Annotated in this window: 194 protein-coding genes and 1 tRNA gene (1 of these 195 cut by a window edge); 102 read left to right on the plus strand and 93 right to left on the minus strand. The window is 27.8% G+C overall.

Annotated features, from left to right (window positions below; translation table 11 throughout):
• Positions 1–639: the beginning of an ABC transporter ATP-binding protein gene (locus tag CRU95_RS03745; RefSeq protein WP_129099815.1), read on the minus strand. 1137 nt of this gene lie to the left of the window's left edge; only the first 639 of its 1776 coding nucleotides appear in the window; the start codon lies at positions 637–639; the stop codon falls past the left edge of the window.
• Between the two features lie 104 nt (positions 640–743).
• On the opposite strand from CRU95_RS03745, the gene CRU95_RS03750 reads away from it, so the two are divergent.
• Positions 744–1190, plus strand: a complete 447-nt coding sequence (locus CRU95_RS03750; RefSeq protein ID WP_129099816.1) for a hypothetical protein — start codon at positions 744–746, stop codon at positions 1188–1190.
• On the opposite strand, the gene CRU95_RS03755 is transcribed toward CRU95_RS03750, so the two are convergent.
• From CRU95_RS03755 to CRU95_RS03775, 5 genes are all read right to left on the minus strand, one after another.
• Complete coding sequence (locus CRU95_RS03755; protein WP_129099817.1) at positions 1187–1816, minus strand: HAD family phosphatase; 630 nt, start codon at positions 1814–1816, stop codon at positions 1187–1189. The two genes, CRU95_RS03750 and CRU95_RS03755, sit on opposite strands and share 4 nt — an antisense overlap.
• A complete protein-coding gene (locus CRU95_RS03760) occupies positions 1794–2213 on the minus strand; it encodes a hypothetical protein (protein WP_129099818.1) in 420 nt (139 codons plus the stop codon). The genes CRU95_RS03755 and CRU95_RS03760 overlap by 23 nt, the downstream gene beginning before the upstream one ends.
• Positions 2214–2259: 46 nt before the next feature.
• On the minus strand, positions 2260–3006 hold the full coding sequence (locus tag CRU95_RS03765) for a hypothetical protein (protein WP_129099819.1): 747 nt from the start codon (positions 3004–3006) through the stop codon (positions 2260–2262).
• Positions 3007–3135: 129 nt separating this feature from the next.
• The gene (locus CRU95_RS03770) at positions 3136–4074 is read right to left on the minus strand and encodes a M23 family metallopeptidase (protein WP_129099820.1); all 939 of its coding nucleotides are present in this window, start codon (positions 4072–4074) and stop codon (positions 3136–3138) included.
• A gap of 5 nt (positions 4075–4079) precedes the next feature.
• Positions 4080–4274, minus strand: a complete 195-nt coding sequence (locus CRU95_RS03775) for a CPXCG motif-containing cysteine-rich protein (RefSeq protein ID WP_129099821.1) — start codon at positions 4272–4274, stop codon at positions 4080–4082.
• 86 nt (positions 4275–4360) lie between these two features.
• On the opposite strand from CRU95_RS03775, the gene CRU95_RS03780 reads away from it, so the two are divergent.
• Positions 4361–5071 (plus strand): YebC/PmpR family DNA-binding transcriptional regulator, encoded by a 711-nt coding sequence (locus CRU95_RS03780; RefSeq protein WP_129099822.1) that lies wholly within the window; start codon positions 4361–4363, stop codon positions 5069–5071.
• A 26-nt stretch (positions 5072–5097) separates the two neighbouring features.
• Here CRU95_RS03780 and CRU95_RS03785 read toward each other — a convergent pair whose 3' ends face one another.
• Together CRU95_RS03785 and CRU95_RS03790 are read right to left on the minus strand one after the other, a co-directional pair.
• Positions 5098–5856 (minus strand): M48 family metallopeptidase, encoded by a 759-nt coding sequence (locus CRU95_RS03785; RefSeq protein WP_129099823.1) that lies wholly within the window; start codon positions 5854–5856, stop codon positions 5098–5100.
• 2 nt (positions 5857–5858) lie between these two features.
• Positions 5859–6647 (minus strand): DUF3108 domain-containing protein, encoded by a 789-nt coding sequence (locus CRU95_RS03790; protein WP_129099824.1) that lies wholly within the window; start codon positions 6645–6647, stop codon positions 5859–5861.
• A 72-nt stretch (positions 6648–6719) separates the two neighbouring features.
• On the opposite strand from CRU95_RS03790, the gene CRU95_RS03795 reads away from it, so the two are divergent.
• Positions 6720–7610: a DMT family transporter gene (locus CRU95_RS03795; protein WP_129099825.1), complete on the plus strand. Its 891-nt coding sequence runs from the start codon at positions 6720–6722 to the stop codon at positions 7608–7610.
• On the opposite strand, the gene CRU95_RS03800 is transcribed toward CRU95_RS03795, so the two are convergent.
• Genes CRU95_RS03800 through CRU95_RS03825 form a run of 6 tightly spaced genes read right to left on the minus strand, consistent with a single transcriptional unit; the run spans position 7600 to position 17643 of the window.
• The gene (locus CRU95_RS03800; protein ID WP_129099826.1) at positions 7600–8043 is read right to left on the minus strand and encodes a YiiD C-terminal domain-containing protein; all 444 of its coding nucleotides are present in this window, start codon (positions 8041–8043) and stop codon (positions 7600–7602) included. The two genes, CRU95_RS03795 and CRU95_RS03800, sit on opposite strands and share 11 nt — an antisense overlap.
• Before the next feature lie 2 nt (positions 8044–8045).
• Positions 8046–10163, minus strand: a complete 2118-nt coding sequence (locus tag CRU95_RS03805; RefSeq protein WP_129099827.1) for an alpha/beta fold hydrolase — start codon at positions 10161–10163, stop codon at positions 8046–8048.
• 4 nt (positions 10164–10167) lie between these two features.
• Positions 10168–12528, minus strand: coding sequence for an acyl-CoA dehydrogenase (locus CRU95_RS03810; RefSeq protein WP_129099828.1), 2361 nt, complete (start codon positions 12526–12528; stop codon positions 10168–10170).
• Complete coding sequence (locus CRU95_RS03815; protein WP_129099829.1) at positions 12516–14636, minus strand: 3-hydroxyacyl-CoA dehydrogenase NAD-binding domain-containing protein; 2121 nt, start codon at positions 14634–14636, stop codon at positions 12516–12518. The genes CRU95_RS03810 and CRU95_RS03815 overlap by 13 nt, the downstream gene beginning before the upstream one ends.
• Before the next feature lies 1 nt (position 14637).
• Entirely contained in the window at positions 14638–15912 is a 1275-nt protein-coding gene (locus CRU95_RS03820) for a thiolase family protein (RefSeq protein ID WP_129099830.1), read from the minus strand.
• Between the two features lie 9 nt (positions 15913–15921).
• Complete coding sequence (locus CRU95_RS03825; RefSeq protein WP_129099831.1) at positions 15922–17643, minus strand: long-chain fatty acid--CoA ligase; 1722 nt, start codon at positions 17641–17643, stop codon at positions 15922–15924.
• Positions 17644–18028: 385 nt separating this feature from the next.
• Here CRU95_RS03825 and CRU95_RS03830 point away from each other — a divergent pair, with 385 nt between their 5' ends.
• The gene (locus CRU95_RS03830; RefSeq protein WP_129099832.1) at positions 18029–20605 is read left to right on the plus strand and encodes a bifunctional aconitate hydratase 2/2-methylisocitrate dehydratase; all 2577 of its coding nucleotides are present in this window, start codon (positions 18029–18031) and stop codon (positions 20603–20605) included.
• A gap of 18 nt (positions 20606–20623) precedes the next feature.
• Here the strand turns inward: CRU95_RS03830 and CRU95_RS03835 are convergent, their stop codons facing one another.
• From CRU95_RS03835 to CRU95_RS03860, 6 genes are read right to left on the minus strand one after another with little or no spacing between them, the layout of a single operon-like run.
• Complete coding sequence (locus tag CRU95_RS03835) at positions 20624–21406, minus strand: HAD-IIA family hydrolase (protein WP_129099833.1); 783 nt, start codon at positions 21404–21406, stop codon at positions 20624–20626.
• On the minus strand, positions 21406–22203 hold the full coding sequence (locus CRU95_RS03840; RefSeq protein ID WP_129099834.1) for a carbohydrate ABC transporter permease: 798 nt from the start codon (positions 22201–22203) through the stop codon (positions 21406–21408). Before CRU95_RS03840 ends, CRU95_RS03835 begins: the two co-directional genes overlap by 1 nt.
• A 5-nt stretch (positions 22204–22208) precedes the next feature.
• Entirely contained in the window at positions 22209–23072 is an 864-nt protein-coding gene (locus tag CRU95_RS03845) for a carbohydrate ABC transporter permease (protein ID WP_129099835.1), read from the minus strand.
• An 8-nt stretch (positions 23073–23080) separates the two neighbouring features.
• Positions 23081–24349 carry an ABC transporter substrate-binding protein gene (locus CRU95_RS03850; RefSeq protein ID WP_129099836.1) on the minus strand — a complete coding sequence of 423 codons (1269 nt, stop codon included), beginning with the start codon at positions 24347–24349 and terminating at the stop codon, positions 23081–23083.
• A 27-nt stretch (positions 24350–24376) separates the two neighbouring features.
• Positions 24377–25450 carry an ABC transporter ATP-binding protein gene (locus CRU95_RS03855; RefSeq protein ID WP_129099837.1) on the minus strand — a complete coding sequence of 358 codons (1074 nt, stop codon included), beginning with the start codon at positions 25448–25450 and terminating at the stop codon, positions 24377–24379.
• A 12-nt stretch (positions 25451–25462) separates the two neighbouring features.
• Positions 25463–26227: a DeoR/GlpR family DNA-binding transcription regulator gene (locus tag CRU95_RS03860; RefSeq protein ID WP_129099838.1), complete on the minus strand. Its 765-nt coding sequence runs from the start codon at positions 26225–26227 to the stop codon at positions 25463–25465.
• 203 nt (positions 26228–26430) lie between these two features.
• On the opposite strand from CRU95_RS03860, the gene CRU95_RS03865 reads away from it, so the two are divergent.
• From CRU95_RS03865 to CRU95_RS03935, 15 genes are all read left to right on the plus strand, one after another.
• Complete coding sequence (locus tag CRU95_RS03865; RefSeq protein WP_129099839.1) at positions 26431–27027, plus strand: TetR/AcrR family transcriptional regulator; 597 nt, start codon at positions 26431–26433, stop codon at positions 27025–27027.
• Positions 27011–27946 (plus strand): Ni/Fe hydrogenase, encoded by a 936-nt coding sequence (locus CRU95_RS03870; RefSeq protein WP_129099840.1) that lies wholly within the window; start codon positions 27011–27013, stop codon positions 27944–27946. Before CRU95_RS03865 ends, CRU95_RS03870 begins: the two co-directional genes overlap by 17 nt.
• The gene (locus CRU95_RS03875) at positions 27933–29285 is read left to right on the plus strand and encodes a nickel-dependent hydrogenase large subunit (RefSeq protein WP_129099841.1); all 1353 of its coding nucleotides are present in this window, start codon (positions 27933–27935) and stop codon (positions 29283–29285) included. The genes CRU95_RS03870 and CRU95_RS03875 overlap by 14 nt, the downstream gene beginning before the upstream one ends.
• A 279-nt stretch (positions 29286–29564) precedes the next feature.
• The gene (locus tag CRU95_RS03880; RefSeq protein ID WP_129099842.1) at positions 29565–30812 is read left to right on the plus strand and encodes a hydrogenase small subunit; all 1248 of its coding nucleotides are present in this window, start codon (positions 29565–29567) and stop codon (positions 30810–30812) included.
• Positions 30812–32548, plus strand: coding sequence for a nickel-dependent hydrogenase large subunit (locus CRU95_RS03885; protein ID WP_258238620.1), 1737 nt, complete (start codon positions 30812–30814; stop codon positions 32546–32548). The genes CRU95_RS03880 and CRU95_RS03885 overlap by 1 nt, the downstream gene beginning before the upstream one ends.
• Positions 32549–32567: 19 nt before the next feature.
• Positions 32568–33260, plus strand: coding sequence for a cytochrome b/b6 domain-containing protein (locus CRU95_RS03890; protein WP_129099844.1), 693 nt, complete (start codon positions 32568–32570; stop codon positions 33258–33260).
• Between the two features lie 101 nt (positions 33261–33361).
• Positions 33362–33937 carry a HyaD/HybD family hydrogenase maturation endopeptidase gene (locus CRU95_RS03895; protein WP_129099845.1) on the plus strand — a complete coding sequence of 192 codons (576 nt, stop codon included), beginning with the start codon at positions 33362–33364 and terminating at the stop codon, positions 33935–33937.
• Positions 33934–35478, plus strand: coding sequence for a hypothetical protein (locus tag CRU95_RS03900; RefSeq protein WP_129099846.1), 1545 nt, complete (start codon positions 33934–33936; stop codon positions 35476–35478). Before CRU95_RS03895 ends, CRU95_RS03900 begins: the two co-directional genes overlap by 4 nt.
• A 322-nt stretch (positions 35479–35800) precedes the next feature.
• The gene (locus CRU95_RS03905) at positions 35801–36958 is read left to right on the plus strand and encodes a hydrogenase small subunit (RefSeq protein WP_129099847.1); all 1158 of its coding nucleotides are present in this window, start codon (positions 35801–35803) and stop codon (positions 36956–36958) included.
• Between the two features lie 2 nt (positions 36959–36960).
• Positions 36961–38691, plus strand: a complete 1731-nt coding sequence (locus CRU95_RS03910) for a nickel-dependent hydrogenase large subunit (RefSeq protein ID WP_129099848.1) — start codon at positions 36961–36963, stop codon at positions 38689–38691.
• A gap of 11 nt (positions 38692–38702) precedes the next feature.
• Positions 38703–39392, plus strand: a complete 690-nt coding sequence (cybH, locus tag CRU95_RS03915; RefSeq protein ID WP_129099849.1) for a Ni/Fe-hydrogenase, b-type cytochrome subunit — start codon at positions 38703–38705, stop codon at positions 39390–39392.
• A complete protein-coding gene (locus CRU95_RS03920) occupies positions 39389–39952 on the plus strand; it encodes a HyaD/HybD family hydrogenase maturation endopeptidase (RefSeq protein WP_129099850.1) in 564 nt (187 codons plus the stop codon). The genes cybH and CRU95_RS03920 overlap by 4 nt, the downstream gene beginning before the upstream one ends.
• The gene (locus tag CRU95_RS03925; RefSeq protein ID WP_129099851.1) at positions 39936–41594 is read left to right on the plus strand and encodes a hypothetical protein; all 1659 of its coding nucleotides are present in this window, start codon (positions 39936–39938) and stop codon (positions 41592–41594) included. The genes CRU95_RS03920 and CRU95_RS03925 overlap by 17 nt, the downstream gene beginning before the upstream one ends.
• Positions 41595–41603: 9 nt before the next feature.
• Complete coding sequence (hypF, locus tag CRU95_RS03930; RefSeq protein ID WP_129099852.1) at positions 41604–43820, plus strand: carbamoyltransferase HypF; 2217 nt, start codon at positions 41604–41606, stop codon at positions 43818–43820.
• A gap of 175 nt (positions 43821–43995) precedes the next feature.
• A complete protein-coding gene (locus CRU95_RS03935) occupies positions 43996–45963 on the plus strand; it encodes a methyl-accepting chemotaxis protein (protein ID WP_129099853.1) in 1968 nt (655 codons plus the stop codon).
• 14 nt (positions 45964–45977) lie between these two features.
• Here CRU95_RS03935 and CRU95_RS03940 read toward each other — a convergent pair whose 3' ends face one another.
• On the minus strand, positions 45978–46181 hold the full coding sequence (locus CRU95_RS03940) for a DUF2892 domain-containing protein (protein WP_129099854.1): 204 nt from the start codon (positions 46179–46181) through the stop codon (positions 45978–45980).
• 97 nt (positions 46182–46278) lie between these two features.
• Positions 46279–46575 (minus strand): DUF3817 domain-containing protein, encoded by a 297-nt coding sequence (locus CRU95_RS03945; protein WP_129099855.1) that lies wholly within the window; start codon positions 46573–46575, stop codon positions 46279–46281.
• A 98-nt stretch (positions 46576–46673) separates the two neighbouring features.
• On the opposite strand from CRU95_RS03945, the gene CRU95_RS03950 reads away from it, so the two are divergent.
• Entirely contained in the window at positions 46674–47207 is a 534-nt protein-coding gene (locus tag CRU95_RS03950) for a hypothetical protein (protein WP_129099856.1), read from the plus strand.
• A 4-nt stretch (positions 47208–47211) separates the two neighbouring features.
• Here CRU95_RS03950 and CRU95_RS03955 read toward each other — a convergent pair whose 3' ends face one another.
• Complete coding sequence (locus tag CRU95_RS03955; protein WP_129099857.1) at positions 47212–47868, minus strand: IS1 family transposase; 657 nt, start codon at positions 47866–47868, stop codon at positions 47212–47214.
• 84 nt (positions 47869–47952) lie between these two features.
• Between CRU95_RS03955 and CRU95_RS03960 the strand changes: the two genes are divergently transcribed.
• The gene (locus CRU95_RS03960) at positions 47953–48291 is read left to right on the plus strand and encodes a DsrE family protein (protein ID WP_164969719.1); all 339 of its coding nucleotides are present in this window, start codon (positions 47953–47955) and stop codon (positions 48289–48291) included.
• On the opposite strand, the gene CRU95_RS03965 is transcribed toward CRU95_RS03960, so the two are convergent.
• Entirely contained in the window at positions 48278–49426 is a 1149-nt protein-coding gene (locus CRU95_RS03965) for an MFS transporter (protein ID WP_129099859.1), read from the minus strand. The genes CRU95_RS03960 and CRU95_RS03965 overlap by 14 nt on opposite strands.
• A 115-nt stretch (positions 49427–49541) precedes the next feature.
• Here CRU95_RS03965 and CRU95_RS03970 point away from each other — a divergent pair, with 115 nt between their 5' ends.
• The 15 genes from CRU95_RS03970 (at position 49542) to CRU95_RS04040 (ending at position 62113) form a co-directional block, all read left to right on the plus strand.
• Entirely contained in the window at positions 49542–49934 is a 393-nt protein-coding gene (locus CRU95_RS03970) for a NifB/NifX family molybdenum-iron cluster-binding protein (RefSeq protein WP_129099860.1), read from the plus strand.
• 121 nt (positions 49935–50055) lie between these two features.
• Positions 50056–50835: a hydrogenase nickel incorporation protein HypB gene (gene hypB / locus CRU95_RS03975; RefSeq protein ID WP_129099861.1), complete on the plus strand. Its 780-nt coding sequence runs from the start codon at positions 50056–50058 to the stop codon at positions 50833–50835.
• 1 nt (position 50836) lies between these two features.
• Positions 50837–51118 (plus strand): HypC/HybG/HupF family hydrogenase formation chaperone, encoded by a 282-nt coding sequence (locus tag CRU95_RS03980; protein WP_129099862.1) that lies wholly within the window; start codon positions 50837–50839, stop codon positions 51116–51118.
• Positions 51119–51123: 5 nt separating this feature from the next.
• Positions 51124–52248, plus strand: coding sequence for a hydrogenase formation protein HypD (gene hypD, locus CRU95_RS03985; protein ID WP_129099863.1), 1125 nt, complete (start codon positions 51124–51126; stop codon positions 52246–52248).
• 152 nt (positions 52249–52400) lie between these two features.
• Entirely contained in the window at positions 52401–53240 is an 840-nt protein-coding gene (locus CRU95_RS16780) for a hypothetical protein (RefSeq protein WP_258238621.1), read from the plus strand.
• Positions 53230–53475 (plus strand): VF530 family DNA-binding protein, encoded by a 246-nt coding sequence (locus CRU95_RS03995; RefSeq protein WP_129099864.1) that lies wholly within the window; start codon positions 53230–53232, stop codon positions 53473–53475. Before CRU95_RS16780 ends, CRU95_RS03995 begins: the two co-directional genes overlap by 11 nt.
• The gene (gene hypE, locus CRU95_RS04000) at positions 53472–54470 is read left to right on the plus strand and encodes a hydrogenase expression/formation protein HypE (protein ID WP_129099865.1); all 999 of its coding nucleotides are present in this window, start codon (positions 53472–53474) and stop codon (positions 54468–54470) included. The genes CRU95_RS03995 and hypE overlap by 4 nt, the downstream gene beginning before the upstream one ends.
• Before the next feature lie 120 nt (positions 54471–54590).
• Positions 54591–54932, plus strand: coding sequence for a hydrogenase/urease nickel incorporation protein HypA (gene hypA / locus CRU95_RS04005; RefSeq protein ID WP_129099866.1), 342 nt, complete (start codon positions 54591–54593; stop codon positions 54930–54932).
• A 91-nt stretch (positions 54933–55023) separates the two neighbouring features.
• Positions 55024–56919, plus strand: coding sequence for a diguanylate cyclase (locus CRU95_RS04010; RefSeq protein ID WP_129099867.1), 1896 nt, complete (start codon positions 55024–55026; stop codon positions 56917–56919).
• A gap of 80 nt (positions 56920–56999) precedes the next feature.
• Positions 57000–58121, plus strand: a complete 1122-nt coding sequence (locus tag CRU95_RS04015) for an ABC transporter substrate-binding protein (RefSeq protein WP_258238628.1) — start codon at positions 57000–57002, stop codon at positions 58119–58121.
• Positions 58122–58243: 122 nt separating this feature from the next.
• A complete protein-coding gene (locus CRU95_RS04020) occupies positions 58244–59140 on the plus strand; it encodes a branched-chain amino acid ABC transporter permease (protein WP_129099869.1) in 897 nt (298 codons plus the stop codon).
• A 1-nt stretch (position 59141) separates the two neighbouring features.
• A complete protein-coding gene (locus tag CRU95_RS04025; RefSeq protein ID WP_375153682.1) occupies positions 59142–60182 on the plus strand; it encodes a branched-chain amino acid ABC transporter permease in 1041 nt (346 codons plus the stop codon).
• On the plus strand, positions 60179–60946 hold the full coding sequence (locus tag CRU95_RS04030; RefSeq protein ID WP_129099870.1) for an ABC transporter ATP-binding protein: 768 nt from the start codon (positions 60179–60181) through the stop codon (positions 60944–60946). The genes CRU95_RS04025 and CRU95_RS04030 overlap by 4 nt, the downstream gene beginning before the upstream one ends.
• On the plus strand, positions 60939–61637 hold the full coding sequence (locus CRU95_RS04035) for an ABC transporter ATP-binding protein (protein ID WP_129099871.1): 699 nt from the start codon (positions 60939–60941) through the stop codon (positions 61635–61637). The genes CRU95_RS04030 and CRU95_RS04035 overlap by 8 nt, the downstream gene beginning before the upstream one ends.
• 83 nt (positions 61638–61720) lie before the next feature.
• Positions 61721–62113, plus strand: a complete 393-nt coding sequence (locus CRU95_RS04040; protein ID WP_258238622.1) for a TerB family tellurite resistance protein — start codon at positions 61721–61723, stop codon at positions 62111–62113.
• Here CRU95_RS04040 and CRU95_RS04045 read toward each other — a convergent pair.
• Complete coding sequence (locus tag CRU95_RS04045) at positions 62110–62481, minus strand: hypothetical protein (protein ID WP_129099873.1); 372 nt, start codon at positions 62479–62481, stop codon at positions 62110–62112. The genes CRU95_RS04040 and CRU95_RS04045 overlap by 4 nt on opposite strands.
• 87 nt (positions 62482–62568) lie before the next feature.
• Here CRU95_RS04045 and CRU95_RS04050 point away from each other — a divergent pair, with 87 nt between their 5' ends.
• The 5 genes from CRU95_RS04050 to CRU95_RS04070 all read left to right on the plus strand — a co-directional run bounded on the left by CRU95_RS04050 (position 62569) and on the right by CRU95_RS04070 (position 66538).
• Complete coding sequence (locus CRU95_RS04050) at positions 62569–62769, plus strand: hypothetical protein (RefSeq protein WP_129099874.1); 201 nt, start codon at positions 62569–62571, stop codon at positions 62767–62769.
• Positions 62759–62974, plus strand: a complete 216-nt coding sequence (locus CRU95_RS04055; protein WP_013135197.1) for a hypothetical protein — start codon at positions 62759–62761, stop codon at positions 62972–62974. The genes CRU95_RS04050 and CRU95_RS04055 overlap by 11 nt, the downstream gene beginning before the upstream one ends.
• The gene (locus tag CRU95_RS04060; protein ID WP_129099875.1) at positions 62971–63432 is read left to right on the plus strand and encodes a type II secretion system protein; all 462 of its coding nucleotides are present in this window, start codon (positions 62971–62973) and stop codon (positions 63430–63432) included. Before CRU95_RS04055 ends, CRU95_RS04060 begins: the two co-directional genes overlap by 4 nt.
• Complete coding sequence (locus tag CRU95_RS04065) at positions 63429–65279, plus strand: primosomal protein N' (protein WP_129099876.1); 1851 nt, start codon at positions 63429–63431, stop codon at positions 65277–65279. The genes CRU95_RS04060 and CRU95_RS04065 overlap by 4 nt, the downstream gene beginning before the upstream one ends.
• Positions 65280–65350: 71 nt before the next feature.
• The gene (locus CRU95_RS04070; RefSeq protein ID WP_129099877.1) at positions 65351–66538 is read left to right on the plus strand and encodes a tetrahydrodipicolinate N-succinyltransferase N-terminal domain-containing protein; all 1188 of its coding nucleotides are present in this window, start codon (positions 65351–65353) and stop codon (positions 66536–66538) included.
• A 58-nt stretch (positions 66539–66596) separates the two neighbouring features.
• Here the strand turns inward: CRU95_RS04070 and CRU95_RS04075 are convergent, their stop codons facing one another.
• The 7 genes from CRU95_RS04075 to CRU95_RS04105 are packed head-to-tail and all read right to left on the minus strand — an operon-like array spanning position 66597 to position 74616.
• Complete coding sequence (locus tag CRU95_RS04075; RefSeq protein ID WP_129099878.1) at positions 66597–68432, minus strand: GGDEF domain-containing protein; 1836 nt, start codon at positions 68430–68432, stop codon at positions 66597–66599.
• Positions 68433–68476: 44 nt separating this feature from the next.
• The gene (locus tag CRU95_RS04080; protein ID WP_129099879.1) at positions 68477–69781 is read right to left on the minus strand and encodes a murein hydrolase activator EnvC; all 1305 of its coding nucleotides are present in this window, start codon (positions 69779–69781) and stop codon (positions 68477–68479) included.
• Positions 69774–70592, minus strand: coding sequence for a cell division protein FtsX (locus tag CRU95_RS04085; RefSeq protein ID WP_129099880.1), 819 nt, complete (start codon positions 70590–70592; stop codon positions 69774–69776). The genes CRU95_RS04080 and CRU95_RS04085 overlap by 8 nt, the downstream gene beginning before the upstream one ends.
• Entirely contained in the window at positions 70579–71241 is a 663-nt protein-coding gene (locus tag CRU95_RS04090; RefSeq protein ID WP_013135204.1) for a cell division ATP-binding protein FtsE, read from the minus strand. Before CRU95_RS04090 ends, CRU95_RS04085 begins: the two co-directional genes overlap by 14 nt.
• Positions 71228–72430 (minus strand): tRNA (guanosine(46)-N7)-methyltransferase TrmB, encoded by a 1203-nt coding sequence (gene trmB, locus CRU95_RS04095; protein WP_129099881.1) that lies wholly within the window; start codon positions 72428–72430, stop codon positions 71228–71230. The genes CRU95_RS04090 and trmB overlap by 14 nt, the downstream gene beginning before the upstream one ends.
• A 1-nt stretch (position 72431) precedes the next feature.
• Positions 72432–73706 carry a fibronectin type III domain-containing protein gene (locus CRU95_RS04100; RefSeq protein ID WP_129099882.1) on the minus strand — a complete coding sequence of 425 codons (1275 nt, stop codon included), beginning with the start codon at positions 73704–73706 and terminating at the stop codon, positions 72432–72434.
• Positions 73654–74616 (minus strand): RluA family pseudouridine synthase, encoded by a 963-nt coding sequence (locus tag CRU95_RS04105; RefSeq protein ID WP_129099883.1) that lies wholly within the window; start codon positions 74614–74616, stop codon positions 73654–73656. The genes CRU95_RS04100 and CRU95_RS04105 overlap by 53 nt, the downstream gene beginning before the upstream one ends.
• 19 nt (positions 74617–74635) lie before the next feature.
• On the opposite strand from CRU95_RS04105, the gene CRU95_RS04110 reads away from it, so the two are divergent.
• Positions 74636–75742 (plus strand): FtsW/RodA/SpoVE family cell cycle protein, encoded by a 1107-nt coding sequence (locus CRU95_RS04110; RefSeq protein ID WP_129099884.1) that lies wholly within the window; start codon positions 74636–74638, stop codon positions 75740–75742.
• The gene (gene speB, locus CRU95_RS04115; protein WP_129099885.1) at positions 75742–76593 is read left to right on the plus strand and encodes an agmatinase; all 852 of its coding nucleotides are present in this window, start codon (positions 75742–75744) and stop codon (positions 76591–76593) included. The genes CRU95_RS04110 and speB overlap by 1 nt, the downstream gene beginning before the upstream one ends.
• Positions 76594–76606: 13 nt before the next feature.
• Here the strand turns inward: speB and CRU95_RS04120 are convergent, their stop codons facing one another.
• The 4 genes from CRU95_RS04120 to CRU95_RS04135 form a co-directional block, all read right to left on the minus strand.
• On the minus strand, positions 76607–77614 hold the full coding sequence (locus CRU95_RS04120) for an alpha/beta fold hydrolase (RefSeq protein ID WP_129099886.1): 1008 nt from the start codon (positions 77612–77614) through the stop codon (positions 76607–76609).
• Positions 77615–77718: 104 nt separating this feature from the next.
• On the minus strand, positions 77719–78318 hold the full coding sequence (locus CRU95_RS04125) for a TetR/AcrR family transcriptional regulator (RefSeq protein ID WP_129099887.1): 600 nt from the start codon (positions 78316–78318) through the stop codon (positions 77719–77721).
• Between the two features lie 90 nt (positions 78319–78408).
• Positions 78409–79329 (minus strand): methylenetetrahydrofolate reductase, encoded by a 921-nt coding sequence (locus tag CRU95_RS04130; RefSeq protein ID WP_129099888.1) that lies wholly within the window; start codon positions 79327–79329, stop codon positions 78409–78411.
• 48 nt (positions 79330–79377) lie between these two features.
• On the minus strand, positions 79378–80184 hold the full coding sequence (locus tag CRU95_RS04135; RefSeq protein WP_129099889.1) for an energy transducer TonB: 807 nt from the start codon (positions 80182–80184) through the stop codon (positions 79378–79380).
• A gap of 57 nt (positions 80185–80241) precedes the next feature.
• Here CRU95_RS04135 and hemL point away from each other — a divergent pair, with 57 nt between their 5' ends.
• The 4 genes from hemL to CRU95_RS04155 are packed head-to-tail and all read left to right on the plus strand — an operon-like array spanning position 80242 to position 82686.
• Positions 80242–81522 (plus strand): glutamate-1-semialdehyde 2,1-aminomutase, encoded by a 1281-nt coding sequence (hemL, locus tag CRU95_RS04140; protein ID WP_129099890.1) that lies wholly within the window; start codon positions 80242–80244, stop codon positions 81520–81522.
• A 9-nt stretch (positions 81523–81531) separates the two neighbouring features.
• Positions 81532–81846: a pyrimidine/purine nucleoside phosphorylase gene (locus CRU95_RS04145; protein WP_129099891.1), complete on the plus strand. Its 315-nt coding sequence runs from the start codon at positions 81532–81534 to the stop codon at positions 81844–81846.
• Between the two features lie 8 nt (positions 81847–81854).
• The gene (locus CRU95_RS04150; RefSeq protein WP_129099892.1) at positions 81855–82166 is read left to right on the plus strand and encodes an AtpZ/AtpI family protein; all 312 of its coding nucleotides are present in this window, start codon (positions 81855–81857) and stop codon (positions 82164–82166) included.
• The gene (locus CRU95_RS04155; RefSeq protein WP_258238623.1) at positions 82102–82686 is read left to right on the plus strand and encodes a hypothetical protein; all 585 of its coding nucleotides are present in this window, start codon (positions 82102–82104) and stop codon (positions 82684–82686) included. The genes CRU95_RS04150 and CRU95_RS04155 overlap by 65 nt, the downstream gene beginning before the upstream one ends.
• Here CRU95_RS04155 and CRU95_RS04160 read toward each other — a convergent pair.
• Together CRU95_RS04160 and rpoD are read right to left on the minus strand one after the other, a co-directional pair.
• On the minus strand, positions 82673–83365 hold the full coding sequence (locus CRU95_RS04160; protein WP_129099893.1) for a hypothetical protein: 693 nt from the start codon (positions 83363–83365) through the stop codon (positions 82673–82675). The two genes, CRU95_RS04155 and CRU95_RS04160, sit on opposite strands and share 14 nt — an antisense overlap.
• 6 nt (positions 83366–83371) lie before the next feature.
• Entirely contained in the window at positions 83372–85252 is a 1881-nt protein-coding gene (gene rpoD / locus CRU95_RS04165) for an RNA polymerase sigma factor RpoD (RefSeq protein ID WP_129099894.1), read from the minus strand.
• 204 nt (positions 85253–85456) lie between these two features.
• Here rpoD and CRU95_RS04170 point away from each other — a divergent pair, with 204 nt between their 5' ends.
• The 7 genes from CRU95_RS04170 (at position 85457) to pepV (ending at position 92200) form a co-directional block, all read left to right on the plus strand.
• Positions 85457–85957, plus strand: a complete 501-nt coding sequence (locus CRU95_RS04170) for a 3-isopropylmalate dehydratase small subunit (RefSeq protein ID WP_129099895.1) — start codon at positions 85457–85459, stop codon at positions 85955–85957.
• Between the two features lie 2 nt (positions 85958–85959).
• The gene (leuB, locus tag CRU95_RS04175; RefSeq protein WP_129099896.1) at positions 85960–87027 is read left to right on the plus strand and encodes a 3-isopropylmalate dehydrogenase; all 1068 of its coding nucleotides are present in this window, start codon (positions 85960–85962) and stop codon (positions 87025–87027) included.
• A 70-nt stretch (positions 87028–87097) separates the two neighbouring features.
• Entirely contained in the window at positions 87098–88027 is a 930-nt protein-coding gene (locus tag CRU95_RS04180; RefSeq protein ID WP_129099897.1) for an exopolyphosphatase, read from the plus strand.
• 141 nt (positions 88028–88168) lie between these two features.
• Positions 88169–88927, plus strand: a complete 759-nt coding sequence (locus CRU95_RS04185) for an amino acid ABC transporter ATP-binding protein (RefSeq protein ID WP_129099898.1) — start codon at positions 88169–88171, stop codon at positions 88925–88927.
• Entirely contained in the window at positions 88924–89589 is a 666-nt protein-coding gene (locus CRU95_RS04190; RefSeq protein ID WP_129099899.1) for an amino acid ABC transporter permease, read from the plus strand. Before CRU95_RS04185 ends, CRU95_RS04190 begins: the two co-directional genes overlap by 4 nt.
• A gap of 298 nt (positions 89590–89887) precedes the next feature.
• Positions 89888–90685: a transporter substrate-binding domain-containing protein gene (locus tag CRU95_RS04195; RefSeq protein ID WP_129099900.1), complete on the plus strand. Its 798-nt coding sequence runs from the start codon at positions 89888–89890 to the stop codon at positions 90683–90685.
• Between the two features lie 108 nt (positions 90686–90793).
• Entirely contained in the window at positions 90794–92200 is a 1407-nt protein-coding gene (gene pepV / locus CRU95_RS04200; protein WP_129099901.1) for a dipeptidase PepV, read from the plus strand.
• Positions 92201–92219: 19 nt separating this feature from the next.
• On the opposite strand, the gene CRU95_RS04205 is transcribed toward pepV, so the two are convergent.
• Both CRU95_RS04205 and CRU95_RS04210 read right to left on the minus strand, forming a co-directional pair.
• On the minus strand, positions 92220–92582 hold the full coding sequence (locus tag CRU95_RS04205) for an HIT family protein (protein WP_129099902.1): 363 nt from the start codon (positions 92580–92582) through the stop codon (positions 92220–92222).
• An 8-nt stretch (positions 92583–92590) separates the two neighbouring features.
• A complete protein-coding gene (locus CRU95_RS04210) occupies positions 92591–94996 on the minus strand; it encodes an HD domain-containing phosphohydrolase (RefSeq protein ID WP_164969720.1) in 2406 nt (801 codons plus the stop codon).
• A gap of 309 nt (positions 94997–95305) precedes the next feature.
• On the opposite strand from CRU95_RS04210, the gene rpmJ reads away from it, so the two are divergent.
• The 9 genes from rpmJ to CRU95_RS04255 all read left to right on the plus strand — a co-directional run bounded on the left by rpmJ (position 95306) and on the right by CRU95_RS04255 (position 101667).
• Entirely contained in the window at positions 95306–95419 is a 114-nt protein-coding gene (gene rpmJ, locus CRU95_RS04215) for a 50S ribosomal protein L36 (RefSeq protein WP_041660148.1), read from the plus strand.
• A gap of 2 nt (positions 95420–95421) precedes the next feature.
• Positions 95422–95784, plus strand: coding sequence for a 30S ribosomal protein S13 (gene rpsM / locus CRU95_RS04220; RefSeq protein ID WP_129099904.1), 363 nt, complete (start codon positions 95422–95424; stop codon positions 95782–95784).
• 9 nt (positions 95785–95793) lie between these two features.
• On the plus strand, positions 95794–96186 hold the full coding sequence (rpsK, locus tag CRU95_RS04225; protein WP_013135229.1) for a 30S ribosomal protein S11: 393 nt from the start codon (positions 95794–95796) through the stop codon (positions 96184–96186).
• A 10-nt stretch (positions 96187–96196) separates the two neighbouring features.
• Positions 96197–96823: a 30S ribosomal protein S4 gene (gene rpsD / locus CRU95_RS04230; protein WP_013135230.1), complete on the plus strand. Its 627-nt coding sequence runs from the start codon at positions 96197–96199 to the stop codon at positions 96821–96823.
• 19 nt (positions 96824–96842) lie between these two features.
• Positions 96843–97841, plus strand: coding sequence for a DNA-directed RNA polymerase subunit alpha (locus CRU95_RS04235; protein WP_129099905.1), 999 nt, complete (start codon positions 96843–96845; stop codon positions 97839–97841).
• 12 nt (positions 97842–97853) lie between these two features.
• On the plus strand, positions 97854–98204 hold the full coding sequence (gene rplQ / locus CRU95_RS04240) for a 50S ribosomal protein L17 (protein WP_129099906.1): 351 nt from the start codon (positions 97854–97856) through the stop codon (positions 98202–98204).
• Positions 98205–98351: 147 nt separating this feature from the next.
• On the plus strand, positions 98352–99713 hold the full coding sequence (gatA, locus tag CRU95_RS04245; RefSeq protein WP_164969721.1) for an Asp-tRNA(Asn)/Glu-tRNA(Gln) amidotransferase subunit GatA: 1362 nt from the start codon (positions 98352–98354) through the stop codon (positions 99711–99713).
• Between the two features lie 15 nt (positions 99714–99728).
• Positions 99729–101174 carry an IMP dehydrogenase gene (gene guaB, locus CRU95_RS04250; protein ID WP_129099907.1) on the plus strand — a complete coding sequence of 482 codons (1446 nt, stop codon included), beginning with the start codon at positions 99729–99731 and terminating at the stop codon, positions 101172–101174.
• 199 nt (positions 101175–101373) lie between these two features.
• Positions 101374–101667: a hypothetical protein gene (locus CRU95_RS04255; RefSeq protein WP_129099908.1), complete on the plus strand. Its 294-nt coding sequence runs from the start codon at positions 101374–101376 to the stop codon at positions 101665–101667.
• Positions 101668–102386: 719 nt separating this feature from the next.
• Here the strand turns inward: CRU95_RS04255 and CRU95_RS04260 are convergent.
• The gene (locus tag CRU95_RS04260; protein ID WP_129099909.1) at positions 102387–102722 is read right to left on the minus strand and encodes a type II toxin-antitoxin system PemK/MazF family toxin; all 336 of its coding nucleotides are present in this window, start codon (positions 102720–102722) and stop codon (positions 102387–102389) included.
• Positions 102716–102961: an AbrB/MazE/SpoVT family DNA-binding domain-containing protein gene (locus tag CRU95_RS04265; protein WP_129099910.1), complete on the minus strand. Its 246-nt coding sequence runs from the start codon at positions 102959–102961 to the stop codon at positions 102716–102718. The genes CRU95_RS04260 and CRU95_RS04265 overlap by 7 nt, the downstream gene beginning before the upstream one ends.
• Positions 102962–103134: 173 nt before the next feature.
• On the opposite strand from CRU95_RS04265, the gene CRU95_RS04270 reads away from it, so the two are divergent.
• From CRU95_RS04270 to CRU95_RS04295, 6 genes are all read left to right on the plus strand, one after another.
• Positions 103135–103380, plus strand: a complete 246-nt coding sequence (locus tag CRU95_RS04270; protein WP_013135237.1) for a type II toxin-antitoxin system Phd/YefM family antitoxin — start codon at positions 103135–103137, stop codon at positions 103378–103380.
• A complete protein-coding gene (locus tag CRU95_RS04275; RefSeq protein WP_129099911.1) occupies positions 103374–103643 on the plus strand; it encodes a Txe/YoeB family addiction module toxin in 270 nt (89 codons plus the stop codon). Before CRU95_RS04270 ends, CRU95_RS04275 begins: the two co-directional genes overlap by 7 nt.
• 309 nt (positions 103644–103952) lie before the next feature.
• Positions 103953–104399 (plus strand): heme-binding domain-containing protein, encoded by a 447-nt coding sequence (locus tag CRU95_RS04280; protein ID WP_129099912.1) that lies wholly within the window; start codon positions 103953–103955, stop codon positions 104397–104399.
• Positions 104400–104473: 74 nt separating this feature from the next.
• Complete coding sequence (locus tag CRU95_RS04285; protein ID WP_129099913.1) at positions 104474–105019, plus strand: WG repeat-containing protein; 546 nt, start codon at positions 104474–104476, stop codon at positions 105017–105019.
• A gap of 81 nt (positions 105020–105100) precedes the next feature.
• Positions 105101–105409 carry a hypothetical protein gene (locus tag CRU95_RS04290; RefSeq protein WP_164969722.1) on the plus strand — a complete coding sequence of 103 codons (309 nt, stop codon included), beginning with the start codon at positions 105101–105103 and terminating at the stop codon, positions 105407–105409.
• Positions 105409–105675 (plus strand): GIY-YIG nuclease family protein, encoded by a 267-nt coding sequence (locus CRU95_RS04295; protein ID WP_129099915.1) that lies wholly within the window; start codon positions 105409–105411, stop codon positions 105673–105675. The genes CRU95_RS04290 and CRU95_RS04295 overlap by 1 nt, the downstream gene beginning before the upstream one ends.
• A gap of 6 nt (positions 105676–105681) precedes the next feature.
• Here CRU95_RS04295 and CRU95_RS04300 read toward each other — a convergent pair whose 3' ends face one another.
• Positions 105682–106176 (minus strand): flavodoxin, encoded by a 495-nt coding sequence (locus CRU95_RS04300; protein WP_129099916.1) that lies wholly within the window; start codon positions 106174–106176, stop codon positions 105682–105684.
• Positions 106177–106337: 161 nt separating this feature from the next.
• Between CRU95_RS04300 and CRU95_RS04305 the strand changes: the two genes are divergently transcribed.
• Positions 106338–106685, plus strand: coding sequence for a metal-sulfur cluster assembly factor (locus CRU95_RS04305; RefSeq protein WP_129099917.1), 348 nt, complete (start codon positions 106338–106340; stop codon positions 106683–106685).
• Here CRU95_RS04305 and CRU95_RS04310 read toward each other — a convergent pair.
• Positions 106682–107326 carry a VOC family protein gene (locus CRU95_RS04310; protein WP_129099918.1) on the minus strand — a complete coding sequence of 215 codons (645 nt, stop codon included), beginning with the start codon at positions 107324–107326 and terminating at the stop codon, positions 106682–106684. The genes CRU95_RS04305 and CRU95_RS04310 overlap by 4 nt on opposite strands.
• 6 nt (positions 107327–107332) lie before the next feature.
• Positions 107333–107914, minus strand: coding sequence for a DedA family protein (locus CRU95_RS04315; RefSeq protein ID WP_129099919.1), 582 nt, complete (start codon positions 107912–107914; stop codon positions 107333–107335).
• A gap of 123 nt (positions 107915–108037) precedes the next feature.
• Between CRU95_RS04315 and CRU95_RS04320 the strand changes: the two genes are divergently transcribed.
• The 5 genes from CRU95_RS04320 (at position 108038) to CRU95_RS04340 (ending at position 110710) form a co-directional block, all read left to right on the plus strand.
• The gene (locus CRU95_RS04320; RefSeq protein WP_129099920.1) at positions 108038–108973 is read left to right on the plus strand and encodes a matrixin family metalloprotease; all 936 of its coding nucleotides are present in this window, start codon (positions 108038–108040) and stop codon (positions 108971–108973) included.
• A 212-nt stretch (positions 108974–109185) separates the two neighbouring features.
• Positions 109186–109356: a DUF1328 domain-containing protein gene (locus CRU95_RS04325; RefSeq protein ID WP_129099921.1), complete on the plus strand. Its 171-nt coding sequence runs from the start codon at positions 109186–109188 to the stop codon at positions 109354–109356.
• Between the two features lie 26 nt (positions 109357–109382).
• Entirely contained in the window at positions 109383–109739 is a 357-nt protein-coding gene (locus CRU95_RS04330) for a hypothetical protein (RefSeq protein ID WP_129099922.1), read from the plus strand.
• A 26-nt stretch (positions 109740–109765) separates the two neighbouring features.
• Entirely contained in the window at positions 109766–110047 is a 282-nt protein-coding gene (locus CRU95_RS04335; RefSeq protein WP_129099923.1) for a coiled coil domain-containing protein, read from the plus strand.
• 315 nt (positions 110048–110362) lie between these two features.
• Positions 110363–110710: a hypothetical protein gene (locus CRU95_RS04340; RefSeq protein WP_258238624.1), complete on the plus strand. Its 348-nt coding sequence runs from the start codon at positions 110363–110365 to the stop codon at positions 110708–110710.
• A gap of 119 nt (positions 110711–110829) precedes the next feature.
• Here the strand turns inward: CRU95_RS04340 and CRU95_RS04345 are convergent, their stop codons facing one another.
• The gene (locus tag CRU95_RS04345; RefSeq protein ID WP_129099924.1) at positions 110830–111126 is read right to left on the minus strand and encodes a DUF3144 domain-containing protein; all 297 of its coding nucleotides are present in this window, start codon (positions 111124–111126) and stop codon (positions 110830–110832) included.
• Positions 111127–111233: 107 nt separating this feature from the next.
• Here CRU95_RS04345 and mnmH point away from each other — a divergent pair, with 107 nt between their 5' ends.
• Complete coding sequence (gene mnmH, locus CRU95_RS04350; RefSeq protein WP_129099925.1) at positions 111234–112334, plus strand: tRNA 2-selenouridine(34) synthase MnmH; 1101 nt, start codon at positions 111234–111236, stop codon at positions 112332–112334.
• A 23-nt stretch (positions 112335–112357) separates the two neighbouring features.
• On the opposite strand, the gene CRU95_RS04355 is transcribed toward mnmH, so the two are convergent.
• Positions 112358–113557 carry an NAD(P)/FAD-dependent oxidoreductase gene (locus tag CRU95_RS04355; RefSeq protein WP_129099926.1) on the minus strand — a complete coding sequence of 400 codons (1200 nt, stop codon included), beginning with the start codon at positions 113555–113557 and terminating at the stop codon, positions 112358–112360.
• Between the two features lie 236 nt (positions 113558–113793).
• Here CRU95_RS04355 and CRU95_RS04360 point away from each other — a divergent pair, with 236 nt between their 5' ends.
• From CRU95_RS04360 to CRU95_RS04385, 6 genes are all read left to right on the plus strand, one after another.
• Positions 113794–114546, plus strand: coding sequence for a metallophosphoesterase (locus tag CRU95_RS04360; protein WP_129099927.1), 753 nt, complete (start codon positions 113794–113796; stop codon positions 114544–114546).
• Positions 114543–114896, plus strand: coding sequence for a hypothetical protein (locus CRU95_RS04365; RefSeq protein ID WP_129099928.1), 354 nt, complete (start codon positions 114543–114545; stop codon positions 114894–114896). Before CRU95_RS04360 ends, CRU95_RS04365 begins: the two co-directional genes overlap by 4 nt.
• Positions 114897–114960: 64 nt before the next feature.
• Entirely contained in the window at positions 114961–115518 is a 558-nt protein-coding gene (locus CRU95_RS04370) for a TIGR00730 family Rossman fold protein (protein ID WP_129099929.1), read from the plus strand.
• Positions 115519–115536: 18 nt separating this feature from the next.
• Positions 115537–116541, plus strand: a complete 1005-nt coding sequence (locus tag CRU95_RS04375; RefSeq protein WP_129099930.1) for an adenosine deaminase — start codon at positions 115537–115539, stop codon at positions 116539–116541.
• A gap of 8 nt (positions 116542–116549) precedes the next feature.
• Positions 116550–117482, plus strand: a complete 933-nt coding sequence (gene mmuM / locus CRU95_RS04380) for a homocysteine S-methyltransferase (RefSeq protein ID WP_129099931.1) — start codon at positions 116550–116552, stop codon at positions 117480–117482.
• 72 nt (positions 117483–117554) lie between these two features.
• Positions 117555–117782, plus strand: a complete 228-nt coding sequence (locus CRU95_RS04385; protein ID WP_129099932.1) for a hypothetical protein — start codon at positions 117555–117557, stop codon at positions 117780–117782.
• A gap of 24 nt (positions 117783–117806) precedes the next feature.
• Here the strand turns inward: CRU95_RS04385 and CRU95_RS04390 are convergent, their stop codons facing one another.
• From CRU95_RS04390 to dctP, 6 genes are all read right to left on the minus strand, one after another.
• Positions 117807–118295: a type II toxin-antitoxin system antitoxin SocA domain-containing protein gene (locus CRU95_RS04390; protein WP_129099933.1), complete on the minus strand. Its 489-nt coding sequence runs from the start codon at positions 118293–118295 to the stop codon at positions 117807–117809.
• Positions 118296–118351: 56 nt separating this feature from the next.
• On the minus strand, positions 118352–118966 hold the full coding sequence (locus CRU95_RS04395; RefSeq protein WP_129099934.1) for an ACP phosphodiesterase: 615 nt from the start codon (positions 118964–118966) through the stop codon (positions 118352–118354).
• A 59-nt stretch (positions 118967–119025) separates the two neighbouring features.
• Positions 119026–120105: a YeeE/YedE family protein gene (locus CRU95_RS04400; RefSeq protein WP_129099935.1), complete on the minus strand. Its 1080-nt coding sequence runs from the start codon at positions 120103–120105 to the stop codon at positions 119026–119028.
• A gap of 119 nt (positions 120106–120224) precedes the next feature.
• Complete coding sequence (locus tag CRU95_RS04405; protein WP_129099936.1) at positions 120225–120488, minus strand: hypothetical protein; 264 nt, start codon at positions 120486–120488, stop codon at positions 120225–120227.
• Positions 120489–120506: 18 nt separating this feature from the next.
• Positions 120507–120980: a YhcH/YjgK/YiaL family protein gene (locus tag CRU95_RS04410; protein WP_129099937.1), complete on the minus strand. Its 474-nt coding sequence runs from the start codon at positions 120978–120980 to the stop codon at positions 120507–120509.
• 11 nt (positions 120981–120991) lie between these two features.
• A complete protein-coding gene (dctP, locus tag CRU95_RS04415) occupies positions 120992–122053 on the minus strand; it encodes a TRAP transporter substrate-binding protein DctP (RefSeq protein ID WP_129099938.1) in 1062 nt (353 codons plus the stop codon).
• A 118-nt stretch (positions 122054–122171) separates the two neighbouring features.
• Between dctP and CRU95_RS04420 the strand changes: the two genes are divergently transcribed.
• Positions 122172–124004, plus strand: coding sequence for an ABC-F family ATP-binding cassette domain-containing protein (locus tag CRU95_RS04420; RefSeq protein ID WP_129099939.1), 1833 nt, complete (start codon positions 122172–122174; stop codon positions 124002–124004).
• 2 nt (positions 124005–124006) lie between these two features.
• Positions 124007–124456 (plus strand): protein tyrosine phosphatase family protein, encoded by a 450-nt coding sequence (locus CRU95_RS04425; RefSeq protein ID WP_129099940.1) that lies wholly within the window; start codon positions 124007–124009, stop codon positions 124454–124456.
• A gap of 15 nt (positions 124457–124471) precedes the next feature.
• Here CRU95_RS04425 and CRU95_RS04430 read toward each other — a convergent pair whose 3' ends face one another.
• Complete coding sequence (locus tag CRU95_RS04430; protein ID WP_129099941.1) at positions 124472–125203, minus strand: dienelactone hydrolase family protein; 732 nt, start codon at positions 125201–125203, stop codon at positions 124472–124474.
• A 151-nt stretch (positions 125204–125354) separates the two neighbouring features.
• Between CRU95_RS04430 and CRU95_RS04435 the strand changes: the two genes are divergently transcribed.
• The 15 genes from CRU95_RS04435 (at position 125355) to CRU95_RS16570 (ending at position 142885) form a co-directional block, all read left to right on the plus strand.
• A complete protein-coding gene (locus CRU95_RS04435; protein WP_129099942.1) occupies positions 125355–126461 on the plus strand; it encodes a homoserine O-acetyltransferase in 1107 nt (368 codons plus the stop codon).
• Positions 126458–126658 carry an exodeoxyribonuclease VII small subunit gene (gene xseB, locus CRU95_RS04440; protein ID WP_129099943.1) on the plus strand — a complete coding sequence of 67 codons (201 nt, stop codon included), beginning with the start codon at positions 126458–126460 and terminating at the stop codon, positions 126656–126658. Before CRU95_RS04435 ends, xseB begins: the two co-directional genes overlap by 4 nt.
• A 77-nt stretch (positions 126659–126735) precedes the next feature.
• Positions 126736–127398: a DNA repair protein RadC gene (radC, locus tag CRU95_RS04445; RefSeq protein ID WP_129099944.1), complete on the plus strand. Its 663-nt coding sequence runs from the start codon at positions 126736–126738 to the stop codon at positions 127396–127398.
• 97 nt (positions 127399–127495) lie between these two features.
• On the plus strand, positions 127496–128329 hold the full coding sequence (locus CRU95_RS04450) for a Bro-N domain-containing protein (protein ID WP_129099945.1): 834 nt from the start codon (positions 127496–127498) through the stop codon (positions 128327–128329).
• Positions 128330–128590: 261 nt separating this feature from the next.
• Positions 128591–131674, plus strand: a complete 3084-nt coding sequence (locus CRU95_RS04455) for a type I restriction endonuclease subunit R (RefSeq protein ID WP_129099946.1) — start codon at positions 128591–128593, stop codon at positions 131672–131674.
• Positions 131668–133287, plus strand: coding sequence for a class I SAM-dependent DNA methyltransferase (locus CRU95_RS04460; RefSeq protein ID WP_129099947.1), 1620 nt, complete (start codon positions 131668–131670; stop codon positions 133285–133287). Before CRU95_RS04455 ends, CRU95_RS04460 begins: the two co-directional genes overlap by 7 nt.
• Positions 133277–134662, plus strand: a complete 1386-nt coding sequence (locus tag CRU95_RS04465; RefSeq protein WP_129099948.1) for a restriction endonuclease subunit S — start codon at positions 133277–133279, stop codon at positions 134660–134662. The genes CRU95_RS04460 and CRU95_RS04465 overlap by 11 nt, the downstream gene beginning before the upstream one ends.
• Positions 134663–134697: 35 nt before the next feature.
• Positions 134698–134850 carry a hypothetical protein gene (locus tag CRU95_RS16560; RefSeq protein ID WP_164969723.1) on the plus strand — a complete coding sequence of 51 codons (153 nt, stop codon included), beginning with the start codon at positions 134698–134700 and terminating at the stop codon, positions 134848–134850.
• 121 nt (positions 134851–134971) lie between these two features.
• A complete protein-coding gene (locus CRU95_RS16565; protein WP_164969724.1) occupies positions 134972–135139 on the plus strand; it encodes a hypothetical protein in 168 nt (55 codons plus the stop codon).
• A 103-nt stretch (positions 135140–135242) separates the two neighbouring features.
• The gene (locus tag CRU95_RS04470) at positions 135243–135926 is read left to right on the plus strand and encodes a ThiF family adenylyltransferase (RefSeq protein ID WP_129099949.1); all 684 of its coding nucleotides are present in this window, start codon (positions 135243–135245) and stop codon (positions 135924–135926) included.
• A 127-nt stretch (positions 135927–136053) separates the two neighbouring features.
• A complete protein-coding gene (gene carB, locus CRU95_RS04475) occupies positions 136054–139293 on the plus strand; it encodes a carbamoyl-phosphate synthase large subunit (protein ID WP_129099950.1) in 3240 nt (1079 codons plus the stop codon).
• Position 139294: 1 nt separating this feature from the next.
• Positions 139295–139738, plus strand: coding sequence for a Sua5 YciO YrdC YwlC family protein (locus CRU95_RS04480; RefSeq protein ID WP_129099951.1), 444 nt, complete (start codon positions 139295–139297; stop codon positions 139736–139738).
• 59 nt (positions 139739–139797) lie between these two features.
• Complete coding sequence (locus CRU95_RS04485) at positions 139798–141096, plus strand: ATP-binding protein (protein WP_129099952.1); 1299 nt, start codon at positions 139798–139800, stop codon at positions 141094–141096.
• A 10-nt stretch (positions 141097–141106) separates the two neighbouring features.
• A complete protein-coding gene (locus tag CRU95_RS04490) occupies positions 141107–142717 on the plus strand; it encodes an Ig-like domain-containing protein (protein ID WP_129099953.1) in 1611 nt (536 codons plus the stop codon).
• A 92-nt stretch (positions 142718–142809) separates the two neighbouring features.
• A tRNA-Glu gene (locus CRU95_RS16570) sits at positions 142810–142885 on the plus strand.
• A 462-nt stretch (positions 142886–143347) separates the two neighbouring features.
• On the opposite strand, the gene CRU95_RS04495 is transcribed toward CRU95_RS16570, so the two are convergent.
• From CRU95_RS04495 to CRU95_RS04570, 18 genes are all read right to left on the minus strand, one after another.
• Positions 143348–143605, minus strand: a complete 258-nt coding sequence (locus CRU95_RS04495) for a hypothetical protein (protein ID WP_129099954.1) — start codon at positions 143603–143605, stop codon at positions 143348–143350.
• Between the two features lie 3 nt (positions 143606–143608).
• Entirely contained in the window at positions 143609–143878 is a 270-nt protein-coding gene (locus CRU95_RS04500; protein ID WP_129099955.1) for a ribbon-helix-helix protein, CopG family, read from the minus strand.
• Between the two features lie 3 nt (positions 143879–143881).
• Positions 143882–144517 carry a ParA family protein gene (locus CRU95_RS04505; protein WP_129099956.1) on the minus strand — a complete coding sequence of 212 codons (636 nt, stop codon included), beginning with the start codon at positions 144515–144517 and terminating at the stop codon, positions 143882–143884.
• A 58-nt stretch (positions 144518–144575) separates the two neighbouring features.
• Complete coding sequence (locus CRU95_RS04510; RefSeq protein ID WP_129099957.1) at positions 144576–145625, minus strand: lipoprotein; 1050 nt, start codon at positions 145623–145625, stop codon at positions 144576–144578.
• 138 nt (positions 145626–145763) lie between these two features.
• The gene (locus CRU95_RS04515) at positions 145764–145994 is read right to left on the minus strand and encodes an XRE family transcriptional regulator (RefSeq protein ID WP_129099958.1); all 231 of its coding nucleotides are present in this window, start codon (positions 145992–145994) and stop codon (positions 145764–145766) included.
• A 140-nt stretch (positions 145995–146134) separates the two neighbouring features.
• On the minus strand, positions 146135–146326 hold the full coding sequence (locus CRU95_RS04520) for a hypothetical protein (protein WP_129099959.1): 192 nt from the start codon (positions 146324–146326) through the stop codon (positions 146135–146137).
• Between the two features lies 1 nt (position 146327).
• A complete protein-coding gene (locus CRU95_RS04525) occupies positions 146328–146717 on the minus strand; it encodes a hypothetical protein (RefSeq protein WP_129099960.1) in 390 nt (129 codons plus the stop codon).
• 46 nt (positions 146718–146763) lie between these two features.
• A complete protein-coding gene (locus tag CRU95_RS04530; RefSeq protein ID WP_129099961.1) occupies positions 146764–147069 on the minus strand; it encodes a hypothetical protein in 306 nt (101 codons plus the stop codon).
• Complete coding sequence (locus CRU95_RS04535; RefSeq protein ID WP_129099962.1) at positions 147062–147382, minus strand: hypothetical protein; 321 nt, start codon at positions 147380–147382, stop codon at positions 147062–147064. Before CRU95_RS04535 ends, CRU95_RS04530 begins: the two co-directional genes overlap by 8 nt.
• A 2-nt stretch (positions 147383–147384) precedes the next feature.
• Positions 147385–147561, minus strand: coding sequence for a hypothetical protein (locus CRU95_RS16575; RefSeq protein WP_164969725.1), 177 nt, complete (start codon positions 147559–147561; stop codon positions 147385–147387).
• Between the two features lie 11 nt (positions 147562–147572).
• The gene (locus tag CRU95_RS04540) at positions 147573–148121 is read right to left on the minus strand and encodes a restriction endonuclease (RefSeq protein WP_129099963.1); all 549 of its coding nucleotides are present in this window, start codon (positions 148119–148121) and stop codon (positions 147573–147575) included.
• 1 nt (position 148122) lies between these two features.
• A complete protein-coding gene (locus CRU95_RS04545) occupies positions 148123–148371 on the minus strand; it encodes a hypothetical protein (protein ID WP_129099964.1) in 249 nt (82 codons plus the stop codon).
• Positions 148368–148598: a hypothetical protein gene (locus CRU95_RS04550; protein WP_129099965.1), complete on the minus strand. Its 231-nt coding sequence runs from the start codon at positions 148596–148598 to the stop codon at positions 148368–148370. Before CRU95_RS04550 ends, CRU95_RS04545 begins: the two co-directional genes overlap by 4 nt.
• The gene (locus CRU95_RS04555; protein WP_129099966.1) at positions 148591–149175 is read right to left on the minus strand and encodes a hypothetical protein; all 585 of its coding nucleotides are present in this window, start codon (positions 149173–149175) and stop codon (positions 148591–148593) included. The genes CRU95_RS04550 and CRU95_RS04555 overlap by 8 nt, the downstream gene beginning before the upstream one ends.
• 36 nt (positions 149176–149211) lie before the next feature.
• Complete coding sequence (locus CRU95_RS04560; RefSeq protein WP_129099967.1) at positions 149212–149481, minus strand: hypothetical protein; 270 nt, start codon at positions 149479–149481, stop codon at positions 149212–149214.
• A gap of 17 nt (positions 149482–149498) precedes the next feature.
• Positions 149499–149675 carry a hypothetical protein gene (locus CRU95_RS16580; protein ID WP_164969726.1) on the minus strand — a complete coding sequence of 59 codons (177 nt, stop codon included), beginning with the start codon at positions 149673–149675 and terminating at the stop codon, positions 149499–149501.
• A gap of 86 nt (positions 149676–149761) precedes the next feature.
• Positions 149762–149986 (minus strand): hypothetical protein, encoded by a 225-nt coding sequence (locus CRU95_RS04565; protein ID WP_129099968.1) that lies wholly within the window; start codon positions 149984–149986, stop codon positions 149762–149764.
• 47 nt (positions 149987–150033) lie between these two features.
• Positions 150034–150519: a hypothetical protein gene (locus CRU95_RS04570; protein WP_129099969.1), complete on the minus strand. Its 486-nt coding sequence runs from the start codon at positions 150517–150519 to the stop codon at positions 150034–150036.
• Positions 150520–150883: 364 nt separating this feature from the next.
• Here CRU95_RS04570 and CRU95_RS04575 point away from each other — a divergent pair, with 364 nt between their 5' ends.
• A complete protein-coding gene (locus CRU95_RS04575) occupies positions 150884–151258 on the plus strand; it encodes a plasmid mobilization relaxosome protein MobC (protein ID WP_129099970.1) in 375 nt (124 codons plus the stop codon).
• A gap of 2 nt (positions 151259–151260) precedes the next feature.
• Here CRU95_RS04575 and CRU95_RS04580 read toward each other — a convergent pair whose 3' ends face one another.
• From CRU95_RS04580 to CRU95_RS04675, 20 genes are all read right to left on the minus strand, one after another.
• A complete protein-coding gene (locus tag CRU95_RS04580) occupies positions 151261–154830 on the minus strand; it encodes a relaxase/mobilization nuclease domain-containing protein (RefSeq protein WP_164969727.1) in 3570 nt (1189 codons plus the stop codon).
• Positions 154820–155023: a hypothetical protein gene (locus tag CRU95_RS04585; protein ID WP_129099972.1), complete on the minus strand. Its 204-nt coding sequence runs from the start codon at positions 155021–155023 to the stop codon at positions 154820–154822. Before CRU95_RS04585 ends, CRU95_RS04580 begins: the two co-directional genes overlap by 11 nt.
• On the minus strand, positions 155007–156701 hold the full coding sequence (locus CRU95_RS04590; protein WP_129099973.1) for a type IV secretory system conjugative DNA transfer family protein: 1695 nt from the start codon (positions 156699–156701) through the stop codon (positions 155007–155009). Before CRU95_RS04590 ends, CRU95_RS04585 begins: the two co-directional genes overlap by 17 nt.
• Complete coding sequence (locus tag CRU95_RS04595) at positions 156682–157005, minus strand: hypothetical protein (RefSeq protein WP_129099974.1); 324 nt, start codon at positions 157003–157005, stop codon at positions 156682–156684. Before CRU95_RS04595 ends, CRU95_RS04590 begins: the two co-directional genes overlap by 20 nt.
• A complete protein-coding gene (locus CRU95_RS04600; protein WP_129099975.1) occupies positions 156995–158038 on the minus strand; it encodes an ATPase, T2SS/T4P/T4SS family in 1044 nt (347 codons plus the stop codon). Before CRU95_RS04600 ends, CRU95_RS04595 begins: the two co-directional genes overlap by 11 nt.
• A gap of 4 nt (positions 158039–158042) precedes the next feature.
• Positions 158043–160277 carry a hypothetical protein gene (locus CRU95_RS04605; RefSeq protein ID WP_129099976.1) on the minus strand — a complete coding sequence of 745 codons (2235 nt, stop codon included), beginning with the start codon at positions 160275–160277 and terminating at the stop codon, positions 158043–158045.
• Positions 160274–161386 (minus strand): TrbI/VirB10 family protein, encoded by a 1113-nt coding sequence (locus tag CRU95_RS04610; protein ID WP_129099977.1) that lies wholly within the window; start codon positions 161384–161386, stop codon positions 160274–160276. The genes CRU95_RS04605 and CRU95_RS04610 overlap by 4 nt, the downstream gene beginning before the upstream one ends.
• On the minus strand, positions 161376–162614 hold the full coding sequence (locus CRU95_RS04615; RefSeq protein WP_129099978.1) for a TrbG/VirB9 family P-type conjugative transfer protein: 1239 nt from the start codon (positions 162612–162614) through the stop codon (positions 161376–161378). The genes CRU95_RS04610 and CRU95_RS04615 overlap by 11 nt, the downstream gene beginning before the upstream one ends.
• The gene (locus CRU95_RS04620) at positions 162611–163267 is read right to left on the minus strand and encodes a VirB8/TrbF family protein (protein WP_129099979.1); all 657 of its coding nucleotides are present in this window, start codon (positions 163265–163267) and stop codon (positions 162611–162613) included. The genes CRU95_RS04615 and CRU95_RS04620 overlap by 4 nt, the downstream gene beginning before the upstream one ends.
• Positions 163268–163432: 165 nt before the next feature.
• Positions 163433–164317, minus strand: a complete 885-nt coding sequence (locus CRU95_RS04625) for a type IV secretion system protein (RefSeq protein WP_129099980.1) — start codon at positions 164315–164317, stop codon at positions 163433–163435.
• 11 nt (positions 164318–164328) lie between these two features.
• On the minus strand, positions 164329–165336 hold the full coding sequence (locus CRU95_RS04630; RefSeq protein WP_129099981.1) for a hypothetical protein: 1008 nt from the start codon (positions 165334–165336) through the stop codon (positions 164329–164331).
• The gene (locus CRU95_RS04635; protein WP_129099982.1) at positions 165330–167669 is read right to left on the minus strand and encodes a VirB4 family type IV secretion system protein; all 2340 of its coding nucleotides are present in this window, start codon (positions 167667–167669) and stop codon (positions 165330–165332) included. Before CRU95_RS04635 ends, CRU95_RS04630 begins: the two co-directional genes overlap by 7 nt.
• Entirely contained in the window at positions 167659–167955 is a 297-nt protein-coding gene (locus CRU95_RS04640; protein ID WP_129099983.1) for a VirB3 family type IV secretion system protein, read from the minus strand. Before CRU95_RS04640 ends, CRU95_RS04635 begins: the two co-directional genes overlap by 11 nt.
• 7 nt (positions 167956–167962) lie before the next feature.
• On the minus strand, positions 167963–168241 hold the full coding sequence (locus CRU95_RS04645; RefSeq protein ID WP_258238634.1) for a TrbC/VirB2 family protein: 279 nt from the start codon (positions 168239–168241) through the stop codon (positions 167963–167965).
• On the minus strand, positions 168231–168593 hold the full coding sequence (locus CRU95_RS04650; RefSeq protein WP_129099985.1) for a hypothetical protein: 363 nt from the start codon (positions 168591–168593) through the stop codon (positions 168231–168233). The genes CRU95_RS04645 and CRU95_RS04650 overlap by 11 nt, the downstream gene beginning before the upstream one ends.
• Before the next feature lie 23 nt (positions 168594–168616).
• Positions 168617–168943, minus strand: coding sequence for a hypothetical protein (locus CRU95_RS04655; protein ID WP_129099986.1), 327 nt, complete (start codon positions 168941–168943; stop codon positions 168617–168619).
• A complete protein-coding gene (locus tag CRU95_RS04660) occupies positions 168936–170027 on the minus strand; it encodes a hypothetical protein (RefSeq protein ID WP_129099987.1) in 1092 nt (363 codons plus the stop codon). The genes CRU95_RS04655 and CRU95_RS04660 overlap by 8 nt, the downstream gene beginning before the upstream one ends.
• 10 nt (positions 170028–170037) lie before the next feature.
• Positions 170038–170463, minus strand: a complete 426-nt coding sequence (locus CRU95_RS04665) for a hypothetical protein (protein WP_129099988.1) — start codon at positions 170461–170463, stop codon at positions 170038–170040.
• The gene (locus CRU95_RS04670; protein ID WP_129099989.1) at positions 170460–170738 is read right to left on the minus strand and encodes a hypothetical protein; all 279 of its coding nucleotides are present in this window, start codon (positions 170736–170738) and stop codon (positions 170460–170462) included. Before CRU95_RS04670 ends, CRU95_RS04665 begins: the two co-directional genes overlap by 4 nt.
• Before the next feature lies 1 nt (position 170739).
• A complete protein-coding gene (locus CRU95_RS04675) occupies positions 170740–170910 on the minus strand; it encodes a helix-turn-helix domain-containing protein (RefSeq protein WP_129099990.1) in 171 nt (56 codons plus the stop codon).
• 147 nt (positions 170911–171057) lie between these two features.
• Here CRU95_RS04675 and CRU95_RS04680 point away from each other — a divergent pair, with 147 nt between their 5' ends.
• Positions 171058–171489 (plus strand): hypothetical protein, encoded by a 432-nt coding sequence (locus CRU95_RS04680; RefSeq protein ID WP_129099991.1) that lies wholly within the window; start codon positions 171058–171060, stop codon positions 171487–171489.
• Positions 171490–171503: 14 nt separating this feature from the next.
• Positions 171504–172037 (plus strand): hypothetical protein, encoded by a 534-nt coding sequence (locus tag CRU95_RS04685; RefSeq protein ID WP_129099992.1) that lies wholly within the window; start codon positions 171504–171506, stop codon positions 172035–172037.
• Between the two features lie 320 nt (positions 172038–172357).
• Here the strand turns inward: CRU95_RS04685 and CRU95_RS04690 are convergent, their stop codons facing one another.
• Positions 172358–173449: a site-specific integrase gene (locus CRU95_RS04690; protein ID WP_129099993.1), complete on the minus strand. Its 1092-nt coding sequence runs from the start codon at positions 173447–173449 to the stop codon at positions 172358–172360.
• Positions 173450–174408: the final 959 nt, after the last annotated feature.

A 174408-nucleotide genomic window follows, 5' to 3' on the forward strand; every position in this document is an offset into this window, starting at 1 on the left:
ATTTTCAACTGCTTCATTCTCCTTTTTCTTTAGTTGTCCAACACTTCTTGATATTTTTTTTGATAGTAATATAATTACTGGTTGAATAAAAAGAATCATAAAGCCCAAAATAGGGTGTATAGAAATCATTACAATAGAAACACCAATAAGTGTTAAAATTGAAGATATAAATTTACTAGCACCATTTATGATAAATGAATCCAAAGTATTTACATCTGTTACTAAATTTGAAGTAATGGCTCCTGAACCCATACTTTCATATTCATTCATATTTACTTGTTTTAAGTGTAATAGTATCTTTTCTCTAATTTTAAAAGTTACATATTTTGATATCTTAGTAAAAATTTTAGTAGTAATTGCACTAAATATAAAATATAAAATTCTTAAAAGAATTACTGCAATTGTTACAATTGTAATATAATAAAAAGCATTTCCTGAGTTAAAAAAATAATTAATATTATTTACAAAAAAGGCTGGTTTATTTAATAATACTTCATCAACAAGTGCTGGAAGCATCAAAGGTATTGGAATACTTATGCAAATAGCAATAAATGTAAAAACTTGTCCCCAAAGAAGATCTTTTTTGTTTTCTATTATTAATTTGAATATTTTTTTTAAAGTAATGGTGTCTTTTTTCATAGAGGGATTATATCTTTGTTATTTTAATAGCTTATTAATTCAAAATTATTGTAATTTTTTTAAAATATAATTTAAATCAAAAACCTTTTTAGCTATTATTTCATATGGAAAAAATAGTAAGTACAAGAGAATTAAAAAAGAACTTTTTAGAGTTATGTAATGAAATATCAAATGATGACTCAAAAGCCTTATTAGATTTAAAAAATACAGATAAAATTGAATTTATGTTAAAGCCTTATTGTACTGAAGAATACCCTATAAGAAAGGTTCTAATTCTTTACCACAGGTATGCATGTGTTGCTTTTATATCAGCAGAGTTTGTAAAAAATGCAAAGGTTTATATAGATGATGTTTTGACTAAGTATATAGTCTTGGCACTTGTTAACAAACCAGATCCAGATGAAGTTTCAGTAGTATACTCAAATGTAGATGCACTTTCTAGGTTCCCAACTAGACCAATATCTATAAAAGATATAATCGCATATTTAGAATCTGAAAATATAGAAGAGACCCTAAGAGAATTTTATAAAAAGAAACAACTTTTCTTTTAATCTAAAATTTTTAAAAGATCTTCCAATTTTGATATTTTGTATTTTGCTTTTGAAAAATCTTGTGTTTTTGTAAATTCATTATGTACTATGGCGCAATCAATATTTGCAGCTCTTGCAGATATTAAACCTCTCTCAGAGTCTTCTATTACTATAGCTTCATCATTTTTGGCATTGAATTTTTCTAAACCTTTTAAATAAGGATCAGGGTGTGGTTTTGATTTAGCATAGTCTTCAACACATAAAACAAAATCCATAAAATCAGTAATACCACGATTTTTATGAATTATCTCAAAATCAACTCTTCTGGAAGTTGTAACGATTCCCATTTTATATTTTTTGCTAAGTTCATTTAAAACATCATGTACATTTTCAATAGCAATATCTTCTTTTTTTAAATATTCTTGATAATATAAATCTCTTTGATTTCTCGCAATTATTATCTCTTGTGTAGTGGCATTTGGTGCAGCAACCCAAACTCCATTTCCATCTGTCATAATTTTCATATAATCATCAAATTGAATATTTACATTAAAAAACTCTTTTAAAGCTCTTTTACTAGCTTCAAAATAAAGTGGTTCTGTTTCTACTAAAACTCCGTCGTTATCAAAAAGTATATATTTTTTCATATATTATGTATTTCTCCAAATAATCATTTACAATTATATTATGATCTTTTAATCTATCTCTTACAAAAGCTATTTTTGCTTTGCCATTTTCCATATAAAATGCCCCAATAGCATTTTTATAATAACTTAATTGTATTAAACTAGAAGCTAGTATTGGCTTATCGTTTATAATTTTTAATCTGTAATATTCATTTATATATATCAAATCACTTTTATATAATTCTTTAGTATATTTTATATTTTTAAAACTATATTCTAGATTTCCAATATTATAAATTAGTATCTCTTTTTTATTAGGAAATAATCCTTGAAATACTTCTTCATGGTATTTAGAATAAAGATTTTCTGCTTTTACTAAACTAGTAATTATAAGCAGTGTTAAAAATATTTTTTTCAAAATGAATATCTCACTCCTGATTTATTATTTAAATTTTTATGACACTCTATTCATAAGGCATAGGAATAGGAGGTAATTCTCTAAATGCTTCTTTAACTGCATTTGTTATACTAGCTCTATATTTATAGTTTTCAACTGGATTACTAAACTGTAAAAGTTCTTTTGCACTTTGCAATCCCCTTTCTTTTTTGTAAACAAAGGCAACTTTTTTACCCATATCTTCTGTTCTATTAAATATTGTATTACTATAAGTTCGAATAAATGTAAACTCTTTTTGGCTTATTTTATCTCCCCAACAGAAAAACACAAATTTACCTGAAGGAACAATATTATTTGCATCTTGGTACATAATATCTCTATCAAATTCTGTATTTTGCATCGAGTAATATTTTTCTAAATCTTCATCAAACTTTGTAAGCAAAGTTGTAGAATTGATATTTTTTTCTATTAGGTTAAAAAGGCTTTTCATCTCAATTAGTTTACCTTTTAATCTAGGTCCAAAGGCATGTTTAAATACAGTGATATATGTCTCACATTTTAATTCAGTAAATTCACCAAAGTTATCAAAGTCTTGATCTAATAAAAATTTTTCAGAATCATATCCTATAGGAGTAACAACTGGATTATATATAAATATTGTTCCTTCTATGTTTTTTTTTCTATCTTTTTTTGTTTTAATCATATTTTCAAATTCTTCAGGAGTTATCTCTTCTTCATCATAGTTAAAATATAAATAACTTGATGTTAAAAAGATTTCCTCATATTTAGTCTCAATTTTACCGAAATATTGCATTATTGCCTTTCTTGTGTTAAATCTAATAAGGAAAAGAGTCCTTATATTGTTTTGTAATTATACTTAAAAGTTTTATTTTTTGTATTAAGAGTTTACAAAATATTCTGTTTTGATATTTTATATTAAAGACTAGTATCTTTCATTAAGTTTATTAAGTAGTTTAAATAGTTCTTGAGGATCAACTAAAACTCCATGAATCCTTGTTCCAAAATGCAAGTGAGGACCTGTTATTCTTCCTGTTTCACCAGATAATCCTATTTTATCATCTCGTTTAATTTTTTGATCTTTTTTTACTAAAATTTTGCTAAGATGAAAATAGCAAGTGAAGATACCTTGTCCATGGTCAATTATAATTGAGTTCCCAGAATAAAATCTATTTCCAGCAAATCTCACAATTCCATCATTAGCTGCTACGATAGGAGTTCCAATATCTGCTCTAAAATCAACTCCACTGTGATAACTTTTAAGTTGTTTATTATAAACTCTTTTAGTACCAAAATCACTTGTAATCTTACTATACATAGGCATTATGAAATCTTTTTTCCAAAGTATTTCTTTTGTAGTTGTATTGTAAATATCCATTGCTTGTTTATATTCTTTATTAGCTCTTATCTTGTCTTTATTATTTAAATTTATTTTTGAGTTTGCTACTTTTATTTCTTCACTTTTGTAATTTCCCTTATAAATATTTATTTTAATAGAAGTAAATAATCTTCTATTATCTTTTATATATGAGATTATAACTTTATCATTTCCACTTTTGTGATAATAAGAAATAGGTATAAGAGCATAAAAAGAGTCTTTTTTAAAGGTATCTTTATAAAAAGGCAAATTAATATTTCCCAAAGTTAATTTAGGATCTGTTATTTTTTCATGTATTATTTGTATTAGTAGAGTTTGTCCATTGGCAATATTCTTTTCATATTTTATTTGTAAAGGAGTGTTTTTATCTAAATACAGTTTTTTTGCATTATTAATATTGTTTTGATATTGATAAATATTCGTCGAATTTGAGAATGCAAGGGTCGTAAATAGGGTTAAAAGTAGGGTATTTTTAAAAATATTCATAATGTTTAAAATTCATTTCCTTCTATTAAATTATAACTAAATGTTGTTACTATACCATCTTCAACATTGTAAGAAACTTCAATGGGTCTACAACAAACTTCACAATCATCTACTATTTCCGTATATCCAAAAACTCCAGTATCTACTAAAATAGTTATAGCTTGTCTACAATAAGGACATGTTAAGTTTAACTCTTCCATTAGCTTACCTTTTTAAATGTATAATATCATATTTATAACAAACTTGCTATAATCGCATAAAATTATGAAAATTATTGGAGAAATTTATGGGTAGAGCCTTTGAATATAGAAAAGCAGCCAAAATGAAAAGATGGGGAAACATGTCAAGAGTTTTCCCAAAACTAGCACGTGCAATTGAAGTAGCAGCAAAAGCTGGAGTCCCAGATCCTGAGATGAATTCAGCGCTTAGAACTGCAATTTTAAATGCAAAAGCTGAAAACATGCCAAAAGCAAATATTGATGCAGCTATTAAAAGAGCATCAGGAAAAGATTCAGCAAACTTTTCTGAAGTAAACTTTGAAGGTAAAGGACCTCATGGTGTTTTGATTTTTGTAGAAACTGCTACAGATAACAATACAAGAACAGTTGCAAATGTTAAAATGTATTTTAATAAAAATGGTGGTTCTATGGCACCTACTGGTTCATTAGAATTCTTTTTTGATAGAAAAGCAATCTTTGAATTTAAAAAAACTGAAGACATGAGTATTGAAGAACTTGAACTTGAATTAATTGATGCAGGATTAGAAGAGATTGAAGAAGAAGATGGAGTTGTTTTAGTAACAGCTGATTATAAAGATTTTGGTACTTTAAATAAAGCATTTGAAGATATGGGAATTGAACTTACAAAAGCAAAATTAGAGCGAATCTCAAATAATCCTCAAGAATTTACAGAAGAACAACAAGAAGATATCGGTAAATTATTAGAAAAAATTGAAGATGATGATGATGTTCAAGCTGTTTATACAAATATAGCATAATAAATATACCAAATAATCATACAAGATTATTTGGTATTATTTCTTTTAATCTCTTGTATTACTTTTGAAATATCAGCAATTCTTGTACTAGAGTTTGGATGTGTTGAGAAAAACTCAATTGACTCTTTTTTACCACTACTCATATTTTTCCAAAAATTTAATGCTTCATCGATATTATATCCAGCTTTATACATTAGATGTATCCCTATCTCATCAGCTTCACTCTCTTGCATTCTTCCATAGGGTAATAAAACTCCATATTGAGCTCCTACTCCATAAGCTGTGTTAAAGGCATTTGTATATTCTGGCGCTTGAGAACCTAATACAATATTTCCTAATACTTGTACCCCTTGCGCTAACATTCCAGTACTCATTCTTTCAGCCCCATGTCTTGCAAGTGCATGGGCAATCTCATGGGACATTACAGTTGCTAGTTGATCATCATTTTTAGCAACACTTAGTATTCCTGTATAAACTACAACTTTCCCACCTGGAAGACAAAAGGCATTTTTCTCTTTATTATTTACTAAATTAAATTCCCACTTATAATCTTTTCTATTGACTACTTTTGCAATTTTTTGACCTATCTCTTTTACTTTTTTTGATTCTTTTGTATTTGTTATTACTTCAGATTTTTTTAGTGTATTTTCATAAGATTTTTCACCTAAAGCTAATTCTTGATCTTTAGATATTAAAATCATTTGTGATCTATTTGTAAAGGGTGCTTTACTTGTACATCCAACTAGTAAAAAAAATAGAAGTAATACCAAAACATATTTTTTCATTATCATCCTTTGTTTATTTTAAATTTTATCATTTCACCTGTAATATCACCAAAAATAAGTACATCTTTTAAAACTACTTTATCACAAAAGCCTTCTTTATTTAAAGATATAAAAAGTTCTCCATTTGAACTTGAAAATATTTTTTGATGAATTGAGACTATAAACTTTTTATTTTTAGTATTTAAAGCCTCTTGTAACTCTTTATAAGCTTCATTTTTTGGAATTATTATATCTAATTTTCCATTATCTTTATTTGCACCAATAGCTTTAAAAGCATAACTATTGCCTTTCTTAAAACTTGGAACAACTTTAGTTATATTAAAAAAAAGTGATAATAAATCATTTGTTGCAAAAAAATTTGTAAACTCTTTTGACTCATTAATTTCCCAAGATTCTTTCTTTTTTAAGTTTTCATCATATCTTATATTAAGTTTTCTTTCATATTTTTTAACTAAAATTTGTTTATTTTTATAGTCAAAAAGATAAGTTTTTTTTCTTTTTTTATAATCATTATTTGAAATAGTTATATATTTATTTGGAATAAGTAAATTGTTTTTTATTTTTCCATAGCTTTCATAATACTCTTCTTTGTTACTACTTAAAAACTTTGCGATACCAGTTGCATAAGCATGTACTTTTATTTTATAAGTATCATTAGGAAGAATTTCAAGACTTGTTTTTGCAATACCCAATTCTCCAAAAATACCATAACTTATTTTATATGTAGCCTCAAAGGTTTTAGCATTTAAAAATATAGATAAAAAGATTATAAATATAATTATTTTGTTCATAATTAATTATAACATACAAAGTTTTATACTATTTTCTATTATAATATTTGAAAATTTATGAGGGACTTTTTAATGCAGCATACAAAAGGTAATATTTTAGGTTTATTAACAATATTTTTGTGGTCAACACTAGCACTTTTTACAGTATATTCTGGAAACATTCCTCCCTTTCAACTTTTAAGTATCTCTTTTTTTATTGCTTCACTTATTGGAATTTTGATGTTAAAAAAGCAAAAAAGAAGTTTCGCAAGTTTGAAAACTGTTCCTCTTAAAGCATATATAATAGGAGTTAGTGGATTATTTGGGTATCACTTTTTTTATTTTTTAGCAATAAAAAATGCTCCTGCTGTTGAAGCAAACTTATTAAATTATTTATGGCCTTTACTTATTGTTCTTTTTTCAGCTTTTTTACCAAATGAAAAGTTAAAGTGGTTTCATATTGTTGGTACTATTTTAGCTCTGATTGGGGCTTTTTTATTAGTATTAAAAGATGGAAGTTTAGAATTTGATTCAAAATATACTTTAGGCTATCTTTTTGCACTTGCTGCTGCACTTATTTGGTCAAGTTATTCTGTTATATCTAAAACATTGACCCATGTTCCAACCTTCGCAGTGACAGGTTTTTGTATAATAACTGCCATACTCTCTTTTATAGCACACTTAATTTTTGAACAGAGTATAACTCCTTCATTTACGGAGCTTTTGGCCGCTATCATGTTAGGGATAGGACCTGTTGGTGGAGCCTTTTATCTGTGGGATTTTGCACTTAAAAATGGTGATATAAAGATACTAGGCTCACTTGCATATTTAGCACCACTTTTATCAACATTGATTTTAGTGCTTGTTGGAGTATCTCAAATGACAACATCTATTGCATTGGCTTGTTTATTTATAGTTTTAGGGTCAGTTATTAGTTCAAAACAATATTTGAAAATAATAATAAATCTGATTTTTAAGTCTTGATAATATAGACACCATAAAAGTCAACACAAACTTTATCATTCTCAATGATTTGAGAATGTATTTTTATTGAGGCACTATTTTTTGTATTTATTTTTGATTTTAAACTATTTTGTTCTTCTTCATTTGGAATAAACGTAGTACAAACAATATCTTTTGTAACTGGTCTTATAAACTTTGTTTCATTTTTAAAGATAACTATACTTGTGTTTTCTATATTAAGTTTTTTAGATAAATAATATGCCATACACCAAGATGAAATAATAGTTATACTATTTAAACTTCCTCCAAAAGCTGTTCCTTTGTCATTTACATTGATGTCAAGAGGAGCAGTTGTGATAAGTTGTGTTTCATTTAAATCTTTTAATTCCAATTTCATAAGTTTTGTCATTGGTATTTGTGTATGTATTTTATTCTCTATCTCTTTTATAATCATTATTACTCTTCTATTTTTTTTATAAATTTATAAATCTCATCATATAACTCTTTTGTATTATCGCCTTTAATAATAACATGATTTTTTCGCTCTAAAATAACCAAATCTTTTTCTTTGGATTTTATTTTTTCAAATATCTCATAAGCAGATGCTGGATTTACAACTGGATCATTTTTTCCTTGAATTATTAAAATAGGGCTTTGTATATTTTTAAGATTTTCTCTTGTTTTTACCATTAATTTACTTAATTGTTCTATGGCTTTGATATAAAATTTATCATAATTTATATCTGGATTTTCAGCGTGATTATCTATATACTCTTTTGCATAACTATTCGCATGTACACTATTTACTAAATCATTCCAAAAAGAGACCGCTGGAAGTAGAGTTTTAACTCGTATATCATTTAAATGTAAAGCTGTATTTATACAAATAATTCCAGCAAATTCCATATAACATTTTTTTGTACTAAGAAGAGAAAGAAGTCCTCCTGTTGAAAATCCAATAATAATAATTCTTTTGTGTTTTAATGTAGCAATTATAATTGCCCTTGAAAGGGATAAATACCAATCTTTCCATGTAGTATTTTGCAAATCTTCTGGAACAGTTCCATGCCCTTTTAATCTTGGAGAGTAGACGTTTATCTCTTTACTTCTAATAAACTTGCTTAATTGTTCTACTTCTTTTGGAGATGAGGAAAAACCATGTAAAGTTATAATACAAACATCTGAAACAGCATGATTATAATATCTTGGTCTTCCTATTTCTTTATCTTTTATATTAGGAAAATCTTTAAACTTTTCATAATCAGATTCAAATTCATCATGTTCTTCTTTCTCTAAAGTAGAAAGAAGCAGTCTATCTATCTCTTCTTTTTCTTTTAAAACTAAGTTTTTTGCTAAAATATTTAGTTTATCTATTATTAGTACTTCATTTAAAATTACATGAAGTATATTTTTAAGACGAATTGTATGGTGAGTATAACTATTTAAAAGAGCATCTTTATTTAAAAAATAGTTAACTTTGTCCTCTAAAATTATGTTGTCTTTTAGAGCAATTTTTAAAATATTTTCAAAGGGAAGAAACTCTTCATAGGAAATGAGGTTTATAATATTACTTTCTTGTTCAATATTATAAGAAAATAAGTTTTCTTTAAGTTGATTCCATAGAAGGTAAATCATTCTTTTTAAATGGTTTTTATTGATTGATTTTTTAGGATATAAAAAAATAATAAGTACAAATATATGGTCAAAATTTATATTTAAATTTTTATAAATATTATCCATAAAACGATGTGTTAACTCATATCTATATTTATTTATTATATTATTGTGATTCTTCTCTTTTTTATAAATATCTTTCAAAATATCTTGGGTGCTAATTGGTTTTAGAATTTGAATTGTGATTTTAGAATTTAAAACAATATTTGATTCTATTTCTAACTCTTCTAAAAAGTGTTCTCCAATATTATCCATAAATTTGGAAACCATATCAAGTAAAAAGTTTTTTCCAGTGCGAAGATTTGAATAAGAGATATTAATAGGTACAATCATTGTCTCTTGTTCTTTTATATCTTTACATTCATTTATGAAATATTTGTGTTGAAATTTCTTGAAATTTTTGATTTTTTTATTAAAATAATCATTTCTTAATAATTGGGAATTTAATGCAAAAAAAGCAGAACCAGTATGTACAACTTGGCAAGTTCCATTTATCTTTACACAGAAATGATTTTTTTGTTTTGATATATCTTTAGCTTTTACCATTAATCCTTCTGGAAAAATCAACCAATCTTTACATCCTGTAATTAAATCACCAATAATAGTATTATTTCTAAAAGGCGATGATTTTGGCATTGCTCCAATATCTTCTAAAAAATCTCCAAAATAAGTGTGAAATAAACTATCATCAGCAATAACACCTACTTTTTTATTTGTAAGTTCATATAAAGCATAAGGCACAAGTAAAGCTTCCATTCTTGTAAAATGATTTGCCACAAATATTTTAGGATTATCTTTTGGAATATTTTCTATGCCTTTGACCTCTATATTTGCATCAAATATTTTTTCTAAAATATTTAGCAAAATACCACTTGAATTTATAAGCAAATCTTTTTTCATCTTTTTATCTCATTGTTTTGTATGTTCTTGCTTTATACGAGTCAACTTCTATGATTGATTGTTTTAGTTTATTTGCTTTTTTTAATTGTGCTAACTCATTTTTATCAACAATTCCTTTTTCTAAGGCTTCTTCAAACATATTTTCTAAAGAGTCTTTTTTTATATCACCATTTTTAATAGCCAATTTTATTTTTATAAAAGCTGGTTTTGTTTCATTGTTTAATTCAATCGCTTTTTCTAGGATATTTAACCTATCTTTTGCATCACTTGATACAAATACACTTGAAGTTAGTTCTTTTAGATATGCTTCATTTTTTAAGTTATTTACAATCTTTTCATTTAATTTATCTGGTGCTTTTACACTTAATGGATTTAACCTTACTAATGGTAAGAAAACTTTTAACATAGGAAGATTATATAAGATATTCTCTTTTGCTTTTTGAATCTCTTCAAAGGCATAGTTACATATATAATTTACTAAATCTTTATCTTCTTCTTTAGGATTATTATCAAACTCCCTAAGGGTTGCAGTTATTAAATACATATATGAAAGCATATCTCCAAATCTAGCAGAGATGTTTTCTCTTTTTTTAAGAGCTGGTCCTAAAAGAGCAAGAGTTGTATTACTCAATAGTGTAAACTCTGAACTTGCCCAAATAAGTTTTTGTTTGTATCTTTTAAAATTTCCTTGTGTTTTTAAGAAATATCCTCTTGTGAAATAACAAGTAATAGTTTTAGTAAAAGCTTTAACTACAAGTTTTATATGAGAAAAAAATGCTTCATCAAAAGCTTCCACATCATTTTTATTTAAAGCTTGTATCTCTTTATAAATATAAGGATGTGATTTAATTAATCCTTGTCCAAATTGCATCAAATTTCTAGTAAGAATATTTGCACCTTCAACAGTAATAGAAATGGGAAGAGCAAAATATGCATGGGCTAATAAGTTTTTTTCACCTCTTATAATTCCACTTCCTCCTACTACATCCATAGAGTCATTTATCACTTCTCTAAATTTTTCAGTTGCATGGTATTTCATAACAGAGTTTATAACCCCTGGTCTTACTCCATTATCTATTGCATCAAGGGTATAGTTTCTTGAAGCATTTAACATATAAGTAAAGGCTGCAATTTTTGCAATTTTTTCTTCAACACCTTCAAATCTATCAATACTAAGTCCAAATTGTTCTCTAATTTGTGAATATGAAGATACTACTTTTAAAGCAAGTTTACTTCCTCCTAAAGAAACACTTGGAAGTGATATTCCTCTTCCAATAGATAGTGACTCAACAAGCATTTGCCAACCAAGTCCAATACCGTCAATTCCTCCTATAATATCATCTATTTCAATAACTACATCTTTGCCAAATAAAGGAGAGTTTACAAATGGAATACCAAGTGGGTCATGTCGTCTTGAATTATCTATTCCTTTTAATTTAGAATCAAGTAATCCAAAAGTGATACCTAAATCTTTTTTCTCACCTAATATTTGTTCTGGGTCGTGTAGTTGAAAAGCAATACCGATAAGAGTTGCAATATTTCCTAAAGTTATATATCTTTTTTCAAAATTTAGTTTAATTTTTATTTTTTTATCTTCATCTTTAAATATAACACCACTTGAAGTAATTGAAGTAGCATCACTCCCTGCATTTGGTTCAGTTAGTCCAAAACAAGGAACTTGTCTACCATTTGCTAAGTCATCAAGATATTTATCTTTTTGTACTTGTGTTCCATATTTTAAAATCAACTCAGCAGGTCCAAGAGAGTTTGGCACCATAATAGTAATAGCTAATACTTGTGATCTTGTAACAAGTTTTTCTATTACATGTGAATGGGCAGTTGCAGAAAAACCTAAACCACCATACTCTTTTGGAATAATCATTCCAAAGAATTTTTTATCTTTTATAAATTTCCAAACCTCAGGACTTAAATCCCTATTTTGAAATATTTCCCAATCTGTAGTCATAGAACATAGTTCATTTACTTCATTATTTATAAAATCTTGCTCTTCTTTTGTAAGTTTTGTAACATACTCTTCTTTTATTCTTTTGAAGTTTATATCTGCTTTAAAATAATCAGATTCAACCCAATTTGTTCCAGCTTGAAGGGCTGCTTCTTCTGTAGCAGATATTTTTGGTAATAATCCTTTTTTCATAATAAACTTAACTAAAGGAGAAGTAATAATCTTTATTCTATTTTTTTGTATTATAAAGGTTACTGCTAAAATGGCAAATATAACCCAAAATAAAATATTTGTATCAAAAAATATTAGTGAATATACACCAATAAAACCAAACCATAAAATCAATGGATATGAAAAATATCCAAAAATAATAAGTATAAGTACAAATGCTAATGCTTCCATAATTCTTCCCCTGTTTTAAAATCTTTATTCTCTTTATCTAATTTTTCTAATAATAAACTTGGTTTAAATCTTTCCCCAAAAACTTTTTCATATTTTTTTAGTTCATCTACAACATATGAAATTCCCATGTCATTTGCATAGGCACAAATCCCACCTTTATATGGAGGAAAACCTGTACCTGTAATCATAGCAAAATCTATAATTTTTGGGTCATTTACAATACCTTCTTCCAAACATCTTGAGGCTTCATTTACCATAATAAACATACATCGTTCAATTATCTCTTTTTGGGTAAATTCTTTTCTATTTGTTGGAAGTAGTTTTGTAATTTCTTCATTTATCTCTAAGTTTTTTGTGTTATGAAGATAAAAACCTTTTTTGTCTTTTTTACCTAATAACTTTAAGTCTTTATACACTTTTGTAACTATAGGAGCTACAGTCATACGTGAACCATATGATTCTTGCAATATTGTTGCTACTTTAAAACCTATATCAATACCAACAGTATCTGCTAAAATAAAAGGTCCCATAGGTAAACCAAAATCTTTTAAAATTTTATCTATGGTTTTAATATCTGACCCCTCTTCAAGTATAAAAGCAGCTTCATTGATATATGGAAGTAAAATACGATTGACGATAAAACCTGCACAATCTCCAACTACTATGGGTGTTTTCCCGCAAGTAGTTAATAACTCTATTACTCTATTTATAGTCTTTTTAGAAGTGTGTGATGAAGGGATAACTTCAACAAGTGGCATCATATTTACAGGATTAAAAAAATGTATTCCTAAAAAGTTTTTCTTATTTTTTAGTTCACTTCCAAGTTTTTCTATGGAGATAGAGGAAGTATTTGTTGCAATAATTGCTTCTTTATCAAGAATTTCTTCCAACTCTTTAAAAGCCTCTTTTTTTGCATTTTCATCTTCAATAATAGCTTCTAATGCTAGTTGAGTTTGACCTAATCCATTAAATTTATCAGTATAAGAGACTTTATTTAATTTAAAATCAACTTGATTTTGACTCATATTTCTTCTTTTTATAGAACTATCATATAGTTTTGCAACATCTCTTATGATGTCATTGGCTTGTTCTATTTTTCTTATTTTGATTCTTACTTCATTTAGAAATTTTGAAAATAACCAAATAATTCCTTTACCCATTACCCCATTTCCAAGTACCGCAACATTTGAAATTGGAGTTGGTGTTTTTTCGAAGTTCTTATTTAGTTTTTCAAACATGAAAAATAACTCTATCATATACTTAGATTCTTTTGTTGCTGCTAGTTGTGAAAAAGCTCTTGCTTCTATGTCAATGCCTTTTTCAAAGCTTTCAGTAAAAGTATTTTGTATAACTTCTAAAGCAGTATAAGGTGCTTTAAAATCTCTATTTACTTTTTTCTCTATTCCTTGTAATGATTTTTTGTAAATGTATGCCCTTGTGAAAGAAAATTTTTCCATAAGATTATTTACAAAAGGTAGTTTTTTCCTTTGAACTTTGTTTTCAAGAACTTTTGTAATAAACTCTTTTAACTTAAACTCTTTTTGTCCATTATCAAATATTTCATCCACAAGACCCATTTTTAATGCTTTTTTAGCATCATGGTTTTTACCCGTTAAAATCATCTCAAGGGCAGTTATAAGCCCTACAAGTTTTGGAGCTCTTTGTGTTCCCCCAAGACCTGGAAAAAATCCAAGTTTTATCTCAGGAAAGGCTAATTTTGTTTTTTCATTTGTAGTAGCAACTCTATATTTACAACATAAAGCAAGTTCTAAACCTCCACCCATACAAGCTCCATTAATATATGCTATTGTTGGTATACTTAAGGCTTCTAGTTTAGTTAAGATATTATCACCTTTTGTGATTTGCTCATAAACTTCTTCTTCTGTGCTCATAGCCTCTATCTCTTTAATATCAGCACCTGCAATAAAGATAGTAGGTTTTGCACTATCAATAACAAGAACTTTTATTTTACTATTTTGTTTTATCTCATCTAAGGCATTGTCTAGTTCACTTAATACTTCAAAAGATAGTTTATTTGCCTTTGTGTTTTTTAAATCAAAGGTTAGTGTTGCAATATCATTATTTATTTCTAAATTTAAATTATTCATTTTATACCTCCACTAAAAAACTTGCACCTTGCCCACCACCAACACAAAGTGTAGCAAGACCAGTTTTTAGGCCTTTTCTTTTAAGTTCTTTTATTGTGTGAAGCACAATTCTAGCTCCACTCATACCAACTGGATGACCAATGGCAATTGCTCCTCCATTTACATTTAATATCTCTTCATTTATTTCACCAAGAGGCTCAGAGTTAAACTCTTTTTTACAAAAACTTTTTGATTTAAAAGCTTCAAGGTTTGCAATAACTTGCGCGGCAAAAGCTTCATTTAGTTCTATTAAATCTATATCTTTTAGACTGACACCTGTTTTATCAAATAGTTTTTTTGTGGCAAAAACTGGACCCAAGCCCATTCTATTGGCATCAAGACCAGCATAAGCATAATCTTTTATAAAACCTATTGGCTCAAGACCCAACTCTTTTGCTTTTGATTCAGAGCATAATATCATCATACAAGCACCATCTGAAACTTGAGATGAGTTTCCAGCTGTTACAGTTCCACTTGTTCTATCAAAAATAGGACGAAGTTTTTTTAAAGCATCGATATTTTGATTAAATCTAATTCCATCATCATCCATGATTGAAGAATCTTTTGTCATAATAGGGTGTATTTCATCTTTTAAAATTCCACTTTCTATTGCTTTTTGTGCTTTTAAGTGTGATTGTAATGAATATTCATCTTGGGCTTGGCGACTTATTTTAAACTCATTTGCAAGATTTTCAGCAGTAATTCCCATGATTTTCCCAGAAATAGGGTCTGTTAATCCAGAAATTAATCCAATAGTGGGTTTTAAAAAACTAAGCCGAAAACTTGTAAGTAGTTTTAGTTTTTCACTTGCACTTTTTGCATAGGTAAATTTTGTCATAAAATCTTTAAATTGGTTTGAAAAGAATAGGGGAATATTGCTCATAGATTCAACTCCACCTGCCAGATATATTTCCCCTTGATTTGTATATATTTTTTCAATTGAGCTTGATAGGGCTTGCATACCTGAAGCACAATTTCTATGAACAGTATATGCAATAGTTTTTTTAGGAAAACCAGCTCTCATAGCTAAAACTCTTGCTATATTTGCTGCATTTGCTGGTTGGGCAACATTTCCAATAATAACTTCATCAAAATCATCATAGGGTATATTATTTCTAAGAACTAACTCTTTTGCAATAATTGCACCTAAGCTATCAGCACTTACATTATTTAATTTCCCATTTGCTTTTGCTACTGGGCTTCTTAATCCATCAATTATCGCTATTCTTTCACGCATTTTAAGCTCCTAATACATACTTTGAATTTCTTCTTTATATTTATTTTCAATTGCTTCTCTACAAACTTTCATAGAAGGGGTTAACTCTCCACCTTCTATTGTGGCTTGTTTTGTTATTAGTTTATATTTTATAATCATTTCCCATTTATTTACTTTTTTGTTTAATCTATCTATATGGTTTTGTATAGATTTTTGAATTCTACTTTGTTTAAAATACTCCTCTATAGTTAAGTTACTTGATTTTCCATGTTGAGTATATCGTTCATGGTCAACAAAAAGTAAGGCTGTAGTATATTTTCTATTGCTTGATATTAAAACTGCAAACTCTATATATTTATTTTTAGAAAGTTCTTGTTCAATTGGAATTGCATTTACATACTCTCCTGTAGAGGTTTTAAATATATCTTTTTTTCTACTTTGAATATAAATATATCCATCTTCATCAATTGAAGCAACATCTCCTGTATGAAGCCAACCCTTTTCATCAATAGTTTTTTTAGTTAGTTCTTCATTATTTAAATATCCTTTCATCAAAGAAGGACCTTTTACTAGAAGTTCCTCATTTTCAATCTTAACTTCTGCGGTTGGCATTGCTTTACCAGAAGTACCCACACGATTTGCCCCAGGATAATTTGTAGAGATTACTGGGGAAAACTCAGTCATACCATATCCTTGATATAGTGGAACTCCAATATTTAAGAAAAATTGATAAATATTTTTTTCTAAAGGAGCACCTCCTGAAACTAGCCACTTGATTCTTCCACCAAATATTTCTCTAAATTTAGAATAAACAAGTTTATCAAAAAATTTAAATAAGATTGAGTCTTTATTTATATTCTCTTTTAGTGCATAGTGAAAGGCAAAAGAAGCAATTAGTTTACTAAAAAATGGTTTGTCAGATATATTTGTTTTTATTTTGTAATATATTTTCTCTAAAAGTCTTGGTACTACAGTCATCATTGTTGGACGGACAGTTTTCATCAAAGTTGCTACGTTTGTAATATCATCTATAAAGTAAATAGAAACACCCCTTGAGATATAGTAACTCATAACAGCTCTTTCAAAAATATGAGCAAGGGGAAGTATAGATAAGATGACTTCTTTTTTATCTAATTGAATTAATTCATTTATATCTTTTACTTGGGAGATAATATTTTTATGGCTTAAAATAACACCCTTTGGATTACCTGTATTTCCACTTGTATAAACAATAGAAAAAATATCATCTTCTTTTGGTTTATGCTCTACATATTCAAGTCTATTGCAAATCTCTTTTCCCATAACTATTATTTCATCTAAATTGTAATAGTTTTTCTCTTTTATACAAAAATTATGGGTGATGAAAATAATCTCTTCTTTTATGTCATTTATTCTATTTATATCATCTATAAAGATATATTTACATTTTGAATCTTTAAGTTCAAAGTTTAGATTTTTTGTTGAGATGTTGGCAAATATGGGAACAGATATTGCTCCTAGTTGTTGAAGTGCAAAATCAAATATCAACCAAAAAGGAGAAGACTTTGCAAAAACAGCAACCATTGTGCCTTTTTTTATACCCAAGTTTTGTAAAGCAGCACATAAGCAAATCACTTTTTCTTTGAATTGTAATGCTGATATTGATTCATATTTATTATTTGCATTTATGAAGTTTAATAAAGTAGGATTATCATAAGTAGTTGTTAGATAGTCAAACATTTCATTGTAAGTAGAAAATCTATATGAATTCATGTCATAATCCTTAACTAATATAACAATATTGTATCATTATAACAAAAAAATAACAGAAATGTTCTAATTAATAATTATATTTAAGAAGAATATAACATTTATACTTAAAATCAAAAATTAAGTTTATATTGTACAAAAATTGTACAATATAAGAATGAAAGCACAAAACATAGACAAATGGCAAAAAATCAATAGAAAAAAATCACTAAGAAATAAAAGTAAAAATATTGACAAAAGGCCTATGTAGAGTATTTTAAGCTAGATGAAAGTTTTTTTTGTAACTTATATATACACAAATTAAACTTGTACAATTCATATCAAGAATTGTACATTAATACGCTTGGGTATATGCTATAATCAATTACAAATTAATTAGGAGAGATATATGAGTTTAATCGCTGATTATAAAGCACATACGCAAGAGAGACTTAATGAAGGTGGTCTTCCTCCATTGGCATTGACTGCTGATCAAACGGCACAATTGGTTGAACTATTAAAAGCAAATACTGTAGAAGATTCAGATTACGCATTAGATATGTTTAAAAATAAAATTAACCCAGGTGTAGATGATGCTGCATATGTAAAGGCTGCATTTTTAAATGATGTAGTGCAAGGGAATGTTACCTGTTCTGTTATTTCTAAGATTGAAGCAATTGAAATTTTAGGGACAATGATGGGTGGGTTTAATGTCCTTCCATTAGTTGATGCATTAAAAGTAGAAGAAACTGCAGCAGATGCAGCAAAACAATTAAAAAATACAATTTTAGTATATGATTCATTCAATGATGTAAAAGATTTAGCAGATGCTGGAAACAATTATGCTAAAGAGATTATTGAATCTTGGGCAAATGGTGAATGGTTTACAAACAAACCAGCATTAGAAGAAGAAATTACTTTAACAGTTTATAAAATTCCTGGTGAAACAAATACAGATGATTTATCTCCTGCAACTGTAGCATTTACAAGAGCTGATATTCCATTACATGCAACTGCAATGTTACAATCAAGAATGGAAAAACCATTAGAAAAAATGGTTGAACTTAAAGAAAAAGGTTTCCCTTTAGCATACGTTGGTGATGTTGTTGGAACTGGAAGTTCTAGAAAATCAGGTATTAACTCTGTTCAATGGCATATGGGTAGAGATATTCCAGGTGTTCCTAATAAAAGAACAGGTGGAGTTGTTATTGGTTCTATTATCGCTCCTATTTTCTTCAATACAGCAGAAGACTCAGGATGTTTACCAATTCAAGCAGATGTAGATGCCCTAGAAACTGGTGATGTTATTACTGTAAAACCTTATGCAGGACAAATATTAAAAGAGGGAAAAGTTGTTTCTGAATTTACTTTATCTCCAAATACATTAACAGATGAAATGAGAGCAGGTGGAAGAATTCCATTAATTATTGGTAAAGGATTAACTGCAAAAGCTAGAGAAGCTTTAGGTTTAGAAGCTTCTGATTTATTCATTACTGCATCTCAACCAGCAGCTTCAACTAATGGTTATACTCAAGCTCAAAAAATGGTAGGAAGAGCGTGTGGTATGGAAGGTGTTAAACCTGGTATGTATGTTGAGCCAATTTGTACAACTGTTGGATCACAAGATACTACAGGACCTATGACAAGAGATGAGATTAAAGAACTTGCTGCACTATCTTTTGGTGCTGATATGGTTATGCAATCATTCTGTCATACTGCTGCTTATCCAAAACCATCAGACATTAATTTACAACATACACTTCCTGAATTTATTACTTCAAGAGCGGGTGTTACTTTAAGACCAGGTGATGGTGTTATTCACTCTTGGTTAAATAGATTATGTTTACCAGATACAGTTGGTACTGGTGGAGATTCTCATACAAGATTCCCAATTGGTATTTCATTCCCAGCTGGTTCTGGTCTTGTTGCATTTGCAGGGGTTACTGGTATGATGCCTTTAACTATGCCTGAATCTGTACATGTTAAATTTACTGGTGAATTACAACCAGGAATTACATTAAGAGATTTAGTTAATGCTATCCCTTACCAAGCTATTAAAGATGGTTTATTAACAGTTGAGAAAAAAGGTAAGAAAAATATTTTTGCAGGTAATGTAATCGAAATTTCTGGTCTTCCACAACTTAAAGTTGAGCAAGCATTTGAACTTTCAGATGCAGCAGCAGAAAGAAGTGCAGCAGCTTGTTCTATTCAATTGGATAAAGAACCAATTATTGAGTACTTATCTTCAAATATTGCTTTAATTGAAAAAATGATTGAAGAGGGTTACCAAGATGCTAGAACTTTACAAAGAAGAGCTGATAAAATGAAAGAATGGATTGCTAATCCTGAATTAATCACTCCAGATGAAGATGCAGAGTATTTAGCAACTATTGAAATCAATTTAAATGAAATCACTGAGCCATTATTAGCTTGTCCTAATGATCCAGATGATGTTGATACTTTAACAAACATTTTAGCTGATCCAAAAAGACCAACTGAAAAAATTGATGAAGTATTTGTTGGTTCTTGTATGACAAATATTGGATTATTTAGAGCTTTAGGTGAAGTACTTAAAGGTGAAGGTCCAGTTCCTGCAAAACTTTGGGTTGCACCACCAACAAAAATGGATCAACAACAATTAACTGAAGAGGGTTATTACTCAATCTTTGGAGCAGCTGGTGCTAGACTTGAAATACCAGGATGTTCATTATGTATGGGTAACCAAGCAAATGTTGGTCAAGGTGCAGTTGTATTTAGTACATCTACTAGAAACTTTGATAACAGACTGGGTAAAGATTCTAAAGTTTATTTAGGTTCTGCAGAAGTTGCAGCATTAGCAGCACTTTTAGGAAGACTTCCAACAAAAGAAGAATACCTTGATATGGTTCCTAAAAAAATCACTCCTGAAAAAAGAGATGATATTTATAAATACTTAAATTTCCACTTATTATCAGGTGATGAGTTAACTAACTTAGTTCACTCTTAATAGAAAGACAAAGAGGTTTTACCTCTTTGCTTTTTTTATTTCTTCTTTCAATTCTATCAAAGACTTAAAACTCATAAAATCAAAATCAAGTGTATTAGATGGTAATTTATTACCAGAATTTATCCAACCAGCAGATATATTTGCATTTTTTGCCCCTAAAATATCAGTTTCAAAAGTATCACCAATCATTAGAGTCTCGCACTTTTGCTTATCAAACTTTGATAATATAGTATCAAAACCATAAGGACTTGGTTTACCTATAACTTGAACCATTTTTTTAGTATACTCTTCAATTATATCAATCAAAACTCCACACTCTAACTCAAAGCCATCTTTTAGGGGAATTAGTTTATCTGGATTGGCTGCTATTATTTGTGTATTTTCACTTATTAAATTAATAGTATTTGATATATCTTTTAATGTAATGTTATTTTCCATCCCAAGTATTACTATATCAGGATTTTTATCATTTCTTTTATATTTCTCATATAGATTTTCTTGTAACTGTTTACTTCCTAGAACATAAATATTATCTAAATTATTTTCAAATAAATAGTGTTCAATTAGTTTTGTTGTAGTGAAAATATTTTTTTCACTTACATCAACACCACAAGTTAAGAGTTTTTCTTTATATCTGTGAATTTTATAATTGGAGTTGTTAGTAAAAAAGCAGTATTGAATATTTTCTTTATTCAAATAATCAATTATCTCTTTTGTTCCCTCTAAACTTTGCTCTTCCCTATAAAATACCCCATCTAAATCAAATATAATAAAAGTAATATTTTTTAAAGCTTCGTACATTATTTAATTCCTGTATGTAAAAATGAATTAACAAACTGTTTTTGAAAAATCAAGAATGCTAATAATAAAGGTGCAACTGATATCAAAGTTGCTGCTGATATTGTAGACCATTGAACTCCCGATTCAGGAGCTGCAAATATTGCTAATCCAACTGTAAGAGGTTTTACATTGTTTGAATTTGCAATAATAAGTGGCCATAAAAAATTATTCCAATGATAAGAAACAGATACCAAAGCATAAGCTAAGTATGTAGGCTTCGAAAGAGGAATATAAACTCTAAATAAAATCCCTATTGGAGAACATCCTTCCATCTTAGCTGCTTCATCAAGCTCATTTGGTATAGTTTTAAATGTTTGTCTTAAAAGAAATATTCCAAAAGCTGAAGCAATATAAGGTAATGCCATTCCCCATGTTGTATCTACTAAATTAAAATATGAAATAGTTTTATAATTTTCTAAAATCAAATTTTCTGGCATAATCATTAGTTGCATGAGTACTAGAAAAAAAGCAACATTTTTACCATAAAATTCAAATTTTGCAAAAGCATATGCAGCAAGGGTACATAATATCATTTGACCTATTAATATAATTGTAACTAAAGTAAATGTATTTATCAAATAGTGTAAAAATGGTGCCTGATTCCAAGCATCATAAAAACTTTGAACACTTAAAGGTGCAAATAAATCAAAGTTTGCTGAGTATTGTTCCGTATGAAAAGCAGCCCAAAAAGTATAAAATAAAGGAAGTATCCATATAAGGGCTAAAGTATAAGTTGATATCTTTTGTAATAATTTCATAGTCTCTACTTGTAGTGAATTTTTTTCTCAATTAATCCAAATTGAATTAATGAAATAATGATTAAAATTGAAAGTAACACAATAGTAAGTGTTGCTGCATATGAATAATCAAAAAATGAAAAGGCAACATCATAAATATAATATAGTAATAAATTTGAGGCATTATCTGGACCACCTTTTGTAAGTATAAACAGATGGTCAATCATCTTAAATGAGTTAATCAAAGCATTAATCATAACAAAAAAGGTTGTAGGCATCAAAAGAGGAAAAGTAACTTTTGTAAATGTCATCCATGAAGATGAACCCTCAATTTTTGCAGCTTCGTACAATTCTTTTGATATACCTTGAAGTGCTGCTAGATAAAATATCATAAAAAATCCTGCCTCTTTCCATACAGTCATAACTATAGTTGAACCTAAAACTAAATCTCTATCTCCTAAAAAATTGTATTCATTAAATCCAAAGTAGTGAAGAACTTGATTTATTAAACCAATTTCAGGAGCATAAAAAAACAGCCAAATATTTGCAACTGCAACCATAGGTAAAATTGTAGGAGTAAAATATGCAAGTCTTACAATTGATCTAGCTTTTATTTTTTCTTGAACAAAAATTGCCATTGCTAAAGCTATCATGATTGATAGAGGAACCGTTGTTAGTGAAAAATAAAGTGTATTTTTAAGCGTTTGCATAAATATTGGATCATGTATCATATACTCATAGTTATCAAGCCCAATAAATCTTCTGGGCTTGAGTACTGTTTGATTAGAAAAAAATGAGTTAATAAATGTTGTTACAGTTGGATAATGTGTAAATGCAACAATTAAAATAAATCCAGGTAATAACAATAACCAACCGTAAACATGTCTCATAATCTTCCTTATTTATAATCTTTTAATAATCTTGTTGCTTGGTTTTGAGCATCATTTAATGCATCTTTGGCACTTTTTTTATCTGTTAATACAGCTTGAATAGAGTCATCTAATATCTTTCTAACTCTTCCAGTTTGGTAAGTAGATAATTCAGCAGTTGCAAAGTCTAATTGATCTCTTGCAACTTTTGCAGGAGGAAACTCTTCAACATATTTTTTAAGTGCAGGTGTTTCATAAGCAGCTTTTGAAATACCAATATATCCCGTACCAATTGACCATTTTGCAGAATTCTCAGGGCTAGTCATAAATTTGATTAGTTTTAAAGAAGCTTCTTTTTGTTTTGGTGTTGTATTTTTAAACACATAAAAATTACCTCCACCTGTTGGAGTTCCTCTCATTTCTTTTGCTGGTAACATAGCAACACCAAAGTCAAAAGTTGCATTTTTCTTAACAGCTGTTAAATTACCAGTTGAGTGCCACATCATAGCAGTCTTACCACTTAAGAAATTTTTTCTAAGTGTTCCCCATTCAATTGTACCTTCTGGCATAATTTTATATTTGCTTGATAAATCTTTCCAGTATTGTAAGGCCTCAATAACTTTTGGATTATTGAAATAAGTTTTTGTTCCTTCACCATTCATAAGGACTTCACCATTTTGTTTAGCAAGTGCTCCAAACATCCAATATGGATAACCAGTTGAAGGAATCATTAATCCCCATTGTTTATCATTTGTAAGTTTTTTACCCATAGAAATCATTTCATCCCAATTTTTTGGTGGTTTGTTTGGATCTAAACCTGCTTTTTTAAATGCATCTTTGTTATAATACATTACAATGGTAGAACGTTGAAAAGGGATACCCCAAACTTTCCCTAAAGTTGTACCATTTTCCATTAAAGCTGGATAAAAACTTTTTAGCCATTTTTTATCTTCTTGGGATTTTGCAAGGTCAGAGAAAGATACAATGGCATTTTGCTCAATTAAGTCGTAAACATCAATAGAGAACATTACGGCTAATTGGGCAGGTTCTCCAGCTTTTAGGGCTGCAAGTGATTTAATTCTTGCATCATTATAATTACCAGCATATATTGCTTTTACATCAATATCTGGATTTTGTTTTTCAAAATCATTAACCATAGAATCAACTATTTTTGTTAATGGCCCACCCACAGATACAGGATAATACATTGTTAGTTTTGTTTTATCTGCATTTGCACTAGTTAGCAAACTTGCACCTATAACACTATACATAGCAACTTTTTTCATAAGTTTTAACATTTTATTTCCTATTATTAAAAATACTATTTAAGATAAGATTTCTCTTCTCTCACCAAAAGAATCAAAAAAATTAATCTTTGATTCCTGCCAATTTACCCAAACCCTATCCCCAGTTTGATAACTATTTTTTTTATCACTTCGCACTAAAATTGGTTTTTCTAAGTCATTATTAAGTGTTTGAATACCCAATATTGTGTCAGAGCCATGATAGTCTTGAAAAACAACTTTTGCTTCTATACCTTGATCTTTTTCTACAAAGAAAATATCTTCAGGTCTTATACCAAAGTAATTTGTTTTATTGGAAATACGGTTTGAGTAAGTAGATTTAAACTCTTGGTCATCTATATAGATTTGTGTACCTTCTTTTTTTACTTTTATTATGTTCATAGGTGGAGTTCCTATAAACTTGCCCACAAAAGTGGAAGCAACATTTTCATACAATTCTTGTGGTGTTCCTTGTTGTTCTATTTCTCCTTTATTTAATAAAATAATATGGTCAGCCATACTCATAGCTTCTGTTTGGTCATGGGTTACATATAAAACTGTCATTTTTAGTTGTTGCTGTAGTTTTTTTATCTCTATTCTCATCTCATTTCTTAATTTTGCATCAAGATTTGATAGGGGTTCATCCATAAGACATATTTTATTTTTTGCTACAAAAGCACGAGCTAATGCAACTCGTTGTTTTTGACCACCTGATAATTGTGAGGGCTTATTATCCAATAATCCTTCAAGACCTACAAGTTTTACAACTTTTTTCAACCTTTTTTCTTGGGTTTGTTTAGGTACTTTTCTTACCTTTAATCCAAAAAGAATATTTTCTTCTACACTTAAGTGAGGGAATAAAGCATAAGATTGAAATACCATAGAGATACCTCTTTTAGAAGATTGTAGTTTTGATACATCTTTTCCATCTATTAAAATTTCACCTGAGCTTATCTCTTCAAGTCCTGCAATCATTCTTAAAGTGGTAGATTTTCCACATCCTGAAGGTCCTAATAAAACTGTAAAACTCTCTTCTTTTATTGTAAAGTTTAAATTTTCTATAATTATTTTTTCTTCATATTTTTTTGTTATATTTTTTAATTGTATTGATGACATTAAATATTTCCTCTATTCATTTTCATAGTTTATTTCTACGCCGTTTTTTTCTAATAATTTACAGATATTTTCAGGAGGTTTTTTATCACAAAAGATAGAATCAACATTTGATATATTTCCACTTCTTATGTAGGCATTTCTTGTAAATTTTGAATAATCAGCCACTAAAAACACTTTTTTACTAGATTTACTTATGGCTTCCCTAGCTTGGCACTCTTCTTGTGTAAAATCTAATAATGAACCATTTTCTTCTATTGCACCAACTCCGTATATTCCAAAATCAACACTATATGAACTGAAAAATTTCTCAATATCATTTCCCACTATGTCTCTGTGTTTATTTCTTAATAATCCACCATGAAGTGTTACTTCAAAAGAGGAATTTTCACAACATACAAGAGCCACATTTAAATTATTTGTAAAGATTTTTAGATTTTTGTGATTGATTAGTTCTTTTGCAATTATTTCAGGAGTTGTACCAATTGAGAAAAATAAAGAAGAGTTATTTGGAATTTGTTTAGCAATTAATCTTGCAATGATTTTTTTTTCATCATAATGAATTATTTTTCTACTATCATATGATATATTATCTTTTTGAAGTGCCATTTCAACACCACCATATATTCTTCTTAAAAGTCCTTCTTCACATAAAAAATTTATATCTTTTCTAATAGATTGTACAGATACAGAAAAAATCTTGCTTAATTTTTCTACTGTTGCAGATTTTTCTTGTCTTACTTTTTCTAAAATATAGGCTTGTCTCTCTTTTGGTTTCATTATAAGCTTTCGTTTATATAGTTTAAAATCTTTCGTTCGAAAGAAATTACGGAAGTATAAATACAAATTATTACATTGTGATTACAAAGAAAAGAGTTTTGATTCTTATGTTTAGATTTAATTATTAGAATATGGTGAATATTCATTTATTATTAACATAGATTTTAATATTATATATCATTATTAAATTAAGGTAAAAAATTATGTCTGTAAAAGAAGAGAAAAAAAATAGTATTATTAGAAATTCGTTGATACTATTCGCTAAAAAAGGTTTTTATAATACAACTATTCCAGATATAGCAAAAGCTATGAGTATGAGTGTTGGTAATATGTATAATTACTTTTCCTCAAAAGAAGAATTAGCAAAAGTTGCTATAAAATATTCTACAAATATTATGGCAGATGATTTGAGAAAAATCAATAATATGGATATTACTTCAAAAGAAAAACTTTATTTATTTATTAAAAACTATTTGAAAAATGTAAAAAATTCTCCTGAAGTAATAAATTACTTTTTAAGAGTTTATTTATCAAATAGAGAAGTATTTAAAGAAGGGTGTGAGGGGTTTTTGTGTGTAGGTGAATTTGTAACTGAAGTTATGATTTTACTTGATGATGGTGCACAAAAAAAAGAGTTTAGAGAACAAGAATTTTTCCCAGCATTTGGTATGCTAATGGGAAGTTTAGGTGGATTTGCATTTATGAGTGGAGAAAATGTATTAGAAAAAGATTTACTTGAATATTCTGATTCTATTGCTGAAAATATTTATAGAGCACTAAAATATGATGAAAATGCATAAAACAGCTTTACCAAAAGTTGTTTGGCTTCAAGGTATTACTTGCAATGGTAATACCCACTCTTTTTTATCTGCAAATTCATCAAGATTTGAACAATTTAATAATAATTTTGATTTGATTTATCATCCTAGTTTAACTGTTGATACTACTCTTGATGAGATTTTAGAATCAAAAGATAGAATTGATTATTTGTTAGTTGAAGGTGCAATAACAAATGATGAATTCTATTTTTCAATTTCTAACAAAAATTTATCAGATGTTTTAACTGCACTTGTTTTAAAATCAAATTTTTTAATTGCCGTTGGTTCTTGTGCTTCTTATGGAGGAATCCATGCAAAGTTTGAACAAAATGGCAAAACTGGTGGATTAAAAGATTATATTTCCAATGAAAATCAAGCATCACTTTCCCATGAAATTATAAATCTTACTGGTTGTCCTGTTCATCCAGAATGGATAATTCAAACTCTTTTTACCTTGAAATTTAATGGTTCAATTACCCTTGATAATAAATCAAGACCAATAGAGTTGTATGGAGGTCTTGCTCACCATGGTTGTACTAGAAATGAGTACTTTGAGTGGAAAGTAGAGGCAAAAAGTTTTGGATTAAAAGAGGGTTGTTTATTTTATAATGAAGGGTGTCGTGGACCAATGACACACTCAAATTGTAATAAAATTTTGTGGAATGATGTTAGTAGTAAAACAAGGGTTGGTATGCCCTGTATTGGCTGTACAGAATATGATTTTCCAAGACTTAATATGTTTGAAACTAAAAAACATATAGGTATACCTTTTGAGCCACCACTTGGAATTCCTAAAAGAGCATATTTATCAATTTCAGGTGTTGCTAAAACATTTACGATTCCTAGATTGAATCAAAAATTAAACCACTTTTATGAAAGTAAAAATAATGAAAACAGTTGATATAGTAGAACGAATTGAGGGTGAAGCAAAGCTTAATTTAACTTGGAAAGATAAAAAAGTAAGTGATGCTTCAATTGACTTTTTAAATTTTAGAGGCTTTGAATATATTTTAGAGAATAAACCTATTTTAGATGCTTTAGTTTATACCCCAAGAATTTGTGGAATATGTGGACAAGCTCACCTTTTAGCAACTGTTAATGCAATAGAAAATTTATATAAAAATTCTGGTAACGAATTACAAATAACAAATAAAGCTAAAATACTTAGGGAATTAGGATTGATTATTGAAATAATTGATTCACATATTAAGTGGTTTTATATGTTTATAATGCCAGATGTTATAGCAATATCTAAAAAACAATATGAGGGATATACTCCCTTAAAAGGAGAAAAATGGCTAGGAGCACAAAAAGGTGCTAGTGAAATAATCAAAGCCTTAGCAATTTATGCAGGACAATGGCCACATACATCTTATATGATTCCTGGTGGAGTTATGAGTGATCCAACGCTATTAGATATTGTAACTTGCGAAAACTATATTGATCAAACAATAAAGTATTTTGAAAAAGATATAGCAGGAATAAGCATTGAAAATTATTTATCTTTAAATAGTTTTGAAGAACTAACTTTACTATCTTCATCTTTGAGAGATTTTGTTGATATCTCTTTTGAAACAAAACTAGAGCAAGTGGGAAAGGCACACAATAGACATTTAGTTTTATCAGACATGATAGATGTAAAACCTGGACTTTATAATAAAAAGATATCTAATAATATTGATTTAGCAAAGATAAAAGAGAGTGAAGAATATACTTTTAATATAAATAAAAAAGATAATAAAAAAGCTCATACATGGTCTAAAAGTGTTCAATATAATAAACATTTTTATGAAGTAGGGCCCTTATCAAGAGCTGTTATAAATGAAAGAGAGTTTATAACAACCTTACATAATAAGTATGATGATTCAACATTTACAAGAGTAATGTCAAGGGTTGATGAAATAGCACATCTTTTAATCTACAGTAAAAAACTTATAAAACAAATAGATATAAGTGAAGACTCATATATTAAGCCTAAAATAGATTTAAAGAGTCTAGAAAATATAACTGCAACTTCTAGTGTAGAAGCATGTAGAGGTTCACTTGTTCACACCCTTAGTGTAAATAAAGGGCTTATTACAAAATATGATGTCATTACACCTACTGTTTGGAATTTGGGTCCAAAAAATAATATAGAATTAGGCGTTGCCCAAAAAGCAATTATTGGTTCTAAATCACTAAATGAATCAAAAATTATATTAAGATCATTTGATGTATGCTCTGTTTGTACAACACATTAATGAATGTTTATTCAAAAAGTAGAGTAGTTTTGTAACAAGCTTTATAAATTGTTAAAATTCCTATTACTTATGTATTCCTAGAACTAAAGTAAAATCAAGTACCAACTTATCGTAATATTTGAAATTATTATAATTATAAAGCTTAAAAATATTGATATAAATGCTACTTTATTGCTATACTAGCCCATTATTTAGATACTAAATTAAGTTTTAATTAAGTAAGCAAAAGTTAAATTACGATAATAAATGAATATTCATTTTTTAATTTAAGGAGAACAAATGGCTTACGATTCTCAAGAGATGGTTAAAAAAGTTTTTAATCAAAACTCTGCAAGGGTGGATACGAACAAAGGTGAAGAGTTTTACAATAATCTGTTTGAAAAAACAAAAGCTAGATTAAGTAAACTAAGAAAACAACCAGCTCTTAAAGATATCGATATTATTGATATAGTTGAGAGTGAAGGCGTAAATAGAAGAGATTTTATGAAGTGGGCAAGTGCAACAACTGCAACACTTATGTTACCTCCTATGTTTACTCCTTTAGTTGCAGAAGCTGCTGAACTTATGAATAGACTTCCTGTGATTTGGATTGAGTTGCAAGATTGTGCTGGAAACTCTGAAGCACTATTGAGATCATCAACACCTACTGTTGATGATTTAATTTTTGATGTATTATCTTTAGAATTTCATGAAACCATTATGGCTGCAGCTGGTCATCAAGCAGATGCTCAACTTGAAGATGCGGTTGAACATTTCAAAGGTAAATATTTATTATTTGTAGAGGGTGCAATTCCTACAGCTATGAATGGTCAATATGGAACTATTGGAGCTTCAGGTGAGACTTTCCAAGAACACTTGATGAGACTATCAAAAGATGCAGCAGCTGTGGTTGCTGTTGGTTCATGTGCTACTTTTGGTGGTATTCCAGCTGCTGCTCCAAATCCAACAGGTGCAGTTGGTGTTATGGATTTAGTTAAAGGTAAACCTGTAATTAATATTCCTGCCTGTCCCGCAAACCCTGCAAATATGGTTGGGGTTGTACTTCATTATGTGTTAACAGGCCAAGTTCCAGAACTTGATTCATTACTTAGACCAAAATTTGCATTTGGATATAGGATTCATGATAATTGTGAAAGAAGAGCACATTTTGATGCAGGTGAATATGTAGAAGAGTGGGGTGATGAAGGTGCTAAAAATAACTGGTGTCTATACAAAATGGGATGTAAAGGTCCAATGACATTTAATAATTGTTCAATTATAAGATACAATGATGGAGCAAACTGGCCAATTGGTGTTGGAAGAGGGTGTATTGGATGTTCTGAACCTGATTTCTGGGATAAGTATGCATATGAAAGACCTATGGCCGATGCACATATAAAAGCTCCAACAGGTGGAGTTGAAAAAACTGTTGATGAATTTGGATTAGGCTTGTTAACAGCAACTACAATAGGTATAGGAGTTCATGCAATTGCTTCAGCAGTTGTTGGTAAAAGATCAGTAAATAATGGCGAAAGTGAGGAGGCATAATGAGCAAGCATATCGTAATAGATCCTATTACAAGAATTGAAGGACACTTAAGAATTGAAGCAGTAATTGATGAAAACAATGTAGTTACTGATGCATATAGTTCTTCAACAATGTTTAGGGGAATAGAAGAGATTCTAAAGGGAAGAGATCCAAGAGACTGTGGACTTTTGGCAATGAGAATTTGTGGTGTTTGTACTGGTACTCATTACCAAAGAAGTATTGAAGCAGTTGAGCATGCATTTAAAGTAACTATTCCTAAAAATGCAAGATTAGTACGAAATATGATGCAAGGTGCTTTATACATCCATGACCATGTTGTACATTTTTATCATCTTCATGCACTTGATTGGGTTGATATTACAAAAGCACTTGAAGCTGATCCCAAAAAAGCAGTTGAAGAAGCACAAAAATGGGCGAAACTTTCAGGTCAAAGACCTTGGAATGCAAGTGAAGATGTATTTGCTGAAGTTCAAGAAAGAGTTACAAAATATGTAAAACAAGGAAGACTTGGTGTATTTGGTAATGCTTATTGGGGAAGCAAAGCTTATAAACTAACTCCTGAGCAAAACCTAATAGGTCTTTCTCATTATTTAGATGCATTAGAGTTACAAAGAGAGATTGCAAAAGCACAAGCTATTTTTGGAGGTAAAAATCCTCATCCACAATCAATTGTTGTAGGTGGTGTTACTTGTGTTCAAGATATTAAAAATCCAGCTAGAATAGCAGAATTTAAAGATATTATTCAAAAAGCACAAAAATTTTCTAAACAAGCATATCTTCCTGATGTTTATATGGCAGGAACTATGTATGCTGATGAAGCCCTTGATGGAACAGGTGGTGGTTTAGGTAACTATATGTCTTATGGTGATTTCAATTTAGATGATACATCTTTTTATGAAGCTGCTAAACTTTTCCCTTCTGGAATAGTTATGAATAAAGATTTATCAAAAGTTTATGACTTAGACCAAACAAAAATATCAGAAGATGTGACTCACTCTTGGTATGAAGGTAAAACAAATTTACACCCATATGAAGGTGAAACAAAACCAAACTATACAGGTTTTAAAGAGAAAAAAGATGGTATTGCATATTTAGATATTAAAAATAAATATTCTTGGATTAAATCACCTTTATACAATGACAATAGAATGGAAGTTGGTCCACTAGCTAGAATGATAGTAGGGGTGGCAAAAGGTGATGAAAGAATTAGTAAATATGTTACAACATTCTTAAAAAATGGAAACTTACCAACAAAAGTTTTATTTTCAACTGTAGGAAGAACAGCTGCAAGAGCAATTGAGACAGAAATGATGTGTGATGTTGTAATTGAATGGGCAGATGAATTAGCTAAAAATGCAGCAGGTGGTGATTTATCTACTTGGACTGAATTTGATTTTGATAAAGTATCTAAAGATGCTCAAGGTTTTGGTATGGCTGAAGCTCCAAGAGGTGCTTTAGGACATTGGATTAAAATTAAAGATGGAAAAGTTTTAAATTATCAAGCAGTTGTTCCTTCAACATGGAATGCAGCACCAAAAGATTATAAAAACAGAATGGGTGCTTATGAAGCTTCTTTAGTAGGTACTAAAGTTGTAGACCCTGATATGCCACTAGAGATTTTACGAACTATTCATAGTTTTGATCCTTGTATTGCATGTGCTGTGCATATTATTGATACTAATGGAAAAGAATTAGGTGTATATAAAATAGATCCAACAGGTGTTTGCCGTGCGTAATTTTAAAAGGGTTGAAAGAATGACTCCAGTCATGCGAATAATACATTGGACAAATGCTATTTGTATGATTGTTGCAGTTGCAACCGGGCTTTATATAGGTCATCCATATTATCAAACATTTATTGCAGATCCAGCTGTTGATAAGTATGTTATGGCATGGAATAGATGGGGACACTTTATTGTGGCAATTATATTTGATGTAACAGCTATTTTAATTGGTTATTTATATCTTTTCTCTAGATTTGAAAAACCATATAGAAAGATTTTACCGACAAAGAAAAACTTTATAGAATTCTGTGAAGTTTTTTTCAATCTAATAACTTTTAATAGAAGAAAAAAGTTTGATTCAACATATAGTGATAGTTATAATATTATGTTTTTTACACTTTTTCATATATTATTAGTATTTATGCTTTTAACTGGACTTCAAATGTATGTTCATGGTTTAGCTTCAGGACAAAGTTCAATTGGAGCATGGTGGCCATGGCTTTTACATTTTTCTACTGACTGGACACTTTGGGTATTTGGTGGAAATATGGGTGTTAGAATTGCACATCATACAGCTATGTATCTTTTATTGATGTGGGTTTTTTCACATATTTATTATCAAATTTGGAGAACGATTTTTTGGAGAGAAGGAGACATCAATATTGTATTTGGTGGAACAAAATTTATAAATGATGAAGTTAACTCTAAAAATCTAGATAAATAGAAGTTATGAGCATAGCTCATAACTTCTATTACTTACATAATATATCCATAAGTAAAAGTTGTTTTGTTTTTGAATGTATTAAATAAATATGAAGGTTATATATGAGAAATATAGTAATAGGAGTTGGAAATCTACTTTTTAAAGATGAGGGAGTAGGTATTTTAGCTGCTAAATATTTAGATGAAAATTATAAATTTGAAGGTGATATAGAGATTATTGATGGGGGAACTTTAGGTTTTAAATTGATGACTTATTTTCAAGAGTATGATAATGTTATTATTTTAGATACTGTCTCTATTGAAGATAAAGTAGGGGATATTTATAGACTTCCTTCTGATGTTTTGTTGGGGCTTGGTCAGTATAGAAAAACAGCCCATGAAGTTGAAATTGTAGAGATGTTAGAGATATGTTCTGTATTAGATAAACATGCAGAAGTAACAATAATTGGTATTATTCCTGAAGATATTGTTAGTGTTCAAATTGGACTTACAAAAACTATTGAAGATAAGTTTATAGGATTAATAAATCAGGCTCTTACTGATATTGAAAACTTAGGAATAAAAGTAGAAAAGAATGAAGAACAAAAATCTATTTCTCAAATTTGTAAAGGAATCTTGGGATCATATAACGATGAATATGATGAACGAATACCAAATGAAGAGGATACTACAAGATGAAACTATTTTACAAAATAGAATTTAACAGTACAAACTTATATTATAAACATATTTTAGAAAATCTAATAGAAGAGTATGACATCAATGCAAATGTGAAACAATACATCGGTTTTATTTTAATAACATGCAATGATAGTGAAGAAAAAATTGAAGGCTTTTTCAAATATTTAGGTGAAACCTTACCTTTATCAGTATTTTTAAAAAATTCATATGTTGTTAATGATTTTGATGAATCCATAGAAGAGATTGAAGATAAAAATATACTTCAAAATGTCCTTACTTTTACTAATAAAGATATTAAAAATATAATAAACGAAAATACAAATATTGATTTTTCAAATGATATTAAAAGAATAAAAGAGGGAAAGATTTCTAAAATAGAGACACATAATGGACTTAAAAATATATTTTTGCCTTCAAAAGCTTTAAGAGAAGAGTTTGAATCTAAAAATTGTGAAGTAAAACTTTTCATTTGTAACATAAATAAATTATCAGAATTATTTTCTTTGAATCAAAAGGACTTACAACTTCTTTGTTCTATTGAAAGACCTTTAGTAAAATTAAAATTCAATATTTTAGAAAATAAAGAAAAAGAGTATTCAAAAAGTAATTTTATATATGCAAAACTTCCAGATGATAAAGAGACTATACTTTTTGCAAATGCTTTGCAAAAAGAAGGTATTGACTATTTACTTTATGTAAAAGAAGAGAGTTTACAAGACGGACTTAAAGTTACTTATTTTAATAGTGACAATATAATTATAAATGGAGAAAAATCTCTGTTTCCAAAATATGATTATAATTTAAACAAAAAGTATAATAATTCAAAGGAATTTTTTGGTGATAATGGAGGAGTTATAAAAGCTACACTTGCAACAAATAATAAGAGAATAAAACCAAGTGTATCTATATATTTTTCATATAACAGTGATAATAGTTCTATTTCCTTGAATATTCCAGGAAAAGGACTAAGAGATATTATTTTAATTCCAAATATTATTTATGATATTAATAATGCGATGGAAGAAATATCTCTAATTGATGAAAATACAGCAAGATTGATAATAAATTATAAAAATAAGTTCTCACAAAACTTTAATAAAGAATTTAAAAATAAAGATATAAATGGATTTGAATCAATCTTAAATATTGCCTCTTATGTACTTGGATTAGAAGATTATTTAGACTTTGAAAATGCTGCTTTTAATTGTAATGTTAAAAGTGGATTACAAATTGATATGAAACTAATAAAGATTGATAATATAAATTATTTGGACTATAGACGGATCATTCAAAGTATAATGAGTTATAAAATGGCAGATGTATCAAATGAAATATTGGCTTATTCTTTTTATGAGAGTTTAAGTGAATTTATTACTAATCAAGTTGATACACTTAAAAAAGAGTTGAATTTCAATGATGTTATTTTATGTGGAAATATGTTTTCCAATTCTCTTCTTTTAGAAAAAACTTATAAGATTTTCACTAAAACATTTAATACAATTATTCCAAAAGAATATCCATTAGACATGGAGTTTTAAAATATTATTTTTTTAAAAGTACCAATAAGTAACATATGATCATAATTATTTTACAAAATTAACTTTTATTATAAAGTTAAGATTAAGTTAAGAATCTTATTTGTAATATTCATTAATGAACAAGCGTTCATTATAATAATAAAAGATTTAAAGTTAAAAGCCAACTTCTTTTTGAAGCTGGTTTTTTTAGTATCTTAATAATGAATAGTTATTCACTTTTATTTATTTATGCCAATCTTTTAAAGGGTTGGTTTTTTTATACAAAAAATAATGAATGATTATTCATTATTAAAATTTATTTATAAAAGGATTAATTTTGGATATGTCAAAATTATTTAACAAATTATCAAAAAGATTAGAGAACTTAGAAAAACTTCCTAAATTAGATGATAATAAATCAATCCCTGATGTTTTAATAGAAAAAGGGATTAATCGTAGAGATTTTATGAAATGGGCAAGTGCAATGACTGCAATGCTAGCTCTTCCTGGGTCATTTTCACCATTAGTTGCAAAAGCAGCAGAATTAAGTGATAGATTACCAATTATATGGCTTCATATGGCTGAGTGTACAGGATGCTCTGAATCACTTTTAAGAACAGATGCTCCAACAATCGATTCATTGATTTTTGATTATATATCTTTAGAATATCACGAAACACTTATGGCAGCAGCTGGTTGGCAAGCTGAAGGAAACTTAGAGAATGCAATAGAAAAACACAAAGGTAAATATATCTTGATGGTAGAAGGTGGAATTCCTCATGGTGAAAGTGCTCATTTTCTAACTATTGGTGGACATGGTAAAACAGGAGAAGAAAATGCAAAAGCTGCCTGTGAAGATGCAGCTGCAATTTTTGCTATTGGTACATGTTCATCTTTTGGTGGAGTGCAAGCTGCTATTCCTAATCCAACTGGTGCAGTAGGACTTTCAAAAATTACAAATAAACCAGTAATTAATGTACCGGGTTGTCCTCCTAGTGAGAAAAATATTGTAGGTACTCTGATGCATTATATTTTATATGGAAGCTTACCTGCCCTTGATGCTTATAATAGACCAAAATGGGCTTATGGAATGCGTATTCATGACTTATGTGAGAGAAGAGGTCATTTTGATGCTGGTGAGTTTGTAGAAGAGTTTGGAGATGAAGGTGCTAAAAAAGGTTATTGTTTGTATAAAGTAGGATGTAAAGGTCCTTATACTTTCAATAACTGTTCTAAAAATAAGTTTAATTCACATATGTCTTGGCCAATACAAGCAGGTCATGGATGTATTGGTTGTAGTGAACCAGATTTTTGGGATACTATGGGGCCATTTGAAGAACCAGTTGCAGATAAACTTTATAACACAGTTTTTGGTGGAGGTGGTGCTGATGCAACTGCTGATAAGATAGGTATTGGATTATTAAGTGTTACAGCAGTTGGTATCGCAGCGCATGCAGTTATAGCAAATTTTAAAAATCCAAAAAGTGATGATGAGGAATAACAATGGCAAATAAAAGAATAATAGTAGATCCAATTACTAGAATTGAAGGACACTTAAGAATAGAAGTTGAAATTGATGAAAATAATGTTATAAAAAATGCTTTTGCTTCATCTACTCTATGGAGAGGTTTAGAAACAATAGTTAAAAATAGAGATCCAAGAGATGCCGGATTTTTGATGCAAAGAATCTGTGGAGTATGTACTTTTTCACATTATAGAGCTGGTATTGAAGCAGTAGAAGATGCCCTTAATATTACTCCTCCTTTAAATGCAAAACTAACTAGAAGTTTGATGAATCAAGCATTATTTATGCATGATCATTTAGTACATTTTTATCATTTACATGGTTTAGATTGGGTTGATATTACATCTGCATTAAAAGCGGATCCTGCAAAAGCTAGTAAAGAGGCTTTTAAATATACAAAGTATCCAATTGCAACTGGTGAAAATGATTTAGTAAAAGTAAAAGATAGAGTAAAAGAATTTGCTGCAAGAGGTGAACTTGGACCATTTGCCAATGCATATTGGGGACATGAAACTTTTAGATTAACTCCTGAACAAAACCTAATAGCTTTAAGTCACTATTTAAAAGCTTTAGAAGTTCAAAGAACTGCTGCTCAACTTATGGCAATGTTTGGAGGAAAGCAACCACATCCTCAAAGTTTAACAGTAGGTGGGGTTACTTGTGTAATGGATTTATTAGATCCTTCAAGAATGGCCGAATATTTAACAAAATACAAAGAAGTTTCAAATTTCATTGAACATGCTTATTGTGCTGATATTTTAATGGCAGGACAAGCTTATGCAAAAGAGCCAAGTGTTACTGCAAAAGCTGGAACTATGAATTTTATGTCTCATAAAGAGATGCAACTAAATAGAACTGAATTTCTTTTTGACACAGGAATTATTTTAAATGGTGATTTATCAAAAGTTCATCCTATAAATGAAGATTTGATAACAGAAGAAGCAACACACTCTTGGTATAAAGATGATGAGCCTTTACATCCTTATGATGGAAAAACAAATCCAAATTATACAGGTATGAGTGAAGCCATGACAATAGGAGCCCAAGGAAAAGAAGTTCACTCTAAAGTTATTGATGAAAAGGGTAAATATTCTTGGATAAAATCACCTAGATATGATGGAAAAGCTATGGAAGTTGGACCTTTAGCTTCTGTTTTAGTTTCATATGCAAGTGGAAATAAAAAAATAGTTAAAATTGTAGATGAATTCTTAGAACAAACAGGACTTCCTACAGAAGCTTTATTTACTACTTTGGGAAGAACAGCTGCAAGAGCTTTACAAGTAAAAGCTATTATTGAAAATGGTTTAGAAACATTTGATACCTTGATTGAAAATTTAAAAGTAGACCAAGAAACATATACTACTTATAAAATCGATAAAGATAAAGAGTACAAAGGTAGATTTATCGGTGATGTTCCAAGAGGAATGTTAAGCCATTGGATAAGAATCAAAAATGGAGTAGTTGAAAACTATCAAGCTGTTGTTCCTTCAACTTGGAATGCAGGTCCTGAAGATTCAACGGGATTAAAAGGTCCATATGAGTCAAATCTTATTGGATTAAAAGTAAAAGACATAACACAACCTTTAGAGATTATTCGTGTTATTCATAGTTTTGATCCTTGTATTGCTTGTGCTGTTCATGTTATGGATACAAAAGGCAATGAATTGGGAAGTTATAAAGTTGATCCAACTTATGGCACTTCGTGTTAAAAGGCTAAAAGATGATTGAAAGAAAATATGAGTTTTCCGGTGTTTTAAGATTAAATCACTGGATTAGAGTAGTTACTTTATTAATATTAGTTGTGACAGGTTTTTACCTTGCAAAACCTTTTTTAACACCATATATTACTGATGAACCAGTAAATTTCATGAATGCATTGTGGAGATTCTGGCACTTGGTTTTTGGATTTGTATTAATTGCAACAACAATATTTAAAGTATATTTATTTATTTTTGATAGACAAAGTAGAAATGAAAGAGTTTCCTTTTTTGATTTTATTAGTCCAAGAGTATGGATTAAACAAATTAAATATTATATGTTAATTGGTACTCATCCAGAAGGAAAAGGTATATATAATCCTTTGCAGTTTATTGCATATTTTATGATATTTATGACTCTGTTTTTAGTATCTCTAACAGGATTAATATTATATATACATGTTTATCATGATGGATTAGCTGGATTACTTTTTCCACTACTTCGACCAATAGAAGTACTTATGGGTGGATTGGCTAATGTAAGAGAATTGCATCACCTTACAATGTGGATATTTTTGATATTTATTCCTATTCATATTTATATGGCAGTGTTTAATTCTGTGTATGGGAAAAGTGGTTCTATGGATACTATTTTTAGTGGATATAGTTGGCATAAAAAACATGAAAAAAAAGAGAGTAAAGCAAAAAAATGAATATTTTAATATTAGGAATAGGAAATATTCTTTTTCAAGATGAAGGAATAGGTGCACATTTTGTGCACTATTTAGATGAAAAATATACTTTTAAATCTAAAAAATCAAAGGTTACAATCATAGATGGTGGAACTTTGGCTCAAAGATTGATCCCCGAAATTATAAAATATGATGAAGTAATTATAATTGATTGTATCGATGCAAATAATGCAAGTGCAGGGGATGTTTATTTTTTTGATTATAATGCTATTCCCAATTGTGTTAATTGGCAAGGAAGTGCCCATGAAGTTGAGATGCTTCAAACACTTAAAATGATAGATATGAATCAAGACTTACCTTTTACTAAAATACTTGGAGTTATTCCAAAAAGAGTCGCAGATGATACTACTTTTGAATTAAGTGAAGAGATTCAATCTTCAATTATAACTATGGAAAATAGTGTTAGAAATCATTTAAAACTATTTGATGTAGAAATGTGTGTCAAAAAAGCTGATACATATATTACAAATATTGCAGAGATAAGTTATAAAAGGGACATCCTAAATGGTCCTTATTTATAAGTTTGAATACTTTTCAAATAATTTTACACTTATACATAATATAAAAGCATGCCTAAAAAATTTTGAAATTAATTATAAAATTTCAAAAGCTAATAATCACATAAATTTATTTGTTGAAAGTACAAAAGAGATACTAGACGAATTTTCTAAGATTTTATCAACATTTCTTCCAATGTCTATTTTTCTAAAAAATGTCGAAGTTGAAAGTGTTGATGAATTTCCTACTTTTCCAGATATTAATCATTTGGACTGTTCTGTTTTAACTTTTTGTACTAAATGCTTAAAAGCAGTTGAAGAAAAAGGTAATAAAAACTATTATAATCCTTTTATTTTTTGCGAAGATTGTGGGCAAGATTTAGAGGCAAAAGCTTTAATTTTATTTGATGGAAAAAAAGAGATAAAAAAATCAAATTATATTGAGTATTTTGAATATACCTCTAAACTTATAAATGATGGGAAAAGAGTTAAAATAAAAACTTTAAGTGGTGAGTTCGTTTTTTCAAAACTAGAAGCTATAGATAAAAATAAAAAAGATAAGATAAAGTTATTATGTACAAATTTAAATAATATCTCAGATGTTCTTATTGCATCTAAGCAAGAGATAATAGCCCTAGCATCTATTGAAAAGCCAAGAATAAATTTAAAAATAAATGAAGTCTTTAAATCTAAAAAAATTTTGATAAATGAAAATATTGATGTTAGATATGCAAGTGACATGATTTTGTATTTATTATGTTTGGAGTTAGAGAAATATAATATTAACTTTTTGGCATATTGGAAGAGTGATACTTTTGATTCATCTTTAACTTTTATTAGTAGTACTTTATATAAAAAGATTGAGATTCCTAAAATCTCTATTTTAGATAATGGACAAGTAATAGTTTTAAAATCAAAAAATTATGATAAAAGTTTAGATGATGTATATAAAGAGTTTGATGAAAAAAATAAGTCACAATTTATGGTTTTGTTAAGTGAAAATTATTTATTTGATAAAACTATTTTAAATACCTATGCAAGTACAAAACATGAAGATGGCTTGACACTTTATTCTACAAAAATAGATGGGATGATAGATATATTTAAATATGAATTACCAATTAGTATGAGTGAATTATTTGATGAAATAAAAAAAGATACTAATGGTGCAAAACTTATTTTAAATTATGAAAAGTCTTTTCCCGATATTTATAAAACGGCACTTAGTTTTGATTTGTCTTCTATAAATGAAAACTCTGTTTATAGTATATGGAAAATTGTATCAGTAATTTTAGGTTTTGAAGTGGATTTATTAACTGGTGCACATAATGCTTTGGGTGATAAAGGTCCTAGAATAGATTATAAATTAGATGAAAGTGATAAAATATATAAAAGAAGATTTAATATTTATAAATTAATACAAAGTGGTATAAGTTATAAACTAGCTGGAACAAATGATAATCTAATATGTTTAGGATATATTGAGAGTTTTGCTCATTTTGTATCTTCTTGTGTTGATATGGTAAATGATGAAATGAAACTTGATGGAATAAGTCTTTGTGGAGACTTGTTTGCTAATAAACTTATTTCTTCTTTTGTACATAAAAGCATTACAAAAAATTATAAAATATATTATAATAAGGACTTTCCTATACAAATTGATTAAAGAGAGTGAATGAGTAAGTTTATAATTGAAGTTCAAGGTATTGTTCAAGGTGTTGGATTTCGTCCATTTGTATATAATCTTGCCCTAAAACTCAATCTAAATGGATATGTTAACAATGATGATAAAGGTGTAAACATCTTACTTCAAGGTAAGAAGAATAGTATTGATACTTTTTTAAATGAACTAAAAAATAACCCTCCTATTTTGTCAAAGATAGATAATATTTCCATACTAGAAGATACTTCTTTAGATGACTTTGAAGACTTTAAAATTATTCAAAGTGCTAATCAAAACAATAAATCTACTTTAGTTTCACCTGATATTGCCATATGTGATGATTGTATAAAAGATATTGAAAATATTGAAAATAGAAGATACAAATATGCTTTTACAAATTGTACAAATTGTGGTCCTAGATACTCTATAATTAATACTGTACCTTATGATAGAATCAATACTTCTATGAATGATTTTGTTATGTGCGAAGAGTGTAAAGAAGAATATGAAGACCCAACAAACAGACGCTACCATGCTCAACCAATTTGTTGCCCTAACTGTGGACCACAAATAAAATTATATGATAATTTCAAAAATGAAATAAGTAATAATGATAGTATTAAAGAAATAGCTCAAAAAATAAATTCTGGATTTATAGTTGCTATAAAAGGAATAGGGGGCTTTCATATAATCTGCGATGCAACAAATGAAAATGCAGTTAAAAAACTAAGAGAAAAAAAGAATCGCCCATCAAAACCTTTTGCTGTAATGTTTAAAAATATAGATGAAATAAAAAAATATACAAATATTTCAAATAAAGAAGAAAAGACAATTCTTTGCAAAGAAAAACCAATTGTAATAGTAAATAAAAATTCTAATTGCAAAATTAGTGAACTAATAGCTCCTAATATAGATAGACTTGGTGTTTTTTTGCCATATACTCCTTTGCATATTTTACTTTTTGAATATCTTAATAATCCAATAATAGCCACAAGTGCAAACTTGAAAGATGAACCAATAATAAAAGATGTAAAAGATATTTTTAGTAAATTGTCTAATGTGGTTGATTATGTATTAGATTTCAATAGGGACATAATAAATGCCTGTGATGACTCTATAGTGCAAGTTATAAATGATGAGATTCAAATATTAAGACTAGCAAGGGGATATGCTCCATTTTCATATAAGACTAGTAACAAGTTTAATAAAAATAATTTAGCTATTGGTGCTAATCAAAAAAGTTCTATTTCTTTAGGTTTTAATAATAATATGATTTCTTCAGCATATATTGGAGATATGAATTCTATTGTTTCTATGGAATATTTTAAAAGAAGTGTAAGTACCTTTGAAAAGTTTTATGACTTTAAAACACAATTAATTGTTTGTGACAAACACCCCGCTTATGAAACAACAAAGTGGGCGATGAATCAAGGCAAAGAGATAAAACAAATTCAACATCACTATGCACATGCATTAGCCACTATGGCTGAATATGATTTAGATGAAGATGTTTTAGCTTTTGTATTTGATGGAACAGGATATGGAGATGATGGTAATATCTGGGGTGGAGAAGTCTTTATTTCAAATAGAAGCTCATATAAAAGAATCAATCATTTAAAATATTTTAAACTCCTAGGTGGAGAAAAAGCAGTAAAAGAGCCAAGACGGATTGCCTTGTCTTTGTTGTTTGATAATTTTACCATTGAAGAAGTTTTAACTTTAGATAATGCTTGTGTAAACTCTTTTACTAAAAATGAGATTGAATTACTATACAAAATGTGGCAAAAAAATCTAAATACTCCACTTACTAGTTCTTTTGGAAGAGTATTTGATGCCATAGCTTCATTTTCTAATATTTTACAATTACAAACATATGAAGGTGAAACAGGGCTTCAAATAGAAAAAGAGTATGATGAAAATTTAAATGAATCATACTCTTATGAAATAATAAATACTCAAATTGATTTATCAAAAGCAATATTAGAAATACTAAAAGATAAAGATAAAAAAGTTATTTGTTCAAAGTTTATAAATATGATTGTAAATATCATAAGTGAAATATCTTTAGAAAATAAGAACTTAAAAATTGTCTTAGCAGGTGGAGTTTTTCAAAATAAAACACTATTAGAACAATTATCTAAAAAATTAAAAAGAAAGTTTTATTTTTCTAAAACTATTCCTTTAAATGATCAAGGAATTTCCTTTGGTCAACTATACTTCCAAAACTAATTCTTTAAACATAAACCAATAAAATTTTTATTCTAAAATCACTAATTAACTATCAATTTAAGATTAAATTAATTTATTATATAAAAAATAAAGTATTAATTTAAATATATTGGAATAATATTATTGAAAATAATTAATTATTTTTTAGTTTTAAATAGTAATTTAGGAGTAGATTATGAGTATCAAAAATAAAATTGTTGGATCTTTTGTTATTTTAATTATTTTGTCAGTATTATCAAGTATTTATGTTTCCTCAAATATAAAAAGCATAAAAGATAACTTTTTAAATCTTTGTTATAAAGAATTTGCAGGGATTGTTGTATTATTAGAAGGAGATAGGGATTCTTATCAATCAAATATTTCATTGTTACAGATTATGAATTTAAAAGATGGCATTGAAATCAAGAATAAAATTGATGAAGGAGTAAATGGAAATCTGTTGCAAGTAAAAGAAAGATTTGATAAGTTTAGAAATCTTTTGGGCAATGAAATAGAAGAACAAAAATTTAATCAATTTGAAGATTTATATGATAAAACAAAAATCAATACTGATAAATTAATTCAATTAGTAAATTTAAATAAAATTGAAGAGGCAAAGGATTTTTATTTTCAGTTATATCTACCTACTTATGAAAAAATGAGAACATTACTTGATGCTTTTTCTACAGAAGTGTATACAATCATAAAGAAAAATGAGGAATATACTTCTAGTTTAATCTCTTCTTCTCTTTTTATTTTTATTACTATAACAAGTACAATTATCTTTACAACAATTTTCTTATCATTTTTATTAAGAAGAAATATTGATAAATCAATAAGTAGTTTTGAAGATGGTTTATTAAATTTCTTTAAATTTTTAAATAGGGAAAGTAATGATGCAATATTGATTAGTGAAAAGGGGAAAGATGAATTTTCACAAATGGCTAAAGTAGTAAATAAAAATATCGAATTGACTAAAAAAGGTGTTATAGAAGATAGAAAATTAATCGATGAAACTATTGCTGTACTTTCAGAATTTGAACAAGGGGATTTATGTCAAAGACTAGATATAAATGTTTCTAATCCCGCATTAATGCAATTAAAAGATGTTTTAAATAAGATGGCTGAGAATCTTGAAAGCAATGTTGATAAAATACTTAATATTATAGAAGAGTACTCCGCATATAATTATCTTAATAAAGTTTCAACAAAAGACTTAAAAGAACATATTCTAAAATTGGCAAATGGAATTAACTCTCTTGGTGATTCTGCAACAAGCATGCTAATCGAAAATAAAAGTACAGGATTAAGATTAGGACAGAGTTCAGATATATTATTAAAAAATGTTGATAAATTAAATAAAAGTACAACAACCGCTGCAAGTTCATTAGAAGAGACAGCCGCAGCAATAGAAGAGATTACAAGTAATGTTAGAAATAATACTGAAAATATTGCAAAAATGGCAAGTTTTTCAAATAATGTAACAGATTCCGTAAATAAAGGTGAAAATTTAGCAAATGAAACAACAAAAGCAGTAGAGGAAATAAATGCAGAAGTTACAGCTATAAGTGAAGCAATTACTGTGATTGATCAAATAGCATTTCAAACAAATATATTATCATTAAATGCAGCAGTAGAAGCAGCAACAGCCGGAGAAGCAGGGAAAGGATTTGCTGTAGTTGCAGGGGAAGTAAGAAATCTAGCATCAAGAAGTGCAGAAGCTGCAAAAGAGATAAAAAATTTAGTTGAAAAAGCTACCGTAAAAGCAAATCAAGGAAAAAATATTGCGGCAGAAATGATAAATGGATATAAAAATTTAAATGATAATGTTTATAAAACAATAAATTTAATTTCAGACATAAAAAATGCTTCTAATGAACAATTATTAGGAATAGAGCAAATAAATGATGCTGTCTCACAACTTGATAGACAAACACAAGAAAATGCTATGGTAGCAGCAGAAACAGATCATGTGGCAATGGTAACTGATGAAATAGCAAAATTAATTATTAGTGACACCCAATCAAAAAATTTTCTTGGAAAAGATAATGTAAAAGCAAAGGTTATTGGTAAAAAAGATACATCAAGTAATAATTCAAAAAGTGTAAAAATTAAAGAAATAAAAAAAGTAAATGAAGATAAAGATAGTTGGGAAAGTTTTTAAAAGACTAGCCAAAGCTAGTCTTTTTTACAATTATCTTTATCACAAGTTGTATTTATTTTTAATGGACAATATAATGGGCACCATCCAATGAGTGCTGTACCTAATGGAATCAATCCAATTACACCTAACCAACTATTTGTCATAAAACCATATGCTATAATGGCTACTCCTACAATAATTCTAACTATCTTGTCTATTTTGCCTATATTTTTGTTCATACAATTCCTTTAAATATTAGTTTTACTAATGATACTATAAATATAATATATTTGTATGAAAAGAAATTAAATAATATAAAATTAGATTTACTTATAATTATGCTAATGCTAGTTTTTTGATTTTTCTTTCAATAAAAAACAAACCAAATGGAATAATTGAGTATATAAAAAGTTCTATTGTTAATCGTATATTCCAATTATATTTTTTCATTGATTCATATAATAATATTAAAAATATAATGAATAAAATTCCATGTGTCATACCTATAATTTTTACTGGATAAGGATTCTCAGCGATATATTTTATAGGCATTGCTATAAAAAGTAATGTCAAATAAGATAATCCTTCTATTATTGAAATAATTCTAAATCTATACAAAGCTGTTTTAATCATTTTTGTTCCTTTATTTTGACAAATATTAACTAATTTGCTTTAACCTAAAATTAATAAAATTGGCTATAATCTATAATTAAATTAATAGAGGAATTTTAATGGATAAAAGATTACATGAAATTATGGCACAGTGTGCAATTATTCATGAAACTAATATAAAAACAAATATAATAGATGATTTAGACAAAATAGAAGAGAATTTAAGTGAAGGTGATAGTGATGTAAAAGATCATTATTTATCACTTTTGATGCAATATTATTTTCAAAAGAATAAATTAGAACAGTTAAAACAGTTACTTTTAGAAGGCTATAAGTTTGATATGAGATTTATTGATGTAGTTGAAGCTTTTTGCCATTTAAAAGATGATGAAGATAATGTTATTGAGTTTTTAGGAGATAATGTTGTAATGCTAAAAGATAGTATTACAGAAAATGATTTAAGAAAGATGCATGAATATTATCAATCAAATTTAGAGTATAAAAATTTTATAGATGAATCTTTAGATCTTATAAAAAAAAATAGATATGTTTGTGCTCAAGCATATAAGAGTAAAGAAGAGTTTGCAAAGTTCTTTTTAAATGAAGACTTACTTGAATCACTTAAAAGAGATATGCCCTTTATTTTGAAGTAAGAGTTTAATCTTTGAAATATAAATCTTTTAAAATATTTATTTGTTTATTTTGTAAGTAGTTAAATTTGAACTCGCACTCTTTTAAGTAATAAAAGAAATTTTTTTCATCAACTCCTTTGTATTTTTTCAAATTTTCTTCAAGGTATTTCCAAAAGATACTTAAAGGGGTTTTATAGGAGTTTATAGAGTAGAGTTTATGCCATTTTAAATAATATTCATAATCTTTTGTACTACTCTCAATACTATGCTTAGGAAGTCTTGGCATAAGTAGAGTATATATTTTTTTACTTGAATAAAAGCCAATAATATTTATAGCATCAAATAATGAACGGTTTTTTTTATTTTGTTCTCTTGTTGTAAAGTAATAATACTCTTGATAGGAGCTATTATCTTTTATACTATTATTATACTCCTCATCCAAAAAGTTTGCTATGAGTTTTCTAAAAAGCATATATCTATTTTGAACAGTTCTATAATTTACTTTTAATATCTGAGCTGTCTTATTTGCATTTATGTTATTGCAAAAATAGTTTATTATAGTTATATCTGTTTCTAATTTTTTTAATGAGAATTTTCTTTTGCAAGATTTACATTTTTTATAGTTATCTTGTAAGTTATAGAGTAAGTGATGATTACAAAAAGGGCAATTAGTTAAATTCATAAAAAATTATAGCTAAAATAGAATTTATATAAATTGATAAGTAAAAAAGCATATAATCAATAAAATTAAATTATGGAGAGATTTATGAATAATACTGCAAAAATATTATGGGCAAGTGATAATAAAGAGACAGCATTAAGTATGGTATGTTTATATGCACATAATGCGAAGATAAAAGGTTGGATTGAAAATGTTCAAGTTTTAGTTTGGGGAGCTTCTCAAAAACTTATAAGTGAAGATAAAGAAGTACAAGAGAAAGTAAAAGCAATGATAGCTGATGGTGTTGAAGTAATTGCTTGTCAAAAGTGTTCTGAAGATTTGGGTGTAAAAGATGAATTACAAGCTTGTAATATGCAAGTTTATTACACAGGTGAATTATTAAGCTCTTGGATTAAAAGTGGAGAGAGTATTATCTCTGTATAACTTTTTTTATAATTACTACTAATAGAACAATTACAAATAGTGAAGCACCTATTATAGAGAAGAACTTTTGTATTTCAAAAATAGCAACTAATGGGTGAAAAACTATAGGTGAAAGAAACTGTCCTAAAAAAATAGATGAAGTGAAGTATCCTGAACTTTTGACTCTTTTTTTAGGATTTGTTTTACTTAACATCCATGCAACTGCATTTGTCATCATAAATCCACCAGAAAAACCCAATATTGGTGCTGATATAAAAAAGAAATGAACATTTGTTATTATTCCTACTAAACTTAAGCCAAAAGCAATAAGTGTTAACCCTATGATATAAATAGTGGAGTATGAATATATCTTTTTTAATTTTGAAAAGACAATAGCCCCTAAAGCATTAAAAAAGAATGCAGTAGCAATTATAGTCCCCGCGTAAGAACCACTTACTTTAAATTTTTCTATAAGTAAAAAAGGAAATTGAGTTGGTAAAATAAAAAATAAAAGCATATAAAAAAAAGCAAGAAAATATACAAATAAAATATTTTTACTTATGTTTATAGTCTCATCTTCTTGCATATCTTCTATTTTTATCTCTTTAATATTTTTTAGAACAAAAGGTATTAGAAGTATTCCAATAAAATAAATGCCAAAAGGAAATCTCCAATTCATATCAGATAACATTCCTCCCCCGACGACAAAAAAGACTCCACCTAAAGCCATAAATGCACTTTGATAAGCCATGAATTGATGTCTTTCTTCTTCTTTAAAATAATCTCCAACAAGAGATGTTGAAACAATCATCAAAGTAGCAACACATAATCCAAACAATGCTCTTGAAGCCAAAAGTGTCTCTATGCTATCAAGATATAATCCAGCTGTTCCAAAAAATGAAAAGAAAAAAAGTGCTATAAGAACTGATTTCTTTTTTCCAAATCTAAAAATAATATGTCCTAAAACGGGAGCTAATAGTGCAATAGCAAGGGAAGGTAGAGTAAGCATCAATCTTGAATAAAATTCTATATTAGCTGTATGTTTAAAATACTCTTTTAAGTGTGGCAAAGATGTAACTATGGCTACATTTGACATGACAGTTGTCATTGCTAATAAAAGAAGAGTAAGGAGGGTAAATTTGTTTATATTTTTCATTTGTGGCAGTGTATCATCATTTAAATTAAAAATTTAATTGTTTATGGAGTAAAAATTGCATAATATTATAATATAAGAGTATGATGCTCGTATAAATAAATAAAAGGTGAATATAATGAAAATAGCAATTCCCGTAAAAGACGATAAATTAAGTTTCTTTAGCAATGCAGGACATACTCCAAAGTTTGCAATATATGATTTAAGTGGAACAGGGATGTTCCGTTCTTTTAATTTAAACTCTGTAATAAATAACCCAAGAAGTGACCTAGACCATGACCATCCAGAAGAAGAGCATGCTTGTGATCATGCACATGATGATGAAGAGCATATAGCACAACATGCCAAAATGGGTGTAGCACTTAATGGATGTGATTATGTTGTAGTTAAAAAAGCTTGTAAAAATACAGCTAAATCTTTTACTTCACAAGGTATAAAGATAGTTAAGTACAATGGTGAATCACTAGATGTAAATGATATATTAAAAGAGACATCTGCGAACTTTGCGTAATAAATGCTTTTTTAGTTCTAAAAGTACATAAGAAAATAAAATTTTAGTTTGGTTTTATATTACTTGCATTACACTACAGTAAATGAACAAGTATTCATAAACTAAACTAAAAGGCAAAAACATGTGTAAAGATTGCGGTTGTAGTATAACAGACCATCATCATCACGATCATGAGCATAGCCACTCTCATGATAGTCATTCTCACCAAGCGGCACACGAAACACTTCATCATAATCCACAATTAAATGATTCAAAAACAATCTCAGTTATCAAGAAAATTCTTGATAAAAATGATCATGAAGCAGTTCACAATAGAGCTCACTTTGAAGAACATAAAGTATTAGGTATAAATCTAATGTCAAGTCCAGGAAGTGGGAAAACAACTTTATTGGAGAGTTTTGCAAGTATGACTGATTTTAAATTTGCAGTTGTGGAAGGTGATTTAGAAACATCAAGAGATGCAGATAGATTAACAGCAAAAGGAATAAAAGCAGTTCAAATACAAACAGGAAGTGCCTGTCATTTAGATGCTTTTATGGTACACAAAGGATTACATGATATTCCATTAGATGATATAGATGTCTGTTTTGTGGAAAATGTTGGAAACCTTGTATGTCCAGCATCATATGATGTGGGAACTCATTTAAATATAGTATTAGTATCAGTTCCAGAAGGTGAAGATAAAATAGAAAAATATCCAGTTATGTTTAGATGTGCTGATTTAATACTTATCACTAAAACAGATTTACTACCATACTTTGAATATGATATTCAAAAAGAAAAAGAGTATGCAAGAAAACTAAATCCAAGTGTTGATATATTAGAAGTATCAACGAAAGATGAAGAGAGTATTAAAAAAGTAATAGAGTGGATAAATTTTAAGAGAAGTATGAGAAAATAAAATGTGCCTATCAATACCATCAAAAATAAAAAGTATAAACAAAGAGACTAATACTTGTGTAGTAGATACTATGGGAGTAGAGCGAAGTGCAAGTTTAGACTTAATAGACCAAGAGGTTGTTATTGGAGATTATGTACTTATTCATATAGGTTTTGCTATGAATAAAATAGATGAAGAAGATGCTTTGGCATCACTTGAAGTTTATAAAGAGATAATAGAAAAGATGGAAGAACAAGATAGACTGCGAGAAATTGAAAATGCAGAAAATTGTCCTTCTAGGTAGAGTTTATGAGTGAGCTAAAATTAAAAGACTTATACGATGGATTTAGAGATCCAAAAACAATAAAAGCTTTAAAAAAACTAATAGACCAAGAAGCTAAAAAACTCAATCGTAATATAAATATCATGGAAGTATGTGGAGGACATACACATACTATTATGAAGTATGGACTTCCTCAACTTCTTCCTTCAAATATTAACTTTGTACATGGTCCTGGTTGTCCTGTATGCGTTATGCCAAAAGAGAGAATAGACCATGCTTATATACTAAGCTTACAAGAAGATGTAATACTTGTAACGCTAGGTGATATGATAAAAGTTCCAGGTAGCAGGGGAAGCTTACAAGATGCCAGAAGTAAAGGTGCTGATGTAAGATTTGTATATTCACCTTTAGATACTATAAAAATAGCAAATGAGAACCCAGAAAAAAAGATAATCTTTTTTGCTATAGGCTTTGAAACAACTACTCCTATGACAGCAGCACTATTGGAGCATGTAACCAAGAGTGGAATAAATAATATACTATTTCACATAAATCATATAACAGTACCAGAACCTATGAGAGCACTACTTGATAGTAGTGATTGTAAAATAGATGCTTTTATAGGACCTTCACATGTGAGTGTAATCACAGGTTCTAAGATATATGAAGAGTTTGTAATAGATTATAAAAAGCCAGTAGTAGTAAGTGGCTTTGAACCAGTAGATGTAATGCAATCAATTCTATCTATTATAAAACAATTCAATGATAATAGATGCGACCTAGAACTACAATACTCAAGAGCAGTATCATATGATGGAAACCTAAGAGCCCAAGAGTTAAATAATAAGTTCTTTACAAAAGCAGAACACTTTAGATGGAGAGGCTTAGGGGATATAAAAGATTCAGCATATAAACTAAGTGATAAATACTCTTCTATAGATGCTGAGATAATATATAAAGATATCTTACCAAATGAAAAGATAGATGACCATAAACTTTGTATCTGTGGAAGTATTATGAGGGGTGTAGCTAAACCAAATGATTGTAAAGTATTTGGAACAGCATGTAAGCCAAGTAGTCCATTAGGGTCTTGTATGGTTTCAAGCGAAGGTGCATGTAGTGCATACTACAAATACGGAAATCTAATTTAGAGCATCATCTTTTGGCGAAACTCTGCGTTGAAAATAGAAATTTAGATACTCACTTACTACCTGTAAGCTCCTACCTAAATTTCTATTTCCGCCTTGATTTTAACAAAAATACAATACTCTAAATCAATTTATTCTAAATATAGGAAATGAAAATGGATAAAAATGAACTTGCTAGTATTTTAAAAGAAATGTATGAGAATGCAAAAACAGGAAAAAAAGTTTCAGAAATTCATATGTTTGGAATGTTATATGCTGATGAAATAAAAAAAATATCTAATGCCTCTGAAATTGTAAAAATTGCAGGGCTTAAAAGTTCATATTCTACTGAAGTTAGTAAAGGGATAAAGATAGAAGAATCTTTACCTTTTCGTAAAGTTTTTAAACCAAATAATTTTGAAGCAACTTTTAATTTACCAAAAGAATATCAATCTATTTTAAAGTCATATTTACAATATTTTGAAGAGTTTTTAAATGATTTATGTATCGAAAGCAATGTAAGTATTCAGAAATTAGGTGAAGATACAATCCTTTCAATTGAACCTAAAAATAAAGACGAAGCTTTAGAGAAAATTGCAGATGCACTAAAAGCTTATTTATGTGCCCCTATATTAGCAAATGGTGTTAGTCTAGATGAAAGTTTGCAAATGAAAACATCATTGGCAAAACTTTATGCTCAATGTAAAAATTTAGAATCTCAAATGATGTATAAAGAACTTAGTATTCAAGAATTAAGTAAACAAATTCAATTGAGAGATGAAACTATAAATGAATCTAAAAGAGTCTTAATTGAATTGGGAGTTGATAGTAAAATTATTACACAAAATAATGTAATGTTGTTAGATAGTTTAAAAGAAATAAAAATAAATGGTAAATTGACAGAGAAAAAAACTTTTTTTAATTCAATAAAAGCATCAGTTAAAATTCCTCTAATATTTAGTGTAGGTATTGAAGTTACAAAAAAAGAATTTGATAAGGGGAAAAATGACAAATAGTACTGAAAACAAAAACAATCCTCTTCATGGTATAAAACTACAAGACATCTTAGAATATCTTGTGGATAATTTTGGATTTAAAGGTTTAGGTAATCGTATAAATATTAGATGTTTTTTAGTTGACCCATCTATTAACTCAAGTTTGAAGTTTCTTAGAAAAACTCCATGGGCAAGAACAAAAGTAGAAGAATTATATTTAAAAACTAAAGCAAAAGAAAATGAGGATAAAAGATGACTAAAACAATAACACTAGCACATGGTAATGGTGGGCAAGAGAATAATGAGCTTATAACGCAAGTTTTTTATAAGGCTTTTAAAAATGATATTCTAAGTAAGAGTGAAGATGCTGCTGTTATTCAAGATGGTACTTTAGCTTTTTCTACTGATAGTTTTACGGTTAGTCCTATAGAGTTCCCGGGTGCCAATATTGGTAAACTTGCTATTTGTGGTACTTGTAATGATTTAGCGATGATGGGTGCGAAGCCTAAATATCTTACTTGTTCTGTTATTCTTGAAGAGGGCTTTGATGTTGAAACTTTAAATAGAATTGTAAGTAGCATGAAAAAAGAGCTTGAGGTAAATGGTGCTATTGTTGTAAGTGGAGATACTAAAGTTGTGCCAAGAGGAAGTGTTGATAAAATTTTTATAAATACTACTGGTATTGGAGAGATAGAACAAAAAGGTATATCTTCTAATAGTATTAAAGAAGATGATGTAATTATCGTATCAAATTCTATTGGAAAGCATGGGGCGACTATTTTTGCTGCTAGAGAAGGAATAGATTTTTCTACAAGTTTAAAATCTGATTGTGCTTCACTTTGGCCTGTTGTTAAAAAACTTATAGATTCAGATATTAAAATAAGAGCCTTAAGAGATGCAACAAGAGGTGGAGTTAGTGCTGTATTAAATGAGTGGGCAAAACAATCAAATATTTGTATAGAAATAGAAGAAGAAAAAATACCTGTATGCGATGAGGTAAGTGGTATTTGTGAAATGTTAGGTTTTGAAGCTCTAAGTTTAGCAAATGAAGGTACTTTTGTGATGGCTATTTCAAAAGATCAAGTTGATAGTGCTTTAGAAGTTTTAAAATCGTGTGAGACTTCAACTGAGGCAGCTGTAATTGGAAAAGTTACTTCTAGACATAAGCATAAAGTAGTTTTAAATACAGCTTGGGGAACACAAAGATTTATTGATTTGCCAACAGGTGAATTGTTACCAAGAATCTGTTAAGTACAACTCGTTGTACTCTTTAGGGTTTGCTTCTTTAAAAGGAATTTATTTCCTTTGTTAAAAGAAGTTAAAAAATATATAGGTCCCTTTTTAAATGGGACATTTAAAAAGGATTAAAAATTGCATGAATATTCAATTGTTCAATCACTCTTAGAAAGTTGTGAAGAACACGCAAAAGCTAATAATGCCACAAAAGTTACTAAAGTAATAGTAAAAATAGGTATTCTAAGTGGAGTTGAACCTGATTTACTCCAAACTGCATTTGATACATTTAAAGAAAAAACAATATGTGATGAATGTGAGTTTATTATAAATAAACAAAAAATAGTCATAGAATGTCAAGACTGTAAAGAAGAATCAATTTTGAAAAAAAATGAATTTACTTGTCCCAAATGTGATTCTTCGAATATACGAATATTAGATGGAGAAGATATGTATTTAATGTCATTAGAAATGAATTAACTTAAAACTAAAAATTAAATTTCAGTAATAGATAAAAATTAAAAATTAAAATAATAATATACTGATATTAACCTTAGGCTAAGGCATATTAATGAAAAAGACAACATTAAAAGAGATAATTTATAAAAATTATCTTAAAACAACTTTATCCTCTATCTTTTTTATTGAGTTAGTTTTGTTAATTTTATATTTTTATGCTAATAATAATATTTTAGAAAAAAGTAAAAACTTAGTTTTAAAAGATCTCAAAGAGAGTGTTAATGAAAGAATTATTTTTATTAAAAAGGATATTAATACTTCTTTTAAAAATATAGAAACCAATCTAAAATATTTGCAAAATGAACAACAAAACTTTTTTGAAGAAATTAATAATATAAAAAATGATAATAATGTTGAATTTAAACATACTATAAATGGCGCTTACTATAAAAGTATTGATAATGGAGGCTCTTCCGTTTGGGTTAAAAAAATAGCAAATCTTACAGATACTCTAAAAGCCGAACTAAATAAAACTGAATTATTAGATAATAATTTAAAAACAAGTGTTGTAAATAATGAACTAGTAGTAGCTGCATATTATAATTCAAGATATAATTATTCAAGATATTACCCTTTTATAAAAGATGTATATAATGTTATTTCAGATGATACAAAAGTAGAAGAGTACACTTTTTATTATAATGCAGATTTAAAACATAATCCCCAAAAAAAAGTTGTTTGGACAGATGTATATTTAGACCCGGCAGGATTAGGTTGGATGATAAGTGCACTTATTCCTATTTATAAAGATAATATATTAGAAGGAGTAACTGGAATTGATGTAACTATTAATAAAATTATTGAGAATTTTCTTAATTTTAAAATTCCTTATAATGGTTCAACTTTTTTGATTGACAAAGATTTAAATATTATTGCAATGGATAAAATAATAAAAAATGAGTTTAAGATTAAAAATTTTAATGAATATAAATACTCAAAAAATGAAAAAATATCACATACAGTTTTTAGAAAAGAAAAAGAATTATTATTATTTAAAAATAAAGAACTATGTAATATATTAGAAGATATTGTTTCAAATAAAAATTATAAGAATGAATTTAAAAAAGCTGATGATAAATATTATATTTTTTCAAATAAACTTGATAAATTACCTTGGTATACAATCACATTAGTTAAAGAATCCAATGTGTTAAAAGGTGTAGAAAATTTAAAAGAAGAATATATTCATTTAGGTATTATAATTATTGCATTTATTGTAGTATTTTATTTTTTGTTTTTTATTTATTTATATAAAAAAGCAAATGATTTTGTTTTATTAATAAATACTCCAATATTAAAAATAATTAATATGACAAAAATTCTTGGAAGTAAAAAAAATGAAATATCTTTAGAAAATTGTGGAATTATTGAAATTGATAAATTGAATGAAAATTTCAATAATCTTGCAAAAGAGTTAGATATACGAACTAAAGAGTTAATAAATGCAGAAACTAGTCGTGCTTTTCATGAAAAGTTATCAAATACAGATGCTTTGACAAAAGTTTATAATAGAAGATTTTTAGAAGATTTTTCTAAAAAATATTTTGAAATGATTAAAAGAGAAAAAAATACTTTATCTATATTAATAATTGATATTGATGATTTTAAAAGTATAAATGATAATTATGGACATGAAGCAGGTGATGAAGTATTATTAGGCTTAGTAGAAATTTTACAAAATAAAATTAGAGAAAACGATTTTATCGTAAGACTTGGTGGTGATGAGTTTTTAGTGCTTTTACCAAATTCTGATATTCAAGGAGCAAAAATAGTAGCAGAAAAATTAATTAAATCTATATGTGAATCTAAAAATGAGTATAAACGATTTACAGTAAGTATTGGTAGTTCTGAATATAATTTTGAAGATAAAGATATTAATTGTCTAATACGAAGAGCTGATGAAGAATTATACAAAGCAAAAAAATCTGGTAAAAATCAATTATCTTAGATTTTCAATTATGTATATTTATATATTTAAACTATAATATAGTATAGTAATCAATTAAAAAATGGGAGAGTAATATGAATATATCGAAAAAAATTTTAGGTCTTAGTGTTGCTACACTTTTATCTTGTAGTTCACTTTTAAGTGCTAAAGAGATTAAAATTGGAGCGGTTATGCCTATGTCTGGACCTCTTGCAGCTTATGGGCAAGTTACAGATCTTGGCGTTAAATTAGCACATAAACTACAACCAAAATTAAAAAATGGTGATACTATAAAAATAGTATTATTAGATAATAAAGGTGATAAAGTTGAAACAGCAAATGCTACAACTAGATTAATTTCATCTGATAAAGTTGTTGCTATTTTAGGAGCTTTAACCTCTACTAACACTGCACAAACAATTGCTATTGCTGATAAGAAAAAAGTACCAGTTATTGCAGCAGTTGCAACAAATGATAAATTAACTGCAAAAAGAGAATTTGCAAATAGAGTTTGTTTTACTGACTCTTTTCAAGGTGAAGTTGTTGCAAACTATGCAATATCACAAGGATATAAAACTGCTGTTGTAGTTGTGGACCAAGCACAAGTTTATTCTTTAGGTCTTTCTAAAGCTTTCCAAAATGCATTTAAAGCAAAAGGTGGAAAAATTGTTAAAAAAATCAAAATCACTTCGGGTGACAAAGATTTTAAAGCTGTAGTTTCACAAATCAAACAAATAAACCCAGACTTTATGTTTTTACCTTTATATCATCCAGAAGCTTCTATGATTGCTAGACAATCTAAACAATTAGGATTAGATAAACCAATGTTTAGTGGAGATGGTGTTGCAAATCAAACATTTATTGATTTAGGTGGAGATTCTATTGAAGGGTATATGTTTACAGACTTTTTTGATTATGCAAATCCTCCATCAAAAACTTCAGCTGATTTTGTAGCTTTTCATACAAAAGAGACTGGTGATAAAGAAATGAACTCTTTTTCTGCTTTAGGTGCAGATACATACAATATTTTAATTGATGCAATGAATAGATGTGAAGACCCTACAGATTCTATTTGTATTAATAATGAAATTAAAAAAACAACTGATTTTGATGGTGTATCTGGAAAAATTACAATTGATAAAGATGGTAATGCAACTAGATCTGCTGTTATTAAAGAGATTAAAAATGGAAAAGCTGTATTTAAAGCAACTGTAAATCCATAATTAAAATAAAAAGAAAATTAAAAAAGTTTAGTCATAAGGCTAAACTTTTTTTGTAATAGTAAAATTAATTGGTGTTATTTTTATTATTGCAAAAAAAGTATTAATATGAATTGGGAGATTTAATGGATATATTAACGTTTATGCAGCAGATGGTAAACGGTTTTAGTTTGGGTAGTATGTATGCCCTTATTGCGATTGGTTATACGATGGTTTATGGTGTGTTAAGATTGATAAATTTTGCACATGGTGATATTATGATGGTTGGAGCTTTTTTAGCTTATACTTTTATGGCAGTATTTGATTTACCTTTTCCTCTTACAGTACTTTTGGCAGTTACTTTATCTGCTGTACTTGGAATGCTAATGGACAAAATTGCATATAAGCCATTAAGAGAAGCTCCAAAAATATCTTTACTTATTACTGCTATTGGAATATCTTTCTTTTTAGAAAATGCCTTTACTGTATTTGTAGGTGGAGTTCCTCGAGCTTTTCCTGTTCCTTCTTATATGGAACAAATATTTACAGTAGCTAATGTTACTTTTTCAGTTTCATCTATTACTGTTCCCCTTGTAACTTTGGTATTGCTTTTAGGGATTTTGTATGTTTTATATAGAACAAAATATGGTATGGCAATTAGAGCTTTATCTTTTGATATAAAAACAGTCAATTTAATGGGTATTGATGCAAATATGATTATATCTTTGGTATTTGCATTAGGTTCTGCTTTGGCTGCTGTTGGTGGAATATTTTGGGCTATAAATTATCCTTCTGTTGAACCTATGATGGGGGTATTGGTTGGATTAAAAGCTTTTGCTGCTGCAGTTGTAGGAGGAATTGGCTCTGTTACGGGTGCTGTTTTAGGTGGATTTATTATTGGATTTACAGAAGTTGTAGTAATCGCATTTTTTCCTGAAATGGGTGGATATAAAGATGCTTTTGCTTTTGTATTCTTGATATTAGTATTATTATTTAAACCTACTGGTATTATGGGTGAAGATTTGGAAAAGAGTAGGTTTTAATATGATAAACAATTCAATTTTTACAAAACAAAGAATTATTAACCTAGGTATAATTATTACTGCTATTTGGTTTACTTGGTTTGCTCAACAGGTATTTGATGAATATACAGTAAGAATTATAAATAATGTTGCTATTTTTATTATTCTTGCAGTTTCTTATAATTTAATAAATGGTGTTACTGGACAATTTTCATTAGAACCAAATGGTTTTGTTGCAATTGGTGCTTATGTTACAGCAATATTATTAGTTGATAGTGAGGGTATGTTATATCAATATGATATTTCTGATCCATACCCATGGGTTCTAGCATTGCAAACTAATTTTCTTTGGGCTTTGATTTTATCAGGTATTATTTCAGCACTTTTAGCGTTATCTTTATCTTTTCCTGTATTTAGAGTAAGAGGTGATTATCTTGCAATTGTTACTCTTGGATTTGGTTTTATTATTAGAATTTTGGCTATTAATTCACCAGAAATTACAAATGGTTCTTTAGGAATAAATGATATTCCTCAATTCTCAAATTTGTATTGGACAGGTGGAATCGCTATTTTTGCAGTTTTAGCTATTTTGAATATAATTTATTCAAAATATGGTCGAGCTATGAAAGCAGTTCGAGATGATGAAGATGCAGCAAGTGCTATGGGTATTAATACTTTTAAAATAAAAACATTGGCTTTTACTACATCAGCATTTTTTGAAGGTGTTGGTGGTGGACTATTAGCTGCACTATTAACATCAATCAGTCCAGATTTATTTACTTTCTTCTTTACTTTCCAATTATTAATTATCATCGTAATAGGTGGACTTGGAAGTACTACAGGAGCAATAATTGGTACGGTTATGGTTATGGCTGGATTAGAATGGATGAGATTCTTAGATGAACCAATTAATTTTATGGGAATACATACAGATGGATTACCAGGGATGAGAATGGTTGTATTTGCCTTGATTTTAATTGTTGTAATGCTTTTTGCAAGAGAAGGTTTAATGGGGAAAAAAGAGTTAAAAGATTTATTTAAAAAGAAAAAGGCAAACAAATGATTTTAGAAGTTTGCAATGTAACTAAAAACTTTGGTGGAGTAACTGCTATAAAAGATACTTCATTTCAAGTAAAAGCAAAAGAAATATATGGACTTATAGGTCCAAATGGTGCTGGTAAAACTACTATGTTTAATATTATTACTGGAAACTATGAACCAACACATGGAGATATAAAGTTTCATGGTCAAAAAATAAATGGAATAAAACCTTATAAAATAGTTCATAGAGGAATAGCAAGAACTTTTCAAAATATTAGACTTTTTACTTCAATGACAGTTTTAGATAATGTACTTATTGGATTTGATTATCAAGCTTCATATTCATATTTAGAAACAATTTTTAGATTGCCAAGATTTTTTAAAGAAGAAAAAAGAGTAAAACAAAGAGCTTTGGAAATTATGGAAGTGTTAGGAATCGCTGATTATGCAGATGAATTGGCAACATCACTTTCATATGGAAGTCAACGAAAAGTTGAGATTGCAAGAGCATTAGCAGCAAACCCTCAACTGCTTTTATTAGATGAACCAGCAGCAGGAATGAACCCACAAGAAACACATGAATTAGCAAAACTATTTTTTAAAATAAGAGATCAATTTGATATAACTATTTTATTAATAGAACATGATATGAAATTTGTAAATCATTTATGTGATAGGGTTATGGTATTAGATTATGGAAAAACTATATTTGAAGGTAAAATAGAAGATGCCATCAAAGACGAAGAAGTAATTAAGGCTTATTTAGGAGATTTCAAACATGCTTAAAGTGAAAAATTTAGAAGTCTTTTATGGTCTTATAAAAGGTGTAAAAGGAATTGATTTTGAAGTTCAAGAGGGGAAAATCGTCTCTTTAATTGGCTCAAATGGAGCAGGTAAAACTTCAACATTACAATCAATTGTAAATGATGTTAAAAAAACTGGAAGTATTTTTTTTAATGATTTAGACATTTCAAAACTTCCAACACATAAAATAATCCAAAAGGGTATTTCTTTAGTTCCAGAAGGGCGAAGGGTATTTCAAAATCTCACTATTGAAGAAAATATGAGAATGGGATCTTTTAATCAAAGTGAAGCTTTTTATGAAGAGCATCAAGAAAAAATGTTCAAGTTATTTCCAAGGTTAATTGACAAGAAGGGACAATTAGGCGGTACTATGAGTGGTGGAGAGCAACAAATGTTAGCAATCGCTAGAGCATTGATGAGCTCTCCAAAACTTCTTATGTTGGATGAACCATCACTAGGTCTTGCTCCAAAGATTATTGGAGAACTTTTTGAGACGATTATTAAATTAAAAGAAGATGGAATTACAATATTATTAATAGAACAAAATGCATATGCAGCCTTAGAAATTTCTGATTATAGTTATGTATTAGAAAATGGGCAAGTTGCATTAGAGGGTATAGGAAATGAGCTTTTAAAATCAAATGATATCAAAGCAAAATATTTAGGTGCTTGAAATATTTTACTGTTTACCATTGATTAATAGTTAAATAGTAAAGTGCATTATATAAAAATCGGGGAAGATAATATATGTTATTAATGAAATTAGAAACTAAAGAAAAGTTTGCTTTTTTGCAGTTAGCTCAACATTTAGCAAGAGTTGATGGTGAGTATGGAAATAGAGAACAAGATGTTATAGATGAATATTGTGTTGAAATGGGAATTGATAAACCAAGATTTTTCAATGAGGCAGATTTTAATTTAGATGAAATACTTTGTTCTTTTAAATCAAAAAAGAGTAAAAAAATTGTTATTTTGGAACTTATGATTTTAGTTCACATTGATGATAAATTTGATAAAAAAGAACATGAATTGACTAAAAAAATAGTCGATTCTTTTCAAATTAATGATAAAGATTTAAAATATTTTTCTTTTTGGGGGAAAGCTGTTTCTTCTTTATATGAACAAGGTAAACTTTTTATCGAAGATTAATAGGAAATTTTTGTATAGATCTGAAATAGGTGACTATTTGGATCTATAAAAAATATCTCTTTTTTAGAAGAGCTTTGTCTTACTTTCTTATTATTTAATTCACTTATATTGTCACCAAATAATAATTTTTCTTTTCTAATATTTGCAATTAATTCATCAAAAGAAATTTCATCTACTTCAAAAACATAATGATTATTTGTATATTCTTGAATCTCTTCTAATTCAAATTTTAATTTTTCGTTTACAGTTACAATAAAATTTTTATTTTCAGCTTTAATAGACTTAAAATTAAAAATTCTTTTATAAAAGTTTTTAGCAATTACAGCATCGATACATGGGACAATAAAATGTACAAGATTGATATTCATAGAATAACCCTTATTTATTTCTTTATTATTATACATCATATGTATAAAATTTATTGTAATAGTTATAAAATTTAGATAAAATCACGCATGGAAATAACTGAAATACTTAATACACAAATAGACAAACTATTAGAAGATTATGAATTATTAAAGTCTAAAAATCAATACCTTACAATAGAACTTGAAAAGTTAAAAAATAAAAATGATGAATTAATTAGAAATAATCAAGATATGCTTTTAAAAATTGATAGTACTTTAACTTTAACAAAGGCAAAGAATGGAGAATAAAAAACTAACCTTTCACATTGATAATATGGCATATAGTATTAATGTAGACCCAAAACTAGAGATGGAACTAACAAAATTTTTATCTCCTGATAGATCACACACAACAAAAGAACTTTTATATGCTTACCTTTGTAAATCCCAAGAACATTTTACTTTTAAAGAAGAAGTAGAAAAGATTTCAAGCAAACTTCCAAAACTTTCATGAAAAAAGCTTTTTCCTTATTAGAAATAATAATTGTTGTCTTAATAGTTGGATTATTAGGGACATTTGCTATTAACAAACTTTTTTATTCAATTGATAAATCAAATATATTTAAAATTAAATCAGAAGTTATACTTATAAATAATGCAATAAATAAGCTATATTCAGATCAAGTTTTATTAGGTAATTCATCCTTTACCTTAGATAGGTTAGATGATGCTTCATCAAATACAAGTGGAGAATCATTGTTTATAGGTTACAATGAATATATTTTGTTAGATATTGTTATTTTGTCAAGTTCTGATAATAATAAAGAGATAGGAAAGTGGATAAAGAGTTCTGAAACAACATATAAAACTTATATTTCAAAAGATAAGCTTATAACTTTTGAGTTTGATAGAGATGAAGGTACTTTCTCTTGTAAAAAAAGTGATGAAACTTGTAAAGAATTTATGCAATGAGTTTTTATTATGAATTGGCACTATTAAAATCTCCTTTAGATCCTTTGACTTATTGTAGTGATGAAAAAATAGAAATTGGAACACTAGTAGAAGTCTCTTTGCAAAGAAGAAAGGTATTGTCTAAAGCAGTAGTTGTAAAAGAGGTTGAAAAACCAACTTTCAAATGTACAACAATTCAAACAATTACAAATCTCTTTTACTCTACTGATATGATAAAAATAGCTACTTTTACTTCTATGTATTATGTTTCTTCACTTGGTGAAGCTTTATCTTTATTTATTCCTTTTGATAAAGATATAATTGAAAATAAAGATGAAAATAGATTTGAGTCAAATATTCTGTTATCAAAAGAACAAGAAGAAGCATATAAATTTTGTTTAGAACACAAACAATCTTTACTTTTTGCAAATACTGGTGCAGGTAAAACAGAAATTTATATTAAAACTATAGAAAAATATTTAAATGAAAATAAACAAGCAATTCTGCTTATGCCTGAAATCTCTTTAACTCCTCAAATGCAAAAAAGACTAGAATTAGTATTTAAAGAAAAAGTTGCTATTTGGCACTCTAAAATTACTAAAAAAAGAAAAGAAGAGATTATCAAAAAGGTTTTATACGGTGAAATAAAACTAGTTGCAGGTGCAAGGTCTGCTTTGTTTTTGCCCTTAAAAAACTTAGGATTAATTATAGTTGATGAAGAGCATGATGAATCATATAAAAGTGATAGTAAACCAAGATATAATACAAAAGATTTGGCTTTGTACATTTCAAAGACTTTAAATATACAAGCTATATTAGGAAGTGCAACACCATCCTTAAATACTTATCATAAAATACCTTTTTACAGATTATCTAAAACATATTTTGATACTAAAAAAAGTATAAATTATGATGATAGTACATCAAATTTAAGTCCTAAGATTGTAAATAAAATAAAAAGTACAATAGAACAAAATCATCAAGTAATTATTTTCCTTCCCACAAGAGCTAATTATAAATATCAAGTTTGTACATCTTGTGGAAGCTCAGTGGAATGTCCTTTTTGTTCTGTATCAATGAGTTTACATAAAAATTCTCTTGCCTTAAAGTGCCATTATTGTGGATATACTCAAAAAATACCTAAATCTTGTCCTTCATGTAAAACAGGTGTTCTTCATAATCTAAGAGTTGGAACTGCTCAAATAGAAGAAGAATTAAATTTTATATTTCCTCAAAAAAAAATAAAAAGATTTGATAGGGATGAAGTAAAAACAGATACACAATTGCGAAAAGTATTAGATGAGTTTAATAATAATAAAATCGATATTTTAGTTGGTACTCAAATGCTTTCTAAAGGTCATGATTATCATAATGTAAAACTAGCAGTTGTTCTTGGGATTGATTCTGTTTTAAAAATGAATTCATATAAAGCAAGAGAAAGAGCATTATCTTTATTAATTCAAATTTCTGGAAGAAGTGGAAGAAGAGGTGAGGGTGAAGTTATTATTCAAACTCAAAATAAAGATTTCTTTGATTTTTATTTAGAAAACAAAGATTATAAAGAGTTTTTAGATGAAGAACTTACATTTAGAGAAGATTTATATCCTCCTTTTTATAAATTAGCAAAAATTATTTTTGCTCATACAAATGGATTAAAAGTAAAAGATGAGTTTGACAAATATACAAATATTTTAAAATCAAATGAAAAGATTGAAGTTGTAGGTGCAAATCAATCTCCTATTTTCAAGTTATCAAATAAATATAGATATGAAATTTTACTTCGTTCTAAAAATATAAAAGCTTTAATTGAAGTTCTTCATAGTATAAAATCACCAATGGCAATCATTGATATGGATACAATTTATTAAAAAATATATTTAATTTTCTCTTAGTAAAGTTTATAGTATAATCCACAAAAATTTACATAGGACAGAATAATATGATTTATACGGCAGATGAATTTAAAAAATTAGTTGAAGAAGTTCAATCACAAAATTGGTACAGAAATCCAATAGGATTTGGTATAGCTAGAGTTGATAGGGGACAATTAAATCCAGAAAAGATCTTACAAGCAACATATCCAGTTGTAAATTGGAATGAAAACCTTGGAAGTGCAGCTATATTTTTAAAAGCGTTAAAAGATTCAGGAGCAGATGTAGACACAACTAAATCAGAATTAGTATGTAATGTTACAGATGATTTTTTAACTTCTTGTATTGAAGCTTTTAGACCATTTAATCCAGAAGCAAAAGGTGATGCACATAGAAATGTACAAGTTATCTCATCACTTGCTACTTTACCTTTGGATTCAGGTCTTAGTGCTGATGATTTTAAAGTGGTATTTATATTTGAAGATACAAATCCTTTAACAGTAGAATCTGTTTATTTAAAACTTTATGCACTATCACTAGGAAAAGCAAAATTAAGAAGTCTTAATTTAAATGGTGCCTTTGGTGTATTAGAAAATTGTGCATGGACTGGAAGTCAACCAATTGAATTAGATTGGTTAAGAGCAAATGAAATTTCATTAAAAATAACTAATCAATATCCAGAAATCACTATGGTAGATAAATTTCCAAGATTTTTATCTCATGTTATCCCTGCTGATAATACAAGAATTTTGGAAACTTCAAAAGTAAGATTTGGAGCACAATTAGCAGCGGGAACAACTGTTATGCCAGGAGCTGCTTATATTAATTTTAATGCAGGAACTGAAGGTTCTGTTATGGTTGAAGGAAGAATTTCTTCAAGTGCAATAGTTGGTGCTGGTTCTGATGTTGGTGGTGGAGCTTCTATTCTTGGAGTTTTATCAGGAACTGATGGTGTACCTGTTTCAATTGGAGAAAATACACTTTTAGGTGCAAACTCTTGTACAGGTACTGCTATTGGTGATAGTTGTATACTTGATGCTGGTGTTACAATCTTACCAGGAACAAAAGTTACACTTTCTGAAAAAGCAGTTGCTGCATTAAAAGAGATTAATCCAAGTAAAGAAATTACAACTGTAATGAAAGGTAGTGATTTTATTGGAGTTAATGGAGTTCATTTTAGAGTAAATTCTCAAACTGGTCAAACAGTTGCTATGAGAAGTACTAGAGAAGTAAAACTTAATTCAGATTTACATTAATAAAAAAGGGGATGAGTTTTAACTCATCCCCTTTTTTTATAGCTATTAAAATATAATGTTAAAATAATTCTACACTAGTTTTCTGTTCTTTACTAAATCTTACAACCTTATCTCTACCGCTACTTTTTGCTTCATATAAAGCAATATCAGCATTTTTTGCCACAGTATCAAATAGATTTGAATCATCTGGATACATTGATAAGCCTATACTTACTGTCTTTTTAATTGTAGTACCTGCATAAACATCTATCTCATTTTCTCTTACTTTTGTTCCAATTTTATGTGCTATATTCATGGCATTTTCTTCTGAGTCAACACCAATAAGAAGAACCATAAATTCTTCCCCACCATATCTAACTATAATATCTGAATCTCTTACACTATCTTCTAGAACTCTTGATAAACTTTTTAATACTCTATCTCCAATATCATGTCCATATTCATCGTTAACTGCTTTAAAATGATCCATATCTAGCATTAATAAACCAATTTTTTTCTTGTCTCTTTTTATTTGAGGAAGAAGTTTTTTCAAATGTTCTTCAATAAATTTTCTATTATACAGTTGAGTCAATCCATCTTTAAATGCAGAGTCTTCTAATGCTTGCATTAAAAGTTTTACTTCAACAGCTGGTCTGGCTTCTTTTAAAAATCTATTTATAAATAAACTTTTATTTTTAAGTTCATCAAGTTCTTTTTCTGTGTCCACAACAAAATGTATAATTAAATATAGGTTTTCAACAATATCAATATTTAAACAATAATAAAATTTATCTTTTTTAGTAAAGTATGGGCAACTTTCATGAAAATCTATTGAAATAACATCACTTTTTGTTCTTGCTGCTCTACAAAGGTGAGGATTATCTTTTATTGCATCATGACAATAAAATGATTCTCCTTCACTAATTACTTTTTGCATTTTTTGTTTTTTTATATCTATTTCGAAAAAAGTGAAGTTTTTTAAATGAAACTTATTTTTAAAAACTTGAGAAATTCTCTGATAAATCTCTTCTTTTGTACTATCTAGTTCCACTTGCTTTTTGAATTGATATAAATTTGATAAGTTATCGATTATATCTTTTGATTCATTGAGTGGATTTGTATTTAGATTAGTTCTATCTCTATACCCTACAAAGCCTTGAAGTTTTTTATCAATATCAAGGGAAGTATCTTTAAATATGGTAATTAAGTTATTATAATCATTAGTTACCTGTACTACATCAGTTGTTAAACCATTTGGAATATCTATTCTTTTAAATTTACCAACTTTAGCTTGATTGATATTATCTCTTAATTTCATATATAATGAAAGATAAGGATTAAATACTTTTTTAGAAAATAAAAATACAATAATTACCGCTAATAAAATAATAGTTAGTATGACATAGATTGACCTAACTCCAATCTCTTTTAAAGTACTAACATCTAATACTATACTAATAGCACCTAAAGTATCACCTTCTTGAACATTATTATGGCATGCTAAACAGCTAATCTCTGCTTTATAAGGAATTGTAACTCTTACATTAGTATTAATAAAGCCTTCTTTTACAATATATTTTGTTTCACCACTTCTAATAACTTCTTTATCTAAGTTATCTTTTGGATTTTTAAAACTTCTTGTTTCAAATTCTGGATTTTTGATATTATCACTTCTTACAAGCCATAACTCTTTTATATTCCGAATAGCTGACACATTTTTCAAAAATTCATCTACATTAGAATCGTTACTTACATGCAAGGCTAAGCCACTTTTTATCACTTCAGATATTGATTCTGCTGTGCTAACTGAAGATTTAATTGACACTGTTCTTAGATTATAAAGTGAAATTCCTGTAATAAAAATAGCAACTAATATAAGTAGAATTAAAAATTGTACGATAATATTTTTTTTCATATTTGCCTTTCAAAAAATGTATTTTAATATATTTATTATTAATGTTATTGAAATATGTCTGCAGGGTCTATATATTTATTATTTACAATTGCTTCGAAGGTTAAAGTTTCATCAACTCTACCTACTACATAACCTTTTTTTATCCATTTTCCAACTTTTAGTGTCGGAGAAATTTGATCCAAATGTGAATAAATAGTATATAAACCATTTTTATGTTGAATAATTACAAGGTTTTCCAACATACCAGAATTTTGTTTTGAATATACAACTTTCCCATCAAGTACAGAAAAAACTTTTGCATCGGGTTCATTTGTTTTTAATAGAATTGATTCATTAAATAACTTTATTTTATAAACAGGATCATAATATTTACCAAATTTCTTTAAAACTGAATATGATTTTAAAGGAGCAATTGTTTTACTACCTCTATATTTACCAATTTTAACACCTTTAGTAGAAGAACCTAAAATTCTAACATCTAAATCAATTTCTTCTGCATTGTCTTTTTGTACTGATTCTTGTGTTTTTTGTACATTATTAGATTTGTTTTTTGCAGCTGTTGCTAATCTTTGTTCTTCTTTTTTCTTTTTAAGTGCTAATAATTTATCTCTTTTTCTTTTTTCTTCTTCTTTTTTTATCTCTTTTTCTTTTAAAATATTAAGTGTTGAAAGTAAGTTCGTTAAAGAGTTTTGCTTTTTTATTATTGTTTTTAATTCATTTTGATAAAGTTTGTGTTTTTCTTCAATTGAAGATAGTGATTCAGAGTGTTTATTAAGTAAATAATTTAATATTTTCTTTTTCTTTTCTCTTTTTTCAATATAAACATTTAATTTTCTAATTTCTCTTTCATTGTCACTTTTATTTTGGGTTATTTGCATATATTGATTATCAATTTTTAACATATTATCTTTTGCTTCTGAAGATAATATTTCGTAAATTTCACTTTGTGTTAATTCTTGTAATGAGTCTTTATTTGCAAGTTTCATAGCAACACCAGAAGAATAATCTTCAATAATAGTATTTATTAATTCCTCTTCGTAATCTTTTTTCTGGTTTTGAAGTATTTTACCTTTGATGCTTAGTTCATCTAAGTTTTTTCTGGAAGCATTTAACATTTCTTTGTGCTCATTAATATCTTTTGTTACAAGATTAATTTCTTTTTCTAATTTTTTTAACTCTTCATTTTGATCTTCAATTTGAGTAGCTAAGGACTGTATTTTTTGTTCAGTTCTATTTTTTACATTTTTATTTTTAGATAATATTGTTTTATTATTTTGTATTTTATCATCAATAGAGCTAGCGTGAATGATAAGAGTGATAAATAAAGTTAAGTATAATAGTCTATGCATTTTTGATTTTATATCTAAAAAGTACTCCAAAAATTGTAACTATTGATATACCAAAAGATAATAAAAATAGCTTTAAAACCTCTAATTCAACAAAAATTTTTGTGTTTAAAATATCATTTAATTCAGCAGGCAAAAGCATGTTTAAATTATATGAAACAAATACGAATAATGATGCTGCAATAATAAAAGATAAAAAAGCACCATAAATAGCATGTTTTATAACAGGTGATGCACTATATAAAATAGAAGCACCATGTAATTGAAAAATCATAATTCTTTGATTATGTGCAAAAAACCAAATAGTAACTTGTTTTGAAAGAATAATTACTACAAATATTAGTATCAATCCAAACAATACGATTATTATATTATTTATCATTAAAAGCAAAAGATAAATCTGATTATGGTTTTTTGAAAATATTTCTATTCTTTTTATATTTTTGTCATTGAGAAGTGAGGCTCGTATTTTCTTTAATTCAGTTGATGTGGGAAAAGAGTTTAAATGTATTTCATAAAAGTGTGGTAATCTTTTATTTAATAAATCAATTGAACTATTTGATAAAGTACTTTTAACATTGTCTATAATACTTCTATTTGATAAAGTATTTATTTTATCAACTTTTATTCCAGCTATTGTGTCAAAGTTTTCTTTTATCAAGGGAGTATGAGTAATTATTACTATAGAATAGTCACTTGATATCTTTTTTTTATAAGTGTTAACAACATTATTTGTTAAAAGATATATAGAAAATGTTATTAGCATCACTGTTAAAGGAATGACAAAAGTAAGAGTATTTTTAAGAGACTTCATATATTATTCCATCTTCAATTGATAATTGTCTAAATCTTATTCCAAAGTTTTTAGGTACTCTGTGAGTTACTACAACTACAGTGATTCCTAGTTGTTCATTTGCACCTTTTAGTAAGTTCCAGACTACATCAGCTGAATAATCATCAAGGTTACCTGTTGGCTCATCTGCAATTATTATTTTTGGATTATGTGCTAAAGCTCGTGCTACTGCAACTCTTTGTTGTTCTCCACCACTTAGCTCATTTGGATAATAACCTTTTCTATGAGAAAGTTTTACATGGTTTAGTAGTTTATTTGCTTGTTCAGCTGATATTTCATGAGAGTAACCATTTATTTTAAGAGGTAACATTATGTTTTCTTCTATTGTCCACTCTTGAATTAATTTATAATCTTGAAATATAACACCTACATCTTTTCTTAGATCTCTTAGGTTTCTATTTCCTATGTGTGCTAATTCAAAATTATCAATTATAAAACTTCCATGTTTTAATGCAATATCCCCATACATTGCTTTTATTAGAGTTGACTTTCCACTTCCACTAGCTCCTCCTATAAATATAAACTCTTTATGCCCTATGTGAAAAGTTCCTTTTTTTATGACAAATTTATTTTCATCATAAGCTAAATATATATTTTTAGCAGTAATCATTAGTTAATATCTCTTTCATTTTATTGTGAGCTTTTATATTACTACTTGTTGGAATTGGTTCACCTTGATAGTAAGATATAATTCCATCTCTTATTATTAAATATTTTGATAAGGGTCGGTTAAAAGAACCAAAGGTTATTTGAATAAGTCCAGAGTTTTTTTCATTTTCGATAAGGTAAAAATCTTCAATGTGGTAAAAATAATCATCAAAAATTACAGCTTTTTGTGATATGTTTTCAAAAGTTTTTATTAAGTTATTTATCTTTCCAAAAGAGAAATCTTTATTTGGTTCAATCTCTTCATCAATAGTAAAAGAGTGCAAAGTTACATCATAAATATTTTTATTTTGCTTTTTCCATCTATCTTCATACTTACTAGATATTGGCAAGTCTTTATTTATATCAATTTCAATTTTTCCACTGCTTAGGTTTGTCAATAATTCAACACAAAAATCAAAATATTTTCTACTATCAGTTCTAAGTTCTAATGTTCCTGTAAACTTTAATACTCTTTTTGCTTCATATATGAAATCATTGCTATAAACTCTTCTGTGAGGTTTTTTGTCCCAAGGTACAGGGAAGTGAACAAATATTTTACCAACTGAATTTGATTTAATAAACTCCATAAAAAGTCTAGCATCATAATTTACAATTATTATATTTCTGATATTAAGAATTTTTATTTGTTTAAGTACTTGTTCTATAGAAGGAGTATGAATCTCTAAACCTATAAATTGAACATCAGGATTATTTTGTGCTTGATATAATAGGTGTCTTCCTGAACCAAATCCAATCTCTATTTGAATCTCATTGCTTGTTTCAAATTCATTTACAAAATATTCTATATCTTTTAAGTACTCTTTTTGAGGTTCAGCTTTTTGTGAAAAATTACTTGTATTTGAAAACAGTACATTTGCGTTTGTATGTTTTACATAAGTATTTAAAGCATCTTTTACAATTGTAACAGGAGTAACTCTTGTTATTTTATCTGCTTTTACTATTTTATTTTCTTTATTATCTTTTAATGTTAATAAAAAATCTTTTGTCTGATTTGAAACACCTATTTTATACTCTGTTTTTTTAGGTTTTTCACTTACATTATAAGATTTTGCAATAAACTTAAAATCAACACCATCTTTATTTGATGGTGTTATTAATTCACCATTATTATTAAATACTATGTGAGGCATGTTATTTATCTAATAGTTTAGGTAATACTAATAGTGTTTCATCTGTTCTTTCTGAAACAATACCATTTTCATCAACTGCTTCAACAGAATAGTTATATTCAACACCTCTTACGATATCTTTGTCTTCAAATCTTAAGTCTGTAATATTTGTATACTTTTGTTTTCTTACTTTAAAAAAACCATCTTTTATAGTTTTATATACATTGTAAGATACAGCTCTATTATCTCCTGGTTGCCAATTTAATATAGCTTTTTCACCTTGAATTTGTGCAAGAGTTAAAATAGGTTTATTAAGTTTTGTAAGTGTTATCCCCATTACTGGATTTACTTCTTTACTACTTTCTAATCCATCCTTATCAATAGTCGTTATTTTATAAAAGTATCTTTTCCCATCTTCATTTGTAAAATCTTCATAACTAGTTGTATTTGTATTAAGTTGTTTTAATTCACTAAATGAACCATCCGGGGATGTATTTCTATAGATTTTATATCTTACAACATCAACAGAAGATGAAGGTTGCCAGTTTAATGTTATTTTTTTAGGTTGATTATTTGTAGCTGTTAAATTTTGAACACCTGCTGGTAAAGCTTTTGTTTGTGCTTTTACTATTTGACTATCTTCTGATGGTATATCTTGAAATGTATATGCAATTACTTTATATAAATAAACTACATTATCTTTTAAATCAGTATCAATATATTCAGCCTGTAGTCTACCATCTAATGTTTCTAATTTTTCCCAATCAGGGTCTTGAGGCGTTGATCTAAATATCTTATAATATTTAATTGCTTCATTTTCATGTGGTCTCCAGATTATTTTTATTTGTCTTGGAAGATTAGAAATTGCTTGAATAAATGCAATTGCTTCAGGTCTTGGTAAAGTCATAACTTGAAACATTTTTGAAGGTCTTGATTCTATGTCATTAGCTGTACCACTTGAAAAAGTATATGCATATTTTGTGTTTGGCTTTAATTCACTGTCTAAATAATGAGATGAGTATCTATTTTCAATAAATTTTATTAGTTTTAGTTTTGTACTTTCTTCATTTAAATTTGCTCTGTAAAGATTATATCCAGTAACTCTTGAATCATCAACTTTTTGCCATTCAAAGGCAACTGCTGTCATACCTGAAATAGTTCTAATAGAATTTGAATCAATTACTTCTAATGTTTCATCAATCTTAGGTTTATTCCCTTCACCTAAATTTTTTGTACTACAACCACTAATCAATAAAATTAAAAGCAGAGCGGATGAAATTTTTATCCATTTTGTCATTTATAGTCTCCATATTAAAGTTTTCATTTAAAAATTTATTTATATCGTTTGTTATGTTTGCTTTAAAATCCATTTTTTCATTTGTGATAGGATGGATTAAATATAAGTTAAAAGCATGTAGATAAAACCGATTTATTTTATTTAATTCGCCCTTAAAGCCATATAAATTATCACCTAATATATGTCGATTGATACTATTTAAATGAACTCTAATTTGATGTGTTCTTCCAGTAAAAAGTTTACAACAAATTAGTTCATATTTTTCATCTTTACTAATATCAATTTTTGCAAAGGCAGTTTTTGCATTTTTGCCTTTTTCAACAATTCCCATTTTTAATCTATTATTTGGATTTCTAGCTATTGGTCTATCAATTACAATATTATCTTTTAAGGGCATATCAATTATTGCTAAATAATATCTTCCCATAGTTTTGTCTTCAAGTTGTTTTGATAAAGCCACATGTGCTTCATTTGTTTTTGCAACAACCATAACTCCACTTGTTCCCTTATCTAATCTATGTACAATACCATGTCTTTCTTCTCCACTAATAGTAGAAAGTGATATATCTTTAGTCTTTAGCCAATCTACTAAAGTAGGTTCTTTTACACTTGCAGCTGGATGAACAACTAAATTGTAAGGTTTATTTACAACTAAAATATGTTCATCTTCATATATTATTTCAACATCAAAGTCAACATCAAAGTTAATGCTTTCTTCAACTTCTGGAAGTTCTACTAAGATCTCTTGATTTTCTTTTAATTTATAACCTGTTTTTATGATGATTTTATCATCAACTTTCACATACTCTTTTTTTATTAGTTGTTCTATTTGATTTCTTGACTCACCAAGCTTTTCAGACAAAAATTTATCTAATCTTGATTCTTCAAAAACAATAAAGTTTTTATGCATATTTTGATACTCTTTCATTATGAGATTTATTGACAAAAGAATTATTTCGCAATTTGATTATCCCTTGATTGCTTTTATTATACCATTAATAGCATTATCTTACCAATTAGTTAGTGAAATAAATGAAAATTTAGCCCAAAGACAGCTTGGATATTATGCACTTTCTATATTTTTATTCTTAGGTGTTTTTATTTTGCCCTTAAGAAGAAACTTAAGAATTATTCCATTTCTTTATTGGCTTGGAGTTGGTCTATTATTATGTGTTAATTTATTTGGTATATCAAAACTTGGTGCTCAAAGATGGATAGAAATACCTTTTATTGATATGACAATCCAACCCTCAGAATTAATAAAACCTATATTTTTATTAATGATTGGATATTTAGTTAAAAATAGACCACCACCAATAGGGGGATATAATTTAAAAGACTTTTTGTACTTTTCAATATATATTCTAATTCCCTTTGTTTCAATAGCAAAAGAGCCAGATTTAGGTACTGCTTTGATACTTTTATTAGTAGGATATGGAGTATTATTTATTATTGGAGTTAATTGGCGAATATGGGCAACAATAATAGTAGTTTTAGGTATTGCATCTCCTTTTATTTATAATAACATGATAAAAGATTATCAAAAGCAAAGAATTAAAGACTTTATATCAGAAGAACCTAGTTACCATGTCCAACAATCGATAATAGCAATTGGTTCAGGGGGGCTTACTGGTAAATCATCTGAAGATGCAACCCAGGCACAATTAAAATTTTTACCAATTGCAACAAGTGATTTTATATTTGCATATTTAGTTGAAAGACATGGATACATAGGAGCAATATTTCTTATATTGATTTATATCTTACTTGTATTGCATCTGTTATCCATGAATTACTACTTTTCAGATGATTATGTAATTCGCTGTTTTGCCTCCGGAATAGCTTTATTAGTATTTTTAGATATGAGTGTAAATATTTTTATGGTTATTGGTTTTGCACCCGTTGTAGGACTGCCATTACCTTTGGTTTCATATGGTGGTAGTTCTTTTATTAATTTTATTGTAATATTCGCAATTTTAGAAAACCTATTAGCATTTAGGTTTATGGATTTATATAATTTTGAAAGGAAACTTTAATGGAAGCACAAAACAGTAGTTTTATTGGCTTTGAAAATGATTACGAAGAATCAAAAGCAGTTTTATTTGGAGCACCATTTGATGGAACTACTTCATTTAAACCAGGAGCTAGATTCGCACCCCCTGCGATGAGACAAGATTCTTGGGCAATAGAGAGTTATAGCCCATATTTTGACAGTGATTTAGAAGATTTAAAATTATTTGATTATGGAGATTTAGAATTACCCTTTGGAGATAAAAAAAATGCCTTAAGAATGATTCAAGAACATGTTCAAGAAATCATTGATGCAAATAAAATCCCAATTATGATTGGTGGGGAACATTTAGTTTCACTGGCTCCTGTAAAAGCTTTAAGTAAAAAGTATGATGATTTAAATATTATACACTTTGATGCACACACAGATTTAAGAGAAGATTATCTTGGAGAAGCTTTAAGTCATGCAACAGTTATTAGAAGAATTTATGATCAAGTAGGTGATGGAAAAGTAAATCAATTCTGTATTCGTTCTGGATTAAAAGAGGAATTTGAATGGGCAAAAAAACACACTCATTTAGAAAAATTCACCTTTAATACTTTACCATCTTGTGTGAAAAGATTAAAAGACAAACCTGTCTATATTACTATTGATTTAGATGTTTTAGACCCTTCTGTGATGCCAGGAACAGGAACTCCAGAACCAGGTGGAATAGATTTTCATGATATGATGAATATAATAAAAGAGTTAAGTAAACTAAATAATGTAGTTGGGATGGATGTTGTTGAATTAAGTCCCAAATATGATGCAAGTGGAATATCTACAGCAGTTGCATGTAAAACTTTGAGAGAACTTGTTTTAGCAACTGTAAAATAAAAGATAGAAAATTCTATCTTTTATTTATAAGTTTTCTTAATGCATATACGAAACTTTCAGGACTATCTTCTTGACTATAATGATTTACATTTGTTAATAGCTGAACATTTCCTTGTGGATAAATAGATCTCCACTTTGCAACATTTTGAGATGTCCCAAACCAAGGATCTTTCTCTCCAAAAATAAACTCTACAGGCTTATCTTTCAGTAAAGGTAATTTTGATTCTAAGTTATTTAACCAAGGTGTTGCATTTGTAATTTCTTGGGGAAAAACTAAAGTTGGGATTCTACTTTTGAGAGTAGGGAAGGGCATTTTATATGCATCTGTAATTTTTTTATTATTTTTAGATGTTTCATTTAGAATACTTGGCATTAATGAAGCTGAAAAATGGTTTTTTTCTAAAACTAATTTTTTCATTTTTTCTGTTTTCATAAGTTCAGAGAATTCTTTTAATTTTCCACTAGCTTCCCATGCCCAAGTATTTGAGATTACTAACCCTAATATTTTTTCTGGATTATCAGTTGCTATGGTAAGCCCAATAGGTCCACCCCAGTCTTGCACAACCAGAATATATTTATCAAGTTTTAAATGATTATTTATTAAAGCTTTAACCCATTTCGTATGTTCTTGAGGTGTAAAATTAAAGTTTTTTGGAGTATCTGAAAAACCAAAACCTGGTAAGTCAAAAGCAATAACTCTTGCTTCCTTTGACAAGGCTTTTATAATTTTTCTATTTATAAATGACCAATCAGGATTTCCATGGGTTAAAACAATTGGAATCCCTTCTCCTTCATCAATATAATGCATTGAAGTTCCATCTTTTTCAAACCAATTACTTTTAAAAGGGTATTCTTCCTTATCTACAATAAAAGGTCTTTGTTTTTTATTTTTTGTATCTTTATTAAAAATAATTGGGTCAGCTTTTTGTTTATATATGTCAGTTTGCCCATAACTATTACTTGGTAAAGTTAATATTGAAATACTTGCCACTAGAAGTGATGAAAAAAGTTTTTTCTTCATATTTTGTCCTTTTTTTTAATTAAAATATAATACCAGCTAGTATTTTAATATTTACTTAAATTTAATACCGATTAGTATCTTAATTAAAAGTTATAAGGAAGTTTTTATTTAAAATTCGAAAAAGCAAGAGTTAGCATATCTTTTACCATTAGAACATCCATTCCATTATATACTCTTGTCATGGCTATACTTACTTGTGCATCAATATAATTAACAGCAAGTTCTGTGGAGATATTTTTAGAAAATTCATTTTGATTTTTTGATTTCTCTATCCATTTTGTAAAAGATTTTATGTATTCATTTTGCATAAGTTCAATTTGTTTTTTACTATCTTTTCCTAATGGATAGTTTAAATCCCTTGATCTTAAAAAAAGGCAACCATTTAGATTTTGACTTTTAGTTGTTAATATTAAAATAAACTCATCTAGAATTTTTCTAAAAGGTTTATTTTGTAAAAAAATTTTGTGGATCTCTCTTATTACTTGATTATGATAATGTTTTAGTACAGCAGTAATTAACCCATCATCGCTTCCAAATTCACGATAAATTCCCGGTTTAGAAACTTTTGCTCTTTTGCAAATCTCATTTAAAGAAATATTTTCTATTCCTTCTTCCCAGTAAGCATTCATTCCTATATTTAAAATATTGTCTTTATTAAGTGTTTTGGGACGACCTCTTGTCCTCTTTTTTTCTTCTATGCTCATTTTTATACCTTCAAGTATAATTATATTTTTTTGCAGGTTAAGGTGAGTTTAAAGTAAGACTTAAGTTAAAATAGTTAAGCCTTATTCTTATTAGTTTTCTTCCATTATTTTTTTTACTTCATGAAGTAATTCAATCGAAGCCTCAATCTCTTCTTTTCTGATTGCTACACTTTCAACATTACAGCCAATTGGAATACCTCTATCTCTTCCAAAAGTATAAAGTTCTCTAAAGATATCAACACAAAGTTTCATAGAATCATGTAAGATATTTCCAGAAGCTTTCAAATCCTCTTCTAAATAGTTTGGAATACTAATACCAAGCCATTTCATAAAATCAAGTGTTTTTGCACTTCCACAAGGTGTTAATGTAAATATGATTGGTACAACTTCTTTTTCATTATCTTTTGCATACTTTGCATAATCAGTTAAAAATATTTTTGATGCTTCAAGGTTATATACACATTGTGTTATGAAGTATTCACAAGAGTTATCAATTTTAGAAAATACTCTTAAATGCTCATCATGTTTTACCATGTGTCGTTCTGGAATAGCAATTCCACCCATACAAAGGTTATTATTAACTTCTTTTTTTAATCTATATGCCTCTTTTAGAGTCATTGGCTTTTTTTGCTCTCTTGAAGCAGCTCCTACAAAGACTGAATGAACTTGATTCTCTTTTGTTAATTCTAACCAAACTGGAAAAGTCTTTTCATCATAATTTCCTACAGCTCTATAAACAACCCTTGGAATAACTAAATCTTTTAAATAAGTTCTTGAATACTCACAAGGGTCTAATGTCTTAATAAAAGGAAAAGGTCTTTTTTCATCTGTTCTATCTGATTCATCTTGGATATCATAAAGGACTAAGCCATCAATTGGAAGATTGGAAATCCTTTCAATATGTTTTTGGGCTATTGCTTGTATTTCTTCTTCAGTATGTTTTATTTTTGGGGGAGTAATACCATATAATAGTATTCCACTGTTTTTATTTCGTATTTTATCAGTTAACATAATTCTCTTTTAAATAAATAATTTTTGCATATTCTACAAAGATTTTTATTAATAAATGGTATAAGTTACATAGATTCTAATTTTTGTGGGTTCTTTTGGTCTAGGATAATCTTTATAGGCTATTTCTATAGTTTTAATGGTATTTGCATCTAATGCTTCATATCCTGATGAGCTTGTAATTATAGGATGAGTTATGTCACCATTTGGGTATAAAGTAAACTCAATTATATTCATGCCACTTTGTCTTGTTCTTACAGAAATATCTGGATATCTTAAGTATTTTTCAGTAATTTTTCCTATATCTTTTAGGTTTTTTTGTAAAAATACTTTTTGAATTTTTGTAAATGAATTATACTCTTCTCCATATAGCTTTATATAACTTTGGGTGAGTTCATCTAACATTTTTACATCTTTTACAGGTGTTAATAAATAATCTTCTAAAGTATCTTTTTGAAGTTTTGTAGGGTTTAGTTTTGTGTAGTTTGGAGTAACTTCACTTTTTTTAGTTGGTTTGGGAATTGTTTTTTTTACTTCTTCTTTTTTTGCTTCTCTTTTTTTTGCAACATTAATATTATTCTTTTTAACTTTTTTATAAATGGGTTTCTCTTTTAGAAGCTTTTTTATAGGCTCTTTCTTTTCAACTTTTTCTTTAGCGATTTCTTTTTTAGGTTCAGTTTTTTTAGGTTCTACTTTTTTTGCTATTGATTTTAAAACTACATATTTAATATCTGATTTTTTTGGATTTTTAGTACTCGAAGGATTGTCTTTAACTACATTATCTTTTATCTTATATGTTTTAAAAATTAACAGATGTAAAAAGATTGATAAAATTAACGCAGGAATAATGTACTTCATAATTGTATTGTAGTATAATATTGCTTTTAATTTAAAATAAAATATTTAGGAATGTACATGTTTGAAAAATCAATAAATGCTTATGAAGATGCAAAAAAAGTAATCCCTGGTGGAGTTGATTCTCCCGTTCGTGCTTTTAATAGTGTAGGTGGAACTCCTCCGTTTATAGCAAGAGGTGAAGGTGCTTATTTAATTGATATTGATGGTAATAGGTATTTAGATTTTATTCAAAGTTGGGGACCACTTATTTTTGGACACTGTGATAAAGATATAGAAGAAGCAGTTATAAGAACTGTAATGGATGGTTTATCATTTGGAGCTCCAAGTGTTTTAGAAACAGAACTTGCTCGTGAAATAGTTGAGATGTATGATAATCTTGATAAAGTTAGATTTGTGAGTAGCGGAACTGAAGCTACTATGAGTGCTATTAGATTGGCAAGAGGTGTTACTGGTAAAAATGACATCTTAAAATTTGAAGGTTGTTATCATGGTCACTCTGATTCACTTTTAGTACAAGCTGGATCTGGTATGGCAACATTTGGAACACCTAGCTCTCCTGGAGTTCCTGCTGACTTAACTAAACATACACTTTTATGTGAATATAACAATATTGAAAATCTTAAAAAGTGTTTTGAACAAAGCTCGGATATAGCTTGTATAATCATTGAACCAATTGCTGGGAATATGGGTTTTATTCCAGCAGATATTGAGTTTTTGAAAGCTTGTAGAGAGCTTTGTGATGAAAATAATACTTTACTTATTTATGATGAAGTTATGACAGGATTTAGAACTAGTTTAAAAGGTACTAGTGGAATAGTAGAACCTCAAGCTGATATTATTACTTTTGGAAAAGTAATAGGTGCTGGTATGCCAGTAGGTGCTTTTGCATCAAGTAGAGAAATTATGGCACACTTAAGTCCAGATGGTGCAGTTTATCAAGCAGGAACTTTAAGTGGAAATCCAGTTGCAATGGCAGCAGGACTTACAAGTTTAAGAAAACTAAAAGCCAATCCAGCTATTTATGATGATTTAAATGCTAAAGCAGTTAGGTTAACACGTGGTTTAAAGGAAGTGGCTGATAAATATAATATTCCATTTCAAGTAAATACAAGAGGAAGTATGTTCGGATTTTTCTTTTGTGATATAGATCCTAGAAACTTCAAAGAAGTAGGAACTTGTAATTTTGATAGATTTGCAGCTTTTCACCATGGTATGTTAAAAAGAGGTTTTTATTTTGCTTGTAGTCAATATGAAGCAGGATTTATCTCAACTGTTATGACAAATGATGATATTGATGCTTGTATAAAAGCAGCAGATGAAATCATGAAAGATATGTAAGGATAAAAAATGGATATTTTTAAAAGTGTTGATTTAGTAAAAAAAGCAAATATTTATTTTGATGGAAATGTTACAAGTAGAAGTTTTGTTGATAGTGATGGTGAGAGAAAATCATTAGGCATAATGATGCCAGGAACTTATAATTTTGGAACAGCAGCAGCTGAAATTATGGAAATAGTAAGCGGTGAATGTGAAGTTAAATTAAATGGTTCAACTGAGTGGAAAACATATACAAGCGATACAACTTTTCAAGTTCCAGCAAATTCTAATTTTGATATTAAAGTTAAAACTGTAACTGATTATTGTTGTTCATATATTAAATAAGGAATATTATGGAAGATAATACAAATAGTAATAAACCAAAACACGAATCAAAATTAATGGCCTTGGATAATTTATCTTTAGGTATTTCAATGGTTGTTGCTGTATTTATTGGGTTTGCTATTGGATATGGCTTAAAACAATGGACAGGTTATACTTGGACTTTATGGCTAGGATTATTTTTAGGAATTGCAGCAGCTATTTTAAATGTATATAAGGCATATAAAAGAGCCCAAAAAGAGTATGAGGGAATGGAAAATGACCCAAGATATTCTTATAGAGCAAAACATGGGGATAGCTCATACGACGAATATGATATTTAAAAAATTTGCAAAACTATTTTTTATAATAAATTTTATAGTAGTTCTTTTTTGTATTTTGTCAAATAATTATATTTGGCTTTTTAATACTCAAGTTGCTTTTATATCTTCTATGTTTATCTCACTTGCAACATTTCTTTCATATAAAAGAAATGTTAGCAAGAGATTAGAAAATATTGATTATGATTCAGAACTTTCAAATGATAGAGATGATATTGATAAAATTGATGATCCTTATGATTTATATGATGAAGAAGAAATAAATCAGAAAAAAGAATTCACAGCACTTGAAATTAAAAATATAATAAAAGAAGAAAAGTCTAAAGTAAAACAAAATACATTTAAAAATACAATTTACAGTACTACTAGTTTTATATCAATATATAGAGTTTTAGGATATGTAGTACTTATATTTGGTTTTTTTATCTTAAATAATAATGGGATGTTTCATGTAGTTTCATATCTAGCAGGACTTTTTATTGTCCCACTAGCAATGCTATGTTCAAAAGTTATTTTAAAATAAGAGGTAAGTCTATGATTGCTTTTTCTTTTTCTAAAGTTAAAATCATAGAACTTCTATTTTTATCGTGTTTTATTGCATCCACATTATACTCATAAATATCAGCATAAATCTCTATAGTAACTAAAGAGTGTTTTCTATCATTAAGTTTTATATATTCACCTGTTTTCAATTTCACTGAGGTATTTATTATTTTACATTTATCATCAAATGCATCATAAATACTATTTAATAGTTTCAAAAAATCAGAAGCAACCATTAAAAACTCAGGAATAGAAGGATCATAGTTTTTTATAAATTTTATGTCTGATTTTGTTTTTCTAGTAGATATAGTTAAGTCAACGAGAGTAAAAATATTTGTCTTAGAAGTATTCTTTGGAGCATATTTTTTATCTTGTTTTACACTTGTACTTTTGTATAATTTCATATGAATCTCATCATCATTTTCATAAGTAATGGAAATGGCATAAAAAATATAATTATGAAATGTTAAATTAATATATGTCGTTTCAAAGCCATAATTTGCAGGTGCATATTTTAGAGCTAAATCATAAAGTTGCTCTTTTTTTACTCTATTAAGTAAAAATTGAGCTTCTTGATTTGTATGTATTATTTTACCTTGAGAAGAGAAAGATAAAATAGGATTTAAATCTTGCTCTACCCAATTGTCATTGATAGTCATTAATTATTAGCTTTCTACATAATTCTTAAGGTTTTTTCCAACTTTTGGATGTTTTAATTTTTTAATTGCACTTGATTCGATTTGTCTTACTCTTTCTCTTGTAACACTTAACTCTTTTCCAATCTCTTCAAGAGTTCTATCACTAGCATCATCCATAAGACCAAATCTCATTCTAACAACTGCTTGTTCTCTTTCATTTAGTTGAGCTAATATTTGGTCAATTTGATTTTGTAAATCTTCTTTCATAATATTATCAACTGGTGTTGGAGCTTTATCATCAGGTACAAAATCTCCAAATTTACCATCTTCATCAGATCCAATAGGAGCTTCTAAAGATACTGGTTCTTTTGTGATTTTAATAACTTGTTTTACTTTATCAACAGGTAATCCAACTTCTTTTGCGATTTCATCCACATTTGGCTCTTTCCCATTTTCTTGAATACCTTTTCTGATAATCTTATTGATTCTATTGATAGTTTCAATCATATGAATTGGAATTCTAATAGTTCTAGCTTGGTCAGCAATGGCTCTTGAAATTGCTTGTCTAATCCACCATGTTGCATAAGTAGAGAATTTATAACCTTTTTTATACTCAAACTTATCAACAGCCTTCATAAGACCAATGTTTCCTTCTTGGATTAAGTCTAAGAAAGGTAAACCTCTATTTGTGTATCTTTTTGCAATAGATACAACAAGTCTAAGGTTTGATTTCGCCATTCTTGTTTTTGCTTCATCTGTGATTTTTTTACCACGCTTTATTTGTTCTAAAACATCTAATAACTCTTCAGGTAATAAATCAAATCCACCCTTAGAAGCTTCTGCTGTTTGGAAAAGCTTTTTGATTTCCATGTAAGTAGAAACCATAGTTGCTTCTGGAACCATTGATGTAATTTGAACTTTAGATAAATTAATAATATTTTCTAAAAGTTTTTCATGGTTTTTCTTCAAAGTATCATTAAAAAGAGGTAATTTATATTCTAGTCTTTTTAATTCAGAGTCAAAACCTGTATCTGATTTAAGTGCTGTTTCCATAGCTTTTACGATTTCTGTAATAAGTTTAGAAGTTGGTCCTAAATCAATCAATGCTTGTTTTAATACTTGTTTTTTAAATGCAGTAGATAAATTAAATGTAATAACATCAAATTCATCATCTGATTTTGCTGTTTCTTTTGATTGGAATTTTATCCAGTCTTTTTTTGCTTTTTCTAATATTTTAAATGCAGCAATAATAGTTTCAGCTCTTTTATCTAGTTTCTTTTGTTTTTTCCCACTAGTTTCTTCTTCTGTCTCTTCAACTTCTTCTGAATCATCACTTGAAGTATCATCAGTATCATCATCGTCTGAATCATTATCATTGTCTTCGTCATCGAAGTTTCTAAAAAGCTCTTTAACTTTTCTTTCTCTATTTACTAAAGGTTCTTTATATTCTAAAATAAAGTCAACTAAATATGGGACAAAACAAATAGCATCAAGAATTATATCTTCTCCCATCTCAATTTTTTTAGAGATTTCTATTTCTTCTTCTTTTGTAAGTAATGGAATTTGTCCCATTTCTCTTAAGTACATTCTAACAGGAGAATCAGATCTTGACCACTCCAAAAGTTCTTTGTTTTTTAGTAAGTCATAAACACTATCCTCACCACCATCAATCATTTTATTTCGTTGGTCTTCTCTTCTTTTAGCTTCAGCAGCATTCATAACTTTTGCTTGCTCTTGAGATGTCATCATGTTTACATTATATAATTGCATTAAAGCAATTAATTTTTTTATATTTTGACTTGAGGGAGCTTTAGGAAAAAGTTTAATAACTTTTTCAAAAGTTAATGTAGAATCTTTGTACTCTTTTGCTAATTTTTCAATTTCTTTATTTAAATCTTTTGCACTCATATTTTTTGTACGTTCCTTGCTTGAAAGATAAGTCAGATATTATATCCAAAATTGCTAAAATAACTATTAATTTTTGATGTTTAATCTATTATTTCTAAATTTTTAGATAAAATTCGACTTTGTAAGAAGATAAAAATTATTAAAAGAAAAATAAAATTTGATCATTATGTATCATTTATTTTTTAATTTTGAAGGACTAAAAACATGAGTAAAATTACTGGTAAAGTATGGAATTTTGGGGCGAATATTGATACTGATATCATTATTGCAGCAAGATATTTAAATAGCTCAGATCCAGAGCATTTAGCTAAATATATTATGGAAGATGCAGACCCAGAATTTCCAAAAAAGTTACAAAAGGGTGACATCATTGTTGCTGGAGAGAACTTTGGGTGTGGAAGTTCAAGAGAACATGCTCCTATTGCTTTAAAAGCTGCTGGAGTTGCTGCAGTTGTTGCTCCATCTTTTGCTAGAATTTTTTATAGAAATGCATTTAATATGGGATTACCAATTTTTGAATTGCCTGAATCATTAGAAATAAAAGAGGGTGAAGAGATTTCAATTGATCTAGATAATGGTGAAATAACAAATAATACACAAAATAAAACATATAAATTTACAGCTATTCCTCCTTTTATGCAAGAACTAATTGCAACAGGTGGATTAATCAATTATGCTAAAGCTGAAATGAATAAGGAAAAATAATAATGAAGACATATAATATTTCAGTAATAAAAGGTGATGGTATAGGTCCTGAGATAGTTGATGAAGCTATAAAGGTATTAGATACAGTATCTTATAATTGTGGATTTCAACTAGAGTATAAAGAGTACTTAATGGGCGGAATTGCTATTGATATGACTGGTGTTCCACTTCCTGAAGAAACTGTGCAAGGTGTTCTAAACTCTGATGCTTGTTTATTTGGTGCAATTGGTGGAGAAAAATGGGATACATTGCCAAGAGACCTTAGACCTGAAACTGGACTTTTAAAGTTCAGAGAAGCAATGGGTGTTTATGCAAACTTAAGACCTGCTATTATTTATGATGAACTTGTAAATGCTTCAACATTAAAACCTGAAGTTATTGAAGGTGTTGATATTATGGTTGTAAGAGAGCTTATTGGTGGTATTTATTTTGGACAGCCAAGAGCAAATGATGGTTTTAAAGCATATAATACTATGGTTTATACAAAACCAGAAATTGAAAGAATAGGTAAAACTGCATTTGAATTAGCTATGAAAAGAGATAAAAGATTATGCTCAGTAGATAAAGCAAATGTTCTTGAAGTTTCTCAACTATGGAGAGATACTATGGAAGAAATAGCTAAAGATTATCCAGAAGTACAATTATCTCATATGTATGTTGATAATGCAGCTATGCAACTTGTAAGAAATCCAAAACAATTTGATGTAATAGTAACTGGAAATATTTTCGGCGATATTTTATCTGATACTGCATCTATGGTAGTAGGTTCTATTGGATTATTACCAAGTGCTAGTACAGGTGATAAAACAGCTATTTATGAGCCAATTCATGGCTCAGCTCCTGATATTGCAGGACAAGGAATTGCAAATCCTATTGCAACAATTGAAAGTGCTGGTATGATGCTAAGATACTCTTTTGGAGAAACAGAAGCAGCTGATTTAATTGATGGCGCTATTAAAAAAGCATTGAAAGATGGTTTTAGAACAAAAGATTTAGCAGCTTATGATGCTAAAGAAGTGGTTACTACATCTGAAATGGGTGATATAATTGCAAATAATTTAAGAAAATAGTAACTAAAATATTTCTTATTTATAATTAAAATGTTAGAATTAAAAAAATAATTTTTTAAAGGTATCTTTAATGGGTGAAAAAAAATATAGATTAATTACAAGAAGTGATATGGATGGATTAGTGTGTGGTACACTACTTACATATCTTGATTTGATTGATGATATTTTATTTGTTCATCCTAAAGATATGCAAGATGGACTTATTAAAGTAAGTTCAAATGATATAACTACAAACTTACCTTATGTGGAAGGTGTACATTTAGCTTTTGACCATCACTTTAGTGAAACTCTTAGAAATGGAAAAAAAGATAATCATATTATAAATCCTGATGCTCCTAGTGCTGCACAAGTTGTGTATGATTATTATGGTGGAGATGAAGTATATCCTATGAGGTTTATTGGTATGATGAATGGTGCCAATAAAGCTGATAGTGCTGATTTTACTATGGAAGACATTTTAGAACCAAGAGCTTGGGCACTGTTGAGTTTTATTATGGATTCAAGAACAGGACTTGGTAGATTTAAAGATTTTGAAACTTCAAATAAACAATTGATGAGAAATCTAATTGATTATTGTGCTAAACATAACATCGATGAAATTTTAGAAATTGATGAAGTAAAACAAAGAGTTGATCTTTATTTTAAATATGAAGAAGAGTTTCATGAGCAACTAAAAAAATGTACAACAATACATGATAATGTTGCAGTTATAGATTATAAAGATGAAGAAATAATTTATCCAGGGAATAGATTTTTAGTATATGCTATGTATCCAGAGATAAATGTCTCTATTCATGTTAGTTATACTTTTGATAGGGATAAATTAGTTTATTCAACTGGTAAATCAATTATAAATAAAACATCAAATACAAATGTTGGTGAACTTATGCTTAAATATGGTGGCGGTGGTCACAAAGCTGCTGGTGGATGTCAAATACCTTTAGCAGATGCTCCTAGAGTACTTGAAGAGATAATAGCTAAGTTAAATCAAGATAACTAAAACTTAGAAGAATTGACTTCTTCTAAAACTTCTTAAATTATTCTTAAACAATAAAACTACTATATTTAAGTTAAAACTAATTAAAATTCGCTTTCTTATTTATTATTTTAATAAATAAATAAATAAATTAATGAGGTGAAAATGATCAATGTAAAACATTTAAATATGAATTTTGGAGAAAAGCAAGTTTTAAAAGACATCAATATAGAAATTAAAAAAGGTGAAGTTGTTGCTTTAATTGGTCCTTCTGGTTCAGGAAAATCAACATTACTTCGTTGTCTTAATTTTCTTGTCAATCCAACAAGTGGTGAAATAATAATAGATGATATTAAAGTAGATGTAAAAAAAGTTTCAAAAAAAGATATTTTTAAATTGCGTCAAAAAACAGCTATGGTTTTTCAAAATTACAATTTACTTAAAAATATGACAGCAATAGAAAATATAATGGAACCTATGGTAACTGTTCAAAAAATATCGAAAAATCAAGCTGAAAATGTTGCTTTAGATTTACTTAAAAAAGTTGGATTGGTTGATAATAAAAACTCTTATCCAAGTGAGTTATCAGGAGGACAACAACAAAGAGTTGGTATAGCAAGAGCTATGGCTGTTAATAGTAATGTTATTTTATTTGATGAACCAACATCTTCTTTGGATCCTGAATTAGTGGGTGATGTATTAGAAGTAATAAAAACTCTTGCAATGCAAACTCAAAAAACAATGTTAATTGTTACGCATGAAATGAAATTTGCAAAAGAAGTAGCAGATAAAATAGTCTTTTTAGAAAATGGTTCCATAACGACCATTGGAACATCTAATGAAATATTTGTTGAGTGCAAAAATAAAAGAGTTTCTAATTTTGTAAATAAAATGACTGAAAATATTTTGGAGATAAATAAATGAATTTTGATTTTGTATGGTTTTTTAATCTTTTCCCTATTGTTCTTCCTGCCTTGAAATTAACGATTTCAATTGCATTGATTTCATTGTTTTTAACTTTGTGTTTATCTATTCTCATTGCAATAATAAGATATTATAAAGTAAAAGGTTTATATCACATCTTTGGATTATATATTACATTTTTTAGAGCAACACCTCTTGTTGCACAATTGTTTATATTATATTTTGGTCTTCCTAGTATTTTTCCATTTTTAGAATCAATGAGCGCTTATGAAGCCACAATTATAGCACTTACATTAAACACATCTTCTTTTATGGCAGAAGACTTAAGAGGGGCTTTAGAATCAATTGATAATGGGCAAAATGAAGCATGCTATTCAATGGGTATGACAAAGTTTCAGACAATGAAGCGTGTTATTTTACCTCAAGCTTTCATTTTTGCACTTCCTTCAATAGGGAATAGATTTATTGGTATTATAAAAGGTACTGCTCTTGGTTTTACAGTAGGACTTGCAGATATTATGGCAAAATCAAAAATAGAAGCTGCTCTTAGCTTGCGTTTTTTTGAAGCATATTTATGTGTTACCCTTATATATTTGGTATTAGTTATTATAGTAGAAAGAACTCTAAAATATATTGAGAAAAGAGTAGAAAAAGTTTATTAAATAATTATATGTTATTCAGTTTTTAGGTACTTTATTAAATCTTTATTAATTATAATAATTTTTATTTGTATATAAGCTAACTTTAATTAAAATTTCAACCTTTAAACTATGATAAGTTAAGTTTAGTACTTAATTTACTGTTGCAGTCTTTAAAATAGATTGAAAAAGAGTTAAATAACTCTGTTAATAGATCCGTCATGTTCAGTTGAACACTTCTAGTTATCATAATCAAAATTCTCTTAATCATAAATTTTAAGTGCAAAATATTAAAGATTTTACAAATTTTAAAAGGAAAAAAATGAAAAAATTATTCAAACTATTAGTTGCTGGAATTTTTATTCCGCTTATGAGTCTAAATGCAAGTGAAAGTCCTACAAATATAGTAGTAGCTTCTGGTTCAACATCGATTCCAAATTCTTACATAATTCATGGTAAACACACAGGCCATGAAGTAGATATTTGGAATGAAATTTCTAAAAAAACAGGATTAAAAGTTAAGTTTATTACAGGTGAATTTAATACACTATTTGGTTATCTTGACTCAAAAAAAGCTGATACTGTAGGAAATACAATTACAGTAAATAAAAGAAGATTAGAAAAATATGATTTTTCAGAACCTTATGCTTATATTCCAGAAAAATTAGTTGTTCATAAAGATAGAACAGATATTAAAAAACTTAAAGATATTGAAGGTATGACTTGTGGTTTCTCAGCTGGTTCTAATGGTGGAAATTTATTTGAACAAATTGCAAAGAAACAAGGTATTAAAATAAATATGGTATCTTATGATAGTAGTGAACTATTAAATGAAGCATTTAGAAGAGGAAAAGTTGATGTTATGATTTTTTCAGGCGCTGAAGTTGCGTATAAAATCAAAATTGGTTTTATAAAAGCAAGAATGGTTGAGGAAAATATTGCAGTTGGTGCAAAAGCATATCCATTTGTTAAAAATAATGAGCGATCTAAAGAATTAAGAATTATTGTTTCAAAAGCTATTAATGAAATGAAAAAAGATGGTTCATTGGCAAAAATCTATGAGAAATGGTATGGAATGGATTTTGGTCATAAACCAAAGAGCATGGCAGTTGCAAAATAATTTATCATAAAAATTAAAAAGAGGATATATCATATTATCAATTGTGATATATCTTCTTTAAACAAATAAACTTATTAAAATCATTTAAAACTCACATTAGGACTTCATATGTTATTTACTAGTATATTAGAAAATATGAAAGATGAAATTATCAATAAATCTCAAGAACTTATCCAAATAAAGAGTGTAGAAACTACTGCAAAACCTGGCATGCCTTTTGGCGAAGGTGTTAATGAAGCCTTGGAATATACACTAAAACTTTGTGATGAATTAGGTTTTAAGACAAAAAATGTAGATGGATATGCAGGACATGCTGACTTAGGTGATGGGGATGAAATGATAGGAATTCTTGTTCATTTAGATGTAGTCCCAGAAGGTGATTTGAAAAAGTGGACATATCCACCATATAGTGCAACTATTAAAAATAATCGCATTTATGGAAGAGGAACTATTGATGATAAAGGCCCAACAATTGCAGCTATTTATGCTATGAAAGCATTAAAAGATAGTGGGGTTTTATTAAAAAAGAAAATTAGAATTATATTTGGTACAGATGAAGAGAGTGGTTGGGAATGTATGCGTTATTATTTAATTAAAGAAAAAGTGCCTAAGATTGCTTTTACCCCAGATGCAAACTTCCCAGTTATATATGGAGAAAAAGGAATTATTACTCTTAAATTAAAACAAGAGTTTAATATCTCTTCACTTTCAAATATAAATATAAAATATATAAAAGGTGGAGAACTATCTAATATAGTTCCAAATTATTGCGAAGCTTTACTTTACATAATTGATGAGCCAAAAAATGTTTATGAAAAATGTTTAAATATAATAAAAAAAGAAAATTATTCAATTGATTTATACTTAGATAATAATAATCTTTATTTAAAATCTCATGGAATATCTGCACATGCAATGGCACCTCAAAAAGGTAAAAATGCAATTTCACAATTAATGCAAGTATTAAAACTACTTAATTTAGAAGCTACTCAAATGAGTAGTTTTATTGATTTTTATAATATTAAAATCAATACACAAACAAATGGAAAATCTCTTGATTGTCAAATGAAGGATGAACACTCTGGTGAACTTACACTTAATGTTGGAGTAATTAATTTTGATGAAAAGAAAGTTGAATTAATATTAAATATTCGTTATCCAATTACAAAAAAAGATACAAATGTGATTGATAAAATTAATGATAATCTTACTAATAGTAATATAAAAATGGAAATTATAAATAATATGCCTCCTTTATATATGCCAAAAGATAGTAAACTTGTTCAAACCTTGACTAATGTATATAAAAAGATGACAAATGATGATACTCAGCCACAAACATTTGGTGGGGGTACCTATGCAAGAGCATTGGAAAATGCTGTTGCTTTTGGTCCTGTTTTCCCTGGACAAGTAAATTTAGCTCATCAAGCTGATGAATATATAGAAATTGATGACTTAATGAAAAATGCACAAATTATGGCACAGGCAATTTATGAGCTTAATTTATTAGATTGATAAATCGTATTAAAAATTTTTAATTCTCAAGTTCTTTTACCAATTCTTTATAAAATTTTTCAAAAGAGGGCAATACTAGCTTTGCTTGTCTTTGTTTTTTTCCCCACATAGGTTCAGGAAAATATGAATCATCTTTAAATCTTGCCATTACATGAAAGTGTACATGGGGAACATAATTCCCAAAAGAAGCAATATTTATCTTCTCTGGATTAAAATAATTTATCATCTTTTTTTCTATAATGTCCAAGACTCTTAATATTTCCATTTTAGTTTCGCTATCACATTGACTAAATTCTTTTAAATTTTTTTGAGTAAAAATTTTCAACCAAGGTATTTCACTTTTTTCAATTTCTACTTTTATTAAACTATTTTCATAAATCATATTTCCCCTTATATATTTTCAAAATCAACTGTGATTTCATCCATTTGTTCTTCACTTAAATATTTATTTGCATAATCTAAGTGAAGATTATTATCAACAAAAAACTTAACTATATCTCTATCTAAATGTTGATCTTTTATCATAAATGATAAAATTCTAAGTGAAGTATTAAGTGAATTTGCTTTTTTGTATGGTCTATCATTTGCAGTTAGTGCTTCAAATACATCTGCAACTGCAAGTATTTTATCCTCTATTGTCATAGGTAAATCAAGAATTTCAGGAGCAGAATAACCACCACCTTTTACCATTTTGTGATGAGAACCAGCGATTACAGGAACCCTTTTTAGTTTTTTAGGAAAAGGCATAGTCTCTAACATTTTATAAGATACTGTAACATGGTTGTTTATTATATCCCTTTCTTCATCTGTTAAAGTACCTTTTTTGATGCATAAATTATATACTTCATCTTCACTAAGTAAGTTTGTATCTTCACCATTTATTTTAAGTTTTTGTTTTGCAATCTCTTTTATTCTTTCAATTTTTTTATCTTCCATGAACTCACCACCTGTGTTACATGAAATAACAAAATCAAGATCTTCCTCTAAAGAAGTAATTTTATTTTGAAAAGCTATTCTTAATTGTTCTTTTTCTTTTATAGATGAAGTGTTTGAGATTTCTTTGTAATATTCCAATTCATAATCTTTTTTTACAATTTCAAATTTTGCTTTTACAGTATTTACTCTATCATAAATTGTTTCTAGCTTTTTACCTTTATCTACAACATATTCAGGTGTAACAATTTTACCAATGTCATGAAGCCAAGCAGCTCTACTCATCTGTTTTATTTCATCTGGTGTAAAATTAATATCTTTAAATACTGTTTTGTCATTATTTATTGCTTTTGTTAGAGTTTCTGCTATCTCTGCAACTCTATTAATATGACCACCTGTATATTCAGATTTTTCACCAATAGCTGTCGCAATTGATTTAATAAAAGAGTCCAATAAGTTTTCTAATTCAGTTATTAATCTATTATTAGTAATTGAAACAGCAGCTTGTGATGCCATTGATTCTATTAATTGTTTGTCTTCATTTGTAAATGTTATAGCATTCCCATTATCATCCATTTTATTTAATAATTGAAGTACTCCTATTACATCATCTTCATGGTTTTTCATGGGAATTACAAGCATTGATTTTGTTCTATAACCGGTTGTTTTATCAAACTTTTTTGTACCTTCAAAATTAAAATCTTTTGTTTCATAAACATCAGGGATATTAATTAGTTTACCTTCTAGAGCACAAAGAGCTGCTACCATATGTTCGTTTGGCTTGCCATCTTCTTTATATAAAGGTAACTCCGGCCAAATGATTTTGCCTTCAGTTCCTCCCATTTTAATACTTAATGAGTCCGTTTGCACAACTTGAAACTTCAACCTTTTTTCATCTTCTGTTACTAAATAAAGTGTTCCTCCATCAGCATCAGAAAACTCTTTCGCCCCTAAAAGTATCTTTTCCATTAGAACATCAAAGTTTTTTTCACTTGTAAGTGATTTACCAATATCAATTAATTTTTTAATCTCTTTTTTATTTATATTAGTTCTATTTGTATTGTATGCTAAGTATTCATTAGATAATGAAATTACATCACCATCGTCTAATATTTTACCTTCATTAAGAAGTAAGTCATAGTCTTGAATCTCTTTTCTTAAAATTTTTTCATATGCAGGTTTTATGTGATTTATGTAAATTCTTAAATCATCTCTTTTTAATTTTTTTAATTGCTCACTTAGCAAGGCAGGAGTTAAGTGCTTACTATCAAAAGCTAATTGTTTGAATTTTGAGGGAAACGATACATCTATTATTGCAGCTTTGATATTTAAATTATTATTTATAGTTTCCCAAATAGAATCGCAACAATAAGTATCTGATGAAAAGAGTAAGGAGTTTTGATTTTTTGTAATAATATAACCACAACTTGAATTTGTATGATTATTTTTTATTGCAGTGATTTTTGTATCATCATCTAAAATAATTGTTTCATTTATATTTATTGGTTTGAAAACAATAGCTTTAGATTTTTTATTAAGCAATTCAATTTCAGAAAAATCAGGCCAAATTTCCCAGTTTAAGATATATTTTCGTAAGTTTTCTAAGGTTTTACTTGTTCCATAGATAGTAATCGGTTTTTTTCTTTTTTCAAAAAAGATATCAAGTATATATGGTATATCGTTTAAGTGATCTAAATGGGAATGGGTTAAAAAAATATTATCAATGTATTGAGCATCAATTCCTAAACCTTTTACAATGTTGCCAGCATCAATTACACTATTTTGATTTATTTGTATACAAGTTGTACTAAAGTCTAAACTTTTACTACCATATGCACCTAGTACTTTTATCGAATTTTTCATTACTTTCATTATTCACTCCAATATTCTTGATAGATTATATCAAATAATTTTTAAAACAATTTTCTTTTTGATATTTATCTCCTTAAGTAAGGTATAATTAATTAATAAAATCTTAAGCTAACTTTAAATATAATCCAATTCCATTTTTCAACCACAAAAGAGTTTTTTATAAAAATTTTGTGTTTTATAAAGAGTTGGTAGGAAGAGCGCAAGTGGACATAAGTATTATATATAAGTGAAGCAGTTCACTTTTTATTCACGCTTCTTGCCTGTTGAAAATGTGGATAATAAACACAAAGGAAAGCAACTATGAAAGTTAGAGCTTCGGTAAAAAAAATGTGTGACAAATGTAAAGTTGTCAAAAGAAGAGGGATCGTAAGAGTAATTTGCGAGAACAAAAAACACAAACAAAGACAAGGATAATCATGGCAAGAATTGCGGGTGTTGATTTACCAAACAAGAAAAGAATGGAATACGCATTAACGTATATTTTTGGAATAGGGTTATTTAACTCAAGATTAATCCTTGATGCTACTGGAATTTCTTATGACAAAAGAGCTCATGAGTTAACAGAAGATGAAGCAGCAGCTATCAGACTAGAGATCCAAAAAAACTACCAAGTTGAGGGTGATCTTAGAAAAAAAGTAGCTATGGATATTAAATCACTTATGGACTTAGGTTCTTATAGAGGATTAAGACATAGAAAAGGTTTACCGTGTAGAGGGCAAAAGACTAAGACTAATGCTCGAACTAGAAAAGGTAAAAAAAGAACTGTTGGTGCAGCGTAAGGATAAACAATGGCAAAAAGAAAAGTAACTAGAAAAAAAGTAGTAAAAAAGAATATTGCTGATGGTATCGTTCATATTGCGGCATCATTTAACAATACTATGGTAACAATAACTGATAGAGCTGGAAATGCAATCGCATGGAGTTCTGCTGGAAACTTAGGTTTCAAAGGTAGTAAAAAATCTACTCCTTTTGCTGCTCAAGCTGCAGTAGAAGATGCAATGGCAAAAGCAATTGAACACGGTGTCAAAAATGTTGGTATCAAAATTCAAGGACCAGGTTCAGGTAGAGATACAGCTGTTAAAGCTGTAGGAGCTATGGAAGGCATCAGAGTTTCATGGTTAAAGGACGTTACACCGTTACCACATAATGGTTGTAGAGCTCCTAAGAGAAGAAGAGTGTAAGGAGTAGTACATGGCAAGATATAGAGGACCAGTAGAAAAAATCGAGAGAAGACTTGATGCAGACCTTGGATTAAAAGGTGAAAGAAGACTTAACGGAAAATCTGCATTAGAAAAAAGACCATTCGCTCCAGGACAACACGGACAAAGAAGAACTAAACTTTCTGAGTACGGTTTACAACTAAGAGAGAAACAAAAAGCTAAATTTATGTACGGTGTATCTGAAAAACAATTCAGAAAATACTTTAAAGAAGCAGCAAGAAGAGAAGGTAATACAGGATCTAACTTAATTACTTTAATCGAACAAAGATTAGACAATGTTGTTTATAGAATGGGATTTGCTACAACTAGAGCAAATGCTAGACAATTTACAACTCATGGTCATATCTTAGTAGATGGACAAAAAGTTGATATCCCTTCTTTCGTAGTAAAACCAGGGCAAAAAATTGAGATTAAAGAGAAATCTAAAACTAATCCTCAAATAGTAAGAGCTTTAGAATTAACTAATCAAACAGGAATGGTTGAATGGGTTGATGTTGATAAAGACAAAGCATTTGGTATTTTTACTAGAATTCCTACTAGAGAAGAAGTAGTTATTCCTGTTGAAGAAAGATTAATCGTAGAGTTATATTCTAAATAATAAATAAAGGTAGCAGCGTATGAAAAAATTTGCAGACACTCCATTTTTACCAACAGAAGTTGAAATCGAAGCAATCAGTGAAACTGAAGCTAAGATTTCTGCATATCCATTTGAAAGTGGTTTTGCAATTACATTAGCGCACCCATTAAGAAGACTTCTTCTATCTAGCTCAGTTGGATACTCTCCAATTGCAGTTAAAATAGAAGGGGCAAGCCACGAGTTTGATTCTTTAAGAGGTATGCTAGAAGATATTGCTATTTTTATTATCAATCTTAAAAATATTAAATTTAAAATTCTAAGTGATGAAAGTCAAGTAGAAGTTGAATATTCTTTTAACGGACCAAAAGAAATTAAAGGTTCTGATTTAGTAAACTCTGATGTTGAAATTGTAAGTCCAGAAGCTCACTTAGCTACAATCAATGCTGATTGTAACTTAACTTTCTCTGTTATTATTCAAAAAGGTATTGGTTATATGCCTTCAGAAGATATTAGAGATATGGTTTCTAGTGATTATATTCCACTTGATGCTTTCTTTACTCCAGTAAAAAAAGTTGTTTATGATATTGAAAAAATGCTAGTAGAAGACAACCCTAACTTTGAAAAAGCTGTATTTACAGTTCAAACAAATGGGCAAATTACACCAATCAATGCTTTTAAAGAAGCTGTTTCTGTAATGTATTCTCAAATGTCAGTATTCAATAAAGTATTCGATTTATCTGAAGTAACAGTTAGTGATTCAACTGAAGAACCTGTAGAATTAAAAGATTTAATTGTTAAAATTGACGATTTAAATTTAAGTGCTAGAAGTTTTAACTCTCTTGATAGAGCAGGGTTAAAATACTTAGGTGAATTAGTACTTATGAGTGAAGTAGAAGTTAAAAATATTAAAAACTTAGGAAAAAAATCTTATGACGAGATTGCTGATAAATTAGCATCTTTAGGATTCCCAGTTGAAAATACACTTCCAGAAAATATTGCATCAGCTTTAAGAAGAAAGCTAGAGCAGTTTAAAGCATAAAAAAGGTAAATTATGAGACATAAGCACGGATATAGAAAGTTAAGTAGAACTTCTTCTCATAGAAAAGCATTGTTAAAAAACATGGCAATAGCTTTAATAGAGAGAGAAAAAATTGAAACTACAGTTCCTAAAGCAAAAGAACTTAGAAGATATATTGAGAAATTAATTACAGTTTCAAGAGAAGCTGATTTAAATACTCATAGATTTGTATTTGCTTCATTACAAGATAAAGAAGCTACAAAAAAATTAATTAATGAAATTGCACCAAAATATGTAGGTAGAAATGGTGGATATACTTCAATAATTAAAACAAGAATTAGAAGAGGTGATGCTACACCTATGGCATTCATTTCATTAGTATAATTGCTAATTAAACTTGTTTGTCAAAAAGGGAAGGAGAGCATTGCTCTTCTTCCCTTTTTTTATATAATACAATTAAAAATTATTTTTAGAATTTAATCAATTTTTTTGTATAATCACGATATTTTTACAATTGATTAGGAGTAATAGTTGATAACATTAAAAGAAGCACTTTTATTAACAAATGACGAGATAACTAAATTAAGAAACGAACTAACTGATAAAATAAGAAATAATAGCATTGGTGCCTATGTAGAACAATTAACTAATACAGATATAAATATTTCAGGTTCTGGAATACCAATAGCAATAAAAGATATTATTAATGTAAAAGATTGGAATATAACTTGTTGTAGTAATATTTTAAAAGGGTATGTATCTCCTTATGATGCAACTGTAATCAAAAATTTAAAAGAAGCAGGATTAAGTCCATTTGGAAGAGCAAATATGGATGAGTTTGCTATGGGAAGTTCAACTGATACTTCTTGTTATGGTAAGACTTTAAATCCTCATAATCCAAATAAAACAGCTGGTGGAAGTTCAGGTGGTAGTGCTGCTGCTGTTGCTGCAGGTATTGCCATTGCTGCACTTGGGACTGATACTGGTGGGTCAGTGAGACAACCAGCTGCTTATTGTGGTGTTGTAGGTATGAAACCAACTTATGGAAGAGTTTCAAGATATGGTATTACAGCATACTCATCTTCTCTTGACCAATGTGGACCTATTACTCAAAATGTAGAAGATGCAGCAATTTTATATGACATTATTTCAGGATATGATTCAATGGATTCTACATCTGCCAATGTAGAATATAATGCAGTAGCTCCAAAACTTAACAGTGAAAGAAAACTAACAATTGCAGTAATTGATAACTTTGTATCACAAGCAAGTCCTGCAATACAAGAAGCTTTTGAAAAAGCTGTAAAAGTTTTAGAAGAAGCTGGTCATAAAATTATTCATAAAAACATGTTAGATACAGATAAAATTCTATCATCTTACTATATTGTTGCAACAGCAGAAGCTAGTGCAAACTTAGCTAGATTTGATGGTGTTAGATTTGGAAATAGACAAGGTGATGCTGGCTTAAAAGATATGTATGTTCAAACAAAATCAAAAGGTTTTGGTGAAGAAGTACAAAAAAGAATCATGCTTGGTTCTTTTGTTTTAAGTTCAGGATATTATGATGCTTATTATATAAAAGCACAAAAAGTTAGACATTTGATAAAAGATGAATATGAAGAGATTTTTAATGAGGCTGATTTAATTTTATCTCCAGTTGCTCCAACAACTGCCCCAGAGTTTGGAAGCTTTAAATCATCTTTAGAGATGTATTTAAGCGATATTTATACAATATCAATAAACTTAGCAGGACTACCAGCTATATCTTTACCTGTCGATAAAGATGAAGATGGTATGCCAGTTGGTTTACAGTTGATTGGAAAAGCATATGATGAGCAAACAGTCTTTGATGGCGCTTTATCACTAGAAAAAGCAGTAAATTATAAAAAGTAAAGAATAGGATAAAAAATGAGAATAAGAACAAGAGCATTAACATTTGAAGATGTACTATTAGTACCAGCGAAATCAGAAGTTTTACCAAAAGAGGTATGTTTAAAAAGTAAATTAACAAAAAAAATAGAATTAAATGTTCCTTTTGTATCTGCTGCAATGGATACAGTTACTGAATATCAAGCTGCTATTGCAATGGCTAGACTTGGTGGTATAGGAATTATTCATAAAAACATGGATATAGAAACACAAGTTTTACAATGTAAAAAAGTAAAAAAATCTGAGTCAGGAATGATTATTGATCCTATTACAATCAAGCCTGACCAAACTATTCAAGATGCTGAAGATATTATGGCTTCATATAAAATTTCAGGTGTTCCTGTTGTTGATGATAATGGTATCTTAGTTGGTATTTTGACAAATAGAGATATGAGATTTACAAAAGATTTTACTCAAAAAGCTTGTGATAAAATGACAAAAATGCCATTACTTACAGCAAAAGAGGGTACTACACTTGATGAAGCTGCTGATATTATGCATGCAAGTAAAGTTGAGAAACTACCAATTGTAAATAATGAGAATAAACTAATTGGTCTTATTACAATCAAAGATATCAATAAAAAAAGAGAATATCCAAATGCAAATAAAGATGAATTTGGGAGATTAAGAGTTGGTGCTGCTATTGGTGTTAATCAACTTGATCGTGCTAGAGCATTAGTAAAAGCTGGTGTTGATGTATTAGTACTTGATTCTGCTCATGGTCATTCAAAAGGTATTTTGGATACAGTAAAAGCAATTAAAGCTGAAATGGATGTACAAATTATCGCTGGTAATGTAGCAACAGCAGAAGCAACAGCTGATTTAATTGCTTGTGGAGCTGATGGAGTTAAAGTTGGTATTGGGCCTGGAAGTATTTGTACAACAAGAATCGTAGCAGGTGTTGGTGTACCTCAAATAAGTGCCATCGATGAGTGTGCAGCAGAAGGTGCAAAAACTGGAACTCCAATCATCGCTGATGGTGGAATCAGATATTCAGGTGATGTTGCAAAAGCATTAGCAGTTGGAGCTAGTTCTGTTATGATGGGAAGTGCCTTAGCTGGAACAGAAGAGAGTCCAGGTGAAGTAGTTCTAAGCCAAGGTAGAAAATTTAAAACATACAGAGGTATGGGTTCAATTGGAGCTATGACTAAAGGAAGTACTGATAGATATTTCCAAGAAGGAACAGCTGCTGATAAACTAGTACCAGAAGGTATTGAAGGTATGGTTCCATATAGAGGAAGCATAGGAGATATCATTCACCAAATGGTAGGAGGACTAAGAAGTTCTATGGGATACCTAGGAAGTAAAGATATTTCAACATTCCAAGCAACAGCAGAATTTGTAGAGATCACAAGTGCAGGGCTAAAAGAGAGTCATGTGCATGATGTAACTATTACTAACGAAGCGCCTAACTACCACATCTAAAAATATGCTTTTATAGCATCATCTTTTAAATTCACTCTGCGTTAAAGAGTGAATTTAAATGCTCACGTACTGCGTGTACGCTCCGCTTTAAATTAACTCTTTGCCTTGATTGACTTCAAAATCTAATACTCTAAAAACATATTTAATATATTATTAAGTTAATTCATATAATATAAAAACTTATTAAAAGGTTGAATTTATGAAAAAACATAGTTTCTTAGATTTTATATTTGCAGTTTTTCTTGTATTATTCTCTTTAGTTATTATTTCTTCTGCAATTATATTTAAAAATATTGACATGGGATATAGAGGTTATGGGTATGTTGTTAGTTTTGATACTAATCCTATAATTTTTTCTTTATTATTGATATTTACAATTTCTTTATTTTTTTATTCATTGAAATCAATAATTCAGTATTTTAGATTTCTAATAAATAATTTAAAAAAGCAAATAAAAAGTCAAAAAGAATTTGATTGGGAAAATATTGATTAGTTGTTATATATGGATAGAAAATTATGTGGGAGATAGTAATTAATTAATATTTTTTACATTATTTTATATTTTTAATTAAAAATTAATATTAAAAATTTAATATTTTATGCAAAAAGGAAATATTTATGTTAACAACTTCATTTTATGTCTCATCTTTCGTAATCTTTTCTCAAAATGCTTTAAAGTATAAAAAAATTAACTTAAATAATAAGTTCTATATTTCTATTATTTGTACAATACATTTTTTAACTATAATAAATTTGCTAAAAGAATATAAAATAATAACTTATAATTTGTATTGTTATGATGGTTGTAGCAGACTTTTTAATTCCTTTATTATGTTACCAAGTTTTATAATTGATTCTTCATCAGCATTTATAGAATGTTTAACTCTATTATTATGTTGTATATTTGTTCTTTTTTTTAGGAAACCAATATTTTGGATAGCTTTATTAGAATATTCATATTATATATTATATAAGATCTATTTGCTAATAAATTGTATAAAAATTAAATAGAAAAGTTTACCTAATCTTATAGTAAAATAGTAATAAAAATAAAAGTTAACATTATCGACAGGAATTAAAAACAGATTTTTCGGTTACTTATTTTATTGTTGTAAAAAGTAACAAAGCGTGACCCTGAAAGAGTACAAGAGAGATTATTTATAAGTAGTTTTTAGAGTATTAGGAGATAGGTTATAAATTTTCACTATTTATTTAAAATATAATACTCTCAGTTATTCCCAACACTTTATTCAAACTCTCTTCATCGAGTTTTTCTACGAACTTTACTTGTCTAGCATTATAATCTATTGATTTGATTTGCTCGGTCATTATGTAGCCTGTTAGGTTTTTACTTTTTACTTCTACGTGAAATGGGAAGTTTCTGTCGGTGTTTGTTATGGGGCAGGCTATTGCTAAGCCTAGGGCTTTGTTGAAGGCTTCGTTGCTTATTATTAGGGCTGGTCGTCTTCCTTTTTGTTCGTGTCCTGCTGATGGATCGAAGCTTAGGATTACTAGGTCACCTTTTTTTGGAATGTAGTTTTTTACCATTCTTCTTTGCCTATTTTTTCATTGAATTCTTCATTTGCTTTGTAGTTATTTGGTACTTGCGATACTAAGTCATTTAGGTTATATTTCGGTCTATCTTTTTTTATTGCTTCAATGATAACTTTGCCATTTTCTATTTTTATATCTACATTATCTCCGATATTTAGATTTAATGTATCCATGATATCTTTTGGTACTCTAAGACCTTGTGAATTTCCCCATTTTGATATTTTAGCAGTCATTTTGACTCCTTTGTTAATGTATATCCAAAGTATATCATTTCATATATTTCTTGTCAATATAGTATAAATATAAAATCAAAGTAAAATTTAAAAGAGGATATGTGAAATATACACCTCTTGACAAGTCGTACGGTATTAAGTACAATATTGAAAATTAACTATTAAGGACAGATATGACAAGAACTATGTCAGTAAGTCAAGTTAGAGCAGATATATATAATGTCATGGATGAAACGGCACAAACACATGAACCGATACTTATAACAGGGAAAAGAAATAATGTTGTTATGCTTTCCCAAGAAGATTGGAATGCTATAGAGGAGACATTGTATTTAAATAATATACCAAATATGGTATCTTCGATACAAGACTCAATGAATGAACCAGATAGTGAGTTTAGTGAAGATATTGAATGGTAGAATATAAAATACTCTATAGTAAACTAGCATTAAAAGATGCTAAAAAACTATCGAGTGCTAATTTGAGCCAAAAGGCTAAAGAATTAATTGAGATAATTAAAAAAAATCCATTTCAAAATCCTCCCCCTTATGAAAAACTAGTTGGTAATTTAAGTGGTACATATTCTAGAAGAATAAATATACAACACAGATTAGTCTACGAAGTAAGAGAAATTGATAACATAGTACGAATCCATAGAATGTGGTCACATTATGGAGAATAATGCAAGCGTTTAATCTTCAGGGATATAGGATACCTATCAATAAAATAATTAATATTATAAAAGATTCTGGGGACAATCTCTGATCTGGCTACACTAAGCCATCTTTCAAGACATGAATAGGGTCAGACCCCAAATGAAAACTTTTCTTAAATTTGATTAAGTTTCAATATATTTAATTTGAAATAATAGTAAATTATTAGGAGAAAGTACTTATTTATATAGGTATTCATCTTATATTCATATTCACTTCATGTTGAATTCATAATAATAGTCTAAAATCTCTCTAAATTATTATTTTAGGAGACGATGATGAGTAAAGGTAAGGTTATTTTAGGGATAGCTGTTGTAGCTGTTTTAATTCAATTTATTCCTTATGGAAAGGATTATACAAATCCACCAGTTGTAAAGGAGCCTCAATGGGATTCAATGCAAACAAAGGTGTTATTTGATAAAGCTTGTGCTAATTGTCACTCAAACAAGACAGTTTATCCATGGTATAGTAAAGTTGCACCTATTTCTTGGCTAATTGCACATGATGTTAAAGAGGGTAGAGAACATTTAAATGTTTCTATGTGGGGTTTACAAAAAAGAAATAAAGGAGATGAGGCTGCAGAAGAGCTAAAAGGAGGTGATATGCCACCTTTATATTATCTTCCAACACATCCTGAAGCTAAACTTACTCAAAATGAAACTCAACAACTTATTTTAGGTTTAGATAAAACATTTGGTAGTAAAGAAAAACATCACAAAGATTAAGAATGATAATATATTAAGTGATTTCTTTAGCTAGTTTATTTATAATGTATTACTAACAAATAAGTAGAAAAACTATGACTAGATACATCTCCATAATTACCATGTTATTTATTATCTCTGCAAAAGCTGAGGATTTTAACTCATGTGGATATATTCATAAGAATACAAATCTATATGAGTTATTTGATAACTGTGCTTCCTACAAAGATAGTGAGCTAAAGATTTCAAAAGAGCACATGAAAAATCTGAATTTCGATAAGTTTGGTACGGCTAGTTTTTTTACTTCTGGGCAATATTTTTATATAAAACCTGATGGAAGATTTCTCCCTGTCCTTTTTTACGATAATGGAGCAGATTACTTTCAAGAAGGTCTTACCCGCTCATTAAAAAATGGAAAAATAGAGTATTACAATACAGACTTAGAACTTGTACTCTCCCCAGATTATGATTGGGCTTGGCCTTTTGGTGAAGGTAAGGCACTAGTTTGTAATGGTTGTGTATTGACTTCTCTTGAAGATGGTCACAAAGCTTTAAAAGGAGGTTTGTGGGGCTATATAAATAAAGAGGGAAAAGAAATCGTTCCTATCAAATATAAGGCTTCAAATCTTCCTGAAAAATAACCTTCTGTTTTGATTGATTAGAATTTGTTTATTATATAATAATTGAACTTTTCCTAATAATAAAGTATATTGATATTGTATATGCTGTATGATAAACTAAGATTAGGAAATACAAATGGAAATAATATGATAAAAGATAAGATTGTAAAATATTATAAATTATTAAAAGTAAAAAAAGTAGATAAATATTTGATTCTAATAGGAATTATTGGTGTTATTATTGGTTTGTTTTTTGGTATTCCAATTATAAATCAAATATTTGTATGGCCAGTTTTATTGGGTGTTTGTATAAGATTATATGATTTTACAGAGAAAATAGAAAGAGAAATAGTTCCTTATGATTTTAATAGATTATTACCACCACCAAAAAAAAAGAGTGATAAAAGTTAATGTCATATTTTGTTTATATTCTTGAGTGTTGCGATGGGAGTTTATATACTGGAATTACTACAGATGTAACAAAACGATTGGATGAGCACAACTCTTCTGATAAGGGTGCAAAGTATACAAAAGCTAGGCGTCCTGTTAAGTTGCTTTATGAAGAATCATCAAGTGATAGGAGTAGTGCTTCTAAGCGTGAATATGCTATTAAAAAACTTACAAGAATCAAAAAACTTCAATTGATAAATGAGCCTTCTAAGAAAGAAGGTCATTAGCTTTTTTTAGAAGTGTTCTTCAATATCTTTAACCCAAGCTTCGATTCGCTCTTTGCTTAGTTCGCTTTGATTGTCTTCATCTAATACTAAACCTACAAATTTACCATCAACTACTGCTGTTGATTCATCAAATTCATAACCATCTATTGAAGTAAATCCTACTACATTTCCTTCTTTTACATAACTGTATAAGTGACCTAGGGCGTTACAAAAGGTATCTTCGTATCCTTCTTGATCTCCTACACCTATTAGCGCTATTGTTTTATTGCTGAAGTTTATCTTTTCTAAGTTAGCTTCAAAGTCTTCCCAATCAGCTTGTAAATCCCCATCACCCCAAGTTGATGATGCTAAGATAAGTTTGTCGTATTGTTCAATTTCTTCTTTTGTTGCTTTTGCAATATCATGTAATGTAATTTCTTTTGAAAATGTGTTTTTTACTTCAATTACAATCTCTTCAGTAGCACCTGTGTCACTACCGTAAAATAATCCTATAGAATTCATATATATTCCTTTAATATTTAATAAAGAGGAAATATAACATATAAAATCTTAAATAGGATAAAAATACTCCTATTTAAATTAAAATTTTTTATCTTTTTAAGTTTAAAGAGAAAATCAATTTTAGAAAAGATAGAATTTATAATAAAACTCAAGGAAGAAGCATGGAAATATTTAATAAAGATGAAATAATTCAAAAAGTAATTGAAAAATTAAAAACAATACAAGACCTTGAACTTCCAATAAATATTTATGATTTGGGGCTAATTTATAAAACTAATGTAGAAGATAATAATGATAAAGTGCAAGTAAATATTGAAATGACTTTAATAAATTCGAGATGCAATAGTACAAAGTCTTTTACTGATGAGATTATAAGTATGGTTCAAAGTGTAGATGAAGTAGATATTTGTAGTGTAAAGTATGTATTTTCTCCTAAATGGGAAGTTACAATGATAAGCCCTGAAGGATTAGAACAGTTAAGAAATGCAAATTTAAATAAAAAAGATTAATATCTTATTATCAAATTAGCAAATTTACAACTATAAGCTTTATTTTGCTTGTTTTTATCAAAACAAAGTTCTACATATGGGAAATCACTAATTTTAAAATTAGCACTATCTTTTAAAAGCTTTATAAGTTCTGCATCTTTATTTTTTATTCCAAAAGTTATACTTGTGAGTTCTTTTATATTATTGTCATGTATTATTGGCTCATTTTTGTTATTTGTTTGAGTTAAACCTTCCCATCTAAAAGTCCATGGTAGGGAAAGATTGTCCTCAAAGGATAAAACATCTATAGCCATATCATTTGGTAAATATTCAGCTTTGTATTTATGGGCATTTTTAAATAATTTTTCAAATTTCTTTTTATCAAATAAACATATTCCAAAGGGTGAGGCTTGATTTTGATTATAATAGGCTCGTCTTGTAAGTCCACTTTTTAAACATATATCTTTTTTGATTTCTTGTTCATTACTTATATATATTAATTCTATAAAGAAGTTTTCAAAATATATTTTTCTATTACTTGTACCTTGACCTTTATGTACACGATTACTGCCTTCTTTAAATCCAAGGGTTAAAAGTTCTTGTATTAAATCATCTATATTATTAGTAAAAATAAATAAGTGATGTATATCAATATTTTCCATTATTATTTATCTTAATTTTTGAATATTTAATTTTCTCTGTTTATATTTCACAACTAAAATAATAGTAACTACAACTATAATAAGTACAGGAATAGCTAAATACCAATGCTCTTTTGCAATAGCAATCAAAGATAAAATTTTATCACCAAAGTACCAAACTGGTATTATAATTATACTACTCCAAAAAAGTGCAGAGATAAAGTTGATTATTGCGAAGATTTTTGGTGAGTAATTCATTAAACCAACACAAAGTGGAATAATAGTTCTTAGTCCATAAAGATATCTTTGTATAAATATTATAAACCAACCATATTTTCTTAGTAAAAATTTTACATAGGCTATTTTTGATTTTTGTTTTGATAGTTTTTTTATGACATATTTCTTTTTAAATCTGCCAAGATAGAAGTAAATTTGGTCGCCTACAAAGGCTCCAACACCTGCTGTTATTATAGCCCAAGCTAAGACCATATCACCTGTATGTACAAAAAGACCTGCCATTATAAGGCCAGTTTCACCTTCTAGTATACTCCAGAAAAAAAGAATAATATATCCATACTCTTTCATTAAATCAATTAAATTAAAATCCATTACATTTATACTTTATATTTGTCTTGCGCAATGATACTCTAAAGTGCCTGATATATTTAAATAAAAATAGTATATGACTTGTATTTATAGCTATTCATAAATTATATTATATTAATATGTTGTATGATTAAAAAAATACTACTAATACTTATACTATTTGATTGCTCTTTTGCTCAATATGAAAAAGTAAAAATCGGTAAAATAGATAAGTATTATAAAGACAAAGTATCATATATACAATTAGAAAATATGATAAAAGATATTGAAAGAAACTTTGAAACTACTTTACATATGAATATCTTCGATTATTCAAAAGATGGTAAACCAATTGATCTTATGCATATTACACCATCAAGTATGGAAAAAAGAATAGCAAGACTTGAAGAAAAAATAATTAATAAAAATGCAAAAGTAAAAAGCAGATTTAGCTCATTTAAAAGTCTAGAAGAAGAATTAAAAGTTTTAAAAACAAAATATGATTCATTAAATGAAGTTTTCATTAAACAAAATAATGAGTTAAATGATTACATAAAAGCAAAAAATGAAAAGAAAAAATTACCACCAAAAGAGTATGAAGAGACAAAAAAATTTATAAAAGAAAAAAAGGCAACTTTAGATATTAAATTAAAACAGTTAAAAAAACTCTATAAAGATTTTAATCGTAGAGTGCTAAGTTACAATAATAAAGTGCAGTTTTATAATAATGATATAAGAAATATATATAGCCTAAGTAAAGAGTTAGAATCTTTGAGAAGAGCCTTTAAAAAAATCAAAGGTAAAACTTTTGGGCAAAAAGAAATCACACTTAAAACATACTATAAAGATGGAAAAAAAATAAGTGAAAGAAAGATAAATCAAAGTATGAACAAAATAGAGATTTATGCTTTTGATAGTTTAGATGAATTAAAAGTTATCTTAGCACATGAAATAGCTCATTTAGTTGGAATTCCTCATATTGATGTAAAGAATGCACTTATGAATCCAATCTTGCAAAAAAATCAAATAAAACACTTAGAACTAACAAAAAAAGATATTATAAATTTTAAAAAGAATTTTTAGCATAATTTATACTTGATTATAGCCCTTTTATAGGGCACATATTAATTAATACACTCAAACGAATAATAAACAGATATACTTATTTATTGTCTATTCGTTTTTTAGTTTTTTATACTTGCTTAAAGTATTTTTGGAGTAAACCTTAAACAGAAAATAAACTAATTGGTATCTTGTTGTTTCACTAATTTTATTTACTTAAAAAGGATTAAAAAATGCTATCATGGTCAATTACTTTCTTGCTTTTAGCAATAGTAGCAGGAGTATTAGGTTTTTCGGGTATAGCAGGCGCTGCTACAAGTATTGCAAAAATATTATTCTTTATATTTTTAGTATTGCTTATAGTCTCAGCAGTTTCAAGAGCACTTAAGGGTAAAAGACCCTAAGTATATTTTATAAAAAAAGGACAAAAGTGAAAAAGTTATTATTATTAATACCTTTTATTTTTTTTATGTTACAAGGTTGTGGTGACAAAAAAGTTGAAGATAAAATGAACAGTGTAAAAGAGACTATCCAAGATAAAACTGAAGATGTTTCTGATAAAACAGAGGATGTTGTAAATAAAGCTGAAGACGCAATAGAAGATAGTGTTGATAAAACAAAAGATGCTATGGGTGAAATGAAAGATGATGTTACAGAAAAAACAGAAGATATCATTGAAAAAAGTGAAGATACATTAAATGATGCAAGTGATAAAGTAGAAGATGCTATGGATAATGCTAAAGATAGTGTTGAAGAAAAAATGAGTGACGAAAAAGATAGTAAATAATAAACTTTTTAACAAAAGGATATAAGATGAAAAAAAATGCATATGTAGAAAAAGCACAAGCGCAACTTGATGAGTTGAGTGGGAAAATTAAAGTATTAAAAGCTAAAGCACAAGGTACTCAAGCTAGTGCAAAAATTGAGTACGAAAAAAGAATAGAAGAATTAAATACTTTAAAAGAAACAACAATGAAGAAACTTGAAGAAATCAAGAATTCTACGGATGATGCATGGGAAAAGACAAAAACCGGTTTTGAAAAATCGGTAAAATCTATTGAAGAAAAAATAAAATCTACAATATCTAAGTTCTAAAATAAATTAGTTCAATCACTTTTAAGAGTAAAAATAGTGCCTATTTTTACTCTTTAGTTACAAATTACAATTACAATCAAAAGAATTATGATTATTATTCTGTCTATCTCTAAGAACGATAAATCCATTCATTGAGTTAGTATTTAATAATATTTAATGTACTAAAATAACTTTTATTAAGAATAAAATAAGTTTAATATGTTACCTTTATTTGTCGCAAAAGGGTATTTAAATTATTTTTTAATATAAAAAATAACTTATTTTGTAACAATAAAGAGGTAATTTACCTTTAATAATTAATAAAAAGGAAAATAAATGAAAAAAATATTACTATTAATACCTTTCATGTTTTTTGTATTCCAAGGTTGTACAGATGATAAGGTAGAAGACAAAGTTAACACGGTAAAAGAATCTGTACAAGATACAAGTGAAGATGTTTCTGATAAAGCAGAGGATGTTGCAGATAAAGCAGAAGATGTAGTGGATAAAAGTGAAGATTCATTAGAAAATGCTACTGATAAAACAAAAGAAGTTTTGGAAGATGCTAAAGAAAATACAGAAGATGCATTAGAGGCTGCTAGTGACAAAACAGAAGATGCAGTTAATAAAGCTAAAGAAAAAGTTGAAGAGGGATATGACAAAGTAAAAGAAACTGTTAAATAAAGTTTTAACTTTAAAAAGTCATTAAAAATTGAAGAAAATATAATAAAATTTATACAGTTATTTTTGCACTAGCATCAAATTTTCAGTACTAAAAAAGAAGGTGGAAATATAAATTATTTTCACTCTTCTTCGATATTATTTTGTGAAAAATCATAATTACTTACATGATTATCTATATGTTCTGCTAACGCCAATTTATATTCATTTACAAAATACTCTATTATTTTATCTTTTTCATTTGCCATATCTTGGGCATTTGCAAATGAAGTTGATGCTATCCAAGCATTAAATCTTGCAGCACCATACATAAATGAAGCACTTACTTCACCTTGAGTTATCTCTTGTTCTAATTGTTTATTTGCTAGAGATATATGTTCATCTGCTCTTTTTAAAAATCCATTATTTTTTGTAGCCATATTTTTTCCTTCATTTTTTTGCATTATATTCAAATTTTACTTCTAGTTATATTTTTCACTCTTTATGCTGTATACTGTTTGAAATATTTAATAAGGCTTCTTCTTATATGACAAATTCTTCACAAACCAGTGATTTTAAATCTCTTGTTTTATCCAAGACTCCTCTAATAGATGTTAGAGCTCCAATTGAATTTAAAAAGGGCTCTTTCCCTCATGCTGTAAATTTGCCTCTTATTACAGATGAAGAGAGACATTTAATTGGAATCAAATATAAAAATTATGGAAATAAAGAAGCTGTTACACTTGGGCATAAACTTGTTTCTGGTGAAATAAAAGAAAATAGAATTAATGCTTGGCTTGATTTTAAAAAAGATAACCCAAGTGCTATATTGTATTGTTTTAGAGGAGGGCAGCGTTCAAAGATTGCCCAAGAGTGGATAAGTGAATATATCCCAGAAATTAAAAGATTAAAAGGTGGATATAAAGCTTTTAGAAATTATTTGATGAATGAAATAGATAATTCACCAAAATATTTCAAACCTCTTATTTTAGGAGGTCATACTGGTAGTGGGAAAACTATTCTTTTAAATAAAATCCAAAACTCTATTGACTTAGAAGGTTTAGCAAACCACAGAGGTTCAACATTTGGCAAACAAATAAGTGCCCAACCTGCACAAATAGATTTTGAAAATTCTTTAGCATATAAACTGATTGAAAAAGTCAATAAAGGTTTTTCCTATTTATTATTTGAAGATGAAGGTAAATATATTGGAAGTATTTATATTCCGAAGAATTTTGCGCAGTATTTATCAAATGCTTCAATAATAGTTCTTGAAACTTCTTTTGAAGAAAGAATAAATATCACTTTTGATGAATATATTTTAAAAGCTCAAATAAATTACAAAAGAGAGTTTGGAAAAGATTATTTTGTTTTTTGGATTAATGACATGAAAAATGCCATGGAAAGAATAGAAAAAAGACTAGGAAGTATGAGACACAAAGTTTTAAAAGAGTTGTTTTCTGATGCTATTAAAGTACAAGAAGAAACTGAAAGTTTAGAAGAATACAAATACTGGATAGCATATCTTTTAAAAGAGTATTATGATCCTATGTATAAATATCAACTTGATAAAAACAAAGACAAGATATTATTTAAAGGCTCTGCAAGTGAGATTATAAATTATTTAGAAACTCTTAAAAATCCCTAATCTGCTTAAAATTAGGGATTTTATTATATTTTTTTTAGCTTTTTATAACCATCTGTAATAAGTTTTAAAAGTGGTTTTCTATAAGAATCAAATACAAATCTTTTGATTTCATATGCAATTCTCCCTTTCACATGAAATAATCCATAAATACTTCCCGCAGCATATTTACCACCAAGAGCTATTAAAATTCCTTCAAGTTTTGGACTAGCACTTTGAAGTTTCTTTTTATTTATTAGGTTTAATATGTTTTTACCTGCATTTATACCACTGATTTTTGCAATAGTAACATTAGGGGGCATTATTTCATCTTTTTTATTTTTGATTACAGCAACATCTCCAATAGCAAAGATATTTTCATATTTATTAGTTTGCATGTATTCATTTACTATGATTTGTCCTTTTTGATTTTTTTCAACATCAAGAGCTGTAGTTATTTTAGATGCTTCAACTCCACCTGTAAAAATTAAAAAAGAATGATCTAGTTTAGTTCCATTTGAAAAGTATGCTAGGTTACCTTCACACTTTTCTAATTTTGTATTTGTAATGACATTAATACCCAATGATTTAAGTCTCTCTTGTGAAAAGGCAATTAGTTTAGAATCTAGCCCTGGTAATATAGTATCTGCACTACTTACTAAAGAGATTTTTAAGTTATCACAAGTAAAGTTTCCTCTTTTGAAGAACATTTTTGAGTTATAAGCCATCTCGGCAGCTATTTCAACTCCTGATAATCCAGCACCTACAACTAAAATATGAGTATTTTCACTCTTTTTTGCTTCATCTTCAATTTTTTTGAAAAGTTGATTTTCAAAACTTTGCTTGAAATATACTGCCCATTTTAATTTTTTGATGTCATGTGCATTATTCAATCCTGGAATACTAGGAGGAAAATATGTTCTTGTCCCTGCTGCCATAATAAGATAATCAAACTCAACAATCTCTTTTTCTTCTGTATATATTTTTTTCTTTTGAGAGTCTATTTGGGTTACTTTTAAATTTTTATATTCTAAATAACTATGTCTTAACCCTACACATAAAGTAGTCAGATCAATAGTTACATCAGCAATATTAGACTTATTTGCGATTAAGTCATAAATCTCTGGCTGTAAATTATGAAAGGTATTAGTATCTATTAGTGTGATTTTGATATTTTTACTTTTAACTAGTTCTCGTAAGGCGTATATACCAGCATATCCACCACCGATAATTACTATTTTTTCCATATTTTTTCCTCTTTATTTACTATGCTAATTTATTTTGTATTGTATAAAAAGATTTTTTCCTTTTGGCTTAAAAATTATTTAAATTTTGATATTTATGGGTATTATATACACAAAATTTATATATTTATTTAATTTTATTACTAATTAATATTTTTTTAAGAAATATACAAATTATATATTTAATAATTTTTTTTTAGATATAATTCAAAAAATATAAATTTATCAGGAAATAAAAAATGAAAATAGCGATTTTGTCAGATATACACTCAAATATTTACGCTTTGCAAGCAGTTATAAATGATGCAAAGAGCAAAAGTGTAGATTTGATGATAAATGCAGGTGACTCTTTTTATGGTCCAATAGAACCAAGAGCTACATATGAATTATTAAGAGAGAACAACTTTGTAAATATCTGTGGAAATCAAGATAGAGAAATATTAGAAGCTTCTTTAGAACAATTAGAAAATAATCCTACTTTAAAATATGCCTACGAGCAACTAGGTGAAGAGGTTTTATATTGGATACAAGATTTGCCCTTTGAAAAATTTTTAGGAAAAGATTTGTATGTAACTCACGGCACACAACATGATGATAGTGTTTATTTACTTGAAGATCTAAGTACTGGGAAACCAGTTTTAAGAGATGAAAATAAGATAATTGAACTTCTTGATGATGTAGAATCTAGATTTGTAGTTTGTGGACATTCCCATACTCCAAGATGTGTAAATTTAAGTACAGGACAAGTGGTGATAAATCCTGGTTCAGTGGGCTTACAAGCTTATAAAGAAAATCAACCAAATGAACATATCATAGAAAATGCTTATTGCGATGCCACATATATAATACTTGATGTAAATTCAAGTGAATATAATATAGAGTTGGTAAAAGTTGTTTATGATTATGAACAAGCAGCTTTAAAGGCTGAATCTAATGGAAGAGAAGATTGGGCTTATACTCTTAGAACTGGAAAGATACTCCCAAATTCATGAAAAAGAGCGTAAATCTATATTTTGATAAAGAGTGCCCATTTTGTAATTATTATGCAAATTATAATTTAGTAAAAACTAATCATAATCTTAACCTTTATAATGCAAGGGAATATCCTCAAAAAATAAAACTTTTAAGAGAAAAGGGCTTTGATATTAATAATGGAATTATTATTGAAGTTGATGAAAAGATATTTCAAGGTTCAGATGCTATAAAGCAATTAAACCAACTATCTACTAAAGAAGTAAAAGTATTGAATACAAAGTTTTTTTCTGCATTTTTATATCCATTTATAAAATCATTTAGAAAAGTAGTTCTTTTTATATTAAATAAAAATTCTCATATTAAATAAAACAAACAATTGACTTTAGATATAATATCTACTATTTAAATATATAAAAATAAGGAATCAGATAATGAGAATTGCAGTTTTTTGTGGATCAAGTGCTGGTAATAATATAGAATACATAAATGCTACAAAACGATTAGGTAAATATTTTGCCCAAAATAATATAGATGTAGTTTATGGTGGTGGAAATGTTGGACTTATGGGTGCAATTGCAGATTCAGTTATGGAAAATGGTGGAAAAGTTTATGGAGTAATTCCTGAAAAACTAAAAGAAAAAGAGTTAGCTCATACAGGAATAACTGACTTAAAAGTTGTTTCAAATATGCATGAAAGAAAAGCTGCAATGGCAGAGATGGCTGATGCTTTTGTAGTACTTCCAGGAGGTGCTGGAACATTGGAAGAGACTTTTGAGGTTTGGACTTGGGCTTTACTTGGTTTTCATAATAAACCTTGTGCTTTTTTTAATATAGATGGATTTTATAATAAATTATTTGAGATGATAGATAATATGTGTGAAGCAGAATTTTTAAAAAAAGAGTACTCAGATATGCTTATTAAAACAGACAATCAAGAAGAGCTATTAAAAGCTATAAAAGAGTACATACCACCAAAACAAAAGTGGTAAATAAAATTTGGAAAAAGAATGATAGAACTAATAAAAAAGATACCAAAAGCAGAATTACATTTACATATTGAAGGCTCACTGGAGCCTGAACTTATGTTTGAGCTTGCAAAAAGAAATAATATAAAGATACCTTACGATTCAATTGAAGAAATAAAGGCAGCATACGATTTCACAAACTTACAATCTTTTTTGGATATTTATTATACAGGAGCTAATGTACTTATTCATAAAAAAGATTTTTATGATTTGACTTGGGCTTATGTTTTAAAGTGTGTACAAAACAATATAATCCATACAGAAATATTTTTTGACCCACAAACACACACTTTAAGAGGTGTATCTTTTGATACGATTATTTTAGGAATAAGTGAAGCTTTAGAAGATGCTAAAGAGAAGTTTGGAATTAGCTCAAATATTATTATGTGTTTTTTAAGACATTTAAGTCAAGAAGAAGCTTTAAAAACTTTTGAAGAGTCTTTACCTTTTAAAGATAAGATAATAGGGATTGGACTTGATTCTTCAGAACTTGGTCATCCTCCTTCTAAATTTAAAGAAGTGTTTAAAAAAGCAAAAGAAGCAGGATTTAAACTTGTGGCTCACGCAGGAGAAGAGGCTGATTATTCTTATATTTATGAAGCTTTGGATTTATTGGATATTCAAAGAATCGACCATGGAGTACAAGCAGTTCATTCAAATGAACTAATGGAAAGATTAAAAAAAGAGCAAATACCTTTAACAGTGTGTCCAAACTCAAATATTGAGTTAAAAGTTTTTGAAAACTACAAACAACACAATGTAAAGCAACTTTTAGATTATGGCTTAAATGTCACAATAAACTCTGATGATCCAGCATATTTTAGAGGTTATTTAAATGATAACTTTATAAATTTATATGAAAATATTGATTTGACAAAAGAAGATATTATAAAACTTGTTAGAAACTCTTTTAACTCTTCTTTTATAACAGATGAACTAAAAAATGAATACCTAACAAAACTTGATAATTTTGTAGAAAATAAATAGGACAAATTATGAATAAAATCAAAGAGATATTAAAAAATCAAAAAATAGTAATAATAGATGGGGCAACAGGAACAGAGCTGGAGAGAAAAGGTTATGACATCAATGATTCACTTTGGTCAGCTAAATTTTTGATGGAAAATCCAAAAGCAATTTCTGAAGTTCATAAAGACTATTTAGAAGCTGGAAGTGATTGTATTACAACTTTAAGTTATCAAGCTACATTTGAAGGCTTTAAAGAGCGAGGGCTAAATGAAGTCCAAGCAAAAGAGCTTTTGCAATCTTCTATTAAACTAGCCATAGAAGTAAGGGATGAGTTTTGGGCAAGCAATGAATCAAATAAGAGAATTAAACCTCTTGTAGCAGCTTCTGTTGGTCCTTATGGGGCATATTTAGCAGATGGTTCAGAGTTTAGAGGTAATTATGGACTAAGCCAAGAAGAACTTGTAAACTTTCATAGAAAAAGAATGCAAGCTTTGATTGAAGCAAAACCTGATTTATTGGCTTGTGAAACAGTTCCTTGTCTAATAGAAGCAAAAGCATATGTAAAACTTTTAGAAGAGTTTCCTTCAACCCAAGCTTGGATAACTTTTAGTGCAAAAGATGGAAAACATATAAATAGTGGTGAAAGCATAAAAGAGTGTGCAAAGTTTTTAGATGATAAAGAACAAATTGTAGCTATTGGTATAAATTGCACAGCACCACAATATGTTGAATCTTTAATCTCAGAGATTAAAGAAGTCTCAACAAAACCAATTATTGTATATCCAAACGGAGGAGCTGCTTATGATGGAGCAACTAAAACTTGGAGTACACAAGCTAATACAAAAGATTATGGGAAGATGTCACATATGTGGTATGAAAAGGGAGCAAGTGTTATAGGTGGATGTTGTCAAACAACACCTGATGATATAAAACAAATCTCTTCTTGGGTTAGAAGCTAAAGTTTAGCTTTTTTCTAACCCCTCTCTTACTAATTTTTTTATATAATACAAAATCTCAAAATAGGTTAAACAATGTCAAAAAGTTTAAATACAAATAGTGTAAAAAGTGTAAAATCAGAAAAAATAGCAGCAACAGCAAATCAAAATAAAAATCCAGTAAAAGTTGGATTCTCACAAGATAGATACGAAAATGAACAAGTTGTAAATGCTAGAAAAGCTGCAACTTTGGCTTTAGCAAAAGAAAAAGCGAAGAAAAAAGCAAAGATGGCAAAAGCTTCTAAGAAGAAAAACAAAAAATAAAGTATAGAACCTAAATTCTATACTTTAGATAATAACTTCACCTTTTTCTTTTGCTCTATATTCATCTATTTTAAAGGTATCATTTGCAATAACTCTTGGAGTGGCTTCTTTGTATTGATTTACTAATTTATTGATAGTTTTTAACTCATCATCATCGAATAAATCTTCATCATAATCTATACCAATTTCTACAAAGTGAAGTTCTGTAAAATTTTCTCGCTCGATAATATCAATGTCCATATTATCAAGTAACTCTTGAATAAAGAAAACTCTATCATCTTCATCTTCTAATACTTCTTCTGTTGCTATTATTTCAAAAAGTTCTGATAGTATCTTTGGTTCAGGACTTCTAGAACCTTTTATATACTCATCACCAAATATTTTTTTACCACAATATTTAAGATGGTTATAATCCATCAAAAAAAGAAGAATTGATAACTTTTTATCATTTAACAGTTTTACTTGTTTGTGTAACATATATAAAATTACATTTGCTACTTTTGTCATATCCATTTTCGAACAGTCCTTTTATTTAATTATCGAAGTATACAAAATAAAACATAAAGATATTAAATCTTCCAATGCTTTAATTTACTATTATTTACATTTTCTTTGACTTTATTGCAAAGTTGTGGAAAAAACAGTAAAAAATCTTCTTCTATTTCATCTATATTTTCAGAAACTATTTCAAAGTATCTACTTACATTATCCCTTTTTAAAACTCTCATAGAGATTCTTCTATCGACTCTGTTAAATGATTGGTTTAAGTGCTCTAAGGTTTGGTATTTATTTAATAAGTCAAATTCTATTAGGCTTTTTAGCTTTTGTTTTGCTTCATCTGGCAAAGTATGCATATTTGCATTTGCTTTTATGTAAAAGTCATCTAAAAACTTATCAAGAGTTATATTTGAGTATCTGTGCCAGTTTTTTGTGAGTAAATAATCGTATGTCAAGTCAATAACAACAGCCTTTAGTAAACCACTATTCCCAAGTCTATTTTTACTTTGTTTGAAAGTAGGGTGACTATCTGTATATGAGTCTATTAGTTTATGTATTTCCATTGCTTTTTTTATATCTTCATTTGCACCTTCCCATGCTTTTGCTTTTAAAGGGTCAGCTAAATAATTGCCAATTTGAAAATCTATATTGTGTTCTGATAAAAATATATGTGCAAGCCAGTTCATAAGAGTAGGTTACAAAAGTTTACTTAAATAAAAAGTAAACTTTTGTGATTAGAAATTTTTTAAATATTATAATCAGGTGGAGTATCATTCCACTCAAAGATAAAACACATAGGAAGTTTTCCAGATTTGTTTAGTATCTTAGCAGTTATTACACCTGAGATAAATATTGAAGCAATGGCTAAAAATGATGCAAAAGCTAATGTTGACATTCCTGTTAGTCCTTGTCCAATGGTACAACCAATAGACAAAATACCTCCAACACCCATCAATGCACCACCAATCATATTATAAGTAACTCTATTAACTTTTTGTGTTGCAGTACATCCAAAGCTATATTTTTTATTGAAAAATGACATAGAAAAAGAACCTAATATTACCCCACATAATAAGGCAATAGGGAAAGTGAAATAATTTACTTGATAAAACATAAATAACTCTAAACTCTTAGAAGTAGGATAAACAAAACTAATACCAGAAAGATCAATAAGTCTTTCCATACTATCTTGTCCCATTACTCCTGTTATTGTCCAGGCAGCAGCTATAATTAATCCAATTAAAAAACCGTCTATTAAAGTAAATATTCTTTTTACTTTTTTTGCTAAGAATAATAAAATTACAAATAAAATTCCTACTACAACATATATATTCATAGTACTATTTTCTATCATTGAAGAGAGTTCTAAAAGGGTTTTATTCTGTGTAAATGGAGTTAAAAAACCTTGAATAAGACCTTTTGCAGTTGCAAATCCAAAGATTCCTATAAATATTAAAGTAATAAGTGATTTTGAATCACCTTGTCCAAACTTGATTAGGTGTCTATTACTACAACCATCAGCTATCATCATTCCTGTACCAAATAATAAACCACCAAATATAATAATAAAGTAGTTAACATCTTGTTTGTAATAAACTGTTTTTGTAAAATCTAAGTCAAAATAAGAGCCTACGATTTTAGTAGAGATTATGGCAACAATCATTGCAAATACAACAGAAGCACCTCTTCTTGTAGATTTTAATAAGATATAATCTTTGATTGAGCCACTAAAGCAGAATTGATTTTTTTGAGCTATCATTCCAAATAGCATTCCAAGACCAAGACCTAAGATATTTATTATTTCATATATTTCTAAATCGAACATTGTTCCCCTAACTTATAATTATAGTTTATCTTTCTAATAAAGGGCGATTATATTAAATATAAACTATAAAATAAGTTAGGCAGAATAATTAGATAAATATATACGGGAATTTTTTAAATTTAAATCTCTTGATTATCAGTTTTCATATCTTCTAATCCCTCAAGAATATCACTAGCTTGATCTTGTGTGATAGTTTTATTTTCTATATCAAGTAAAACATCGTCAAAGTATTTTTTTACTTCTTTCATGTATTTTAATTCATCTTTCAACTCTTTAGAGTTTTTCTTTTTCTCTAAATTTGTTTCAAGTTCTTTTATATTTTCAGTTACTTCTACTAATACATCAGTTTTTAGTAAATTTTCTAAATCTTTTATATAATCCATTTTTTAACCTTTTATATATTAATTATTTGTAGATATTTTTATTACTACTTTATAAATTTGTTCTGTCTTATCAACTTTTATACAAGGCTGATGTCCATCACTTGGATAAAAAATAGCTAACTCTTTTTCTTTTATGTGTAAAGATGAAAATGCATTTTTTGTGTTGTATTTTGTAAAATCTTTTTCTTCATTGTAAGCTTCAATGATTTGAAGATCATCTATATGTGATACATCCATAATTTCAGAGCCTTTTACTATATATTGAATATCAATATATTTTTTATGTGATTCAAAAAAACACTCACTTCTAGGCTTTGAAAAATATGTTTGTTTTAAAACAAACATATTTTCATTGATAAGCTCTTTTACACATTCACCATTTTTTATTTCAAAAATATCATTAGATATATTTTCTAAATAATTAAATGCCAATTGGAAATTATCCTTTTTTATTTGATTTTTAATACAGTCCAATTTCCCAAATATTGCCATTTATTATCCTTTTATAAATTATCTTTTAAATATAAATAATCAGACATCTTACTCCACTCTCTTACTTTTTTCATATAAGCATCTTGAGAATCTAAAATCTCTTTTAATAGTGGATTTTTAGCACTTAAATCAACTCTTAATTCTTTATTTGCTTTTTTTAATGCAACCATAACATCTTTTGGAAGAGTTTTAACTTTTATATTTGGATACTCTTTTTTCATCTCTTGCCAAGCTGTGGCATTTAAATCATAGTCTTGAATATACATATCATATGCTGCAACTCTCATAGCAACTACTAATATTTTTTGTAAATCTTTTGGTAATTTATTAAAAGAATCTTTATTTACCATAAATTGCATTTCACTTGCTGGTTCATGCCATCCTGTGTAATAAAATGGTGCAACTTTATGAAATCCCATTTTTATATCCATAGATGGTCCAACCCATTCAAGTGCATCAATTGAGTTTCTCTCTAGTGCCATAAAAAGTTCAGCAGGTGCTATATTTGTAACTTCAACTCCCACTTTTGCCATTATTTCACCTGCAAAACCTGGAATTCTCATTTTAAGACCTTTTAAATCAGCAACAGATTTGATTTCTTTTTTAAACCAACCACCCATTTGAACACCAGTATTTCCACCTGGGAATGAGTACATACCATATTTAGAATAAGCTTTTTGCATCAATTCTAATCCTCCACCATAATAAAACCAAGCGTATTGTTCCGGAGCTGTAAGACCAAAAGGCATAGAAGTAAATGGTAAAAGATTAATATCTTTACCTTTCCAATAATATGAAGCACTATGTCCTATATCATATTGACCAGCTTTTACCATGTCAAAAACCCCAAAAGGTGCTTTGTGCTTATTTGCTGCATCAACTCTGATTTTTAATCTTCCATTTGACATCTCTTCTGCAATTTTTGCCATATTTTTTGATGTATCAATTAGTGGAGATAGAGTTGGTCCCCAAGTAGTTGCCATTTTAAGTTTATATACTTTTTCATTGGCAAAAAGTTGTGTTGATAATAATAATGCAAGTAAAAATATTACAATATTCTTCAAATTTCTCATTCTTTTCCTTTTTTATAGTAAAATTCGTCGCATATTATACACAAAACTTCTCTTCTAATAAGCTTATAAACTCCCCTTGCGTATAATCCTTTTTTAATTAAGTAAGAAAGAAGAATATATGATAGAACTTTCAAATGTCTCAAAGAGCTTTGGTAAACAAACACTATTCAATGAAGTAACCTTTAGATTAAATTCTGGGGATAAGATTGGATTAGTAGGAAGAAATGGTAGTGGTAAATCTACGCTATTTAAATTGATTTTAGATGAAGAACATCCAGATGCTGGTGAAATATTACAACCTAAAAATTATAAAATTGGTGCTTTGAAACAACATTTGGTATTTACAGAAAAAACTATAACAGATGAAGCAGCACTTGCACTTAGTGAAGAACACAAATACGATATTTATAAAGTTGAGAAAATACTTTTTGGTCTAGGGTTTTCACAAGAAGATTTATTAAAAGATCCCTTATCTTTTTCAGGTGGATATCAAATCAGAATAAATCTAGCAAAACTACTTTTGACAGAACCAAATCTGTTACTTTTAGATGAGCCTACAAACTACCTTGATATTGTTTCATTAAGATGGCTAAAAGTATTTTTGAAAAACTTTGATGGTGAAGTAATTATCATCACCCATGATAGAGATTTTATGGATGCAGTTACAACTCACACTATGGGATTAGTACGAAAAAATCTAAAAGTAGTAAAAGGTGATACTCACAAGTTTTATGAAAAACTAAAAGAAGAAGATGAACATCACGAGAAACAAAAAGCTTCTCAAGATAAAAAAGTAAAACAATTAGAAGAGTTTATTGCTAAAAATAAAGCAAGAGCATCAACCGCTAACTTAGCCCAATCAAAGGTTAAACAACTTGAAAAGATGGATATCTTAGAAGATTTAAATTTTGATTCAACACTGAAATTTGATTTTAACTATAAAGATACACCAGCAAAAGTTTTACTTGATGTAAAAGATTTATCATTTGGATATACAAAAGATAACATACTTTTCAAAGATATTTCATTTACTCTACAAAAGGGTGAAACACTTGGAATCATAGGAAAAAATGGTAAAGGTAAATCAACACTTCTAAATACTATTGCAGGTGAATTAAAAGCTTTACATGGAGTTACAGAACTACATACAAGTACAACCTTTGGACACTTTGGACAAACAAATATTTCACATCTAAATCCAGATAATACAATCATGGATGAAATCTATTTATCAAACAATAAATTGGGTGAAGGAACTGTGAGAAGTATTTGTGGGGGTATGATGTTTTCAGGTGATGATGCTAAGAAAAAAGTAACTTTACTTTCAGGTGGTGAAAAAAGTAGGGTAATGCTAGGTAAGATTTTAGCAAAAGAAGTAAACCTTCTCTTCCTAGATGAGCCTACAAACCACCTTGATATGAGTTCAATAGAAGCACTTACCGTTGCTATTAAAAACTTTGAAGGTTCTTGTATCATCGTAACGCATAGTGAAGAATTACTTCGAGCTGTTTGTGATAGATTGATTATTTTCTCAAATGGAAGCGCTGATTATTTTGATGGAAAATATGATGAGTTCTTAGAAAAAATTGGTTGGGAAGATGAAGATGATGCTCCGAAGAAGAAATCAAAACCAAAAGTAAATAAAAAAGAGAGCAAAAGATTAAGAGCTTTACTAGTACAAGAAAAAAGTAAGATAGTAAGTCCTATCAAAAAAGAGATTGATTCTTTAGAAAAAAAGATTATAGAAATAGAAACGACAATAGAAAAGAAAAAAGATGAATTAGTAGATGTTACAAATAAAGGTGACAATAGCAAAGTAATGGAACTATCAAAAGAGATAGCAATACTAGAAAAAGAAGCTGAAACTAAATTTGAATCTTTAGAAATCTCTCAAACAAAACTTGATACTATTAATGATGAATATCAAATTAAATTAGAAGAGTTGATGTAAAAATGAAAACTGAAGCTATTTTAAACTACATAAAAATCAATGACAATATCTCAACAGCTGGTCAGCCCAAAGAGGCTGAACTAGAAATATTAGCAAATGATGGTTTTGAAGTAGTGATAAATCTTGCTTTATCAAGTGCAACAAATGCCTTAGAAAATGAAGATAAAATAGTTTCAACGCTAGGTATGACTTATATTCATCTTCCTGTGGATTTTGAATATCCTACAAAAGATGATTTAAAACTTTTTTTAACTCTTTTATCTTCCCTTGAGGGCAAAAAAGTGTTTGTACATTGTGCTTTAAATTATAGAGTAAGTGCTTTTATGTATGTTTATCATAAATACTTTTTAAAAACTCCTTTTGATGAGATAGATTTATCTCTTCTCGAAGAATGGAAACCTTCTCCTATCTGGCAAGATATTTTAAAAATAGAGTTTGAAGAGCTAAGCTAAGAAAAATTTCCTAGCTTATTTTAAAGTAGATTCTAAGATCTCTGTAAATCTTCTCCATGATTTTTCATCTGCAACTTTGTGATATCTACTTGAACCAATGACAGAAAAGGCATGTGGTGCACCACTATATGTTGTCATTTCGTGAGTTATTCCATTCTCTTCTAACTCCATAGCCAAATTAGCGAACTCCTGTAAACTAACAGCTTTGTCAGCACTTCCATGAAATACTACAATAGAACCTTTTGTATTGGAATAATTTTCACCAATAGGAGTTTGTAATCCTCCATGAAAAGTGATAAATGATTTTAAATCTCCACCATTTCTAGCAAATTCCAAAATAGCAGCTCCCCCAAAACAATATCCTACTCCAACGGCATTTGATACATTTGCTCCTAATTTTTTAGCTTCATTATATCCTGCATAAAGAAGTCTTTTCATTTTTGCTCTATTTTGATAAAGTTCATTTGTTAGTTTTTTCTTGTCTTCTGTTTGGGTTGGTCTTATACCTTTTCCATATAAATCAACTGCAAATGTTGCATAACCCAAATCATAAAGCATCTTTGCTCTTTTTACTTCATAATCAGTAACTCCATCCCAATCATGAACCATATAGATAAGTGGTGCATCTTTTGAAGGAGAACTATAATACCCTTCATACTCTTTTCCATCGATATTATATGTAACAAAGCCACTATTTGCAAAAGCAAAACCACTTAAAACAAATATCAACATAATTATCTTTTTCATTGTAATTCCTTTGTTGTGATAAAAAATCTTACTAAATCTTATACATAGTAAACTTAAATATTTATATTAATAATTTCTTTATTTTAATAGAAATAATTATTTTAGAATTCTTTAGTTAGAATACACACTAACTAAATAAAATGGACTTTTTTTGAAAATAGAGACTAAAATAGCTAAATTTACGACTCCTTTACACCTAGAAAGTGGACGAATTTTAGAACCTTATGAAATAAAATACGAAACCTACGGAGAATTAAACCAAGATAAATCAAATGTAATCGTTATCTGTCATGCTTTAAGTGGCTCTCATCATGCAGCTGGAAGATATGAAAATGAAGCGAAACCGGGTTGGTGGGATAATTTTATAGGTGATGGCAAAACTATTGATACTACAAAATACTTTGTAATCTGTACAAATAATCTTGGCTCTTGTTTTGGTTCAACTTCGCCAATGAGTCCTATGAATAAAGCAGGAGAAGCATACAGACTTAAATTCCCAGTTTTGGCCATAACAGATATCGTAAAAGCTCAAAAAAGACTTTTTACTTCCCTTGGTATAGAACATGTAAAAGCAGTTATTGGTGGAAGTATGGGTGGTATGCAAGCACTTTGTTATTCTATTGAGTATCCAGATTTTGCAGATACAATTATAGCTATGGCAACAACAGCATACACAAGACCTTGGGCAATAGCAGTAAATAAAATAGCAATGGAATCCATAAGAAATGATCCAGCTTTTAAAAATGGAAACTACACAAAAGGTGACCTTATAGCAAATGGTTTACCAGGACTTGCAATTGGTAGGATGGCAGGACTGATTGCCTATGTGGGACCAAACTCTATGAATAATAAATTTGGTAGAAATTATGTAGAAACAGATGGTCTTTATGAACTTTTTGGTAGATTTGAAGTTGAGAGATATTTAGAATACAATGCTTACAATTTTCCAAAGATATTTGACCCCTTATCATATTTGTATGTTTGTAAGACTATGAATATTTTCGATGCAGCAAGGGGAACAGATAAGTTGCCAGATGCCTTATCAAAGATAAAATGTGACCTTCATCTTATCTCTTTTTCTGATGATGTTTTATTTTTCCCACAAGAGATGGAAGAGATTTATAATATAATGAGAGATATGAATATGGAAAATGTAAAGTATAAAATGATAGAATCTACACATGGACATGATTCATTTTTGGTGGAACTTGATAAGTTCAAAGATTATGTAGTCGATATATTGGAGAAAAAAATATGAGTGAAGAAATAAAAGAAGAATTAAGTTTCGAAGAAAAAGTTGAAAATGCAAAAGAATTATTAGAAAAGTTAGCAAATCCAGATATAACATTGAGTTCATCTGTAGAGATATATAAAAATGGTATGAAAGAACTTGATGATGCCCAAAAACTTTTAGAAACTTCAAAACTTCAATTCAAAGAACTATCTGAAAAATAAAAATATAACAATTTGATATATTTTTTGTAACTATAAAAAATATTTGATAAACTTTTCTTACTATTTAGGAGAAGTTTATGAAAACCATATCACAACTACAATCATTAGATAAACCAAGGGAAAGACTTTTAAAGTATGGTACTAGTGCTTTAAAAAACTACGAACTAATAGCTGTACTACTAGGAAGTGGAGTAAAAGGCAAAGATATCATAAAACTTTCACATGAAATAGAAAAGTTCTTTGATTCAAATTTTGAAAATATAGATTTAAAAACCCTACTTAAAATACACGGACTAGGAACTGCAAAAGCTAGTCAAATAATATCTGCAATAGAACTGTCAAAAAGATACCTAATAGATACTCAAAATTATAAAATAAACTCTGCTAGTGATGTATACGAAGAACTAAAACCCTACAAAAACAAACGCCAAGAATACTTCCTAACTCTATATTTAGATGGAGCAAACAATCTAATCGAAACCAAAATCATCACAATAGGAACACTAAACCAAAGCCTAGTGCACCCAAGAGAAGTATTTTCCCACGCCATAGAAAAAAGATGCGCCAGCATAATTGTAGCCCACAATCACCCAAGTGGCATACTAAAACCAAGCAGTGAAGATATCAATGTAACACAAAGATTAAAAGAATCAGGAAAGATTTTAGGTATAGAACTTTTAGATCATGTAATATTTACAAATGAGGGGTTTGTCAGTTTGAATGAAGAGGGCGTGTTGTGATAGAATTGTATTAAATAAAATTCTTAGATAATTGTTGTAAAATAGGTACTTTAATAAAAAGTACGAGATACAAATTAAAAAATTGTGGAGGTACAATATGGATGATAAAAATAGTATAAAAATATTTGAAGATAAAAAAGTAAGAACTCTTTGGGATGAAGAAAAAGAGCAGTGGTTTATTTCAATTATTGATGTGATTGAAGTACTAACCCAAAGTGATAGACCCAGAAAGTATTGGAGTGACTTAAAAGCTAAGTTAAAAAAAGAGGGAAGTGAGTTGTCCGAAAAAATCGGACAACTGAAAATGAAATCTTCTGATGGAAAATTTTACAAAACAGATGTAGCCACAACTGAGCAACTTTTTAGACTCATTCAATCAATCCCCTCACCAAAAGCTGAGCCATTTAAACTTTGGTTGGCAAAGTTAGGACAAGAGCGACTTGATGAGATGAGTGATCCTGAACTTAGTATCGATAGAGCTTTGAAACAATATTTAGAATTAGGTTATAGTGAGAATTGGATAAATCAAAGACTAAAAAGTATCGAAATACGAAAAGAGCTTACCGATGAGTGGAAAAGTATAGGCTTAAAAGAGGGATTTGAATTTGCTACCTTGACGGACATCATCACAAAAACTTGGTCAGAAAAAACCACCAAAGAGTACAAAATACTCAAAGGGCTTAAAAAAGAGAATTTAAGAGACAATATGACAAATACGGAGCTTATTTTAAATATGTTGGCAGAAGCTTCTACCAAAGATATATCACAAGTAACCAATCCAAAAGATTTAGAAGAAAGTAAAATAGTAGCTTCACAAGGTGGTAATGTAGCCAAAGTAGCAAGAGAAGCACTTGAATCAAAAACAGGTAAAAAAGTTGTCACAAGTAAAAATGCGAAAAATATCTTAGAGAATCAAAAGAAAATAGAGTGATGAAAAAATACAGAAGAAATTGTGATTTGCTTTCAAATAAAACTCATTAAGATATGCTCCCAGCATATCTCTTTACATTCAAACACAGTTATTTGAGGATTACGCAAATCAAAATCAACAATTTAACGATTGCAGATGTTGAATATAAGGGATTAGGACATTTCATTTTTTGATTTATAAAAACTATTTTATATTTTAGCCGTATCACTACTATGTTTTAGTAAAATAATATTCTTAAATTTATGATACCTTGGAAAATAAATGAAATACAATGAAGATACAAGAGTAAAAATACCATCTATATTGCATCTTACACGATTAGGATATAAGTATTTATCTTTGAAAAATTCCGAATGGGATATAAATACAAATATTTTTACAGATATCTTTAAATCTAGTATTGAAAGAATTAATAAAACAATAAATGATTTAGATTTAAATAAAGTTTACGAAGAGGTTTTTTTATTACTTGATTATGAAGATTTCGGTCAAGCTTTTTATCTAAGAATTATTGAAAAGTCTGGCATAAAACTTATAGATTTTGAAAACTTTGAAAACAACTCTTTTCACATAGTTACAGAACTTCCATGTAAAAATGGTGATGAAGAGTTTAGACCTGATATTACACTTTTAATTAATGGTATGCCATTGGTTTTTATAGAGGTTAAAAAACCAAATAATAAAGATGGTGTATTAGCAGAAAGAGAGAGAATAAATGTTAGGTTTTCAAATGATAGATTTAGAAAATTTATCAATATAACACAAATTATGGTATTTTCAAACAATATGGAATATGATGATAATTCTATTGAACCAATAGAGGGTGCATTTTATGCTACACCATCAAAAAATCCTATATTTAACTATTTTAGAGAAGAAGAAAAATTAAATTTAGCACAACTTTTAAATGATTTGGATAATAATACAGAAAATGAGATATTAAAAGACAATAATCTTGAAGTAATAAAAAACAATGCAGAGTTTATTACAAATAAATCACCTAACACTCCAACAAACAGATTGAGTACTTCGTTGTTTTCAAAAGACAGATTAAAGTTTTTGTTAGAGTTTGGAATTGCTTATGTAAAATCAAAAGATGGTCTACAAAAACATATCATGCGATACCCTCAAATATTTGCAACAAGAGCGATTGAAAGTAAACTTGATGAAGGTATAAAAAAAGGTATTATTTGGCATACACAAGGTAGTGGTAAAACAGCACTTGCTTTTTATAATGTCAGATATTTAACAAGCTATTTTCAAACTAAAAAAATCATTCCAAAGTTTTATTTTATTGTTGATAGATTAGATTTATTAACCCAAGCAAAAAAAGAGTTTACAGCAAGAGGTTTAAAAGTTCATACTATAGCAAGCCGTGAAGATTTTGCAAAAGATATTAAAAAAACTACTGCTATTCACAACGATAGAGGTGAATATGAAATTACAGTAGTAAATATTCAAAAATTTGAAGATGACCCTAATGTTATCTCTATTGTAGATTATGATATTAACATTCAAAGAGTATATTTCTTAGATGAAGTTCATAGAAGCTATAACCCAAAAGGAAATTTTTTAGCTAACTTAGAGACCTCTGATAAAAATGCAATAAAAATAGGACTAACAGGAACACCTCTTTTAGGAGAAGATACAAGCTCAAAATTATTGTTTGGTGATTATATTCACAAGTATTATTATAACTCTTCTATTGCTGATGGTTATACATTGAGACTTATAAGAGAAGAGATAGAGACAACTTATAAATTACAACTTCAAAAAGCTATTGAAGATATAGAAATCTTACAAGGTAACTTAAAAAAAGAAGAGGTTTATTCTCACAAAAAGTTTGTAGAACCAATGTTAGCTTATATTGTAAATGATTTTAAAAATAGTAAAGTAAGATTTGATGATGATTCTATAGGTGCAATGGTTATTTGTGATAGTTCAGCACAAGCTAAAAAAATGTATGAGATATTTCAGTTAAAATATGCAAAATTAGAAGCAATAAATAATGAAAACTTGTTAGAAAAACTTGTCTCTGAACCTCAAACTACTTATGGAATAAATGATACTGGAGTAAAAAGAGGAGACTTAACAGGTAAAATTATTCTACACGATACTGGAACTATACAAGAAAGAAAAGATTGGGTAGAAGAGTTTAAAGATGGTAAGATAGATATTTTATTTGTTGACAGAATGCTTCTCACAGGATTTGATGCTCCAAGACTTAAAAAACTATATCTGGGTAGAATCATAAGAAAACATGGCTTATTACAAGCTCTTACAAGGGTAAATCGTACATACAAAAAGTTCAAATATGGTTTTGTAGTAGATTTTGCAGATATTAGCAAGGAGTTTGATGCAACCAATAAAGCTTATTTTGAAGAGTTACAAAATGAACTTGGCAATGAGATAGAATCTTACTCTTCTCTTTTTAAATCAAAAGAAGAAATAGAAGAAGAGATAGAAAATATAAAAGATATATTGTTTGAATATGATACTTTAGATGCAGAAATATTTTCACAGCAAATATCTAAAATCCAAGATATTAAAAAGATGCAAGAGATAAAAAAAGTACTTGAAAATGCAAAAAGTCTATATAATCTTATAAGACTTTTTGGGCATTCAGAATTACTCGAAAAAATAGATTTTAGAAAATTAAATCTACTTTATAGAGAAGCTTCAAATCATCTAGATCTTTTAAATCAAAAATTAGCTTTAGAAAAAGGTGATGAAAATACAAATATAATAAATCTAGCTTTAGAAGATATAATTTTTAAATTTACAAAGATAAGTGAAGAAGAACTTATATTAGCAGATAAATTAAAAAATACTCTTAGAAAAACAAGAGAAGCTTTTCAAAATAATTTTGATAAAAAAGACCCTGAGTATATCACTTTAAAAGAAGAACTTGAAAGACTGTTTAAAAACAAAAATTTTAGTGAGATAACCCAAGATGAGATGAATGAAAATATTGGTGAACTCAAAAAAATAGATGAGAAAATAAGAGAGTTAAACAGACAAAATGACCTCTTAAAAGATAAGTACAAAGGTGATAGAAAATATGCAAGGATGCATAAAAGAATTAAGCAAAACAATATAACAGATAAGCAAAGTAGGATTTTTAATGCATTAGAGAAGATAAAAATACAGCTTGATGAAAAAGTTTTAAATAATAGTGCAATATTAAAACATGAAAACTTTTTTATAGCAGAAACTCAACCTATAGTAGATGTAGAGTTTGAAGATAACAATAAAATAGAATTGAATGATGAATCTTTTAGATACATTAACACTATGATAGCAACAGAATATCTAAATGAATACAACGGAGTAAACAATTGGTAATAGTAGAGTTTGAAAGAGAAACAAAAAAGTTAATAGATAGTTTAAAAGCAGTATGTGCAAATTTTGGACTTGGAAATGATGGAAATGAGTTCAAAATCATCACCCAAGTCTTTTTATACAAGTTTTTAAATGATAAATTTGCTTATGAGATTAAAAAAATAGATGAAAATATAAAAAATGCTCCAAGTTGGGAAGAATACTATACAAACTTAAGCCAAGAACAAAGAAACAAAATATTAAGACGAATAGGAGCAAAAGCAGCAAAGTTAAAACCAGAGTATCTTATAACACATCTGTTTAATATACAAGATAGTCCTGATTTTGCACAAACTTTTGATGATACCTTACATCAAATCTCTATAGAAAACAACGACATCTTTTCAGTAAAAACAGAAGGTGGAGCAAAAATAGAGCTTTTTGATACTTTGAGCAAATATATTATTGATGATAAAGATGCTTTTTTTAAAGCGATTATCAATAAGCTAGTAGCTTTTAGTTTTGAAAATATCTTTAATCAAAAGTATGATTTCTATGCAACTATATTTGAATACCTAATCAAAGATTATAACAGTGATAGTGGTGGAAAGTATGCAGAGTATTATACTCCCCATGCCGTTGCAAAAATCATGGCGGCTATTATGGTGGATGAAGGTGTTGCAAATGTAACTTGCTATGACCCAAGTGCAGGGAGTGGAACACTTTTGATGAATATAGCTCACGCCATAGGTGAAGATAGATGTAGTATCTACTCACAAGATATATCTCAAAAATCATCAAGTCTTTTACGACTAAATTTGATTTTAAATAACCTTGTGCACTCTATATCAAATGTGATTAAAGGAAATACTCTTTTAAGTCCATATCACAAAGAGGGTGACAGTTTACAAAAGTTTGATTATATCGTTTCAAATCCACCTTTTAAAACTGATTTTAGTGATTATAGAGATGATTTAGACTCTAAAGAAAATCACGATAGATTTTTTGCAGGTATTCCAAAAGTACCAGCAAAGAAAAAAGAGTCAATGGCTATTTATAGTATGTTTTTACAGCATATTATACATTCACTAAAAAAAGGTGGGAAAGCAGCAGTTGTAGTGCCAACTGGATTTATAACAGCTCAAAGTGGTATCGATAAAAAGATTAGAGAACATCTAATTGAAAAGAAAATGTTAGGTGGTGTTGTTTCAATGCCAAGTAATATCTTTGCTACAACAGGTACAAATGTATCTATTATATTTATAGATGATACAAATAAAGAAAATGTAGTGTTAATTGATGCTTCAAATCTAGGAAAAACTGTAAAAGATGGCAAGAATCAAAAAACAGTTTTACAAGAAGAGGAAGAACAAAAAATTATAGATACTTTTAATGATAAAAAAGTAGTTGATGATTTTTCTGTAGTTGTTTCTTATGATGATATAAAAGTTAAAAACTACTCATTTAGTGCAGGTCAATATTTTGATGTAAAGATTGAATATGTGGATATATCTAAAGATGAGTTTGATAATAAGATGAAAGGCTTTAGTGATAATCTTAAAGTTATGTTTAGAGAATCTAAAGTCTTGGAAGATGAGATAAAAAAGCAACTGTTGGGATTGGTTTATGAAGACTGAATATTTTAAAAATATTGTATTAAGAGAACATATTGATACAATTACTGATTATCATGCCAATGGAGCATACGAAAAGTTAAAAGAAAATATAACATTAAAATATAAACCTAGCTATGCAATTATGATTAGAACTTTAAACTTTGAATCAAATAACTTTGACAGTAATTTAATATATATAGATCAAAATGAATATGAATATCTTTCAAAGTCAAAAGTTTATTCTAATGATATTATAATGAATAAAATAGCTAATCCCGGTTCTGTTTATATAATGCCATATTTAAAACAGCCTGTGTCTTTGGCAATGAATTTATTTCTAATTAGATTCAAATGTACATTAAATCAAAGATTTATGTATTATTTAATGAAATATAACGAAAGTTATATAAAACAATTTGCAAATGGCACTACAACTAAGACTATAACAAAAGATTCAGTTAGAAATTTAAAATTTTATGTTCCAGAGAAACAATATCAAGATAAAATAGCAAATATTCTATCTTCTCTTGATTCAAAGATAGAAATAAACAATAGAATTAATAAAGAATTAGAAGCTATGGCAAAAACTCTTTATGATTATTGGTTTGTGCAGTTTGATTTTCCTGATGTTAATGGAAAACCTTATAAATCATCAGGTGGAAAAATGGTTTATAATCAAGAGTTAAAAAGAGAGATTCCTGAGAGATGGGAAGCCAAAACAATTGCACAATTTATTGGAAATAATAAAGGTGGAGATTGGGGAAAAGAAAAAGAAGAAGGGAATTACACTCAAAAGGTTTCTTGTGTTAGAGGTGCTGATTTAAATGGATTAAATGGTTTAGGAAGTGTAAATCCACCTGAAAGATTTATTTTAGAAAAAAATTCAAATAAAATTTTAGAATCTCATGATTTGATTGTTGAAATATCAGGAGGTAGTCCAACTCAATCAACGGGAAGAATTTCATTTGTTATTGATGAAACTATAAAAAGGTTTGAAAATCCTCTAGTATGTTCAAATTTTTGCAAATCATTTTCTTTAGAAAACCAAAAATATCTTTATTATTTCATTTATATGTGGAATAATTTATATGATAACCGCGTGTTATTTGGTTGGGAGGGAAAAACAAGTGGTATAAAAAATTTATTATTTGATTCTTTAACACAAAAATATTTTATTATTGTTCCCAATGAAAATATAAATCTAAAGTTTTATGAAAAAATGGATTCTTTTCATAAGATGAAACAAAGAAATTTAAAAGAAAATCAAGAACTAGCAAAATTAAGAGATTGGCTTCTTCCAATGCTTATGAATGGACAAGTAAGTGTGAAAGATAGTGAGTATAAAAACAGTCAAAATGACTTATTAGTAGCCCAACCAAAACCAGAGTATAATTAAATTTTTTGATATAATATAGCTTTAAAGGAATATTGATGACTAAAAGAATTTTAGATAAAGAAAATTTAAAAAAAGTTATAGAAACAACTCAAAATATTGAGGGATATTCTGAAGCCTCAAAAAAAGTAAAAGATGAAGCTAAAATAGTAAGAGAAAAATATGGCATCAAAGTATCAGCTAAAAGATAATTTATTTAAAATCCTAACATCTACAGAAGCCGAGCGTTTATTTTTCTCTTTTCTAAACAAGATTGCTAACTGTCAGAGTGTTTAAAAGTTGCATGCTGGAGTGAAACGACTAAATTCCAGAATGGACAAAATAGAAGTTTTAATAAGCGAGTTTTACCAAGCAGAAAAGATAAAAATAATAAGTGAGGGAACCTTTGGCTTCGCAGCCGTTGGTGGCTTTTTGTTTTACTTTTTGCCACCAAAAAGTGAAGAAGCGGAAATCTCAGATTTTCAAGAGAAAAGATTTTAAACATAAAATAATTGACTCTAGTCAAACTAATTTAAACTAAATTTGCTATGATTACAAAACAAAATAATAAAAATAAACTATACTTATACAGTAAGGAATTGACATGCAAGAAGAATTTAATGAATATTTTAACAGACAGATAAAACTTTGGGGGCAAGAGACTCAAGACTCGCTTCAAGGGAAAAAGGTAGCTATTATTGGAAGTGGTGGGCTTGGTTGTACACTTGGTATCGCACTTGGTGCTTCTGGAATAGGGGAGTTTACTTTAGTGGATTTTGATACTGTGGGTGTTCATAATATCCATAGACAAATAGGCTTTAGAGTTGGCGACGATGGAAAATATAAGTGTGATGTTTTAAAAGAACTTATTGAAGCTAGATGTCCTTATACAAAAGTTACTACTTATAAAGAGACTTTTCAAGAGTTTGCAAAAAGAGGTTTAGAGTTTGATCTTATCATTGATGGAACGGATAATCTTCTAACGCGTGCAGATATCAATGAATACTGCATAAATCATAATCAAGCTTGGATTTATGGAAGTGTTGAGGAGTTTCATGGGCAAGTTTGTTTTTTCGAAAAAGCCTCTTATGAAGCAGTATTTCAAGTAAATGATAGAAAACCAAATGGTATCGCTTGTCCTATTGTTATGCATGTGGGTTCTCTTCAAGCAAATTTAGCCATTAGATATTTAACAGGACTTCCAGTTAAAAAAGATGTTTTATATTATCTTTCTTTTGATGAAGAAGGTATTATAAATTACAAAAACTTTAAACTACCTACAAAGTAAAATATAGAGCAAAACTAGCTCTATATTTAAATACAAAAATCTTCAAAATAATTTTCCAAATAACCATTTTTTAAGCACTTTTTAGATATTATTTCCAAATTTTACTACATATATGGGGAACTTATAAATGCCAAAAAGAGAAGATATTAAATCTATATTATTAATCGGTTCTGGTCCTATTATTATTGGGCAAGCATGCGAATTTGATTATTCAGGAACACAAGCTACAAAGACATTAAAAGAGTTAGGTTATAGAGTTGTATTAATCAACTCAAATCCAGCAACTATTATGACAGATCCTGAATTTGCAGATAGAACTTATATCGAGCCAATTACAGAAGATATGATTGCAAAGATAATCAAAAAAGAGAATATTGACGCAATCTTACCAACTATGGGTGGACAAACAGCACTTAATGTTGCTACAACAATGTATGACAAAGGTATGCTTGATGGTGTTGCTTTTTTAGGTGCTCATCCAGATGCTATTAAAAAAGGTGAAGATAGACATCTTTTCAATGAAGCTATGATAAAAATCGGTATGGATTTACCAAAAAGTGCAAATGCATATAGCGTTGAAGAAGCTATAAAAGTAGCAAAAGAGATTGGTTTCCCAGTGATTTCTAGAGCATCTTTTACCCTTGCAGGTGGTGGTTCTGGTGTTGCTTACAATATGGAAGAGTTCAAAAAACTTGCAGAAATAGGAATAGAAGCAAGTCCAATCAATGAAATTGAGATTATGGAATCAATGCTTGGTTGGAAAGAATACGAAATGGAAGTTATCAGAGATAGAAAAGATAACTGTATCATCGTATGTTCTATAGAAAACTTAGACCCAATGGGTGTTCATACAGGAGATAGTGTTACTATCGCTCCTGCTCTTACTCTTACAGACAAAGAGTACCAAGATATGAGAAATGCTTCATTTGCTATTTTAAGAGAGATTGGTGTTGATACAGGTGGTTCAAATGTACAGTTTTCAATTTGTCCAAAAACTGGAAGAATGATAGTTATTGAGATGAATCCTAGAGTTTCTCGTTCTTCAGCACTTGCTTCTAAAGCTACTGGTTATCCTATTGCAAAAGTTGCAACGCTTCTTGCTGTTGGATTTACTCTTGATGAGATTGAAAATGATATTACAGGTACAACTGCATCTTTTGAGCCAGTTATTGATTATGTAGTTACTAAAATCCCTAGATTTACTTTTGAAAAATTCCCTAAAGCAGACTCTACACTTACAACTTCTATGAAATCTGTTGGTGAAGTTATGGCTATGGGTAGAACCTTTAACGAATCAATCCAAAAAGCACTTTGTTCTTTAGAGACTGGACTTTGTGGTTTTGACCCAATCAAAGCAGAAATGGAAAAAATCAAAGCTGAAATCAGAAGACCAAATTGTGATAGACTTTTATACTTGATGCAAGGTATGAGAGAAGGACTTACAAATGCAGAGATTTTTGAATTATCAAAAATAGATCCTTGGTTCTTGACTAAATTTAGACAAATCGTTGATATGGAAAAATCAATGGATGCTTCAATTTTAACTGACGAAGTTAAGATGAGAATAATCAAATCAAATGGATTTTCTGACAAGATGATTTCTATGCTTATTGGTAAAACAGAAGAAGAAGTTTATCAAGCAAGAAAAACTCTAAATGTAGATTTTGAATACAATGAAGTTGATACTTGTGCAGCTGAATTTAAAGCTCTTACTCCATATCTTTACTCTACTACAAATGTAACTAAAGTTCCTCAAGTAAATAAAATAACAGATGAGAAAAAAGTTATGATTATAGGTGGTGGACCAAATAGAATTGGACAAGGTATCGAGTTCGATTATTGTTGTGTTCATGCAAGTTTTGCCCTAAAAGAAATGGGTATCAAAACTATCATGTATAACTGTAACCCTGAAACTGTATCAACTGACTATGATACATCAGATATCTTATACTTCGAGCCAATTGATTTTGAACATGTAAGAAGCGTAGTAGAAAAAGAAAATCCAGATGGTGTTATAGTTCACTTTGGTGGGCAAACTCCACTTAAACTAGCAAATGCATTAACAGCTGCAGGAGCTAAAATCATAGGTACTACTGCTGAAGTTATTGACTTAGCAGAAGATAGAAAAAAATTCTCAAAATTTGTTGAAGATGCAGGACTTTTACAACCAGAAAATGGAACAGCAGTAGAAGTAGAAGAAGCTATTGAAATAGCTGAAAGAATTGGTTATCCAGTTCTTGTAAGACCTTCATTTGTACTTGGTGGAAGAGGGATGAAAATTGTCTATTCTACAAATGAGTTAAGACAATATATGGATGAAGCAGTATCTGTATCAAATGATGCTCCAGTACTTATTGACAAATTCCTTGATAGAGCAATTGAGCTTGATGTTGATTGTATTTGTGATGGAAAAGAAGTATATATTGGTGGAATCATGCAACATATTGAAGAAGCTGGTGTTCACTCAGGTGACTCAGCGTGTTCTTTACCTCCTGTTTCTATAAGTGATGAGTTAATCAAAGAACTTGAAACAAAAACAAAAAATATGGCACTAGGTCTTGGTGTTGTTGGTCTTATGAATACGCAATATGCTATTCATAAAGGGCAAATTTATCTTATCGAAGTTAATCCAAGAGCTTCAAGAACAGTTCCTTTTGTAAGTAAAGCAACTGGTATGCCTTTGGCAAAAGTGGCTACTAGAGTTATGTGGGGTGAGAGTTTAAGAAATGCTCTTGATACATATAATACTGAGCTTGTATGGGAAGATAATGGTGTATTAAAACCAATATTAAGAAACCATGTGGCTATCAAAGAAGCAGTTTTCCCATTCAATAAACTTAGTGGTTCTGATATGATATTAACTCCTGAGATGAAATCAACTGGTGAAGTTATGGGTATATCTGATAGTTTTGGTGAATCATATGCAAAAGCACAAAGTGCTGCTAAAAATGATATTCCAACAGAGGGGAAAGTATTTATTTCATTATGTGATTTAGATAAGGAATTTGCACCAAAAATCGCTAAAGGCCTTAAAGATGAAGGTTTTACAGTAGTTGCTACTGGTGGAACACATAAAGCAATTGCCGATGCTGGAATTGAGTGTGAGAAAGTTCTTAAAATCTCTGAAGGTAGACCAAATATTATTGACTCTATTACAAATGGTGAAATTGCCCTTGCAATTAACACAAGTGATGGAAAAGAGTCATCAAAAGATGATGGTAAAAATATCAGAAGATCAGTTTTAAAAATGAATGTAACATATGTAACAACAGCAGCAGCAGCTTTCGCTTGTCTTGAAGCTATGAAAGAAATTAGAAAAAAAGATGGATTGTCTCCAAAATCAATTCAAGAATTTCTAAGCAGATAATATGAACCCAAACTCTGTTTATTTGGTACAAACAGATACAACTGTTGGCTTTTCATCAAATGATAATGAAAAGCTAGCAGTTATAAAAAAAAGACCCAAAACACAAAAAATACTAAGAACTGTAGACTCTTTTAAGACTTTACAAAACTTCACAAGAATCCCAAACAACCATAAAAGAAGAGTAAGAAACTCTAAAAATAGTACTTTTATATATCCCAATAATGAGTCATTTAGAGTTATAAGTAAAGATTCTAGTTTTTATGACTTTATAAAAAAGTTCAATGTTCTTTATTCTTCTTCAGCAAATGAGACCAAAAAAAACTTTGAAGAAGAGTATGCTAAAGATGTCTCAGATGTAGTTGTAATACAAAAAAATGGTTTTTTTGAAGATATTCCTTCTAAATTATATAAGCTAAATAAAATTAAAGTTAAGAAATTAAGATAATCTAAGACTTTATTAAGTCATAAGTCCATAAAATAAATATTATTCATAAAAGGCTACTCATGTTTTTACATAGAGAAAATGAACTTGAAATATTACAAAAAGACTTCTCTATCCCTAACTCATCATTTAATTTTATTTTTGGAAGAAGAAAGATAGGTAAAACATCATTTGTAAACTCTTATATAAGTGGTAAAAATAGCTTTTATATCTCTTTTTTAGAGATGATGAATTTAATTACTTTTCAAACTATTCATAAAAATATCGAAAACTTTTTAAATAAAAAAGTGGATATTTTTGATACTTTTGAATCTTTTTTAAAAGTAATAGCAAAAGAGACCTTTGAAGAAAAATTGATTTTAGTATTAGATGACTTTCAAAATCTAATCAAAGTAGAAAAAGATGCCTTAAGTCTTTTTTATAAGGCTTGGAATAAAGAGCTAAGTTCTTCAAATATCCAAGTTATTATTTTATCATCTATTTGTTCTAGTAATAAAGATGATGAATATATTTACAAAAAATCTTCAAACATAATAAAACTAGATAAATTACCATACGCTAGTATTAAAGAATTTATTCCTGATGTTCAAGCTGGTGATATAATGCATATCTTTAGCGCTTATGGTACAAACCCTGATTATCTAAAACTATATGACCCTAAAAAAGATTTTCTTTTAAATATAAAAGAGAATTTTTTAAGTTATGATGGAATCTTTTTCAATGAAGGTATGGATTTTTTGAAAAAAGATTTGAATGAAATCTCAACATACTCATCAATACTTTATGCCATAGCTTTAGGAAACAGTAAAATTGGAGCAATAGCAGACTTTTTAAACCTAAAATCAACTTATCTCACACGATATTTGCAAAAACTAATTGACATAATGATTATCAAAAAATATGTACCTATAAATGAAGATATAAAAAAGAGCAAGTTTGGAAGATATGAGATTGAAGACAATTTTATGAGATTTTGGTTTTGTTATATATATCCTAATTATTCAACTCTTCAAAAGGGTGATACTAGTAGTGTGGTTAGTAATATAAAAGAAGACTTTACAAAACGACTTGTGCAAAGCAGTTATAAAATGCATATTTTAAGTCTAATTAAAAATGATCCATATAAATACTTAGGTTTTATTCCAAATAATCTTGGAAGTTGGTGGAATAATAAAGATACCAATATCGATATTATCGCTTATGATTCTAAAAATATTATCTTTATTGATACAAAGTGGAGAGATACTCAAGAGCTAGAAGAAAGCTATGCTATATTAAAAAATAAATCCGATGAATTTAAAACTACTCTAAATAAAAAATATATCATATTCTCGAAAATTTCCCCTGCGAAATTTAGCTAAAGGATTTTAAGTGGCTACAAGTATTACAGTTAAAAGTCCAAATGGTGAAAGCACAATATATGAAGTTAGCTTATTTGATGTCATAGATATAAAAAAAGGTGACTATGTACTTGTACCAGAGCGACCTGAATTATTAGACTTAGAAATTATTGATGATTCTTTAAAAATAAAGTTTCCAGATGGAAATAGTGTAGTAGTGAAAGATATAATTACTTTTATCAAGCAAAATAATGCAACAGATACCCATGGGCTTATGGATAAATTAGATACCTCTGCCATATCTTTTTTAGATGAAAAAGGTGATTTTGAAGAAATAGATTTAGTAGATAAACTTTTAGCCCTGATTGAAAAATCACCAAAAGCTAAAGAAAGCCTTTCTCCTATTGAAAGTGATGAAAGTGACACTCATGTATCAGATACTAATCTTACAAGCGATAATAGACCCACAATAAGAGGTATAACAGAAAGTGGCGCAAGAGTAACTATCACAGATGATGCTGGAAATATTTTAGGAAGTACAATAGCAGATGAAGATGGAAACTACTCAATAACGACAAGTGAACTTTCAAATGGAACACAAAACTTGAAAATAACAGCCACTGATAAAGAAGGGAATTCAGGAACAGAGATTCAAACTATCACTGTAAATAGCTCAGAATCAGATATCAAAAAATTTGAGATAACAAACATATCAGATGCAAATGAAGAGTACTCTTATATAAATATAAGTGGTAAAGGATTGGAAAGTAAAAATAGTGTATCAATATTTGATGAAGATGGCATAAAAGTTGCCACTACAACTATAATAGAAGATAGAACTTGGAATGTAAGTTTCTCAAACTTTGCAGGAACACCTGTGAGTAATAAAGAGTTTTTTAAAGCAATAGAGAATGATATAGCAGGAAATGATATAGCACAAATAGATAGTAATCATTATTGGAATGAAAAGCTAAGTTCTTTAGCTAATGAGCCAACAGATGAGTTTGAGACGGCAGATATTGCAAAGGAAAAGGGTACTACAGATACAATAGCATCTGTTGAAAATGGAAGTATGCTAAGTGATACTGAAATTAAAAGCGATGTTTTAGAAGATGATATGACAAGCGTATTTGATGAATTAGCTATTGTAGAGAGTTTAGAAAATAGTATTGAAGAATATGGAAGTGATGAAAGTATTTCTATTGCTGAAGAAGATATTGAGTACGAAGATGATCTTAGTTACATAGAAGATGACTTTTTAAATGATGTTCAAATAGAATCTCTTCCTACTACTAAAGATTTGACTTTAACTGGCATGGAAGAAAGTGTTGAAGATGATATATTAGAGCAATCAAATAATGAGGATATAAAAAAAGAAAATGACGATGTACCTCTTCATGTAGAAGAGCCAGAAGTAGAAACTTCTATGGATAATGAGATATCAATAAATGATGCTATAGATAATAACGATGAGATAGATTCAATCGTACCAGTTGATGAAACGGAAGAAGTACAAAAATACGCAAAAGATTGGCTAAAAACAGGTGTTCAAGTAAAAGATGGCGATGATATATTTGAGGTATGGACAAAAGATGATGCCACAGTATATGTTGATATCTCAACAACACTAATAGATATCTAAACTAAAAAAAGAGATATTCAGCCTCTTTTTCTTAAATTTCCCCTTACTTTTAAGCATAAATAAAAAGAATCTAAACTATAATTCCACTCTTCGACCCCGTCGTCTAGTGGCCAAGGACGACAGGATTTCCTCCTGTAAACTCAAGTTCGAATCTTGACGGGGTCGCCACCGATATAAAGGTGATTGCTGAAGATTTTAGAATATAAAAAAAAGCCTCTTGTGATACTTTTGGTGATACTTTTATATTTTATAGATTGTAGTAATTAAAGAATTACCCCGTAATTTCACAATTACCCCCTAGTAAAATAACTAATTACCCCCTGGTAATTTCACAATTACCCCCTAGTATAAGTATTGATTACCCCCTGGTAATTATAGAATTACCCCTATGCTATCTTAGAGCCTATTTCATCATATATAGAAAATGAAATTTGCTACATATACAGAGTTCCAATTACTTTTTTACAATACACTAGTACACTACAGTTAAATTATTTTTAATAATAAGAAATTAATTTTAGAAAGATACAATACGAGCATGACATAAAAGTCAAATATATAGATAAGATTTAAAGTTGAGAAGAAGAGAAAAGTTAAATAATCTCTTCTTTTTATTTTGTAAAAGTTTTATTATATAAAATATACTATTGAAAAAGAAGAAACAATCAGTATAAGTAAAAAAATAATATCAAATATAGTAAAACCTTTTTTTGTCTTTTTATAATTTCCAAATGCCAACCCAATACCTGATAAAATTGTAATAATAGTTAAAAACCCATGTTCCCAATGATTAAAAGAAATAGTACCATATTCTATAAATTCAATTATTTTCATAGGAGCAAGAACTAAAACTAAACCTAATATTGTTAATAATATGTTTTTATTCATTGTTTATTTCTCCCTTTTTTCTACATTAATATTATAATAAGACAAAACAGCTTGACGAATTAAATAAGCTTTAGATCTATTTTCTTTTTCTGCTATTTTTATTAATGCAGCTTGTTCTTCTTCTGTAAAATTTGTAGTTTCTGCCACATTTAACGGATTATTTACTTTTGGGCGTCCACCTTTTTTAGGTTTATCAGTTTTAGAAGTAGCAGCATTAATTAGTTCTCTACCTCTAGCTTGATTTAAAAAATCTAATCTTTTATCTTTTGCCATAATTTAGCCTTTTATTTTTTCTTTTATTTCTTCTACTAAAGATAATACATTTAACCCAGGTGTAGTTAATGTTTGTTCTGTTGCAGATTTACCACTTAGAATCATTTTTGAATATACAGACGAATTTCTAATAATTGTATTGAAGATATTAAAATTTAGTTCCTTTGCTCTATTGGATAATACTTCAAAATCTGATTTATTATTATGATGTATTCTATTAGCTAAAATAGTACAATCAATGTCAATTCCATTTTTCTTTTGTTCACTAATTACACTAAGTAAAATATTTTCAAAATCTGCAAATCCTACAATGTCATTATCAGAACCCGACAAAGGAACAATGATAATATCTGATATCATTAATGCAGTTCTGAAAAAATCAGAATCAAATCCCCCTAAATCAATTAAAACTAATTCATCTTTTGAATTACTAATGAATTCAACTAAATCATTTATAGAACTAACACTTACCATATTAATTTTATTTTCACGGTGATTATTAAAAGTCGTAAATTGTTTTTTTGGATCTAAATCTATAACAGTTAATTTAAATTCTTTTTCTAATACGGGAGCAACATTTATAATAGTAGTACTTTTCCCAACTCCACCCTTATCGTGTGCAAAACTAATTACTTTCATTGTTTAACCTTTTTTATATTTATATACAGTATTTTACAATTAAATACAGTATTTAACATTAATTAAATAATACAGCTTGAGTATCATCGAAATTTGTTTTAATACTGTAACCAATATCTTTTAATGTCATTTCGTACTCTTCACTATTTAAATGATCTATATTATAAATTTTCGCTTTTAATTGTGTAACTTTTGATAAATCACCAGGTACATTTTTTAAACTAACGATATCTATATTTTGATTGTTTGGAAGTCTAACTATTAATTGACTTTTAGATTCATAAAAACTCAATAATGCTTGATTGTCTTTTTCATTTTCAATCATTAAATTAGTTTCATTTCCCGTATCAAGATTAACAACTGTTAATTGGTACTGTAAGTTATTAAACAATAGATTTCCTTTATCTCTGTACACTAAAGCTTTGTTATCTTTAAAAGCAAGAACAGTACCTTTAAAATCAATTTCTTTATTGTTTAATATATTTACTATTTCATACTTATTATAACTTGGTGCATTAATAACATAAACAATATATTTATTAGTGTAAATTATACTTGAGATAATTCGAGCTGTTCCAAAATATAAACTTTTTTCTTTTAAATCTTTTCTAATTTCTTTAAGAGCTGTTCCATCAAAAGAATATAACTTGTCAAATTTTCTATAAGTAATTTGATTATTGTATATTTTTTTTAAACCAAAATATAAAGTATTGTTTTTATCTGTATCATTAAAAATTATAACTCTATATCTATAATCAAAATTAACAACTTTTTTATTTTCTTTTACATCATATAAATTAAAAATACTATTTCCATTTGAATTAGAAAATCTAACTTGATATACTTTACCATTGATAATAAAATTTTTATTGTTATCTTCCGACATACTTATATCATTATCCATTAAATTAGCTTCACGCCATAATTGATAATAACTTTTATCATCTTTTTTATTCTCAACTACATTATGATCTAATTTAATACTTTGTGAAGTATGGTAAATCATTTCATTTTGTTTTGTAGCACCTAAATTCCCGAAATCTTGCGAACAACCATTTAATAAAAATAAAGTTGCAGCAGCCATTAAAACCAAGTAAATCTTTTTCATTGTTTCTCCTTATATTTCTTATACTTTATTATACCATAATAAACAGTAAAATACATTAAATTAATGTTTAATACAGTAAAAAACTGTATTAAAAAAATAGCAGCATAAAAGTAGCTGCTAATTAAGACCTGGTACGAATTAATTTTTTAAAGAATTAATTAAATTTTCTTCAAGTATTTTTTTATCATTTATAAGTTTATGATTTTCTTCTAATAACTCTAGAAAATAAATAAACCATGACGGAAAATTACCACTTGGCAAAAACCATTTTTCAACAGTTCTTTTAGGAATATTAATAACAGTCATTAGATCTTTATAATTTTTAATTCCTAACAATTCTAATCTTTTTAAAATTTCTTCTTTTTCCATTTTGATACCTATTTTAAATTTTTTTTAGTATAATGTTTTTCATGTTTAATAATATTGAAATACTAATCATTTTTATAATTTTTATTGCTTTTTGTCTTTACTTTAAAGATAATCCAAAAGTAAAAGAATTCTTAGACTTACTAACTTAATTCATTTTCAGGTTGGCTTTTTCTTTTATATTTTTTTGCATGTCTAAATGCTCCTTTAATAAAAATTCTATAAGGCACTTTTTCTAATCCTTGCTTTTCTATTTTGTGCCTAAAAATTGATATAGCAATTCCACTCATTAAGCCTAAAATGGCTAATAATCCTATTATTAAATTTCCAAACATTTTAATCCTTTATTCTTTGAATAATAAAACCATTTGGTCTTGTTATTGTTATTACTTTATCATTTAAATTTATAGTCCAAAATTCATTTAAAGATTTATCTTTTGTAATCAAATAAACTTTAGTTTTGGATTTATCTATAATTCCAAAATTTGTGCAATTCATATTTTTTGATACACCAATAATAAAACCTTTAGCTTGACTACATTTAATTTTTCCATTTATTATTATTGCTTTTTCAGTATCACTAATTTTAAACATTGTACCATCTGCAATAAATAAATCTTTAGGCATTAATGAATCAATCATTGACATAAGGCTACTTTTAATTGAAACATCTTGAGAAAATAAACTTGTTCCAACTAATATAACTATTACTAATATTTTTTTCATTTGCTCTGCTCCTAATTTTCTTTTGTTGATATGTTTTTTTCATTTTTTATTCCCAAAATCTATAACTAGGGCAAAAAATCCAAATTATAATAAGAATGACTGTTCCAATAAGAATAGCAAAAGCAGGAGTGTTATTTTTTATTAAATCATCTATATATATAAATAGTCCTTTTAACTTCCCATTTTCTTTTATTTTGCTTTTTTTATCCTTAATATCTTTTTTTCCTGATATTAATTCTTTTCTTTTCTCAAAAAGATACTCGTTAAATTTCATCATTGTTAAAATAGATATTACAATAGCAACAATAGATATTATTATTGCTACTATGCTTATTAAATCTGTATCAGTCATTTTCTGCCCCTTTTGATTTATTTAAATTGTATAGATAAGTATTTAAAGAAGTATTACCTTTATCAGCTGGAGCAATAACCACACTATGAGCATTATCATTTTTAATTGAATCTATTTCTTGAGGTACTTGTGTTTTTAATAAATTTTTATATAAAAATAAAGAAGTAGTTTTAGTTCTTCTTTTTTTAAATTTTACAATACTATAAAATTTATTTAAAGTTTTCTTTTGATAAATTTCTAATGTATCACCCTTGTTTATACATATACATATATCTTCTTTTAATTTTTTCTTTTGTTGATATGTTTTTTTCATAATTACCCTTTAATTGATACTATTTTATCATGCACTTCTTCTGCTTTATTAATAATAGTAACTTTGTTATCTTTATCAAAAAATACTTCCAAAACATTCTCTTTTAGCTTCATATATTTAATTTGGTTTATAAAAATTGTAACTTTTCCATCTTTTGAACCTATTGTTATACTATTCATTTTTCCTACCTTTATCTTTCAAAAATTCCATCTATTATTAATTTAATAAGTCCATTGCCTGATATTAAATTAATATTGCCACTTAGAGCCAAATTATTATAAACTAATTTGCCACTTTTCCCCGTGTGAACAAATAAGCCTTTATATGCTTTTTCTTTTTTTATTTGTTCATCTAGTTTATTTATATCACTTGCATTTATATATTTTGAGTATCTTTTGACCTGTACTAAATATAATCTTTTTTCATTCTCTACAATATGAATAAATCTCCCATCTACTCCACCGTCACCCGTGTATTTTTCATTTCTTATAATATCAATATCTTTTCTTTTCTCAAGAGTATTTAAAATTAACTCTTCCATTACAAACGGGTCAATTTTTCTTAAATATGAAAATATTTGCCCTTGATGTTCAAAGGCTCTAATCTTTGCTAATGTTTTATTAGCTGATTTTTTTCTCCATGCGTGAGATTTTTTTTCTCTAGTTCTAAAGAATAACCACAAGCAAAAACAAGAAAATATTACTACAGTGCTATAATAAAATATTTCTTCTATTCTCATTTTATTTCTTTACTTTAGAATGTCTTTTAAGTTGTCCTAATCTTTGTTTAAAATATTTAATATATTTAACTTTCTGATTTAAGAAAAAAGAATCAGGTTGATATTCAAGCCAATGCACTAAAAAAGTTTGATGTGACTTTAAAGATTTATCTATTGCATTTGCTATTTCTTCATTTGTTTTTGCTTTTTTTAGATTATTTAATGCCTTTTCTGTTTTAGTGATTCTTAAGTTTAATAATATATTTTTCATTCTCCACCTTTACAAAGGAATAAAATTGCTTCAAAGCTCCATTTTAGGATATACCAACCGATTAAAGTGGGAATAAGTATAAAATTTGTAGCAATTTTAACAGCTTCAAAAAAAGTATTTATATTTTGTTCAAAAGCAATACTAAAAAAGAAAATAATTGTAATAATATATATTGTACTTAATATCAAAATATTTGTTTTAGTAAGTGGGCTATTCAATTTAATCATTTAATGCTCCTTTACAAATTTTGTTTTTAATCATGTCTATTTTTTCTCTCTCTTTTTTCTTTTTTAAATCTCTTTCTCTTTGCTCTAGTTTTTCTTTCCCCATTGATTTATTATAATCTCTTGTATTAATAATTCTTTTATAATTTATATTAGATATTGGACATTTCAAATTCATATCTTTTATAATTTGTAATAATTCTCTATCCTTATCTAATTTTTTATATTTATTGTTTTCTATTTCTTTATTTCTAAGAAATATATAAATAATTAAATATAAAAGAGGGGGTATTATATACAAATACTCACTAAAATTATATTCTTTTATGAAATTTGAAATTATTAAACTTGGAAATAATGTTGTAGCCATTCCAAACATATTACCCAATATTATTGCTTTAAAATCAAATACTATTTCTAAAGCCATTGAAAAGAATACTATTGAGAAAACTATAGATACTATCATAAAATATACTTCCTCTTTTTCTCTCAATATAGCATCAAATGCTATAATAAAAAATGGTAAATTCATAAATAACATTATCATAAAACTTTCGTTTACTTCTTCTTCACTGTTCATGCTCTGCCCCTATTTTATAATATTAGTTCTTAGCATTTAACTAAGAACTAAAACAATTAAGATTAAGGCTATACAACCTAATCCAACTAAACAATATTTTACATATCTAATAAAATATAATTTATTTAACTTTTTATCAGTAAAAACAAATTTATATATTAGATAAATAAATACCCACCAAACAACAACAAACAAAATATTTTTCAAAATCATAGTTAAGAAAAAAGGAATTATAAAAGCATTTGCAAAAGCTTTTATTTTTGCTTGTTCAACTATACTAAACATTAAAATTAAATTTTTAATCATCTTAATACCTTTTAGTATTAAGATGAAATAATTATGTCATTAATAGCATTTTTAGGGGCATAAATACTATCCTCAACATCATCATCTTTATCAAACCAAACTTGAACATAAAAAGGCTCTTTATACCACTTATTTTCTTTTGCTATTTTAGCCCAAAACTTTCTTTCTTCTTCGATTTTTTCTGCTTTTGTCATGTATATCCTTTCTTTTAAAACATGTATAATTATACCCAAATTGGGTATAAAATGCAAGTAAATTAACCCAATTTGGGTGTAAATTTCTAAATTATTTTTAGCTTTAAATATTCTTCATTATAAATAAAATATTTAGTTAATAATAAATTCAAAAAATCAACACTTCTTTTAGAATCTACACAAGAATATTTTATAATTTTAGGTAAATCTTTAAAAATTATTGTACGAGCTTTATTAAATGAAATATAAGTAGAATCTTTTTTTTCATTTTCAAAATAAACATCATTCGGCAAAATTTCTAATACAATCATTTTATATACCTTTTAAATTGATTTTAAAAGCCTTTAAAGGCTTTTTCTTATGAAGCCTTTAAACTTTTATTACTGTTGATTGGTTTTCGCTCTGTTCTCTTTCCTTGCATAGTTGTACAACCATATTTATTCTTAATATCTTCCAGATCCATTTCTTTTCCATAACCTTTTTTTCTTTCTCCGTAATACCACATTTTTTTTACTCTTGCCCATTTAAAATTTAATTTTTTTAATTCATCTTTGATATCTTTTGTATCTCCACTAACCCAAATCCATGAGCCGATAATATTTATTTCTATATTTTCAAATCTTAATATTTGAGTAACTATTTTTTCAAGCTCTAAATTAAACTCTTGTGAGAAAAATATATCTTTTTCCAATAGCTCGTTATATACAGAATTTAATATTTTAAACTCTTCATCTGTTCCCCCAACATCAGGGTGTAACTTTTTAGCTAAAGTTTTATATGTTTTTTTTAACTGTTCTAAGTTTTCTATTCTTCCAAATTCTTTTAAAATTTCTTCTCTGTTCATCTTTTTGCCTTTGTTTTAATGTGTATAATTATACCCAAATTGGGTATAAAACACAAGTAAAATAACCCAATTTGGGTATAAGTTTTCAAATTCTTTTTGGCTAATATACTTACATATACCATTCAAAAAATTACTAACTACATAATCATACTTACTAAGGTTTTTTTCTTCATCACTTGTAATAATTATGTAATTACAATCAAGATTTAAAAATTACAGCTAAAAACACAAAAAAAGTCCGCTAAACCTATTTTTCTATTAAAAAATAGGTTGGCAGGATAGTCATTCCGTGACACGGAATAACAGAATCGCTACTAAAATTGGGTTTTATTTTGTTATAATTAAAATAAAAAAGGTGTTAGAAATGGCAAGAGAAAACATCGTAAAAACAAGGTTAAATGACGAAGAAAATAGTTTTTATATCAAAGAGTTAAAAAAGATAAAACATTCTAAGTTAGATATGTCTAAGTTAATTAGATTATCACTAGATCAATTTTTTAAAAACAATAGGTTTGAAGCAACTGAAACATTTAATGCACTTTATAAAGTCTTATTACACATAACAGTTGATCTAAGTAGAGTAACTGGAAATTTAAATCAGATAGCATACCATCTAAATAAAAATGATGATGTCGATTCTAAAGAAATAGTTAAGGCAGTTAATGAATTGGCAGAACTTCACAAAAAAGGTTTTGAAAATTACAAGGGGTTAAAAAAAGAGATAGAGAAGATGATTTAAAATCATCTTTCTAAACCTCTGTTCATATTTCTAAATATAGATTTTTGTTTATTTTCTATAGTTCTAACTTTTAATTGATTCATAAAGCTTAAATTACTTTCTTTAAAATTGTTTACCATGCTTTTAGATTTAGCAGCTAAATTATTTAATTCTTTAGGATTAGAATTTAATTTAATCTCTTGAGTTAAGTCTTTGAATTGATTAATTTTACGATTAATAATTAAGTCCTCGAGTGAACTATCTTTTATAAAGTGTTTGATCTCTTTGTTATAATTAATTTCATCTAATTTATCGTAAATAGTTTTCGTTACTTCTAACTTTTCATTTTTAGGTAATTTAGAATTATTTACATTTGTAATAAATTGATTTAAATTTAAATTTAAATCAATTCCTATATCTTTAAATTTCTCCAGGTTGTCATGTAAAGTGTCTTTAAACTTATCATTAAATCTTTCATGCTGCACATTTAATAAATATGAGTTAGTGTCCTTAATCTCTTTTAAATTTGAGTTAAGAGCATAAGTAATATTTTTAGCAGCAGAAATAATTTTGTCTTTGTTAGATAAGTTAATACTATTTAATTTTTCTTTTTCTTTTTTGTTATGATCTACTAAAGAAAGATCTATATTTTTAACTAGATCTTTTATTAGTAAATTTTCATTTTTAACAAGTTCATCATAATTTAATTTTTCTTTTTCTTTTGGTTTTGTATTGACAATATTAATATCTTCTTGAGGTTTGTCCTGGTGTAAATTTTCTTTTTCTTCAGAAAGAACTATTGAGATTTTTTCTTTTGGTTTTAACTCTTCATTCTTATAGATTTTTGTTTGAGGTTTATCCTGGTAATTATCAGGATCAATGAAATAAGATTTTTCTATTATAGAAGAATTAAAATCAATTTTATTTTTGATTTCATCAAGATTATTTGCATAATCATTAATAGCATAATCATAGTATGATTCAATAAATAACTTGTCAAAATCATCTAGTTTATCAATTAATTTATTAGCTGCTAAAAATTGACCGTCGTCGAGCTTGTTAATAATATCTTTTGTAAGATTTTCTTTTTCAATATTTTTAAAATAATCTTCTTTAAATTTGTCAGTAAGTTTATTAAAGTCAGTAAGTTTATCAAAGTACTTAATAAATTCTTTTTCTTCTGCTGCTTCATGTGGCATATCTTTTTGAAGTGTATATTCACTTTTAAGCTTATCTACATATCTATTTATAAACTCTTCTTTATAATCATAGTTATACATCTTTTGATTATATTCGGCAGTTAAGTACTCATTTTTATAGTGCTTAATATCTTCTTGAAAAATATCTTTCCATATCTCGAGGTTAATCTCTTTCGGACTAATTTGAAGTATCTCTCCATAAGCTTTAATTGATAAATTAATATCACTCATATTAATTTTATTAACTATATCAAAAGAATTAAGATCTAAATTCTTAATAGATTTTTCAGCTATTAGATCAAGCTTAGAAAGTGTTTCATTATCCAAAGATTTAGAATCAGTAAATTTAAGTTTCTCTAGTTCAATTTTATAATCTATATTTTTATTCTTAATAGTATGTTTATAATCGTTATTATGCCAATTAACAAAAGTCTTTTCTGTATTTACAACATCTTGTTTAATGTCAATATTCTTAAACTCTTTAACACTTAATTCCTGGAATAATTTAGTAGGATTTATTTTTAATCTGTTTAATTGTGATTGATAAATAGTGTCATGCTCTTTTACTTGATCTATTATTTTTTTTAAATAAAATTTTTGAGTAAATTTTTTATCGTCTTGAAGTTTATTCAACTTATTTAAAACAATATTTTTATCCTGGTGATTGAGTTTAATTGCTTTAGTTTTTAAGAAAACTTCTTTAGTCGCAAATTTTGAAATATCAATTCCATGTTTTTTTAATTTATAAATAGGTATTTCATAGTTTTTTCTTATGTTTTGTTGTAAAGTTCTAATCTCTCTAATACTTTTTAAGTAATCTTCTTTAGTTAATGTTTTATCCTGGTAATAACTAATTTTATAAGAGTTTAAAACTGATTTTAATTCTTTATGTATGATATCTCTAATATCTTTATTAAATTTTGGTAAAGGGTTTTTATCCAGGTAATCAGTTTTTAAATTAGTTAAGTTTTTTATTGTTTTCTGATTTAAAAATGTTGTTGATTCATTAATTGCTTGAGATAATTTTTCTATATGTAAAAACGATTGTGAAAGTATACTTTTATCAAGTATTTGTTTTTCTGTTTGTATTGCATTAAATGTTTTTATTGATGTGTCTAAGTTTTTAAATCCGTAAGTTATGTTTTTATTACTCTCTAAATCTATATTATAATTTTTATCCGTGTTCAGTTTACTTAAAAAAATATGTGCTTGATCTAGTTCAAGCTTTTTATTAAGCATTAATTCTCTTGCTTCATCTACTTTTTGAGAAAGCTCTTTGTATGAATGACTATTTTTTATTAAAACACCTGTAATTTTTGATTGATTTTCTTTTAACTTTTGATAATTTATATTAGCAATTTGAGATTCATATTCTAAATTATTTAAAAGAGTAATACAAGCTTTTAGATCTGCGTATTTACTAGATATATTTTTATTAATGTGATACAGTTCTGTTCTTAAATTATCTTTTAATACATTTTTTTCTTTATTATAAAATATAGTTTTTAATTCATTGTTAATTTCATTTTTACGATTTTTTAATTGAGTAATTCCTTCTTGAGTACTTAAAAGTCTTTCTCCAAGTTCTTCAATATTGGTAGTTTTCATTTTTTCAATATTTGCTTCAAACCAACTCATATTTTTAGATTTAATATACTCTAATCTATCCGTCATTGATTTAATTCTATCTATGTTAAGCGTAGCAACATAATTAAGCCCTCTATCTTGTAAATTTTCAGCCCATGACTTACGAATATTTTTTATATCATCTTTTAGTATTCTTAATTGTTTTTCTGTTTGTGGATTAAATGATCTTATTATTGCATGTACATGAGTATGCTCTTTGTCAGTATGCAAAGCAAAAACATATTCATAACCTTTATCCCTAAACTCTTTGTTTAAAGTATCTCTAGCAGCTGCCATAATTTCTTTGTCATTTGTTCCTGGTATTTCAGAAGTTGAAAATAAAATATGATCTGCGTCTTTTCCATTTGTTCTATTTTTTGATGAAAAAGTAGTTTGCCATTCATTATAAATTTTATTAATATCTTGAATGTTAGTTAATATTTCACCATTTGAAGTTTCAAGATTATAAATTAAATTTTCTTCATTTATTCCAGGTGTTAGATCATTTTCTTTATCTTCTCCAGGTGTTAGATCATTTTCTTTATCTCTGCCGATATATTGAATGGCTTTTTTAACTGTATAACTTTTTATTGTTCCTTTTCCTATTTTTTTATCGTCCTTAATGACTTTAAAAACTGCTTCTTTTGGAACAGAAGAATAATAAAAACTATTTAAAGCTTTCCCTTTAGATGAAAGTATAGAACCTCTTTTTCCGTTCTTTACTTTCTTTGCTTTATTTAGAAATTCATCTGTTAAATCAATACTCATCATTTGACCCTAAGTCAGGATATTTAACTAAAGCTTGATAAATTGAATTCATTATTTCTAATTTACTCGAGATATCAAAAGTTAAATCTTTTATTTTTTCTTCCATATCATCTTTAGAAAGTGATTGAAGTACCTCTTTATTTTCATTTTGAAATTCATATTCTTTTGTTTCAGCATTAAATTTTATTTGCATGATCTAATTCCTTTAATAGTTTTTTATCTTCAAAATAACGGTATGGTTTAGCCTTGATTGGGTTTTTATAGTTGTTTGTAGCTAAAATATAAATAGTGTCTTTATCTAAAGATAAAAGATCTTGTTCCGTGATTAATTTTTGACCTAATAATTGTTTTTGAATAGAACGAGATCCTTTTGTATCAAGTGAACGGCTTTCACTTCTTCTTTCTACTGTAAAATCACCAATTATTTCTGCATATCTTTTCGCAGTTTCTTTATTATTTTGAGGGAAAATAACTTTATAAGCTGTCGTTGATTCAAGTATGTCTAATGTTTCTTGACCGTAGATTTTTTTAATTTGTGCGTAGTCTTGTGCAATAAATATAGATAGTTTTTTATATCCTCTACCAAGTGAAGGAACTTCCATAAGATAATCAAGTTTTCCAAAACGAGGAAACTCGTCATATATCCCAACTATATCTAAATCATCTTTACCAGGTAATACAGAAAGTAATCTTCTTAAATTGAACTCTATAAATAAACGATTAACCATTGTAAGAGGTTTTAAATCTTTTTCTTTTATAGAAATGTAAAGAGAAGATATCTCTTTTCTAAAATCTTCAATAACTAATTCATTAGAACTAAAATTTTCAGCAATAATAGGATTAGAAAATATATTTAGAGGTGACTTAAAAGAGCCATAAACACCCGAATACTCTTTGTCGGCTTTTTTCTTAATAGCGATAACTTCTTCTTTAATTCTAGAGGGAAGAGAACAACTAAAAAAATCGTCATTTTCTTCTTTTTGGATTTCAATATAAAGAAAAAATATCAAAGGATCTGTGTTATCTTCATAAGGATATTCAGGATATAAAGAAATAAAATCTTGCATAGAGAAAGATCTTATTTCAGGAATAGAAGTCGAACCATTTTTATATATAAGCCAAAGAGCCAATAAAATAAAAATATTTCTTCCCTCTTCACTCCAATAGTCGTAATTTTCTTTTTCAGGATAAATTAGATATGCAACCTCATTAACTATTTCTTCTACTATAGCCCATTTTTCAATAATTAGATTATGGTTTTCATCAAAGATATCACCTATAATACTTTTATCTAAAGGATTAAATTTAACACAATCTTTGTCTAAAGGATTAAATTTATAGATTTTACTATTGTACTTTTCTTTTCTATACTTTGATGTTATTTCAAAGAGTTCTCCTTTTATATCAAAAGCAAAAGTACTAGCTTCTAATAATAAAAGATTAGGAACTGAAATTGAACTTGACTTTCCCGTATTTGGTGGAGCAAGAACTAAACAAGATAAAGGATCTGAATATCTTAAAAGTTTAGATCCTTTTTTTCCTAAAACAATTCCTTTTTTTTCAAATAATTTCATTTTCTTTATTAGAGTATCGTCAGCAAAAGCAGCACTTCCATACTCACCTCTAACACCTAAACGAGGTAAAAACCCAGTTAAAGGAGTTAATAACGCGACATATACCCCAAGAGTGTATAATGGGGCAGTTTCTTTTTTTAAAGCATGTTCAATGCTGTTAATGTGCTGCCAAATTGATAAATCTAATAATTGTAAATGGTAAACATGATTTAAAACCAAAGAATAAATAAAAGGACTAACTATTAATAACAATAGAAAGAACTTAATAAAAGCAAATTTAATGTTGTAATGCTTCATTTTTTTGAACCTCCATAAATAAAGAATCAAGACAATCGGGGCATATAAAACTATCAACTTTTAAACTCTTAACACTTGATTTAATTTTAGTTTTAATCATGTCAATATTTAAAAGTGGTTTATCTCCTACAAAAAAATCCTCAAAATAAAAAGATTTTTTAACTCTTTTCCCACAATTCGAAAACTTATCATTTAAGAATAAATCTTTTGTTGTTTCTAAATCTCTTATTTGAGTTGATAAATGTAAAAGATTATCATTTTGAGAATATCTAAAGTAATAAATTATATGTCTTTTAAACTGCATGATTTACCTCGCTTTCTTCTTTAATAATTTCATTAATAGATTTAATCGCCATTACTTTTCTGTTAAATCCTACACGCTCAATTTTAATCACATAATCAAGAGCAGACTTAATAAAAGCATTTAAAGTATCTTTTTCAGAAGTAAATCCAGCAAGTAAAAGATTTAGCTGTAAAGAGTTTAAAGTGTCATTTGGGTGATCGGTATGTAAAGTACTTAACATACCTTTATGACCCGTATTTCCAAGTCTTAAAAATGCCATTGTATTTTCTGTATCAATTTCACCTAAAAAAATTCTGTCAGGTCGTAAACGCATAGAAATATCAATAGCCCCACGATAAGTTAATTTAGAAAGATTAGAGCTATTTTTTGAAACCATTATTTCTTCTTTGTTTTTCTGAGGGATAATTAATTCTGCTGAATCTTGAATTGCTACAATACGAGTACTTAAATCAATATATTTAATTAATTGATTTAAGAATGAAGTTTTAGCTGTACCCGTTCCACCAACAATTAAAATATTTTTACCCACTTTTACAAGATTAATAACAAGTTCAACCTCTAAGTGACTTGTAGGTTTTTGTTCTTCTTTTAATTTATGAATGGTTTTTTCTAAGTATTTAATCTTTTCTTCTAACTCGTTATTTTTTTCAAGTATTTCTACACCTTTATTGTCATTAATATAATCTTCAAGTTTAAACTCAATACCTAAAGGTTTTCGAATTAAGATTGTATTGCAGTTACTTAACAAGCAAGAACGATGAACACCAGTAACTCTATGACTAGTATTTGGAATATTTGAAGATAGTAATATGAATTTGTGGTTAAACTGTTGTTCTGAAAAAGTGGCTAATTGATCTGGTAAATCTTCCAGGAATTGGAAAGTAATATTAGGATCTTTAATTTCTTTAAATCCTTTTGTTGTATCAAGTCTAACAATTCCAATTTCATGTAAGATGATTTCTGAAACATCATCTCGAGTAAGATATTTATTTATCTTACTCAAGAGATTTTGAAGTATTCTATCAGATTTCATAATCTTATCTTATGATTCTATAAATGCTTTTTGTCGGTATATCTAAATAAGTACCATCTGCTCTTAGAAATTTTGTGATTATTTGATATTCTCCTATTTTTTCCCAATATTGATAAGGGGTACAATACTTTTCTGTAAAAGGACCTGTATACCATTTCCCTGCCCCGCTAGCTCCACAACTTTTTGTATAAACATTTTGAGTTATATCTCCACCTATACATTGTGAGTAAGACATATTAAACCCATTGGCATCGCCAATAATAGAATCACCTCTTTTGAAATTGCAAGTCCAACTAGTTATATTAAACTTGGTAGTATTTTTTGAAATAGGGAAAATTCCGTTAGAATGATCGATTATTTTATTAGGTTCATTAAAAATTGAATAAGTTTCATCGTTATTTTTAACGAGTCTTTTAAATCCTAAATCTTTTATAAATTTAATATTTTCTGAACTTTGAACATACGGAATAGGTGAACCTTTAACGCATCCTTGTTCATTTGCTCCCGTTATATCAAGAAACTTAGTTTCGTTTGTTCTAGTATCAACAAAAAAAGTCTTTTTCCATTCATTAGAAAATTTATTTTCGTCGTCATTTTCCCAACTGCAATGCTCCGTTTGATGTGGAAAATTTAAAGGATCTTTAGAACAAGAAGAAACTTCAATCTCTTCATTAGTTTGAGGATCTGTAAAAACTTGTTTTGACATTGGATAACTTTGATTATTAGCAAAATCATGTTCATAACCACATTGTAAAGTTGTTAATTCAATAGAACCATCTTCACTTGGTTTACATTGTGTTAAATAGTGTACAATGCCATTTACATCTTTATAAGCAACTCTTTTATTATAAACAATATGGTTATCATCTAATCGTTGAAATTCGCAAGTATCAGGCGTTAAATAATGTTCAAATTTAACACTACTGTCCTGGCACTCACCAACATATTGTTTTTTATTTTCAAACATATAAAAGTATTTTTCTTTTTGAATTGATACTTTATTTGTAAAGTCATCATATACATCGCACCCGTCATAAGTAGTATCTAGTTCATGTGTTGTTGTATCAAATTTACAAGGTGTAACTTCTGCCACAGTTCCATTAACTTGTGCAACCTCTCTAAATGCAAATTGGACTTTATTATTATCATAATCTATTAGTGGACTACATTCTTTATTCCACTCTTTATAAGTATCTACGGGATAAGAAAGAGCCGAATCTGTACAAGCACCTACTTTAACATCTTCACGATCAAAAGTAAAAAATAATTGTTCTTGTTGTACTTGTGCTTTTAAATCTTTTCTAAAAACTAAACCACAACCCGTGTAAGTTGATTTAAGAGTTTGAGGGTTATCATAGTCTATAGTACAACTTTCAACTGTTGTTTCAACTCCTTCCTTATCAGCAACTTTTTTAGTTGCTACAAAAACCTCTTTTGTTTTATAATCTACTTTAGGCGTACAACCTTTTGTTGTAGTATAAATTGGAACGGGTGAACCTATACTCATACAAATTTCATTTACAAGTTGTTTAAACTGTACAGTTCCATTCGAAATAACATTTTGACAACTCTTTTCCGTATCTATAGTAACTGTTGGTTCTTCAAATCCATTGTTATTTCCATTATCATAACTAGAATTTGAACCAGCGTCTGTATTAGTATCTTGATATCTATTTGGATTAGATTCCATAGTTAAAGTTTCTAAATCTCCATTTAATGCAGCTGATTTTTTATTACCATCTAAAGAGCTTTTATTTCCATTTAAAACACCTGGATTCTCTTTTAATGAAATGTTAGTTTTATCTAACTTTTCAGCTTTTTCTTTTACTTCATTTAAATTTAAATTTAATTGTTCTAAGTTCCCCATTGCTCGAAACTTACTATCTTTTTCAATAGGAGTAGTAGTCTTAAGAGCAGAAGAAAAAGGATCATTTAAAATAACTTCTGTTTTATCTTTTTTAACCTTTTGCCAGGTAATACTTACTTTAACTTTTCCGTCTATTGTTTTGGTAGTGTTGTACTCACCTAGTAGCGAATAACCGTCATATTTCTTTTTATCAAGAAAATCAAGTTTTGCTTCAACTTTTTCAGTTTTCTTAGTTATATCAATTTTATCATTGTTTTTAACATAGATAACACCTGTCTTATTGTTTGCAGCTGTTTCTCCTGGAACACCAGGACTAACAGCTGCGAAAACTAAAGAACAAAGAGCAAGGCTCACATAAATAAATTTTTTCATTGTTTTTTCTCCTCATTGATTTGAACATCTATTTTGTTATTCTTAACTTCTGGAAACCAAATATCAAGAATAGGACTAATAAAAATACGAGTTCCTGATTTAATATTAATCACGGGTTTAATGTTTAATTGTTGTTTTAAAACTTGATCACTAACTCTTCCAACATCATTTTTATAATCTCTTATAACCTCATTTTTTAATGATGTTGTTGTCGTTGATCCATTTGTAGTTGTATTTGTAGCAGTTGCGTTCGTTCCTTGCATAGCTGCATAGCTAAGAGCGTTAGCAACAGTTGTAATAGCAAGAGGTAAACCATATCTTGCCATGTATCTATTATCTAAGTCGCCTACTGTTCCACTTCTTCCCATTTGGTCGGCACTTAAAGAATTTGTTAGATTAATATTAACACCAAAAGGAGTTAATATTCTTACCCATTGAATAGCAAGACGCTCCTCACCTATTTTTTTAATAGGTTGATAACTACCAATAGCAGTCGAGCCTTTAGGAATAAGAATTTGACGACCTTGAGAACCATAGATATTATTCTCAATCATTGCAACAACTTTACCAGGTAAAAGAGAATTAACAGCAGTCATAAGAATTGCAGAAAAATTTTTGTCAGCTGTTATAACCCTTTCTAATTTAACTCTCCTAGAGGCAACATCTTTTTCAATACCAAAATCCTTGTCATATAAATAAGGATCTATTTCTTTTTTAGAATCATATTTATGATTATTTGGTTCTTTTATTTCCTCCTTTTTTGCGATTAAAGATGATTTATGATTGTGTAAACGCTCATAATTTATCTTATTTCTTAACAACTCTTGATAATCAACTTCTTGAGTACCTACTAAGTTACTAATAAAGTTTTCTTCTTGAGGTTTAACTTTATCTTCTTGAGGTTTAACTTTATCTTCTTGAGGTTTTTCAATCTTTACAATATTTATTTCTCTTGGATCAAAATAACCTTTTGGTAATTTTGTTTTAGTAACAATTCTTTTTTCTTCTTTTTTATCTTGTTGAATCAAAATAATAGTAGTAATAATAGAAATAACTATCAATAGAAAAACACCTAAAATAATGAATACTTTTTTAAAATTAGTTTTCATTTTTATACCTTATACAAAAGTGTTTTTCGCCTAATCTTAAAGTAAAAGCATCATTGACGGATTTTGTGACAATAAATTCTCCTACAATTTCATAATCAAAAACTGGGCTATCATGACCGTCTAAAACTTCAAAAACAGGTGGAAATTTTTTAAACCCGTTGGATATATCGAATTTAAAATATGTAAATTCTTTATCATGAAAAACAACCTCAGGTTTTAAGCTTTTATCACCTTTAGTAAAGAAAAATGAAAAATCAGTTTTAGTCATATCAACTATTAAAGTTTTAAGGATTTCTTTGAATTCAAATTTTCCTATTTTTTCAATGTTAGAGTATTTTCCATCAAGTTCAAGAACCCAATCTTTACTAAGTTTTTTAACTTTAAGAATATTTTTTTCTATTGTGTAAGGAATTGAAATATTATTGTTAAGTTCATCTTTATAGTAAATCTTTGGAACTGAAAAACCATCTTTAAATTTAAAATAAGTGTTCTTTTTATCATTGAATACAGCTTCAAGAGAAAAGGCCTTTTTTAATTTATAATCAAATTGTGTACCACTAATATTAAATTTTGTAAGATCAATACTTTTATCTTCTTTTTGAATTGATAATTTATTTTTTAAATCTTCAATTTCTTCAGAAAGAGCAGCTATCTCTTTGTCTTTTTCATCAAGATTATCAATACTATTATTTTTTGGTAAAGCTCCATCAAGAGTTACATAATTTAATAAATTAGGCTTTCTTTTATCATCTACACCTATGCTATACAAATAAAAAGTATAGGCTCGACCACTAGAACCAAGTACGGTTAAATTTGTATCAGCACCCAAAAAATTTGGTTTAACTGTAAATACATTATCTAATTTATATTTTGTTTCTTTATCTTTTAAAAGTTCAATAGTAAAAGAAGTATCTTCGCCAAAAATTGCAGAAATTGGAATTTCACCATCGGGTAAAATAACGGTACTTTTCATAAAAATTCTAGTACGGATTTTTATAGTACTATTTTGATTATATTTATAAACTGATACCGTTTTACCTTCGCTTTTATCCACAAAAAATGCTTTTTGGATAGAATTGAGATCTATTACTGTATCTTTACCATTTAATAAATCTTTTTGTGCCTTTGTAATAGCTTCATCACTCGTATTAATAGTATCAGTTGTTATATCTTGAAAACTAAAAAGATAACAAGATAAAGCAATTAATATAAAGAATATTTTTTTCATTTTTTTACCTTTGATAATTCATATCCAATTACATTAATAGCAATAGGATTAAGCGTAATATCTCTAAAGACACTTTTAAAATTTTTAAACTCATAACTAATTGTCGCTTTGAAAAAATTAGTTTTTTTATTTGTTTTAGGATTATTGTCTTTTTTATATCTATCAGTTAGAGCAAACTCAACTATCGAAACATTACCAGGTAAATCGACAGTTGAAATTATTTCAACACTTCTTGAAAACCCATCAATTGATCTAAGATTTTCACTTGTATTATAAAAGTTTTGGAACTCGATATAAACATCATCACTAGATTGTGCATTAACAATCTTATAACGCCGTTTTGCGTCCTCGTCAATGTTAGAAATAGTTTCCCTAGCAATAACATAGTTTTCTATAACAAAATGACGAATTAGCGTATCTTGTGTTATATCTTCATCTATATCTCTAACAGTTACAAAATTTTCTTGTGCAGACTTCATAACTAAAAGTTTGTATTTTGTATCTTTTAATGGAAACAAACAAATTAATAAAATTGCTAAGATAACAATAACTACAGTTAATGCGATAATAACTTTTGATAAAAGAATAGGTACATTATTAATCTTCTCTACTTCTTTAAAATTATCAATTTTAAATTCTTGATTATCATTCATAACTCAACCTTGAAATTGAAATTGTGGTATTTCTAAACACGCACACGGACTTATTTCTAAATTCGAATTAGATTTTGTAACGCAACCACTAAATAAAAATAAAGCAGCTGCCACCATTAACACTATGTAAAAATTTTTCATTGTTTTTTCTCCTTGTAAATAAATTTAAGCACCTTTTGGGATTGTTTTTTTTGCTAAATTAGTGGCAATTCTAGACCAACTAAAATTTGCAGCTTCATGTCCGCTACTTGCTCCTTGAGTTATCGCATTAGAAAGCTCTGGAACAGCCTTAATAAATATAATAGAAATTACACTTACAAAAATAGTAAAGATATCAGCATGTCTTAATCCTAACGATTGATTAAGAGAAATGTCGATTGCTCCTTTTACAAAAAATAAAATTAATGCTAAAAATACGGAATACATAAAATAAGTCATTAATGTTCTAAACCATAAAAAGAAAAGATTTTTTGAAAAGTTGAAGCAAAAGAAGAAAAGAAAAACGGGACCAATTATTAAAAGTAAACCAACATAAACGAGCGATTGAATTGAGTAAATAGTCGAATATACATAAATATAAAAGAAAGTAACTATTAATAAGAATCCAAAAACATAATTCATAGGTTGTAAAATAAAGCTACCTTGAAAGTATGTACTAAATACATTAGTTGTAATTTTTAAAAATTGTGTATCTAACCAGGTAAACATATTTGCTTCACCTGATAAAGAAGATATCTTTTGAGTAATAAAATCTTTAATATCTAGTATTGGATTAGCAACCCATTCGTTATAAGTATGAAAATTGAATATGACACTAATTATAAGTGGAAAAACAATAAATAACCTAGCTAAAACATCTATTTTTTTAATGTTAAAATTTCCTAAAATAATTTGATAACCAATAAATATAAAATATAAAGTTAATACGGGAACTAAAAAAGGAGCAAGTAAATCATTAGTTATTTGAAATACTGATTTATAAATTAAAGATAAAGCATTTTGAAAAGTTGTAGCTATTGTTTCAGCAAATCTAAGACTTTGTTCATTCATTTTATAGCCTTTTATTTAAATGGTCTAAAGCCAACACCGTATGGGTTGCTTTTAGGTAAATTTTGAATACGACTTAAACCGATATCATCAATTTGTACATCTTGAGATTTTTTTAGTTTTCCATAAACTTCTCTATTCTTTTTTATTTGATCTAAAAAAGATTTATTATCTGAATTACTTAAATATAGTAATGACATAGCGTTACGATAAGAAATCGCACTTTTATACTCTTCATTTAGTACTGTTAAAATTTCTGCTAAAATCATATTTGTAGTTTGTGTTTGTTGGTAAATATCTGAACTATTTTCAATATATGATATATATTTAGCGACTTTTTCTTGTCTTGCTTTTCTTTTTTCTTTTTCTTCTTCATTTGGTAAGAAGTATTTATTCCATATATCATTATTCATTTTTAAAGCATAGTTTCTATATCCTTCTTTACTTTTACCTTGTAATGAAGCAAGGTAATCTCTTAGCAAAAGATTTTTACTTATCTTTGCATAATCAAGTGTTTCCAAATTCTTTTTTGCGTCCTCGAGCGAATTAGAACTTAAAGCAGCTGTTAATTTTTTCATTTCTTCATCATAAGCTTGTAATTTTGCTTTATCAAAATTTTTCATAATTGCGTCGTCGGCATTATCGAAATAACTTTGTATTTCATTAGTAATATTTTTATAAAGAATTCCCTCTGTCGAGTTAGTTTTGATTGAATCTCTACCTAAATCAAATAAAGATTTTACTTCTGCATTACTTGTTGCCTCTTGTAAATCTTTCATAGCACTTTGTAAATTAGAAAATGCACCCTCAAGGTTATCTTTAGCGTTGTAAATTTGTCTTTTTGTTTCGTCCATAGCTGTACGAATACCACCTAAAGTTTTTATTTGGGTAGTTGCAGCATCTATCATTTTTGTCATTTGTTGGATCTGCTGCATAAAGTAAACATAACTTGTAGGATCTGTCGTTACAAAGCTAAAAGAAAGCTGATAAGATAATAATAAAACAAGAAATTTTTTTAACATTTTAAATATTCCTCTCTCCAATTGATTGGATCTTCTTTTTTACATTTTTTCATTAAATTTATGGCAGATGTTGAACTATTAAAGATATTTAAGTAACTTCCTAAAGGGGCTAAATCTACATTTAAAATAGTACTTCCGCCACCAATTCTTTTTAGTAATACTTCTCTTTTTCCAGTTGGATTTTTTATAAATCTAAACTCTTCACTAGTTAAATTTAAAGTTGTTTTGTAATCTTCATCAACTGTAGAATCGGGAAATAAAATTAAATTTGCTAGAGAGCCACCAAGTATTTGTTTAGCATAGGTATTAGTTTGAAAAAATTTATGATCTTGTGCTGCCATAACAATCGCTATATTTTTTTTTCTAAATTGGAAAACTGCTTTTGCTATTTGTTGAGCATAAAAAGGATTTTCTAAATATTCTCTTATTTCATCAATAAATAAAAGTCCACAACCATCAACAGAATTTTCAACAACTTTCATAAATCTATGAAATAAATAAATAGCAACTAATCCTGAAGCTTCTTTATTGCTAAGTACCGTATCCATATTGAAAGCAGAAATTCTACGACTAAAATCTAAACTATCTTTTTCACTTGCAAAAAATCTTCTATTAGAACCATGAACCCAATTGTACATTTTACTTACAATATCGTTTTCATCTTTTTCAATACCAAATGCACTTAATAAATGAAAAAAAGTTCTATCTTTTTTATCAAGGTTTTCATAATTAGAATTAATAGCAGCGTCAATTATTTTAATTGATTCTGCGTCTTTATCTTCTGTTTGTGTCATAGCCTTGAAGAAGTTTTTTAAAAATTCTCTATTCTCAATATTATCGGGAAGTTGTAAAGGATTTAAAGAAACATTATTATCAAAATCTGAATAATTCCCGTCCATAAATTCTGTGAATACTCTCATACCTTGCAATGAATCTAAAATAAGAGTTTTTAAATTTTTAAATTTTTGTGATTCTTCAATTAAAAATGTCATTAAAGCAGTTTTACCTACTCCAATTCCACCGATTATTACAGTATTCCCACTCTCAAAAGGTAGAGGGCTTTTATGAAAAGTAAAATCAAACACCGTATTATGTGAGTTATAAAATTGAGTTACAGGCATGTTTCCCCAAGAACATTTTGAATAACCTTGAGAAACAGTCGAAAAAGTATTTAATGAAGCTATATATTCAGTTTTTAAATTACGCTTCCTTGTGTTGTAATTTTCTAGACCTGGAAGAGCAGAAAAAAACAACGGTTCAATGTTTGTAGTTTCTACGACCGATTGATAACCAAATCTATTTATAATTGATTGTATTTCATTTACATTTTCATCAAGCACAGTAAGGCTATCATTTTTAATTTGCATAGTAAAAGAGTAATCATATAAATTAGTAGTTGAACCCTCTATTTCTTCTGAAAGGGCATAAAGGTTTTTAATAGCTGTTTCACTAGATACAAAGAAACTCATAACATTTTTGATTTTATCAAGGATAATTTCAATAGCTGTAATTTTTGGAACTTTTTTAAACGATTGATGTAAAATGAATTCAACCTTTGAACTCATTAATTCCTCAAGTAAAGAAGAATCAAATTTTTCATTATTAAAAAGCATAATACTAATAAATTTAGAATAGATCTTTGAATTGTTTTCATAGATCATATAATCACTATCATTAGGAAATGACAAAGTAGAGCTACAAATCAAATCTTTAATATAATTGTTTTTTGGTTTTTTTTGATAAGTATATTTTCCGTTTGCATAAGTAGTAAAGAAAGTTAATAATTCATCACCCTTTAATAAAGTTGGTGAAAATTCTTTTAATTCTCTAAGAACTTTATTACTAGTTAAAGTTACATTAGCATATTTTGCTTTTGTGCTATCTTCTATTAATTTCTCAAATACACTTAAATCACTAAAACGATCATTGCTTGTAGAACTAATAATTACATAGTGATATGATTTAAAATTTTCTGTAAAATTTTCACTCCATTTGTTAGAGATCATATCTTCATATTTATTACTGTATGTAACGAAATGATTTTTCTTTTGCATTTCTCTAGTTGAAAATGTAGTAAAAATTATCTTTTCATCAATAGAATTAAAAAAGATTCTACGATTATCATAATAGCTTTTTAACTTTGTTTTATCTAATCCCGAATATTCAAGCCCTTCAAGTCTTAGAACTTGCACAAAATCTTTATTTAATGTAACAAGAATACTATTGTTATCATTGTGAAATTTTACAAGAGGATTAACAGAAGAAAAAAGAGTTTCTTTTTGAATGGATTTTGAAGATAATTCAAGTATTTTTTTTATCAGATTAATTGACATATTTATTACCTTTAAAAGATTTTTCTTTATTTTTTGAACCTTTAATTTTTATATTTTTAATGATATTGATATTTAAAAAATCAGGATCACGCTTAGAAAAAAGAAAAAGAAAAACATACACTATAAAAAAAGTTGGAACTGCTCCCCAAAGCCCCAACAAATTTAATACAATAGCCGTAATAACCATATCTAAAAACCAACCAACACGAGGAATACCTTTAACTAAAATGGGAGCAGTTAAAAGTCTATTGTTTTCAATTTTTAAATTAAAATTATCGTTATTCATTATTTACTCAAGATACAATCGCAGCAATACCACTAGCACTTAAAATAAACGCTGAACCGATAAGAATAGCAATTAACCATTCTTTAGCCACATTTCCTTTATTAAAGAGGTACATATAACCAACAACAACAATAACAATAGTCAAAATTCCAACAAGGATTTTAGAAGTTAAAACATCAACAAGTTGATCTAATAAATTAGTTGTTTTTGTTACATCTATTGCAGCCATTAAATAATAAGGTAAAAAAAGCAGTAATGAGATTAGTTTTTTTAATTTAAAAATCATCTCGTTCACCCTCTAAGTTTTCAACTTTTAAATAAAAATTTATCATTTTGTCAGAGCCTTTAGCTTTTACCTGGTTTGGTGAAAAAATATCAATAAAAAGCCTTTTACCTTGGATAATTAATTCATCACCAGCAATTAATTTTTTACACTGATCAGAAGTAAGAGAAAAATCTTTTAAAAGTGGTACTTTTAAATTAAATTTAAAATCACAACCAACATAAGATTTACTCTCTTTATCATAATGACCTTTTGAACATACTAGAGCTTTAAATGCTTTAGTAACTGGATCTTTTTCTCTTTGAATAATTCCCTCTTGACATTTAGGACATATTGTTTTATTTTGTTCGCTCATTTCTCATTTTCTCCATTTGAACTTTAATAATTTTTAGGCGTGAATTGTTCAACACCAACTAAAGCAGATAATAAATTATTAACTACAGCCCTATCACTTTTTGAATTTGATATGTTTTTAATTTCTTCGTATAACTCCTTATAGTAAATTGATTTATTTGTAATCTTTATTCTTGCACTTTTTCTTTTTGCATTTTCACCAGGTGCGAAGTCGATAGAAAACAAATTTTCAGAAGTTGAAAATTCTCTATGCACATAATGAATTGCACAATCAAAAAAATCTTTGTATGGGATTAACTCTTCATATAATTGAACCATTAATTCAAAATTATTATTTTCAAAATTATTCATATTTTTTAAATGCTCCTTTCATTTTTTCTGTAAATTTTTTAATATTTTCTGCATAATTTTCTATTATTGATTTATTATTTCTAGTGTAAGCATGAGGAGGTAATAATTGACTTCTTATATAATCCTCTTCGACTAGCCAATCTTTTTTAAGTTGATCGTCATTTTCGTATTCTGCAAGATATATATTGTCAGTAAATTTTATTCTTTTAAATTTGTAGTATTTATGTTGATATGATTTCAAAGGATCTAAATTTTCATGTGCAGCAGTTAAAGTTTCAATATTATCTTTTAGTTCTTCAGCTTCTAGCTTTTTATATATTTTTTCAGCTAGAGAGAATTCATTATTTTTAATGCTGTTTATAATTCCTTGCTTATAGCCAGGTATATTTCCAATTTCTCCAATTTCAATTTTATTTTTAATTTTGTTTGTAGTCATATAGAAGTTAGCAACTTTATTAATATCTTCAAAAGGAATAAAACTGTTTTCATTGTAATCATTTGCTTTGATTTTATAAGATAAGTTTTTCAATCTATCAGCAAGATTTGTTTTTGAAATATTTCCTTCTGAATGAAGCTCTTTAATTTGTTCTAGTTCTTTAGTGATATTTTCATCTTGTTCGCTATCTTCAATTATTTCTTTATTATTAAAGTGTTCATCAAATTCTTTTAAATACTGTTCTTTCTTCCAATTTAGATCTAATGTATAATAAACAGTTTGTTTACCATTCGTACCTACATATTCCCTTTTTAATAAACCTTTATCTTCTAAATCTTTTTTAATATTTTTTACAGTAGAAATGGCATTTTTTAATCTTTTAGCTTTAAAAAGCTCTTTCTCATTTTCACTATCTAAAGAGTTATAATTCTCTTCTGCTTTTGTACCTGGTGTTATTAATCCAAAGCCACAATAAAAAGCAATAGTTCTATTAGAGGGGAAAGAATTGTTTTGTCTATCTTTTATATCAGCATGACTTAAAATTGCACTTACCACTTTTAATTGTCCTTCATTTAAATATCTAAAAAACCAAGGCTCTATTTGTATAGGTCTTGTTTTTGGTTTGATTATTCTTAGTTGCTTTTCCAAAATCCCACTTTTAAATAGTTTTTACTTCGTTGTTCTCTAATAATGATTTCATAACTATGTATGGATCATAAACTATGATTTTTCTTCCTGCTGCATTACCACCTGTTAATTGATAATGTGGAAGTTCTCTTTTTCTTCTTTTCTTTTCGATTTGTCTTTCACTAAGACCAGTAAGTTTTGAGAGTGTTTGTTTGTTACAAGTAATAGGCTTCATTTTGTCAGCGAGTAAAAAGAACTCTAATAATAGATTTATGATATTTTCTTTATCGTCAATTTTTTTAAGTTTTTCGATAAATTCTTTTGTGAGTGAACTAATTGAATATCTAATAATTATTTCATTAACTAGATCATTTGAAATATTTAAATCTTTAAGCATACTCTCAAGACTATAGTTTGAAAAATTCCCATTGATTGAATATTTATCAAATAGTTTCATTTTCTTTTCCATGTAAGTATTTTAAAAGGATAAATAATCATATAAAATACAAGAATAGAAATTTTGAAAAAGTAAAATATATTTTCTATATTTATTTTTGACAAAGCATAAAATGCTAGATTTAAATCATTATTATTTTCACTTAACATAAACCAAATAAGTAAAAGCATACTTAAAAATAGTGAATCAAGAAGTGCGACAATAGCCATTCCTAACATAGTTAATAAATCACATATAATAGTTAATTGTTTTGCTGTTAATTTAAAATTTCTCATTTTATTTACCTAGTTTTTTTATAAATTCATTAACCTCTTCAAGGTTATATCTGTAACTTCTGCCTATCTTTTTATATGGCATACCTTTTTCTTTTCTCAATTTATCAACATCATAAGCAGAGATATTTAGCCTTACAGCTAACTCTTCTTTTGTTAGTAATGTTTCATTCATTTTTTTCCTTTTTTTTGTCTATAATTTCATCTATTAATAGGAATTTTGGTATCCTATAAGATTTATATGTATATATATGTATATTTATAAACGAATTATTGAATTATATATGATTTGTTAGTTTATGTCAAGGAATAATTAAACGATATGGAAGTAATTAAACAAAATATTAGTTTATCTAATAGAATTGAAGAAGCTTTTAATGCTAAAAAACTTAAACAATCAGATTTAGTGAAAAAATATGATTATTTATCTTCTGCTTTAATTAATAAATTTTTTAATACTCAAAAAACTGTTACTAATCATTTAATAAGACTTTGTATTGATGAAAATATAAATTTGGATTGGTTATGTACAGGAAGAGGGGAAATGTTCATTACTAACAAATTATATAATAAACAAGAAGAAAAAACTTCTGATTTATTAGTAGGAAGTAATTTAAATTCAGTACATGAACCAAATTTAGAATATAATTCAATAAGTAATCAATTAATTGTTGATATTAAAAAACTATCTCTCAAAAGACAAAAATATTATTATCATAGAGTAAAAGCAGATTTAATTGATGAAGAAAGTTAGTAATAGGAGTTGAAATGAAGAAAAATTTGTTGTATGCAGTACTTTTAAGTTTAGTTTTTGTAGGTTGTAATGATCCTAAAGAAGCAAATAAAAATAATTTTGAACAAGTGATAAATAAATATTTATTAGAAAAAAAAGATAATCTTGTTTGTAGGTATGTAGGAGATAAATTTCCAATAGAAGATTCATTTGGAATAGGAGCAATGACTTATGAAAAATACACAAGTTATGGTTTACTAAAAAAAGAAACAAAAGAAAAAATAGTAAAAGATTTTTTTACGGGTAAAGAAAGAAAAGAAGAAAGAAATAATTATAATCTAACAGATCGTGGGAAAAAATATCTAACAAATGGTAAGTTTTGTTTTGGAACTCCAAAAGTTGAAAAAATAATTAACTTTACTGAACCCATGTCAGTAGGGGGAATGAAAATTACAGAAGTTAATTATACTTATATTTTAGAGGACTTACCTGAATGGTATAAAATCAATGAACCTATAAAAAGAAAAATAGGATTAATATTAATGAATGATGGTTGGAGTTATAAATAATTGCTCTTAGGAAAATTCTACATATATTAGATAAATCGTATTGACAAAGGACTTTTAATTTAATATAATGCTGACATGAAACAAAGGTTTCCTTTTTCAGGAGTGATGACCTGAATAGAGAGAATCAGAAAAGGGTAGAGCTGTTTAGCTTTACCCTTTTTTTTTGCTGGGTGGTTTGGCAAGAGTGAAAATTCTGGGGAAAGGGGATTTTCTCAAAAGGAGAACCTTTGTTTCAAAAATTAGTAATACTACTTTTGATATGTTTAATTTTTACGATTAAGGCATATTAATAAAAGGGGGAATTCATCACTCCCCTGGTATTACTCCACTACTACTTTTTTCAACGAATCAAATACTTTTTTAAGACCTGCAGCTGCTACTTTCTGTTGAACTTTTGCATATCTTCTAGTAGGGCGAGTAGAACTATGTCCTAAAATAGCAGCTACAACTTCCATGCTATTATCTGTTTCATTAAGAGAAATTTCTCCAATTAAATGCCTGAGATCATGGACTCTTACTTTTTTAGTAATTTCTGCTTCGTCTAAAATTCTTTTCCATGCTTTACGAAGGTTAGCTACTTTTTGACCTGTTACTAATGATTTAAAAACATAATCTTTCTTTGGTTCTAGATTAATAAGTACTTCATACAGTTCATCTGTTATTGTATATGTCATATTTCTTTTAGCTTTGTTTATTTCAAAACCAATTTCATAAGTTCTATTTTCTAAGTTAATCATATCCCAGGTAAGACTTAATACTTCATTTCTTCTCCTCCCATGAAGTAAAAATGTAAATATACCTCTATATAAAGGCTCTTTGAAATTAATAATTGTATTAAATAGTCTTTTTGACTCTTCCATATTTAATGGATATTCTAGAGTATTATCATATTTTGGTTTATCAATAACAGCGATTGGGTTAATTGTTGTTATTTTGTGCTTGATTGCAAATTTAAAAATAGCCGATAAATCTGCTAAATAATTATCAACACTTTTAGGAGCTTTAATCGCTAACTGTTCATTTACAAAAGATTGAATAATAATTGAATTAATCTTGGTCATTTTAATAGATCCAAATCTATTTTTAAAGTGACAATTATAATTGCTCTCTTTTGTCATTAATGTTCTTGTTGATACAGACTTAGAAGATTTTAAATGTTTCAAATATATATCCCATACTTGATTAAATGTTAAATCTTTTTCTACATAGTTATTATTTTGAATAGAATTTTTTATCTCTTCTTTTTTTAAATAAGCAAGTTTTGCATTAGTTTTAAATTCATCATTATCATATCCAATAATCTTTCTATAAAGCTTTTTATTAATTCGAAATGTACCAACATAAACCTTACCTTTTGAGTTATCATTATAATAACCAATTCCTTTATATGCAGTAGCAGTTAATTTCTTCATTTTTTCCTCTAGTGATACTTTTAGTGATACTTTACATTGTAAATATATGTAAATATATGAATTGTATCTTAATCTAAGATTGCTTAAAAGTCCTATAAATAAGCTAATTCTACTTAAAAAGTAAGTATTTGTAAATATAGGACTTAAAGATTTCCTCCTGTAAACTCAAGTTCGAATCTTGATGGGGTCGCCACACTAAAATATCGATAAAATCATTACTCTTAGTAATATATAAATTAATTAATTTGTTTAAGGTTTGTATGGGACATACCTTGGGACATACTTTTCTTGCAAAATTATATATTTTTATTACAAGGAATTTTATTTCATGAATTTTTCCTTTCATTAAAATAAACATATTCAATAATAATTAATAAGCATAAATTACTTAGTTCCATATTTATTAACTTTTTTACTTATAGAGTTTTATGTATTTAAATTTGTAGTTAATTTTTAAGTTAATAGTCAGGAAAATCAATATACCATATTATCAGTTGAAAATAATACAAGTTATCATTAAATCAATTAATAATAACTTGATAAAAAATATCTCTAGACAAATTGTTTGGAGGTATAAAATTCATTAAATTGAATTAAACAGTACTATATAAATTTATAATAGTAAAATCAAAAATAGTTGTTATTTTTTATAATAACTTAATTAAATATCATTCTAAAAAATGAAAGAGATATGAAACTCTTCGAGTTAAATTAAACATTATTAGTATACTAATATTATTAAATATAAGATATTATTTTTTAATATCTAAAAAGAAAAAACTGTTATCTTTGTGATAACAAATAAAAATATTTTTATTTAAAATTAAAGATAAATCTCTACCATGAGAAACTAACCAAATGAATGTAAAAATATCAAAAAAAATATTTTTTACATACTCCAATCAGATAAAAAATTACAATAATTAATTTTCAACTAATCAAAATATTTAATATAATAG

Source organism: Arcobacter sp. F2176 (genome assembly GCF_004116465.1).
GTDB classification, from domain to species: Bacteria; Campylobacterota; Campylobacteria; order Campylobacterales; family Arcobacteraceae; genus Arcobacter; species Arcobacter siniprincipis.

Bases quoted from the DNA above. Each gene is read 5' to 3' on its own strand.
- CRU95_RS03750 (WP_129099816.1), top strand. From the start codon at position 744: ATGGAAAAAATAGTAAGTACAAGAGAATTAAAAAAGAACTTTTTAGAG.
- CRU95_RS03755 (WP_129099817.1), bottom strand. From the start codon at position 1,816: ATGAAAAAATATATACTTTTTGATAACGACGGAGTTTTAGTAGAAACA.
- CRU95_RS03765 (WP_129099819.1), bottom strand. From the start codon at position 3,006: ATGCAATATTTCGGTAAAATTGAGACTAAATATGAGGAAATCTTTTTA.
- CRU95_RS03770 (WP_129099820.1), bottom strand. From the start codon at position 4,074: ATGAATATTTTTAAAAATACCCTACTTTTAACCCTATTTACGACCCTT.
- CRU95_RS03775 (WP_129099821.1), bottom strand. From the start codon at position 4,274: ATGGAAGAGTTAAACTTAACATGTCCTTATTGTAGACAAGCTATAACT.
- CRU95_RS03780 (WP_129099822.1), top strand. From the start codon at position 4,361: ATGGGTAGAGCCTTTGAATATAGAAAAGCAGCCAAAATGAAAAGATGG.
- CRU95_RS03785 (WP_129099823.1), bottom strand. From the start codon at position 5,856: ATGAAAAAATATGTTTTGGTATTACTTCTATTTTTTTTACTAGTTGGA.
- CRU95_RS03790 (WP_129099824.1), bottom strand. From the start codon at position 6,647: ATGAACAAAATAATTATATTTATAATCTTTTTATCTATATTTTTAAAT.
- CRU95_RS03795 (WP_129099825.1), top strand. From the start codon at position 6,720: ATGCAGCATACAAAAGGTAATATTTTAGGTTTATTAACAATATTTTTG.
- CRU95_RS03800 (WP_129099826.1), bottom strand. From the start codon at position 8,043: ATGATTATAAAAGAGATAGAGAATAAAATACATACACAAATACCAATG.
- CRU95_RS03805 (WP_129099827.1), bottom strand. From the start codon at position 10,163: ATGAAAAAAGATTTGCTTATAAATTCAAGTGGTATTTTGCTAAATATT.
- CRU95_RS03810 (WP_129099828.1), bottom strand. From the start codon at position 12,528: ATGGAAGCATTAGCATTTGTACTTATACTTATTATTTTTGGATATTTT.
- CRU95_RS03815 (WP_129099829.1), bottom strand. From the start codon at position 14,636: ATGAATAATTTAAATTTAGAAATAAATAATGATATTGCAACACTAACC.
- CRU95_RS03820 (WP_129099830.1), bottom strand. From the start codon at position 15,912: ATGCGTGAAAGAATAGCGATAATTGATGGATTAAGAAGCCCAGTAGCA.
- CRU95_RS03825 (WP_129099831.1), bottom strand. From the start codon at position 17,643: ATGAATTCATATAGATTTTCTACTTACAATGAAATGTTTGACTATCTA.
- CRU95_RS03830 (WP_129099832.1), top strand. From the start codon at position 18,029: ATGAGTTTAATCGCTGATTATAAAGCACATACGCAAGAGAGACTTAAT.
- CRU95_RS03835 (WP_129099833.1), bottom strand. From the start codon at position 21,406: ATGTACGAAGCTTTAAAAAATATTACTTTTATTATATTTGATTTAGAT.
- CRU95_RS03840 (WP_129099834.1), bottom strand. From the start codon at position 22,203: ATGAAATTATTACAAAAGATATCAACTTATACTTTAGCCCTTATATGG.
- CRU95_RS03845 (WP_129099835.1), bottom strand. From the start codon at position 23,072: ATGAGACATGTTTACGGTTGGTTATTGTTATTACCTGGATTTATTTTA.
- CRU95_RS03850 (WP_129099836.1), bottom strand. From the start codon at position 24,349: ATGTTAAAACTTATGAAAAAAGTTGCTATGTATAGTGTTATAGGTGCA.
- CRU95_RS03855 (WP_129099837.1), bottom strand. From the start codon at position 25,450: ATGTCATCAATACAATTAAAAAATATAACAAAAAAATATGAAGAAAAA.
- CRU95_RS03860 (WP_129099838.1), bottom strand. From the start codon at position 26,227: ATGAAACCAAAAGAGAGACAAGCCTATATTTTAGAAAAAGTAAGACAA.
- CRU95_RS03865 (WP_129099839.1), top strand. From the start codon at position 26,431: ATGTCTGTAAAAGAAGAGAAAAAAAATAGTATTATTAGAAATTCGTTG.
- CRU95_RS03870 (WP_129099840.1), top strand. From the start codon at position 27,011: ATGATGAAAATGCATAAAACAGCTTTACCAAAAGTTGTTTGGCTTCAA.
- CRU95_RS03875 (WP_129099841.1), top strand. From the start codon at position 27,933: ATGAAAACAGTTGATATAGTAGAACGAATTGAGGGTGAAGCAAAGCTT.
- CRU95_RS03880 (WP_129099842.1), top strand. From the start codon at position 29,565: ATGGCTTACGATTCTCAAGAGATGGTTAAAAAAGTTTTTAATCAAAAC.
- CRU95_RS03885 (WP_258238620.1), top strand. From the start codon at position 30,812: ATGAGCAAGCATATCGTAATAGATCCTATTACAAGAATTGAAGGACAC.
- CRU95_RS03890 (WP_129099844.1), top strand. From the start codon at position 32,568: ATGACTCCAGTCATGCGAATAATACATTGGACAAATGCTATTTGTATG.
- CRU95_RS03895 (WP_129099845.1), top strand. From the start codon at position 33,362: ATGAGAAATATAGTAATAGGAGTTGGAAATCTACTTTTTAAAGATGAG.
- CRU95_RS03900 (WP_129099846.1), top strand. From the start codon at position 33,934: ATGAAACTATTTTACAAAATAGAATTTAACAGTACAAACTTATATTAT.
- CRU95_RS03905 (WP_129099847.1), top strand. From the start codon at position 35,801: ATGTCAAAATTATTTAACAAATTATCAAAAAGATTAGAGAACTTAGAA.
- CRU95_RS03910 (WP_129099848.1), top strand. From the start codon at position 36,961: ATGGCAAATAAAAGAATAATAGTAGATCCAATTACTAGAATTGAAGGA.
- cybH (WP_129099849.1), top strand. From the start codon at position 38,703: ATGATTGAAAGAAAATATGAGTTTTCCGGTGTTTTAAGATTAAATCAC.
- CRU95_RS03920 (WP_129099850.1), top strand. From the start codon at position 39,389: ATGAATATTTTAATATTAGGAATAGGAAATATTCTTTTTCAAGATGAA.
- CRU95_RS03925 (WP_129099851.1), top strand. From the start codon at position 39,936: ATGGTCCTTATTTATAAGTTTGAATACTTTTCAAATAATTTTACACTT.
- hypF (WP_129099852.1), top strand. From the start codon at position 41,604: ATGAGTAAGTTTATAATTGAAGTTCAAGGTATTGTTCAAGGTGTTGGA.
- CRU95_RS03935 (WP_129099853.1), top strand. From the start codon at position 43,996: ATGAGTATCAAAAATAAAATTGTTGGATCTTTTGTTATTTTAATTATT.
- CRU95_RS03940 (WP_129099854.1), bottom strand. From the start codon at position 46,181: ATGAACAAAAATATAGGCAAAATAGACAAGATAGTTAGAATTATTGTA.
- CRU95_RS03945 (WP_129099855.1), bottom strand. From the start codon at position 46,575: ATGATTAAAACAGCTTTGTATAGATTTAGAATTATTTCAATAATAGAA.
- CRU95_RS03950 (WP_129099856.1), top strand. From the start codon at position 46,674: ATGGATAAAAGATTACATGAAATTATGGCACAGTGTGCAATTATTCAT.
- CRU95_RS03955 (WP_129099857.1), bottom strand. From the start codon at position 47,868: ATGAATTTAACTAATTGCCCTTTTTGTAATCATCACTTACTCTATAAC.
- CRU95_RS03960 (WP_164969719.1), top strand. From the start codon at position 47,953: ATGAATAATACTGCAAAAATATTATGGGCAAGTGATAATAAAGAGACA.
- CRU95_RS03965 (WP_129099859.1), bottom strand. From the start codon at position 49,426: ATGAAAAATATAAACAAATTTACCCTCCTTACTCTTCTTTTATTAGCA.
- CRU95_RS03970 (WP_129099860.1), top strand. From the start codon at position 49,542: ATGAAAATAGCAATTCCCGTAAAAGACGATAAATTAAGTTTCTTTAGC.
- hypB (WP_129099861.1), top strand. From the start codon at position 50,056: ATGTGTAAAGATTGCGGTTGTAGTATAACAGACCATCATCATCACGAT.
- CRU95_RS03980 (WP_129099862.1), top strand. From the start codon at position 50,837: ATGTGCCTATCAATACCATCAAAAATAAAAAGTATAAACAAAGAGACT.
- hypD (WP_129099863.1), top strand. From the start codon at position 51,124: ATGAGTGAGCTAAAATTAAAAGACTTATACGATGGATTTAGAGATCCA.
- CRU95_RS16780 (WP_258238621.1), top strand. From the start codon at position 52,401: ATGGATAAAAATGAACTTGCTAGTATTTTAAAAGAAATGTATGAGAAT.
- CRU95_RS03995 (WP_129099864.1), top strand. From the start codon at position 53,230: ATGACAAATAGTACTGAAAACAAAAACAATCCTCTTCATGGTATAAAA.
- hypE (WP_129099865.1), top strand. From the start codon at position 53,472: ATGACTAAAACAATAACACTAGCACATGGTAATGGTGGGCAAGAGAAT.
- CRU95_RS04010 (WP_129099867.1), top strand. From the start codon at position 55,024: ATGAAAAAGACAACATTAAAAGAGATAATTTATAAAAATTATCTTAAA.
- CRU95_RS04020 (WP_129099869.1), top strand. From the start codon at position 58,244: ATGGATATATTAACGTTTATGCAGCAGATGGTAAACGGTTTTAGTTTG.
- CRU95_RS04025 (WP_375153682.1), top strand. From the start codon at position 59,142: ATGATAAACAATTCAATTTTTACAAAACAAAGAATTATTAACCTAGGT.
- CRU95_RS04030 (WP_129099870.1), top strand. From the start codon at position 60,179: ATGATTTTAGAAGTTTGCAATGTAACTAAAAACTTTGGTGGAGTAACT.
- CRU95_RS04035 (WP_129099871.1), top strand. From the start codon at position 60,939: ATGCTTAAAGTGAAAAATTTAGAAGTCTTTTATGGTCTTATAAAAGGT.
- CRU95_RS04040 (WP_258238622.1), top strand. From the start codon at position 61,721: ATGAAATTAGAAACTAAAGAAAAGTTTGCTTTTTTGCAGTTAGCTCAA.
- CRU95_RS04045 (WP_129099873.1), bottom strand. From the start codon at position 62,481: ATGAATATCAATCTTGTACATTTTATTGTCCCATGTATCGATGCTGTA.
- CRU95_RS04050 (WP_129099874.1), top strand. From the start codon at position 62,569: ATGGAAATAACTGAAATACTTAATACACAAATAGACAAACTATTAGAA.
- CRU95_RS04055 (WP_013135197.1), top strand. From the start codon at position 62,759: ATGGAGAATAAAAAACTAACCTTTCACATTGATAATATGGCATATAGT.
- CRU95_RS04060 (WP_129099875.1), top strand. From the start codon at position 62,971: ATGAAAAAAGCTTTTTCCTTATTAGAAATAATAATTGTTGTCTTAATA.
- CRU95_RS04065 (WP_129099876.1), top strand. From the start codon at position 63,429: ATGAGTTTTTATTATGAATTGGCACTATTAAAATCTCCTTTAGATCCT.
- CRU95_RS04070 (WP_129099877.1), top strand. From the start codon at position 65,351: ATGATTTATACGGCAGATGAATTTAAAAAATTAGTTGAAGAAGTTCAA.
- CRU95_RS04075 (WP_129099878.1), bottom strand. From the start codon at position 68,432: ATGAAAAAAAATATTATCGTACAATTTTTAATTCTACTTATATTAGTT.
- CRU95_RS04080 (WP_129099879.1), bottom strand. From the start codon at position 69,781: ATGCATAGACTATTATACTTAACTTTATTTATCACTCTTATCATTCAC.
- CRU95_RS04085 (WP_129099880.1), bottom strand. From the start codon at position 70,592: ATGAAGTCTCTTAAAAATACTCTTACTTTTGTCATTCCTTTAACAGTG.
- CRU95_RS04090 (WP_013135204.1), bottom strand. From the start codon at position 71,241: ATGATTACTGCTAAAAATATATATTTAGCTTATGATGAAAATAAATTT.
- trmB (WP_129099881.1), bottom strand. From the start codon at position 72,430: ATGCCTCACATAGTATTTAATAATAATGGTGAATTAATAACACCATCA.
- CRU95_RS04100 (WP_129099882.1), bottom strand. From the start codon at position 73,706: ATGACAAAATGGATAAAAATTTCATCCGCTCTGCTTTTAATTTTATTG.
- CRU95_RS04105 (WP_129099883.1), bottom strand. From the start codon at position 74,616: ATGCATAAAAACTTTATTGTTTTTGAAGAATCAAGATTAGATAAATTT.
- CRU95_RS04110 (WP_129099884.1), top strand. From the start codon at position 74,636: ATGAGATTTATTGACAAAAGAATTATTTCGCAATTTGATTATCCCTTG.
- speB (WP_129099885.1), top strand. From the start codon at position 75,742: ATGGAAGCACAAAACAGTAGTTTTATTGGCTTTGAAAATGATTACGAA.
- CRU95_RS04120 (WP_129099886.1), bottom strand. From the start codon at position 77,614: ATGAAGAAAAAACTTTTTTCATCACTTCTAGTGGCAAGTATTTCAATA.
- CRU95_RS04125 (WP_129099887.1), bottom strand. From the start codon at position 78,318: ATGAGCATAGAAGAAAAAAAGAGGACAAGAGGTCGTCCCAAAACACTT.
- CRU95_RS04130 (WP_129099888.1), bottom strand. From the start codon at position 79,329: ATGTTAACTGATAAAATACGAAATAAAAACAGTGGAATACTATTATAT.
- CRU95_RS04135 (WP_129099889.1), bottom strand. From the start codon at position 80,184: ATGAAGTACATTATTCCTGCGTTAATTTTATCAATCTTTTTACATCTG.
- hemL (WP_129099890.1), top strand. From the start codon at position 80,242: ATGTTTGAAAAATCAATAAATGCTTATGAAGATGCAAAAAAAGTAATC.
- CRU95_RS04145 (WP_129099891.1), top strand. From the start codon at position 81,532: ATGGATATTTTTAAAAGTGTTGATTTAGTAAAAAAAGCAAATATTTAT.
- CRU95_RS04150 (WP_129099892.1), top strand. From the start codon at position 81,855: ATGGAAGATAATACAAATAGTAATAAACCAAAACACGAATCAAAATTA.
- CRU95_RS04155 (WP_258238623.1), top strand. From the start codon at position 82,102: ATGACCCAAGATATTCTTATAGAGCAAAACATGGGGATAGCTCATACG.
- CRU95_RS04160 (WP_129099893.1), bottom strand. From the start codon at position 83,365: ATGACTATCAATGACAATTGGGTAGAGCAAGATTTAAATCCTATTTTA.
- rpoD (WP_129099894.1), bottom strand. From the start codon at position 85,252: ATGAGTGCAAAAGATTTAAATAAAGAAATTGAAAAATTAGCAAAAGAG.
- CRU95_RS04170 (WP_129099895.1), top strand. From the start codon at position 85,457: ATGAGTAAAATTACTGGTAAAGTATGGAATTTTGGGGCGAATATTGAT.
- leuB (WP_129099896.1), top strand. From the start codon at position 85,960: ATGAAGACATATAATATTTCAGTAATAAAAGGTGATGGTATAGGTCCT.
- CRU95_RS04180 (WP_129099897.1), top strand. From the start codon at position 87,098: ATGGGTGAAAAAAAATATAGATTAATTACAAGAAGTGATATGGATGGA.
- CRU95_RS04185 (WP_129099898.1), top strand. From the start codon at position 88,169: ATGATCAATGTAAAACATTTAAATATGAATTTTGGAGAAAAGCAAGTT.
- CRU95_RS04190 (WP_129099899.1), top strand. From the start codon at position 88,924: ATGAATTTTGATTTTGTATGGTTTTTTAATCTTTTCCCTATTGTTCTT.
- CRU95_RS04195 (WP_129099900.1), top strand. From the start codon at position 89,888: ATGAAAAAATTATTCAAACTATTAGTTGCTGGAATTTTTATTCCGCTT.
- pepV (WP_129099901.1), top strand. From the start codon at position 90,794: ATGTTATTTACTAGTATATTAGAAAATATGAAAGATGAAATTATCAAT.
- CRU95_RS04205 (WP_129099902.1), bottom strand. From the start codon at position 92,582: ATGATTTATGAAAATAGTTTAATAAAAGTAGAAATTGAAAAAAGTGAA.
- CRU95_RS04210 (WP_164969720.1), bottom strand. From the start codon at position 94,996: ATGAAAAATTCGATAAAAGTACTAGGTGCATATGGTAGTAAAAGTTTA.
- rpmJ (WP_041660148.1), top strand. From the start codon at position 95,306: ATGAAAGTTAGAGCTTCGGTAAAAAAAATGTGTGACAAATGTAAAGTT.
- rpsM (WP_129099904.1), top strand. From the start codon at position 95,422: ATGGCAAGAATTGCGGGTGTTGATTTACCAAACAAGAAAAGAATGGAA.
- rpsK (WP_013135229.1), top strand. From the start codon at position 95,794: ATGGCAAAAAGAAAAGTAACTAGAAAAAAAGTAGTAAAAAAGAATATT.
- rpsD (WP_013135230.1), top strand. From the start codon at position 96,197: ATGGCAAGATATAGAGGACCAGTAGAAAAAATCGAGAGAAGACTTGAT.
- CRU95_RS04235 (WP_129099905.1), top strand. From the start codon at position 96,843: ATGAAAAAATTTGCAGACACTCCATTTTTACCAACAGAAGTTGAAATC.
- rplQ (WP_129099906.1), top strand. From the start codon at position 97,854: ATGAGACATAAGCACGGATATAGAAAGTTAAGTAGAACTTCTTCTCAT.
- guaB (WP_129099907.1), top strand. From the start codon at position 99,729: ATGAGAATAAGAACAAGAGCATTAACATTTGAAGATGTACTATTAGTA.
- CRU95_RS04255 (WP_129099908.1), top strand. From the start codon at position 101,374: ATGAAAAAACATAGTTTCTTAGATTTTATATTTGCAGTTTTTCTTGTA.
- CRU95_RS04260 (WP_129099909.1), bottom strand. From the start codon at position 102,722: ATGGTAAAAAACTACATTCCAAAAAAAGGTGACCTAGTAATCCTAAGC.
- CRU95_RS04265 (WP_129099910.1), bottom strand. From the start codon at position 102,961: ATGACTGCTAAAATATCAAAATGGGGAAATTCACAAGGTCTTAGAGTA.
- CRU95_RS04270 (WP_013135237.1), top strand. From the start codon at position 103,135: ATGACAAGAACTATGTCAGTAAGTCAAGTTAGAGCAGATATATATAAT.
- CRU95_RS04275 (WP_129099911.1), top strand. From the start codon at position 103,374: ATGGTAGAATATAAAATACTCTATAGTAAACTAGCATTAAAAGATGCT.
- CRU95_RS04280 (WP_129099912.1), top strand. From the start codon at position 103,953: ATGAGTAAAGGTAAGGTTATTTTAGGGATAGCTGTTGTAGCTGTTTTA.
- CRU95_RS04285 (WP_129099913.1), top strand. From the start codon at position 104,474: ATGACTAGATACATCTCCATAATTACCATGTTATTTATTATCTCTGCA.
- CRU95_RS04290 (WP_164969722.1), top strand. From the start codon at position 105,101: ATGCTGTATGATAAACTAAGATTAGGAAATACAAATGGAAATAATATG.
- CRU95_RS04295 (WP_129099915.1), top strand. From the start codon at position 105,409: ATGTCATATTTTGTTTATATTCTTGAGTGTTGCGATGGGAGTTTATAT.
- CRU95_RS04300 (WP_129099916.1), bottom strand. From the start codon at position 106,176: ATGAATTCTATAGGATTATTTTACGGTAGTGACACAGGTGCTACTGAA.
- CRU95_RS04305 (WP_129099917.1), top strand. From the start codon at position 106,338: ATGGAAATATTTAATAAAGATGAAATAATTCAAAAAGTAATTGAAAAA.
- CRU95_RS04310 (WP_129099918.1), bottom strand. From the start codon at position 107,326: ATGGAAAATATTGATATACATCACTTATTTATTTTTACTAATAATATA.
- CRU95_RS04315 (WP_129099919.1), bottom strand. From the start codon at position 107,914: ATGGATTTTAATTTAATTGATTTAATGAAAGAGTATGGATATATTATT.
- CRU95_RS04320 (WP_129099920.1), top strand. From the start codon at position 108,038: ATGATTAAAAAAATACTACTAATACTTATACTATTTGATTGCTCTTTT.
- CRU95_RS04325 (WP_129099921.1), top strand. From the start codon at position 109,186: ATGCTATCATGGTCAATTACTTTCTTGCTTTTAGCAATAGTAGCAGGA.
- CRU95_RS04335 (WP_129099923.1), top strand. From the start codon at position 109,766: ATGAAAAAAAATGCATATGTAGAAAAAGCACAAGCGCAACTTGATGAG.
- CRU95_RS04340 (WP_258238624.1), top strand. From the start codon at position 110,363: ATGAAAAAAATATTACTATTAATACCTTTCATGTTTTTTGTATTCCAA.
- CRU95_RS04345 (WP_129099924.1), bottom strand. From the start codon at position 111,126: ATGGCTACAAAAAATAATGGATTTTTAAAAAGAGCAGATGAACATATA.
- mnmH (WP_129099925.1), top strand. From the start codon at position 111,234: ATGACAAATTCTTCACAAACCAGTGATTTTAAATCTCTTGTTTTATCC.
- CRU95_RS04355 (WP_129099926.1), bottom strand. From the start codon at position 113,557: ATGGAAAAAATAGTAATTATCGGTGGTGGATATGCTGGTATATACGCC.
- CRU95_RS04360 (WP_129099927.1), top strand. From the start codon at position 113,794: ATGAAAATAGCGATTTTGTCAGATATACACTCAAATATTTACGCTTTG.
- CRU95_RS04365 (WP_129099928.1), top strand. From the start codon at position 114,543: ATGAAAAAGAGCGTAAATCTATATTTTGATAAAGAGTGCCCATTTTGT.
- CRU95_RS04370 (WP_129099929.1), top strand. From the start codon at position 114,961: ATGAGAATTGCAGTTTTTTGTGGATCAAGTGCTGGTAATAATATAGAA.
- CRU95_RS04375 (WP_129099930.1), top strand. From the start codon at position 115,537: ATGATAGAACTAATAAAAAAGATACCAAAAGCAGAATTACATTTACAT.
- mmuM (WP_129099931.1), top strand. From the start codon at position 116,550: ATGAATAAAATCAAAGAGATATTAAAAAATCAAAAAATAGTAATAATA.
- CRU95_RS04385 (WP_129099932.1), top strand. From the start codon at position 117,555: ATGTCAAAAAGTTTAAATACAAATAGTGTAAAAAGTGTAAAATCAGAA.
- CRU95_RS04390 (WP_129099933.1), bottom strand. From the start codon at position 118,295: ATGGATATGACAAAAGTAGCAAATGTAATTTTATATATGTTACACAAA.
- CRU95_RS04395 (WP_129099934.1), bottom strand. From the start codon at position 118,966: ATGAACTGGCTTGCACATATATTTTTATCAGAACACAATATAGATTTT.
- CRU95_RS04400 (WP_129099935.1), bottom strand. From the start codon at position 120,105: ATGTTCGATTTAGAAATATATGAAATAATAAATATCTTAGGTCTTGGT.
- CRU95_RS04405 (WP_129099936.1), bottom strand. From the start codon at position 120,488: ATGGATTATATAAAAGATTTAGAAAATTTACTAAAAACTGATGTATTA.
- CRU95_RS04410 (WP_129099937.1), bottom strand. From the start codon at position 120,980: ATGGCAATATTTGGGAAATTGGACTGTATTAAAAATCAAATAAAAAAG.
- dctP (WP_129099938.1), bottom strand. From the start codon at position 122,053: ATGAGAAATTTGAAGAATATTGTAATATTTTTACTTGCATTATTATTA.
- CRU95_RS04420 (WP_129099939.1), top strand. From the start codon at position 122,172: ATGATAGAACTTTCAAATGTCTCAAAGAGCTTTGGTAAACAAACACTA.
- CRU95_RS04425 (WP_129099940.1), top strand. From the start codon at position 124,007: ATGAAAACTGAAGCTATTTTAAACTACATAAAAATCAATGACAATATC.
- CRU95_RS04430 (WP_129099941.1), bottom strand. From the start codon at position 125,203: ATGAAAAAGATAATTATGTTGATATTTGTTTTAAGTGGTTTTGCTTTT.
- xseB (WP_129099943.1), top strand. From the start codon at position 126,458: ATGAGTGAAGAAATAAAAGAAGAATTAAGTTTCGAAGAAAAAGTTGAA.
- radC (WP_129099944.1), top strand. From the start codon at position 126,736: ATGAAAACCATATCACAACTACAATCATTAGATAAACCAAGGGAAAGA.
- CRU95_RS04450 (WP_129099945.1), top strand. From the start codon at position 127,496: ATGGATGATAAAAATAGTATAAAAATATTTGAAGATAAAAAAGTAAGA.
- CRU95_RS04455 (WP_129099946.1), top strand. From the start codon at position 128,591: ATGAAATACAATGAAGATACAAGAGTAAAAATACCATCTATATTGCAT.
- CRU95_RS04465 (WP_129099948.1), top strand. From the start codon at position 133,277: ATGAAGACTGAATATTTTAAAAATATTGTATTAAGAGAACATATTGAT.
- CRU95_RS16560 (WP_164969723.1), top strand. From the start codon at position 134,698: ATGACTAAAAGAATTTTAGATAAAGAAAATTTAAAAAAAGTTATAGAA.
- CRU95_RS16565 (WP_164969724.1), top strand. From the start codon at position 134,972: ATGGACAAAATAGAAGTTTTAATAAGCGAGTTTTACCAAGCAGAAAAG.
- CRU95_RS04470 (WP_129099949.1), top strand. From the start codon at position 135,243: ATGCAAGAAGAATTTAATGAATATTTTAACAGACAGATAAAACTTTGG.
- carB (WP_129099950.1), top strand. From the start codon at position 136,054: ATGCCAAAAAGAGAAGATATTAAATCTATATTATTAATCGGTTCTGGT.
- CRU95_RS04480 (WP_129099951.1), top strand. From the start codon at position 139,295: ATGAACCCAAACTCTGTTTATTTGGTACAAACAGATACAACTGTTGGC.
- CRU95_RS04485 (WP_129099952.1), top strand. From the start codon at position 139,798: ATGTTTTTACATAGAGAAAATGAACTTGAAATATTACAAAAAGACTTC.
- CRU95_RS04495 (WP_129099954.1), bottom strand. From the start codon at position 143,605: ATGAATAAAAACATATTATTAACAATATTAGGTTTAGTTTTAGTTCTT.
- CRU95_RS04500 (WP_129099955.1), bottom strand. From the start codon at position 143,878: ATGGCAAAAGATAAAAGATTAGATTTTTTAAATCAAGCTAGAGGTAGA.
- CRU95_RS04505 (WP_129099956.1), bottom strand. From the start codon at position 144,517: ATGAAAGTAATTAGTTTTGCACACGATAAGGGTGGAGTTGGGAAAAGT.
- CRU95_RS04510 (WP_129099957.1), bottom strand. From the start codon at position 145,625: ATGAAAAAGATTTACTTGGTTTTAATGGCTGCTGCAACTTTATTTTTA.
- CRU95_RS04515 (WP_129099958.1), bottom strand. From the start codon at position 145,994: ATGGAAAAAGAAGAAATTTTAAAAAGATTAGAATTGTTAGGAATTAAA.
- CRU95_RS04520 (WP_129099959.1), bottom strand. From the start codon at position 146,326: ATGTTTGGAAATTTAATAATAGGATTATTAGCCATTTTAGGCTTAATG.
- CRU95_RS04525 (WP_129099960.1), bottom strand. From the start codon at position 146,717: ATGAAAAAAATATTAGTAATAGTTATATTAGTTGGAACAAGTTTATTT.
- CRU95_RS04530 (WP_129099961.1), bottom strand. From the start codon at position 147,069: ATGACTGATACAGATTTAATAAGCATAGTAGCAATAATAATATCTATT.
- CRU95_RS04535 (WP_129099962.1), bottom strand. From the start codon at position 147,382: ATGAAAAAAACATATCAACAAAAGAAAAAATTAAAAGAAGATATATGT.
- CRU95_RS16575 (WP_164969725.1), bottom strand. From the start codon at position 147,561: ATGAATAGTATAACAATAGGTTCAAAAGATGGAAAAGTTACAATTTTT.
- CRU95_RS04540 (WP_129099963.1), bottom strand. From the start codon at position 148,121: ATGAGAATAGAAGAAATATTTTATTATAGCACTGTAGTAATATTTTCT.
- CRU95_RS04545 (WP_129099964.1), bottom strand. From the start codon at position 148,371: ATGAAAAATATATTATTAAACTTAAGAATCACTAAAACAGAAAAGGCA.
- CRU95_RS04550 (WP_129099965.1), bottom strand. From the start codon at position 148,598: ATGATTAAATTGAATAGCCCACTTACTAAAACAAATATTTTGATATTA.
- CRU95_RS04555 (WP_129099966.1), bottom strand. From the start codon at position 149,175: ATGAACAGTGAAGAAGAAGTAAACGAAAGTTTTATGATAATGTTATTT.
- CRU95_RS04560 (WP_129099967.1), bottom strand. From the start codon at position 149,481: ATGATTAAAAATTTAATTTTAATGTTTAGTATAGTTGAACAAGCAAAA.
- CRU95_RS16580 (WP_164969726.1), bottom strand. From the start codon at position 149,675: ATGACAAAAGCAGAAAAAATCGAAGAAGAAAGAAAGTTTTGGGCTAAA.
- CRU95_RS04565 (WP_129099968.1), bottom strand. From the start codon at position 149,986: ATGATTGTATTAGAAATTTTGCCGAATGATGTTTATTTTGAAAATGAA.
- CRU95_RS04570 (WP_129099969.1), bottom strand. From the start codon at position 150,519: ATGAACAGAGAAGAAATTTTAAAAGAATTTGGAAGAATAGAAAACTTA.
- CRU95_RS04575 (WP_129099970.1), top strand. From the start codon at position 150,884: ATGGCAAGAGAAAACATCGTAAAAACAAGGTTAAATGACGAAGAAAAT.
- CRU95_RS04580 (WP_164969727.1), bottom strand. From the start codon at position 154,830: ATGAGTATTGATTTAACAGATGAATTTCTAAATAAAGCAAAGAAAGTA.
- CRU95_RS04585 (WP_129099972.1), bottom strand. From the start codon at position 155,023: ATGCAAATAAAATTTAATGCTGAAACAAAAGAATATGAATTTCAAAAT.
- CRU95_RS04590 (WP_129099973.1), bottom strand. From the start codon at position 156,701: ATGAAGCATTACAACATTAAATTTGCTTTTATTAAGTTCTTTCTATTG.
- CRU95_RS04595 (WP_129099974.1), bottom strand. From the start codon at position 157,005: ATGCAGTTTAAAAGACATATAATTTATTACTTTAGATATTCTCAAAAT.
- CRU95_RS04600 (WP_129099975.1), bottom strand. From the start codon at position 158,038: ATGAAATCTGATAGAATACTTCAAAATCTCTTGAGTAAGATAAATAAA.
- CRU95_RS04605 (WP_129099976.1), bottom strand. From the start codon at position 160,277: ATGAAAAAATTTATTTATGTGAGCCTTGCTCTTTGTTCTTTAGTTTTC.
- CRU95_RS04610 (WP_129099977.1), bottom strand. From the start codon at position 161,386: ATGAAAACTAATTTTAAAAAAGTATTCATTATTTTAGGTGTTTTTCTA.
- CRU95_RS04615 (WP_129099978.1), bottom strand. From the start codon at position 162,614: ATGAAAAAAATATTCTTTATATTAATTGCTTTATCTTGTTATCTTTTT.
- CRU95_RS04620 (WP_129099979.1), bottom strand. From the start codon at position 163,267: ATGAATGATAATCAAGAATTTAAAATTGATAATTTTAAAGAAGTAGAG.
- CRU95_RS04625 (WP_129099980.1), bottom strand. From the start codon at position 164,317: ATGAATGAACAAAGTCTTAGATTTGCTGAAACAATAGCTACAACTTTT.
- CRU95_RS04630 (WP_129099981.1), bottom strand. From the start codon at position 165,336: ATGTTAAAAAAATTTCTTGTTTTATTATTATCTTATCAGCTTTCTTTT.
- CRU95_RS04635 (WP_129099982.1), bottom strand. From the start codon at position 167,669: ATGTCAATTAATCTGATAAAAAAAATACTTGAATTATCTTCAAAATCC.
- CRU95_RS04640 (WP_129099983.1), bottom strand. From the start codon at position 167,955: ATGAATAACGATAATTTTAATTTAAAAATTGAAAACAATAGACTTTTA.
- CRU95_RS04645 (WP_258238634.1), bottom strand. From the start codon at position 168,241: ATGATTTTTAAATTAAAAAAACTAATCTCATTACTGCTTTTTTTACCT.
- CRU95_RS04650 (WP_129099985.1), bottom strand. From the start codon at position 168,593: ATGAGCGAACAAAATAAAACAATATGTCCTAAATGTCAAGAGGGAATT.
- CRU95_RS04655 (WP_129099986.1), bottom strand. From the start codon at position 168,943: ATGAATAATTTTGAAAATAATAATTTTGAATTAATGGTTCAATTATAT.
- CRU95_RS04665 (WP_129099988.1), bottom strand. From the start codon at position 170,463: ATGAAACTATTTGATAAATATTCAATCAATGGGAATTTTTCAAACTAT.
- CRU95_RS04670 (WP_129099989.1), bottom strand. From the start codon at position 170,738: ATGAGAAATTTTAAATTAACAGCAAAACAATTAACTATTATATGTGAT.
- CRU95_RS04675 (WP_129099990.1), bottom strand. From the start codon at position 170,910: ATGAATGAAACATTACTAACAAAAGAAGAGTTAGCTGTAAGGCTAAAT.
- CRU95_RS04680 (WP_129099991.1), top strand. From the start codon at position 171,058: ATGGAAGTAATTAAACAAAATATTAGTTTATCTAATAGAATTGAAGAA.
- CRU95_RS04685 (WP_129099992.1), top strand. From the start codon at position 171,504: ATGAAGAAAAATTTGTTGTATGCAGTACTTTTAAGTTTAGTTTTTGTA.
- CRU95_RS04690 (WP_129099993.1), bottom strand. From the start codon at position 173,449: ATGAAGAAATTAACTGCTACTGCATATAAAGGAATTGGTTATTATAAT.